The organism is Nisaea sediminum (assembly GCF_014904705.1).
Taxonomy (GTDB): domain Bacteria; phylum Pseudomonadota; class Alphaproteobacteria; order Thalassobaculales; family Thalassobaculaceae; genus Nisaea; species Nisaea sediminum.
The window spans coordinates 285,154-511,461 of sequence record NZ_JACZCQ010000001.1 but is presented as its reverse complement, the minus strand read 5'-3'; the positions used below and the strand labels follow the sequence as shown (position 1 = coordinate 511,461).

At 63.3% G+C, this 226,308-nt stretch carries 220 protein-coding genes and 1 riboswitch (2 of these 221 cut by a window edge); of the genes, 89 read left to right on the top strand and 131 right to left on the bottom strand.

Annotated elements, in window-relative coordinates; genetic code table 11:
- The 15 genes from IG122_RS02400 to IG122_RS02330 form a co-directional block, all read left to right on the top strand.
- A protein-coding gene (locus IG122_RS02400; protein ID WP_193180067.1) for a sarcosine oxidase subunit beta family protein crosses the window boundary here: on the top strand, positions 1 to 682 show its 3' portion. It extends 575 nt beyond the left edge of the window; the window shows 682 of its 1,257 coding nt (coding positions 576-1,257); its start codon lies beyond the left edge, outside the window; its stop codon occupies positions 680 to 682.
- Positions 683 to 693: 11 nt separating this feature from the next.
- Complete coding sequence (locus tag IG122_RS02395; protein WP_193180066.1) at positions 694 to 984, top strand: sarcosine oxidase subunit delta; 291 nt, start codon at positions 694 to 696, stop codon at positions 982 to 984.
- Positions 981 to 4,013: a sarcosine oxidase subunit alpha family protein gene (locus IG122_RS02390; RefSeq protein WP_193180065.1), complete on the top strand. Its 3,033-nt coding sequence runs from the start codon at positions 981 to 983 to the stop codon at positions 4,011 to 4,013. Before IG122_RS02395 ends, IG122_RS02390 begins: the two co-directional genes overlap by 4 nt.
- Positions 4,006 to 4,605: a sarcosine oxidase subunit gamma gene (locus IG122_RS02385; protein WP_193180064.1), complete on the top strand. Its 600-nt coding sequence runs from the start codon at positions 4,006 to 4,008 to the stop codon at positions 4,603 to 4,605. The genes IG122_RS02390 and IG122_RS02385 overlap by 8 nt, the downstream gene beginning before the upstream one ends.
- 36 nt (positions 4,606 to 4,641) lie before the next feature.
- Positions 4,642 to 4,861: riboswitch (cobalamin riboswitch) on the top strand.
- A gap of 75 nt (positions 4,862 to 4,936) precedes the next feature.
- Positions 4,937 to 5,116 (top strand): CbtB domain-containing protein, encoded by a 180-nt coding sequence (locus IG122_RS02380; protein WP_193180063.1) that lies wholly within the window; start codon positions 4,937 to 4,939, stop codon positions 5,114 to 5,116.
- Positions 5,117 to 5,125: 9 nt separating this feature from the next.
- Positions 5,126 to 5,878 (top strand): CbtA family protein, encoded by a 753-nt coding sequence (locus tag IG122_RS02375; RefSeq protein ID WP_193180061.1) that lies wholly within the window; start codon positions 5,126 to 5,128, stop codon positions 5,876 to 5,878.
- Positions 5,875 to 6,276 (top strand): DUF1636 family protein, encoded by a 402-nt coding sequence (locus tag IG122_RS02370; RefSeq protein ID WP_193180059.1) that lies wholly within the window; start codon positions 5,875 to 5,877, stop codon positions 6,274 to 6,276. The genes IG122_RS02375 and IG122_RS02370 overlap by 4 nt, the downstream gene beginning before the upstream one ends.
- A 103-nt stretch (positions 6,277 to 6,379) precedes the next feature.
- Positions 6,380 to 6,994: a LysE family translocator gene (locus tag IG122_RS02365; protein ID WP_193180057.1), complete on the top strand. Its 615-nt coding sequence runs from the start codon at positions 6,380 to 6,382 to the stop codon at positions 6,992 to 6,994.
- 4 nt (positions 6,995 to 6,998) lie between these two features.
- Complete coding sequence (locus IG122_RS02360) at positions 6,999 to 7,493, top strand: acyl-CoA thioesterase (protein WP_193180055.1); 495 nt, start codon at positions 6,999 to 7,001, stop codon at positions 7,491 to 7,493.
- A 188-nt stretch (positions 7,494 to 7,681) separates the two neighbouring features.
- The gene (locus IG122_RS02355) at positions 7,682 to 9,289 is read left to right on the top strand and encodes an ABC transporter substrate-binding protein (protein ID WP_193180053.1); all 1,608 of its coding nucleotides are present in this window, start codon (positions 7,682 to 7,684) and stop codon (positions 9,287 to 9,289) included.
- Positions 9,290 to 9,379: 90 nt separating this feature from the next.
- Entirely contained in the window at positions 9,380 to 10,372 is a 993-nt protein-coding gene (locus IG122_RS02350; RefSeq protein ID WP_319024794.1) for an ABC transporter permease, read from the top strand.
- A gap of 14 nt (positions 10,373 to 10,386) precedes the next feature.
- Positions 10,387 to 11,316 carry a nickel transporter permease gene (nikC, locus tag IG122_RS02345; RefSeq protein WP_193180049.1) on the top strand — a complete coding sequence of 310 codons (930 nt, stop codon included), beginning with the start codon at positions 10,387 to 10,389 and terminating at the stop codon, positions 11,314 to 11,316.
- Positions 11,313 to 12,191 (top strand): ABC transporter ATP-binding protein, encoded by an 879-nt coding sequence (locus IG122_RS02340; protein WP_193180047.1) that lies wholly within the window; start codon positions 11,313 to 11,315, stop codon positions 12,189 to 12,191. The genes nikC and IG122_RS02340 overlap by 4 nt, the downstream gene beginning before the upstream one ends.
- Positions 12,175 to 12,984 (top strand): ABC transporter ATP-binding protein, encoded by an 810-nt coding sequence (locus IG122_RS02335; protein WP_226893268.1) that lies wholly within the window; start codon positions 12,175 to 12,177, stop codon positions 12,982 to 12,984. The genes IG122_RS02340 and IG122_RS02335 overlap by 17 nt, the downstream gene beginning before the upstream one ends.
- Before the next feature lie 50 nt (positions 12,985 to 13,034).
- Entirely contained in the window at positions 13,035 to 13,520 is a 486-nt protein-coding gene (locus IG122_RS02330; protein ID WP_193180045.1) for a phosphatase domain-containing protein, read from the top strand.
- Between the two features lie 9 nt (positions 13,521 to 13,529).
- Here the strand turns inward: IG122_RS02330 and IG122_RS02325 are convergent, their stop codons facing one another.
- On the bottom strand, positions 13,530 to 13,883 hold the full coding sequence (locus tag IG122_RS02325) for a RidA family protein (protein WP_193180043.1): 354 nt from the start codon (positions 13,881 to 13,883) through the stop codon (positions 13,530 to 13,532).
- Positions 13,884 to 14,103: 220 nt separating this feature from the next.
- On the opposite strand from IG122_RS02325, the gene IG122_RS02320 reads away from it, so the two are divergent.
- Together IG122_RS02320 and IG122_RS02315 are read left to right on the top strand one after the other, a co-directional pair.
- Positions 14,104 to 15,138: a phosphotransferase family protein gene (locus IG122_RS02320; RefSeq protein ID WP_193180041.1), complete on the top strand. Its 1,035-nt coding sequence runs from the start codon at positions 14,104 to 14,106 to the stop codon at positions 15,136 to 15,138.
- The gene (locus IG122_RS02315) at positions 15,131 to 15,550 is read left to right on the top strand and encodes a DUF6285 domain-containing protein (RefSeq protein WP_193180039.1); all 420 of its coding nucleotides are present in this window, start codon (positions 15,131 to 15,133) and stop codon (positions 15,548 to 15,550) included. The genes IG122_RS02320 and IG122_RS02315 overlap by 8 nt, the downstream gene beginning before the upstream one ends.
- 194 nt (positions 15,551 to 15,744) lie before the next feature.
- Here the strand turns inward: IG122_RS02315 and IG122_RS02310 are convergent, their stop codons facing one another.
- On the bottom strand, positions 15,745 to 16,182 hold the full coding sequence (locus IG122_RS02310) for a methylglyoxal synthase (RefSeq protein WP_193180037.1): 438 nt from the start codon (positions 16,180 to 16,182) through the stop codon (positions 15,745 to 15,747).
- 119 nt (positions 16,183 to 16,301) lie between these two features.
- On the opposite strand from IG122_RS02310, the gene IG122_RS02305 reads away from it, so the two are divergent.
- The 5 genes from IG122_RS02305 (at position 16,302) to IG122_RS02285 (ending at position 22,262) form a co-directional block, all read left to right on the top strand.
- Positions 16,302 to 16,994 carry an RraA family protein gene (locus tag IG122_RS02305; RefSeq protein ID WP_193180035.1) on the top strand — a complete coding sequence of 231 codons (693 nt, stop codon included), beginning with the start codon at positions 16,302 to 16,304 and terminating at the stop codon, positions 16,992 to 16,994.
- Positions 16,995 to 17,018: 24 nt separating this feature from the next.
- Positions 17,019 to 17,990 (top strand): hydroxyacid dehydrogenase, encoded by a 972-nt coding sequence (locus tag IG122_RS02300; protein ID WP_193180033.1) that lies wholly within the window; start codon positions 17,019 to 17,021, stop codon positions 17,988 to 17,990.
- A 15-nt stretch (positions 17,991 to 18,005) separates the two neighbouring features.
- Positions 18,006 to 18,761 (top strand): HpcH/HpaI aldolase family protein, encoded by a 756-nt coding sequence (locus IG122_RS02295; RefSeq protein WP_193180032.1) that lies wholly within the window; start codon positions 18,006 to 18,008, stop codon positions 18,759 to 18,761.
- On the top strand, positions 18,761 to 19,876 hold the full coding sequence (locus IG122_RS02290; RefSeq protein WP_193180030.1) for a malate/lactate/ureidoglycolate dehydrogenase: 1,116 nt from the start codon (positions 18,761 to 18,763) through the stop codon (positions 19,874 to 19,876). The genes IG122_RS02295 and IG122_RS02290 overlap by 1 nt, the downstream gene beginning before the upstream one ends.
- A gap of 64 nt (positions 19,877 to 19,940) precedes the next feature.
- Positions 19,941 to 22,262, top strand: coding sequence for a molybdopterin-containing oxidoreductase family protein (locus IG122_RS02285; protein ID WP_193180027.1), 2,322 nt, complete (start codon positions 19,941 to 19,943; stop codon positions 22,260 to 22,262).
- A 61-nt stretch (positions 22,263 to 22,323) separates the two neighbouring features.
- On the opposite strand, the gene IG122_RS02280 is transcribed toward IG122_RS02285, so the two are convergent.
- From IG122_RS02280 to IG122_RS02255, 6 genes are all read right to left on the bottom strand, one after another.
- The gene (locus IG122_RS02280; protein ID WP_193180025.1) at positions 22,324 to 23,205 is read right to left on the bottom strand and encodes an isocitrate lyase/PEP mutase family protein; all 882 of its coding nucleotides are present in this window, start codon (positions 23,203 to 23,205) and stop codon (positions 22,324 to 22,326) included.
- A 105-nt stretch (positions 23,206 to 23,310) separates the two neighbouring features.
- Positions 23,311 to 23,496 carry a 50S ribosomal protein L32 gene (gene rpmF, locus IG122_RS02275; RefSeq protein ID WP_028464665.1) on the bottom strand — a complete coding sequence of 62 codons (186 nt, stop codon included), beginning with the start codon at positions 23,494 to 23,496 and terminating at the stop codon, positions 23,311 to 23,313.
- A 125-nt stretch (positions 23,497 to 23,621) separates the two neighbouring features.
- Positions 23,622 to 25,610, bottom strand: coding sequence for an acetyl-CoA carboxylase biotin carboxylase subunit (locus tag IG122_RS02270; RefSeq protein WP_193180023.1), 1,989 nt, complete (start codon positions 25,608 to 25,610; stop codon positions 23,622 to 23,624).
- A 51-nt stretch (positions 25,611 to 25,661) separates the two neighbouring features.
- Positions 25,662 to 26,462, bottom strand: a complete 801-nt coding sequence (locus tag IG122_RS02265) for a carbon-nitrogen hydrolase family protein (RefSeq protein ID WP_193180021.1) — start codon at positions 26,460 to 26,462, stop codon at positions 25,662 to 25,664.
- Positions 26,463 to 26,489: 27 nt separating this feature from the next.
- Positions 26,490 to 26,762: a hypothetical protein gene (locus IG122_RS02260; RefSeq protein ID WP_193180019.1), complete on the bottom strand. Its 273-nt coding sequence runs from the start codon at positions 26,760 to 26,762 to the stop codon at positions 26,490 to 26,492.
- 66 nt (positions 26,763 to 26,828) lie between these two features.
- Positions 26,829 to 28,025, bottom strand: coding sequence for a pyridoxal phosphate-dependent aminotransferase (locus IG122_RS02255; RefSeq protein WP_226893267.1), 1,197 nt, complete (start codon positions 28,023 to 28,025; stop codon positions 26,829 to 26,831).
- Between the two features lie 134 nt (positions 28,026 to 28,159).
- Between IG122_RS02255 and IG122_RS02250 the strand changes: the two genes are divergently transcribed.
- The gene (locus IG122_RS02250) at positions 28,160 to 28,759 is read left to right on the top strand and encodes a histidine phosphatase family protein (RefSeq protein ID WP_193180017.1); all 600 of its coding nucleotides are present in this window, start codon (positions 28,160 to 28,162) and stop codon (positions 28,757 to 28,759) included.
- On the opposite strand, the gene IG122_RS02245 is transcribed toward IG122_RS02250, so the two are convergent.
- The 3 genes from IG122_RS02245 to IG122_RS02235 form a co-directional block, all read right to left on the bottom strand.
- Entirely contained in the window at positions 28,740 to 29,621 is an 882-nt protein-coding gene (locus IG122_RS02245; RefSeq protein ID WP_193180015.1) for a C40 family peptidase, read from the bottom strand. The genes IG122_RS02250 and IG122_RS02245 overlap by 20 nt on opposite strands.
- Positions 29,618 to 30,796, bottom strand: a complete 1,179-nt coding sequence (locus IG122_RS02240) for a vWA domain-containing protein (RefSeq protein WP_193180013.1) — start codon at positions 30,794 to 30,796, stop codon at positions 29,618 to 29,620. The genes IG122_RS02245 and IG122_RS02240 overlap by 4 nt, the downstream gene beginning before the upstream one ends.
- Before the next feature lie 66 nt (positions 30,797 to 30,862).
- On the bottom strand, positions 30,863 to 31,711 hold the full coding sequence (locus IG122_RS02235) for a DMT family transporter (protein ID WP_193180011.1): 849 nt from the start codon (positions 31,709 to 31,711) through the stop codon (positions 30,863 to 30,865).
- 181 nt (positions 31,712 to 31,892) lie between these two features.
- On the opposite strand from IG122_RS02235, the gene IG122_RS02230 reads away from it, so the two are divergent.
- Both IG122_RS02230 and IG122_RS02225 read left to right on the top strand, forming a co-directional pair.
- Positions 31,893 to 32,900, top strand: a complete 1,008-nt coding sequence (locus IG122_RS02230; protein ID WP_193180009.1) for a hypothetical protein — start codon at positions 31,893 to 31,895, stop codon at positions 32,898 to 32,900.
- An 87-nt stretch (positions 32,901 to 32,987) separates the two neighbouring features.
- Positions 32,988 to 34,280: a sensor histidine kinase gene (locus IG122_RS02225; RefSeq protein WP_193180008.1), complete on the top strand. Its 1,293-nt coding sequence runs from the start codon at positions 32,988 to 32,990 to the stop codon at positions 34,278 to 34,280.
- Between the two features lie 17 nt (positions 34,281 to 34,297).
- Here IG122_RS02225 and IG122_RS02220 read toward each other — a convergent pair whose 3' ends face one another.
- The 11 genes from IG122_RS02220 to flgB form a co-directional block, all read right to left on the bottom strand.
- Positions 34,298 to 34,669: a hypothetical protein gene (locus tag IG122_RS02220; RefSeq protein WP_193180007.1), complete on the bottom strand. Its 372-nt coding sequence runs from the start codon at positions 34,667 to 34,669 to the stop codon at positions 34,298 to 34,300.
- Complete coding sequence (locus tag IG122_RS02215) at positions 34,666 to 35,526, bottom strand: AAA family ATPase (RefSeq protein WP_193180006.1); 861 nt, start codon at positions 35,524 to 35,526, stop codon at positions 34,666 to 34,668. The genes IG122_RS02220 and IG122_RS02215 overlap by 4 nt, the downstream gene beginning before the upstream one ends.
- Positions 35,527 to 35,662: 136 nt before the next feature.
- The gene (gene alaS / locus IG122_RS02210) at positions 35,663 to 38,323 is read right to left on the bottom strand and encodes an alanine--tRNA ligase (protein ID WP_193180005.1); all 2,661 of its coding nucleotides are present in this window, start codon (positions 38,321 to 38,323) and stop codon (positions 35,663 to 35,665) included.
- 251 nt (positions 38,324 to 38,574) lie between these two features.
- Positions 38,575 to 39,642: a recombinase RecA gene (gene recA, locus IG122_RS02205; protein WP_193180004.1), complete on the bottom strand. Its 1,068-nt coding sequence runs from the start codon at positions 39,640 to 39,642 to the stop codon at positions 38,575 to 38,577.
- Between the two features lie 269 nt (positions 39,643 to 39,911).
- Positions 39,912 to 41,963 (bottom strand): hybrid sensor histidine kinase/response regulator, encoded by a 2,052-nt coding sequence (locus IG122_RS02200; protein ID WP_193180003.1) that lies wholly within the window; start codon positions 41,961 to 41,963, stop codon positions 39,912 to 39,914.
- Positions 41,964 to 42,027: 64 nt separating this feature from the next.
- A complete protein-coding gene (gene flhB, locus IG122_RS02195) occupies positions 42,028 to 43,098 on the bottom strand; it encodes a flagellar biosynthesis protein FlhB (RefSeq protein WP_193180002.1) in 1,071 nt (356 codons plus the stop codon).
- Between the two features lie 62 nt (positions 43,099 to 43,160).
- On the bottom strand, positions 43,161 to 43,925 hold the full coding sequence (gene fliR / locus IG122_RS02190; protein WP_193180000.1) for a flagellar biosynthetic protein FliR: 765 nt from the start codon (positions 43,923 to 43,925) through the stop codon (positions 43,161 to 43,163).
- 13 nt (positions 43,926 to 43,938) lie between these two features.
- Positions 43,939 to 44,205: a flagellar biosynthesis protein FliQ gene (gene fliQ, locus IG122_RS02185; RefSeq protein WP_193179998.1), complete on the bottom strand. Its 267-nt coding sequence runs from the start codon at positions 44,203 to 44,205 to the stop codon at positions 43,939 to 43,941.
- Between the two features lie 109 nt (positions 44,206 to 44,314).
- The gene (locus tag IG122_RS02180) at positions 44,315 to 44,620 is read right to left on the bottom strand and encodes a flagellar hook-basal body complex protein FliE (protein WP_193179996.1); all 306 of its coding nucleotides are present in this window, start codon (positions 44,618 to 44,620) and stop codon (positions 44,315 to 44,317) included.
- A 76-nt stretch (positions 44,621 to 44,696) separates the two neighbouring features.
- Entirely contained in the window at positions 44,697 to 45,107 is a 411-nt protein-coding gene (gene flgC, locus IG122_RS02175) for a flagellar basal body rod protein FlgC (protein WP_193179995.1), read from the bottom strand.
- Positions 45,108 to 45,135: 28 nt separating this feature from the next.
- Positions 45,136 to 45,546, bottom strand: a complete 411-nt coding sequence (flgB, locus tag IG122_RS02170) for a flagellar basal body rod protein FlgB (protein WP_193179994.1) — start codon at positions 45,544 to 45,546, stop codon at positions 45,136 to 45,138.
- Between the two features lie 118 nt (positions 45,547 to 45,664).
- Here flgB and IG122_RS02165 point away from each other — a divergent pair, with 118 nt between their 5' ends.
- From IG122_RS02165 to fliP, 4 genes are all read left to right on the top strand, one after another.
- Positions 45,665 to 46,072, top strand: coding sequence for an EscU/YscU/HrcU family type III secretion system export apparatus switch protein (locus IG122_RS02165; RefSeq protein ID WP_226893266.1), 408 nt, complete (start codon positions 45,665 to 45,667; stop codon positions 46,070 to 46,072).
- Positions 46,069 to 46,404, top strand: coding sequence for a hypothetical protein (locus IG122_RS02160; RefSeq protein ID WP_193179993.1), 336 nt, complete (start codon positions 46,069 to 46,071; stop codon positions 46,402 to 46,404). Before IG122_RS02165 ends, IG122_RS02160 begins: the two co-directional genes overlap by 4 nt.
- Before the next feature lie 116 nt (positions 46,405 to 46,520).
- Positions 46,521 to 46,859, top strand: coding sequence for a flagellar biosynthetic protein FliO (locus IG122_RS02155; protein ID WP_193179992.1), 339 nt, complete (start codon positions 46,521 to 46,523; stop codon positions 46,857 to 46,859).
- The gene (gene fliP, locus IG122_RS02150) at positions 46,856 to 47,632 is read left to right on the top strand and encodes a flagellar type III secretion system pore protein FliP (RefSeq protein WP_193179991.1); all 777 of its coding nucleotides are present in this window, start codon (positions 46,856 to 46,858) and stop codon (positions 47,630 to 47,632) included. Before IG122_RS02155 ends, fliP begins: the two co-directional genes overlap by 4 nt.
- Positions 47,633 to 47,653: 21 nt before the next feature.
- Here fliP and IG122_RS02145 read toward each other — a convergent pair whose 3' ends face one another.
- From IG122_RS02145 to IG122_RS02105, 9 genes are all read right to left on the bottom strand, one after another.
- Complete coding sequence (locus IG122_RS02145; protein WP_193179990.1) at positions 47,654 to 51,271, bottom strand: tetratricopeptide repeat protein; 3,618 nt, start codon at positions 51,269 to 51,271, stop codon at positions 47,654 to 47,656.
- Positions 51,272 to 51,309: 38 nt separating this feature from the next.
- Positions 51,310 to 52,032: an OmpA/MotB family protein gene (locus IG122_RS02140; protein WP_193179989.1), complete on the bottom strand. Its 723-nt coding sequence runs from the start codon at positions 52,030 to 52,032 to the stop codon at positions 51,310 to 51,312.
- A gap of 2 nt (positions 52,033 to 52,034) precedes the next feature.
- Positions 52,035 to 52,670, bottom strand: coding sequence for a hypothetical protein (locus tag IG122_RS02135; protein ID WP_193179987.1), 636 nt, complete (start codon positions 52,668 to 52,670; stop codon positions 52,035 to 52,037).
- A 3-nt stretch (positions 52,671 to 52,673) separates the two neighbouring features.
- Positions 52,674 to 53,093 carry a protein phosphatase CheZ gene (locus tag IG122_RS02130; RefSeq protein WP_193179984.1) on the bottom strand — a complete coding sequence of 140 codons (420 nt, stop codon included), beginning with the start codon at positions 53,091 to 53,093 and terminating at the stop codon, positions 52,674 to 52,676.
- Positions 53,094 to 53,188: 95 nt separating this feature from the next.
- The gene (locus tag IG122_RS02125) at positions 53,189 to 53,578 is read right to left on the bottom strand and encodes a response regulator (protein WP_193179982.1); all 390 of its coding nucleotides are present in this window, start codon (positions 53,576 to 53,578) and stop codon (positions 53,189 to 53,191) included.
- A gap of 202 nt (positions 53,579 to 53,780) precedes the next feature.
- Positions 53,781 to 54,638, bottom strand: coding sequence for a MotE family protein (locus IG122_RS02120; protein ID WP_193179980.1), 858 nt, complete (start codon positions 54,636 to 54,638; stop codon positions 53,781 to 53,783).
- Positions 54,638 to 55,186: a DUF6468 domain-containing protein gene (locus IG122_RS02115; protein ID WP_193179978.1), complete on the bottom strand. Its 549-nt coding sequence runs from the start codon at positions 55,184 to 55,186 to the stop codon at positions 54,638 to 54,640. The genes IG122_RS02120 and IG122_RS02115 overlap by 1 nt, the downstream gene beginning before the upstream one ends.
- A 9-nt stretch (positions 55,187 to 55,195) precedes the next feature.
- On the bottom strand, positions 55,196 to 56,230 hold the full coding sequence (fliM, locus tag IG122_RS02110) for a flagellar motor switch protein FliM (RefSeq protein ID WP_193179976.1): 1,035 nt from the start codon (positions 56,228 to 56,230) through the stop codon (positions 55,196 to 55,198).
- A 9-nt stretch (positions 56,231 to 56,239) separates the two neighbouring features.
- Positions 56,240 to 56,779, bottom strand: a complete 540-nt coding sequence (locus tag IG122_RS02105; protein WP_193179974.1) for a flagellar basal body-associated FliL family protein — start codon at positions 56,777 to 56,779, stop codon at positions 56,240 to 56,242.
- 440 nt (positions 56,780 to 57,219) lie between these two features.
- Here IG122_RS02105 and flgF point away from each other — a divergent pair, with 440 nt between their 5' ends.
- Genes flgF through flgH form a run of 4 tightly spaced genes read left to right on the top strand, consistent with a single transcriptional unit; the run spans position 57,220 to position 60,583 of the window.
- A complete protein-coding gene (flgF, locus tag IG122_RS02100) occupies positions 57,220 to 57,945 on the top strand; it encodes a flagellar basal-body rod protein FlgF (protein WP_193179972.1) in 726 nt (241 codons plus the stop codon).
- A 24-nt stretch (positions 57,946 to 57,969) separates the two neighbouring features.
- Positions 57,970 to 58,755, top strand: coding sequence for a flagellar basal-body rod protein FlgG (gene flgG / locus IG122_RS02095; RefSeq protein WP_193179970.1), 786 nt, complete (start codon positions 57,970 to 57,972; stop codon positions 58,753 to 58,755).
- A gap of 35 nt (positions 58,756 to 58,790) precedes the next feature.
- On the top strand, positions 58,791 to 59,780 hold the full coding sequence (gene flgA / locus IG122_RS02090) for a flagellar basal body P-ring formation chaperone FlgA (RefSeq protein ID WP_193179968.1): 990 nt from the start codon (positions 58,791 to 58,793) through the stop codon (positions 59,778 to 59,780).
- Between the two features lie 38 nt (positions 59,781 to 59,818).
- Complete coding sequence (gene flgH, locus IG122_RS02085; protein ID WP_193179966.1) at positions 59,819 to 60,583, top strand: flagellar basal body L-ring protein FlgH; 765 nt, start codon at positions 59,819 to 59,821, stop codon at positions 60,581 to 60,583.
- 118 nt (positions 60,584 to 60,701) lie between these two features.
- Here flgH and dksA read toward each other — a convergent pair whose 3' ends face one another.
- Entirely contained in the window at positions 60,702 to 61,118 is a 417-nt protein-coding gene (dksA, locus tag IG122_RS02080) for an RNA polymerase-binding protein DksA (RefSeq protein WP_193179965.1), read from the bottom strand.
- A gap of 175 nt (positions 61,119 to 61,293) precedes the next feature.
- On the bottom strand, positions 61,294 to 61,716 hold the full coding sequence (locus IG122_RS02075) for a flagellar assembly protein FliX (protein WP_193179963.1): 423 nt from the start codon (positions 61,714 to 61,716) through the stop codon (positions 61,294 to 61,296).
- Positions 61,717 to 61,901: 185 nt separating this feature from the next.
- Between IG122_RS02075 and IG122_RS02070 the strand changes: the two genes are divergently transcribed.
- Genes IG122_RS02070 through IG122_RS02060 form a run of 3 tightly spaced genes read left to right on the top strand, consistent with a single transcriptional unit; the run spans position 61,902 to position 63,851 of the window.
- Positions 61,902 to 63,056 carry a flagellar basal body P-ring protein FlgI gene (locus IG122_RS02070; protein WP_404924040.1) on the top strand — a complete coding sequence of 385 codons (1,155 nt, stop codon included), beginning with the start codon at positions 61,902 to 61,904 and terminating at the stop codon, positions 63,054 to 63,056.
- An 11-nt stretch (positions 63,057 to 63,067) separates the two neighbouring features.
- Positions 63,068 to 63,403, top strand: a complete 336-nt coding sequence (locus IG122_RS02065) for a rod-binding protein (RefSeq protein WP_226893265.1) — start codon at positions 63,068 to 63,070, stop codon at positions 63,401 to 63,403.
- A 1-nt stretch (position 63,404) separates the two neighbouring features.
- Positions 63,405 to 63,851 (top strand): hypothetical protein, encoded by a 447-nt coding sequence (locus IG122_RS02060; protein ID WP_193179962.1) that lies wholly within the window; start codon positions 63,405 to 63,407, stop codon positions 63,849 to 63,851.
- Between the two features lie 89 nt (positions 63,852 to 63,940).
- Here the strand turns inward: IG122_RS02060 and IG122_RS02055 are convergent, their stop codons facing one another.
- The 4 genes from IG122_RS02055 to flgK all read right to left on the bottom strand — a co-directional run bounded on the left by IG122_RS02055 (position 63,941) and on the right by flgK (position 68,108).
- Complete coding sequence (locus IG122_RS02055) at positions 63,941 to 64,870, bottom strand: tetratricopeptide repeat protein (RefSeq protein ID WP_193179961.1); 930 nt, start codon at positions 64,868 to 64,870, stop codon at positions 63,941 to 63,943.
- Positions 64,871 to 65,054: 184 nt separating this feature from the next.
- Positions 65,055 to 65,441 (bottom strand): hypothetical protein, encoded by a 387-nt coding sequence (locus IG122_RS02050; protein ID WP_193179960.1) that lies wholly within the window; start codon positions 65,439 to 65,441, stop codon positions 65,055 to 65,057.
- Between the two features lie 178 nt (positions 65,442 to 65,619).
- Positions 65,620 to 66,621 (bottom strand): flagellin N-terminal helical domain-containing protein, encoded by a 1,002-nt coding sequence (locus tag IG122_RS02045; RefSeq protein ID WP_193179959.1) that lies wholly within the window; start codon positions 66,619 to 66,621, stop codon positions 65,620 to 65,622.
- A gap of 14 nt (positions 66,622 to 66,635) precedes the next feature.
- Complete coding sequence (gene flgK / locus IG122_RS02040) at positions 66,636 to 68,108, bottom strand: flagellar hook-associated protein FlgK (RefSeq protein ID WP_193179957.1); 1,473 nt, start codon at positions 68,106 to 68,108, stop codon at positions 66,636 to 66,638.
- 160 nt (positions 68,109 to 68,268) lie between these two features.
- Between flgK and IG122_RS02035 the strand changes: the two genes are divergently transcribed.
- Positions 68,269 to 69,981, top strand: a complete 1,713-nt coding sequence (locus IG122_RS02035; RefSeq protein ID WP_193179955.1) for a tetratricopeptide repeat protein — start codon at positions 68,269 to 68,271, stop codon at positions 69,979 to 69,981.
- Between the two features lie 14 nt (positions 69,982 to 69,995).
- On the opposite strand, the gene IG122_RS02030 is transcribed toward IG122_RS02035, so the two are convergent.
- The 7 genes from IG122_RS02030 to IG122_RS02000 form a co-directional block, all read right to left on the bottom strand.
- Positions 69,996 to 70,370, bottom strand: coding sequence for a flagellar biosynthesis regulator FlaF (locus tag IG122_RS02030; RefSeq protein ID WP_193179953.1), 375 nt, complete (start codon positions 70,368 to 70,370; stop codon positions 69,996 to 69,998).
- A 33-nt stretch (positions 70,371 to 70,403) separates the two neighbouring features.
- Positions 70,404 to 71,222, bottom strand: a complete 819-nt coding sequence (locus IG122_RS02025) for a flagellin (protein ID WP_193179951.1) — start codon at positions 71,220 to 71,222, stop codon at positions 70,404 to 70,406.
- Positions 71,223 to 71,490: 268 nt separating this feature from the next.
- Entirely contained in the window at positions 71,491 to 73,446 is a 1,956-nt protein-coding gene (locus IG122_RS02020; RefSeq protein WP_193179949.1) for a tetratricopeptide repeat protein, read from the bottom strand.
- Between the two features lie 22 nt (positions 73,447 to 73,468).
- Positions 73,469 to 73,906, bottom strand: coding sequence for a flagellar biosynthesis regulator FlaF (gene flaF / locus IG122_RS02015; protein WP_193179947.1), 438 nt, complete (start codon positions 73,904 to 73,906; stop codon positions 73,469 to 73,471).
- 3 nt (positions 73,907 to 73,909) lie between these two features.
- Positions 73,910 to 74,323 (bottom strand): flagellar biosynthesis repressor FlbT, encoded by a 414-nt coding sequence (flbT, locus tag IG122_RS02010; protein WP_193179945.1) that lies wholly within the window; start codon positions 74,321 to 74,323, stop codon positions 73,910 to 73,912.
- 216 nt (positions 74,324 to 74,539) lie between these two features.
- Complete coding sequence (locus IG122_RS02005; protein WP_193179943.1) at positions 74,540 to 75,367, bottom strand: flagellin; 828 nt, start codon at positions 75,365 to 75,367, stop codon at positions 74,540 to 74,542.
- 358 nt (positions 75,368 to 75,725) lie between these two features.
- Positions 75,726 to 76,553, bottom strand: coding sequence for a flagellin (locus tag IG122_RS02000; RefSeq protein WP_193179941.1), 828 nt, complete (start codon positions 76,551 to 76,553; stop codon positions 75,726 to 75,728).
- A gap of 447 nt (positions 76,554 to 77,000) precedes the next feature.
- Here IG122_RS02000 and IG122_RS01995 point away from each other — a divergent pair, with 447 nt between their 5' ends.
- From IG122_RS01995 to sciP, 4 genes are all read left to right on the top strand, one after another.
- The gene (locus IG122_RS01995; protein WP_193179939.1) at positions 77,001 to 79,211 is read left to right on the top strand and encodes a flagellar hook-length control protein FliK; all 2,211 of its coding nucleotides are present in this window, start codon (positions 77,001 to 77,003) and stop codon (positions 79,209 to 79,211) included.
- 12 nt (positions 79,212 to 79,223) lie between these two features.
- Positions 79,224 to 79,889 (top strand): flagellar hook assembly protein FlgD, encoded by a 666-nt coding sequence (locus IG122_RS01990; protein ID WP_193179937.1) that lies wholly within the window; start codon positions 79,224 to 79,226, stop codon positions 79,887 to 79,889.
- Between the two features lie 111 nt (positions 79,890 to 80,000).
- Entirely contained in the window at positions 80,001 to 81,305 is a 1,305-nt protein-coding gene (gene flgE / locus IG122_RS01985) for a flagellar hook protein FlgE (RefSeq protein ID WP_193179935.1), read from the top strand.
- A gap of 192 nt (positions 81,306 to 81,497) precedes the next feature.
- Complete coding sequence (sciP, locus tag IG122_RS01980; RefSeq protein ID WP_226893263.1) at positions 81,498 to 81,782, top strand: CtrA inhibitor SciP; 285 nt, start codon at positions 81,498 to 81,500, stop codon at positions 81,780 to 81,782.
- 9 nt (positions 81,783 to 81,791) lie between these two features.
- Here sciP and IG122_RS01975 read toward each other — a convergent pair whose 3' ends face one another.
- The gene (locus IG122_RS01975; protein WP_193179931.1) at positions 81,792 to 83,387 is read right to left on the bottom strand and encodes a tetratricopeptide repeat protein; all 1,596 of its coding nucleotides are present in this window, start codon (positions 83,385 to 83,387) and stop codon (positions 81,792 to 81,794) included.
- A gap of 267 nt (positions 83,388 to 83,654) precedes the next feature.
- On the opposite strand from IG122_RS01975, the gene fliF reads away from it, so the two are divergent.
- Genes fliF through IG122_RS01935 form a run of 8 tightly spaced genes read left to right on the top strand, consistent with a single transcriptional unit; the run spans position 83,655 to position 93,109 of the window.
- A complete protein-coding gene (fliF, locus tag IG122_RS01970; RefSeq protein ID WP_193179929.1) occupies positions 83,655 to 85,340 on the top strand; it encodes a flagellar basal-body MS-ring/collar protein FliF in 1,686 nt (561 codons plus the stop codon).
- 46 nt (positions 85,341 to 85,386) lie between these two features.
- Positions 85,387 to 86,247, top strand: a complete 861-nt coding sequence (locus IG122_RS01965) for a FliH/SctL family protein (protein WP_193179927.1) — start codon at positions 85,387 to 85,389, stop codon at positions 86,245 to 86,247.
- Positions 86,248 to 86,275: 28 nt separating this feature from the next.
- Entirely contained in the window at positions 86,276 to 86,650 is a 375-nt protein-coding gene (gene fliN, locus IG122_RS01960) for a flagellar motor switch protein FliN (RefSeq protein ID WP_193179925.1), read from the top strand.
- 21 nt (positions 86,651 to 86,671) lie between these two features.
- Entirely contained in the window at positions 86,672 to 87,526 is an 855-nt protein-coding gene (locus tag IG122_RS01955) for a motility protein A (RefSeq protein WP_193179923.1), read from the top strand.
- A gap of 42 nt (positions 87,527 to 87,568) precedes the next feature.
- A complete protein-coding gene (locus IG122_RS01950; RefSeq protein ID WP_193179921.1) occupies positions 87,569 to 89,041 on the top strand; it encodes a sigma-54 interaction domain-containing protein in 1,473 nt (490 codons plus the stop codon).
- A gap of 52 nt (positions 89,042 to 89,093) precedes the next feature.
- Complete coding sequence (gene flhA, locus IG122_RS01945) at positions 89,094 to 91,235, top strand: flagellar biosynthesis protein FlhA (RefSeq protein WP_193179919.1); 2,142 nt, start codon at positions 89,094 to 89,096, stop codon at positions 91,233 to 91,235.
- 47 nt (positions 91,236 to 91,282) lie between these two features.
- On the top strand, positions 91,283 to 92,281 hold the full coding sequence (locus IG122_RS01940) for a flagellar biosynthesis protein FlhF (protein WP_193179917.1): 999 nt from the start codon (positions 91,283 to 91,285) through the stop codon (positions 92,279 to 92,281).
- A gap of 39 nt (positions 92,282 to 92,320) precedes the next feature.
- Entirely contained in the window at positions 92,321 to 93,109 is a 789-nt protein-coding gene (locus IG122_RS01935) for a MinD/ParA family protein (protein ID WP_226893262.1), read from the top strand.
- Between the two features lie 288 nt (positions 93,110 to 93,397).
- On the opposite strand, the gene IG122_RS01930 is transcribed toward IG122_RS01935, so the two are convergent.
- A complete protein-coding gene (locus tag IG122_RS01930; protein ID WP_193179913.1) occupies positions 93,398 to 93,934 on the bottom strand; it encodes a hypothetical protein in 537 nt (178 codons plus the stop codon).
- A 790-nt stretch (positions 93,935 to 94,724) separates the two neighbouring features.
- On the opposite strand from IG122_RS01930, the gene IG122_RS01925 reads away from it, so the two are divergent.
- A complete protein-coding gene (locus IG122_RS01925) occupies positions 94,725 to 95,618 on the top strand; it encodes a hypothetical protein (RefSeq protein WP_193179911.1) in 894 nt (297 codons plus the stop codon).
- A gap of 23 nt (positions 95,619 to 95,641) precedes the next feature.
- Here IG122_RS01925 and IG122_RS01920 read toward each other — a convergent pair whose 3' ends face one another.
- Together IG122_RS01920 and fliI are read right to left on the bottom strand one after the other, a co-directional pair.
- Positions 95,642 to 96,058: a hypothetical protein gene (locus IG122_RS01920; protein WP_193179910.1), complete on the bottom strand. Its 417-nt coding sequence runs from the start codon at positions 96,056 to 96,058 to the stop codon at positions 95,642 to 95,644.
- An 8-nt stretch (positions 96,059 to 96,066) separates the two neighbouring features.
- Entirely contained in the window at positions 96,067 to 97,428 is a 1,362-nt protein-coding gene (gene fliI, locus IG122_RS01915) for a flagellar protein export ATPase FliI (protein ID WP_193179908.1), read from the bottom strand.
- Positions 97,429 to 97,604: 176 nt separating this feature from the next.
- On the opposite strand from fliI, the gene ctrA reads away from it, so the two are divergent.
- Entirely contained in the window at positions 97,605 to 98,327 is a 723-nt protein-coding gene (gene ctrA, locus IG122_RS01910) for a response regulator transcription factor CtrA (RefSeq protein ID WP_193179906.1), read from the top strand.
- Between the two features lie 92 nt (positions 98,328 to 98,419).
- Here the strand turns inward: ctrA and IG122_RS01905 are convergent, their stop codons facing one another.
- The 6 genes from IG122_RS01905 to IG122_RS01880 form a co-directional block, all read right to left on the bottom strand.
- Positions 98,420 to 99,256: a CheR family methyltransferase gene (locus tag IG122_RS01905; protein ID WP_193179904.1), complete on the bottom strand. Its 837-nt coding sequence runs from the start codon at positions 99,254 to 99,256 to the stop codon at positions 98,420 to 98,422.
- Between the two features lie 6 nt (positions 99,257 to 99,262).
- Positions 99,263 to 100,444 (bottom strand): protein-glutamate methylesterase/protein-glutamine glutaminase, encoded by a 1,182-nt coding sequence (locus IG122_RS01900; protein WP_226893261.1) that lies wholly within the window; start codon positions 100,442 to 100,444, stop codon positions 99,263 to 99,265.
- Positions 100,445 to 100,810 carry a response regulator gene (locus tag IG122_RS01895; RefSeq protein ID WP_193179900.1) on the bottom strand — a complete coding sequence of 122 codons (366 nt, stop codon included), beginning with the start codon at positions 100,808 to 100,810 and terminating at the stop codon, positions 100,445 to 100,447.
- A gap of 59 nt (positions 100,811 to 100,869) precedes the next feature.
- A complete protein-coding gene (locus IG122_RS01890; protein WP_193179898.1) occupies positions 100,870 to 101,361 on the bottom strand; it encodes a chemotaxis protein CheW in 492 nt (163 codons plus the stop codon).
- 7 nt (positions 101,362 to 101,368) lie between these two features.
- A complete protein-coding gene (locus tag IG122_RS01885; protein ID WP_193179896.1) occupies positions 101,369 to 104,083 on the bottom strand; it encodes a hybrid sensor histidine kinase/response regulator in 2,715 nt (904 codons plus the stop codon).
- A 176-nt stretch (positions 104,084 to 104,259) separates the two neighbouring features.
- Positions 104,260 to 104,829: a histidine phosphotransferase family protein gene (locus tag IG122_RS01880; protein WP_193179894.1), complete on the bottom strand. Its 570-nt coding sequence runs from the start codon at positions 104,827 to 104,829 to the stop codon at positions 104,260 to 104,262.
- A gap of 271 nt (positions 104,830 to 105,100) precedes the next feature.
- Between IG122_RS01880 and IG122_RS01875 the strand changes: the two genes are divergently transcribed.
- Together IG122_RS01875 and IG122_RS01870 are read left to right on the top strand one after the other, a co-directional pair.
- Positions 105,101 to 105,304, top strand: a complete 204-nt coding sequence (locus IG122_RS01875) for a DUF3553 domain-containing protein (RefSeq protein WP_193179892.1) — start codon at positions 105,101 to 105,103, stop codon at positions 105,302 to 105,304.
- A gap of 387 nt (positions 105,305 to 105,691) precedes the next feature.
- Positions 105,692 to 106,396 (top strand): Rossmann-like domain-containing protein, encoded by a 705-nt coding sequence (locus tag IG122_RS01870; protein ID WP_193179889.1) that lies wholly within the window; start codon positions 105,692 to 105,694, stop codon positions 106,394 to 106,396.
- Positions 106,397 to 106,405: 9 nt separating this feature from the next.
- On the opposite strand, the gene IG122_RS01865 is transcribed toward IG122_RS01870, so the two are convergent.
- The 3 genes from IG122_RS01865 to IG122_RS01855 all read right to left on the bottom strand — a co-directional run bounded on the left by IG122_RS01865 (position 106,406) and on the right by IG122_RS01855 (position 108,358).
- A complete protein-coding gene (locus tag IG122_RS01865; RefSeq protein WP_193179887.1) occupies positions 106,406 to 106,744 on the bottom strand; it encodes a hypothetical protein in 339 nt (112 codons plus the stop codon).
- A 101-nt stretch (positions 106,745 to 106,845) separates the two neighbouring features.
- Positions 106,846 to 107,475: a molybdenum cofactor guanylyltransferase MobA gene (mobA, locus tag IG122_RS01860; protein WP_193179885.1), complete on the bottom strand. Its 630-nt coding sequence runs from the start codon at positions 107,473 to 107,475 to the stop codon at positions 106,846 to 106,848.
- Complete coding sequence (locus IG122_RS01855) at positions 107,465 to 108,358, bottom strand: formate dehydrogenase accessory sulfurtransferase FdhD (protein WP_193179883.1); 894 nt, start codon at positions 108,356 to 108,358, stop codon at positions 107,465 to 107,467. The genes mobA and IG122_RS01855 overlap by 11 nt, the downstream gene beginning before the upstream one ends.
- Positions 108,359 to 108,520: 162 nt before the next feature.
- Between IG122_RS01855 and moaA the strand changes: the two genes are divergently transcribed.
- Together moaA and IG122_RS01845 are read left to right on the top strand one after the other, a co-directional pair.
- Positions 108,521 to 109,513: a GTP 3',8-cyclase MoaA gene (gene moaA, locus IG122_RS01850; protein WP_193179881.1), complete on the top strand. Its 993-nt coding sequence runs from the start codon at positions 108,521 to 108,523 to the stop codon at positions 109,511 to 109,513.
- A gap of 76 nt (positions 109,514 to 109,589) precedes the next feature.
- Positions 109,590 to 109,757, top strand: coding sequence for a hypothetical protein (locus tag IG122_RS01845; protein WP_193179879.1), 168 nt, complete (start codon positions 109,590 to 109,592; stop codon positions 109,755 to 109,757).
- Between the two features lie 12 nt (positions 109,758 to 109,769).
- On the opposite strand, the gene IG122_RS01840 is transcribed toward IG122_RS01845, so the two are convergent.
- Positions 109,770 to 110,264: a molybdopterin-guanine dinucleotide biosynthesis protein A gene (locus IG122_RS01840; protein ID WP_193179878.1), complete on the bottom strand. Its 495-nt coding sequence runs from the start codon at positions 110,262 to 110,264 to the stop codon at positions 109,770 to 109,772.
- A 163-nt stretch (positions 110,265 to 110,427) separates the two neighbouring features.
- On the opposite strand from IG122_RS01840, the gene IG122_RS01835 reads away from it, so the two are divergent.
- The 3 genes from IG122_RS01835 to IG122_RS01825 all read left to right on the top strand — a co-directional run bounded on the left by IG122_RS01835 (position 110,428) and on the right by IG122_RS01825 (position 112,468).
- Positions 110,428 to 111,195 (top strand): NAD kinase, encoded by a 768-nt coding sequence (locus IG122_RS01835; RefSeq protein ID WP_193179877.1) that lies wholly within the window; start codon positions 110,428 to 110,430, stop codon positions 111,193 to 111,195.
- A gap of 4 nt (positions 111,196 to 111,199) precedes the next feature.
- The gene (locus tag IG122_RS01830) at positions 111,200 to 112,168 is read left to right on the top strand and encodes an arginase family protein (protein ID WP_193179876.1); all 969 of its coding nucleotides are present in this window, start codon (positions 111,200 to 111,202) and stop codon (positions 112,166 to 112,168) included.
- 111 nt (positions 112,169 to 112,279) lie between these two features.
- Positions 112,280 to 112,468 carry a hypothetical protein gene (locus IG122_RS01825; protein ID WP_193179875.1) on the top strand — a complete coding sequence of 63 codons (189 nt, stop codon included), beginning with the start codon at positions 112,280 to 112,282 and terminating at the stop codon, positions 112,466 to 112,468.
- Here the strand turns inward: IG122_RS01825 and IG122_RS01820 are convergent.
- The 6 genes from IG122_RS01820 to IG122_RS01795 form a co-directional block, all read right to left on the bottom strand.
- Positions 112,456 to 113,352, bottom strand: coding sequence for an N-formylglutamate amidohydrolase (locus IG122_RS01820; RefSeq protein WP_193179874.1), 897 nt, complete (start codon positions 113,350 to 113,352; stop codon positions 112,456 to 112,458). The two genes, IG122_RS01825 and IG122_RS01820, sit on opposite strands and share 13 nt — an antisense overlap.
- The gene (locus tag IG122_RS01815) at positions 113,339 to 114,355 is read right to left on the bottom strand and encodes an ABC transporter ATP-binding protein (protein ID WP_226893260.1); all 1,017 of its coding nucleotides are present in this window, start codon (positions 114,353 to 114,355) and stop codon (positions 113,339 to 113,341) included. Before IG122_RS01815 ends, IG122_RS01820 begins: the two co-directional genes overlap by 14 nt.
- Positions 114,356 to 114,369: 14 nt before the next feature.
- Entirely contained in the window at positions 114,370 to 115,350 is a 981-nt protein-coding gene (locus tag IG122_RS01810; protein WP_193179865.1) for an ABC transporter ATP-binding protein, read from the bottom strand.
- Positions 115,351 to 115,361: 11 nt separating this feature from the next.
- A complete protein-coding gene (locus tag IG122_RS01805) occupies positions 115,362 to 116,297 on the bottom strand; it encodes an ABC transporter permease (RefSeq protein WP_193179863.1) in 936 nt (311 codons plus the stop codon).
- Entirely contained in the window at positions 116,294 to 117,271 is a 978-nt protein-coding gene (locus IG122_RS01800) for an ABC transporter permease (RefSeq protein ID WP_193179861.1), read from the bottom strand. Before IG122_RS01800 ends, IG122_RS01805 begins: the two co-directional genes overlap by 4 nt.
- 80 nt (positions 117,272 to 117,351) lie before the next feature.
- Positions 117,352 to 118,962, bottom strand: a complete 1,611-nt coding sequence (locus IG122_RS01795) for an ABC transporter substrate-binding protein (RefSeq protein WP_193179858.1) — start codon at positions 118,960 to 118,962, stop codon at positions 117,352 to 117,354.
- Positions 118,963 to 119,177: 215 nt separating this feature from the next.
- Here IG122_RS01795 and IG122_RS01790 point away from each other — a divergent pair, with 215 nt between their 5' ends.
- Together IG122_RS01790 and IG122_RS01785 are read left to right on the top strand one after the other, a co-directional pair.
- Positions 119,178 to 120,152, top strand: a complete 975-nt coding sequence (locus tag IG122_RS01790) for a M14 family metallopeptidase (RefSeq protein WP_193179856.1) — start codon at positions 119,178 to 119,180, stop codon at positions 120,150 to 120,152.
- A gap of 81 nt (positions 120,153 to 120,233) precedes the next feature.
- The gene (locus tag IG122_RS01785; protein WP_226893259.1) at positions 120,234 to 121,343 is read left to right on the top strand and encodes an AbrB family transcriptional regulator; all 1,110 of its coding nucleotides are present in this window, start codon (positions 120,234 to 120,236) and stop codon (positions 121,341 to 121,343) included.
- Here the strand turns inward: IG122_RS01785 and IG122_RS01780 are convergent.
- From IG122_RS01780 to IG122_RS01765, 4 genes are all read right to left on the bottom strand, one after another.
- Complete coding sequence (locus IG122_RS01780; RefSeq protein ID WP_226893258.1) at positions 121,299 to 121,721, bottom strand: hypothetical protein; 423 nt, start codon at positions 121,719 to 121,721, stop codon at positions 121,299 to 121,301. The two genes, IG122_RS01785 and IG122_RS01780, sit on opposite strands and share 45 nt — an antisense overlap.
- An 85-nt stretch (positions 121,722 to 121,806) precedes the next feature.
- On the bottom strand, positions 121,807 to 121,989 hold the full coding sequence (locus IG122_RS01775) for a hypothetical protein (RefSeq protein WP_193179845.1): 183 nt from the start codon (positions 121,987 to 121,989) through the stop codon (positions 121,807 to 121,809).
- Between the two features lie 346 nt (positions 121,990 to 122,335).
- Complete coding sequence (locus tag IG122_RS01770; protein WP_193179843.1) at positions 122,336 to 123,295, bottom strand: alpha/beta fold hydrolase; 960 nt, start codon at positions 123,293 to 123,295, stop codon at positions 122,336 to 122,338.
- Complete coding sequence (locus tag IG122_RS01765; protein WP_193179841.1) at positions 123,288 to 124,631, bottom strand: glutamine synthetase family protein; 1,344 nt, start codon at positions 124,629 to 124,631, stop codon at positions 123,288 to 123,290. The genes IG122_RS01770 and IG122_RS01765 overlap by 8 nt, the downstream gene beginning before the upstream one ends.
- Positions 124,632 to 124,725: 94 nt before the next feature.
- On the opposite strand from IG122_RS01765, the gene IG122_RS01760 reads away from it, so the two are divergent.
- Positions 124,726 to 126,003, top strand: coding sequence for an NAD(P)/FAD-dependent oxidoreductase (locus IG122_RS01760; RefSeq protein ID WP_193179839.1), 1,278 nt, complete (start codon positions 124,726 to 124,728; stop codon positions 126,001 to 126,003).
- Positions 126,004 to 126,015: 12 nt separating this feature from the next.
- On the opposite strand, the gene IG122_RS01755 is transcribed toward IG122_RS01760, so the two are convergent.
- The 4 genes from IG122_RS01755 to IG122_RS01740 all read right to left on the bottom strand — a co-directional run bounded on the left by IG122_RS01755 (position 126,016) and on the right by IG122_RS01740 (position 129,908).
- Positions 126,016 to 126,372 carry a hypothetical protein gene (locus IG122_RS01755; protein ID WP_193179838.1) on the bottom strand — a complete coding sequence of 119 codons (357 nt, stop codon included), beginning with the start codon at positions 126,370 to 126,372 and terminating at the stop codon, positions 126,016 to 126,018.
- A gap of 216 nt (positions 126,373 to 126,588) precedes the next feature.
- Entirely contained in the window at positions 126,589 to 127,416 is an 828-nt protein-coding gene (locus IG122_RS01750; protein ID WP_193179837.1) for a flagellin, read from the bottom strand.
- Positions 127,417 to 127,548: 132 nt separating this feature from the next.
- On the bottom strand, positions 127,549 to 128,667 hold the full coding sequence (gene ald, locus IG122_RS01745) for an alanine dehydrogenase (protein WP_193179836.1): 1,119 nt from the start codon (positions 128,665 to 128,667) through the stop codon (positions 127,549 to 127,551).
- Between the two features lie 101 nt (positions 128,668 to 128,768).
- Positions 128,769 to 129,908 (bottom strand): MFS transporter, encoded by a 1,140-nt coding sequence (locus IG122_RS01740; protein WP_193179835.1) that lies wholly within the window; start codon positions 129,906 to 129,908, stop codon positions 128,769 to 128,771.
- Positions 129,909 to 130,594: 686 nt separating this feature from the next.
- Here IG122_RS01740 and IG122_RS01735 point away from each other — a divergent pair.
- From IG122_RS01735 to IG122_RS01720, 4 genes are all read left to right on the top strand, one after another.
- Positions 130,595 to 131,761, top strand: a complete 1,167-nt coding sequence (locus tag IG122_RS01735) for an NAD(P)/FAD-dependent oxidoreductase (protein WP_193179834.1) — start codon at positions 130,595 to 130,597, stop codon at positions 131,759 to 131,761.
- Between the two features lie 235 nt (positions 131,762 to 131,996).
- Positions 131,997 to 133,628, top strand: coding sequence for a hypothetical protein (locus IG122_RS01730; protein WP_193179833.1), 1,632 nt, complete (start codon positions 131,997 to 131,999; stop codon positions 133,626 to 133,628).
- Entirely contained in the window at positions 133,625 to 134,587 is a 963-nt protein-coding gene (locus IG122_RS01725; protein WP_193179831.1) for a glycosyltransferase, read from the top strand. Before IG122_RS01730 ends, IG122_RS01725 begins: the two co-directional genes overlap by 4 nt.
- 4 nt (positions 134,588 to 134,591) lie before the next feature.
- A complete protein-coding gene (locus tag IG122_RS01720) occupies positions 134,592 to 134,993 on the top strand; it encodes a GtrA family protein (protein ID WP_193179829.1) in 402 nt (133 codons plus the stop codon).
- On the opposite strand, the gene IG122_RS01715 is transcribed toward IG122_RS01720, so the two are convergent.
- On the bottom strand, positions 134,990 to 137,365 hold the full coding sequence (locus tag IG122_RS01715) for a transketolase-like TK C-terminal-containing protein (protein ID WP_193179828.1): 2,376 nt from the start codon (positions 137,363 to 137,365) through the stop codon (positions 134,990 to 134,992). The genes IG122_RS01720 and IG122_RS01715 overlap by 4 nt on opposite strands.
- Positions 137,366 to 137,690: 325 nt before the next feature.
- Here IG122_RS01715 and IG122_RS01710 point away from each other — a divergent pair, with 325 nt between their 5' ends.
- The 3 genes from IG122_RS01710 to IG122_RS24375 all read left to right on the top strand — a co-directional run bounded on the left by IG122_RS01710 (position 137,691) and on the right by IG122_RS24375 (position 141,359).
- The gene (locus tag IG122_RS01710) at positions 137,691 to 139,055 is read left to right on the top strand and encodes a class I SAM-dependent methyltransferase (RefSeq protein ID WP_193179827.1); all 1,365 of its coding nucleotides are present in this window, start codon (positions 137,691 to 137,693) and stop codon (positions 139,053 to 139,055) included.
- The gene (locus IG122_RS01705) at positions 139,052 to 140,083 is read left to right on the top strand and encodes a GDP-mannose 4,6-dehydratase (protein WP_193179826.1); all 1,032 of its coding nucleotides are present in this window, start codon (positions 139,052 to 139,054) and stop codon (positions 140,081 to 140,083) included. Before IG122_RS01710 ends, IG122_RS01705 begins: the two co-directional genes overlap by 4 nt.
- A gap of 238 nt (positions 140,084 to 140,321) precedes the next feature.
- On the top strand, positions 140,322 to 141,359 hold the full coding sequence (locus IG122_RS24375) for a GSCFA domain-containing protein (RefSeq protein ID WP_193179825.1): 1,038 nt from the start codon (positions 140,322 to 140,324) through the stop codon (positions 141,357 to 141,359).
- A gap of 27 nt (positions 141,360 to 141,386) precedes the next feature.
- Here the strand turns inward: IG122_RS24375 and IG122_RS01695 are convergent, their stop codons facing one another.
- Entirely contained in the window at positions 141,387 to 143,246 is a 1,860-nt protein-coding gene (locus tag IG122_RS01695) for an ABCB family ABC transporter ATP-binding protein/permease (protein ID WP_193179824.1), read from the bottom strand.
- A gap of 304 nt (positions 143,247 to 143,550) precedes the next feature.
- Here IG122_RS01695 and IG122_RS01690 point away from each other — a divergent pair, with 304 nt between their 5' ends.
- Positions 143,551 to 144,240 carry a FecR family protein gene (locus IG122_RS01690; protein WP_193179823.1) on the top strand — a complete coding sequence of 230 codons (690 nt, stop codon included), beginning with the start codon at positions 143,551 to 143,553 and terminating at the stop codon, positions 144,238 to 144,240.
- A 9-nt stretch (positions 144,241 to 144,249) separates the two neighbouring features.
- Here IG122_RS01690 and ppc read toward each other — a convergent pair whose 3' ends face one another.
- The 8 genes from ppc to IG122_RS01650 all read right to left on the bottom strand — a co-directional run bounded on the left by ppc (position 144,250) and on the right by IG122_RS01650 (position 153,397).
- Complete coding sequence (ppc, locus tag IG122_RS01685) at positions 144,250 to 147,054, bottom strand: phosphoenolpyruvate carboxylase (RefSeq protein WP_193179822.1); 2,805 nt, start codon at positions 147,052 to 147,054, stop codon at positions 144,250 to 144,252.
- A gap of 190 nt (positions 147,055 to 147,244) precedes the next feature.
- Positions 147,245 to 147,598, bottom strand: a complete 354-nt coding sequence (locus IG122_RS01680; RefSeq protein WP_193179821.1) for a HesB/IscA family protein — start codon at positions 147,596 to 147,598, stop codon at positions 147,245 to 147,247.
- Between the two features lie 59 nt (positions 147,599 to 147,657).
- Positions 147,658 to 148,041, bottom strand: coding sequence for a DUF59 domain-containing protein (locus tag IG122_RS01675; RefSeq protein ID WP_193179819.1), 384 nt, complete (start codon positions 148,039 to 148,041; stop codon positions 147,658 to 147,660).
- Positions 148,042 to 148,058: 17 nt separating this feature from the next.
- The gene (locus tag IG122_RS01670) at positions 148,059 to 149,288 is read right to left on the bottom strand and encodes a cysteine desulfurase (protein ID WP_193180460.1); all 1,230 of its coding nucleotides are present in this window, start codon (positions 149,286 to 149,288) and stop codon (positions 148,059 to 148,061) included.
- The gene (sufD, locus tag IG122_RS01665) at positions 149,288 to 150,598 is read right to left on the bottom strand and encodes a Fe-S cluster assembly protein SufD (protein ID WP_193179817.1); all 1,311 of its coding nucleotides are present in this window, start codon (positions 150,596 to 150,598) and stop codon (positions 149,288 to 149,290) included. The genes IG122_RS01670 and sufD overlap by 1 nt, the downstream gene beginning before the upstream one ends.
- 19 nt (positions 150,599 to 150,617) lie before the next feature.
- Complete coding sequence (gene sufC / locus IG122_RS01660; protein ID WP_449867086.1) at positions 150,618 to 151,379, bottom strand: Fe-S cluster assembly ATPase SufC; 762 nt, start codon at positions 151,377 to 151,379, stop codon at positions 150,618 to 150,620.
- Between the two features lie 40 nt (positions 151,380 to 151,419).
- The gene (sufB, locus tag IG122_RS01655) at positions 151,420 to 152,877 is read right to left on the bottom strand and encodes a Fe-S cluster assembly protein SufB (protein WP_193179815.1); all 1,458 of its coding nucleotides are present in this window, start codon (positions 152,875 to 152,877) and stop codon (positions 151,420 to 151,422) included.
- A 49-nt stretch (positions 152,878 to 152,926) separates the two neighbouring features.
- Complete coding sequence (locus IG122_RS01650) at positions 152,927 to 153,397, bottom strand: SUF system Fe-S cluster assembly regulator (protein WP_193179813.1); 471 nt, start codon at positions 153,395 to 153,397, stop codon at positions 152,927 to 152,929.
- Positions 153,398 to 153,633: 236 nt separating this feature from the next.
- Here IG122_RS01650 and IG122_RS01645 point away from each other — a divergent pair, with 236 nt between their 5' ends.
- The 3 genes from IG122_RS01645 to IG122_RS01635 all read left to right on the top strand — a co-directional run bounded on the left by IG122_RS01645 (position 153,634) and on the right by IG122_RS01635 (position 158,351).
- The gene (locus IG122_RS01645) at positions 153,634 to 154,560 is read left to right on the top strand and encodes a DMT family transporter (protein WP_226893257.1); all 927 of its coding nucleotides are present in this window, start codon (positions 153,634 to 153,636) and stop codon (positions 154,558 to 154,560) included.
- Positions 154,561 to 154,644: 84 nt separating this feature from the next.
- Positions 154,645 to 156,375 (top strand): hypothetical protein, encoded by a 1,731-nt coding sequence (locus IG122_RS01640; protein WP_193179812.1) that lies wholly within the window; start codon positions 154,645 to 154,647, stop codon positions 156,373 to 156,375.
- A gap of 194 nt (positions 156,376 to 156,569) precedes the next feature.
- The gene (locus IG122_RS01635) at positions 156,570 to 158,351 is read left to right on the top strand and encodes a hypothetical protein (RefSeq protein ID WP_193179810.1); all 1,782 of its coding nucleotides are present in this window, start codon (positions 156,570 to 156,572) and stop codon (positions 158,349 to 158,351) included.
- A gap of 20 nt (positions 158,352 to 158,371) precedes the next feature.
- On the opposite strand, the gene IG122_RS01630 is transcribed toward IG122_RS01635, so the two are convergent.
- Complete coding sequence (locus IG122_RS01630) at positions 158,372 to 159,232, bottom strand: DUF1194 domain-containing protein (protein ID WP_193179808.1); 861 nt, start codon at positions 159,230 to 159,232, stop codon at positions 158,372 to 158,374.
- 52 nt (positions 159,233 to 159,284) lie between these two features.
- On the bottom strand, positions 159,285 to 160,091 hold the full coding sequence (locus IG122_RS01625) for an alpha/beta fold hydrolase (protein WP_193179806.1): 807 nt from the start codon (positions 160,089 to 160,091) through the stop codon (positions 159,285 to 159,287).
- 170 nt (positions 160,092 to 160,261) lie between these two features.
- Here IG122_RS01625 and IG122_RS01620 point away from each other — a divergent pair, with 170 nt between their 5' ends.
- Positions 160,262 to 160,927, top strand: coding sequence for a trimeric intracellular cation channel family protein (locus tag IG122_RS01620; RefSeq protein ID WP_226893256.1), 666 nt, complete (start codon positions 160,262 to 160,264; stop codon positions 160,925 to 160,927).
- A 3-nt stretch (positions 160,928 to 160,930) separates the two neighbouring features.
- Here the strand turns inward: IG122_RS01620 and IG122_RS01615 are convergent, their stop codons facing one another.
- The 9 genes from IG122_RS01615 to nhaA all read right to left on the bottom strand — a co-directional run bounded on the left by IG122_RS01615 (position 160,931) and on the right by nhaA (position 168,594).
- The gene (locus tag IG122_RS01615) at positions 160,931 to 161,515 is read right to left on the bottom strand and encodes a peroxidase-related enzyme (RefSeq protein WP_319024793.1); all 585 of its coding nucleotides are present in this window, start codon (positions 161,513 to 161,515) and stop codon (positions 160,931 to 160,933) included.
- A gap of 12 nt (positions 161,516 to 161,527) precedes the next feature.
- Positions 161,528 to 162,931: an FAD-dependent oxidoreductase gene (locus tag IG122_RS01610; protein WP_193179805.1), complete on the bottom strand. Its 1,404-nt coding sequence runs from the start codon at positions 162,929 to 162,931 to the stop codon at positions 161,528 to 161,530.
- Entirely contained in the window at positions 162,918 to 163,235 is a 318-nt protein-coding gene (locus IG122_RS01605; protein WP_193179804.1) for a (2Fe-2S)-binding protein, read from the bottom strand. The genes IG122_RS01610 and IG122_RS01605 overlap by 14 nt, the downstream gene beginning before the upstream one ends.
- On the bottom strand, positions 163,216 to 164,334 hold the full coding sequence (locus IG122_RS01600) for an NAD(P)/FAD-dependent oxidoreductase (protein WP_193179803.1): 1,119 nt from the start codon (positions 164,332 to 164,334) through the stop codon (positions 163,216 to 163,218). Before IG122_RS01600 ends, IG122_RS01605 begins: the two co-directional genes overlap by 20 nt.
- A gap of 6 nt (positions 164,335 to 164,340) precedes the next feature.
- A complete protein-coding gene (locus IG122_RS01595) occupies positions 164,341 to 164,694 on the bottom strand; it encodes an arsenate reductase (RefSeq protein ID WP_193179802.1) in 354 nt (117 codons plus the stop codon).
- Between the two features lie 4 nt (positions 164,695 to 164,698).
- Positions 164,699 to 165,847: a M14 family metallopeptidase gene (locus IG122_RS01590; protein ID WP_193179801.1), complete on the bottom strand. Its 1,149-nt coding sequence runs from the start codon at positions 165,845 to 165,847 to the stop codon at positions 164,699 to 164,701.
- Between the two features lie 134 nt (positions 165,848 to 165,981).
- Entirely contained in the window at positions 165,982 to 166,296 is a 315-nt protein-coding gene (locus IG122_RS01585; protein ID WP_193179800.1) for a P-II family nitrogen regulator, read from the bottom strand.
- Between the two features lie 20 nt (positions 166,297 to 166,316).
- Positions 166,317 to 167,315 carry a sodium-dependent bicarbonate transport family permease gene (locus tag IG122_RS01580; RefSeq protein ID WP_226893255.1) on the bottom strand — a complete coding sequence of 333 codons (999 nt, stop codon included), beginning with the start codon at positions 167,313 to 167,315 and terminating at the stop codon, positions 166,317 to 166,319.
- 64 nt (positions 167,316 to 167,379) lie between these two features.
- Positions 167,380 to 168,594 (bottom strand): Na+/H+ antiporter NhaA, encoded by a 1,215-nt coding sequence (gene nhaA / locus IG122_RS01575; protein ID WP_193179798.1) that lies wholly within the window; start codon positions 168,592 to 168,594, stop codon positions 167,380 to 167,382.
- Between the two features lie 113 nt (positions 168,595 to 168,707).
- On the opposite strand from nhaA, the gene IG122_RS01570 reads away from it, so the two are divergent.
- On the top strand, positions 168,708 to 168,893 hold the full coding sequence (locus IG122_RS01570) for a helix-turn-helix domain-containing protein (protein ID WP_193179796.1): 186 nt from the start codon (positions 168,708 to 168,710) through the stop codon (positions 168,891 to 168,893).
- Between the two features lie 94 nt (positions 168,894 to 168,987).
- Here the strand turns inward: IG122_RS01570 and IG122_RS01565 are convergent, their stop codons facing one another.
- The 5 genes from IG122_RS01565 to IG122_RS01545 all read right to left on the bottom strand — a co-directional run bounded on the left by IG122_RS01565 (position 168,988) and on the right by IG122_RS01545 (position 173,184).
- Positions 168,988 to 169,290 (bottom strand): alkylphosphonate utilization protein, encoded by a 303-nt coding sequence (locus IG122_RS01565; protein WP_193179794.1) that lies wholly within the window; start codon positions 169,288 to 169,290, stop codon positions 168,988 to 168,990.
- A gap of 213 nt (positions 169,291 to 169,503) precedes the next feature.
- The gene (locus IG122_RS01560; protein ID WP_193179792.1) at positions 169,504 to 170,136 is read right to left on the bottom strand and encodes a LysE family translocator; all 633 of its coding nucleotides are present in this window, start codon (positions 170,134 to 170,136) and stop codon (positions 169,504 to 169,506) included.
- Between the two features lie 16 nt (positions 170,137 to 170,152).
- Entirely contained in the window at positions 170,153 to 170,641 is a 489-nt protein-coding gene (locus tag IG122_RS01555; protein WP_193179790.1) for a PAS domain-containing protein, read from the bottom strand.
- 328 nt (positions 170,642 to 170,969) lie between these two features.
- Positions 170,970 to 171,695: a class I SAM-dependent methyltransferase gene (locus tag IG122_RS01550; protein WP_193179788.1), complete on the bottom strand. Its 726-nt coding sequence runs from the start codon at positions 171,693 to 171,695 to the stop codon at positions 170,970 to 170,972.
- A 58-nt stretch (positions 171,696 to 171,753) separates the two neighbouring features.
- On the bottom strand, positions 171,754 to 173,184 hold the full coding sequence (locus tag IG122_RS01545) for a tetratricopeptide repeat protein (protein ID WP_193179786.1): 1,431 nt from the start codon (positions 173,182 to 173,184) through the stop codon (positions 171,754 to 171,756).
- Positions 173,185 to 173,293: 109 nt separating this feature from the next.
- Here IG122_RS01545 and IG122_RS01540 point away from each other — a divergent pair, with 109 nt between their 5' ends.
- The 3 genes from IG122_RS01540 (at position 173,294) to IG122_RS01530 (ending at position 175,569) form a co-directional block, all read left to right on the top strand.
- Complete coding sequence (locus IG122_RS01540; RefSeq protein WP_193179784.1) at positions 173,294 to 173,914, top strand: hypothetical protein; 621 nt, start codon at positions 173,294 to 173,296, stop codon at positions 173,912 to 173,914.
- A gap of 289 nt (positions 173,915 to 174,203) precedes the next feature.
- The gene (locus IG122_RS01535; protein WP_193179783.1) at positions 174,204 to 174,797 is read left to right on the top strand and encodes a hypothetical protein; all 594 of its coding nucleotides are present in this window, start codon (positions 174,204 to 174,206) and stop codon (positions 174,795 to 174,797) included.
- Positions 174,784 to 175,569 carry a hypothetical protein gene (locus IG122_RS01530; protein ID WP_193179782.1) on the top strand — a complete coding sequence of 262 codons (786 nt, stop codon included), beginning with the start codon at positions 174,784 to 174,786 and terminating at the stop codon, positions 175,567 to 175,569. Before IG122_RS01535 ends, IG122_RS01530 begins: the two co-directional genes overlap by 14 nt.
- A gap of 128 nt (positions 175,570 to 175,697) precedes the next feature.
- Here the strand turns inward: IG122_RS01530 and IG122_RS01525 are convergent, their stop codons facing one another.
- The 3 genes from IG122_RS01525 to IG122_RS01515 all read right to left on the bottom strand — a co-directional run bounded on the left by IG122_RS01525 (position 175,698) and on the right by IG122_RS01515 (position 177,157).
- Positions 175,698 to 176,093, bottom strand: a complete 396-nt coding sequence (locus tag IG122_RS01525; protein WP_193179781.1) for a tautomerase family protein — start codon at positions 176,091 to 176,093, stop codon at positions 175,698 to 175,700.
- Between the two features lie 15 nt (positions 176,094 to 176,108).
- Positions 176,109 to 176,372, bottom strand: coding sequence for a hypothetical protein (locus IG122_RS01520; RefSeq protein ID WP_193179780.1), 264 nt, complete (start codon positions 176,370 to 176,372; stop codon positions 176,109 to 176,111).
- A gap of 68 nt (positions 176,373 to 176,440) precedes the next feature.
- A complete protein-coding gene (locus IG122_RS01515; protein WP_319024792.1) occupies positions 176,441 to 177,157 on the bottom strand; it encodes a MipA/OmpV family protein in 717 nt (238 codons plus the stop codon).
- Between the two features lie 220 nt (positions 177,158 to 177,377).
- On the opposite strand from IG122_RS01515, the gene IG122_RS01510 reads away from it, so the two are divergent.
- Positions 177,378 to 177,953 (top strand): TetR/AcrR family transcriptional regulator, encoded by a 576-nt coding sequence (locus tag IG122_RS01510; RefSeq protein ID WP_193179779.1) that lies wholly within the window; start codon positions 177,378 to 177,380, stop codon positions 177,951 to 177,953.
- A gap of 21 nt (positions 177,954 to 177,974) precedes the next feature.
- Here IG122_RS01510 and IG122_RS01505 read toward each other — a convergent pair whose 3' ends face one another.
- Genes IG122_RS01505 through pcaF form a run of 3 tightly spaced genes read right to left on the bottom strand, consistent with a single transcriptional unit; the run spans position 177,975 to position 181,011 of the window.
- Positions 177,975 to 178,271 carry a hypothetical protein gene (locus IG122_RS01505; RefSeq protein WP_193179778.1) on the bottom strand — a complete coding sequence of 99 codons (297 nt, stop codon included), beginning with the start codon at positions 178,269 to 178,271 and terminating at the stop codon, positions 177,975 to 177,977.
- 18 nt (positions 178,272 to 178,289) lie between these two features.
- Positions 178,290 to 179,798, bottom strand: coding sequence for a 3-hydroxyacyl-CoA dehydrogenase (locus tag IG122_RS01500; RefSeq protein ID WP_193179777.1), 1,509 nt, complete (start codon positions 179,796 to 179,798; stop codon positions 178,290 to 178,292).
- Positions 179,799 to 179,802: 4 nt separating this feature from the next.
- Entirely contained in the window at positions 179,803 to 181,011 is a 1,209-nt protein-coding gene (pcaF, locus tag IG122_RS01495) for a 3-oxoadipyl-CoA thiolase (RefSeq protein ID WP_193179775.1), read from the bottom strand.
- A 159-nt stretch (positions 181,012 to 181,170) separates the two neighbouring features.
- Here pcaF and IG122_RS01490 point away from each other — a divergent pair, with 159 nt between their 5' ends.
- Positions 181,171 to 181,956: an enoyl-CoA hydratase-related protein gene (locus IG122_RS01490; protein ID WP_319024791.1), complete on the top strand. Its 786-nt coding sequence runs from the start codon at positions 181,171 to 181,173 to the stop codon at positions 181,954 to 181,956.
- 56 nt (positions 181,957 to 182,012) lie between these two features.
- On the opposite strand, the gene IG122_RS01485 is transcribed toward IG122_RS01490, so the two are convergent.
- The 4 genes from IG122_RS01485 to IG122_RS01470 form a co-directional block, all read right to left on the bottom strand.
- The gene (locus IG122_RS01485; RefSeq protein ID WP_193179773.1) at positions 182,013 to 184,442 is read right to left on the bottom strand and encodes a patatin-like phospholipase family protein; all 2,430 of its coding nucleotides are present in this window, start codon (positions 184,440 to 184,442) and stop codon (positions 182,013 to 182,015) included.
- Between the two features lie 85 nt (positions 184,443 to 184,527).
- On the bottom strand, positions 184,528 to 185,532 hold the full coding sequence (locus IG122_RS01480) for a zinc-dependent alcohol dehydrogenase family protein (RefSeq protein ID WP_193179770.1): 1,005 nt from the start codon (positions 185,530 to 185,532) through the stop codon (positions 184,528 to 184,530).
- 25 nt (positions 185,533 to 185,557) lie between these two features.
- Positions 185,558 to 186,319 (bottom strand): SDR family NAD(P)-dependent oxidoreductase, encoded by a 762-nt coding sequence (locus IG122_RS01475; protein ID WP_193179768.1) that lies wholly within the window; start codon positions 186,317 to 186,319, stop codon positions 185,558 to 185,560.
- 14 nt (positions 186,320 to 186,333) lie between these two features.
- Positions 186,334 to 187,218: a BKACE family enzyme gene (locus IG122_RS01470; RefSeq protein ID WP_193179766.1), complete on the bottom strand. Its 885-nt coding sequence runs from the start codon at positions 187,216 to 187,218 to the stop codon at positions 186,334 to 186,336.
- A gap of 183 nt (positions 187,219 to 187,401) precedes the next feature.
- Here IG122_RS01470 and ggt point away from each other — a divergent pair, with 183 nt between their 5' ends.
- Complete coding sequence (gene ggt, locus IG122_RS01465; protein WP_193179764.1) at positions 187,402 to 188,988, top strand: gamma-glutamyltransferase; 1,587 nt, start codon at positions 187,402 to 187,404, stop codon at positions 188,986 to 188,988.
- Between the two features lie 29 nt (positions 188,989 to 189,017).
- A complete protein-coding gene (locus tag IG122_RS01460) occupies positions 189,018 to 189,983 on the top strand; it encodes a Gfo/Idh/MocA family protein (protein WP_193179763.1) in 966 nt (321 codons plus the stop codon).
- A gap of 23 nt (positions 189,984 to 190,006) precedes the next feature.
- Here IG122_RS01460 and IG122_RS01455 read toward each other — a convergent pair whose 3' ends face one another.
- Complete coding sequence (locus IG122_RS01455; protein ID WP_193179762.1) at positions 190,007 to 190,873, bottom strand: LysR family transcriptional regulator; 867 nt, start codon at positions 190,871 to 190,873, stop codon at positions 190,007 to 190,009.
- A gap of 113 nt (positions 190,874 to 190,986) precedes the next feature.
- On the opposite strand from IG122_RS01455, the gene IG122_RS01450 reads away from it, so the two are divergent.
- Positions 190,987 to 192,165: a YbfB/YjiJ family MFS transporter gene (locus IG122_RS01450; RefSeq protein ID WP_193179760.1), complete on the top strand. Its 1,179-nt coding sequence runs from the start codon at positions 190,987 to 190,989 to the stop codon at positions 192,163 to 192,165.
- On the opposite strand, the gene IG122_RS01445 is transcribed toward IG122_RS01450, so the two are convergent.
- Both IG122_RS01445 and IG122_RS01440 read right to left on the bottom strand, forming a co-directional pair.
- Positions 192,129 to 193,094 (bottom strand): C45 family autoproteolytic acyltransferase/hydolase, encoded by a 966-nt coding sequence (locus IG122_RS01445; RefSeq protein ID WP_193179758.1) that lies wholly within the window; start codon positions 193,092 to 193,094, stop codon positions 192,129 to 192,131. The two genes, IG122_RS01450 and IG122_RS01445, sit on opposite strands and share 37 nt — an antisense overlap.
- A 5-nt stretch (positions 193,095 to 193,099) precedes the next feature.
- Positions 193,100 to 194,011: an AraC family transcriptional regulator gene (locus IG122_RS01440; protein ID WP_193179756.1), complete on the bottom strand. Its 912-nt coding sequence runs from the start codon at positions 194,009 to 194,011 to the stop codon at positions 193,100 to 193,102.
- A 97-nt stretch (positions 194,012 to 194,108) separates the two neighbouring features.
- Between IG122_RS01440 and IG122_RS01435 the strand changes: the two genes are divergently transcribed.
- Positions 194,109 to 195,560, top strand: coding sequence for an L-lactate permease (locus tag IG122_RS01435; RefSeq protein ID WP_193179754.1), 1,452 nt, complete (start codon positions 194,109 to 194,111; stop codon positions 195,558 to 195,560).
- Here the strand turns inward: IG122_RS01435 and IG122_RS01430 are convergent.
- The 11 genes from IG122_RS01430 to IG122_RS01380 all read right to left on the bottom strand — a co-directional run bounded on the left by IG122_RS01430 (position 195,555) and on the right by IG122_RS01380 (position 206,729).
- Positions 195,555 to 195,980, bottom strand: coding sequence for a DUF1810 domain-containing protein (locus IG122_RS01430; protein WP_193179752.1), 426 nt, complete (start codon positions 195,978 to 195,980; stop codon positions 195,555 to 195,557). The genes IG122_RS01435 and IG122_RS01430 overlap by 6 nt on opposite strands.
- A 21-nt stretch (positions 195,981 to 196,001) precedes the next feature.
- Positions 196,002 to 196,415, bottom strand: a complete 414-nt coding sequence (locus IG122_RS01425) for a VOC family protein (RefSeq protein ID WP_193179750.1) — start codon at positions 196,413 to 196,415, stop codon at positions 196,002 to 196,004.
- A gap of 83 nt (positions 196,416 to 196,498) precedes the next feature.
- Positions 196,499 to 197,506, bottom strand: coding sequence for an NAD(P)H-quinone oxidoreductase (locus IG122_RS01420; RefSeq protein ID WP_226893254.1), 1,008 nt, complete (start codon positions 197,504 to 197,506; stop codon positions 196,499 to 196,501).
- Positions 197,507 to 197,522: 16 nt separating this feature from the next.
- Complete coding sequence (locus IG122_RS01415) at positions 197,523 to 198,548, bottom strand: 2-dehydropantoate 2-reductase (RefSeq protein WP_193179748.1); 1,026 nt, start codon at positions 198,546 to 198,548, stop codon at positions 197,523 to 197,525.
- 93 nt (positions 198,549 to 198,641) lie between these two features.
- The gene (gene frc, locus IG122_RS01410; protein ID WP_193179746.1) at positions 198,642 to 199,883 is read right to left on the bottom strand and encodes a formyl-CoA transferase; all 1,242 of its coding nucleotides are present in this window, start codon (positions 199,881 to 199,883) and stop codon (positions 198,642 to 198,644) included.
- A 70-nt stretch (positions 199,884 to 199,953) separates the two neighbouring features.
- Entirely contained in the window at positions 199,954 to 201,678 is a 1,725-nt protein-coding gene (locus IG122_RS01405) for a thiamine pyrophosphate-binding protein (protein WP_193179741.1), read from the bottom strand.
- Between the two features lie 60 nt (positions 201,679 to 201,738).
- The gene (locus tag IG122_RS01400) at positions 201,739 to 202,425 is read right to left on the bottom strand and encodes a GntR family transcriptional regulator (RefSeq protein ID WP_193179740.1); all 687 of its coding nucleotides are present in this window, start codon (positions 202,423 to 202,425) and stop codon (positions 201,739 to 201,741) included.
- A 127-nt stretch (positions 202,426 to 202,552) separates the two neighbouring features.
- Entirely contained in the window at positions 202,553 to 203,785 is a 1,233-nt protein-coding gene (locus IG122_RS01395; protein ID WP_193179739.1) for an NAD(P)/FAD-dependent oxidoreductase, read from the bottom strand.
- A 41-nt stretch (positions 203,786 to 203,826) separates the two neighbouring features.
- Positions 203,827 to 204,864, bottom strand: coding sequence for a choline ABC transporter ATP-binding protein (choV, locus tag IG122_RS01390; protein WP_193179738.1), 1,038 nt, complete (start codon positions 204,862 to 204,864; stop codon positions 203,827 to 203,829).
- Positions 204,861 to 205,703 (bottom strand): choline ABC transporter permease subunit, encoded by an 843-nt coding sequence (choW, locus tag IG122_RS01385; protein ID WP_193179737.1) that lies wholly within the window; start codon positions 205,701 to 205,703, stop codon positions 204,861 to 204,863. Before choW ends, choV begins: the two co-directional genes overlap by 4 nt.
- A gap of 84 nt (positions 205,704 to 205,787) precedes the next feature.
- Positions 205,788 to 206,729: a choline ABC transporter substrate-binding protein gene (locus tag IG122_RS01380; protein ID WP_193179735.1), complete on the bottom strand. Its 942-nt coding sequence runs from the start codon at positions 206,727 to 206,729 to the stop codon at positions 205,788 to 205,790.
- A gap of 130 nt (positions 206,730 to 206,859) precedes the next feature.
- Here IG122_RS01380 and betI point away from each other — a divergent pair, with 130 nt between their 5' ends.
- The 6 genes from betI to IG122_RS01350 all read left to right on the top strand — a co-directional run bounded on the left by betI (position 206,860) and on the right by IG122_RS01350 (position 214,942).
- Positions 206,860 to 207,450, top strand: a complete 591-nt coding sequence (betI, locus tag IG122_RS01375; RefSeq protein ID WP_193179733.1) for a transcriptional regulator BetI — start codon at positions 206,860 to 206,862, stop codon at positions 207,448 to 207,450.
- On the top strand, positions 207,447 to 208,964 hold the full coding sequence (gene betC, locus IG122_RS01370) for a choline-sulfatase (RefSeq protein WP_193179731.1): 1,518 nt from the start codon (positions 207,447 to 207,449) through the stop codon (positions 208,962 to 208,964). Before betI ends, betC begins: the two co-directional genes overlap by 4 nt.
- Positions 208,965 to 208,968: 4 nt before the next feature.
- Positions 208,969 to 210,618 (top strand): choline dehydrogenase, encoded by a 1,650-nt coding sequence (gene betA / locus IG122_RS01365; protein ID WP_193179730.1) that lies wholly within the window; start codon positions 208,969 to 208,971, stop codon positions 210,616 to 210,618.
- 25 nt (positions 210,619 to 210,643) lie between these two features.
- A complete protein-coding gene (betB, locus tag IG122_RS01360) occupies positions 210,644 to 212,110 on the top strand; it encodes a betaine-aldehyde dehydrogenase (RefSeq protein WP_319024790.1) in 1,467 nt (488 codons plus the stop codon).
- 67 nt (positions 212,111 to 212,177) lie between these two features.
- On the top strand, positions 212,178 to 213,323 hold the full coding sequence (locus IG122_RS01355; RefSeq protein ID WP_193179725.1) for an FAD-dependent monooxygenase: 1,146 nt from the start codon (positions 212,178 to 212,180) through the stop codon (positions 213,321 to 213,323).
- Positions 213,320 to 214,942, top strand: coding sequence for a benzoate-CoA ligase family protein (locus tag IG122_RS01350; protein WP_193179723.1), 1,623 nt, complete (start codon positions 213,320 to 213,322; stop codon positions 214,940 to 214,942). Before IG122_RS01355 ends, IG122_RS01350 begins: the two co-directional genes overlap by 4 nt.
- Here the strand turns inward: IG122_RS01350 and IG122_RS01345 are convergent.
- The 9 genes from IG122_RS01345 to IG122_RS01305 all read right to left on the bottom strand — a co-directional run.
- Positions 214,920 to 215,729 (bottom strand): ABC transporter permease subunit, encoded by an 810-nt coding sequence (locus IG122_RS01345; RefSeq protein WP_193179721.1) that lies wholly within the window; start codon positions 215,727 to 215,729, stop codon positions 214,920 to 214,922. The genes IG122_RS01350 and IG122_RS01345 overlap by 23 nt on opposite strands.
- Positions 215,726 to 216,622 carry an ABC transporter permease subunit gene (locus tag IG122_RS01340; RefSeq protein ID WP_193179719.1) on the bottom strand — a complete coding sequence of 299 codons (897 nt, stop codon included), beginning with the start codon at positions 216,620 to 216,622 and terminating at the stop codon, positions 215,726 to 215,728. Before IG122_RS01340 ends, IG122_RS01345 begins: the two co-directional genes overlap by 4 nt.
- 1 nt (position 216,623) lies before the next feature.
- Complete coding sequence (locus tag IG122_RS01335; protein WP_226893253.1) at positions 216,624 to 217,709, bottom strand: ABC transporter ATP-binding protein; 1,086 nt, start codon at positions 217,707 to 217,709, stop codon at positions 216,624 to 216,626.
- A gap of 153 nt (positions 217,710 to 217,862) precedes the next feature.
- Positions 217,863 to 220,730, bottom strand: a complete 2,868-nt coding sequence (locus tag IG122_RS01330; protein WP_193179715.1) for a FecR domain-containing protein — start codon at positions 220,728 to 220,730, stop codon at positions 217,863 to 217,865.
- Between the two features lie 56 nt (positions 220,731 to 220,786).
- Positions 220,787 to 222,151, bottom strand: a complete 1,365-nt coding sequence (locus IG122_RS01325) for a tetratricopeptide repeat protein (RefSeq protein WP_193179713.1) — start codon at positions 222,149 to 222,151, stop codon at positions 220,787 to 220,789.
- 201 nt (positions 222,152 to 222,352) lie between these two features.
- Positions 222,353 to 223,390, bottom strand: coding sequence for an NADP-dependent oxidoreductase (locus IG122_RS01320; RefSeq protein ID WP_193179711.1), 1,038 nt, complete (start codon positions 223,388 to 223,390; stop codon positions 222,353 to 222,355).
- 117 nt (positions 223,391 to 223,507) lie between these two features.
- Entirely contained in the window at positions 223,508 to 224,137 is a 630-nt protein-coding gene (locus IG122_RS01315; RefSeq protein ID WP_193179709.1) for an ATP-binding cassette domain-containing protein, read from the bottom strand.
- Complete coding sequence (locus tag IG122_RS01310; RefSeq protein WP_226893252.1) at positions 224,134 to 225,882, bottom strand: ABC transporter permease; 1,749 nt, start codon at positions 225,880 to 225,882, stop codon at positions 224,134 to 224,136. The genes IG122_RS01315 and IG122_RS01310 overlap by 4 nt, the downstream gene beginning before the upstream one ends.
- Positions 225,845 to 226,308: the final stretch of an ABC transporter substrate-binding protein gene (locus IG122_RS01305; protein WP_193180439.1), read on the bottom strand. It continues 748 nt past the right edge of the window; only the last 464 of its 1,212 coding nucleotides appear in the window; the start codon falls outside the window, past its right edge; the stop codon is at positions 225,845 to 225,847. Before IG122_RS01305 ends, IG122_RS01310 begins: the two co-directional genes overlap by 38 nt.

Genomic DNA, 226,308 nt, shown 5'->3' with positions numbered 1-226,308 from the left:
GCGCGGCGCGGACCGGCTCGGCGTCGACATCATCCAGAATTGCGAGGTGACCGGATTCAAGCGTAGCGGGAACCGGATCGAGGCGGTTGAGACCAGCCGCGGCACCATCGGCTGCGGCAAGATCGGCTTCGCGGTCGCCGGCAACACCGGCTATCTCGCCTCAAGGCTGGGCCTCAAGCTGCCGATCGAAAGCCATGTGCTGCAGGCCTTCGTCTCGGAACCGCTGAAGCCCTTCTTCGACCATGTCGTGACTTTCGGCGCCGAACATTTCTACCTCAGCCAGTCCGACAAGGGCGGCCTCGTCTTCGGCGGCGATCTCGACATGTACAATTCCTATGCCCAGCGCGGAAACCTGCCGACCATCGACCACGTGATGCGTGCCGGCCTCGCCATGGTGCCGTCGATCTCGCGGCTGCGTCTGCTGCGTCACTGGGGCGGGGTCATGGATATGTCGATGGACGGCAGCCCGATCATCGGCAAGTCGCCGATCGACAATCTCTACCTCAATTGCGGCTGGTGCTACGGGGGCTTCAAGGCGACACCGGGATCCGGCTGGGTCTTCGCCCACACCATCGCCGAGGACGCGCCGCATCCGCTGAATGCCGGACTCCGGCTCGACCGTTTCGAACGCGGTCACCTGATCGACGAAGAAGCCACCGGCGCCGTGCCGGGCAAGCACTAGGAGGCGCCGCCATGCTCTATATCGACTGCCCCTATTGCGGCTCCCGCGGACACGAGGAATTCACCTATATCGGCGACGCGACGAAGAAGCGGCCCGACAGCGCGGAGAAATCCGATTCCGCCTGGTTCGATTATGTCTATCTGCGCGACAATCCACGCGGCCCGCATCTCGAGCTCTGGCACCATTCGCTCGGTTGCCGGGAAGTGGTGAAAGTGCTGCGCAACACGCTGACGCACGAGATCCTCGGCGCCGGACGTCCCGGCGACGAGATCGCCATGCCCGATGCGGAGACCGAGCGATGATCCGCGGCAAGGAACAGCAGCCCTTCCGAATTTCCAGCGGCGGCGAGATCGAGCGCACACAGCCGCTCGGCTTCCGCTTCGACGGAAAGAACTACATCGGCTACCAGGGTGACACCCTCGCCTCCGCCCTGCTCGCCAACGGCGTCCGGCTTGTCGGCCGCAGCTTCAAGTATCACCGACCGCGCGGGATCTATTCCGCCGGGCCTGAGGAGCCAAACGCGCTGGTGCATCTGCGGTCGGGCGGCCGGCAGGAACCGAACACGCGGGCGACCCAGATCGAGCTTTTCGCCGGATTGGAAGCAAAGAGCCAGAACCGCTGGCCGAACCTGAAGTTCGACCTGATGGGCGTGAACGATCTCGCGTCCCGCTTCCTCGTCGCGGGCTTCTACTACAAGACCTTCATGGGAATGCCGGGCTGGCACTTCTACGAGCATTTCATCCGCAAGGCGGCCGGCATGGGCGCGGCGGAGCACATCCCCGACCCGGACAGCTACGACAAGATGCACGGCCATGCCGACATCCTTGTGATCGGCGCCGGCCCGGCCGGACTCGCCGCCGCGCGGCAAGCGGGCGAGAGCGGCGCGCGGGTCTTCCTGATCGACGAGAACGACCGCTCTGGCGGCCGTCTCCGCGCCGAGAGGGAAACCATCGACGGGCGTCCTGCCATGGCGTGGGTGGCGGAAACCGTTGCGGCGCTCGAGGACATGGAGAACGTCACCCTCCTCACCCGCACCACCGCCTTTGGCTATTATGACGGCGACACCATCGGCGCCGTTGAGCGGGTCTCCGATCACTTCTTGGAGCCGCAGCCGTTCAAGGTGCGTCAGCGCCGCTGGCTCATTCACGCGAAGAAGGTGCTTCTCGCCACCGGTGCGACCGAGCGTCCGCTGGTATTCGACGGCAACGACCGGCCGGGTGTGATGCTCGCCGGCGCGGCCAGGACCTACGCGAACCGTTTTGCCGTTCAGGCGGGCAAACGGGCGGTGATCTTCGCCAACAATGACGACGGCTACCGGACCGCGCTGGACCTCGCTGGTGCCGGGATCGAGGTTCGCGGCGTGATCGATCCGCGTAAGGGCGGACAGGGCGCGCTGAAAGACGAGGTCGCGGCCCAAGGGATCGACATTTGCGAAGGCGTGGCGGTCGCCCGCACACATGGCTATCTCGGCCTCGCAGGGGTCGATATTGCGGATCTCGAAACGCTCCGGTCCGGCCGGATGCCCGAGACCCGGTTCATTCCCTGCGACCTGCTCGCCACCGGCGGCGGATGGAGCCCGAACGTCCATCTGCATAGCCACCAGAGCGGCCGCCCGGTCTATGACCCCGCGATCGCCGCCTTCGTGCCCGGCACCTCACGCATGAACGATCGCTCGATCGGTGCGGCACGCGGCAGGTTCGCACTCGCCGAGTGTCTCGCAGACGGTATCTCCGCCGGCAGAGATGTGGCTCAGGAACTTGGTTTTGCCGTCGGCGCGGCGCCCGCAACTCCGGCTACGAACGAGCCCGCGACCGGCGCCTTCATGACTCTCTGGCAGGTCCCGGCCCTGCCCGGCCGTAAGGCCCGGAGCTTCGTCGACCTGCAGGACGATGTCGCCGCCTCGGACGTGAAACTGGCGGAGAGCGAGGGCTATGTCTCCGTCGAGCACCTGAAGCGCTACACCACGCTCGGCATGGGGACGGACCAGGGCAAGACCTCCAACGTCAACGGTCACGGCATCCTGGCCGAAGCGCGCGGGATGGATGTCGCCGCTGTCGGCACCACGACCTTTCGCCCGCCCTACACCCCGGTCGCCATCGGAGCCTTCGCCGGGCGTGAACGCGGCCGCCACGCCCATCCTGTGCGGCGCACGCCGATGCATGACTGGCACCTCGCCAACGGCGCGAAGATGGTCGAGGCGGGACTCTGGATGCGGCCGCAATATTATCTCCAACCCGGCGAGACGCCGTCCCGCGCCGCGATGGACAAGGCGATCATCCGCGAAACCCTCGCAGTGCGGAACGCCGCCGGCATTTCCGACGTCTCAACCCTCGGCAAGATCGATATCCAGGGCACGGACGCGGCGGAATTCCTGAACCGGGTCTACATCAACGGCTGGAAGACGCTTGCCGTTGGCAAGGCGCGCTACGGCGTGATGCTGCGCGAGGACGGTATCGCACTCGACGACGGCACCACCTCGCGCATCGGCGAGAACCATTACTACATGACCACCACCACCGCGGAGGCGGGACCGGTGATGCAGCATCTGGAAGTGCTGCTCCAGGTGCACTGGCCGGATCTTGACGTGAAGGTCGCCTCTGTCACCGACGAGTGGGCAGCGATGGCGATCGCTGGGCCGAACAGCCGCGCGATCCTCTTGGAACTCTTCCCCGACATGGACTTCTCCAACGACGGCTTCCCGTTCATGGGGGTCCGCGAGGCGAGCCTCGGCGGCATTCCGGCACGCATCTTCCGCATCAGCTTCTCCGGCGAGCTGGCCTACGAGATCGCGGTTCCAGCCGACTACGGTACGGCCGCCTGGGAACGCTGCATCGAGGCCGGTGCGGACCACGGCCTGCTGCCCTACGGGATGGAGGCGCTGGGTATCCTGCGCATCGAAAAAGGGCACGTGACGGTCAGCGAGGTGGACGGTCGCCACACCGCCGCCGACCTCGGCTTCGGCGGCATGATGAGCACGAAGAAGCGCTTCGTCGGCGATGCGATGGCGGCGCGGGAACTGATGGCAGACCCGTCGCGCCCGACACTCGTCGGCCTGACACCTCTCGACGGCAAGACCAAGATCCGCGCCGGATCCGTACTGGTGGCCGATCCGAAGACGCCGCCACCGGTGCCCAAGCTCGGCCATGTCAGTTCGACGGCCTACCTCAGCCCCAATCTCGGCCGGCCGATCTCGCTCGGCATGCTGAAGAACGGACGGGAGCGCATCGGGGAGACCGTCTGGGCGGTCTTTCCGCTCCGCAACGAAGCCGTCGAGTGCCGGGTGACCTCGCCCGTGGTCTATGACGAGGAAGGAACGCGCCTCCATGGCTGATCCTGCATCCCCTCTTCGCCGCTCCGCCCTTGCCGGCCTGCTCATACCCGGCGATTTCGGCGCCGCCCCGTTCAACGGTCCCGGCATCCTCATCGCGGAACGCGGACCTCTTTCCGTTGTTCAGATCGAGGCAGGCTCCGACGATCCGATCGCTGCGGCTGGCGAGGCACTCGGCGTCGCGCCGTCGAGCGTGCCCAATGAAGCGACCGGATCAGGCCGCCCGCGCATCCTCGGAACCGGCACCGGGCGCTGGATCGTCAGCGAACCGGAAAGTCGGGACCTCGCGGCCCATCTCCGTGCCGCCCTGCCCGAAAGCGCGGCGGTGACCGGGCTCTCACACGCCCGAGTCTGTCTCCGTCTCTCCGGCCGCGATGCGCGGACATTGCTCGCCAAGGGCTGCGGAATCGACCTTCACCCCGATGCTTTCCAGCCGGGTACGAGCCGGATGACCAGTCTGTTCCACGCGTCCGTTTTGATCGATTGCCGCAGCGCGGAGCCGGTCTACGACATCTATGTTCACCGTTCCTATGCGGCGCATCTGTTCGAGATGTTGCGCGACGGCGCCCTTGAATTCGGCTGCAGGATCGCCTGAGACCGGATCATCGCTTGTTCATGCGCGAAGGGGACGATATTCTGATCTGATGTTGGCTCCGATGCTGAAAGATCGGCTGAGGATTAAAAGGGAACACGGTGCGGCGTACCCATCAGGGACCAAATCCGTGGCTGCCCCCGCAACTGTGAGCGGCGAGCGACGTCCGGAGTGAGCCACTGGTCCCACCGGGGACTGGGAAGGCAGGACGAAGCAGTGACCCGCGAGCCAGGAGACCTGCCGACGTGGCGTCCGGATGACCGGGCGTCTGAAACAGCAACATCCGGGAATGGCAGGAGTGCCCGCCCCGGACAGGCTCTTGTCGGAGGGACACATGACGACAACCACTCAGCAGACCGCCGCGATTTCCATCGGCAGCTCGAAGAAACTGATCGCCACCTTCGCCCTTCTCGGCGGACTCGGGATCGTCTTCCTGACCGGATTCGCGTCGTCGGATACGGTCCACAACGCGGCCCACGACACCCGTCACAGCATGGCATTTCCCTGCCACTAGGACCTCACCATGCTGACGAGATTTGTGAAGGCCGCACTCGCGGCCGGATTTCTTGCGGGCGCGCTTGTAGCCGGCCTGCAGGAAGTCACCACCACCCCCTTGATCCTCGAAGCGGAAAAATACGAGTCGGGTGAGATCGCAAGCGCGGGACGTTTCCTGGTCGCGCATGCGTCGGAAATCCAGAGCGATTCGTTCGTCCATCTCGCCCATGCCGGCGAGGATCACGGCAACGAAAACGCCTGGGCGCCCGAGGACGGGATCGAGCGCAGCCTCTCGACGGCGCTGGCGACGGTCGGAACCACATTCGGTTTCGCCCTGATCCTGCTCGCCGTGATGGTCCTGACCAACGCGAAGATCACCACCCGGACAGGCCTCGCCTGGGGGGCTGCGGCGTTCGCCGCGACCGGCCTTGCGCCGGCCCTGGGTCTCAGCCCCGAACTTCCGGGCTCCGCGGCGGCGGTTCTGGAGGACCGGCAGATCTGGTGGATCGGAACCGCGATCGCCACCGCGGCGGGCCTGTTCCTCGCGCTCCGCGTCTCCAGCCTGCTCGCGATCGTCGCCGGTCTTGCGCTGATCGCGCTCCCGCACGTGATCGGGGCTCCCCACGCGGACGGCTACACGAGCAACGTCCCCTCGGAACTGTCGGGGCATTTCGCCTCGGCGTCCCTGGTGGTGCACGCCGTCACCTGGGCTCTGACCGGCTGCGTTGCCGGCTTCGTCTGGGAGCGGGCCGGGGCATCTTCCGCCACCGCAGACGCGTGAGCGAGCATATCGCGACGGAGGGCGGCGAGAACCGCCCTCCCCATCCCGTCACAATCGATGTCTGCACCTCCTGCCGCGCCGCCGATGGATCGAAGCGCAATGGGCAGCTGCTGCTTGAAAGGCTCCAGGACGCCTGCGCCCGCGAACCCGGGATCGCCCTGCGTCCCGTGGAATGCATGGCGGTGTGCGACCGGCCGGTCACCTTGGCGCTGCGCGGACCCGGGCTCTGGAGCTATGTGATCGGCGATGCCGATCCGGAAACCCAGGTCGAGGAAATTATCGCGGCGGCAAGAGCCGTTGCCGCCTCTCCGCATGGCGTTCCACCGCTGAAGGAGCGGCCCCCGGTCTTCCGGCGCGGCGTGATCTGCAGGCTGCTTCCCCCGCCCGATCCCGCCTGACACGGAAATTTCGACGTTCCCAATTTGCCTCTGGCCCAATTTGCCTCTGGATCAGCCGGCCCGGCTACCGCTAGCCTCAGTGGACATTTGTTGGGGACCCGCCATGCTCGACCAGATCATCGTCATTCTCGGTATCACCACGCTCATCATGATCAGCCCGGGACCGGACATGGTGATCGTGATGCGCAACACGATCATCGGCGGCCGCGCGGCCGGCCTCAAATCCTCTCTCGGCGTGCTCACCGGCAATCTGGTGCACATCACCTATTGTGCGATCGGCATCGGCCTGCTGATCTCGCAGAGCATCCTCGCCTTCAACATCCTGAAATATGCGGGCGCCGCCTACCTGATCTACCTCGGCGTTATGAGTTTCTTCGCGAGCGATACCAAGCTCTCGGTCAGGGATCTGGAGCCGCGCGCGGCGAACCAGCGCTGGTTCCTGCAGGGGTTCCTGAACAACATCCTGAACCCGAAAGGCACGCTGTTCTATCTCGGCGTCTTCACCATGGTGATCACGCCGGAGACCGCGACCGGAACCACGCTGCTGCTCGTCGCGATCATGATGGCGGTCAGCGCGCTGTTCTGGATCTTCTTCGTCTTCACACTCGATACCGGCATGGTTCGCCGGGTGCTGGAAAGGGGACAGAAGCTGGTGAACCGGATCTTCGGCGGGCTGCTGATCTTCCTCGGCATCCGCGTCGCCTTCCTGGAGCGCTGAGCCGATGACCAACTCTCTCGGCGGACACGGCTCCCTCTCCGACTACGCGGTCACGGACGAACTCCGCGCGCACTTCCATATTCCGGAGGAATGGAGCTTCGCGATGCCGAAGCTGGTGGAATGGCGGGATTGCGACGGCTTCGCCCATGTGAACCACGCCGCCTATCTCGCCTGGTACGAGAGCCTCAGGAACATCTACTTCGAAGTCCTCGGCCATCCCCGGCATGCGATGAACGTACCCGGACCGGTCATGAAACATCTCGAGATCGAGTATATCCGGGGCCTCTCCTACCACACGCCGATCTGCGTCACGGGGCGCGCGGTCTCCATGCGCAATACCAGCATGGTCATGGAATATGCGACCTGGGACGAGCAAGGGTGCTGCAACTGGTCGACCCAGCTTTTCGTCATGATCGTCAACTCGACGGGGAAGAAGGCACCGATCTCCCCGGAGCTTCGGACGGCGATCGTCGATCTCGATCACCCGGAACAGGGTTGATCGCGCATGAGACTGCTCTCGGATCGTTTTCTCGGGATCCCCAAAAGTCTCTCAAAAGCAATAATTTTACAAACCATCGCCAACAAGTGTTGTGGATTGCCCGAGGCCCGGATTAGGCTTCGTTAACCCGATCCGTTCCGGATCGTGGAAAAGCACTCAAGCTTTGAAAATAAATTGTGAGGCTTCACATGAACGCATTGGCAAAGAGCTTCGCGGTCGCGGCGCTTGCCGTATCCGTCGCGCTCCCCTTATCAAGCGGGCAGTCCTACGCGGCGACCCCGGCGGACACGCTGGTGATCGCCACAAGGATCGACGACATCGTCTCGCTCGATCCGGCGGAAATTTTTGAATTTTCCGGCGGCGACCTCGCCCAGAACGTTTACGACACTCTCGTCGCCTTCGAGCCCTCCAATCTCTCCGGCGGCTACGTCCCAGGTCTGGCGGAAAGCTGGACCATCAGCGAGGACGGGAAGACCTACTCCTTCAAGATGCGCCCGGGCGTCAAATTCCATTCCGGCAATCCGGTGACCGCCCATGACGCAGCCTTCTCGCTGCAGCGTGCAGTGATCCTGAACAAAACCCCGTCCTTCATCCTGACCCAGTTCGGCTTCACCGCCGAGAACGCGAAGGAGAAGATCAAGGCCGTCGACGACATGACGCTGACGATCGAGACGGACAAGAAATACGCCACCTCCTTCGTCCTCAACTGCCTGACCGCCACCATCGGCAACATCGTCGACATGAAGCTCGCGATGGAGCACGAGAAGGATGGCGACATGGGCTACGAGTGGCTGAAGACCAATTCGGCAGGCTCCGGCGCCTATTCCCTGCGTGGCTGGAAGCCGAACGAGAACTACGTGCTCGAGGCGAACGAGAACTACTGGCGCGGCGCGCCGGCGATGAAGCGTGTCTTCGTACGCCATATCAGCGAGTCCGCCACCCAGCGCCTGCTGCTGGAAAAAGGCGACGTGGACGTGGCCCGCAACCTCTCCCCGGACGATGTCGCCGGCATCTCCGGCAACGGCGATCTGCGCATTGACGAGGATCTGCGCGGCCGGATCATGTACTTCTCGCTGAATCAGGAAGTGCCGGTGCTCGCCAAGCCGAAGGTCCAGGAAGCGATGAGGTACCTGGTCGATTACGAAGGCATGGCCAATACCTTCCTGCGCGGCCAGTACACCGTGCATCAGGCCTTCCTTCCGCTGACCTATCTCGGCGAACTGAAGGACAAGCCGTACAAGCTCGACGTCGCGAAGGCGAAGGCCCTGCTGGCGGAAGCTGGCGAAGCCGACGGTTTCGACGTGAAGATTTACGTACGGAATGCCCAGGAACGTCTGGAAATCGGCCAGTCTCTGCAGAACACCTTCGCGCAGGCCGGCATCAAGGCGACGCTTGAAGTCGCGACCGGCAAGCAGACGCTCGGCGTCTATCGCGCCCGAAAGCACGAGATCTATCTCGGCGCCTGGGGCCCGGACTATCCGGATCCGCACACCAATGCCGACACCTTCGCGCACAACCCGGACAACGCGTTCGAGGCGAAGAACACCGGCAAGCTCGCCTGGCGGAACGCCTGGGATATTCCGGAAATGTCCAAGGAGACCGAAGCGGCGGTGCAGGAAAGCGATCGCGACACCCGCGCCGAGATGTATCGCAAGATCCAGAAGGATCATCAGATGGCGAGCCCGTTCGTCGTGATGCTGCAGAAAATCGAGCAGACCGGCTTGCGCAAGAACGTCACTGGCCTCTATACCGGCGGCGCCGTGAGTTCCGTCTATTACTGGACGGTCAAGAAATAACAGCCGGAGCGCTGCTGCCGTATGGCACTCAATACATCCAATAGCGTCGGGAGGGGGGCGTCGCCCCTCTCCCCTCGTTTTTTACGGGCGGTGATTCACACCGTTCTGACCGTCGCCGTCACCTTCGTCGGCCTGCTCTTCGTTACCTTCATCATCGGCCGCGTCATGCCGATCGACCCGGTGCTTTCCGTAGTCGGTGACAAGGCGAGCGAAGAGATCTATCAGGCGGCGCGTCTCGCGATGGGGCTCGACAAGCCGCTTTATGTCCAGTTCGCCTATTATCTCGGCGACGTCCTGAAGGGCGATCTGGGCACCTCGCTGCTGACCGCGCGCCCGGTTGCCGAGGACATCGCCCGCGTCTTCCCGGCGACACTGGAACTTGCCACCATCGCGACGCTCTTCGGGGTCGTGCTCGGCATTCCGATGGGGGTGCTCGCCGCTGTCAATCAGGGCCGCTGGCCGGACCAGGTCGTCCGCGTGCTCGGCCTCTTCGGCTATTCCATGCCGGTCTTCTGGCTCGGCCTGATCGGGCTGCTGGTCTTCTACGGCGTGCTCGGCTGGGTCGGCGGCCCCGGACGCCTCGACATCTTCTATGACGGTATGATCCCGCAGGTCACCGGCGCGATCCTGATCGACAGTCTGATCGCCGGAGATCTGGAGATCTTCGCCAATGCGGTCTCGCACATCGTGCTGCCGGCCGCCGTCCTCGGATATTACTCGATAGCCTATATCAGCCGCATGACCCGCAGCTTCATGCTGGAGCAACTGAGCCAGGAGTACATCACCACCGCGCGTGTCAAAGGTATCTCGGAAACGCAGGTGATCTGGCGCCACGCGCTTGGCAACGTGCTGGTGCCGCTGATCACGGTGATCGCGCTCTCTTACGCCCAGCTTCTCGAGGGCTCGGTGCTCACGGAAACCGTTTTCGCCTGGCCGGGTCTCGGCTTCTATATCACCAACGCACTGCTTTCGGCCGACATGGCCGCCGTTCTCGGCGGGACCGTCGTGGTCGGCGCCGTCTTCGTCGGCCTCAATCTGCTATCCGACCTGCTTTACCGGCTCGTCGATCCGCGCGCCCGTTAGGCAGGACCAGAGACATGATCGCAAAAACAACGCGCACCAGCGCCCCCAGCCTGAAGGCCTGGCTGACGACGGACACACCGGAATCGCGCTGGCAGGCCCGAATGGTCCAGTTCTATCTCGGCTGGCTGACGCTCTCGCGCAATCCGCTCGCGATGATCGGGCTCGCAATCCTCGTCACGCTGATTGTCGTCTCCGCGATTGCGCCCTGGATCGCGCCGCACGACCCGCTGGCCCAGAACCTCCACAACCGCCTGCTTCCGCCTGGCACGCCCGGACATTTATTCGGAACGGACGAACTCGGCCGGGACATTCTGAGCCGGATCATCCACGGCGCCAGCATAACGCTCTATATCGTCGCGCTCGTTGCGGCGACGGCCCCCGTGCTCGGCCTCGTGATAGGCACGCTGGCGGGGTATGCCGGCGGATGGGTCGATACCGTGCTGATGCGCCTGACGGACATCTTCCTCGCCTTCCCACGCCTCGTGCTCGCGCTCGCCTTCGTCGCCGCACTCGGCCCCGGGATCGAGAACGCCGTGCTCGCCATCGCCATCACCTCCTGGCCGCCATATGCCCGCCTGGCCCGCGCCGAGACCCTTACGATCCGCAATCAGGACTTCATCAGCGCGATCCGCCTGCAGGGCGCCTCCCCGGCACGCATCATCTCGGGGCATGTGGTACCGCTCTGCCTGTCCTCGGTAATCGTCCGCGTCACACTGGACATGGCCGGCATCATCCTCACGGCAGCCGGTCTCGGTTTCCTCGGCCTCGGCGCGCAGCCGCCGATTCCGGAATGGGGCGCAATGATCTCCGCCGGCCGCAAGTTCCTGCTCGATCAATGGTGGGTCGCCACCATGCCGGGCCTCGCCATCTTCGTCGTCAGCCTCGGTTTCAACCTGCTCGGCGACGGGCTGCGCGACATCCTCGATCCGAGGAGCGGCCAATGAGCGGTAACAGCGACAACGGGGCGCTTCTGACGGTCGAGGACCTCTCCGTCCGCTTCCACACCCGCACAGGCATCGTCGACGCGGTGCGCGACATCAGCTTCTCCATCGGACGCGAGAAGGTCGGCATCGTCGGCGAATCCGGCTCCGGCAAGACCATGACCGGCCGTTCCGTGCTGCGCCTCATCCGCCCGCCCGGGGTGGTGACGGCGAAACGGATGGAGTTCGACGGAAAGGACCTGATGAAACTCTCCGAGAAGGAGATGCGGCAGATCCGCGGAGACCGGATCTCGATGGTTATGCAGGACCCGAAATATTCCTTGAACCCGGTAATGACCATCGGCGAACAAATCGCGGAGGCCTACCGCGTCCATACCGGCGCCTCGAAACGCGAGGCCATAGAACGGACGCTGGAGATGCTGGCCGCGGTGAAGATCCGCGATCCCAAGCGGGTGCTCGGGCTTTATCCGAACGAGGTGTCGGGCGGGATGGGCCAACGCATCATGATCGCGATGATGCTGATCCCCGATCCCGACCTGATGATTGCGGACGAGCCGACCTCGGCGCTCGACGTCACCGTGCAGATGCAGGTGCTGGCGATCATCGACGATCTGGTGACCCAGCGCGGCATGGGCCTGATGTTCGTCTCCCACGACCTCAATCTCGTCGCCTCCTTCTGCGACCGCGTGATCATCATGTACGCAGGGCAGATCGTGGAGACATGTAAGGCGAACGAACTGGACCAGGCGAAACACCCCTATACCCGCGGGCTGCTGAACTCCCTGCCCCGGCTCGACCGCGAGCCCGGGCCGTTGCCGGTGCTGGAACGCCAGGAAAGCTGGAAGACGGAGCCCGGCGTCGATGCCTATTTCAAGTGAGAGCGGCCCGATGGCATTGATCGATATTTCCGACCTCGATGTCCGCTTCGGCTCCGGCGACGAGAGCGTGCATGCCGTCCGCGGCGTCTCGTTCTCCGTCGAGCAGGGCGAGACATTCGGCCTTGTCGGCGAATCCGGTTCCGGCAAGTCGACCGTGCTCCGCGCCATGAGCGGGCTCAACCCGGACTGGAGCGGCACGATCGAGATCGGCGGCGAGCGGCTCGGCCCCGATCGGGACAAGTCCTTCTACAAGCGCGTCCAGATGGTGTTCCAGGATCCCTACGGCTCTCTGCATCCGCGCCACACCGTCGACCGCATCCTGACCGAACCGTGCCAGATTCATGGCATGTCCGGGATCGAGGACCGTGTGCAGGAGGTGCTCGTCGCCGTCGGTCTCGGCCCGGCCTTCAGGTTCCGCTTTCCGCACCAGCTTTCCGGCGGCCAGCGCCAGCGCGTCGCGATCGCCAGGGCGCTGGTTCTGGAGCCGGAGATCCTGCTCCTTGACGAGCCGACCTCGGCGCTCGACGTCTCGGTGCAAGCGGAGATCCTCAACCTGCTGCAACGCCTGAAGCAGGAGCGCGGCCTGACGTTCCTCTTGGTCAGCCACGATCTCTCTGTCATCGCCCATATGTGCGATCGGCTGGCGGTGATGAATGCGGGCCGCATCGTCGAGGAACTGACCGTGGCGCAGCTGCGGGCCTCGGAGCCGCGGGAGGCCTATACCCGGCAGCTGTTGCGCGCCAGCATGGGCTATGACCGCGAAGCGGCCGCGAACATGATCGCGTTCGATTGAACATTTTCGTGTTCATTTTGTGTTTACGACTGTCAGCCTAACGTAGGCGGATGGACAGTCTCGGATTCACAGAAATTTCCGTTCCCGGCACTTCGGGAAGCCTCTTCATCGGCCCGCTTCCAGCCGACGAGGATGTCGTGCGCGTCATTGCCGAGAAGGGCTTCGACACTGTGCTGTCGCTCGCAACCGGCGAGGAGCTGCACGATCTCGGAACGCCGGGGCTGCGGGACGCTTTTCTCAGCCACATGGTCAACTGGACGCACTTTCCGATAAAGGATTTCGACATCCCCTCGGCGGCCGACACGAGGGCGTGGAAATCGATCGAAACCATCCTCGTGGAACGGCTGAAACATGGCGGACGGATTGTGATCCATTGCCGGGCCGGTTTCGGGCGTAGCGGCATGATCGCGGCGCGCCTGCTCATGGCCTGTGGCACCGATCCGGACGAGGCCGTCAGGATCGTCCGCACGGCGCGGCCGGGAACGATCGAGACGCCGGCGCAGCTCGACTGGGCGAGAAGCGCCGGCGCCGCGTAGAGGTTAGAGTCAGAGGGCGGCGATCGCCATGATCTCGACAGTGTATTTCGGGCTGGCGAGACGCGGCGACTCGACACAGGCACGGCACGGCGTGTTGCCCGGGGCAACCCAGGCGTCCCAGACCGCGTTCATTTCCGCGAAATCGTCCATCGAATTCAGCCAGATCGTCGCCGTGAGAAGCTTCGACTTGTCGGTGCCGGCTTCCGCCAGCAGCGCGTCAAGCGAGGCCAGGATGTCCTTGGTCTGATCGGCGACGCTCGCGCCCGGCGCGTTCTGGGCGACCTGCCCTGCGGTGTAGACGGTGTCCCCATGGACCACGACCTGGCTCATCCGGTCGCCTGTGCGATAGCGCTTGATTCCCATATTCCTCGCTCCTGAAGCTGTAAAAGAGCCCGCAGCATAGTGGGGCCCGGCACCTTCCGCATAGCGTCATCCGCCAATCTCACCCATGCCGGCGCGGGAACAGCGGGCACTCCCGCAGGCAGGCCCAATAGAGCGTTGCAATGACCGGCCTCGCCCGGCTTAATCGGGCCCGGACACGTGCGGGATGCAATCCCGCCGGAGCGAGGGACAAGCGGGAAACATGCAAGCGGAAACGCGCGCCGCGCTGGCCGAGTGGCTGCAGACGGAAACGGGCGCCGACAGGCTAGAGATCACCGGACAGAAACTACTCTCGGGCGGCGCCATCCAGGAAAACTGGCTGCTCGAACTGGACGTTTCCGGCGGGCGCCTCGACGGCGCGGAGCGCGTCGTGCTGCGCACCGACGCGGCGTCGGGAGTCGATGAAAGTCACGGGCGCCCGGAGGAGTTCCGCCTCCTCTCCGCCGGGTTCGAAGCCGGCATGACGGTGCCCGAACCGCTCATCCTCGAAGCCGAAGGCGCAGTTATCGGCAAACCTTTCTACGTCATGCGCGCCGCTGCCGGCACCGCCAATCCCCGGATACTGACGCGCGACGAGAAAATCGACCCGCTGCGCGGCGAACTGGCCCGTCAGATCGGCCGCGAGATGGCGACGCTGCACGCGATTCGCGCGCCGCGCCCGGATCTCGATTTCCTCGGCAGACCGCCGTCGGATGCCGCCGCCCAGAGAATCGCCGAGCTTTATGGTTTCCTCGACAGCCTACCAAAAGCCTACCCCGCGCTCGAATGGGGGCTCCGCTGGCTCGAACTGAACAAGCCGGCCGCCGGACCCTCTGCGCTCTGCCACCGCGATTTCCGCACCGGTAACTACATGGTCGCGGACGGCCGACTCACCGCGGTGCTCGACTGGGAATTCGCCGGCTGGAGCGATCCGCTCGAGGATATCGGCTGGTTCTGCGCCCGCTGCTGGCGCTTCGGCGTCGACGACAGAGAAGCCGGAGGTGTGGGCGCCCGCGCGGATCTCTATGCAGGTTACAGCGAAACGGCGGGCGCCGCGCTCGACTGGAGCCAGGTGCCGTTCTGGGAAGTGCTCGCAACCGTCCGCTGGGGCACGATCGCGCTGCTGCAGGGCGAACGCCACAATTCAGGTGCCGAACGGTCGATCGAGCTCGCCCTGACGGGCCGCAAGGCGGCGGAGATGGAACTCGACGTCCTGCAACAGGTCGCCGAAATCGAACGGAGCAAGAGCGATGTATGAGGCCCCGGGACGCAAGGCGCTGATCGAGACGGCGCTCGACAGCTTCCAGACGGAAATCCTTCCGGAGCTGGCGGGCGACCGCAAATATCTCGGCCTGATGATCGCCAGTGCGCTGGCCATGGCAGTCCGCGAACTGGAAGCCGACGAAGACGCGGATCCTGTCCGCCGGGTGCTGGACGCCTTTGCTGCGCTCTATGGCGAGGACAATGTGGCGCGCGCCGGAGCGGACCCGGAGGCCCAACTCGATGCGCTGAGCCGCGATCTGGCGCGCGAGCTCCGCGAAGGCGTCTATGACAGAGACCTAACCGGTTCGGTACAGCAGGTGCTGACCGTGCTCATCGAGGAAAAGCTGAAACTGTCCAATCCGAAGTTTCTTGCCGCTCGGGAATATTCCCAGCCGACTCCGAACTGACTGATGCAAAAAACCGATTCAACGCAAGATAATTATCCGGATTAAGGCATCCGCTTAACCGTCTGCGTTAAAACGGTTTACGCAAACTGATCGATCTCATTTTCCGGAAAAATGCGAGCAATCGCTGATGCGTATCGGCAACAGATTCACGTCGCCGATCGGCGAGTCGATGCAGAGACGACACTGTTCCGCGCTCAGGAAATCTCGCGGTTGATGTAGCTGTCGTAATCAGGCACCGCCCGCTCGTATGGCGCATCGAAATGGGTGCTGGTCAGGACGAAATCGGCGCTCGCCTGATTGCAGGCCAGCACCACGTTGTAGAGCGTGCAGAGCCGGACCAGCGCCTTGACGTCGACGTCGTGCGGCATGGTCGTCATCGGATCGGTGAAGAAGATCAGGATGTCGAGGCCGCCTTCCGCGATCAGCGCGCCCATCTGCTGGTCGCCGCCGAGCGGCCCGCTCCTGAAACGCCGGACCGCGAGTCCCGTCTCCTCCGCGATCATCCGGCCGGTGGTTCCCGTCGCGACAAGTTCGTGCCCTTTGAGCTTCCCGGCATGGGCCCGGACGAAATCCCGGAGCGCAGCCTTTCGGGCATCGTGGGCGATCAGCCCGATCCGCTTGTTCCTGTTCATGCAATCCGCTCCCTCACCCGGCGCGATAGTTTCCAAATGCGCGCTACACTGTCCCCCTGCCGCCCGTTAGGCTGCAAGAAAAAGCACCAGTGAAAACAACTGATATGGGACGGGAGGACATGTCCGAAATCACCGAATCCGATCTGCGCAAGCTGACGGAGTGGGATACCCCCACGATCTGTAACGGCCTCGAAGTGGTCATGCCGGAACGCCGCACGATCGGCTTCACCACCATGCCGCTCGTCGCCCTCGACCCGTCGCTGCCGCCGATCTGCGGCTATGCCCGCACGGCCACCATGCGCGCCGTCACTCCGCCGCAGGGTGACGCCAAGGCGCACCGGGCCGCCTATTACACCTATGTCGCCTCGGGCGAGAGCCCGCGCATCGTCGTGCTGCAGGACCTCGATCCCGAGCCCGGCTTCGGCGCCTTCTGGGGCGAGGTGAATACCACGGTGCACAAGGGGCTCGGCTGCCTCGGCTGCGTCACCAACGGCTCGTTCCGCGATATCGACGCCTCCGCCAAGGGCTTTCAGATCCTCGGCGGCAAGGTCGGCCCGAGCCATGGCTGGGTCCATCCGGTCGATTTCGGCGTGCCGGTCAATGTCGGCGGCATGGCGGTGAACCATAACGACATCATCCATGCCGACCGGCACGGCGCCGTCGTCGTCCCGGCGGAAGCGGTGAAGAAGCTGCCCGACGCCATCGCCCTGCTGGAGCGCCGCGAGAAGGTCATTCTCGATGCCGCCAAGGCCCCGGATTTCAACATCGACAAGCTGAAGGCCGCGATGTCCGGCGCCGCCGAGATCCACTGACCCCACCAGCCGAAGAGACGAGAAATGAAGAACAAGTTCCACGTGCTGGTGCCGGACAAGCTCAATCCGGCCGGCCAGTCGCTGTTTGACGCACGCGACGATGTCGTCACCACGACGCTGCACTTCCCGACCGAGGACGAGATGGTCGCGGCAGCGGCCACCTGCGACGCCATCGCGGTGCAGACCACGAAGATCCCGCGCCGGGTGATCGAGGCGGCCCCGAACCTGAAGGTCGTCTCGCGGCACGGCGTCGGCTACGATTCCGTCGACGTCGCGGCACTGACCGAACGCGGCATCCCGCTCTGCGTCGCCGCCAGTTCCAACATGGTCTCGGTCGCCGAGCACACGCTCTATTTCATCCTCGCGCTGGCGAAGAAGAGCGTCGAGTTCGATCACGCGACCCGGAACGACAATTTCTGGATCAAGCGCCAGATGGGCGCCCAGGACATCGCGGAGAAGTCGCTGCTTCTCGTCGGCTTCGGCCGCATCGGCACGCGCGTCGCGAAACGGGCTCTCGCCTTCGACATGAATGTCTCGGTGCTCGACCCCTACGTCGATGACGACGCGATCAAGGCCGCCGGCTGTACTCCTGTCTCGAATCTGGACGCGGTGCTGCCGCAGATGGATTTCGTATCGCTGCACTGCCCGAAGAGCCCGGAGACCGTGAACCTCATCGGCAAGGCACAGCTCGCGGCGATGAAGCCGACCGCACATCTGGTCAATACCGCGCGCGGCGGCCTCATCGACGAGGAGGCGCTCTACGACGCCCTCACCTCGGGCAGCATCGCCGGTGCCGGCATCGACGTCTTCGCGGTCGAGCCGCCGAAGCCGGAGCATCCGCTCTTCCAGCTCGACAACATCATGGTCAGCCCGCACAGCGCCGGCGTGACCGAGCAGTCTATCCTCCGCATGGCGTACCAGACGGCGGAGAACGTGCTGAACGTGCTCGACGGCAAGCCGGACCCGAACGTCATCATCAACAAAGAAGTGCTCTGAGAGAGGAGCCGACCAATGAAGACGAGACTGAAAGACTGCCTTGCGAGCGGCAAGGGCGCCATCAACGGCTGGCTCTCCATCCCGAACACCTTCACCGCCGAGATCATGGCGGCGCAGGACTTCGATTCCGTCACCATCGACCTGCAGCACGGCCTGGTCGACTATCAGGCCGCACTCGGAATGCTGCAGGCGATGAGCGCATCGAATGCCACACCGGTGGTACGTCCGCCGTGGCTCGAGCCCGGCATCATCATGAAACTGCTCGACGCGGGCGCGCTGGGCATCATCTGTCCGATGGTGAACAACCGCGCCGACGCCGAGCAGCTCGTCGGCATCTGCAAATACGTTCCGGACGGGTTCCGCTCTTCCGGACCGACCCGGGCAGGAATCGTCTATGGCGTCGACTATCATACGAGCGCCAATGACCAGATGGTCATCTTCGCGATGATCGAAACCGAGGAAGCGCTCGCCAATGTCGACGAGATCGCGGCGACGCCGGGCCTGACCGGGCTCTATATCGGCCCGAGCGATCTCTCCATCTCTCTCGGGCACAAGCCGGGCCTCGACCGGACCGAGCCTGAGATGCTGGAGACGATCGAGAAGATCCGGCTCGCGGCCAAGAAGGCCGGGATCAAGGCCGGCATTCACTGCCTCGAGAACAGCTACGCCAAGAAGATGCTGGCTCAGGGCTTCGACCTGGTGACGCTGGCCAACGATGTCCGGCTCTATTCGGCGGCGGTCTCGAAGACCGTCAGCGACATGCGCGGCTGATGGGCGCGGCCTCCGAGGTCCGGGTCACGCCGGATGTGATGATCGCCCTGGTGCGCGCGATGTTCGCGCGCGCCGGCTGCTCGGAAAAGGAAGCACGGGACATCGCCGAGCGGCTGACCGGCGCCAATCTCCGGGGCCATGACAGCCACGGCGTGATCCGGGTGCCGCGCTACCTGCAATGGATCGAGGCCGGGCGGCAGAAGATCAACCAGACCATCGAGATCGTCATGGAAAACGACGTCATGGCGATCGTCGACGGCAAATACGGCTTCGGCCAAAGCGTCGGCGAGCAGACCGTCGATCTGGGTCTGAAGAAAGTGAAGGCGCAGGGCCTCGCCCTCACGGCGTTGCGCAATGCGGGCCATCTCGGTCGCATCGGCGACTGGGCGGAGCGCGCGGCGGCGGCCGACATCGCCTCCATGCACATGGTCAATGTCCGCGGCTCGCTCCTCGTCGCCCCCTTCGGCGGGCGCGAGCGCCGCATGGGCACCTCGCCCTTCTGCATCGGCATTCCGGTCAAGGGCGGCGATCCGGTGGTGCACGATTTCGCCACCTCCACCGTCGCCGAGGGCAAGGCCCTGGTCGCGCTGAAGGGCGGTAAGGCGCTGCCCGAGGGCTCTCTGATAGACGCCGAAGGCAAGCTGACGAACGATCCCTGGCCGCTCTACGGCGACGTGCCGGCGGGCAAGGCACCGGAGCCCTATGGCGGACCGGGCGCGCTGACGCCGTTCGGAGGCCACAAAGGTTCGGGTCTCAACTTCATGATGGAGATGATGGCCGGCGCCCTCACCGGCTCCGGCTGCGCCGGCGGACCGGACGAGCCCGAGCGGCGACCGTTCTGCAACGGTATGCTCTCGATCTTCATCGACCCGGCGCGGATGGACAGCGGCGACGCCATGGCCGACGAGATCCGCAGCTACATCGCCTTCGTGAAGAACACCCGCCCGGCCGAGGGTGTTTCCGAGGTTCTGGTTCCGGGCGAGAAGGAACGGATGACGCTGGCCGAGCGCAGCGCCGGCGGCCTGCCGCTGGCACCGGAGGTCTGGGACGACATCCTCGCCTCTGCCCGCAAGCTCGGATTCTCGGAGGGCGAGTTGGAGAGCCTGACGGGGTAATGATTCAATATAGGGGGAGAATATCCTACCCTCCTCCTTCCCACCCCTCATTCCGGGAGCCCTCATGTCCGAGCCGACCCGCATTCCCGCTTTCTGTACACAGTGCCGCTCCCGCTGCGGCTGCACGGCGACAGTGGCGGGCGGAAAACTCCTCCGGATCGAGCCGCTGCCGGAGCATCCAAGCGGGTCAAAGCTCTGTCCGAAGGGACTGGCCGCGCCGGAACTGGTCTATCACCCGGACCGGCTGACGCGGCCGCTGCGCCGGACCTCGCCGAAGGGCGCGGCCCATCCGACCTGGGAGGCGATATCCTGGGACGAAGCACTGGACGAGATCGCTGGCCACATGGCGCGGATCCGCGACACGCACGGGCCGGAGCAGGTCTCCTTCTCCGTCACTACGCCGAGCGGCACGCATATTTCCGACGCGATTTCCTGGATCGAACGCTTCATTCGCGCCTATGGCAGTCCAAATACCATCTACGGCACGGAAATCTGCAACTGGCACAAGGACTTCGCCTCCCGTTTCACCTACGGCACCGATATCGGCACACCGGACTTCGCGCGGACCGACTGCGTGCTGCTCTGGGGGCATAATCCCACCGCTACGTGGCTCGCTCGCTCGACCGAGGTGCAGAAGGCGATCCGCCGGGGCGCGAAGCTGGTGGTCATCGACCCGCGTCCAACGATGTATGCGCGCCGGGCCGATGCCTGGCTCAAGGTCCGTCCCGGCACGGACCAGGCGGTTGCGCTCGGCCTGCTCAAGCTGCAGCTCGAAAGCGACGCTTTCGATCAGGGCTTCGCCCGACGCTGGAGCAATGCCGCGCTGCTGGTTCATCCGGAAACCGGGCTCCTGCTGCGGGAAAGCGATGTCGCGCCGGGTGGCGGCGAGAACATTCTGCTGGCGGCCGGCGTCGGAGGCTCGAGGCCGCTGCGTTACGACGCGGCTTCGAAAAACTGGATGGACGACCCGGACGGCGCGGAACTCTTCGGCAGCCATGAGATCCTGAGCCTCTCCGGTTCTGTCCTCTGCCGCACGGTCCTGCAGACCCTGCGCGACGCCGCGGCGGACTACACGCCAGAGCGGGTCGAAGGGCTTTCCGGCGTCCCGGCCGAAGATCTGCGCAAGGCGGCGGAGATTCTGACCGGCAGCGCGTCCGTCGCCTACTACGCCTGGAACGGCGTCGGACAAAGCGTCACGGCGACGCAGACCGACCGGGCGATCTCCAGCTTCTATGCGCTGACCGGGCATTATGGCGCCTCCGGCGGAAACATTCCGGGCGGCGCGGCGCGCTTCAACGACATCTCGGGCCAGGACCTGCTCTCGGATACGCAGCGTGCCAAGGCACTCGGTCTTGCCGAGCGCCCGCTCGGCCCCGGACGGCACGGCTGGGTGACGGCGCGCGATGTTTACCGCGCGGTGCTGGGGGGCACGCCCTATCCCGTCCGCATGCTCTTCTCCTTTGGTGGCAACCCGCTTGCGGCGCAGCCGGACACTGCGTTGGCGAAGCAGGCTTTCGGGAAGCTCGAATTCCACGTCCATACCGACTTCTTCCTGAATGCGAGCGCGGAATTTGCCGATATCGTCCTCCCCGCCGCGACCTCGTGGGAGCGCGAGGGACTGCGCAACGGGTTCGATGCCAGTCTGGAGGGCATGCGGAAGGTGCAGCTCCGTCCGGCTGCGATCGCGCCCGTCGGCGAGGCCCGCAGCGACACCGATATCGTTCTCGAACTCTCCCGACGGCTCGGCCTCGCCGAGACCATGTTCGATTGCGATGCGGACAAAGGCCATGACCACATGCTCGCCCCCGCCGGGCTCGACGTCGCAACGCTCAGAGCCGAACCCGAGGGTGTCACGCTGGACGGGGAAGTACAGGAGAAGCCGTATCTCGCGGCCGGGTTCCCCACGCCGAGCGGTCTGGTGGAACTCTATTCCGAGCAGTTCCTGAAACACGGTCAGCGCCCCGTTCCATCCCTCGACCCGTCGGAACTTCCCTCCGCGCTGGAGCAGCCTTTCCCGCTTCGTCTGGGCTCGGCGAAGACCGTGGTCTATTGCCACAGCCAGCATCGCAACATCCCCTCGCTCCGCCGCCTGCAGCCGGATCCGATCCTGGAGATAGCGCCGGAACTCGCCGAGACGCGCGGCATCGCCGAGCGGGACTGGGTGGAAATTTCAACCAGGGCCGGCACCTTCCGTGCCCGCGCCAAACTCGCCAGGGGCCTCGCGCCGGACGCGGTCTTCGCCCAGCACGGCTGGACCATTGCGGACGCCGTCCCGGGCGCGCCACTCGGTGCCAATCTGAACGGCGCCGTCCCGACCGAGCGGGCGGACCCGGTCAGCGGCTCGATCCCGCTCCGTTGTTCATGGTGCGAGGTGCGGAAGGTTTAAAACCCTGATTCGTCATCCCGGCCAACGCGCCGGGATGACGTCCATAGAAGAGTGAGCGGCCCTAATCCCCATCCGGGCCATATTTCTTTTCCAACCCGTAATACCAGTCGAAGCCGACCGTCTCGTAGAGCTCGTCGAAGGTGAGCAGCCGGTCCGGTCCCGGATGCGCTCCGTTGGCCATCAGGGAGAGCGCGTCGCGCATGGCGCGGAGCGAGACGTTGAGCAGGGTCACGCCGAAGAGCAGGCAGTCATAGCCGATCGCTTCGGCCTCCGCCGGGCTCAGCAACGGCCGGCCTTCCCGTTCGAGTTGGGCGAGCAGTTTCGGCACGGCGACGCGGCGGCAGAGCTCCTCCATCTCGCCACGTTCCTGCGGGCCTTCGAAATAGACGATGTCGGCGCCCATCTCGGCGAAGGCCTCGCAGCGCCAGAGCGCCTCTTCCAGACCTTCCGCGACGCGGCTGTCGGTGCGGGCGAGGATCAGGATGTCGCCGCCTTCGGCCCGGATCTCGTCCCGCATGTCGAGCGCGGCGCGGAGCCGGGTCGTCGCCTCGTCGCGCGGGACCACCTCGACGCCCTTGGCGAAGCCGCAGCGTTTCGGGAAGACCTGATCCTCCAGCATCACGCAGGCGATACCCGCGTCCGCGAAGCCCTTCACGGTGCGGCGGACATTGACCGGATTGCCGAAGCCGGTATCCGCATCGCCGATCAACGGGAGCGAGACGGCGCCGGCGATGTCCCGCGCCTGGTCGAGGATTTCCTTATAGGAGAGCAGTCCCGCGTCCGGCAGGCCGATCTGCGTGGCGCTCACGGCGTAGCCGCTGACATAGGCCGCCTCGAAGCCGGCCTTCTCGACCAGCTTCGCGCTCATCGCATCGAAACAGCCGGGGATCGTCAGGATCCGATCCTCGCCCAGCCGTTCCCGCAGTTTCGTTGCCTGCCCCATCACGCCCTCCCCCGCGCTCGATTACGGAGAGACGATAGCGCCGGCCCCGAAACGGAAAAAGGCCCCTCGGGAGGGGCCTCTTCGCAACACGTATCCGTGCCGGTCTCAGAAAGCGTCTTTGACTTTCAGAACCTGGCGGCCGCGATACATGCCGGTCTTCAGATCGATGTGGTGCGGACGGTGCAGTTCACCGGTATCCGGGCTTTCCACATACGCATCGGATTTCACCCGGTCGTGCGCCCGGCGCATGCCACGCTTGGACGGGGTCGTTTTCCTCTTAGGAACAGCCATCGTTCTATCCTCGGTTCGTCGGCATAGTTGCACCGACGGTGCAATCTCAGGGGCGCTGTCTTAGTGGGTTTCGGAGGCGGTTGCAAGGGAAAAACCCCTGCAAAACCGCCCCGGCGATGCATCCCCTATTCGAATTCCATGATCTGCTGGTCGACCGCGAGGCTGGCCCCGGCGGCGGCGTGGATCTTGGCGACCGTGCCGTCTTTCGTGGCACGCAGCACGTTCTCCATCTTCATTGCCTCGACCACCGCCAGTTCCTGGCCGGCCTTGACCGGCTCGCCCTCGGAAACCGCGAGCGAAACCAGGAGCCCCGGCATCGGCGAAAGCAGGAACTTGGAGAGATCGGCCGCTTCCTTCTTCGGCATCCGGTCGAGCAGATCCGAGGCCTTGCGGCTGAGCACCGTGAACTGGCGCTGCGCGCCCGCGATGGAGGTGTGATAGTCAATCCCGCGGCGTTCCATCTGCACCGGGAACGGCTTGCCGTTCACCGTGCCGCCGAAGACCGGCTCGCCCGCACGCAGCGCGCCGCGCACCTCGTATTTCGTGCCGTTGATCGCCACGTCGTAGCCGCCATCGACATGCGTCGCGTCGGCATCCTCCGCCGCGTCGTCATGGCGAACCTTCCAGGCGCTCTGCGGCGGGTTGCGGTCGCCGACCGGGGTCTGGCCGGAGATCATCCGATTGCGCTCGGCATTGGCGCATTCCGCCGCCACCGCGACGGCGCGCATCGCGTTCTCGGTCTCTTCCGAGACAGGCGCGCCCTCGAAGCCGTCCGGATATTCCTCGGCGATGAAGTTGGTCGTCAGCCGCCCGTCGCGGAAGCGCTCGTGCGCCATCATGGCAGAGAGGAAGTCCACATTGTGGCCGATGCCGCGGATATGGAAGCGGTCCAGCGCCTCGGCCATGCGGTCGATCGCCTCGATCCGGTCCTTGCCGTAGGTGCAGAGCTTGGCGACCATCGGGTCGTAGAACATGGAGATCTCGGCACCCTCGTAGACGCCGGTATCGCAGCGCACGCTCTCACTCTCCGCCGGCGGGCGGTAGCGCACGAGGCGTCCGGTCGAGGGCAAGAAGCCGCGATAGGGATCCTCGGCATAGATCCGCGATTCCATCGCCCAGCCGGTCAGCTTGATGTCCTTCTGGGTGAAGGGCAGCTTCTCGCCCGCGGCGGAGCGGATCATGATCTCCACCAGATCGAGGCCGGTGACCAGCTCGGTCACCGGGTGCTCCACCTGCAGGCGGGTATTCATCTCGAGGAAATAGAAGTTCCGCTTCCCGTCGACGATGAACTCGACCGTTCCGGCGGACGAATAGTCCACCGCCTTGGCGAGCGCGACGGCCTGCGAGCCCATCTCGGCGCGGGTCTTCTCGTCGAGGAACGGGCTCGGCGCCTCCTCGATCACCTTCTGGTGGCGGCGCTGGATCGAGCATTCACGCTCGCCCAGATGCACGACATTGCCGTGCTTGTCCGCGATCACCTGGATCTCGATATGGCGCGGCTCCTCGATGAACTTCTCGATGAAGACGCGCTCGTCACCGAAGCTGGAGCGAGCCTCGTTCACCGCCGAACGGAAGCCGCTGGCGACCTCGTCGGCCGTGTTGGCGATGCGCATGCCCTTGCCGCCGCCGCCGGCCGAGGCCTTGATCATCACCGGAAAGCCGATTTCGGCGGCAACCTTCGCCGCCTCCTTCTCGTCGGCGAGGATGCCGAGATAGCCCGGCACCGTGTTCACCTTGGCCTCGTGCGCGAGCTTCTTCGACTCGATCTTGTCGCCCATCGCGCCGATCGCCTTCACGCCCGGACCGATGAAGGCGACGCCTTCCGCCTCCAGCGCCTTTGCAAACGTGGCGTTCTCGGAAAGGAAACCGTAGCCCGGGTGCACGGCTTCGGCGCCGGTCTGCCGGATCGCATCCATGATCTTGTCGATCACGAGATAGGATTCGGCGGACGGCGCGGGCCCGATATGCACCGCCTCGTCGGCCATCTGAACATGAAGTGCGTCGGCGTCCGCGTCGGAATAGACGGCGACGGTCTGAATGCCCATGCGCTTTGCGGTGCACATCACGCGGCAGGCGATCTCGCCGCGGTTGGCGATGAGGATTTTCTTGAACATGGGATGGAAGTTAGCCGAGCCCCTCAAGGCCGACAATAGGTCAACGTGCCGCTAGCTGCTCAATCTGTGCCCGCGATAGATTTCGCCCTCGCGCGCCTTTCGCCGCCAGGGCCGCGCCTTGGTCAGGGGGATGTCCCATTTGGGATCCGATGGATCGATGGAACAGACAGTCAGGCGGGACTCGTCGGGCTCTTCCCCGGCAACGATGTGACCATCGGGACCAATCAGGCATGACGGCTGCCGGTCGCGCTTATTTGCGGAGACCGAGTAGCTGATCCAGTAGCAGTTGCAGGCCGCATGCCCCTGGGCCTGGATCCGGAACATCCTGCTTTCGTCTCCGGACGAAAGGCAGAGGCAATCCACGCCAAGCCGCTCATATTCCAGGAAAAGTTCGGGAAACTGGACCTCGATACAGATCAGGAAACCGAGCCGGATCCCTTTGATATCGACCGTAACCGAACGACTGCCGGCGGCGTACCAGTCCGTGATCTCGGTATTCGAGCAGAAGCGCTTGTCGTAGCGTTCCGCGAGCCTGCCGTGATCGTCGACGACATAAAGGCTGTTCAGCGGGCGGGACAGATCCGGATGGCGATGGTTGCAGCCTACAATGGCCCAGAGGCCTGTCTCGGCGCAGCATGCGCGCACCGTGTCCAGCGCTGTGTCGACAGCCTCCCAGTCAACATCGGCCCAGCTCTTGATCTGGGCCTTCACATAACCGGACAGGGCCGCTTCGGAAAAATGAATGCAATCTGCACCGGCGGCCGCGGCTTGGCGGATCAGAGCGCAGAGTTCTCGCGCATTCTTGTCCGGATCGGATGTGATCAGGGACTGGGCAGTCGCCATCCGGAGCATGCGCGCTCTCCGTCCCGAACAGCGAGATCAGATCAGAAAGTTGATATAGGAGCCGGGAGGTGCGTCGGGATCGATATTGTCATTGGCGATCAGTGTCATCAGCCGGGCGATCTGGCGGTCGATATCGGCATCCGTCGTCGCGGTCCGGAGCCGGAAGCCGCGCTCGGGAGCGCTCGGGGCGATCCGCGGCGTCTCCTCTGCCGGCGCGACCCGCGCCGGACGGCGCACGGCCGGACGCTGCACGCGACCGCGGATATCTCCGACGCCGCCGTTACCCGGTCCGCTTGGGGGAAGTGCCATGTCGGATACCTCGGATCATTGCCTGCCTTATCCGACTATAGCCGAGCCGGATTCGCCGGGAAAGCCTCAGGCCTTCCCGCCGAGCACGCCTTCCAGCGCATCCATCGCCGATTTCAGCCGCTCCGGCGCCGAGGCGTAGCAGAGCCGGAGATAGCCCTCGCCTGCCGGACCGAAGGCGGCGCCCGGCGCGAGGCCGACATTGCATTTGTCGATGATCTCCTTGCAGGCGGCGACCGAGTCCGTCATGCCCTCGACCGCGAAGAAGGCATAGAAGGCCGCCTTAGGGCGCGCAGCGCGGATGCGCGGCCAGGCTTCGAGCCGGTCGAACACGATGTCGCGGCCGGCGAGGCAGCGGGCGCGAAGCTGTTTGATCACGTCGTCCCCTTCCCGCATGGCCACAATGGCGCCGCGATGCAGGAACTGCGGCACGCCGGAGGTGACGATCTGCACCAGCTTGGCGACCGTCAGGCCGAGCCCGGCCGGATGGGTCAGCCAGCCGAGGCGCCAGCCGGTCATCATCCAGGACTTGGAGAAGGAGTTGATCACGAAGAGCCGGTCCGTCGGCTCCGCGATCTCGAGGAAGGACGGCGCCACATCGCGATCGAAGACGAGCTGGTGATAGACCTCGTCGGAGATCACCCAGATCCCCCGCTCGCGCGCGAAATCAAGCAGTTGCTGCTGCTGCTCCCGCTCCATCAGCCAGCCGGTCGGATTGCCTGGCGAGTTAACGAAGATCGCCTTGGTCTTGTCGGTGACGGCGGCGAACAGCTCCTCCATGTCGAGATGCCAGTCGTCGTCCCGCAAGGTGAGCGAGACATGCACGCTCGTGCCGCCGTTGATCTCGACCGTCGAATAGATGTTCGGCCAGATCGGGCCGATCACCACGACCTCGTCGCCGGCCTCGAGGATCATCTGCATGGCAATCGAGAGCGAGGACATGCCGCCGGTGGTGAGGCTTACCCGCTCGGTATCGAGCGCAAGGCCGTCCTCCAGCTTGAAGGTCCGGTTCATGTAGGCCGCGATCTCTTTCCGGAGATCGAGGATGCCGCGCTGGTCGGTATAGAAGGTCTCGCCGCGGCGCATTGCGTCCGCCGCCGCCTCGGTGATGAAGCCCGGCGTCGGCAGGTCACCTTCGCCGAACCAGAGCGGGATCAGGCCCTGCCGGTCCCAGCCGTGCTGCGCAACCTCGACGATCGCGGTTTCCTTGAGGCCTTCGACGAGAGGGTTCATCGGGCCGAAATCGGGCGCGGCATTCATCAGCATAACTCAATCCTGCATGTCGGAATAAAGGCCGCCAGAGCGCGCCACCGGCGAACTTTAGCCCTTTGCCGCCGCCCCACAACCCCATAAAACCGATGCCATACATTAGCGGTATTAAATCGGAAACGGCGCGCGCGATGACAAAGATCTACCTGATCCGCCACGGAGAGACTGTCTGGAACAGGGAAGGCAGGTTGCAGGGTCACCTCGACTCGCCCCTGACCCTGAACGGCATCCGTCAGGCGGAAGCCTACGGGCGCAAGCTCGCCGGGATCTCGTCCGGCGAGACCTTGTCTCTGCATGCGAGCCCGCTCGGCCGGACCCGCCAGACAGCGGCGATCATCTGCGAGATCGCGGGCCTCCCCTACGCGGAGATCCGCTTCGATGCGCGGCTGAAGGAGATCACTCTTGGCGAACATGACGGTTATCCGGGATGGGAGCTGCTCGACCGGGATTTCCCGGAACTGGCGGCCAAGCGCAAGGCCGATCCGTGGAACTTCCAGCATCCGGGCGGCGAGAGTACGGAGATGGTCCGCCGCAGGGTCAGGCCGTTTCTGGAAGAGCTGAGACAACAGGGCGGGACGCACCTGATCGTCGCGCACGGGGTGCTCAACAAGGTGATGCGCGGAGTCCATCTCGGGCTGTCGGAAGAGGAATGCTTCGCGCTCGACCGGCCCCAGGACGGCTTCTACGTCCTGGAAGACGGACGCGAGACGTTCATCCGATCGGTGGGATAGACGGCAGCCGCCGGATCGTCCGGATCGGGATGTCCATGTCCTTCGTGCGGTCCATGAAATCCGTCAGCGCCTCGTAGGCCACCGCCATGTGGTGACCGTTGGCATGCAACAGGATGCCCGGCTCGGCGAGGAACATGACGTGGCCCGCGGTGAAGAGCAGGTCGCCCGGCTCCGCCGCATCCAGACCGCCCTCGACCACCTCGCCGACCGCCGCTTCCTGCATGTCGCTGTCGCGCGGCGCGGTGATCCCGGCACGGGCGAGCGCCAGTTGCACCAGCGCCGAGCAGTCGAGCCCGAAGCTGGAGCGCCCGCCCCAGCCGTAAGGCGCGCCCATGAAGAGTTCCGCCGTCGAGAGATAGTCCGGCTCGACTTCCGAGAGCCCGCAGAGATGCGGCGTGTAGATCCAGCCGCCGCCACTGCCGTAGTCAATGCGGGAATACTTGCCGCTCTCCTCCGTCACCCGGACCCGCGTCGAGAGATGCAGCATGTCGAGCGGGATGGTCTTCAGGTCCGGCTCCGGGAAGACATAGGAGCGCAGCGCCTGGATCTCGTTGCTGTAGGGCGCGTCGGTATCGGGCCCGAGCCCGTCCTCGCGGACATAGCCGACATAGCCGTCCGTCTGGTTCTGGCCCCAGGCCCAGCCGTCCTTGCGCTCGTAGACGATGAAGCGCTCGTTGAAGAGCAGTTCGGTCGATTGACGCGCTGCGGCCTCCGGCTTCTCGCGCACCGAAAGCGTGCCGCGCAGGACCCGGCAAGGCTCGCCCTTCACATATTTCGGTGCCTCGATCTCGGCTTCGAGGAAGTCGGCGGCGATGTCCGCGCGCGCCGGCGTCAGACGGGGGTCGAAGGGATCGATCTTCACGCCATGAGCTCCTTGATCGCGCGGTCGAGGCCGTCGAGGGTGAGCGGGAACATGCGGTCCTCCATGAGCTCGCGGATCATGCTTATCGACTGGGTATAGTGCCAGTATTTCTCCGGCGTCGGATTGAGCCAGGCGGAGCGCCGGAAATGCCCGGTCAGGCGCTGCATCCAGACCCCGCCCGCCTCCTGGTTCATATGCTCGACGCTGCCGCCGGGCATGGCGATCTCGTACGGGCTCATCGAGGCGTCGCCGACGAAGATCGCTTTGTATTCCGGCCCGTAGGTATGCAGCAGGTCGAAGGTCTGGGTGGCGTCGACATGGCGGCGCCAGTTGTCCTTCCAGACTTTCTCGTAGGGACAATTGTGGAAGTAGAAATATTCGAGATGCTTAAACTCGGACCGGGCGGCCGAGAACAGCTCCTCCATGACCTTGGTGTAGGGGTCCATGGAGCCGCCGACATCGAGGAAGAGCAGCACGTTCACGGTATTGTGCCGTTCCGGGCGCATCTTCAGGTCGAGATAGCCGCCGTTGCGCGCGGTCGAGCGGATCGTATCGCTCATGTCGAGCTCGGTCGCGGCGCCGGACCGGGCGAAGCGGCGCAGTTTACGGAGCGCCATCTTGATGTTCCGGGTGCCGATCTCGACCGTATCGTCGAGATTGCGGAACTCGCGCTTGTCCCAGACCTTCACCGCGCGGTTGTTGCGGTTGCCGTCCTGGCCGATGCGCACGCCTTCGGGATTGTAGCCGTAAGCGCCGAAGGGGCTGCGGCCGGCGGTGCCGATCCACTTGTTGCCGCCCTGGTGGCGCTTCTCCTGCTCCTCCATGCGCTGCTTGAGGGTCTCCATGAGCTTTTCCCAGCCGCCCATGGCCTCGATCTCGGCCTTTTCCTCCTCGGTGAGGTTGAGCTCCGCCATCTTGCGCAGCCATTCCTCCGGGATCTCCTTGCCGAACAGGTCGGAGAGATATTCCAGCCCCTTGAAGACATGGCCGAAGACCTGGTCGAAGCGGTCGAGATGGCGCTCGTCCTTCACCAGGGTGGCGCGGGAGAGATAGTAGAAATCGGTGACCGCGTAGTTGCCGAGCCCCGCCTTAACGGCCTCGAGCAGCGTCAGGTACTCCTTGACGGAGACCGGCACGTCGGCGCGCTTCAGCTCGTAGAAGAAATTCGAGAACATGGGGAGGAGTTGTCACAGCGTCCGGGCAAAGGGTCAAGCGCGCTGAATGAACCGCACCCCACTTCGTCAGAGACGGGCAAGACGGAGCAGCGCGGCACCGGCGAGCGTCGTCATGGTCGAGGCGACCTTCATCAGGTCAAGACGCTCCTTCAGGAAGAAGACCCCGATCAGGAGGGCGAAGACGATGCTGGTCTCCCGGAGTGCCGTCACCAGCGCGATCGGCGCCTCCGTGAAGGCCCATGTGACGAGCGCATAGGCAACGAAGGACGCGCCGCCTCCGACGAGGAAGAGCATCTTGCCGTTCCGCGCCATGCGGATGAAAGCATCAGGCTGCCGAAGCGCCAGGTATCCGGCCATGATCACCCCGTTCCCAAGGGACAGCCAGGCATAGAAACCGAGCGAGGTTCCTGCGAGCCGTGCGCCGAGCCCGTCGACGAGCGAATAGGACGCGATGAAACATCCGGTTACGAGCGCCAGCACCGCCGCCTTGCCGTTACGCTGCCCGTCGGCGCGCCGGACAAGCGCAAGGCTGATGATCCCGGCGCCAATCAGGAGAATGGCGCAAAGCTCGATCTGGTTCAGGACCGTGCCGAGAAACACGATCGAGATCGCGGCCACGATCAGCGGGGCAGATCCCCGGGCGATCGGATACACTTGGGTCAGGTCGCCATGATTGTAGGATCCCAGCAGGAAAAGCTGGTAGCCGACATGGAGCGCGATGCCTGCGGCGAGATACGGCAATGATGCCACATCCGGCACCGGGGCGATCAGAAGCCCGCCGGCCGCGAAAGGCAAATGTCCGAGAACGACGGCAGCCATCGCCATCAGCTTGTCGGATCCGCCCTTCACCAGCGCATTCCAGGACGCGTGCAGAAGTGCCGCTCCAATCACGGCCAGAAAGACGGTGGTCGACATGCGATCTCCTTGAGGCAGGTACACGGTGAATGGATGCGGATGCTAATTTGTATAGATGTCTATATCTATATTATGAAAACCCGACCTCCGACACAATCTGATTTCTTCGTCCGCCTCCCGGCCATTCACCAACCGGCCGCCTGAGCGTCTTCAGGAGGCACTCAACCGGACCGGACCCGAGATGACGGAAACGAGCCGCCCAGGCGGACAAATCCCGGACAGGCCGGCGCCTGCGGGGGATTTCCCGCTGAGCCACCTTCAAACCGGGGCGCCCGACAAGCGCGGCCGGATGGTGGTCGACGTGCTCTGGGCGGTCCGGGACTTCAAGATCTACAAGACCGAGAAGGGCATCAGCCCGCAATTCTCCGACGATGCCGAAACAGCAAGAAAGCAGCGGCAGGACTATATGTCGCTCGGCCCGGAGCTTGCCGAGCTCAATCAGCAGATCGAGATGCTGAAGAACGGCTGGGCGCGATGGATCACCTGGCTGTGGCGGCGCCTCGGCGCACGCGACGACCCCCAGCTTGCCTATTGCGAGCGGGAGACCGCGCGCGGCATCGCCCAGGCACTGGACGGGCAGCCCGACGAAGGGCGGAAGACCATCGCCGACCTCAGCCAGCGTCTCGCGAAGCGCTTCGGCAATGTGCTGCGGGTGCTCTATTTCTCGATCTGCGCGCTCGCGGCGCTGGAGATCACGGTTGCGCTGGCGATCTATACGGACGGAATGACCCCGGCGCACACGGACACGATCCTCGGCCTGCAAACCTTCCAGCTGTCGGTCGCGGCGGTGATGGGCTGTCTCGGCGCTCTCCTCTCGACCGCGATCGGCCTCCGCGGCCTCGCGATCGATCCGGCGGCGAGCCTGACCATCAACATCACCTACGCCGTGCAGCGCATGCTGGTCGGCATCCTCGGTGCCGTCGTTCTGCACATCACGCTGAAATCGGGGATCGTCAGCGCCCTCATCGGCACGGCGCAGATCACCCCCGGCGAGGACAGCGCAATCTACAAACTCGCCTTCATGAGCCTGCTCGCCGGCTTCAGCGAACGGCTGGTGCCGAACCTGCTGGAGAAGAGTACGGAAAAATTCGGCGGGGCGAACGCTGCTCCCCCGACCAAGACCCCGACGGCAGGTCCAGCGCCTTCCTCCGGCCCCGGCCAGGTGCCGCCGGCGCGGGATCCCGCCTGATACGTACACTCCTCCAGAGAGAAGATTCGCTGCGGGAGCCGGATATGCGAAGATGCGTGCTTCGTCGGGGCAAGTAATATCCGAGTGATGACAGAGCTATCAGACCAGCGGGCAGCCGAAACGGCGTCAAAAGGCCCGGACCTCGCCGTGGTGCTCGCGGAGGCTACGGCACAGACCGTCAGCAACGCGTTTCTCGTGGCGCTCGTGCGCAGCCTGCAGGACGCCATGCCGGCAACGATGGTGCTGATCACGGAGGGCATCGGCAAGCCGCCGACGCGGGCGAAGGCGGTCTTCAGTCTCAAGCAGGGGCAACTCGGGGTTCCGGTGGAATACGACCTCGAGGGCACGCCCTGCGATCTGGTCTATCGCGGCGACCGCATCGTCATTCCGGACAAGCTCTGGGAGCTGTTTCCCCGGGAAAAGGGCCTCAACGGGTATTGCGGGATCCCGCTCCGCGATCCCGAGGGCGCGGTACGCGGACATTTCGCGGTCTTTTCCGAACAACCGATCCGGGATCCGGAACGGACCGAGGGCATCATCCGGATCTTCGGCATGCGCGTCGAAGCCGAACTCCAGCGGATGAGCCGCGATCGGGACCGGGAGAACCTGATCAGGCGCCTCGACCGGCAATATGAAATCGCCCGCGAGGCGAGCGGGTTCAAATCACACCTGCTCAGAATGATCGCTCATGACCTGCGCAGCCCGCTCACCGCGATCCTCGGCCGGGCGGAACTGATGCAGGCTCTCATTGAGAAAGACCGTACCGAGAGTGGAGTCCCGCACGACAGCCCGCTTATGACGCGCATCGACGCCTCGCTCGACGCGATCGTGTCCGCCTCGGAGCACATGGAGCGGATGATCGCGGGCCTGCTCAGCGCCGCGAAGAAAGAGGCAACCTCGATCGAGATCTACGCGGACCGGATTGACCTCGCGCAACCTGTCCGGCGCGCGCTCGAACTCAGCCGGTTGCCGGCGGAAAAGAAACACATCGCCCTCGACTACACCCCCGGAGAACCGCTCTTCATTTCGGGGGACGAGGACAGACTGACCGAGGTGATCGACAATCTGATCGGCAACGCGATCAAATATTCACCTCCGGAGAGCCGCATCGCCATCTCCCTGAGGGCCAGCGAGGACGAGGTTCATCTCTCCGTCAGGGATCAGGGCGTCGGCCTCAGCAAGGACGATATCGCCGGCCTCTACAAGCCGTTCAACACGCTCTCGTCACGGCCGACCGGCGACGAGGAGTCGCTCGGTCTCGGCCTGACCATCGTCAAGGCTGTGGTCGAAGCCCATACCGGCAGCATCGACATCACCAGCCGTGGAAAAGGCAAAGGCACCGAGGTCCGCCTCTCATTCCCGCGCGAGCCCGCGGCGTAATGGAGAGGCAGAGCGGGCTACCGCTTCAACGCGGCGCCGAGAGCCTGCTGCTTCAGTAGCATCTCCGTCACCATGGCGCGCGCACCTTCATCCGTGCAGTCATAACCGGTAAATGCGGCACCGGACTTGGCCTTTTGCATCGCGGCCCGTATCGCAGCCCACTCGAGGGGACCGGCTCCAGCTTTCGTTGAGAGTCCCTCGATTTGCTCGACGAAATACTCCGCCTCTTCCGGCGGTCCACCGCAGAACGGGACCGAGGCCTCGATCCGGCCAGCGGCCGCCCCGAATTCCGCGATCGCCTTCTGCAGCGCCGCATCTGCGGCCTGTGCGTCCGTCACAGCGAGGCCGGCAACAGTGAAACCGGCCAGGAACAGCGCTACCCTCATCATCCCCGCCCTTCCCGGCGGGCGATGAAGGCCAGCCGTTCGAACATGTGCACATCCTGCTCATTCTTCAGCAAGGCACCGTAAAGCGGCGGAATAATGTCCTTCTTGTCTGCCGAGCGCAGCGTTTCCGGCGGAATGTCCTCCACGACAAGCAACTTGATCCAGTCGAGCAGTTCGGAAGTCGAGGGCTTCTTCTTCAGTCCCGGCACCTCGCGCACCTCGTAGAAAGAGGTCAGCGCCTCGCGCAGCAGGTTCTTCTTCAGGTCCGGGAAATGCACCTCGACGATCTCCGCCATCACCTCCGGCTCCGGGAAGCGGATGTAATGGAAGAAGCAGCGGCGCAGGAAGGCGTCCGGCAGCTCCTTCTCGTTGTTCGAGGTGATGATGACGACCGGGCGCTTTTTCGCCTTCACGGTCTTTTGCGTCTCGTAGACAAAGAACTCCATGCGGTCGAGTTCGAGCAGGAGATCGTTCGGGAACTCGATGTCGGCCTTGTCGATCTCGTCGATCAGCAGGATCGACTGGGTATCGGACTCGAAGGCCTCCCAGAGCTTCCCACGCACGATATAGTTGGAGATGTCGTGCACCTTCTCGTCGCCGAGCTGGCTGTCGCGCAGGCGGGAGACCGCGTCATACTCGTAGAGCCCCTGCTGCGCCTTGGTGGTTGACTTGATGTGCCATTCGATCAGCGGCATGCCGAGGGCCTTCGCCACCTCGTGCGCAAGCACCGTCTTGCCGGTGCCGGGCTCGCCCTTCACCAGAAGCGGGCGCTGCAGGGTGATCGCGGCATTCACCGCGACTTTCAGATCGTCGGTCGCGACATATCCGTCCGTGCCGGAAAAGCGTGCCGTATCGCTCATCTGTACTCCTCGGGTCTGTGATCCGCCGCGCAATCTGGGAAAGGCGGCGGGCAGAGAAAGAGGCGCCCGTTCGAGGCGCCTCCCTGTCAGGTTACGGCGATCCGGCTCCGGCTGTCGATGCCGAAGCCACGCGCGCTCAGGAGAGCTTCTCGGCCAGAGCGGCTTCGATCGCGGCGATGGCCGCCGGGCCCGCCGAAGCGTCCGGACCGCCGGCCTGGGCCATGTCGGGACGGCCGCCGCCGCCCTTGCCGCCGAGCGCCTCGGAACCGACCCGGACCAGATCGACGGCGCTGACCTTATCGGTCAGGTCTGCCGTGACGCCGACAACGATCGAGGCCTTGCCCTCGTCGGATGAGATGACCGCGGCGACGCCGGAGCCGATCTGCTGCTTCAGGCCGTCTGCGACGCCTTTCAGCTCCCGCGCCGGGATGCCTTCGAGCACACGGCCGGCGAATTTCACGCCCGCGATTTCCTTGGCCTCCGAAGATCCGCCGGTCCCGCCCTCAGCGAGCTTGCGGCGCAGGTCCTGCACCTCGCGCTCAAGCTTGCGGCGCTCCTCGATCAGCGCCTCGACGCGCTCGGGAAGCTGGTCAACCGTGACTTTGGCAGCGGCAGCGGCCGTAGTCAGCAGGCCCTCGCGGGCATCGACATATTCGAGCGCCCCGGCGCCGGTCACGGCTTCGATCCGGCGCACGCCGGCCGCAACGGCACTTTCGGAGACGATATGCAGCAGGCCGATATCGCCCGTGCGGTTCACGTGTGTCCCGCCGCAGAGTTCAACCGAATAGACGTCTTTCGACGGATCGTCGGACGGACCGCCCATCGCGACGACACGGACCTCATCGCCGTATTTCTCGCCAAAGAGCGCCATGGCGCCGTGCTTGATCGCGCTTTCCGGATCCATCAGCGTGGTGCTGACCGGGCTGTTGCCGCGGATATGCTCGTTCACCTCGGCCTCGACCGCCTTCAGCTCCATGTGGCTCATCGCCTTCGGGTGGCTGAAATCGAAGCGCAGACGGCCCGGCGCGACGAGCGAGCCCTTCTGGGTCACATGCTTGCCGAGATGGCGGCGCAGCGCCTCGTGCAGCAAATGGGTGGCGGAGTGATTGGCCCTCGACCGCCCCCGCCGCGCGCTGTCGACCGTGAGCTCGACCGCGTCGCCGACCTCGACCACGCCGTCCGTCACCTTCGCCATGTGGACCCAGAGGTCACCGACCTTCTTCTGGGTGTCACTGATCTCGATATCGGTACCGCCGAGGGTGCGCGCCGTGCCCGCATCGCCGACCTGACCGCCGGACTCGCCATAGAACGGGGTCTGGTTGACGATCATGGCGAATTCGGCCGGGCCTTCGATCTTCCGGACCGGTTCGCCGTCGAGCACCAGGGCCTCGACCTGGCCTTCCGCATGCTCGGTGTCATAGCCGAGGAACTCGGTCGCGCCGCACTTGTCGCGCAGTTCGAACCAGACCTTGTCGGTCGCCGCCTCACCGGAGCCGGACCAGGCCGCCCGCGCGGCCGCACGCTGACGCTCCATCGCCGCCTCGAACCCGGCGGTGTCAACCGCCCGGCCCTGTCCGCGGAGGATGTCCTGCGTCAGATCGAGCGGAAAGCCGTAGGTGTCGTAAAGCTTGAAGGCGACCTCGCCGGAGAGGGTCTCGCCCTCGCCGAGCCGTCCGGTCTCCTCCTCGAGATGCTTCAGGCCGCGGTCGAGGGTCTCCTTGAAGCGGGTTTCCTCCAGCTTCAGGGTCTCCTTGATCAGGCTCTCCGCACGGCCGAGTTCCGGATAGGCATCGCCCATCTCCTTCAACAGCGTCGGCACCAGTTTCCAGACCAGCGGGTCCTGGCAGCCCATGATATGGGCGTGGCGCATGGCGCGGCGCATGATCCGGCGCAGCACATAGCCACGGCCCTCGTTCGACGGCAGCACGCCGTCGGCAATGAGGAAGCTGGATGCGCGCAGATGATCGGCGATCACCCGGTTGGAAACCTTGTGCGGACCGTCCGGATCGACATTCGCCTCGTGCGCGGAGGCCTCGATCAGCGCGCGCATCAGGTCGATATCGTAATTGTCGTGCTGGCCCTGCAGCACGGCGGCGATGCGCTCCAGCCCCATGCCGGTGTCGATCGAGGGGCGCGGCAGGTCGATCCGCTTGTCCTTCGAGACCTGCTCGTACTGCATGAAGACGAGGTTCCAGATCTCGATGAAGCGGTCGCCGTCCTCGTCCGGGCTGCCGGGAGGGCCGCCCGGGATCTCCGGGCCGTGATCGAAGAAGATCTCTGAGCACGGGCCGCAGGGACCGGTATCGCCCATGGCCCAGAAATTGTCCGAGGTGGCGATGCGGATGATGCGCTCGTCCGGGAGGCCCGCGATCTTGCGCCAGAGGCCGGCCGCCTCCTCGTCCTCGTGATAGACCGTCACCAGCAGCTTGTCGGCGGGCAGGCCGTAGCGCTTGGTGATCAGGGTCCAGGCATGCTCGATCGCCTGATCCTTGAAATAGTCGCCGAAGGAGAAGTTCCCCAGCATCTCGAAGAAGGTGTGGTGGCGGGCGGTATAGCCGACATTCTCGAGGTCGTTGTGCTTGCCCCCGGCGCGCACGCATTTCTGCGAGGTCGCGGCGCGCTTGTAGTCGCGGTGTTCCTGGCCGGTGAAGACGTTCTTGAACTGCACCATGCCGGCATTGGTGAAGAGCAGCGTCGGATCGTTGCGCGGCACCAGCGGGCTGGAGGCGACTTCCTCATGTCCGTTCTCGACGAAATAATCGAGGAAAGTACGGCGGATATCGTTCGCGGTCTGCATCTCGTCCCTCCGGGCCGGCGCCGTGTCGCATTGCCTCGGCGCGGCCGTGCCTTATCGCCCGTCGCCCCTCGCGGCAAGCGGGCTCCGCTTTTACTGAAGATGCGGCCCCCTGTCCAGCGCGGGAGGCTTGGGTTTCCGCCGCTTTCCGGCACGCGAAACCCCGCCGCTTGGTCCTGCGGCGGGGCTCACTGCTCTCGGGGGCAATCCGGCCCGCCGGGCGGGCGGGCCGAAACAGCTGACGGGAGAACGTGTCAGACGTCGTCCTCGGGATCCGGGCCCTGCATCATCACGTCTGCGACGAGGCCCGCATTCTGCCGGATCTGTTTCTCGATCTCGGACGCGACATCCTTGTTCTCGGCAAGAAATTTCTTGGCATTCTCCCGGCCCTGCCCGATGCGCTGACCACCATAGGAGAACCAGGCACCCGACTTCTCGACGATGCCGGCATTGACGCCGAGATCGAGGATCTCGCCGGTCTTCGAGATGCCTTCGCCATACATGATGTCGAACTCGACCACCCGGAAGGGCGGCGCCATCTTGTTCTTCACCACCTTCACGCGGGTCTGGTTGCCGACCACCTCGTCGCGGTCCTTGATCGCGCCGATCCGGCGGATATCGAGACGGACCGAGGCGTAGAACTTCAGCGCGTTGCCGCCGGAGGTGGTCTCCGGGTTGCCGAACATCACGCCGATCTTGAGGCGGATCTGGTTGATGAAGATGACGAGACAGCGCGATTTCGAGATCGAGGAGGTCAGCTTGCGCAGCGCCTGGCTCATCAGCCGCGCCTGCAGGCCGACATGGCTGTCGCCCATCTCGCCCTCGAGTTCGGCCCGCGGTACCAGGGCGGCGACCGAGTCCACCACCAGCACGTCGATCGCGCCGGAGCGCACCAGCGTGTCGGCAATCTCCAGCGCCTGCTCGCCGGCATCCGGCTGGGAGATCAGCAGCTCGTCCAGATCGACCCCGAGCTTGCGGGCATAGATCGGATCAAGCGCATGTTCCGCGTCGACGAAAGCACAGGTGCCCCCGTTTTTCTGGGCCTCTGCGATGGCATGCAGCGCAAGCGTGGTCTTGCCCGAGCTTTCCGGCCCGTAGATCTCCACGATCCGGCCGCGCGGCAGGCCGCCGATCCCGAGGCCGATATCGAGGCCGATCGAGCCGGTGGAAACCGCTTCGGCCTCCGCCACCTGTTCGTTCTGCCCGAGCTTCATCACGGAGCCCTTGCCGAACGCCTTCTCGATCTGGCCGAGCGCGGCCTCCAGTGCCTTTGTCTTATCCATGGGGTCCCGTTCGATGACTTTGAGTGCTAATTCCGACATACCCGATCCTCCATATCTCACAGGGACGCCTTCCAAGGCAATCAGAGCCGGACCGTCGCCCCGATGTGACTCATGGGCGGGACTGGGCTGATTTCCAAAACAGAGCATGTACCATTTTTGTTCTCATTTACAGTATTATTTTCACTTTTTGTTCACGGTCGAAATCTAGGATTCGAGTTCGGACACCCCACGACATCTTGGGATCGAGGGAGAGTCTCCAGATTTTGTTCCCGTCCCGTTCCATCCGGCCGTCCGCGAATCAGTGCGCGTCACGGGAGGGGGTGCAGCACGTCCTTCACCGTTCCCGCGAGCTGCTTGAGGCTGAACGGCTTCGGCAGGAAGTGGATGTCCTTGTCCTGCTCGATACGCTGGCGCAGAGCGTCTTCGGAATAGCCGGAGATACAGATGACGCGCAGGTCGGGCCGGTCCTCCCGGACCTTCCGCACCAGCGTCGGTCCGTCCATGCCGGGCATCACCACGTCGGTGATGAGCAGGTCTATCACTTCGCTCTTGTCGGAGAGCAGCTGCAGCGCCGCCTCCCCGTTGCGGGCCTCGATCACCTTGTAGCCCTTGTTGCGCAGAGCGCGGGCGCCGAACAGCCGGACCGGGTCCTCGTCCTCCACCAGCATGATGGTCTCCACACCGGTCAGATCCTTCCGGGCATCGGCGGAGTCGTGCGACATGTCGCTGGAACGGCTCGGCGTGATCTCCCCCTCGTGCGCCGGCAGGAAGATGGAGAACACCGTGCCCTTCCCGACCGTGCTCGAGACCGAGATGAAGCCGTTGATCTGCTTCACGATGCCATAGACCGTCGATAGCCCCAGCCCCGTCCCCTGCCCGACTTCCTTGGTCGAGAAGAAGGGCTCGAAGATGCGGCCAATGATGTCCTCCTCGATCCCGGTGCCGGTGTCGGCGACATCAAGCCTGACATAGCGTCCCGCCGGCATCACGTCGTCGCCCTGGCGCACGGGGGTGGCGGTGACGAAATCATGCGTCCGCATGGTGATGGTTCCGCCGCCCGGACAAGCGTCTCGGGCATTGACCACGAGATTTATGACAACCTGCTCGAGCTGGCCCTGGTCGACCCGGATCGGCGCCAGATCGCGGCCGTGGGAGATTTCCAGCGTGATGTTCTCGCCGATGAGGCGGCGCAAAAGATGCGACAGGTCGGCAAGAGTCTCGGTCACGTCGAGAACGCGCGCGATCATCGTCTGCTGCCGCGAGAAGGCAAGCAACTGCCGGACCAGATTGGCCGCCCGGTTCGCGTTCTGCTTCACCTGCATGACGTCGGAGAAGGACTGGTCGCCCGGCCGGTGCCGCACGAGCAGCAGGTCGCAATAGCCGTTCATCGCCGTCAGCAGGTTGTTGAAGTCGTGCGCCACCCCGCCGGCGAGTTGCCCGACAGCCTGCATCTTCTGCGACTGGGCGACCTGAGCCTCAAGCTGCCGGCGCCGCCCGATATCGATCAGATAGAGCGCGCAGGTCGCTCCCTCGGGGCCCTCTCCGGACGCGAGCTCGCGCGAGAAGACGGCGACTTCCGCCCCGGCCTCCCCGTCGCGTCCGACCAGCTGGACCTCGATATTATCGCTTCCGCCCGGCCCGGCGGTCTCATCGAGGAACCGATCCGCCGTCTCCCGGTCCTCCTCCTCTACGAGATCCGAGAATGTGCGACCGCCAAGTCCTCCGCCGGCCGCCATGAGCCCCGTGAAACTTCGGAACGTCTCGTTCGCGGCCAGCATCCTGCGTCCGTTGCCGAGAAAGACGACCCCGACCGGCGCATATTCGAGCGCCGGCGCGGTCCAGCTCTCCGAAGCCGGGACCAGCAGCGCCATGATGCTCTGGCTCGCGCCGCCGTCCCTCGCCGCGTCCGCACTGAGCAGAATCTGGTAGCCCCGCTCTGCGGACGACGAACCGGAGGGTGGCAGGTTGCCGGCCGGAACCAGCGCCCCCGCGCCCGCATCTCGGACCTGCTCCAAATTCTTGCTGACTGCCAGGCGGAGCCTGAGAACGGTCTTGTTCGACTCAACGCGGTCGAGGCTTCCCTCCGCAAACCGTTCAAGGAACGCCGAGTTGGCTGACAGGAAACGGCCTTCCGCGGAAAACGTGCAGAACGGAAGAGCGATCTCAGGCTCCGGCGGAGGCGCATTCCGCTCTGCCTCGAGTTCCGCCGCAAACGACGCCGCCTCTGCCGTCTTCGTATCGAGCTCCGACTCGATCCGCAGGATCTGCGACCGGAGGCGCTTCGAGCTCACGCTCCACGCGGCCGCGGCAGCGCCCGCGACAAGAGCGGCTCCGATGCCGCCGAAGATCACTGGATCCATCCTGCCCCCCGCAGACCGACCGCCGATTGCGTCTTTGTCACTCTCATCGCCACTTCGGGCGCGATCAATTGATCGGCACGTAGGTCTGGTTCATCTTGAAGACGTAGCTGATCACTTCAGCCACCGCCTTGTAATAGTCCTCGGGAATTTCCTCATCGAGTTCCGCGTTGTCATACAGCGCCCGGGCAAGCGGCCGATTCTCGACTATGGGGACTTCGTTCTCGTTCGCGATCTCGCGAATCCTGAGCGCGACCGCATCCACTCCTTTGGCGACGACGCGCGGTGCCGACATTTGCTCCATGTCGTATTTCAGCGCGATCGCGTAATGGGTCGGGTTGGTGATCACCACCGTTGCCTTCGGAACCTCCGCCATCATGCGGGTACGGGCCCGTTCCATGCGCAGCTGGCGCAGCCGCGCCTTCACATGCGGATCGCCTTCCGTCTGCTTGTGCTCGTCGCGCACTTCCTGCTTGGACATCTTCATCTGGTTCATGAATTCGTAGCGCTGGTAGAGATAATCGACGACCGCGATCACGGCGGCGACGGCCAGCACACCGATGAAGATCTCGATCGCCACCATATGGGTTTCATCCAGCAACTCCTTGATGTCCATCTGGACCATCAGCTCGATTCTGGTGAATTCCGGTGAGACGATCAGGTAGGCGACGAAACCGACCAGGATCATCTTCACGACACCCTTCAGCAGCTCGACCACCGACTTCAGGCTGAACAGACGCTTGGCGCCACTGATCGGCGAGATCTTCTCCAGCTTCGGCTGAATGGATTCGGGGGACAGCAGCCAGCCGATCTGCATCAGGATACCGAGCGCGGCGAGCACGACGAGCAAAGCCAGCGCCGGCGCGATTGCGAGGCCGACCCCGAGAAGCATGTCGATCATCACCGCGCCGGAGCCCGCGACATCGATCATGTCCGGGCGCTCGATGAAGATGAGCAGCGACTCGGTCAGGCCGCGCATCGTGAAAGGCCCGACCAGCCCGACGACGATCGTAGCGCCCAGGAGAATGGCGAAGTTGTTCACCTCCTTGGAGCTGAGTACCTGGCCTTTCTCGCGCGCCTGCGAGAGTTTTCGCGCAGACGCTTCCTCTGTCTTATCGCCCTGGTCCTGATCGGACATCGCAGCGGCTCCATCTGCGGCCCCGCGCCGCGTCACTCACGCGGCCACGGTTTCGCGCTTGCTCAGATCGGGATGACGTAACGCCCGATACTCTCGGAATAATACTCCAAAAACACCATCATCGCGCCGCCAAGTACCAGCGACAGGATGACCAGCCCCATCATCACCTGAACCGGAAGCGCGACGAAGAAGATCTGCAGCTGCGGCATCAGGCGGGCCATGATGCCCATCACGACATAGAACAGCAGCCCCAGGACGAGAAACGGTGCGGCGATCTGGATCGCGATCTCGAAACTGTTCGCGATGATGCGCGAGATCGCATCGGCGAAATCCGCCGCCGGCAAAGCGGTACCGGGCGGAAACAGGGTATAGCTGTCGATCATGGCCCGGATCAGCAGGTGATGCAGATCCGAGATCAGCAGCAACAGTGTCGCGACATTGAGCAGGAAGAAGCCCGGCAGCGACCCCTGGGTCGCCAGCGCCGGGTTGAAGATCTGTGCGTTGGCGAGGCCGGTATTCATCGCAATCACCTGCCCCGCGGTATCGAGCGACAGCAGTACGATTCTCGCCACGATGCCGAAATAGAGCCCGATGACCAGTTCGATGAACAGCAGCCGAACGAGCTCCGGCGCCGTCGGCGCGAACGGGATCGTGTTTCCGACCAAGGGTGCCACGACGACGCTGAGCCCGATCGCGAGGATCATCCTGAACTGAACCGGGACGAAGGTTTCCCCGATGCCGGGGATCAGCATGACGGTCCCGCCCACCCGGGCCAGCACGAGCAGGATGATGTAGACCTGGGTCGGGAGAAAATCCTCAAGAGGCACGGCGGGCTCCGCCCTATCCGAGGGAAATGATCTTGTCGGCGATCGACTGCATGAAGGCGTTCAGCGTATTGAGCATGAACGGTAGAAAGAAGATCAGGCCGGCAAAGACGATGATGATCTTCGGCACGAAGACCAGGGTCATCTCCTGCAGCTGGGTCAGGGCCTGGAAAAGAGCGATGATCAGTCCGATCGCGAGGCCCAGCAGCATGATCGGCGTCGACATCGTCAACATGGTCAGGACCGCCTCGCGGCCGATCTCGATCGCCTCGACTTCGTTCATGCGCGGCCCCCGGCAAAACAGGTGCAGCCCGGCAATTATTGCCGGGCAGGAATTGACCAATAGATTATGCCGCCAAACGACGGTCCGGTAAAACCCGACGCGATGACCGTCAGATCGGCATCCGGATGATTTCCTGGTAGGCCTGCACCATCCGGTCGCGGAGCGTGACGATGGTGCGGAGCGTGATATCGGCGCTGTTCACCGCCTGCACCACATCGGTCAGGTCCGCCTCGCCGGCGATTCCCTTCATCGACATCTGTTCGCCCGTCTGCATCGTGCCGAGGGCATCATGTGCGGCGCCTTTCACGAAGCTGGCGAAATCCTGACCCGCAACGCTTGCGGTCTTGGACTCATCCGCTCCCGGAACCTTGCCTATGCCGGCCGCTCCAAGCGCATTTCCGATATTGGCCACCATTGCGATTCTCCAATCGGGTTCGGTTCGATTCTAGAGGGAAACCGGCCCCCTTGCCAGCGTTACGCCGTGCCGCGGACTAGGCCCGCAGCAGGTCGACCGTACGCTGCAGCATGCTGCGCGCCATCTCGATCGACGAAAGGTTCGCCTCGTAGGTCCGCTGCGCCTCGCGCATGTCCATCATCTCGATCAGCGAATTCACGTTCGGCCGGCGGACATAGCCGTCTTCGTCGGCGAGCGGATGGAACGGCTCATAGGCAAGCTCGAAGTCCGAATCGTCGCGGCCGATCTTGGCGACCCGCACCATTTCGGCGTTCACATCGCGGTTCATGAAGTTCTCGAACACGATGGTCTTGCGCCGGTACGGATCCTGCCCCTTGACCGAACCGAGCGAGTCGGCGTTCGCCACGTTCTCCGAGATGACCCGAAGCCGGGTTCCCTGGGCCCGCATACCGGATGCGGAAATCTTGATCGCGGAATTGAGATCCATGACAGAGGTCCTTTCCTAGCCGTCCCGCTTAGCGGTTGTTGCTGCCGAGCGCAGTGCGGAACATCCCGATCTGCTTGTTGTAGAGGTTGAGCGCCAGGTCATATTGAAGCTTGGTGTCCTGCACGGCGATCATCTGCTCTTCCAGGACCACGCCGTTGCCGTTCGGGCTCGCCTCATAGACGTCCTTCTGGCTCCTCTCGTCGATCCGGTAGTCGGATTTCGGGAGAACGCCGCTGATATGGTTGCCTTCCGTCTTGGCGACCGGAAGTTTCGTCACCTGCTGCAGGTTGCGCTTGAAATCGAGCGGCGTCAGATCCTGCGCCCGGTAGCTCGGAGAATCCGCATTGGCGATGTTCTGCGACAGAACAGACTGGCGCTCGGAGAGCCAGTTCATCTTCTGGTGCGCCATTCTCAGCAGGTTTGAATTATCGATCGCCATAACGAACCTCTCTTTCGAGAACCTTGTTCCAGTGCCCCATCGGGGTACCTGCCGTGATTAAAGCAAACACCGTGCCAAGATTGTCCGGTTTGGGTTGGGCAAGGCCTCGCATATACTCATGGCCATGACGGAACGGGTTCGAAACATCGCAGGCACCGCCGGCAGCGCGACGGACGACGATAGCCGCGAGCGCCAGCGCGCGGCTATGGATCGGCGTGCCGCCAATGCACGCCGCGCCGCCGATGCCATGAAGGACCGTCAGGTGGCGATCGCGCTCGATCACGATTCCGGAACGGAGGAGGCGCCGCGGGTCATTGCCAAGGGCTATGGTGAGCTCGCGGAGAAGATCCTGCGCCTCGCATTCGACAATGACGTGAAGGTGCGAAAGGATCCGGACCTCGCTCAGATCCTTGCGGCCGTCGAGGTGGATTGCGAAATTCCGGTCGAGGCTTTCGCCGCCGTCGCCGAGATCCTGACCTATGTGTACCGTGCAAACGACCGGCTGAGGTCCGGGGAGACATCATGAGTACCGAGAACGGAAACGAGATCGCAGAGCGGCTGGCATCTGTCAGAGCCCGGCTCGAAGCGACGCTGCAGGACCCCGCGAGCGCAGTCTCCGGCGCTCTGACCGGTCTCGAAACCGATGTCGCGCGGATCTGTGCCGCGATTCCCTCTCTTCCCGCAAAGGAGGCACACGCCCTGGCCCCCGACATGAAACATGTCATCGGCCTCCTGGAACTGTTGTCGGAAGCGATCTCGGAGAAAGCCGCCGCCGAACAACCTCCCGGTGCCGATTCCGCTGCCAAGCGGCGCCAGGCCGCCGCCGCGTATGGCGCGGGGCGCAAGCGCGGAAGCTGAACACGATCCGGCCGGAAGCCCCGGTTTCCGGCATCTGAGCGGACCGTACTCCATCCGTCTGGACACCCGGCCGCTTGTCTGTTCCCATCCGCGACGCCTTATGAAATGCTTCCGCCATGGGTTTCGAGGTCTATCTCAGGTTTTTCCTCGCCTTCGCCTTTACCATCGGCTTGATCGGCGCGGTTTACTGGATTGCCAGGCGGTATGCCGGGCGCTTCGGAATCGTGCGCGCGCACACCGCCGGGCGCCTGTCCTTGACCGGACAGTTCTCCCTCGACACGCGCAGGCGCCTGGTGCTGGTGCGCCGCGACGACCGCGAGCACCTTCTGCTGCTCGGCCCGAACAACGACCTGCTGATCGAAAGCGGGATATCTCCGGATCCGGACAGCTTCGCCGCCGCCCTGAGGGGCGCTACAGTTCCGGTCACGACCACAGATACGGATAAGAGCTTATGAGTGCCGTGCCCCTGCTCCGGCGCCGTTCCCTGCGGATAATTCTCGGCGCCCTGCTCGTCTCTGTGCTTTCGTTGACCGCTTTTGCACCGGAGACGGTCGCCCAGACCCTGACGCTCGATATCGGAGAGCCCGGCGGCTCAACCACGGCGCGCCTGATCCAGCTTGTCGCCGCGATCACGCTGCTCTCGCTCGCCCCGGGCATCCTCGTCACGGTGACGTCCTTCACCCGTCTGGTGATCGTCTTCTCGCTGCTGCGGACCGCGCTCGGAACCCAGCAATCGCCGCCGAACCTGGTGATTGTCAGCCTCGCGCTGTTCCTCACCGGATTCATCATGGCACCGACGCTCGAACAGGCCTGGGAAGACGGCGTTGCCCCCCTGATCGCCGAACGGATCGACGAATTCGAGGCGTTCGAGAGGGCGGTCGCGCCGTTCCGCACCTTCATGCTTGCCCAGGTACGCGACAAGGACCTGCAGCTGTTCGAGGATATCGGGCGGGTCGGGCCGGCTGAGACCGGCGCCAATGCGCCTCTCAAGGTTCTGGTACCGGCCTTCATGATCAGCGAGCTCCGGCGCGCCTTCGAGATCGGCTTCCTGATCTATCTGCCGTTCGTGATCATCGACATGGTCGTGGCCTCGATCCTGATGTCCATGGGCATGATGATGGTGCCGCCGGTGATCGTTTCCCTGCCCTTCAAACTTATCTTCTTCGTGCTGGTCGACGGCTGGTATCTGATCGCCGGCAGCATGGTGCGAAGTTTCGGAGGGGGATAGACGACCGCTCGACCGGTTCGCCTAGTTCGTCGCGCTCAGCGGCTTGTCTTTCAGCCTATCGCGGTAAGAACTGAGGAAGGCCTGGAAACGACCGATTTCGCCGAACCGGTCCGCCAGTGTGCGGAAATCGTCCAGCTCACCCTCGGTCTTGTTCGTGATCAGCCGGAAGGCCTCGCGGAACGGCGTGTTGTCCATCTGCTGGGTATAGACCTGCCTGATTCGGCTCAGCTGATCGAGATTGTTGCTGAGAGAGAGCGACACCGCCCAGTTCAGGATTAGGTTCGCGGCCTGCTCGTCGATCCGGCGGCCGTCGCGGCCGGAGCGGCCGGCGAGTCGTTCGAAGACCTCGGCCGCCTGGGCCCAGCGCTGCGTGCGCCAGAAGATGTCGGCACGCAGCAGATCCGCGTCCCGGCTGTCGTCCCCCGAAAGCAGGCGGAGCGCGCCGTCGGCATCGCCGAGCTCGAACTCGCCTCGGGCGCGCAGACGCTTGCGCTCGAGAGCGAGTTCCGCGCCAAGCCCCGGCGCCACACTCTCGTCGAGCGCGCCAAGCGCCTCTTCCGGCCGGCGGTCCAGCAGCCGGATCAGTGCCAGACGTGCACCGACCCGGGCCTTGTCCTCGCCCTGCAGGCGGAACTTCACTTGCCGTTCCAGAAGGATCGAGGCCCGGTCGAGCAGATCGACCTGCACCAGCCGGTCCGCCAGACGCTGGATGATCTCGTCGCCGCGCGCGCCGACGGGGGTCAGCTCGCGGAACTGGTCATAGAGAGAGAGCGCCTGGATCGGCGTCATCTTGTCCGACTCGCCCTCGGTGAAGATCTTCGCGAAGGCGTCGGTCATCTCCTCCGCCACCTGATCCGCATAGAGATTCTCCGGGAAGAAGGTCACCGCCTCGCGCAACGCGCTCAGCCCTTCGACATATTCGCCTTCCTCCAGATAGAGCCGGCCGAGCTCACGCAGGAGGTCGAACTCCACCTGATCCCCGCGCCAGGTGTATCTGAGGCTTTCGAGCCCGGCGATCGCATCGGTGCGGCTGAGCGTGCCGTTCCGCAGCCCGTGTTCGATCAGCGCGCGTTCGGAACGGACGCGGGCCCAGCGATCCAGGTCCTGCGACAGGCTGCGCCAGAAATCGAGCGCCGTGTCCGTATCTCCGGACGCGTAGAGAACCCTGCCGCGCAGGTAGTTCAGGCGGGCCTGCTCGCCCGGCGTCGGCTGGCCGTCGGCGACCACGTCGATGAAGGCGCCGGCGCCACGGAAATCACCCGCGCGGATCGCCGCTTCCGCGGCCAGAAGCGCCATCTGCGTCGCCATGTTCCGGGGATAGCCTCCGGGAATCTCGCCGGCGCGCGAGAAATGCTCGACCGCTTCCGGCCAGCGTCCCTGCGACGCCTTGACCGCACCGCGCCAGAGCTCGGCTTCAGACAGTCCGTTGAGACTGCGCTCGCCCAGATCCTCCTCCGCCTCCTTGAACCGGCCGAGCATGAACTGGGCCGCGCCTCGTAAGGCTTTCACGTCCGGCCGCCGGGCGAGATCCTCGTCCTCCACCTCGATCGTCCTGAGCAGTCCCATGGCCTCGGCGGCAAGGCCGTGGGCGAAGTAGAAATGCGCCAGTTCAAGGCGCGGGCCGCTCCGCGCGATGCTGGTCGCCTCGGAGATCCGGCGCTGAATCTCCTGTTTGTTCTCGAGGAACCTGTCGATATCTCCCTTGCGCCAGTTGCTGAAGTCGAATATCCGGCCCGGCGGAAGTCCCGGCGGCAGACCGTCGATGCGCTGTGCCACCTGATCGTCCGTCGACTGCTGCACCGCGCGCGAAATGGTCAGACCGCCCGTCTTGGTGATCGCCACCCCGTCGGGCAGAGAGCGGATCGTGATATCGTCGGCAAAAGGCTGGACGACAAGGCCCTGCGCCGTGTTCAGGAGATTGAACTCGGCGAATTGACGAAGCCCGTCGACGCCGCGGCTGAGCGAGGCGACCGGCACCACGAACAATTGATCGCCGATTTCCGGATCCCGCATGATCACCGTCGGGCTGTGATCCTCCAGATGCACAAAGACTCGCGGTCCCTGCGCACTGACAAGCTGGGTGTCGACCCGTAGCGGAACATCCGGCCGGCTGTTCTGCGGCCGGAAATCGACAATCCAGACGGCATTGTCGCGCCAGACTCGCGGGTTGACCCCTTCGACCGTCGGGAACCGGACCGCCGATCCGCCGTTCACGGGAACCTGCGCCTTGGCGCCGAGCAGCTGGAAGTCGGCTTTCTCAAGCGCCGTCATGTCGAACTGGGCCTGCGCGCCGAACACCACCCAAACATAGCCCGCCCGGGAAAAGACCGCTGCGGCCACCGGCTGGGTCCACTCGAACCGCACGGAAACAATGCTGTTGTCGAGACTGGCGGTGACGGGAATGACGGGCCCGCTGATCGTCGCGGCATCTCCCGCGCTGAGGCTTCGTACGAGCGATTCGCCGTCTTTCATCAAAGCTTTGAGGTCAACGTCCTGGAGCCGCGTCGCCGTTCCGAAGGCGTCCGACTCCCGTTCGATCTTCGCCGGCTCCAGAGTAGAGAATGCCGGTGCCGGTCCCGTGACGCCCGGCGCGGCGCCGTTCCCTTCGACCGTCGTGGGCTCCGTATTCGCGGCAGCAGGAGCTGGAGACGCCGGCGCCGCGGCGGGTTCCGGTGCGCGCGGCGACGGAAGAGTCTGAAGGCCAAACTGCTGTGCGACCTTCTGTGCCGTATCGGTCGCCTGTGCCGGCGGAACCTCGGCGGTGACGGGCGCGGTCGGGGCCGCTTTCGGCACCGGGACGTCGGACGGAGCGCCGAGGCCTGTCCGGCTGGGTTCTGCGCCGGCAACGACATCCAGCACGACCCGGGTTCCGGTCGTGAAGTGGCGGACGCCGTCACGCGCCTGCAGCGGTATCGTCACCGCGATCGCAGTCGCGCCGGGATCCGAGGAGAAGTTCTTGAAGCGCTCGGGCAACCGCGCACGCAGCTCGGCGTCATCTATCCAGGCCGGACGGGAAAATGTCAGGACCGCCCGGTCAGGCTGTTCGGAAACCGTATAGGGCGTGTCGGCCGTCCAGTCGAAGACGAAGCGGAAATAGCGATCGTGTGCGCCTGTGCGGACATTGAGAAGCGGCTGGTTGGGACCTCGCGGCGGGGGTGGCGGCGGTGCGGCGCGCTCGGGAGCCGCAGCGGACGGGGCCGCGGCAGGCGGTGGCGCCGGCTGTGCGGGCACGGCAGCCGGAGCAGCAGCCGGAGCCACAGCAGGCGGCGCCGGCGCGTCACGATCATAGAAATCGAGGATCACCGAATTTCCGTCCCGGCGAGAACGGAACCGGGGATTTCCGGACAGATCCACCAGGACCGTCCGATTGTCGGAATCGAGGCTGACGGCACTGACATAATTGCCGACACCGCCCGCAACAGGCCCAAAATCTGCCGATACTGTGCGGTCGAAGCTGACAGCGAGGGTGGTACCGAATTTCTGAGCGGAATAGCCAACCCGGGCCGGCCAGTCGAAGCGGATGCTGTCGACGCCGTTCTGACTGGTTCCCGACACCGCGACTTGCTGGGCCTCCGCCTCGGCCCCGAACGCGATCGACATGCACATGAGGGCAAGAAACAGGGCAAGCGCGCGAAACATCCGAGGCGCACCAGAGACAGGAATTCTGCGGGAAGCCATCATCTCCGGTCCCGCTCCTTGTAGATCACCAGGTCTACGCGCCGTGCCTGCCGGTACCGCTCCTCCTGACCCAGAGACGGATCGATATCGCCAAACTTTCCATCTGCGGCACCCCGAACCTCTACCGGTTTGTCGTAGCCGTATTTCCGCAACGCCTCCGCGACCGAAAATGCCCGCGCGAGCGACAGATCCCAGTTCGACGTGAACGCCGCCGTAGGAGAAACGAACGGACGCGGATCGGTGTGACCGACAATGTCGATGCGATTATCGAGCTGCGAGAGCGCGACCGCGAGATTGAACATCGCGCCGTCCCCCGACGGCAGCAACGCAGCGGAACCTGGACGGAAGAACACATCGCTGGCCATAGAGACCACGAGCCGCCCCCCTTTCGCCGCCACCTTCGCATCCCGGAGCAACGCGTCACGCGCAAGCTCGGCCCGCAGCAGTTTCTGGAGGTATCCGAGATCGAACCCCAATCCCGGATCCTCCGACTTGATCGTCTCCGGCAAGAGGGACTGCCGCGCCCGTGTCGGGTTCTCGCTCGAGAAAGCGGATCGCAGCGAGGCCGTGAAGGATTCCCATTGCGGCGCATCGGGAGTCGTCATCGAGAACATGAGAACGAAGAAGGCAAGCAGCAGCGAGACGAGATCGACGAATGTCACCATCCAGCTGACACCGTCCCTGTGCCTGCGGCCGTTCCTGCGTGCGGTTGCCCCGCCCATAACTAACGCCGCCCCGCGGTGCCGAGATCGACGGCGATCCGCATGGTGCCGCGCGGCACTTCGCGAAATCCGATCGAAATTCCGGACCGCGGCGCTCCCATCCCGATCAGGATCTCCGCCAACCGCGCCGCACGAAGCTGTGCGAGCTCACGTTCGGCATTTGCCGTCGGATAGGAAAACCAGAACCGGACCTCGGCCGCGCTCCGACCGACTTCCCGTGCCAGAATTGGCGCGATCCGCGTGGCGAACTTCCGGAAATCGTGGCTGGGGTCGACCCCTTGCCCCTCGAAAAGCTTGCGCGTCTCGAAATCGATATAGACCGGATTGCCGCTTCTCTCCTCGGTCAGCCAGGTAACGCTCAGCAGCGGGCTGAAAGCATCGAACACCTCGTCTTTCAGGCCCGCATCCGCGTTCTGTCCGGGCTCGCCCTCGAAGACGCCGGTCCCGGTCCCGCCCTTCAGTACGGACGCGAAACTGGCGCGTACGCTGTCGAGCACGCCGTCGCTCTTACCGGAGACTCTGGTGGAGATCGAATTGAGGAATATGAAGAACGCGAGCAGCAACAGAAAGAGGCTCAGAAACAGCGGCAGGCTGCCGAGTTGGCTCGTTCCACGTGCCTTGTCGTCGCTTCGGACCATAAATTACTTGTCGAGTTGGTCCATCAGCGCATCGATTTCTTCCTGGGTCTTCGCATCGGAAGGCAGCTGAGGACCGTTCAACAAACCCTCTTCTGAGAACGGTTCACCGCCTGATTTTTCAACATTTTCCGTATGTTTGTCACGATTTCTTTTCGCCTCGGATGAAGCGGGAGCGTGACCGTGGCCCGTATGGGACATCACCGCTTCCACACGGTCGGCGACGCTGTTGAGCGTCTTGTGGATTCGCCCGACCCTCTGGCCGGTCAGATCCTGGAAGCCACACGCCTCGAAAATCTCGATGATGGCATCGCCGACGGCCTCGGAAACCTCCTCCGACATGCCCTCGCGCAATGCGTCGATCTTCTCGACGGCCGTCAGGATTTTCTCCGCCGCGGCCTCGGCAACGGAGGTGACGGCGTCCAATTCGAGTACCGCTTCCGGCAACAGTTCGTCGCGGATTCCGTCTCTGGCCATCGAACTCCCCCTGTTGCGACGGTCTGACAAGGTAGTCGGCGCGATTAGAACGCGCCGATCACCGCAGTCATTTTGGTCTTCAGGGTCGCGGCATTGAACGGCTTCACGATGTAATTGTTCACACCAGCCTGTTTCGCCGCGACAACGTTCTCGGTCTTGCTCTCGGCCGTGACCATGATGAACGGCGTACTTTTCAGTTTCGCATCTGCCCGAACTTCCTTCAGCAGCTGCAGACCGGTCATCGGCTCCATGTTCCAGTCGGAAATCACAAGCCCGTATTCCTCGCCGCGACGCAGCATCTGCAAAGCCTGACTGCCGTCGCTCGCTTCATCCACATTGTTGAAGCCAAGCTGCTTTAGAAGGTTCCGAATAATGCGCAGCATTGTCTTGTAGTCATCGACAATGAGGATCTTCATGCCCTTGTCGACCGCCATCGGCACCTCTCCATCTCGTAAAATCCCGGATCGCGTCCGGCTTCAGATTAACCAACAGCCAGACACTAACCTCATCCTATTAAAAGGTCGTTAATGCCTGATATCCCGATGAAATACTGCCAATTGCAGGGTCTCGGCAAGTTTCGTCTGATGTTTTGGCCCGATATCCACGCTGATCGCGTCTTCCGGGGAATAGCCTGGATCAGTTCGTGGTGACAGGAATGGTCTTGCGTTCCGCGATTCGGGAGGTCACTTCCTTCGCCTTTTGCGGACGCATGTTGGCGAGGACCGGCGCCGACTTCGAGGCCTTCATCCGATCGAAGACCCGCAGCAGAATGTCCATGTCCAGCTCATCGAAGATCCGTGCCGCATCCTGCGGCTTCATCTTCTCGTAGATCGCGACGAGGCCCTTTATCTCCTCTTCCTCCTGCTCATCGTAAGTCTTGATGAGCCCTTCGATCTCGGCACGGACTTTCTCGAGTTCGACGATCTTCTTCTCGATACGGTCTTCCGCCGCGGTCAGCAGACCTTCCTTCTGAATCACCGCCTGCTCGCGCGCGTCGAGTTCCTTACGGCGCTTGGAAAGATCCTGCAGCAACTCGATTTCCGAACGGGTGAAAAGCACCGGGTCAAGCGGCTTGTCTCCCTCGCTTTTCGGGGCCGGTTCCGTCGCCTGGGCGATTTGCTCGGGCTCCTTGGCGGCTTGCACCGCCGGGCCGGCTGCCGGGCTGTCCGCCTCCGCAAAGGCCGCGACACTCACCGGCGAACGGCCGCTCGCAAGGGTTTCCCATATGCCTGCGACCTTGACGCTGATCAGCAGGACCGCGACGAAAACGACGACCGGCAAGACACGGATAATAGCCCGTGAGCGTCCGGATACGGGGCGTGGCTGCCCTGCCCGGCGCGGATCGCGCGCGCCGGCGGTCTCGACCGGCTTTCCTTTCGCAGGCGACTTGCCTTTGACCGGCCGGCCGCCCTGGATCCGGGCGGCGTTCGGCGTTGCCGACTGCGCCTCGGGATCTATCGTCTGGGCTTTTCTGCCACGTCGGTCATATGCCATCAGCGTGCATTCCTCAGTGCTTTAAGCAGTTCTTCCTCAGCTTCCGATCGGGGGCCCGACCCGGAATGATCCGAAGCGGACTCACCTCGTCCGGAGGAGGCTGCGCGGGACGGTTCCGGACCGCGCCGCACCGGTGCGGCAGTCCGCTTCGCCGCCGGTTTCTTGGCCGGGTCCGGCCTCGGACCCGCGGCGGCGACGCCAGCCTTTGGCTGCACGACCGACGTACCTTCACTCGCATTCGCAAGGCGCCCGGCTACGATATCGGCACGCTCGACCAAAAAGGCAAGTTCGTCACGCAAGGCTTCCGCCTTCGAGGCCGCGTCCCGGAAAACCGACTTGCCGTTCTCGCCGGCGCTGCGCAGTCCCGCAGTCGCCGCCTCGGCGCGGGCACAGGCCACATTCAGCTTATCGACGAAAACTTCCATCTCGTCGTGATTGCCGCGCAACCGGTTCAGTTTCCGGTCCAGGATCATCGCGTAGATGATCGTCGCAAGGAGCAGCACGACCAACAGGCCGTCCAGTACCAGAGGCAGGACCGTGTTCATCATGCCGCGTGCCTACATCTTCCGCAGTTTCTGTTTGATCTTAACTGCAATATGGCCGTTGCGCTGCCCCATTCCTCCGACGAAGAGCGGAACGTCTCCGCAGCGCATATCGATCGTCGATTTCGGGCTGGCATTGAGCAGCAGCCTGGTTCCCGGCTTCCAGTTGAGCACGTCGTTCAGGGAAAGCACGACCTGATCGAGCACGGCCTCAAGTTCGATATCCGTCGCCCAGAGTTCGTTCGCAAGGTGGGTTTCCCAGATCGAGTCGCGACCGAACTTCTCCCCCATGAACATCTGCAGCAGCAGCTCGCGCACCGGCTCCAGCGTCGCGTAAGGCAGCATCAATTCGAGCCGGCCGCCGCGGTCTTCCATATCGATCCTGAGACGCGCGAGAACGGCCGCGTTCGCCGGCCGCGCGATGGTCGCGAAGCGCGGGTTGGTCTCGAGACGGTCGAAGCGGAAGGTGACCGGGCTCAGAGGATCGAAAGCGGCGGACAGATCACTCAGCACGACGGTGACCATGCGTTCGACCAGGTTGCGTTCGATCGTCGTGTAGGGCCGGCCTTCGATACGCATCGCCGCGGTACCGCGGCGTCCGCCGAGCAGCACGTCGACGATGGAATAGATCAGCGCCGAGTCGACGACCAGAAGGCCGTAGTTGTCCCATTCCTCCGCCTTGAACACGCTCAGCATCGCCGGCAACGGAATGGAGTTCAGATAGTCGCCGAAACGGATCGAGGTGATGTTGTCGAGCGAGACCTCGACGTTGTCCGAGGTGAAGTTGCGCAGGCTGGTCGACATCATGCGCACGAGACGGTCGAAGACGACCTCGAGCATCGGCAGACGTTCGTAGGAAACCAGCGCCGAGTTGACGATCGCCTGGATGCCGGACGTGTCGCCGTCGCCACCGGCACCTTCGTCGAAGCCGAGGAGAGAGTCGATTTCGTCCTGGTTTAGAACCCGGGCGCCGGTACCGCCTCCGCCGACTTCGTCGTCGTCGTCATCGGACATTGCCTCCCATTCGGCAGCAAGATCGTCATCGGCCATGCGAATACCTCACTGAACCAGCATTTCCTTGAACAGCACGTCCTTCACCCGCGCAGGGCGCACCGCCAGGTTCACGCGCCTGAGCAATTCTTCACGCAACCGGTACATGCCGGCAGATCCCTGCAGGTCGTCGACCCGGAGCTCGCGCAAATATACCTGAAAATTGTCGACGATACGCGGCAGGTTCTCGTTCACCACATCGACATCCGCCGGATTGCTGACTTCAAGCGCGATCTTGATCTTCAGAAACGCCGTCTTTCGCCCGCTCGTATTGAGATTGACAATCAAGTCCGGCACTTCGAAGAAAATCGCCTGGGCGGACGGCTGAGGCGCTTCCGGCTGAGGCGCGTGCTCGCCGTCAGCGGTCTGCTCCGGCGGCGGTTCATCCCCCCCCAGCATTCCCAGCATCAGCGCACCGCCGGCACCGGCGCCAATCAGAAGCAGCAACGGCAGAAGCACGAACAGAATGATCTTTTTCGGGCTTAGCTTCCTGCTGCCGCCATCTTCTTCGCCACCGCCATCCTCGACGACTTCGCCTTCTTCGGCCATGCAATCCGTCCCAGATCAAAACTTTCGATACAGCGACATTGCGGCTGTATTTTGACAACGGGTATCCGCCACGTATTTCCCACGCCTGCTTGCCACGGTATCAAGCAAGGCAAGGACCAAAGCTGCGGAGCTTATATAGAAGTAAATCACAAGACGCGTCATTTCTCCATATTTTTCATTAACTTCGCCAAATGAACGAACCTAGTCTCTAAAGACATGCGCGCGTGAAGCCCCCGGCAAGTATCGACGTTGCGCGATCCCAGGCGCCCGGCAAATCCTGCCAACCGGAACGGTCTTGCCGTCGACGGCACAGATTTCTCCACGACGATAAATTTAACTCGTTGATTTAGCGCGATTTCCGAGTTGGCACGAATTCTGCTTTTACCGGAGGCAACGGCCGTAGAACGCGGCGATTTGGAAATTGGTTGGGAAAAATCGTCATGGAAAACGCGATCTATATTGGGCTCTCCCGCCAGTCTGCGCTGCGGCGCGAACTGGCTCTGGTGGCCAACAACATCGCGAATACCAGCACCGCTGCTTTCAAGCGGGAAATCGCGCTCTACTCGCCGTACGAGACCGACACCAAGATGGAAGAGAAGCTCGACTTCGTGATCGATCACGGCACGATCGTGATCCACCAGCCGGGCACCCTGCAGCCGACACAGAACACCTTCGACATCGCCATCGAAGGTCCGGGCTTTTTCGTGGTCGATAACGGCAAGCAGCCGCTCTACACCCGGAACGGCAACTTCAAGCTCGACCCGGACAATCAGCTGATCACCGGCAACGGCGACCTGGTTATGGACGACGGCGACAACCCGATCTTCATTCCGCAGGACGGCCGCAAGATCGAGATCTCGCCGGACGGCACGATCAGCGCCGGACCGGAAGTTCTGGGCAGACTCAAGGTGGTCGAATTCGAGGATCTCGCCCGCATGCAGAAACGCGGCGGCAGCCTCTTCGACACCACCGAGGATCCCAAGCCGGCCGAACGGTCCGAGCTGATGCAGGGACATCTCGAAACCTCGAACGTATCCGCGATCAGCGAACTGACGCGCCTGATCGACATTCAGCGCTCCTACGAGGGCGTGAAGAACATGCTGGACCAGGAGGCCGAGCGCCTTCGCAGCTCTGTCCGCAAACTCGGCTCGCCTCAGGCGGTCTAACCTGTTGGTAGAAGGAATTTAATCATGCAGTCGCTCAATATCGCCTCCACCGGCATGCTGGCCCAGCAGACCAATGTCGAGGTCATCTCCAACAACATCGCCAACATGAACACCACCGCCTTCAAGCGGCACCGGGCTCAGTTTCAGGATCTGCTCTATCAAGATCTGCGGCGCGTGGGTTCGAACTCCTCCGACGCCGGCACAGTCGTGCCGTCCGGCATCCAGCTCGGCGTCGGTGTCCGCACCGCGGCGACCTACCGGGTCAACGAACAGGGTTCCCTGATCCTGACCGACAACCAGTTCGATCTCGCGATCCGCGGCAACGGTTACTTCCAGGTCCTCCTGCCGGACGGCGAGACGGCCTACACCCGGGACGGTTCCTTCCAGGTCAGCCAGACCGGAGAACTGGTAACCGCCGACGGCTACACCGTGCAGCCCGGCATCACCGTCCCGTCCGAAGCGATCGGCGTGACGATCAACGAATCGGGCCAGGTGCTGGTCAAGCTCGACGGCCAGACGGCGGAGTCCAATGTCGGCCAGATCCAGCTCGCGATCTTCCAGAACGATGCCGGCCTCGAACATGCCGGTAACAACCTGCTGCTCGAGACGGAAGCCTCCGGCGCGCCGAGCACCGCGAACCCGACCACCGACGGTTTCGGCGGCCTGTTCCAGGGTTACATCGAATCCTCGAACGTGGATCCGGTGCAGGAAATCACCGACCTGATTACCGCACAACGCGCCTACGAGCTGAATTCGAAGGTCATCGAGACCTCCGACCAGATGATGGCCACGGTCAACCAGGTCCGCTAACGCGGGCCTGAGGCCCCCAACAAGGGAGTAGTGACATGACTGGCAAAATGCTGAAGCCCCTGAAAACCCTCTCGGCCGGGTTGCTGCTCGCGATCTCCGTGAGCCTGCCGCAGCCCGCCTCGGCCGCCGGGACAGTCGCCGGGCAGACGATCTTCGCCAACGACACCGTCACGCTCCGGAGCGACGCCCTGATGTTGAGCGATCTGTTCACCGGCCTTCCGGCCGAGAAGGACGCCCGCATCGGCGACGCTCCCCTCCCGGGCGAGGACCTCGTGGTTCGTGCCGGCACGCTGCAGCATCTCGCCGAAGCGCACGGCATCGACTGGAGCCCCAGCAGCGGGCGCGTCAGGGTCATCGTCGAGCGCGAAGGCCGGGCCGTTCCCCTACAGATGGTCCGCCTTGCCATCGAGGAGCGGCTGACGGAGGACTATATTGCTGACCGGGTCGAGGTCGACATCACCAACCGCCGCCTGACGATGATGGTGCCGAGCGAGATGGAGCCGGAAGTGAAGGTCGAGAGCCTTGACTACAACAGCCGGAGCCAGCGTTTCGCCGCCCTGATTTCCGTTCCGATCGGAAACGACAAATCGCTGAGGGCCAGGATCCAGGGCGAAGTCCATGCCGTCATCGAAGTACCGGTGCTGAACCGTCATGCCGGTCCGGGAGAGACGATCCGCGAGAGCGACATCGTCTGGACCGCGATGCAGGCCCGCCGGAGCAACCACAACACGGTGACCTCACCCGACCAGATCGTCGGCATGAGCGTGCGCCGACCGATCAGCGCCGGCAGCGTGATCCGCCGCACCGACGTGACGCCGATCCAGCTGGTCCGCAAAGGCGACCTGGTGACCATGGTGTTCCAGACCTCGCTGATGACGCTGACCCTGCGCGGACAGGCTCTTGAGAACGGCGCCCGCCGGGACTCCATCCGGGTGAAAAACCTCGGCACCGGAAAGATCGTCGTCGGCTCCGTGACCGATGCCGGCATCATCTCCGTCGCCGGCCCGCGAATTGCAATGAACTAGATAAGCGCCAAGAACTGGCCTTTTAAGGAAACGGCAAAATGACCAAGAATTCTGTCTCCGCACTGTTCACCCGCCTCACCGCGGTCACCCTGATCGGCATGTCCGTCAGCGCCTGCGGCGTCTTCCAGCGGCTGGCGGATATCGGCAAGACACCGGAACTCTCGGCGATCCAGAACCCGACCCAGGCGGACAACTACCGCCCGGTCTCGATGCCGATGCCGACCCCGGTCACCGCCAGCCGGCAGGCCAACTCGCTCTGGGTCGAAGGCTCCCGCGCCTTCTTCGAGGATCAGCGCGCCAGCCAGGTCGGCGACATCATCACTGTCGTCGTCGAGATCTCCGATCAGGCCGCGATCGACAACCGAACTCGGCATGACCGCTCCAATACCAACAGCATGGGGATCTCCGGCCTGTTCGGGTACGAGGACCTGCTGACCGAAGTCCTGCCCGAGGGCGCGGACGCCGGCTCGCTCGTTGGCACGACGTCCGGACTTGCCAATGACGGTCGGGGCCGCATCGACCGGAACGAGACCATCAACCTTCGCCTTGCCGCGGTCGTTACGCAGCAGCTTCCGAACGGCAATATGGTTCTGTTCGGCCGCCAGGAAGTGCGAGTGAATTTCGAAGTCCGGGAAATCGTCGTCGGCGGCGTCATACGTCCGGAAGACATCGCATCGGACAACACCGTCAGCTATGACGAAATGGCGGAAGCGCGGATCGCTTACGGCGGACGCGGCCAGATCTCCGATCTGCAGCAGCAGCGCTACGGCTCCCAGGCTCTCGAGATCCTGATGCCCTTCTGATAGACCGCAGGGAGCAGGCGGCAAGAATTGCCGCCCTCCCCCGATCAGAGCCAGCCAAAAGAATTGGGCCGTTCCCCGGGGAACGGCCCTCATTCATTTCTGCAGGTCGGGTCCGATTCTAATCGTCCCGATGTGTCCGCTCGAGACGTTCATGGCGTTCCTGAGCTTCCAGGCTCAGAGTCGCGATCGGACGTGCTTCCAGACGCCGGAGGCCGATGGGCTCTTCGGTCTCCTCGCAGTAGCCATAGCTTCCGTCTTCGATGCGCTGCAGCGCCGAATCGATCTTACTGATCAGCTTGCGCTCGCGATCGCGGGTCCGAAGTTCGATCTGATGATCCGTCTCCAGGGAAGCCCGGTCGGCCATGTCCGGTTTCTGGAGATTCTCCTGTGTCAGATGGCTCAGCGTCTCGTTTGCTTCCTGGAGCAACTCGGCGCGCCACCTCAGCAGCTTTTGCCGGAAATATTCCTGCTGCTTAGGGTTCATAAACTCTTCGTCTTCCGACGGCTTGTAGTCCGGCGGCAACGTGACGCTCATCCCGGTCCTCCACCACAAAGGCCAATCAAAGGCAAGATTTCTGCCCTTTTGGAGCGGCGGGAGTATAGGTCTGCGCCGCCCTAGGTTTCAAGCTTCTGTTTGCCTTTGGACGCGGCGCCGGAAAAAGAAATAACTTATTGAAAACAAAAGATAAACCAGAGCCGGCAAAAAATGACTACAAAAAAGTCCCGAGTTTGGCGAGTTCGACACGTGCCCGGAGTTCGATTTCATCCAGGATTTCGCCGAGCCGCGGATCGGTAAAGGTGCGTTCTTTGGTCTGCTTTATGGTCAGCGCCAGCCCACGCAATTCCGACTCGGGAATCGCCCCCAGAAGCAACCCGTCCCTGAGCCGTTCGAGGCGCGCAAGAAGATCCTCGCCTTGGGCCTGCCCCTGCTTGGCGCCGCGCCGGCCATCCGCATCCGCCTCCTGGACGGCGAGCAAGCCGTCGACCGACATTGCCGCCCGGGTTCCCTGGGCCGACTTGCTCTCCTGGGTCTCCTCGAGAAGACCTGAAAACCGGGTTCCGCTGGTGCCTCCCGACTTCGACGTCTTTCTCGTCGACGGGGTACTGACGCGGCGTGATGGATCTACTTTCATTCCAGAACCCTACGCTGTTCCGCGCAGATATACTACCGCCCGAGATACGGCATAGCCAGCATCGCCATGGGACAGTCCGGCATAATTGCCTCCCGGAGGCCGAGAAGTTGGCACGATCCTCGCATAGGATCTGGCCAATAGGAGTCCGAGAAACGGCTCAGCTCTAGCAAGAGGAACCGGAACCGATGTGGCCGCAGAAAAACAAGGTGCACCGCTCCATCTCCCCGAAACGGATGGCTCTAGGCCTGTTCACGGCAGTCTTGCTGCTTCTGACCGCCTCGGGCGACGCACTCAGCCAGACCCGCATCAAGGACATCGTCGATTTTGAGGGCGTCCGTGAAAACATGCTGGTCGGCTACGGCCTCGTGGTTGGCCTGAATGGCACCGGCGACGATCTCGGCAGTGCAATTTTTACCCGTGAGAGCCTCGTCGGCATGCTGGAGCGTCTCGGCGTCAATGCACGCGACAACAATCTCGACACGGACAACGTCGCCGCCGTCATGGTGACGGCAATCCTGCCCCCCTTCTCCAAACAGGGCAGCCGAATCGACGTCTCGATCTCCGCGATCGGCGATGCCGAGGACCTTTTGGGCGGCACGCTGCTCGTTACTCCGCTGATCGGTGCGGACGGCGAAGTCTACGCCGTCGCTCAAGGTTCCGTAGCGACCGGCGCCATTTCCGCCGGCGGCGAAGGCGAGACGATCGTGCAGGGCGTGCCGACGAGCGGACGGATCGCCAATGGCGCCATCATCGAGCGCGAAATCGACTATTCGATGATGCAGATGGAGACCGTCACGATCGCGCTGAAGAATCCCGACTTCACGACCGCGCGCCGTATCTCTCAAGCCATCAATGCGTTCGTCGGCTTGCCGATCGCTCAGGCGCGGGATCTTTCCTCTGTCCGGATGCTGGTTCCCGAAAATTATCGCGGCAACGCCGTTGCGCTGATCACCGATGTCGAGCAGCTGCGCGTGACCCCTGACATCCCCGCCAAGGTGGTGATCAACGAGACCACCGGAATCATCGTGATGGGCGAGAACGTCCGCATCAGCACCGTCGCCATCGCCCAGGGCAACCTGACCATCCGGATCACCGAGACGCCGCAGGTCTCGCAGCCGCAGCCCTTCGCGCAGACCGGCGAAACCGTCACCGTTCCGCGGACCCAGATCGAGATCGATCAGGACGAGGACAAGCAGCTCTCCGTTCTCTCGCAGAGCGTCACGCTGCAGGAACTGGTCGACGGCCTGAACGCCCTCGGCATCGGACCGCGCGATCTGATCTCCATTCTGCAGGCGATCAAGGCCGCCGGCGCGTTGCAAGCTGAAATCGAAGTCCTCTAAGGAGCTGTATCATGGATAGCATGGCTCTCACGGAAACCGCCTCCGCCACCACCAATCTGCGGGCGTCCCAGACCGACGCAGCCGCGAACCGGCTCAAGGCCGCCGGCAAGAATCGCGAAGAGGTGCGCCAGGCCGCCGAGGAATTCGAGTCGATCTTCATCAGCCAGATGCTCGGCCACATGCTCAAAGGCGTCGGCAACGGCGAAATGTTCGGCGGCGGTCCGGCGGAAGACATCTATCGCGATCTGATGGTCGACGAATACGGAAAGCAGATCTCCCGGACCGGCGGGATCGGGATCGCAGACACGATCGAGCGGCAACTGCTCGCGCTTCAGGAGGTGAATTGAAATGGCCGACCTATCCATCATTGACGCTTTTCGCGAGAGCATGATCGGCCTGATGAAGCTGCTGAACGAGGAAACCGCGATGCTGAAAAGGCGCGAGTTCAAGACCCTCGACAAGCTCCAGGCACGAAAGCGCCAGCTATCGATCTCGTTCGAAAAGCATCAGACAGAGATGCGGAGCCACCCGGAAGTTCTGGAAATGATCCCGGCGGACGACCGCACCGCGCTCCGGGAGCTTTATCAGCGTTTCCGCTGTGCCCTTTCCGACAACATGCTGGCTCTAAGGTCCAGCCACGATGCGGCCGAGCGGGTCGTGTCGCTGATTATGGATTCGGTCAGGAAGCAGCGCGGGATCACCGCGGAAGAGCCATCTTTCGGTCGGCCGCGGACCGGATACGCCGCCTATTGCCCGGCAGGCCAGGCAGCGGCGGCGGTCAGCAAGAGTCTCTGAAGCCGGAGCCCCTCAACGAAGACGAGCCGCCAAAGCGGCCCGGTCCCGAGAGGATTGTTCTCTCTCGCTTGAGACGATCTCCCCGGCGATCAGGCCAGGGCCGCAGCGCGCTGCTCGGCGTCTTTCGCCGCTTCTTCATTTCCGGCCTTGCTGTGCAGCCGTGCCAAAAGAGAAAAACTTGAGGCATTCCCGCTATCGAGGGCGACCGCTCTCTCGGCCGCAACGATCGCGTCGTCGCTGCTGCCGAGCGACTCGAGCAGTACCGCGATATCGTTGAAGATCTCGCTCTCTGCCGGTGCATCCGCGAAAGCGCTCTCAAGTTCGGCGACGGCTTCATCCCTTCGGCCAAGGCGCTTCAAGAGTACGGCAAGACGGCAGCGGGACCCTATATCTTCCGGCGCGCGCTCGCGAATGGATGTATAGCAGCGCTCCGCGATCTCGAGCTCGTCGAGCTCCATCATCACATTTCCCAGCGTGACCATGGCTTCGAGATTTTGATTGTCCGCACTGATTGCCTGGTGAAGAAATTCCGCGGCGCTTGGCAAATCCTTGCGATCGATTTCGAGAATTCCCCGCCAGGTGAGAAGACGACTGTTGGCAGGATGTTCGGAAAGGCCCTCCTCGAGAACGGAGACGGCATCGCCCAGTTTTTTTTGCGACCGGTAGACGAGACAGAGAGAAAGGAACGATTCCGAGATGTCAGGATCTACCGAGATTGCCTTGCGCAACAGTTCTACGGCTCGTTCGAGATTCCCGAGATGTAATTCAAGGGTACCCGCATGGCAGATATAGCGACCTGAGTCAGGATCGAGTTCCATCGCGGATTCGAAGAAATCACCCGCCGCGTCCAGCTCATTGCACTGCATACAGAGCAAACCGGCGAGGTCCAGCGCCTGGTGATTTTGCGGATCCCGTTCGAGGATCTCGACATAAATGTTCCGCGCTTCGACTACTTCGCCGGCTTCATGGTGAGCGATCCCGCGCCTTAGCAGCTCATTGATCGCGTCTTCATTCTCCACGCTGGGGTCCTCCGTCGGCAAAACGCGTTTTACCGTTCTTTCCTAACATACTTGGAACTCTAGGGGAAATTTCACTTCCTCCCGGTGGGAGCAGTGTTCGGAGAGAGCAAACGGCGGAATCAAAAAGGGCGCCAGACCTCGCGTCTGCCGCCGAGACGTAAAAATTAAATTGAACCTTCGACGATCAGATCAGAACGTCGACTTCAGTTTCCGCCGAGAACTCGGTTTCCGATTCGCTATTTCCCGCGGAGCCCTGAACAGCAGCGCCATCCGTCGCCGTTGACTCACGTGGTTCCGGAATCTCGATTCCCAAACCAGCGGTTTTCTGCAGTTCCTGAACCACGCGCTCCGGCGGAAACTGTCGCTTCACTTCACCGGACTGGCTGTCCCGAACCTCGAAGATCACTTTGAGCGCTTCGGAGTCGAAACGGATAACCGGGCTCAGATAAAAATCGGACTGAATGGGCTTGGCCGCTGCCACAGCGCCAAAACCTAACGCCTGATTTGACGGCGCGGGGACTGGCTGCGCAATCGATCGTGCAGCGGTCGCCCCGGATAGGATCTCGACCATGACGATCTCCATTCTGGAGTCAGTTAACCTGCCTTTTATCGGCAACTGCAGATAAATGTACTATCGCAAAAGTCAATTGTCGAGTCATTTGGATGTTACGGCCAAATTGACGAAAATTCGCCCGGCAACGATATATCCTGCCAAGAAAGCAGCTTAGCCAGGATTTGCCCTCGGAGGTTTACAGGTAATTCGCGAGGGAGAGATTGCGCAGCGATGCGGTGGTCTGATAGGCCGCCTGAAGTTGTCCCTGGATGAGTTGGAATTCTGCTGCGGCCTCAAAGGGGTCGATGTTCTCGACTCCGTCCAGCTGCTTTGTCAGGACCGTGTTGTCGTCTTTGTGCTGGTCCTGAATGTCCGACATTCTCGCCTGCGTGGTGCCGATGGATGCAATCATAAGACCGATGTCGTCGGCCGCCGCTTCGACCCGGCTCAATCCATCGGTGACAAGAGCACCGTAATCGGCATCCAGGCCGGCCGCGTAATCGACATCCGCGAAGATCGCAAAAACCTCAAAGAGTTCCTCGAACGCATCGTCGTTCGCCAGCTCGCCGAACTCGAGGCGAACCCCCTCCGCGGCGTCGAAAGCAAAAGGTTGCGTCTGCCCCGGAGGCAAGCCGCCGACGTTGTTCCAGTTTCCGTCTGTTCCGAAGAACGTCGCGGAGTCACCGATCACAGTCGCGGAGTTACCCACAGCAAGCGGCGTAATGGCGGCAAAAGCATTGGTTTTCAGCGTCGCGGCATTGATCAGCGGTTGCGTCGCAACGGACGTGCCATTGAACAGATTACGTCCCTCGGACTGCGAATTCAGCAAGCTCACCAGCTGATCGATCGCGGAATCCGCGAACTGCTTCAACACTGGCGCCGTATCGTCATACTTCCCTTCCTGCTGCTTGATTAGCTCTGAGCGCATTTGCTCCGCAAGATCCTGCATCCCGACCAGCGCCGCTTCCATCACCTTGGTGCGGGTGCGTACGGAGTTGATGGTGCCGACGTAGGATTCCTTCGTCTGGATTTCTTCGCGCAGCTGAATCGATATCCGGGCGTTATCCCCGGAAAGGCCGCTATAGATCGGCGAAAGCTTACCCGTAGAGACCTGCTGCTGAGCGCGCAGCATTTGGCTCTGCAGGTTCAGGATAGTGTTCTCGGTTCTGAGTGCCGTTGTCAGGGTGGCGATACGCATCGTCTCACTCCCACCTAGCGAATAATGTTAACCAACTCGTCCAGCGATTGCTGAACGGTCTGCAAGACTCGCGCCGATGCCGCGAACGCGGCTTCCAGCTCGATCAGCTTGGCGAGTTCCTCGTCTGTATTCACCCCGCTCTCGTCCCGGAACGACTGGACCAGGGTATCGCGATAGTTGGTTTCGAAGGTCAGCTGGCTCTCGAAAGTCGCGTGCTGGTTCGCCTGGAAACCAACCAGTTCCGCGGCGAAACCCTCGATTGTATTCGTCGCCGTCAAACCGAAACCCGAGACGAAGGTCTGGGTCGCCTGAAAAGCGTCGAGCATGGCGTTCGCAATCCGGTGGTCACCGGAACCGATCGCGACATATGTGTTCGCCGCGTCGCCAGTGTCGCCGGTCACAAGAATGGAAGGGGTCGCGGTCACCGTTGGATTGACCCGGATGACTTCCGCGAAGCCCTGTTCGTTGCCAAGCGCGTCCGCCGGAACGTTGCCGCCGGCATCCACGAACAGGTTCACCACCGCAGTGGTGCCGTTGATGGTGAAGGTGTCGAGATCGTTGGCCAGTTCGTGCGCCAGCGTATCGAGCTGATCCTGCGCTTCGACCAGAATGGTGTCGCGGATCCGCAGCAACCCGGCAAGCTCGCCGTCGCGCGCGGATACTTCGCCCGAAATATTCGGGTTCGTCGCCGTTCCCGGCAACCCGTCCTCAATCTGCAGGGGCTGACCGGCGGTCGTCGACGTGAAGAGCGCGGTTTCGGTAAAGGTGAGCGGAAACTTCGTGTCGTCGAGCAACAGCCGGCTGTCGCCGGTCAGGATCGTCAACTCACCGTTCGACCGCTCGATGACATTGATGTTCAGGTATTTCGAGAGTTCCTGAACATATTTGTCGCGGCTGTCCTCGAGATCCGCCGTCGTCCGGCCCTCGGTCTTACGGATCGCGATCTCATCATTGAGCGTATCGATATTGGTGAGCGCATTATTCACCAGCTCGACGGTGTCAGCGATCGCGCTGTCCGCTTCCTTGCGCAGGTCAGCGATCGCGGCGGTAATCTCTTGAAACTCCTGGGCCACGGCTTCGGCAGCACGAAGGACCTCGGCCTGGTTGGCGCCAAGTTCAGGAGCGATCGACATGACCTGGATCGATTCCTTCAGGTCGGTGATCTTCGCGGAGATCGAATCATTGTCACCAGGACGGCCGAAAGCCTCGACGAGACGCTCAAGATAGGCATCGAGCACACTCAGCTCGGAGACCGTCGCTTCCTGGGTCCGGATATCCTCCAGAAGGCCTTCATTGACTGACCGCTCGATCACCCCCAGGTCCACACCCTGCGCCTGTCCGCCGATCAAGCGCGTCTGCAGTTCCTGCGTTTTCCGCGTGTAATCCTCGTTCGTCGCGTTGGCGACGTTCCGCGAAACCACGTCGATGCGGGACTGGGCGGCCGACAGGCCGGACGTAGCGGCCAGAAGTGCGCTGGATATTGACATGGTGGCGATAACCTCCGAAGTCTCTTCGGGTAAATTGCGTCACAAAGCAGAAAGCAAGAACCGGGCCACTTCCCACCGGCCACCGCCTCTCGAAGGCCTTCACGTCGCTCTTTCATTGGTGCAGCATGCCGAGATGACTGGATCTCCTATTGCAAATCCCGTGCAAGTCTTTCAGCACGCGGCGGAGCTGCACAGCGCCGGCCGGATCCTGGACGCTCTGGCTCTGTACGACGGTCTCGCCGCCTCCCTGCCCCAGCTCGGCCATTTCTGGCATTTCTACGGTCTTGCCAGCTTTCAGGCCGGCGACAGCGCTGCAGCACAGGTGCGTTTGCGCCGCGCTCTGCTTCTCTCACCGCAAGACGCCAGCTGCCTCAACAGGTTCGCCTGCATTTTCCTGGCCGCTAACATGCCGGAAGAGGCGCGGCGCCATCTCCGGCATGCCCTGGCCCTCTCCCCGAATCATGCTGAAGGTCTTTACAATTGTGGCGAGGCGGAGCGCCTGCTTGGAAACAATACCGCCGCCCTCGCCTGTCTCGACCGCGCGACAGCAGCCTGTCCAGAGGAAGCGGGCTGGCAACTGTCCCGCGCCAAAGTCCTGCACGAACTGGACCGTCTCGAAGACGCCCGCTCGCTTCTGGAGAGCCTCGCCGACAGTGAACTGAAGAGCTCCGAATACTTCTTTCAGATGGGACGGACCCTCTTCGAATTCTTCGAAGCAGACGCGGCCATCACGTTGTACCGCCGCGCCTTGCTGCTCACCCCGGCAGCCGCCGAAGGCTACAACAATCTTCAGCTGGTCCTGCGTTCGGTCGGACGCCAGGGCGAAGGCGTCAGGTCCGCCCGATATGCCAGGACCATCCGGCCGGGCGATCCGGTTCTAGAGTACAATTTGGCCGACTCCCTGTTAGCCGCCGGCGACATTCATGCTGGCTTTGCGCGATATGGCTGGCGGCATCGGAAGGACGAGGTCCGCATCGACCGCCTCGGCCTGCCAGCCGAATGGGACGGCCGGCCCGCCACCGACGACAAGGCTCTCCTGCTCTGCCACGAACAGGGCATCGGCGATGAGATCCGTCTGGTTTCCTGCGTCACAGACACGAGCCAGATGTACGGCGGCAGGGTCGTTCTGGAGAGCGACGCACGCCTGGTTCCTCTGTTTGAGAGATCATTCAAGGGTATAGAAATTGTCGAGAAAGTCGCCCGGTCGGGAACCATCGGGGCTGTCGCGGACTACAATTCACTCGTCGCTGAACGCCGGATCGGATCCTGCCTGATGCTCGGTGACATGCCGCGTTATGTCCGGCCGGATCTGAATTCCTTCCCGACGAAACCCGGTTTCCTGATCCCCGATCCGGAAGAGCGCGCACGATGGCGCGAGCAGTTCGAGGCCGCCGCCCCCCGGCACGCGGTCGGCTTCTGCTGGCGAAGCGGGATGCGGCGCCCGGCCTGGCGGCACAACGACATGAAAATCCAGGACCTCGCCCCCATCATAGAGCAACCTGGAATCCTTCCGGTGTGCCTGCAGTATGATGAATATGAAGCCGAAGTCCGGGCTGTGGAAGAGATGACAGGAACGAAGATGTTCCGTCCGGAGGGGATCGATCAGCGAAACGAGCTGGATCGCGTGGCCGCAATGATCTCGGCTCTCGATATGGTCATCTCGGTCGATACGTCCGTATTGCTGATCGCGGGCGCCGTCGGAACGCCGGCCATCGGACTACACTCGGCCCGGAGCGCGTTGTTCTTTGGCGCGCAGTCCGATCCCTGGCTCCCGTCCGAGCGAAGCCTCGTCAAAGGCGGTAACCGCTCGTGGACCGCGGTGATCGAAGAGGCAACGCCGCTGATGGAAGAGATGCTCGCCGCCAGGCCCTAGACGCGTGCCGGCTGTCAGCTTGCCTCTGCGAGCCTGAACTGATCCTGCAGGCCTTCCATGATCTGCCGGTTCACATTGATCATGGCATCCAGTCCGGCCTTTCCCTCGATCGCCAGCTCGGTTTCCTTCGCAACCCAATGCGCGAGCTGGATGAGGCTGCTTTTCAGGCCCGCGGGCAATCTGTTGCCCGGTTCGGAAAGATCGCACAGAAAGGCATCCCATACCTTGCCGTTCCATAGAACGGCATTAAGTCGATCCTGGAGATTGACGTCTGGTTCCTTTGCCTTGAGAAGCGCGCTCGTGACCTGTCCGAGCAGTCGGTATTCCACCTGCTGATGGCTTTCGGTCTGCGTCTGGACGCTTTTGTATGCTGCGTATCCCTGGCGCATCTCACGCTCCTCCGATACTCACGCTGCCGGCTCTTACTGGAAGAGCCCCAGCAGAACCTGCGGCGCGTTGTTCGCAACGCCAAGGACCTGCACACCGAGCTGCTGGCGAACCTGAAGAGCAGTGAGCTGAGCGGATTCCCGAGCGAGGTCGGCATCGACGATATTGCCAAGACCTTCTTCGGTCGCATCGCTGACCGCGGTCAGGAACTCGGTCTGGAAATTGAGCGCCCTTGTATCGGCACCAAGCTGGCCGAGGGCGATGTTGATGGTCGATTCCAGGTTGGAATACTGCGCCGTCAGCACGCTCTGCGCGTTGGTCGCGCTCGTCAGCGTCGCGCCGCCGAGCGAGTTGATTTCGGTCAGCAGGTTGCGGGCACGCAGCGTGATCGTGTCATTGTTGAGGTTCGACAGCGTGTTCACCGAAGTCGACGTGTTCAGAACATTGATCCCGTTGAACACCGCGTTGGTGACAAAGTTGCGTGCCTGGGAAATCAGCTCGTTGAAATCGTCCGTGAGGATGTTTCGCTGTTGCGTCGTGATGCCTTCGTTCGACAGTTCCGTCAGCTTCTGCCGCACATCCTGCAACAGATCCGAAATCGATGTCGTGCCGGCGAGTGCGACCTGCGCGATGCCCTTCGTGTTATTCAGCCCCTGCTGGATCGCACTGAGAGCCCGCAAGTCACCGCGGATACCCTGCGCGATCGCGAAGTTCGACGCGTCGTCCTCGGCACCCGAGACTTTCAAACCGGTGGAGACCCGGTCCTGAGTCTGCGCCAGAAGATTGTTGGTCCGCTCAAGGTTGCGTAGCGCGACCAGAGCCTCCGGGTTCGTCAGAATCGAGTTGCTAACCATTTCCAGTGTTCCTTCTCTCTTTGCGCCGCCCGTCTACCCCGGATCCGGACCAGTTCTTGGCCTCGGCGATTTTTGCCGGGTGAATCGGACGGCGAACCACTGTCTCGGCCCTTTCGACGCAAGAGCCGGGCCAGTTCCAGAAAAAGAAACAATACTTTGATTTTACGTTATTTTTAGACTTCCGATCATTTGAAATCGGACAAACTCAGCGGGATCTCCGTCGGAAACCCGGCAGGAAATACCAAGCTTGACCGGATGTTCTTTCCGGCTAACTCGGGGAAGTCAGGATCTCGCGAAGCTTCTGCGCTGCCCGTTCTAGACAGACCCGCATATCGAAGGGCTCTGCCCGGGGGGCCAACGGATAGCAAGATCCCAGAACGGCATCGTGTCCGTCACTCAGATAGAGCAAGCCGCGTCCAAGGCGCAGCGTCGGCGTCCCCACCGCCGCCGCGAGGGGGCAAACCGCTGTGTCGACCGAAACCACAGCGTCCAGTGCCGACAGCATCGCCGCAAGCCGGTCCAGTTCGTTTTTCTGGTCGATGCCCGTCGGATCATGGATATCGCAGCCGAGTCGGTTACGGGCTTGCTCCAGTTCGCCGTCGCGGAGGCTGTAAACCAGGTTCACATAATAGCCGCGCTGTGGCCCCAGTCCCTCGACCATCGTGATGGCGTCACAGTAAAGCCGGTCCCGGGCAACGGAAGTTGTCCCTCCGCGCCAGCAGAGTCCGATTAGGGGAAGTGACGTGCGCGCCCGGAAATATCGCCGCCAGGCCTCGACGTCATCGGCGTCCGGCACGAGATAAGACACCGGGCCCGCCAGACGTGTGTCATGGACAAACCAGGCCAGAAGCGAGCCAGCCAGAATAGCGTTGTCGAAACGATGTTCCGCGACTGCAGTTCCATAGTCGAAATAGGCCGCTCCTCCTTCCCTGCCTTTCAGCTGTCTGTCGATGAACCGGAAATCGGGAAAACTGCGTTCGAACAAGCGGCGGTTCCGCGGATCGCATTCGACCGTGATCTCGCGCGCACGACCTCGAAGACATCCGAGCCGGCTGAGAAAGATATACTCGTCGCCGACCCCCTGCTCGGCCGCGACAAGAAGATGGTCCGGCACCGATTTCCCGTTCCAGGCCGGCGGCAATCCGACGCGCGCGCTGTCGATGCGCGAACCCGCGCGGGCTTCGTAATAGCGCCACCCGGCCTCCGGATCCCCGAAAACGAACGCGCATGCGGCGGCAACGAAATACAGCTCTGCTATGTCGGGGTAGAGCAGCAGCGCATACCGGCTGGCTTTCGCCGCTTCCGCAAATCGCTCGAGCCGAAAAAGCGGCAGAGCGAGGCAATGGTGTGCGGCCTGTCCGTCCGGAATCAGCAGGAGCGACCGCTTCGCTGCGGTCACGGCAGGTGCGTCCAGTTTTCTCGCTTCGCATGCGGCGGCCAGCGCCGCCCAAAGGCCGCTGTCTCGCGGCGCGAGACAAACCGCTCTGCGCGACCAGGAAATCAAATCAACGGACGAATGGTTTCCGGCAGGTTCTCCGCTCAGATGCGGATAGAGCGCAGCTCTCTCCGGCGCGAGCAGAATCGCCTTGCGAAGCGCAGCCTGCGACCGCTGTCCTTCGGCCGTTTGTTTCAGGCATATAGCCAAGTGAAGGTAAGGCTCGACATCATAAGGCGCACGCACGGATGCCGCTTCAAGGGGGGCGATCGCTTCTTCGAATCTGCCGGCGGCGAGCAGCGCCGCGCCGAGCCTCGCGAGCGTAGCCGGATGGTCCGGAAGGCGGTCGGCGGCTTCCCTTGCCGCCAAGACGGCGTCAGCATAGTCGCTGCACATCCCTGCGAGTCGTGAGCGGTTCAGCCAGGCTTCGGGATTCTGAGGATCGGCGCCGGTTGCCTTTCGAAACGCGTCGAGCGCGTCACCCGGCCTTCCCTGCGCAAGCCTCACCGCCCCAAGATGGTTCCAGGCGGGTGCCTGTCCAGGGTCCAGGCCGACGGCCCGCTCCAGATTGGCGGCCGCGGCCCCCAGCCGGTTCGTTTGATAGAGTAATGTGCCGTAGAGGTCCCGGGTCGCGGCATGGTCGGGATAGCGCGCGAGGATCTTGCGGTAGCCGCTTTCCGCACGGTCGAATTGATTGTTCCGATGCGCCGCCAGAGACGCCTGAAGCAGCTCTCGAAAAAAGCCTGCTTCCTTGCTTTCCGCTTCCCGATTGTGCGGATTGTCCGTCACACCGCCCGGCTCACATCGGCGCTCAAGCCTTGTCGAGAATCGACCCGACAGCGCCGCTCGGTTGCGGAGCGGAGGCTGACGGAGCGGCCTGATCCGGCTTCAGCCCCTTCATGATGTCGCGATTGACCGCGACCAGGGAATCGATATCTCCATCGCCTTCAAGCGCGAGAGCCGTCTCTTTCGTCACCCAGATCCCGAGGCTGACGATGGCAGCCCGCAGTTCTCTCGGCAGCTGATTGCCTGCGGTCCCGCAATCCTCGACGAAAACGTCCCAAACCTGTTTGTTCCAGTTCAGAGCGGAAGCGACCTGCGACATCTTCTTGGGATCGCCCTCGGCGCCTTTCTGGTTATCGATCGCCTTGATCAATTCGGAAGTGACCTGCGCCAGCAGACGATATTCAGTATCGCGTGACGTCGCGGTCTGATTGATGGTCTTCTTGTAGGCATCGATGCCGGACATCAATTAACTCCCAACCGCTTCAGGCGCGCCGATCTTGAGGATTTCAGCTTCGTAGGTCATCAGCGCCTTACAGGTTTTCAAGGCCCGGTAAAAGCGCTTTTCGTTCACATCCTGGACAATATTCAAAAGTGTCATACGGACTTCTTTGAAAGTCGTCGCCTCCAGAAAACTCTCAACAAGCTCCAAAAACACGCCGCGATATCGATCGGATTCATCTTGATCGAGATACATTAACAAAATGGTAAAGTAGATCCGCTTCGCAGGAGTATTCGCATCCTCTTCCTGCATGATGTCCTTACCAAGCAGAATCGTCGCCTCGTTCTGAAGAACCAGAGACGCACCTTTCTTGCCGGCGACCATCACAGCCCCGTTGACGACGAATTTCTCTCCCGGTTTCACATTGATTTTTAACGGCATTCGATGAAATCCGCACAATCAGCCTGAGTGCACATTCATAACATCAAATGTAGGAATTCGAAAATGCGGTTCATCACAAACCGCGTCAACTTGTCGGGATTTCCTCGAAATCTCCCGGCACAGAGCCAGTTACACGCCAGCCGGCCGGCCAAAGAGGCCGGATAAAAAAATCGGGGGAATTTCTTCCCCCGATTTCCTTGAAGATATGATCCGCTATTAACGGAACAGACCCAGGAGGGACTGCGGACGCTGGTTCGCGATACCGAGAGTCTGGGTCGACAGCTGCTGCTGCACCTGCAGGGAGGTGAGGCGAGCAGACTCGCGAGCCAGGTCGGCGTCGACGATGTTGCCGAGACCTTCTTCGGTCGCATCCCGGATCTGCTCCAGGAACTGCGTCTGCAGGTTGAGCGCGCGAACCTCCGCACCGAGAGAACCGAGCGCGGTGTTCACGACGGACTCAAGGTTGGCGAACTGGTTGGCGATCACGCTCTGCGCGTTGGTTGCAGAGGTGAGCGTCGCCGTCGCGATCGTACCAACCTGCGTGGTAACCGCGCTCTGCGCCGTCAGGGACAGAGTGCCGCCGGCCAGGTTCGACAGCGTGTTGACGGAACCGGCACCGGACTCGATCAGGTTCACACCGTTGAACGACGCGTTGGCGATGAAGTTCGCCGCTTGCGAGACCAACTCGTTGAAGTCGGCCTCGAGAATGTCACGCTGCGCGGTGGTGATGCCTTCGTTGGCCAGCTCGGTGAGCTTGCCGCGGATGTCGGACAGGAGGTTGGAAACTCCGGTCACACCGGCGATCGCGACGTTACCGATACCCTTCGCGTTGTTCAGGCCCTGCGAAACCGCGTCGATACCGCTCAACTCGGCCCGGATGCCCTGCGCGATGGCAAAGCTGGAGGCGTTGTCGAGAGCACCGGAAACCTTCAGGCCCGTGGAGACACGATTCTGCGTCGTATCCAAACCCCGGTTGATGGAGTTCAGGGTACGAAGTGCCGTGAATGCAGAGGGATTGGTAAGGATAGAGTTTTGAATAGCCATTTTGGCCTCCTCTTTCTAAGGACTGCGGAAATTTTTCCCGCAAGTTCAGGGGCAAGCCCCCAGAGCAAAACCCGCCTCTTTTGAGCGGATAGGCCATAATAACACAGAAAATAGTTGCGAAAAGTTTAATGTGAGAGAGGAAATACGGCGGAAAATACGAACCTGCGGTTGCCCAAATTTAATCCGCTGAAATCATTGGAAATTCGTAATGAATCCGCTTCACGCCGGATTGTGACAAAACACGCCGGATTGTGACAAAACTCGCCCCATTCAGCCCGCCTGATCGAATTCCTCGCGCACCCGGCGCAAAAAGGGCGGCCGAAGCCGCCCTTTCGCAAGAATGTTTTTGCCGTAACCGTTAGCCGAACAGACCAAGCAGGGTCTGCGGGCGCTGGTTGGCGATGCTGAGCGTCTGGGTCGACAGCTGCTGCTGCACCTGCAGGGAGGTGAGGCGAGCAGACTCGCGAGCCAGGTCGGCATCGACGATGTTGCCGAGACCTTCGTCGGTCGCATCCCGGATCTCTTCCAGGAACGTCGTCTGCAGGTTCAGGGCACGGACCTCCGCACCAAGCGCGCCGAGAGCAGTGTTCACGACGGACTCGAGGTTGGAGAACTGGTTGGCGATCACGCTCTGCGCGTTGGTCGCAGAGGTAAGCGTCGCCGTCGCGATGGTGCCGACCTGCGTGTTGACCGCGCTCTGAGAGGTCAGTGTGAGCAGGCCACCGGCCAGGTTCGACAGCGTGTTGACGGAAGTGGCGCCGGAATTGATCAGGTTCACACCGTTGAACGACGCGTTGGCGATGAAGTTCGCCGCCTGCGAGATCAACTCGTTGAAGTCGGCCTCGAGAATGTCACGCTGCGCGGTGGTGATGCCTTCGTTGGCCAGTTCGGTCAGCTTGCCGCGGATGTCGGACAGGAGGTTGGAAACTCCGGTCACACCGGCGATCGCAACCTTGCCGATACCCTTGGCGTTGTTCAGACCCTGGGTAACCGCATCGATAGCCTTCAGTTCGGCCCGGATACCCTGCGCGATGGCGAAGTTGGACGCGTCGTCGAGAGCGCCGGCGACCTTCAGGCCCGTGGAGACACGGTTCTGCGTGGTGTCGAGGCTGCGGTTGATGCCGTTCAGGGTACGAAGGGCAACGAAGGACGACGGGTTGGTCAGAACAGAGTTTTGGATAGCCATGGTATAAAGTCCTCTTTCTAAGGGCTCATGATGATTCAGCGTTTTGCTGAAAGTGAGGTCTTCCTCACGCCGCCATCATCCACAACTCCATAAACATTGTCAATAAAAAAATTAAAATTGTAGATAAATTGTATATTATTTGTTTTTCAATAAGTTAGCGTCTCTTGGCCATATCCATTGCGCCACCGACACCGCATCGACGGCCACCATGCGGGCCCCTCCTCTGCTCTCAATATCCGTGCCAGACCGGTCTCCTACGGTAATCGCCCATGCCAGGGCGAGTGACGGGGCAAAAATTTCCTCCCCGCATGGCAGATCTTTCCCCCCTCCCCTCATCGCGCTCCGGAAACCGACGATTTTCCGCCATTCACCGGCCAATTTCCGCCGAGCTGGGCTTGGCCCGGTCCTTGCTTCCTAAAACACCGACATAACGCGCGAGGACAAGCCATGTCTCCCGTATCGAATACGCAGGACTACGCAATTGGCGTGACCGGAAAGCGCAGCAGCGCGTTGCCGTTTGATCCGATTGCGTCCCGGAAAGCGGATCGCCCCAAGTTCAGGCTCGAAGATTACGAACGCAAGGATACGTCGGAAGTCCGGCCTGCGGACTCGGCACACCGCGAGCGCGGCACGCGCACAGAAGCGACGGACTCCCGCCAGGATCAACCGCGCGAAACCGATCGCTCGGAGGCAAGGCCAGCCGACGACAATAAAAAGGCCGAAGCGAATTCGGGCAAGACCACTGCGTCCGGCGCCTCCCGGAACACGGACGACGCCGATGCGAAGCCAGCGCGCGCGAAGCAGGCCGATGCTGTCCAGGGCCCTCCGGAACAGGATACGGCCGCCGCCGAAGCGCGAACAAAGACAGAAACGCCCGAGACCGGCGAGAATGCGAAGGCGCCTACGACCGTAGAATCAAGCGCGACCGTCAATGACGCCGAGCCGGCGCAGGCCGAGCCGAATGCGGCAGGCAAGGGTGCGGCTGGCCCGCAGCAAACCGGCGAAGCCGCGGAAGCCGCCGGGCAGACCTCCCCTGCCGACGGATCGGCAGAGCTCGCGGAAGTTAAGAAGAGTGCAGCGACCGATGCTCCCGCAGCGGCTTCGGGCGAAACGGCTGCAAAAGCGCAAACCACAATCCCTCAGGCAAGTGAGGCCGCAAACACCCCGGCTCAGGCTCAAACCCCGGTCGAGGCTCAAAGCCAGAATGCAGCCGCGCCGGCGGCGGCCGCGCAAGATGCCGCGGCGAAGAACGGAGCTGCCGATAAACCCGCGGACAAAGCGGTTGCAGAGCCGGTACGCACAATTGCCGATCCGAAGCTCGCTGCTCTTCAAAAGCTGACGCAGCCGAAAGCGGCGCCGCCCCAGACTCCGGCGGCTGCCAACGGGGCAGAGGACAAGACCTCCTTCACGCTTCCGGTGCCTTGGCCGCCGCAAAAACCGGGCGTCCAGACGGCAACTTCAGCAGCGAACGGCACTGCGAAGCCGGCAGCGGAGCTCCCCTCCGAGGCTTCTGCACGCGCGGCTCAAGCGGTGGCCGCGGCCACAACGAACGGCAAGTCCAGCGGACCGCAGACGATCGCTTCGGACATGAAGACAGCGGCGCCGCAGGCCGCCCGGGGTAAGCAAACCGCTGCGGCCAATGCGGCCGCTCAGAACTTGCCGAAGATCGAAATCGAGAATCCGGCCGCGACAAAGCCGCAAGTCTCGTCGGATGCCTCGGTGCTGATCGCCAACAACCGGACGGCTGCCGACAGCGGACGATCGAAGCAGAGCTTCATCCCGTCGCAGAGCGAGACCATAGCCGCCGTCACGGCTTTGAACAGCCGGGTCCCGCGCTCCAACGCTCTTGGCGCGGCCCCGCAGAGCAATGCGGTGACTTCGGCAGTTGAGAAAGCCTCTGCTCAGAGCACCGCCAATGCCGGTCAGGCAGCGGCATCGATCAACGTTGCAGCCAACACCGTCCAGTCCACGACGCCGAACACCGGCGCCGCTCCGGCTCCCATGCCGGGCCAGATGCCGGTCGGTTCCACGGAGATGACAATGGGCGGCCGGTCGCAGGGCGGTACGGGCCAGAGCAGCCTGAGCGAGCCCGGTACGAACACGGGCGGCACGGCGCGTACCGCCGATGCCCCGTCCACGAGCACCGGCAGCAGCTTCGGCGACAGCCTCAGGACAGCGGGAACCGAGCGCAGTGCGCCCGCTTCCGAGACCCGGCAGTCTTTGCCGAGCAGCCCCGCCGAGCAGGTCAAGGTGAAACTGGTCAAAGCTGCCGAGGGCGGCCTCGACAAGATCAAGATCCAGCTCAATCCGTCCGAACTCGGCAAGGTCGAGGTTCGCCTCGAATTCGGTTCTGACGGCGGCGTTCGGGGGATTGTGACGGTCGAAAAACCGGAAACTTTGCACCTTTTGCAGCGCGATGCCCGTCATTTGGAACAGGCTTTGCAAGACGCAGGATTCAAGACCGATGGTGAAGGCCTCGAATTCCAGATGCGAGGCGGCAACACCAACGAGGGACAACAGAATGCCGGAACCGGGAACGGTTCCCACTCTGAAGCGGGCGGCGACCTGACGGCTGAAGAAGAACAGCTCGCGACGGCCACCGCAGGGACTGAACAGAACGGTGTCGGCGAAGACGGTTCGCTGAACATGGTGGCCTAGGAGGCGACGGACATGGTGAGCTCTGTATCAAGCACTGGCGACGCAAGCATCTGGGCGACCGAACAGACGACCGAAGAGCGCCTTGAGGAACAACGGAACCAGTTCCTGACGCTGTTCCTGACCCAGCTGCAGAACCAGGATCCGACGAGCCCGATGGACTCGAACGAGATGACCAACCAGTTGGTCCAGTTCACCTCCGTCGAACAGCAGATCGAGACCAACAAGTCTCTCGGCAAGCTCGTCAGCGCGCAGGTCGCGAACTCGAACACCGCAGCGGTCGGCTATATCGACCAGAAGGTGATCTTCAACGGCAACACGACCACGCTGACCGACGAAGGCGCGACCTGGGGATACAAGGTCGACGAGAACGCGGACTCCGTTGCGATCAATGTGTTCAACGAAGACGGCCTGCTTGTCTACACGACCGACGGCGACACAACCCCCGATACACGCCACGAATTCGTCTGGGACGGCAAGAACAATGCCGGCGAGCAACAACCGAATGGAGCCTATTCCGTACGGGTCGGCGCCCTCGACAAGAACAACGACACGGTCGAGACCCAGATCGAATCCATCGGCCTCGTGACCGGCGTGGTCACTGGCGAGGAAGGCCCGAGCCTTCTGGTCGGCAACGTGATCGTCAAGATGGATCAAGTAACGCGAGTTTCCGCCACCTAAGGCGGAAGGACCGGGCGGCCAGAGCGATGCCCCCGGCCACGGCGCCAGACCGGCGCCATCGGTAGAAACGGTCGAGACTGACGTCCCGGCCACTGGAATGGAGGACTAGACATGAGTGTTACCGGCGGACTTTTCGCGGGCGTGGCGTCGATCGGCGCTCAGGCTACCGCGTTCGGTATTATTTCCGACAACATCGCCAACTCGCAGACGGTCGGCTACAAGGAAACAAACGCGCGTTTCCAGACGCTTGTGACCCGCAGCCCCACCGCGACGGCTTTCACCCCGGGCGGCGTGCAGGCGAAACCGCTTACGAACCCGGAACGCCAGGGCCTGCTGCAAGCGACCAACAGCACCACCGACATTGCCGTCGACGGTAATGGCTTCTTCGTTGTCAACGAAGCGTCCAATCCAGGGTCCGACGACGAATATCTGTTGACCCGGGCCGGCGCCTTCAACACCGACGAGAACGGCCGTCTGGTGAACACCGCCGGTTACTACCTTCAGGGCTGGCGAACCGACGTGACCGGCAACATCGTCAACCAGGACACGCGCGACCTGCTGACCAGCCTCGAGACGGTCGACCTTTCCCAGTTCGGCCAGATCGCGAACGCGACAGATGATGTCTCCATCAACGCCAACCTCCCGGCGGGAGCCTCGACCGGCACGACGGCTGTCACGAACATCACGATTTATGACTCGCAGGGCTTCGACTATTTGCTCGAAACAACCTGGACAAAGGCAGCAGCCGACAACACCTGGACCTATGCCTACCAGCTGGTCCGCAATCCGGGGACCGTCAGCGCGGTCGCAACCGTCATCGGTACCACGCAGACAATGGTCTTCAACCCCGACGGCAGTCTGCTTGCAGTTGCCGGCGCAAGCGGCACTACGAACCAGGCAGCAACGGAAACCCTGACGATTAACGCCGCCGATTTCGGCCGGACGGTCGAAAACGCGACGATCACGATCAACTGGGGGACTTACGGACAACCAACAGGAATGTCGCAGTTTGACGGGGAATTCGAAACCTCGCTATTGAACCAAGATGGTTCAGGGCCATCCGCGCTGATCGGAGTCTCGATATCGGAAGATGGATTGGTCTCGGCAAACTTCGCCAACGGACAATCGCGGAACATCTACAGGTTGCCGATCGGCACCGTACCGTCAGCAACGCAGCTTGATTCGGTGAACGGTAACGCATACCGCGTGACCTCAACGTCCGGTGACATCGTTCTCAGCACCCCGACCAGCGGCGGTACCGGCCGTATCCAGTCCGGCTCGCTGGAGAACTCCACCACCGATATCGCGACAGAGTTCACCGATCTGATCATCACCCAGCGCGCCTATTCGGCATCGACCCGGATTATCACCACAGGCGACGAATTGCTGGACGAGATCATCCGCATCAAGCGGTAGGCATCGCCTCCATCCGATTTCTACCGTCAGTTTTTTTGCCCCGGCGTCAGCCGGGGCTTTTTTTTACCGCAAATGTCTCCTTCGCGAGAAAGATCGCATTTTAACTATTCCTTAGGAGGCAGCACTTATTCTCGGTTCATCAGCATTTCAGCATGCATTGAAGAGATGTCCGCAGACGAGAACATTGAGAAAATGGCGGCGCAACACGAACCCGCAGAAGCCGACGCCGACGGTGCCGCCTTCGCCGGCCTTCCGCCAGCCAACACGAAACGATGGGTCGTGAGCCGGAAAGCGCAAGTCGTTCGGGCCGTCGAGGACGGCACCATCACGCTAGAACAGGCCTGCGAACGCTACAGCCTGAGCCACGAGGAGTTTTCGAACTGGCGGGAACTCATCAAGGTCCACGGGACTCGCGCCCTTCGCGCCACACGTATCCAGGACTACAGGCGCGCGTCGCGGCGCCATGGAGGAGCCTGAGAGAGCCCTCTAGTCAGGGAGAGCCGCGACTTCCCCGGCAATCTTCCGAAGCACCTTATTCCATTTCTCCGATTGCCGCTTCGCGACGTAGCGCACGCTCGGGAACCAGGTGCAGCGGCCTTTGCGGAAATATGTATCGGCAACCGGAAACGGTCGGAATTCAAGCGTCTCGATGCCAATCGCTCCGGCCATGACGGAGACCGACGTGGCCGGGCTGACGACCAAGTCCATACAACTGGTCAAGGCCGCGGCCTTTTCCAGATCCATCTTGAGATCGACATCGTCCCAACGGACGAGATCTACTCCCGAAATATTATGCGCCGCCTCCAATTCGTCAGCAGTAGCGTCATATTGCAGGTTCACGAAGGTCACACCTTTGACCTTCAGGATCGGCGCCATGTCCTCGATCGCAGCGTAATACTCGTTACGATACGCTCCGGAGAGGCCGCTTCGCCAGCAAAGCCCCACATATGGTCCCGGTCCTGCGGCCTTGAGACGATCTCTGAATTCCGCGACAAGTGCCAGATCCGGCTTGATATAGCCCGAATGTTCCGGAAACGCGTCCTGGCTCGTACGGAACAAGCGCCCGAGCGATCCGAACGGCAAAACGATATCGAAAGGTTCGACCCCTCGCTCGGCAGGCCAATAATTTGCCGGAACGACTCTGGTCTCTGGAAAGGAGCGTTGAAACAGCGTGACGAGCCGGCGTTCGCACTCGACCACGACCTCTCCGCCACGCGCGATAGCCTCTGGAATCATGCTCGCAAAACGGATCTCATCCCCAATCCCCTGCTCCGCATAGAGAAACAGACGGGCGCCATGAAATGGGTTGCCATTCCAAAGCGGTTGAGCAAAGGCACGCTTAGCTTTGCTCTCCGGCAAAAACGTCGATCCGGCCATTCGCCATTCCGAGTGGAACCAAGCTTCATCCCAGCGACCTTGCCGCAGCAGGACCGTACCGAAGTTATGGTGGGCGTGGGCGTTTTCAGGATCGATCTCCAGCGCCTTGCGAAAATATTTTTCCGCCTGCGCGAAATCACCGATGTCGGCCAGCATGACACCCAAGTTGGTCAACGGTTCCGCTTTCCGGATACCCAGTTCGAATGCCTTGCGATTTGCGATCAATGCCTCAGATCGCCGGTTCATCTTGGAGAGCACGCTCGCTTGGTTAACATGGTATTCTGGAACTTTTGGCGCCGCGCGCGCAGCGGCGCGGAAACTCTTGAGCGCCCCCTCGTAATCTTTCAGATCCTCCTGGACCACACCCAGATTGCTCATGATCATGTGATTGCGAGGCTCAAATTTGAGCGCACGCTGCATCAGCTCACGGGCGACCTCAAGACGCCCCATCTTGCGGGCAACAATGCCGACACCATGCAGAGCCGTCGCGTCCTCCTCGTTCTCATCGAGGACCTGCATGAAAATCTTCCGCGCTTTCTCCCACTCGGAGGCATTGAGCATTTCTACGGCTTGACTATTCAACTTACGGTGCCGTGTCCGGGAGACATCCAACATCCCCTGAAATGACCCTGCCTCCGCACGCTCTCCCGATTTCGGATTCACGCCATTGTCAGACTGACCTTGGGTCGCCGATTGCCGCACCATGAGAATTTCTCCGTCACCCCGGTGGGTGATTCTAAGATTGGCCCTTTGTTGGATCAACGCAGAAACATTCCTTTAACCAATACCACAAGTATCGCCGCTAATTAATTGTTCTCTTTCGATTCACACTCGGATATAGTCACTAGGCATTTTTTGCCGAGAGGACTCTTTCAATTTTCATAAGATATGTCTAAAATGCAATCTAATTGTGAGAGTCGCCCGGGGCAACATCCGGGCACCAGCTGCGCGCAACAGCAAGGGTCTTAACCCATGAATCCTCTCGTCGACTTGCTTCGAAATCTCGGCCCCATCCGCATCGCCGCCCTGGTCGGCACAGCGGTCGCCGTGCTGGGCTTCTTCATCTTCCTTGCCTCGCGTCTGTCGACCGGAGGGATGGCGCTGCTGTATGGCGACCTCGATCCGGCGGATAGCGGCGCGATCGTCAAGGAACTCGAATCCCGCAACATCGAGTACGAGCTTAAGGCCGGCGGCCAACAGGTCTACGTGCCCGGCGACGAAGTGCTGAAACTGCGGGTGGCTCTCGCCGAACAGGGCGTCCCCGGCGGCGGCACGATGGGCTACGAGATCTTCGACAAGTCGGACGGTCTCGGCACCACCAACTTCGTGCAGAACGTCAATCTGGTGCGCGCCCTCGAAGGCGAGCTCGCCCGCACCATCGGGGCGATGAACAATGTCCGCGGCGCGCGCGTTCATCTCGTGCTGCCGCAACGCGAACTGTTCAGCCGCGAGCGCCGCAAGCCGAGCGCTTCCGTCGTTCTCCAGGTCCAGGGCGCCGGCCGCCTCGGCCGCGAACAGGTCCTCGCGATCCAGCACCTCGTGGCCGCAGCGGTTCCGGAAATGGACCCGCAGAACATTTCCATCCTCGACAGCCGGGGCCAGCTCCTCGCGCGCGGCACGTCCGAGGAAGACGGCGCGCTTCCGGGCCAGAGCTCCGAGGAAATGCGCCTCGCCTTCGAGAACCGCCTGCGCGGCTCTGTGGAGGAACTGGTCGAACGCATCGTCGGTCTTGGCCGCGTCCGCGCGGAAGTCAGCGCGGAGATCGATTACGACCGGTTCACGGAACAGTCGGAAATCTACGATCCGGACAGCCAGGTCGCCCGCTCGACACAGACCATCTCAGAAAACGAAAGCTCCCAGGAACGGAACAAGCAGGACACGGTCTCGGTCGAGAACAACCTGCCGGAAGCCCAGGCCAATGCCGGTGCCGGAGATCTTTCCGCGCTTTCGGAATCCTCGCGTAGCGAGGAAACCGTCAACTTCGAGATCAGCCGGACCGTCCGCAACCGCGTCAAGGAAGCGGGCGAGATCCAGAACCTGTCGGTCGCCGTCCTGGTCGATGGCCGCTATGTCGAGAACGAGGAAGGCGACAAGGTCTATCAGCCGCGCACGCCGGAAGAACTGGAGCAGATCGCGACCCTCGTGCGCTCCGCCGTCGGTTACAACGGCACGCGCGGAGACACCGTCGAAGTCGTCAACATGCAATTCGTCAAGCTCGAGCCGCTCGACCTCGATGACGGATCCCTCCTGTTCGGCATCTCCAAGGACGAGTTCCTGCAGCTTGCCGAAGTTCTGGTCCTCGCCGTGGTCGGCCTGCTCGTTATCCTGCTGGTCGTGCGCCCGGTTCTCACCCGCCTCTTCGAATCCATGCCGACCACGCTGGCCGCCAGCGGCGGCGTTGGCGCGATCGGCGGGGCCGATGCGATCGCACAATTGACCGGCCCGGGCGCGACCGCCGACATGGCGGAGTTGCTGGAAAGCGACGACGAGGAGGAAAGCCTTCTCGACCAGATGATCGACATCAACCAGGTCGAGGGACGCGTCCGCGCCTCCTCGCTGAAGAAGATCGGTGAAATCGTCGAGAAACATCCGGAAGAGGCCGTGGCGATCATCCGCAACTGGATGTATCAGGAAGCCGGCAATACCGGCGGCGGCTGATTGGGCGTGAGGGCATGGGCGGAACGGGAATGACGGGCTGACGCACATGGAGAAGCAGAAATCACGCTTCCTGTTCGATGATATTTTCGACGAGGAGTATCAGCAAAAGCTCCGCCGCGCCGCCGAAGCCGCGCGCCTCGCGGAAGAGGAAGCGGCGATCAATGCCCCTCCGACATATACCCAGGAAGAAGTCGACGACGCCAAGGAGGCTTCCTACCAGCTCGGCCGCCAGGAAGGCATGTCGGCGGCGATGTCGGGCATCGAGCAGCAGGTCGCCGTTGCCCTGGAAGGGGTGCTTGCCCAGGTCGGCAAGCTGAAGGACGCGCATCGCAAATGGACAAACGAGATGCAGCGCGACGCGGTCCGGCTCTCCGCCACCATCATGCGCAAGCTCGCCCCTGAACTGGTCCGCGGAACCGAGCTGCCGCAGATAGAACATGTCATCAATCAGGCCTTCCAGTTCCTGACCGAGCAGCCGAAGGTCATGATTCGCGTTGCGACGGAAATCGAAGAACCGTTGCGGAGCAAAGTGCAGCTGATGGCCTCTCGCGTCGGCTACGAGGGGGAAGTCGTTCTGGTCGGCGACCCGGAACTCGTGGCGACCGACTGCCGTGTCTCCTGGGCGGCCGGTGCGGTCGAACGTTCGCTGGACGAAACCTGGCACGAGATCGACGAGATGGTGGAGCGCACGATCTCCGCCCTGCCCGCACGCTCGGGGATCGGCTCCGACATTCCGCCGTCGGAAGAACCGGATGCCCCCGGAGTCGCGCTTGAAGCCGAGACCGAAGACGAACCGACCGAAGCCGATCCGGCCCCCGAAACCGAGCCCCTTGCGAGCGACGTGGAACCGGAGATGGACGACGCCGTCCATCCGGACGAAGCTGACGTGAGGGAAAGCCAAAGCTAGCGCAGCATTGCCGCCAGAGGAGAGCTGAATGTCCGACGAAAGCGATGTCGATTTCGAAGATCTCGACGACATGGATATGGCCGCTGCGATGGAGCAGCAGGCCGCCGAAGAACCCGAGGAAGTGGTCGCTTCCGATGCCCCCGAGCGCATCAGTGCCCGTGAACTCGAAGCCGTCTACGACATCCCGGTCCAGGTTTCCGCCGTGCTGGGCAAATCCAGCATGCAGGTCAGCCAGCTCCTGAAGCTCGGTCGCGGCGCCGTCGTCGAGCTCGACCGCAAGGTCGGCGAAGCGATCGATATCTACGTGAACAACCGGCTCGTCGCCCGCGGCGAGGTCGTGATCGTCGACGAGCGCCTCGGCGTGACGATGACGGAAATCATCAAGTCCGACAGGACCGGCTGACCTTGAGAGCGGACAAGTTCGATGGCTGATCGCGCGACTGTAGAAGATGGCGCCCGCGCGCGCCCGGCACGCGCCCGCACGTTCGATGTGCCGGAAAGCGGACGGACGATCGATATCGCGCTGATTTTCGGCCTCTCCGTCGCCTTCGGCCTGGTCGGCACGGCTCTTGTGCTCGGTGGTTCGGTAAGCTCCTTCTACAATCTTCCGTCGGTGCTCATCGTCCTGATCGGAACCTTCGCCGTGACGCTGGTATCGTTCAGCCTGACCGAGCTTATGGGAGCCTTTGGCGCCGTCCTCGCGACGATCCTGCCGAAACGCTACGATCACCGGCTCGCCGGCGAGCGCGGCCTCAATCTGGCTGCCATCGCCCGCGACAACGGCGTCCTCGCGCTCGACCACGTGCTTCCGGTGATCGAGAGCGAGCCGTTCCTGCAACGTGCCATTGCGATGACCGTCGACGGAGCGACGCCGCACCAGATCGACCAGGTTCTGGCGCAGGAGATCGATGCCGTGCAGGACCTCAGACACCGTTATGCGGGCGTCTTGCGCCGCGCTGCCGAGGTCGCGCCCTCCATGGGCCTGATCGGTACCCTTATCGGGCTGATCCAGTTGCTCGGGAACCTGAACGATCCGAGCTCGATCGGACCGGCCATGGCGGTCGCTCTGCTGACGACCTTCTACGGCGCCATCCTCGCCTACATGGTGCTTGCGCCGATCGCGGCGAAACTGGAGCGGAATGCGGAAGCGGAACTGCTCGAATGCGAAATCTACCATGCCTGCGCCATGTCGATCGCGCGGCAGGAAAACCCGCGGCTCCTGGAGCGGCTCCTCAATACCAAACTGCCGCCCTCGCAGCGGCTCGACTATTACGGATAGATGGGTGCGGCGGTTTCCGCCGTGCGAAGGGAGAATTGCCAGATGCGATTGCTGATCGTCGGCACACTCGGCGGACATATTAGCGCAGCCGGTCAGATCGCCCTCAAGAAGGGCGCCAAGGTAAGCCACATCGACAATGTCGACGGGGCCATGCATGCCTTGCGCAGCGGCCAGGGCGCGGATCTCGTGATGATCGACGTCGCGCAGCCGGTGGCGAAGCTGTTGCGTGCCATGAATCAGGAGCGGATCAATACCCCCGTCGTCGCCTGCGGCCTGGAGAACGATTCCGACGCGGCCGTCGCCGCGATCAAGGCGGGCGCCAAGGAATATATCCCCCTGCCCCCGAACGCCGAACTGATCGCCGCCGTCCTGCAGGCGGTCACCGAGGAGCAGAGCTCGGTCATCTTCAAGGACCCGATCATGGGGGCGGTGCTCAAACTCGCGGACCAGATCGCGCCGTCGGATGCCAGCGTGCTGATCACCGGCGAGTCCGGTACCGGTAAGGAAGTGCTCGCGCGCTATCTGCACGAGAAGAGCAAGCGCTCCGACAAGCAGTTCGTTTCCGTGAACTGTGCCGCGATCCCTGACAATCTCCTTGAGTCCGAACTGTTCGGTCACGAAAAAGGTGCCTTCACCGGCGCCGTCGCGCGCCGCATCGGCAAGTTCGAGGAAGCCAACGGCGGTACCCTGCTGCTCGACGAAATCAGCGAGATGGACATCCGCCTACAGGCAAAGCTGCTGCGCGCGATCCAGGAGCGCGAGATCGACCGGGTCGGCGGCAACCAGCCGGTAAAGGTCGATATCCGCCTCCTCGCCACTTCGAACCGTGATCTCGAGCGGCATGTCCGCGATGGCAATTTCCGCGAGGATCTCTATTTCCGCCTCAATGTCTTCAACCTGCAGCTTCCGCCTCTGCGGCAGCGTCCGGCCGACATCAAGCTGCTCGCCGAGCATTTCGCGAAGAAATATGCCGAGGCGAACGGCATGCCCCCCCGTCCGATGAGCGAGGATGCGGTCAAGCGCCTGCAGGGCCATCACTGGCGCGGCAACGTGCGCGAACTCGAGAACACCATGCACCGTGCCATCCTGCTCGCCTCGGGCGACGAGATCGGCGCGGAGGCCATCATCCTGACCGGCGAACAGATGGCTCCCGCGGCCCCGGAAGCCCCGCCGCTGACCGCCGCACCGGCTCCGAGACCGGCGGAGACACCGGCGCCGGGCGCCTTCCAACCTGATTCTTTCGACGACGAACCAGAACCGGCTCCGGCCCCCGCGCAACCGTCCTCTGAGGCCGGTTCCGTGGCCGATCAGGGCGGCGATCTTGTCGGCCGCACGGTCGCCGACGTGGAGCGCCAGCTCATCATCGACACCCTGACGCACTGTCTCGGCAACAGGACCCATGCCGCCAATATTCTCGGTATTTCGATCCGGACCCTGCGCAACAAGCTGAAGGCCTATTCCGAAGAGGGCGTCAGCGTCCCGCCGCCGGGCGAGGCGGACCGGGCCACGGTCTGAACGGCGCCGGAGCGGACCCGACCATGAAACGCGCGATCATGAGAGCCTCTGAATGAGCGACGCCTCGGGCCAGTCACCGCGGCCGGACGGCGGCGGCTCCGGATCGGGCACCGCCCTTCCCTCCTTCAGCCTCGAGGGGCTGAAGGGGATGACGATGCGCGGGGACATCTATCTCGCGCTCGGGGTGATCGGAATTCTCTCGGTTCTGATCCTGCCCGTGCCGACAATGCTGCTCGACGTCCTGCTCGGGATCTCGATCGCGCTGTCGGTCATCATCCTGATGACCGTGCTCTTTATCGAGAAACCGCTCGATTTCAACGCCTTCCCGACGGTCCTGCTGATCGCGACGATGCTGCGTCTGGCGCTCAACCTGGCCTCGACACGGCTGATCCTGGCGGACGGTCATACCGGCACCGACGCGGCCGGCGAAGTGATCCAGGCCTTCGGCGCCTTCATGATGGGCGGCAACGCGGCCATCGGAATCATCGTCTTCTCGATCCTGGTGATCGTGAACTTCATCGTCATCACCAAAGGCTCCGGCCGTATCGCGGAAGTCGCGGCGCGGTTCAGCCTCGATGCGATGCCCGGCAAACAGATGGCGATCGACGCCGACCTGTCCTCCGGTTTGATAAATGAGGACCAGGCGCGCAACCGGCGCGAGGAGCTGAGCGCCGAAAGCACCTTTTTCGGCGCCATGGACGGTGCCTCCAAGTTCGTGCGCGGCGACGCGGTCGCCGGCCTCCTGATCACCGTGATCAACGTTATCGGCGGCATGGTGATCGGCATCGCCCAACAGGGCGTCAGCTTCGCCGACGCCTTCTCCACCTACACGCTGTTGACCGTCGGCGACGGTCTCGTCAGCCAGATCCCGGCGCTGATCGTCTCCACGGCCGCGGGTATGCTGGTCACCAAGGGCGGCACGACGGGAACCACCGAGAAAGCCGTGTTCGGCCAGCTCGGCGGATATCCGAAAGCGCTCGCACTCTGCGCCGTGCTGCTTGCGATCCTCTCTCTGCTCCCCGGCTTTCCGACTCTGATCTTCCTGATGCTCGCCGCGGCCGTCGGCGGCCTCGCCTACATGATCCACAACCAGAACGAAAAGGTCGCCGCGGCGGAGGTACAGCGCGAGGCCGACGAAGCCGCCGCGCCGCCGCCGGAAGAACCGATCTCCTCTGCCCTGCATATCGACCTCGTCCGTCTGGAGCTCGGCTACGGCCTGCTGCCGCTGGTGAACGAGACTGTCGAAGGCCAGCGCCTGACCGATCAAATCCGCGCTCTCCGGCGCCAGCTCGCGGTCGAGAGCGGCTTCATCATGCCTCAGGTCCGTATCCAGGATAATCTGCAACTCCCGGCAAACACCTATGTCATACGAGTGAAGGAGATCGAGGTCGGACGCGGCGATATCCGACCGAACCGTCTGCTGGTCATGGATCCGGCCGGCAATCCGATCGATCTCGCAGGTACCGAGACACGGGAGCCGACCTTCGGCCTTCCCGCCATGTGGGTCGGGCCGGAACAACGCGAGGAAGCCCTCTTCAAGGGCTATACCGTGGTCGATCCCTCGACCGTGGTGACAACCCACCTGACCGAGCTGATCCGGGACAATATGCGCGAGCTGCTGTCCTACACGGAAACCCAGAAACTGCTCGACGAGCTGCCGGATCAGTACCAGAAGCTGGTCACCGACGTGGTGCCGTCGAACATCTCGATCGGCGGCCTGCAGCGCATCCTGCAAAATCTCCTCGGCGAGCGCGTCTCGATCCGCGATCTGCCGACCATTCTGGAAGGAATCTCGGAGGCCGCGACCTTCACCCGCAATATCACGCTGATGACCGAGCATGTGCGCACCCGCCTCGCCCGCCAGATCAGCGAGCAGAACACGGCGGACGACGGTGTCATCCACCTCGTCACCCTGTCGCCGGACTGGGAGCAGACCTTCGCGAACTCCATCATCGGCCAGGGCGAGGACCAGCAGCTTTCGATGCCTCCGAGCAAACTACAGGAATTCATCACCGCGCTCCGCAAAACCCTGGACCAACTGGCGGAGGTTGGTGAATTCCCCGCTGTTCTGACCTCGCCGGGCATCCGGCCGTACGTTCGTTCGATCGTCGAGCGGTTCCGCTCGCAGACTGTGGTAATGTCTCAGAACGAAATTCACCCCAAGGCACGGATCAAGACGCTTGGCCAAGTTTAGTTTACGTCTAGGGCGCCTCGAAAACGCGCTTCGCCGGTGAGGGACCCATGCGCCTGAAGACTTTTTCCGCCGATACGATGAATGACGCCATGGCGCTGGTGAAGCAGCATTTCGGCGAGGAGGCGATCATCGTCTCGACCCAGGCAGGCGAGAACGGGAAAGGCGTCCGCATCACCGCAGCCATCGATCAGGTCGAAGACGATTACGACTTCGAGGAGGAGTCCTACGAGGACGAGCTCTACCACGATCCGATCGAGATCATCACAGACGCCCTGCTGAACAATGGCGTTCCGCCGCAGCTCTCCGACGACCTGATCGCGGCCGCGGAGGAGATGGCGCTGGAGGACCCGGTGCTGGCCCTTGCCGGCGCCATCGACCGCTATTTCACCTTCGCGCCCATGCCGATCGGTAACGCCGAAAAACCGATCGTCCTGGTTGGCATGCCCGGCGCCGGCAAGACCGTCACCATCGCCAAGCTGGCAACCCAGATCGTGATGCGCAAGCAGCCTGTCCGCGTCATCACGACGGACACGGTGCGCGCCGGTGGTTTCGCGCAGCTGGAAGCCTTCACAAAGATCCTCAAGCTCAAGCTGATCAGCGCCGGCACGCCCGAGGAACTGCGCGCTGCCGTTGCCGGTGCGGAAGGACGCGGACATATTCTGATCGATTGCCCCGGCGGCAATCCATTCGACGATACCGATGTGGCCCGCCAGGCGCGCCTGATCAAGGCGGTCAATGCCGACGTGGTCCTGGTCATGGCCGGCGGGGCGGATCCGATGGAAGCCGCGGAGATCGCCCGGATCTACCGTGAACTCGGCGCCCGGCGCCTGCTCCTGACCCGGCTCGACATGACCCGGCGCTTCGGCTCCTATCTCAGCGCCGCTGCGGTGGCCGATCTGCAGCTTACCGAGGTCGGCGTCGGGCCGAGTGTCGCCGACGGGCTCCGGCCGATGAACCCGGTCACACTGGCCCGATTGTTGCTTCCACATTCCGTGGTGCAGAACTTCGACGACGAGGAGCCGGAAGTGCGAGGCGCTTATGGCTGAGACCGTTAACAGGGAACCGGACGAAGGGTTTGTCCTATGATGTCGCCTGCCGATAAACCGCGTCAGACTGCCGCCAGCGGGGCGGCCCTCAAGGGGCCGAAGATCCTCGCCGTTGCTTCGGGCAAAGGCGGCGTGGGCAAGACCTGGTTCTCCGTCACCCTCGCCCACGGCCTCAGCCGCATGGGTAAGAAGGTGCTTCTGTTCGATGCCGATCTCGGGCTCGCGAACGTCGATATCCAGCTCGGGCTGATGCCGCAGCGCGACCTCGGCGGCGTGATCGGCGGGCGCCTTTCGCTCGCCCAGGCCAAGATCCACTATGAGGACGGCAATTTTGACATTATCGCCGGGCGTTCCGGTTCCGGCAGTCTCGCAACCCTGCCGGCGAACCGGCTGCAGTCCCTCGGCAACGAGCTCGTGCAGCTCTCGGACAGCTACGACCGGGTCGTCATGGACCTCGGCGCGGGCCTCGACCGTACGGTACGAATCCTGGCCTCGCGGGCCGGCCAGATCGTGGTCGTCACCACGGCGGAGCCGACGTCCCTGACCGACGCCTACGCCTTCGTCAAGGTCGCGCACCAGAACGATCCGAACTGCGACATCTCGATCGTCGTGAACAGCGCGGACTCCGTAAATGACGGCCGCAAGACCTACGAAACCCTGCGCAAGGCGACAATGAACTTCCTGAAGTTCGAACCGGCCCTGCTCGGCATCATCCGCCGAGACCGCAAGGTGATTGAGTCGATCCGGAACCAGAGCCCGATCCTGAGCCGTTTCCCGTCGACCATGGCTTCGACCGACATGGAGGCCATCGTCGACAAGCTGCTGTAGCAGCGAAGAGAGCAGATTGAGCACCGTCCAGCCTACCGCCCCGACACCGCAGACAAGCGCCCCCGGACAAACTCCGGCGGCGCAGGTCGAAGGGCGGGTCACGGGCGGGGCGAGCGCCCTTCAGGCCGGCACCGGAACCGCGGCCCAGCCATCCGCACAATCCACGCCAGCTCCACAACAGCCATCGGCCGCACCGCAACCGCAGTCCGGCGGAGGGCAACCTCCGGCTCAGCAAGCACCCGCGCAGACGCCGGCCGCTCAATCTCCGGCTCCTCAACCGCCGGCGCCTCAGACACCGCCTCCGCAAAGTGCCGCGCCATCCCAGAGCGGAACACCTGCACCGCCCGCCCCGTCTGCACAGGCTCCGGCACCGGCCCCTGCATCGCCGCCGCCACAGAGCCAACCAGCGCCCGCGCAGGCAGCAGCGCGCGCTGTGCCACAAGAAGCGACCGTCACCCGGATCCTGACCGACGGGACCGTATCGGTGCGCACCGCTGCCGGCGAGGCGACCATCCAGATCAATCCGCGGCAGATTCCCGCATTTCTGCGTGCAGGAGTCGTGGTGGCCCTGACCGCCCGGCAGACCGAGAACGGGCTCCAGGCCCTGCTCCAGCCACGCTCGGCACTCCCGACGGACGCCGCCGGAGGCACATCCGCAGCCCGCTCCACGGCCGCAACCCCGGCGACGGCGCAAGCCCAGAGCACGGCGCCCAAAGCCCTGCCGCCGCTGAGCGACGGACAGATAACGCGCGCGATCGTCCTGCGAACGGCCTCCCTGCCGCAAGGCGTTGCCAGCGGCCCCCTGCCCTCGGCCGGGGGCGGCATCAGCCCTCAACAGGCGGCACAGGCCGCAGCACGTTATCTGATTGCCTCCAGTCCGCAACTCAGACCCTCGGTCACGATCCCCGCAGCGGCGGCGCAATCTTCGGTCCAGAGCACGCCGACAGCCGTCCAAGCCCAACCGGCCGGAACGGTTGCCGGCGGCGCCGCGCCACAGGCACCGGCAACCGCTACTGCGCAAGGAACTCCGCCGGCGGCCGGTGCAACACCGCCGGCTCAGGGTCCCACTCCGCAGGCGACCCCGGCGACGGCTTCCGCTCAGGCACCTACGGTTTCCGGACCACAAGCGGCAGCAAACACGGGAGCTGCGCCCGCTTCGTCGCCGCCAACCGGCGCAGCGAGCCAGGCACCGCAGACCGGCACTTCAACAACGACAGGGCAATCCCCGTCCATCGTCCAGCCGACTGCTACGCCCACCGGATCCGGCCAGCCGGCGCCTCCCCCAACCGCTCCGTCGCCCCCGCCCGCTCCGGCGGCGACAACGCCCCCGGCCGCTACTCCAGCCGCGGCAACACCCACATCCGCCGCACAGCCGTCGCCAGCCGCCTCAGCCCCCCTTTCGGGGAGCGGCACGGGAACCGGTCCGACGCCCGCGGCGCAGCCAGCTTCCTCGCCCGCCGCCTCCCCCAACTCCACAGTCGGACAGACTGCTCCCGCGGCAGCGCCACGTCCCGGCGCTGCACTGCCGCCGGGGACCGATTTTCCGGTCCGGGTGCTTTCTGTCGGCCAGCCGGCAAGCAACGCGCTCGGCGCTCAGCCCGGTTCGGGAGGAACGGTGATTTCCGGCACCATCGTCGCCACAGGCGGGAACGGCCAAGCGATCGTGAATTCCTCGGTCGGCTTGCTCGACATTGCCGCGCGCGCCGAAAGCAGCCAGCTGCAGTCGGAAATCCGCATGGAAATGCTGTCCCGTGCCGCTGCCGAAAGCGCCGGGCGGAGCGGCACCGCGCAGCAGACGCCGCTCTCGGTCCTGTCCCGCGAATGGCCCGCACTTGAAGAGAGCCTGCGGGCGCTTGAAATCGCAGCACCCCAAGGGGCAGCGCAACTTGCCGCAACCATCGCCCGGCCGGGGCCCCAGCTGACCGCATCGATGCTGTTCTTCCTCGCCGCGGTCCGCGGCGGATCACTCGGCAGCTGGATCGGCAGGGATGCCAACCAAGGCCTTGAGAGCATCAACAGCCGACTCCTGTCCGCACTCGGCGGCGATTTCCAGTCGCTGAACCGGGCCAGCGAAGGCGGGCCGGAGAGCAGCGGATGGCGCGCCTTCTTCATGCCGATGCAGAACAACGATATGCTGGAGCAACTGCGGCTCTTCATCCTTCCGGCTCCGTTCCAGCCGAGGGACGACAGGAAGAAGCGCGATGGCGAGGAAAGCGAGGAAAGCGCACAGGACAGTGAAACCCGATTCATCGTCGACCTTGCTCTGAGCGGCCTCGGACCGTTCCAGATCGACGGCTCGGTTGCGAAGAAGTCGCTCTCCCTCCTGATCCGGACCAGACACGCACTGCCGTCGCAGATGCGGGCGGACATCATCGATATCTTCGAGACGACGGCTGCCCGGACGGGGATGGAGGGTGCGGTCAGCTTCAAGGTGCAGAAGGAGTTCCCCCCGCTTCCGCTCGCCGAACTGATGCCGGACGGACGGCAGGGGCCGGACGTCTATGCGTAGACGGCTGGAGCGCTCCCGAAGCGCTACCTTTCGCGCCGCTTCATGATGTTGAGCGCAATCTCGTCGAGTTCCATCTGCTCAAGCCGGGCGACCCGCTCCGCTTCCCGGGCGGCATGCTGTTCCTCGGCCGCTTCGGCCTTGCGGAGTTCCTGGTAGGCGTCGAGGACCTCCTCGTTGGCGGCATCGATCTCCGTGCGCTTCGCCGCGATACGTCCGGCAAGGGCTTGTTCGCGCTGCTTGAAATGCACCATGTAGCCTTCAAGTGTCCGGCGCGCTTCCAGAGAAGCGCCGGCGGCCTGCTTTTCCCTCTCGAACTCTCGCTCCATAGCCTCGGATTCCGCAAGGAGCGCAGCTTCCTCCGCAAGCAGAGCGCCCATCGCGCGGCGCTTTTCGTCAAGTTCCCAGGTTCTGAGGCGGACGAGTTGTTCGAACTGGCTCACGGCTCATCCTAATCGTCTTCGTCTTCCGGTACGGGAGACGCGTCGCCGATCATCGAGAGGATCGCATCGAGCTGATCGTATCCGGCCTCGAGCGTCGCAGCCTCGTTCTTGTCTTGCGAGAGAAATCGCTCGAGGGAGTCATGATAGAGGATTGCCTCGTCAACTTCCGGGTCGCTGCCTCGGCGATAGGCGCCGAGCCGAATCATGTCCGCCATGTTCTCGTAGGTCGCCATGAGGGACCGAGCACGCCGCACCAGCGCGTTTTCCTCGGCCGTGTTGCAGTCCGGCATGGTCCGCGACACGCTTCGGAGCACGTTGATGGCGGGATAGCGCCCGCGGTCCGCGATCCCGCGATCCAGCACGATATGTCCGTCGATGATCCCGCGCACGGCGTCGGAGATCGGCTCGTTGTGATCGTCGCCCTCGACCAGCACAGTGAAAAGGCCGGTGATCGTCCCCTCGCCCGTACCCGGACCCGCCCGTTCCAACAGTTTCGGCAGCTCGGCGAAAACGGTTGGCGTATAGCCCTTCGAAGCGGGCGGTTCACCCGTCGCAAGGCCAATCTCGCGCTGCGCCATAGCGAAACGGGTCACGCTGTCCATCATGCACATGACGGTCTTGCCCTCGTCGCGGAAATATTCCGCGACCGCAAGGGTCAGGTGCGCCGCCTGTCGCCGCATAAGAGGCGATTCGTCCGAGGTCGCGACCACCACGACGCTGCGGGCAAGGCCTTCCTCGCCGAGGTAATCCTGGATGAATTCCTGCACCTCGCGCCCGCGCTCGCCGATCAGCCCGATCACGTTCACCTCGCTCTGGGTGAAGCGGGCGATCATCGACATCAGCATCGACTTGCCGACCCCGGAACCGGCGAAGATGCCCATACGCTGGCCCTTGCAGACCGAGATGAAGGTGTTGATCGCGCGAACCCCGAGATCGAGCTTCTCCCCGACCCGCTGACGGGCATGGGCCGGCGGCGGAGGCGTCTTCACCGGGCAGCCTTTCGGACCGTCACCGAGCGGGCCCTTGCCGTCCACCGGCTCGCCCATGGCATTCACGACCCTGCCGAGCCAGCCCTCGTGCGGAAAGATCACGGGGGCAGCATCGGAGATTTCCGCGCGGCTGCCGATGCCGATGCCGTCCAACGACCCGAACGGCATCGCAAGGGCGCGACCGTCCTTGAAGCCGACGATCTCGCAGCTCACCCGCGTCCCGCTCCGCGCCTGGAGATGCAGACGGTCCCCGATCGAAAGTGCGCGGTCGACGCCGCCGACCTCGACCATCATTCCCAGAACGGCAGTCACCCGGCCGTAGAGCCGGAACTCGGCAATCTTGTCGATTTCGGATGCGAGATTTCCGAGGGCAGTCGCCACTTGACGCTCTCCAGCAGAGAAAAAAGGCCTTTCCGCAGGCCGTTCGCCATCTAGTTAATAAAGTCTATCATCAACCTGGCCTTCTGGCACGTTTTCGACGGGCGGAGCCATAGGTTAACCGTTTGTTTATCTAACGGCGTTAACGTTTATAATGAGCAAAAATTAGGGAGGGTCCCATGCGAGTACTCCTGGTAGAAGACGATACCGCGACCGCGCAAAGCATCGAACTGATGCTGAAGTCCGAAGGTTTTGTCGTCGACGTTACCGAGCACGGAGAGGACGGTCTGGAAATCGGCCGCCTGTACGATTACGACATCATCCTGCTCGACCTGATGCTGCCGGACCTCGACGGGTATGAGGTCCTCCGCCGTCTGCGCAGCTCGAAGGTCGAGACGCCGATCCTGATTCTCTCCGGCCTGTCCGAAATGGACAACAAGATCAAAGGCCTCGGATTCGGTGCCGACGATTATCTCACCAAGCCGTTCGACCGGCGCGAGCTGATCGCCCGGATGCAGGCGATCATCCGCCGTTCTAAAGGCCACTCCGACTCGGTCATCGAGACCGGGCCGATTTCGGTCAATCTCACGACCCGGAGCGCCGAGGTCGACGGCAAGCCGGTCCACCTCACCGGCAAGGAATTCGCGATCCTCGAACTGCTCTCCCTGCGCAAGGGCACGACGCTGACCAAGGAGATGTTCCTGAACCATCTCTATGGCGGCATCGACGAACCCGAACTGAAGATCATCGACGTGTTCGTCTGCAAGCTGCGGAAAAAGCTCTCGAAGGCGACCGGCGGTGCCAACTACATCGAAACGGTGTGGGGCCGCGGCTATGTGTTGCGCGATCCGGAAGCCGAGACCGCGTCGCAGAGCAAGAAGGTCAAGGAGCCGGCCGAATAACCGCGCTCTTTCCGACCGATCAATGAAAAGGGGCTGGCCCGATCGGAGCCAGCCCCTTTTTTCATGTCCCGAACAGCCCAGCGGCTGCGGCGTCAGATCGCGGCCTTCTGACCTCCGGCGCCGGTCGGCATATACATGCCCCTCTGCCCCTTCACCGGCTGGAACTTGTCCGTGATGCTGATCACGGTTTCCGCCCCGCCAAGATAGAGATACCCGTCAGGCGCCATTTGCCGGGAGATCCCGTCAAGCACCTGACGCTTGGTGTTCTGATCGAAATAGATCAGCACGTTGCGGCAGAACACGACGTCGAAATTGCCGAGGGCGCGCGGATCCTGCAACAGATTGAACTCGCGGAAGGTCACCATCCGGCGGATCTTCTCGTTCAGCTGCCAGCGATCCCCGTCCTGCTGGAAATACTTCACCAGCAGCTGGACCGGCAGACCGCGCTGCACTTCGAACTGGGAATAGATGCCGGAGCGGGCACGCGCGATCATCTCGCTGGAAATGTCCGTGGCGATGATCTCGATGCGCCAGCCGGCGAGCTTGGCAGACAATTCGTCTAGGATCATGGACAGCGAATACGGCTCCTGCCCCGATGAGCAGGCCGCGCTCCAGATCCGGATCTGCTTCTTCGCCGCCCGCGTCTCAAGCAGCTTGGGCAGCACGACGGTCTTGAACTGTTCGAAGGGAGTCCGATCGCGGAAAAACAGGGACTCGTTCGTGGTCATCGCGTCGGTGATGGAATTGACCAGCCGCTCGTCCCGCCGGGAACGAAGCGTCGACACGATCTGTTCGATGGAACTCAGTCCGTGGCTACGTGCAACCGGCTGCAGCCGCGTTTCAAGCAGATACCCCTTGTCGGGAGTGAGAACGAGACCCGACTGTTTGTACAGCAGACTGGACAGGAATTCGAAATCTGAGCTGTTCATACCAGCCTACCCCCTCGCCAACCGCTGGACGCTGGCGCCGATATCCGTAACCGGGAGAACTTCGCAGCACAATCCCGCTTGCGCAACCGCTCCCGGCATGCCCCAGACCACACTCGTCATCTCGTCCTGGGCAATCACGTCGCCGCCGGCCTCGACAACTGCGCGGCACCCCTCGCGACCGTCATGCCCCATCCCGGTCAATATCACCGCAAGCACGCGGCCATAGGCCTTGATCAGGCTGCGCATCATCGGATCCACTGCCGGACGGCAGAAATTCTCCGGCGGCTCCTGATTGAGCGCGATCACCTTTTCGGTGCCTTCCGTTTTCACGGTCATGTGATAACCGCCCGGTGCCAGATAGATTCGCCCCGGCGCCACCACATCGCCCGTTTTTGCTTCCGAACAGACCCAGCCCGAGGATTTCGTGATGTGCTCCGCCAGGATCGTCGTAAAGGTCGGCGGCATATGCTGCGTGACCAGGATCGGCTGGCGGATCGTTTTCGGAATATCGGCCAGCACCTTGAAGAGGGCCTGCGGGCCGCCGGTCGAGCTGCCGATGCCGATCACCTCCGGCTTCCGGCCGCTCGGCTTTCTGAGCGCGAACTGCGCGGATGTCGCCGGAGCCGGCCGCGTTGCGCCGGGGCGGGCCGTGGCCGACCGTGCCGTCGCGTCCGCCTTCCCGGGCACGGCGGTACGTGCGGTAGCATCCGACGGCTGGGCCGCGCCCACCTTGCGGCGGCGCTGCGCACCGAAAGCCTTCACCTTGCTCAGAAGATCGCTCGGGAAGTCGGCCGCGCCCGTCATTTCGGAGGTCGAGCTCGGTTTGGTCAAATAGTCGCGGGCGCCAAGCGACAATGCCTTCAGGGAGATTTCCGCGTTACGTGCCGTCAGGGTCGATGCCATGACGATCTGCACTTTCGGGTCGACCTTCAGAAGTTCCGGAAGCGCGGTGATGCCGTCCATACGCGGCATCTCGATGTCGAGCACGATGATCTCGACGTCATTGTTCTTGAGAGTATCGATAGCGCGCTGCCCGTCACCGACCGATGCGACGATCTTGACGTCCGGATCGGCCTCGAGAAATCGGGTAAAGAGCCCGCGGATCACCGCGGAATCATCCACGAGCATGACTCGGTACGGGTCATTCGACCGCGGTTTTGACGCCGCGGACGTAATAGGTCCGCGCATCTACAACAACCCGATCTGAGAAAACTTGGTTTCAATGATCTCGCTGTCGAACGGTTTCATGATGTACTCGTTCGCACCGGCGGCCAGCGCTTCCTGGATGTGGGCCATGTCGTTTTCCGTAGTGCAGAAGACCACCAGCGGCCGGTCACCTTCCGGAAGTTTTCGGAGTTCGCGCAGAAAATCGATCCCGCTCATCACCGGCATGTTCCAGTCAAGCAGTACGGCATCGGGAAGTTCGGCTTTGCAGACGTCCAGCGCAATCTGTCCATCTTCGGCTTCGGAAGTCTCGAACTTCAGCTCTTCGAGGATCTTCCGGGCCACCATACGAACGACCTTGGAGTCATCCACGATCAGACAGGTCTTCATCTAATAGCTCCGCGAATCGTCACGCGTAGATTGTCGCACACTCTTGCGAGCGATGCACTCTAGGCCGCTTCCTCACCCTGGAACCGCAAAAGCGACGGCACATCAAAAACAACCAGAAGACTGCTATCCAGACGATAGATTCCGGTCGAGACCTCCCGGATATTCTCGCCAAGCGTCGAGGGGTGCTGCTCAAAGGTCGCCTCGTCGAGCGAGAGCACCTCGCCGACCGAGTCTACCATCAGGCTGTAAAGCTCGCCCTGGTCCTCGACGACCACGCTCATGCCTTCTTGGTCGTCGGACCTCGGCGGCATGTTCAGACGGCTGCGGATATCGATCGCGGTAACGATCCTGCCACGCAGATTGAGAGATCCGGCCACTTCTTTCGGAGAGAGCGGGATCCGGGTGATCCGCTGCGGTCCAAGCACATCATGCACCTGAAGCACCGGAATTCCGAAGAGCTGTTTGCCGATCATGATCGAGACGAACTGTTTCAGCTCGCCGAGCGCGATAAGGCTTTGCCCGGTGGATTGAGTCGCAGGTAGGTCGGTCATCAGTCCCTCACGCGTCGATGGTTTGCGCCAGCGTTTCGAGCAGCGCGTCACGGTCAAGTTTGGCGATATAGTCCGTGAAGCCGACTTCGCGGCCACGGTCGAGATCACGCGGGCTCGTATGCGACGAGAGCGCGATGATCGGCGTCTCCTGCCAGCGGTCGATCGAGCGCAGGCGACGGGTCAGCTCGAAGCCGTCCATACCAGGCATCTCGATATCGCTGATGATGGCATCGAAATCGGCCCCGTTCTCGCAGAGATCGAGAGCGGCTTCCGCATGCTCCGCGATCGTCACGTCATAGCCCGCCACCGAGAGCAGCGGCTTGATCAGATTGCGGAAGAACGCGCTGTCATCCACCAGCAGGACCCGCCGCGAGCCTTCGGGCTCTTGGCTGTCGCTCTCGGCGGAGCCGAACCAGTCGCCATAGGCCTGGGTCAGGTAGTAACCCGCATCGATGACTTCGGTCGCCTTGCCGGCAATGACCGCGCTGCCCATGAGCCAGGGATGATCCGGACGAACCTCGATATGGATCCGGTCCTCGACGATATCGACGATCTCGTCGACGATCAGGCCCATGGAGCGATCGTTGTCGGTGAAGACGAGCACCGGCTGACGGCCTTCCTTTTCGAGCTCCATGCCTTCGACCATCGGGATCAGAGGCATGAGCTGACCGCGATACTGAACCAGCGGCCGGCCTTCGGAATATTCCACTGAGGCGAGATCGATCTCTTCCAGGCGCGCAACCAGTGCGAGCGGCACGGCTTTCGGGCTCTTGCCCCCGGCGCGGAAAAGAAGCAGCGAAGAGACGTCGGAGCGATGCGCCAGTTGACGCGCGGTATCCTTGGCATCCTCGTCGACCATCTTGAGCTCTCCGCTGGCGGCGGCGATCCCGTTCGGATCGAGGATCATGATCACGCTGCCGTCGCCGAGAATGGTGTTGCCGGAGAAGAGCGTGATATTGCGCAGGATCGGCGCCACCGGCTTGACCACGATTTCCTCGGTGTCGAACACCCGGTCCACCATGATGCCGACCGAATAGGTTCCGATCTGAAGCACGACGATGAAGGTCTCCTGCGGCATCTCCTCGACACCTTCGTCGAGCCGGAGCAGACGCCGGAGCGAAACCAGAGGCAGCAGGCGGTTGCGCAAGCGCAGAACCGGTGTGCCGTGGACTTCCTCGATCTTGTGCTCGCTGTTGCTCGACGCCCGGACCAGTTCCACGACGCTGAGCTGCGGGATGGCGAAACGCTCACCGCCGGCTTCCACGATCAGGGCGGAGACGATGGCCAGGGTCAGCGGGATCTTGATGATGAAGGTCGAGCCCCTGCCGAAAACCGACTTCAGCTCGATCGTGCCGCCGATCTTCTCGATATTGGTGCGCACGACGTCCATGCCCACGCCACGGCCGGAGACCGAAGTGACCTGGGCGGCCGTCGAGAAGCCCGCACGGAAGATGAACTGCTGGATCTGCTGCTCGGACAGAGAGTCGGCTTCGGACTCGGCGACCAGACCGTTGGCGACCGCCTTGGCCTTGATCTTCTCCGGATCGAGGCCTTTGCCGTCGTCCTTGATCTCGATGATGATGTGACCGCCTTCGTGATAGGCGTTCAGCGTGATGGTTCCGCCTTCCGGCTTCCCGGCCGCGACTCGATCGACACCTTCTTCGATGCCGTGGTCGGCCGAATTGCGGACCATGTGGGTCAACGGATCCTTGATCAGCTCGAGCACCTGGCGGTCGAGTTCGGTATCGGCACCGAGCATCACCAGATCGATCTTCTTGTTCAGTTCGATCGAGAGATCGCGGACCAGGCGCGGCAGCTTCGACCAAGCATTGCCGATCGGCTGCATGCGCGTCTTCATGACGCCTTCCTGCAGCTCGGACGTGACCTGGCTCAGACGCTGCAACGGAACGGTGAACTCGCTGTCCTTCTCGTTCCGGGAGATCTGCATCAGCTGGTTACGGGTCAACACCAACTCGCTGACCATGGTCATCAGGTTTTCGAGCAGGTCGACATTGACGCGGATCGTCTGGTTCGCGACCGCGGATTCACGGACCTGCTTGTCCTGCTCCGGCTGCTTCGCGACGCTCTGGCCGCCACTGACGGCGACTTCCTTTTTCGCGGCCGGAGGTGGCGCTTCGGCGGCAGGTTCCGGCTCAGCCGGTTCTTCCGCAGGCTCGGCTTCCGGCTCTTCGGTGGCCATGTCTTCGGGACCAGGCGCTTCCATGAAGGCACGCTCCAGTTCGTCGAGGCTGACCTCGCCCGGCTTCAACTCGCGCTCGGGTTCCGGCTCTTCGGCAGCCGGCTCTTCCACCGGCGCGGGGGCTCCGCCGTCGTCGCCAAGCGCGCCGCCCTCGGCGACGATGTTGAGACGGTCGATCAGATCCTGGTCGTCACCTTCCGGTTCGACCTCGTTTTCTTCCAGGGAAGACAGCAGCCACTTGATCCGGTCGAAGGACTCGAGGATCAGCGTAATCGCGTCCGGCGTGACCTCCAGGCTTCCGTCGCGGATGCGGCCGAGGACGTTTTCCGCGGCGTGCGCAACGGCCTCGAGGCGCGGCAGTCCAAGGAAGCCGCAAGTGCCTTTGATCGTATGCACCAGCCGGAAAATATTGCTGAGAAGAGCCTGGTCATTCGGATTCTGTTCCAGTTGAACCAGTTCGACATCGAGCTCCGAAACGCTCTCGGACGTCTCCGTCAAGAACTCGCTGAGTAGTTCATCCATAAATCTAACCCCACTCTTCCTCGTTCAGTGGCCGCGACCGCCGCGATCTGGAAATCGTTTGTTCCAGACCCGGGTTCTAACTTCTCGGACACATCCGACCGTAGTTCAAACCGATAAAAAAAACGTTAACCCATTTAACGCAAATACACCCGAGCAGATGCTTCGGATTTGGAATCTCATCTTTGCGTCCGCAACCGAATTTCGAGTGCATTCAACGCCTCTTCCAAGGCGAAATCCATCCCGAAGCGCCGTGCGTTTTCTGCCGCAATATGCGCGACCACGGATCGGCTGGTCAGATTGGCTATATCGGCGCCCTCTTCGAGCGCGGACGCAACCTCCGGAAGCAGATTGGCACCGTCGCCCGTCGCCTTCAGCACCATCTCTTCGGCCGCCGCTCCGGTGACGCCGAGGGAAATGCTTCCCCCGCGCGGCAGGCACTCGCAGAGCGTGCAGATGAATCCGAGCGCCACCTTCATGCCGCCGACCGGCGGACGGACGGATTTAGGATCGGCGTCGCACTCAAGTTCGAACGCGATCTTCCGTGCCTTGAGATAAGGTTCCGCCAGTGCGGCACCGTCGGCCACTGACTGGTCTGCGGTCGATCCCGCCCCACCGAACGCGACTCGGAAAAAGGACAGGCGCTCCGAGGCTTGCCGCGCGCTGGTCCCGATCAGCGCCAGCGCTTCCTGCTCAAGATCGCCGCCGCCACCTCCGCCGAGGTCCGAAATCAGCTCGGCCCCATTCACAGTCGCGCTTACGGGGCTGATCAGATCATGGAAAAGTCGCGATAAAAGTATATCAATCAAGCCCATATGCTCTGACATGCGGAAAGCCCCCGGTGTCTCGTCCTAGCTGCGCAATCTTAACACACAATACAGACACGGCCTTTCCGAATGGGTCGAAAAAATTGCCGCACCGAAACTTGTTGAAGTTTGATTCCGCTTTCCTTCACAATTCATTAATCGCGGTTTTTTAAGTGCCGCGGCAGCATCGAGACGCAATGTTTACGAGGGTGCAATGTCCAATTTCCTCACTCCTGGAAGTTTCGTGATGCTGGCGGACGAACCGGATTGGGGAATTGGGCAGATCCAGTCGGTGGTCGGAGACCGCGTGACCGTCAATTTCGAGCACCGCGGCAAACAGCTTATCAACAGCGCGAAGGTAGACCTGATCGCCGCCGATGACATGGTCGAAGAAAGACGCGCCGCCCGTTTCGGCTGATCCGACGCCCGCCCCGCACGAGTGGGGCCATGAGACCGTACTTGCATGCTTCCGCTTCCCCACCTGACACCTGCTTGGGTATTTCCCGAAACCGAAGACGGGAATAAGGGCTCGGCTGCCGAGTTCGTCCGGCGTCTGAGAGACCGCCGATGGTCCGTCGCAATTCTCGGATCCGACAATCTTTCGCCGAGCCACGATCTCGCATTCCTGGATCTGGAAGCGGACCGCCGCCCCGCAGACCATGAGCTACAGCTGCTCCTCGAAACCGCTAAAACGCATGGGGTCCCGCTTCTCCTCAGAGGCTCCGCCAGCGATTCCGCCATCCGGAACCTCCGCCCCCATCCGGTCTTGCCCGAATGTCTCTTCCAGTGGTGGGGCCCGGAACGCATGGACGCGGAGTTGATCCGCAATATCCCGCCCCTGACGATCACCCGCGTTACTGCGGGAGCACGCTGGGCGATGGTGGAAACGGAAGAGACTGTCGGCCTCTCTGCAATGCCGTTGCTCGCGAGCGGATCGGCCCCCGATATTCCCGCGAAAATCTGCGATGATTATGTGGGTGCGCCGCTGAGCGCGCTTGCAGGCGGTCTGCGCATGGCGGCCGGGATCGAAAGATCCCTCGCATGTGCGGCGGCGAATGCCGGGAACCGCGCTCCCAACGGCGGCGCGGTCAGCGACGGCTTGCTGCCGGAACCAGGATCCGGAACGGAGCGGACGGTGATCGTCGGCCGCTTCCCCGAACTGGCCCGCAAACGCCCTGGCGCAATCGTGCTGGAGAAGCATCCAGGCCCCGACGATCTGCCGGCGGATGCGGCGCCCTACGTCATTCCAGGCGCGGATCACTTCGTCGTCACCGCATCCGCTTGGAGCAACGGCACACTTGCCGGACTGCTACGCCTGGCAATCGGCAGCCGGGTCACTCTGGTCGGCCCGGGCGCCCCGCTTGCCCCGGCGCTCCATGCCTACGGCATCCACAGGCTCGCCGGGTTCATCGTCGGAGACCGGGAAAAAACACGCGAGATCATCGCAGATGGCGGCGGGGTGAAAGCCTTCAAGCCATATGGCCGACAGATCATGCTCTCGGAAGAATAATCCGGCGGTCTATTCGACCGAACAGCCTATCCGCTCGCCGGCATCGGAAACGACCAAGGTCTCGCCGACCTGCATGGTGACCCAGCAATCGTCCCACTGCTTGCGGCTGCGCGCCTCGACCTGGACGGTCCTGGATCCGGCCTGAAACTCCATCTTCGCGGAATCTCCGGCCGAAACGACGAGAATGTCCTCGGTCCAGAGTTTCACGCGGACCCGAGCTTCCGTGGAGGAGTCGTTGCGGACATTGATAAAATCGAGCTTTGGCCCAGGCTTTTCCTCTTCGCCGAAACAGCCGGTGAGCCCGACCAGCGCCGTCACGATCAGAAGGGTCGATAGAACTCGGGTCATAGGGGCCGCCGGAAGGTCGCGAGGTGAAGAAAATCTTTAAGAATCTTACGCCTAAGCGGGTCGAATGAGAAGACCTTCTACGAAAAACTGAAAACGGGAGCCTAAAGTGCCCCCTGCTGACAGACCCGCTCCGCTGCCTCCAGATCGTCCGGACGGTTGACGTTGAAAAACGGATCGGTTGGCTTTTCGGAGAATTCAGCGACCGCAAGTTTGAACCTCGCGGTCCACAGATCAACCTTACGAATATCATCTTGCTCGATCGCGCCATGCAGGTTTTCCGCGAGCCGCACGGGCCAAAGCCCGATCACCGGATGCCGGCGTCCACCCGACGAGGCGCAGGCAAGCTCCGCGTCTTCCGCTTCGATCGCTGCTGCCAGACGCGCCACGATGTCTGTCGGCACGAAGGGCGCATCGGTTGCAACGGTCAGGATCCAACTCGCCTCCGGGGCGTGCTGCATGGCCCAGCGCATGCCGGTCAGGACTCCGGCAAGCGGTCCCGGCTGCCCCTCAACGACATCCGGAGCAACCGGTAGACCGAAATCTGAGAAGCGCTCCGGATCTCCGTTCGCGTTGAGGACGAGTCTCCCGACCTGGCCGCGGATCCGCTCGATCACATGCGAGAGGATCGGCCGCCCCACAAGGTTCCTCAGAGACTTGTCGCCGCCGCCCATCCGCCGCGACTGCCCGCCCGCGAGCAGAACTCCGACGATGTCGCCGCGCTCAATCGGCATCGGACGTCACGCTCGACTTGCGCGAACTCCGGGAAGGCTCCTCGCCGACGGACGCCAGATCCGCATCGTAGATCAGCCGTTCCCCCCCGGAGAGGGCAATGAACCGCTTGCCTTTCGCCCGTCCGATCAGGGTCAGACCGGCCTCGCGCGCGAGATCGACGCCCCAGGCGGTGAAGCCGGAGCGGGATATCAGGATCGGAATGCCCATCTGCACGGTCTTGATCACCATCTCGCTGGTCAGACGGCCGGTCGTGTAGAAGATCTTGTCGCCCGGTTCGATCCGGTTGAGGAACATGTAACCCGCGATCTTGTCGATCGCATTGTGGCGTCCGACATCCTCCATATAGATCAGCGGCTTGTCCTCACGGCAGAGAACGCATCCGTGGATCGCGCCCGCTTCGAGATAAAGGCTCGGCGTCAGGTTGATCTGCCGCGAAAGCGCATAGATCCAGGACGTTCTGAGCACCGCATCGCGCGGCAGTTCGATATCCTCGAACTTCTCCATCAGATCGCCGAACACGGTCCCCTGGGCGCATCCGGATGTGCGAATCTTCTTTTGAAGTTTCTCTTCGTAATTCGTTTCGCGTTCGGTACGAACGACGACGACCTCGAGATCCTCGTCGTACTCGACCCCTGTGATCACATCGTCCGGCCGCAGCATGTTCTGATTGAGGAGATAGCCGACCGCGAGGTAGTCGGGAAAGTCACCGATGGTCATGGCGGTGACGATTTCCTGACCGTTCAGGAAGATCGTCAAAGGCCGTTCCATGATGACCGAAATCTCCTGCTCGCGGCCTTCGTGATCAAGGCCGGTCAGCCGACGCGTCAGCCGCGGATCGTCAGGCCGAGGGCCGACGAGATAGTCGGGGATGTCCTGTGTCATGGCTTAACTATGGTCAGTGAGCCGGGCGCAGGCAATCCACATCGCGGTAAAGCGCGGGGTCGACGGCCCGAAATTTCAGCGCGATATTGAAGCTGTCGACGACGGGCGCTATATCTGGCTGTGCATAACGGCCGCAAATGACCCGGCCGGCAGGGAGAGGACATGCTCGATCCATTTGGACGCGACGTCAGCTATCTCAGGGTCTCGGTAACGGACCGCTGCGACTTCCGCTGCGTCTATTGCATGTCCGAGAACATGACTTTCCTGCCGAAGAAGGACCTCCTGACGCTGGAGGAGATGGATCGGCTCTGTTCGACCTTCGTTGGCCTCGGCGTGAAGAAGCTACGGTTCACCGGCGGCGAGCCTCTCGTCCGCCGTAACATCATGAGTCTGTTCCGCGGCATGCAGCGCCACCTCGAAAGCGGCGCGCTCGAGGAAGTGACGGTCACGACGAACGGCAGCCAGCTCGGCCGCTTTGCGCACGAGCTCTACGATTGCGGCGTCCGCCGGGTGAATGTCTCGCTCGACACGCTCGATCCCGGAAAGTTCCAGAGCATCACCCGCTGGGGCAAGCTGGACCAGGTGCTGGAGGGTATCGAGATCGCCAAGCGCGCCGGTCTCGCCATCAAGATCAACGCCGTCGCCCTCAAGGGCGTGAACGACGCCGAGCTCGGCGACATGCTGCAATGGTGCGGCGACAACGGCTACGACATGACCGTGATCGAGGTCATGCCGATGGGCGACATCGGCGGCGAGGACCGGCTGGACCAGTATCTGCCGCTCTCCATCGTCCGGGCCAAGCTCTCCGAACGCTTTACGCTGACCGACATTCCCTACAAGACCGGCGGCCCGGCCCGCTATGTCGAGGTCGCGGAGACCGGCGGGCGTCTCGGCTTCATCACCCCGCTGACACATAATTTCTGCGAAAGCTGCAACCGCGTGCGCCTCACCTGCACCGGGACGCTCTATATGTGCCTCGGACAGGACGACGCAGCGGATCTGCGAGCGCCGCTCCGGGCGAGCGAAGGCAACGAGCAGCTGATCGCCGCCATCGAGGAGGCCATTTCTCGGAAGCCGAAGGGACACGATTTCATCATCGACCGGCGGCACAACGGCCCGGCCGTCAGCCGCCACATGAGTGTCACCGGCGGCTAGTCACCGCGCCCTTCACGAAAACACCGTCCGCGTTGTCCCTGTTGCACCAGCAACCTTTGGATCCGGAGGCCCGGACATGCGACGACGCGCGACACAGCTTCAGCGCTTTACCCTTCGGCAGATGCAGTTTCAGCTTCCCCTTAGTGCCTTCGGCGCGCTGGGGTCCTGCCGGGCCGGATGCGGCCTTTCCCTCCCCGCGCTCGACCAGCGCTCCCTGCTGCTCTGCCTCTATCTGCTGCGCTGAACCACGGACGCGTTATTCGATCACGATGCGATGGGCGTAGGTCCGCCCGTCGCTGACGGTCAGTTCGGTGAAGCCCAGCATCTTGCAAAAGTCCAGGAAGTTGAAGATCGACTCGACCTGGAGCTCGCGCATGATCTGGGTCGTTCGCGCGACCCCGGTCATGAGAGCGAGGACCGCGCGGGCCTGGGCGAGCGTGGTCATGTGGTTGTCGTAAAGGCTGACGATGATGAGCTTCTGGGCCTCGTCGCCCTTTGCGAACATCGCGCGCTGCGGCGGATAGGGCCGCTCGCTGACGCTCTTGGCGACGCCGGAGACGAAGGCGAGACGGCTTTCGCGCGTTGCCTGCGGAATATTCTGCGCCCGGGAAACATACTGCTCCTCGGTCACCGATTCCGGATAATAATATCCGGCATGAAGGGACTCCGCGAAAACGGACCCGCCGGCGCAGGCCAGCATCATGAGCAGGACCGCAGTCCATAGGCGCGCGGCTGCGCGGGTCTTGGCCATTCTGATTTCCCCCGTTTCCAGATCGTGCGACCGCATTTCATTCATGACCGATTGCACGTGGATCATGCCCCGAGGATCATGCATAGTCGCACGCATCGAATAAAGGCCAGAAACGGCCGCGCCGCGCTTGCCCGGGCGTCCTGAAACCGCATCCGGATCGAGAATGCCTCCAATGAAGATCGCTTTCACCGCCTCCAGGGCGCCGGATGCTCAGGAAGCCTGCGCAGATCTGACCGCCCGGTACGGAAGTGTTTCGCAGGCTGAAGCGGAGGTCATCGTCGCGCTTGGCGGAGACGGCCAGATGCTGGACACGCTGCGCGACAATTTCGAACGTCCGGTGAAGGTCTTCGGGATGAACCGGGGAACCGTCGGATTTCTGATGAATGAGTATTCGCCGGACGATCTAATGGCGCGGATAGAGGCGGCGCAGCAGGTCGTTCTCCATCCGCTCCGGATGGAAGCGGAGAAAGCGGACGGCACCATCAAGCAGGCACTCGCCATCAACGAGGTCTCGCTGCTCCGGGAGACCGCGCAGGCCGCAAAGATCAGGATCACCATCGACGGCATCGTCCGCCTGGAAGAACTGGTCTGCGACGGCGTGCTCGTCGCGACGCCTGCCGGCAGCACCGCCTACAACCTCTCGGCCCACGGCCCGATCATTCCGCTCGGCGCGGGCGTGCTCGCCCTGACGCCGATCAGCGCCTTCCGGCCCCGGCGCTGGCGCGGTGCCCTCCTGCCGCACGAGGCAAAGATCCAGTTCGACGTGCTCAATCCCGGAAAGCGTCCGATCAGCGCGACGGCGGACTCCACAGAAGTCCGCGACGTGATCCGGGTCCGCGTGCGCGAAGACCGCTCGATCCCCCTCACCCTGCTCTACGACCCGCAACACAATCTGGAAGAGCGTGTTCTGAAGGAACAGTTCGCTCCCTGACCGCATGACCGACAAACCCGATCTCGGCGCGCTCTTCGGGGCGACGCCCGCCGAAACCTTTCTCGGCATCGACAAATGCACCGATCTGCAACGGATCGAAGCGTCTTCCGCCTTTATCGGCGCGCCGGGAGCGACACCATACGGGTCCGTCGGCGCCTATTGCCGGAACGCGCCGGACGCGCTGCGCCGCGCCACCTCGGCCCTGACGGCGAATATCGACCGGCACAATTTCGATCTCGGCGGACGGATCTTTCCGGATGGTGCGCGCCGCGCCGTCGACTGCGGCGATCTGCCGTTCGATGCGAAGGATTTCGCCCGCAACAGGCAAACGATATCGGACGCGATCCGGAAAATCGTCCGATGCGGCGCGGTTCCGATCCTGACCGGGGGCGACGATTCCGTGCCGATCCCGATGCTCGAAGCCCTCGGCGTTACGGGCAAGCGCTACATGGTGCTGCAGATCGACGCCCACATAGACTGGCGGCAGTCCCATATGGGTGAGAGCTTCGGTCTTTCATCGACGATGCGACGGGCATCGGAGATGCCGCATATCGAGCGCATCATCCAGGTCGGCGCGCGCGGCATCGGCTCTGCGCATAGCGACGATTTCGAGGATGCTGTCGCCTGGGGCGCCCGGTTCTTCACTGCGCACGATATCCACCGCGACGGAACCGCGCCGGTGCTGGAGCTGATTCCGGAAGGCGCCGAGATCGTCATCTGCACCGACGTGGATGCGCTCGATCCCTCGATCGTTCCCGGCGTCATCGGCCGGACGCCCGGAGGGCTCGCCTATCATCACGTGCTCGATCTCTACAAAGGTGCGGCGGCATGCGGGCGCATCGCGGCCATGGACTTTGTCGAATATGTGCCGGAAGCCGATATCGATGGCCTCGGGGCCCTCACGACAGCGGGGCTCATCAGCGCGGCGATGGGACTGCTCGCCCGTCAGGATCTGGCATCCCGCGCGCGGTAACGATAGCTTTCTTCCAGCCGACAAAACGTTAACGAAATTATTACCTTTTTAAATTATGTATTGCCTTCAGCGCGTTGGGATCGGAACTCTGCATTTTTGGGGAAATGAGGGATGGCCGGCTACTGGGACAAGTTCGACGATAGAGGTCCGACCACAACGGACGATCTGAAATCTTATCTCGAGGAGCGCAAGCGCAAGGCCGCCCGCTATCTGCGGACCGCCAAGCAGGCTCAGAAGAGAATCGAACAACTTCAGGCGCTCCAGGAAAAACACCGGAAGGCACTTGGTCAGGAGAGCTGACCCTCCGTTTCCCGGACATATCCGGCGAGCCAGGCCGAGAACGCGTCCAGATCACGCTTCAACCCCACGTACCCTTCCGTCCTGACCATCCGGTCGGCATCGAGATAGAGCCGCCGGTTGATTTCGACCTGGATCGAGTGACGCCCCAGCTCCGGCGCACCGTACCGCCGGATCATCTCGGCGCCTTTGTACGGCGCATTCACCGACGCCGAATAGCCGTGCTCCCGGAGCCAGCCGGCGACGGTCTGGACGAGTGCAGGCGCAGCGGTCTGTCCTTCCCCGTCACTGACCACGAAATCCGGACGCGCCTCGCCTGCATCGACATTCATCGCGACGCCGACCGGCTTCATGGAATGCCAGTCGACATGCCAGACTGCTCCGTGCGCGGCATGCAGCCGGTCGAGCCCCGCCTTCACCGCGTCATGATAGGGCCGATAGTAGGTCTCGATGCGGGCCGTGACTTCGGCCACAGAAAGCGGCGCCGTGTAGATCGGAACGCCACGCAGGATCTCCCGCCGGACAAGCCCCATGCCGCGCACGCTCTTGTCCGTCGGATTGGTGCCGCCCGGCCACGGTTCGGAGAGCAGGCTCTCATCGATATCGTCCACCGCCCGGTTCACGTCGATATAGGTCCGTGGGAACTCCGCCGAGATGAGACCGATCCCGTGATCGAGACAGCCCGAAACCAGCTCGTCGACGAACGCGTCTTCCCCGGTCCGGAGATCCGACAGACTTACGGCGGTCACGAAATCGTCGGGGATCGTGCGCCCGGAATGCGGAGAATCGAAGAGAACCGGAACCGGATCTCCGACCGGATGCCGCTCGCTCAGAACGCCGGCGATCCGGCTGATTTGGCCGCCGCCTGTCGTGTCAGAGGCCATCATTCAGGTGACAGGCCGCAATTCGCCCCGGTGCGATCTCCTTCAGCGCCGGCTGCTCGATCCGGCAGCGTTCCGTCGCATGCGGGCAGCGGGGATGGAAATGGCAGCCGGGCGGCGGGTCGATCGGCGACGGGATCTCGCCCTTGATCGGCACGAAGGTCCGCTTGCGGGTATCGAGCCGCGGAACCTCTTCCAGGAGCGCCTTGGTATAGGGATGGTTCGGCGCATTGAACAACTCGGCCGTCGGCGCGCTCTCGACGATGCGGCCGAGATACATGATCACCACCCGGTCGCTCAGATGTTCGACCACGCCGAGATCATGGCTGATGAAGAGATAGGTGAGATTGAGATCCTCGCGCAGGTCCATGAAGAGGTTGAGGACCTGGGCCTGGATCGACACGTCGAGCGCGGCGACGGACTCGTCGCACACCAGGAAATCAGGCTTCACGGCGAGCGCGCGGGCGATGCCGATGCGCTGGCGCTGGCCGCCGGAGAACTGGTGCGGATAGCGACGGACATAGCTCGGATCGAGCCCGACCCGCAGCATCACGCTCTGGACGTAATCCTCGACCTCGTTCGGCTTGACGATGCCATGCACCCGCGGCGCCTCGCCAATGATGTCGCGGACGCGCAGGCGCGGGTTCAGCGAGCTCATCGGATCCTGGAAGATCATCTGGATCTTCAACTGCGCGTCGCGCGCATCCGCGCCCCGAAGATCGGCGACGTTGCGGCCACGGTAGAACATCTGACCGTCGCTCGGCTCGTGCACGCCGGCCACCACGCGGCCGAGCGTGGACTTGCCGCAGCCGGACTCGCCGACCAGCCCGACAACTTCGCCGTCGGCGATGGAGAGCGAGACATTGTCGACAGCGTGCACGGTTTCCTCGCGCACGTTCGCGCCGAGCCGCTGACCGATCTTCGCCGCGAGGTCGAGATGTTTGGTGAAACGCTTGGAGATCCCGTCGAGACGGACGATCGGCGTCGCGCCGGATGCCGCTTTATCCATTTCCATCGCCATGATCAGACAGCCTCCGCCATGAGCGGGTGATGGCACCGGATCTGGCGCGCTCCCGCAGCATTCTCGAGGGCCGGCGGTTGCTCGCAGGCCGCGGTCGCGTAATTGCAGCGTGCCGCGAAGGCGCAGCCTTCCGGCAGGTTCAGCAGCGACGGGGTCATTCCCGGAATCTGCTGCAGGCGCTTGCCGCGCGCGTTGCGGCTCGGGACGGACCCGATGAGACCGGCGGTATAGGGGTGCATCGGCGCGTCCAGCACATCGTCCACCTTGCCGGCTTCGACGACCCGACCCGCATACATCACCGCCACCTCGTCCGCGAGGCCGGCGACCACCGAAAGGTCGTGGGTGATCCAGATCATCGCCGTCCCGGTCTCGGCGCAGAGCTTCTGCACCTCGTAGAGGATCTGCCCCTGGATGGTGACGTCGAGCGCCGTCGTCGGCTCGTCCGCGACGATCAGGTCCGGCTTGTTGAGCAGCGCAATGGCGATCGCCACGCGCTGGCGCATACCGCCGGAAAACTGATGCGGATAGCTCCTCAGCCGCTCGTCCGGCGACGGGATGCCGACCTGGCCGAGTGCATCGCGGGCGCGCTGGCGCGCCTCGTCGTCGGTGACCTTGTGATGCGCCTTGATCGCCTCGATCATCTGCGTGTCGATCCGCAGGACCGGGTTCAGGGTCATCATCGGATCCTGGAAGATCATCGCGACATTGTTGCCGCGGAGTTGCCGCATCCGCTCCTGACTTGCGCCGACGAGATTTTCCCCGCGATAGAGGATCTCGCCGCCACATACCCTCCCCGGCTCGTCGACGAGACCGAGGATGGAGAATCCGGTCACCGTCTTGCCGGACCCGGATTCCCCGACAAGGCCGAGAATCTTGCCCTTGCCGACGGAGAAACTGACATCGTTCACCGCCTTCACGACACCGGCCTTGGTGAAGAAATGGGTCTGCAGATTGCGGACCTCGAGAGTCGCCTGTTCGCTCATCTGACCTGATCCTATTTCTGCAGGCGGGGATTGAGTACGTCGCGCAGACGGTCGCCGACGACGTTGATCGTCACGATCGTGAACAGGAGGGCCAGGCCCGGATAGACGCTGATCCAGTACTCTCCGCTCATCATGTATTCGAAACCGTTCGCGATCAGCAGGCCGAGCGACGGTTCGGTCACCGGCAGGCCGAGGCCGAGGAAGGACAGGGTCGCTTCCAGCAGGATCGCGTGCGCGACCTGCATGGTGGCGACAACGATCAGCGGCGGCAGGCAGTTCGGCAGCATGTGGCAGAAGATCACCCGCTGCTTCGAGAGACCAAGACAGGTCGCCGCCTCGATATATTCCCGCCTGCGTTCGACCAGAGCGGAACCGCGCACGGTGCGGGCATAATAGGCCCATTGCACCAGGACCAGGGCGACGATGATCTTGTCGATCCCCTTGCCGAGAGTGGCCAGCAGCACCAGCGCGATGAGAATCGCCGGGAAGCTCAACTGGATATCGACCACGCGCATGATTACGGTATCGACCTTACCGCCGAAATAGGCGGCGCAGAGGCCAAAGCTGACGCCGATCAGCAGGGCGATGATGCCGCTACCGATGCCAACACCGAGGCTGATCCGAAGGCCGTAGATCATGGCGCTGACCATGTCGCGGCCGAGTCCGTCGGTCCCGAGCATCGCGGTCACGCCGCTGCCCATGGTCCCGCCCGGATGCAGCCGGTTGTCCATGAAGGTGACGGAGGCGAGATCGTACGGATCGGTCGGCGAGATCCATGGCCCGAACAGCGCGATCAGGAGCACAATCAGGACACCGATGGCGCCGCCGACAGCGACCTTGCTTTCCGCGTAGTCGGCCAGGAAACGGCGGAACGGCGTCTCGCCCTCCGCGATCGGCTTGGCCGCTCCCGCGCCGCCGACTCCGGTATCGTCGTGAACTGCCGTCATGACTTCACCTCCTGGAGCCGGACTCGCGGATCGAGCACGGAATAGAGAACGTCGACGATGAGGTTGATGAACACGAAGAGCCCGACCACGAACAGCAGATAGGCCACGATCACCGGGCGGTCGAGGAAGCCGATCGAGTCAATCAGCAGCTTGCCCATTCCCGGCCAGGCGAACACCGTCTCGGTGACCACCGAGAACGCGATCAGGCCGCCGAACTCGAGGCCGAGAACGGTCACCACTGGGATCATGATGTTCTTGAACAGATGCACGCCGATGATGCGGCCCGTGCTGAGGCCCTTGGCGCGCGCGAACTTGATGTAGTCCTGGTGCACGACCTCGCGGGTGCCCGCCCGCGCAAGACGGATCACCATGGAAAGCTTGAAGAGCGCCAGATTGACCGCTGGCAGGATCAGATGCTGCAAGCCATCAAGCGTGAGGAAACTGACCGGAATGCCGAACAGCTCCACGGTATCGCCGCGTCCGGTCGAGGGCAGCCAGCCGAGGACCACGGCGAAGAACAGGATCATCATGATGCCGACCCAGAAAGTCGGCACGCTGAAGCCGAGGATCGAGGCCGTCATGATTGTCTTGGAAACCCAGGAGTCTGCCTTCAGCCCGGCATAGATGCCGAGCGGAATGCCGATGACCACCGCGATCAGCAGGGCGGCGACCGCGAGCTCGAAGGTTGCCGGCATCCGCTCCAGGATCAGCTCCATGGCCGGTTCCTGAAAGACGAAGGAATTGCCCATGTCGCCCTGCAACGCGTTTCCGACGAAGCGCAGGTACTGCATGTAGAAGGGCAGATCGAGCCCCATCGACTTGATGATGGCCTGACGTTCCGCCTGGTCCGCGTCGTCCGCGACCAGCATCTCGACCGGATCCCCGACGAGAAACACGCCGCCGAAGACCAGCAGCGACATGATGAGCATTACCAGAGCCGCTTGCAGCAAGCGGCGAATGACGAAGACGGTCATCCCTTATCCCGACACCAGCATGGTTGCCGACGGGCGGCCGGAACCGGGGTTCCAGCCGTCCGTCTCAGGTCATTATTGTTTTATTCCGGGACGAAATCGAACGCCGTTGTGCGCTCGTCCGTCCGCGGGATGTACTTGATGCCCTTCTTCGTGGCCCAAGTGTTCACCTGATAGTGCAGCGGGATGATGCCCATGTCCTCGCCGATGCCGACATCGGTCGCTTCGGCCAGGAGCTTCTCACGCGCGGCGTCGTCAACCGTGGCCAGAGCCTTGTTCAGCAGCTCGTCCATCTTCGGGTTGGAGTGGCGGCCGCGGTTGGACGCCCCCATGCCCTTGTCCTTGTCGTGCGTCGCCAGAAGAGACTTCAGCGGCGAGGAGGCCTCACCCGTACCGGAGCCCCAGCCGACCAGCACCAGGCTGAATTCCGGCTGACCGTCCGCGCCGGAGGACGCCCGCTTGAAGAAGACGTTCTTGGTCATGGTCTCGACCTTGGTCGGGATGCCGTTCGAGGTGAACAGCTGACCGATCGCTTCCAGGATCTTCGCGTCGTTGATGTAACGGTCGTTCGGGCCGTGCGCGGTGAGCGCGAAGCCGTCCGGATAACCCGCTTCCGCCAGCAGCTTCTTCGCGGCCGCCGGATCGTACGGATCGGGCTTCAGGTTCGGAGAGACGCCGAAGAAGCCTTTCGGAAGCAGCTGCCCAGCCGGAATCGCCACACCTTCCATGACCCGCTCCACGATCGCTTCGCGGTTGATCATCATGGACAGCGCCTTGCGGACGCGCGCGTCCTTCAGCGGGTTGGAGGTCATCGGATTGCCGGCCTTGTCGGTGACGAAAGGCGAGACATCGCGGAATTGATCCAGATGCAGATAGATCACGCGGTTGGAGATACCGGAGCTGAGAACGACCCGGGGGTCCTTCTTCAGACGCTCGATATCGACCGTCGGGACATTGTCGATCGCATCGACGTCACCCGCCAGCAGGGCCGCGACGCGGGCCGGTTCGGACTTGATGAACTTGAAGGTCACCTTGTCCCACGGCTGCTTGATCAGGCCGGTATAGCCGTCGAACTTCTCGAGGACGATCTCTTCGCCCTTCTTCCACTCGACGAACTTGTAGGGGCCGGACCCGATGGCGGCGGTGCCGTCGTTGAAATCCTTGGCGGAGATGCCCTTGTTCTTGCCCGAGCTGTCGGTGCCCTTGGCTTCGGAGGACATGATCATGACCGTGGTCATGTCGTTCGCCATCAGCGGATAGGGTTCCTCGGTGACGATGTGAAGCGTGTGATCGTCCACCTTCACCAGCTTCTTGCCCTTGGTGTAGGTGCGGAAGCTCGAGTTGCCGCCTTCGTAATTGTCGGCGCGCTCGAAGGAGAAGATCACGTCGTCGACCGTCAGGTCGGACCCGTCATGGAACTTGATGCCCTTGCGGAGCTTGAATTCCCAGGTCGTGTCGTTGACCGGCTTCCAGGACTCGGCGGCACCGCCGAAGATCGCCTGGTTCGAATCGAATTCCACCAGACGCTCGAACACATGCCCGATCATCGAGTTGTTCGGCGTCAGATTGTGGAAATAAGGGTCCATAGAGGACGGTTCCGACCGAATACCGATCACGATATCGGCGGCCAGAACGTTCGTGGTCATAGCGGATACCGCCACGGCCGCAAGACCAAGCCTGCGCAGTGCCTTCATCCCTGCCTCCTGTCTTCAGTCACACATTGATTTTGAGCCGGTTGTATAAAATTCCGGCACTTATGAGAGCGCAGAGCATGGCGCATTAAACCCGGCTCCGCAAGGCTGGAGCGCCCCCGAAAGGACGCCTTTGCTTGTCGCCGCCGAAGCCTTCGCGTTACGATTGTTCTGTCTCCCGGCGGCTCGTCCGACGCACACCGGCAAGAGGACCACGAATGTCAGACGCCGCCCCGGCAGCTCTCTCCGATCACTATCCCGTCGAGCTCGAACCTCCGGACATCTCGGCTTACGAGAAGGGAAACACCGGCGTTCCCTTTTTCACAACTTTCGCGTCCGGCCGCCCGGGTCCGGACGTGCTCATCACCGCCCTGGTTCACGGCAACGAACTCTGCGGCGCGATCGCGCTGGACGATCTTTTCCGCAACGAGATCCGCCCGAGATGCGGAACCCTCACCCTCGGCTTCTGCAACGTGGCCGCCTATGCCGAATTCCGGGCCGATTATCCGGCGCTTTCCAGATTCATCGACGAGGACTTCAACCGGGTCTGGGATCTCGATGCGCTCGACAGCGGCCGGCGGAGCCTGGAGCGCGCCAGGGCGAGGGAGATTCGCCCGCTCATCGCCCGGGCGGAAATGTTGCTCGACCTGCATTCGATGCAGCACGCGACCGGTCCGCTGGTGCTTGCAGGGCGGCATGCGAAGGGGCGGAGACTTGCGGAAAAGGTCGGCGTTCCGCCGCTGATCGTTCTCGATGCCGGCCATGCAGCCGGGAGGCGCTTGCGCGACTACGATTTCTTCGACGATCCGGACGATCCGCGCAGTGCATTGCTGGTGGAATGCGGGCAGCACTGGTCGAAAGCGGCGGCGGCGGTCGCGATCGAGACCTCTTACCGCTTCCTTCATGCCCTGGGCCAGATTGACGGCGAGACCGTCTTCCGGCATTGCGGATCCGGAATACCACCGCGCCAGAATGTGGTCGAGATCGTCGAGGTCGTCACCGTGAAGACCGATTCTTTCCGCTTCCACGGGGATTACAAGGGCATGGAGATCATCCCCAAAGCCGGCACAGAGATCGGCCGTGACGGCGGGACCCCGATCCGGACTCCAAATGACGACTGCATTCTCATCATGCCGACGCGCCGTCTCAGCCGCGGGCTGACAGCGGTCCGGCTTGGTCGCTTTATTGAATAGCCGGCCGCTCCCGCTCTATGCTGTCGCCTCATATCCCGCTTATCGAGAAAGCGTCCGGCACCCGCCGGGGCGAAACAAAGATTGAACGATCCAAAGGCGCCTGGCGCACCCGAATCCGACTCCCCCGGCGCAAAGGCTGAGGACGGCAAGAAGCAGCGTGTCTTGCGCAGGGCGCTCATCGCTATCGCGATAGGAACGGCCGGCGGTTTTCTCTTCGCCTGGCTCAAGCTCCCGCTCCCCTGGATGATGGGGGCGATGATCGCGACCACGATCTGCTCCATCGCCGGCCTCGACATCGGCCTGCCGCAGCCGGTCCGGGTCGTCATGATCGCCATTCTCGGAGTCATGCTCGGAAGCGCCTTCAAGCCGGAGCTACTGGACCATCTCGGCAAATGGGGGGTCTCCGTCACCGGGTTGTTCTTTTACGGCATCGTCGCCTTGGTGCTGGTCCTGCTGTTTCTCAGGAAGGTCGCGAAATACGACCCGGTCACGGCCTATTTCTCCTCCTCCCCCGGAGGACTGAACGAGATGGTGATCGTCGGCAAGGCGATGGGCGGAGACGACCGGATCATTGCCCTCACCCATGCCTCGCGCATCCTCATCGTGGTGATGATCATCCCCTTCCTGTTCCGCATCTTCGGCGGCTATCACCCGCAAACGGGCATGCTGCCGCCGGGCAACGGCTTCGACCTGCCGGCGCATGAATGGGCCCTCATGGCGGGCTGTGCCATCGTCGGCCCCATCATCGCCAAGCGCCTGAAATTGCCGGCAGCGCCCCTGCTCGGTGCGATGGTTCTCAGCCTGATCGTGCATCTGACCGGGTGGAGTGAGAATGCGCCCCCGAGCATGCTGATCGCCGCCGCGCAGGTGATCATCGGCACCGGCGTCGGCTGCCGCTTTGCCGGCACGAAGGTTGGAGAGGTCATCAAGATCATCGGCACCTCGGCCGGCGCATCGATCATCCTGCTCTCTACCGCCGTCGCCGCCGGGTTCCTGCTGCAGGACCTGACCGGGATTCCCTGGTACGTGCTGGTGCTGGCCTATGCGCCGGGCGGGCTGGCGGAAATGAGCATGGTGGCGCTCGGCATCGGCCAGGACGTCGCCTTCGTCGCGACCCACCACTTGTTCCGGATCGCCTTCATCGTCCTATTGGCGCCGCTCGCCTTCCGGGCCATCCGCCGCTGGTTCTGAACCGCCGGGATTCCCCCGCCGGTCCGCTTCGGCAATAAGATGCTCCACCCATTCGCGGGCTGGCTCCAGGGTATCAAAGACACGGAACTCCGCACCGGCGAGTGCGTAGACAGGCTTGAACATCGCTTCCGCCAGCGATTTTCCCACCGTGTCGTCCGACAAGACGAAAGCGGAAGCGACAAGATTTCCGTTCCGGACGGGGTCGCTCATATTGCGACGGACCATGTCGAGAGCGTCCGGCGTAAAAAGTACACTGCCGTCGATCATCGCGATCGCCCCCCACGGACCGGACCCGGTGAGTCTGATACGCTCGGCACGCGTCTGCTCGGTCGAATTCTTCAGCAATTCGACGTTGAACGGCCCCCGGTTGCGCGACATCAGAATTCGACCTTCCGTCCAGATCTCGCGTTTACCGTGAGGGGCAAATGCCATCGTTCGTTCCTCGGATAGGTCCAGACTTGGCCTAGCGCCGGAGCCGGTAGACGAGTTGCGCTCTCTCGGCCGCTCGCGCGCTTTCCACATGATGTGGCACAGGCGTGATCCCGAACTCGCGCTCCTTGTAGCGGTCTACATCCACCTGGGTCAGCTCGAAGAGGTCGCAGAGCCAGATCGTCAATCTGGCAAAGACACGTTCGATCAGAAGCATGACGAGTCCTCCGGCACCGGGATTCTAACGTCTCGAAGGCATTCTAGTCATGCAAACGGCGATTGCGGAAGGAATCAAGCCAAAGGGCCCTTAGGCATCTCTCAACCTGGTCAACGCCTCAGACAGTTCTTCGCGCTCTGTTTCGTCCAGCATCTCGCGTGCGAGAGCATCGGCCCAATCCGGACCTAGATCCGCTTTCAGGCGTCCAAGAAGATCTCGCATCGCCTGAACCGAACCGGGGTTTGTCTCATCTGACATCGCCACCTCCATGCTTTACGCTAAGCATACGGGAACGCGCACCAGATTGCGACAGGGCGTCAACATGATCTAATTTCAAACTGAGACACTACCGGCCCCGGCCTTCGGCAACGAAGCCGTCGATTTCCGCCCAGACCGCCTGACGAACCTCGTCGCGCTCCAGCAGAAGTTCGTGGCGGGCGCCGGCGCAGGTCACCAGCCGGCAGTCCGGCAGCATCGCCGCGACCTTGCGCTGCGCCGCGTTGGAGACGATCCATTCATGCTCCGCGCTCAGGATCAGGACAGGAATGGTAATTTTCGAGAGATAGGAACGCCGGTTGACCAGTTTTAGAGACCTCAGAGCCGAATAGAACCACTCGTAGCTCGGGCCCCCGAGCGCGACCTCGGGATTGGCGTCGATCTGCGCATGGATCCGGGCAAAGCGGACAGGGTCGCTGGTCAGCGGGTTGCCTTCGAAGCCCCGGTACTTGTCGCTATAGGGTCCGGTCCCCGGAACATAGAATTGCCCGAAACCGAGACCGACCGCCGTCCGCGCCAGGCCATAGGCGACATATTTCGGCCAGACACCGGTTTCGATCCCCGCCATCGGCGCCGAAAGAATGGCCCGGCTGAACAGGCCCGGATGGTCGTGCAACGCCCGCAGGGCGAGGTGTCCGCCCATGGAATGACCGTAGAGGATGCGCGGACCCGGCAGCTCGCCAAAGCGCGTAAGCCGGAGCACCTCCTCGAGGTCGTTCAGGAAATGCCCCATATCGGCGATATGCCCCATCCGCCGGTTGGACGCCAGCCGGTCGGACAGCCCCTGCCCGCGCCAGTCCAGTGTGACAACGCCGTACCCGCGCTCCGTCAGCTCTGCGATGCTCTCCAGGGCCTTCTCGATGAACTCGGTGAAGCCCGGAAGCATGAGCACCGTCCCGGCCGGCTTTGCCGCCCGCGCCGGGAACCGGGCGATCCGGATCCGTACCCCATCCGACATGACGGGGAAATCGGCCGAACCGCCGGTACTCTCGATCGTCGGCAGCGGTCCCGGATCGACGGCCTCAGACATTGAGCAGCAGATACTCCCGTTCCCAGGCGCTGATGACCTTCTGGTAGGCGTTCGACTCGGCAATCTTCACCGCCGTGAAAACGTCCACGAACCGTTGCCCCAGCACCTCCTTCAACGGCTTCGCCCGATTCAGCCGGATAAGCGCGTCCTCGAGATGACGCGGCAGTTTCGCGGCAAGAGAATAGGCGCTGGTATCGATCGGCGCCGACGGCTCGATCTCCTCCACAAGGCCGAGATAACCGCAGGCGAGCGACGCCGCCATTGCGAGATAGGGGTTTGCGTCCGCCCCTGCGACACGGTTTTCCACCCGGCGCTGGGCCGGGCCGGAAACCGGCACGCGCAGTCCCGTCGTTCGGTTGTCGACGCCCCAGTGCATGTTGATCGGCGCATCGCTGTCGGGCACCAGACGGCGGTAGGAATTCACATACGGTGCAAGCAAAGGCAGCGCGGCAGGAAGATATTTCTGCAGCCCGCCGATGAAATGCAGGAAGGCTTCGGAATGGCTCCCGTCCTCATTGGCGAAGAGGTTCCGGCCGGAGGCGATATCGTAGACGCTCTGGTGCACATGCATGGCGCTGCCGGGCTCGTTCTGCATCGGCTTCGCCATGAAGGTGGCGTAGATATTGTGATCGAGCGCGGCCTGTCGCACCGTGCGCTTGAAGAGGAAAGCCTGATCGGCGAGATCAAGCGCGTCGCCGTGATTGAAGTTGATCTCCATCTGCGCCGCACCGGCCTCGTGGCTCAGAGTATCGACATCGAGCTCCTGGGCCTCGCAATAGTCGTATATATCCTCGAACAAAGGATCGAACTCGTTGACCGCGTCAATGCCGAAGGCCTGACGCGCCGTCTCCGGCCGCCCCGAGCGCCCGACGGGCGGCTCCAGCGGATAGTCCGGATCCGGGTTCACCTTGACGAGAAAGAATTCCAGCTCGGGCGCCACGACCGGGCGCCACCCTTTGTCGGAATACAGCTTGATAATAGATCTCAGGACGCTGCGCGGCGCGATATCGACGGGGCTGCCGTCGGCATAGATCGCATCGTTGATCACTTGCGCCGTCGGCTCCTTGTACCAGGGCACGACGCGGATGGTGTCGGCCTGCGGGACGAGGATGATATCACTCCGCCGCGGATCGAGATCCTTCTCCTCGATGTAATCCCCGGTCACGTCCTGCCCGAAGATCGCCTCCGGCAGGCGCAGACCGCGTTCGCCAATTCCCTGAAGGAATTTGTTGGCAGGAAGAATCTTGCCGCGCGGAATGCCGGCATGGTCCGAGACCATGCATTCGACTTCCGTAATTCGCCTTTCACTCATCCAGGTCTTCAGATCGACCGACATATGTGCTCCGAGAGCAGTTGCAACAGGATCATACGGCTCGCCCGGAAAAGACGGGCGTGGTAATGGCTGGGCATCCCCACTCCGGGCCACCGCGATGACCGACCTAACCTATTATCACGCAACCACTCCCGAATTCGAGCAGCGTCCGTCACTTGCCGAAGATTTAGAGACGGACGTCTGCATTGTCGGCGGCGGGCTGACCGGCATCTCCGCCGCGCTGCACTTCGCAGAACGCGGTTTTGCCACCGTTCTGCTGGAAGCGGCGCGGATCGGCGACGGTGCATCCGGGCGCAACGGCGGCCAGATCGTCATGGGCTACGGCTGCGACATGAGCACGTTCGAGCGGGCGGCCGGCCGCGAGGCGGCACAGGCCATCTGGCAGATGGGCATGGAAGCGATCGCCGATATTAACGCCCGCATCGAGCGCCATGACATTCCGGCGGATTACCGCCGAGGCTATCTCCATGCCGCGCTCAACGCGCGCCAGGTCGACGGCCTGAGGGAACTGGCGGAAAGCTGGTCCGGGACCTATGGCTTCTCCGACCTTCGCATGCTGGATGCTGCGGAGACCGCTGCCGCGACCGGCTCCGATATCTATCCGGCCGCCCTGCTGGAACAGGGCAGCGGCCACATCAATCCCCTCGCCTATCTGCGCGGTCTTGCCCGAGCCGCGGAAGCCGAAGGCGCGCGTCTGTTCGAGGCGAGCCGGGTCACCGGCCTTCAGCACGGCGCGCGGCCGGTCGTGGAGACCGCGCGCGGGCGCGTGACCGCACGCATGGTGGTTCTGGCCGGAAACGCCTATCTCGGCGGACTTGTGCCGGAGATCGAATATCGCATCGCGCCGGTTCTGAGCGCGGTTGCGGCAACCGCGCCTCTCACCTCCGATCAGCAGGCCCGCATCCTGCCCGGAAACGAAGCGGTGGCCGATTCCAACACCGCGCTGAACTATTTCCGCAAAACGCCGGACGGCAGATTGCTGTTCGGAGGTCTCGCGAGCTATTCCGGACGCCCGCTGAACAATGCCGCGGCGGCGCTCCGCAGACGAATGGCCGGCGTCTACCCGGAGCTCGCGAACATCGACATGGAGTATTGCTGGTCGGGCAAACTTGCCATCACGGTCACCCGGATGCCGGATTTCGGGCGGATCGGCAGCAATATCTATTATGCGCAGGGACTTTCGGGTCACGGGGTCGCCCTCACCGGCCTGGCCGGCAAGCTGATCGCCGAAGCCGTTTCGGGCGACGTGGAGCGTTTCGACGTCTTCGCCCGCCTGCCCAATTACCGTTTTCCGGGCGGCCCGGCGCGGCAGGCAGTCCTCGCCCTTGGCATGGCCTGGTTCAAGCTGCGCGATATGGTGGGATTGTCGAAATAGCGAAGCCGCTGTCTAGAGAGACTTTTTCTTCAGGAGTTTACCGATCCGCCGCGGATTGCGGTTCGCGATCCCGAGCGCTTGCTGAGCGAGGCGCCGGCGCACGGCGGACGCGAGAACGAGTGCGGCCTTCGGTCCGAGATGAGTGCTGTTTTCGCCGTCATTCTGGCGCGCGCGGGTTTCGAACAGGTCCGGGGCCTCGGCTTCCAGCGACAGGGCATGCGCCACGATGGCCAGATCCATCTCGCTCGCGAGACGCAGCGAGGCCGCCCCTTCGAATCTCCGCAGGTATGACGATTGCACTGTCCGGGGAGACTCCGGATCGGCCGCGGTCTCATCCGTAGCGCTGTCCGGGTTCATGAGGTCGGTCATGTCCAGTCTCCTTTCTGGAAACGAGGCAACTTCCGCGCGCCAGCACTTTTGTACTGGCTGGTATTTCGCGAAAACTGGCCAAATGTTATGCAGAGACCGGGCAGCTTTCAATAATTTTATCTTTAATAAATCAAATAATTAAAAGACGATTTATCTTTAATTTTAAATACTTTCAAAATATTTGACGCCATATTGTACGCGGCGGCAACTCAATGCCTAGGAAAACAAAGAAAGAAGAGAGTTCGGCCTCTGGGTGGCGATTCCCAAGGTCTGTACGGAGAGCTGCTGCTGGACCTGCAAGGCAGTCAGCCGAGCCGAGTCACGTGCAAGATCGGCATCCACGATGTTGCCAAGCCCCTCTTCCGTCGCATCCGAAAGAGATTCGTTGAACCCTATCTGGGACTCGATGAAGCGTGCGGACTCGGCAAGTCCCGCGAGCGCCGTGGCGACCGTAAAGAGAGCATCGACGACATATCCGTCTGCGGCTTCGGCATTGGAGACAGTGTCGAGATTTGCATCAACCAGTCCGAACTGCAGCGTGATCGCGCTGAGCTCGTAATTGTCGATCGTGACAGTCCCCCCGGCGATATTGGTGAGGACCGTCATGGAAGAAGATCCGGTAACGATCAGGTTCTTCTCGTTGAATTTCGCGTTCGAAACCAGCCTGTCGAACTGATCGCGAAGAGCAAGGAAGTCGTTGGCGACGATACTCCGCTGCTGCGCGGTCAGTCCCGCGTTCCGCCCCTGCACGGATTTGCCGCGCATCTCGGTGAGCACATCCGAGACGCCCGTCGCCGCAGCAATCCCGACCTTGACCACGCCGAGCGCCGTGCGCAGCCCCTGGTTCAACGCCCTGTACGCAGTGAGTTCCGCCCTTAGTCCCTGCGCGATCGCGAAATTGGACGCACCGCCTTCCGCGCCGGTCACCTTGAGACCAGTCGACACCCTGTCCTGTATCGTCGCGGATTTGCGGTTGATCCCATTAAGGGCACGGAGCGCCGACAATGCGCCCGGATTTGTCCGCACTGAATTCACTACTGCCATTCATACCGTCCATTCTGGCGGTCATGCCCCGTTCTGGAGACCGGCAATTATTAACACTAACCGCGGCTGGAAATTAATCCCCTTTTTTGATCCAGGGAGATTGCGGATACCGACCGGCCCGGAAGGCCTGCATCAAAGGCCGAGCGCTTCTTCCGGCGTCTTGAACGCGAGCCCGTGCGCCTCGGCCACCGCCTTGTAGGTCACCTCGCCGCGATGGACGTTGAGCCCGTTCAGAAGATGCCTGTCGTCTGCCAGCGCCTGGCGGTGCCCCTTGTCGGCCAGCGCAATCACAAACGGCAGGGTCGCGTTGTTCAGAGCGAAGGTCGAGGTCCGCGCGACGCCGCCCGGCATGTTGGCGACGCAGTAATGCACCACGTCGTCGACCATGTAGGTCGGCTCGCGGTGGGTCGTTGGGCGCGAGGTCTCGAAACAGCCGCCCTGGTCGATTGCGACATCGACCAGAACCGCACCCCGGCGCATCTTCGCGACATGTTCCTTCGTCACGAGTTTCGGCGCAGCCGCCCCAGGCACCAGCACCGCACCGACCACGAGATCGGCCTGCAGGATATGCTCCTCAATGGCGTCGACCGTCGAATAGATCGTGTTCAGCATCGGCCCGAATTGCAGGTCGAGTTCGTAAAGCCGTTCGAGGCTGCGGTCGATGACCGTGACCTTCGCCTCCAGCCCCATGGCCATGCGCGCCGCGTTGGTGCCGACCACGCCGCCACCGATCACGACGACATTGCCTGCCGGAACGCCGGGCACACCGCCGAGAAGCGTGCCGCTGCCACCCTGCGCCTTCTCAAGACAATGGGCACCCGCCTGGATCGCCATCCGTCCGGCGACCTCGCTCATCGGCGCCAGCAGCGGCAGGCCGCCGCGCGCATTGGTGACGGTCTCATAGGCGATGGCGATGGACCCGCTTTCGATCAGTCCGGTCGTCTGCGGCAGATCCGGTGCGAGATGGAGATAGGTGAAGAGGATCTGGCCCTCGCGCAGCATCCTGCATTCGACCGCCTGCGGTTCCTTCACCTTCACGATCATGTCGGCGCGCGCGAAGATCTCTTCCGCTGTCTGCGCGATCTCCGCCCCGGCCGCGACATAGCGGTCGTCGTCGAGGCCGATGCCGTACCCGGCATGGGTCTCGACAAGAACCTTGTGCCCGTGATGCACGAGCTCGCGCACGCTGGACGGGATCAGGCCGACCCGGTTCTCGTCTGTCTTGATCTCTTTAGGTACACCGATCAGCATTCTTTCCTCCCTGATTTCGGCCGGCTCCCGCCGTCGATCCTCTCTCGACCTGCGGGAGCCGACTGTCAAGTTAGCGTTCTTTATCCGCGCGTAACCGCGCCTTAGCGCCGCAGGATCGCGGCGGTCTGGAGCAGCAAGACTGCCACGAGCAGGCCATATCCAGAGACAGGAAGCCAAGTCTCCAGTGCGCCGACGGCAACCGGGCCGAGGGCATATCCGCTGCCCCAGGCGAGATAGTAGGCGCCGGACACGGCTGCCATGAGGTCGTCCGTCACACGTAGATTGAGCTCCACGATCGAGACGATGCCGAAAATGCCGATGCCGAGACTGGCGAGCGCTAGCGGAACATAGCTCCAGAGGCCTGGAACCGCCGGAAAGACAGCAATACCGATGGCCGCACAGACAGGCCCCGCTGTCAGAAACACACGGCGGCCATAACGGTCGCTCAACACGCCGGCAACGAGTTGCGACAAGCCGATGGCCGCGTAAAACAGAACGAAAAGCAGACTCACCGCTGCCGGCGTGACCATCTTCTCGAGCGCGACGGAAACCGGAAGCACGCTGAGGAAGGTACCGTAACTGGCCCCTCCGACAGCGATGCCGGCCAGAAGCGTCCGGACCCGCCCGTCCTTAAGAAGAACAATGAGCCGCAAACCGCCGCTTCCTCCGCCGGTTCGTCTGCCGGCGCCGGCCGCGGATGCCGGCAGGAAGACGAGAAGGAGTCCGCCCCCCGCCAGCGCCAGTATCGCGAACGCGAGGAACGGGGTCCGCGCGCCGCCAAATTGCTGAGCCAACAGGCCCGCGACCGGGCCGACGGTCAGGCCGACATGGATCGCGGCATTGTAGACCCCGATCGCCATCCCCCGGGTACGGCTGTAGGCGAGCGACAGAAGCGCCGGGCCGAGCGCCCAGACGGGCGCCTCCCCGATCCCCTGAACAGCCCGGGCGAAAAGGATCTCCGACGCACCATCGGCGGCATACAGGAGCAGCCCGGCGACGGCGCAGAATCCGCATCCCGCGACAAGGAACGGCTTCACGCCGAACCTGTCCGCCAGAAGCCCAGCCGGCAACTGGGTCAGCACATAGGTGACCGCGAATACGGACGCGACCAGTCCGACGCTCTCAAGACTTCCCGTTGCGTCATGGATCCGCTGGGGCAGCACGGCTACGATCATGCCGACCCCGATCATCAGAAGCGCCGCCGCGACGCTCAGTACGACAATAATTCTTGTGTCTCTCATTTGTCCGATCTCTCGACACCACGACAGGCGCGCGTAACCGCCTGCGGCGGAAGGCGCTGCGTGGAAATTTTTCAGGAAATGTGAGAGGCGCGGACCCGCGGGCCGAAACGTCAGATCAGACGCGGCTGGAGACCCTCTTCCTCTCGCTCGATACCTGCGGCTGGACCCGGAGGTCCATTGCGGGCATCAGGCGGAGGGCGGCGGCGGAGAAACGATGGCGAAGAAAAGGCGAACCGGATCGGTCATCGGAATATTCTCGTCACAGAAGCTGACAGGACAGTCCCGGCATTCTGCATTCTTGCCAAGTGAAAGCAATCGCTCCTTGTGCGCCATAATTGTGCCGCGTTCACGCGATCTTCTTTTGCGGTGATCGGAGGTCCCGTTCTAATCTGTTCACATGAAACTGCCGCTGTTCGTCTTCCCTCACATTGGCGAAGTGGCATGGGGAGAGGGTCATGGCCGTCGAAACCTACAATCTGAAGCGTTCCTGCGTCATTCTCGGCGCCATCGTGTTGAACGTCCTTGTCTGGCTGAGCGCGGTCCTGCCGGGGCTCGTCGTCTGACCGTCGCGGCGGCGTGACCGTCAGATTTTTTCACCTGCTGTTCACGGGATGCGGGCGCTCGGACTGGATGCGCTGCCGGATCGGGATTAGGCTCTGCCCGGTTCATCTTCCGGAGCGTCTCTCATGTACCGCCATATCATCGTCGGCCGCGGCCTGATCGGCTCCGCAGCAGCACGCCATCTCTCGTCCTGGCAGGACGGGGTCGCCGTGATCGGCCCGGACGAGCCGGCGGACCGGCTGTCCCATGATGGCGTTTTTGCCAGCCACTACGACGAAGGGCGGCTGACCCGGATCTACGATCCTGAGCCGGAATGGTCGCTCACGGCGACCCGCGCGATCGCGCGCTATCCGGAGATCGAAGCCGAAAGCGGGATCGATTTCTTCACCCCGAGCGGTTTCCTCGGCATCGTCGGCTCGGAAGATGTGACTACAAAACCGGCGGTCACGCTGGCGCGGGAGAATGGCGGCAACACCACAGTCATAGACGCGACCGTGATGCGCGAACTCTATCCGTTCCTCTCGCTGCCGAACGATTGCGCCGGGATCCGGGAAACCGAGACCGCGGGTCACATCAGTCCGCGCGCGTTGGTCAAGGCGCAGACGGCCCTGGCGGAGAAGAACGGTGCCGAGGTGATCCGATCGACGGTCACGGCGATCGACGTCAAGGGGTCGAGCGTCGATGTCACCCTGGATGACGGCCGTATCCTCGAAGCCGAACGGGTGCTGATCGCAACCGGCGGCTACACCACCGCCTGCAAGCTGCTGCCGCGGCCGGTGTCGACCAGGGTCTATGCCCGCACGGTCGTACTGTTTCGCGTCACCGACGCCGCAGCCGAGGTGCTCGAGCACATGCCGACCATCATCGACAAGTTCGCCGGTTCCTACATCCTGCCGCCGATCCGCTATCCGGACGGACATTCCTACGTGAAGATCGGGATCGGTACCGAGGCGGACACCCAGCTCGGCTCACGCGAGGAGCTCGACGCCTGGTTCAAATCCGCCGGATCGGAGCGCAACAGGCTGGAATTCACCGATGTGGTCGAGCGGCTGATTCCCGTCCTGAAGGACTGTCCGGAGCGTCATACCGATACCTGCGTGACCAGCTACAGCACCTCCGGCCTGCCCTATATCGACTTCGTCGCGGGCGACCATCTCGCGATCGCGATCTGCGGCAACGGCAAGGGCGCCAAAGGATCGGACGATTGGGGCTATGCCGCCGCGCGCCTGATGGAGGGTGGCGACTGGGACCATCCGATCCCGCGCTACAAGCTGAAGGCGGTCTTTTCCTAACCGCCGGGAACCCGAAACTTGATCAATCCTGGGGTATCCGGCAGGTTTGCGGTCGCTTTTCCCGGGCTCGCTCAATAGCGGCCGGAACAATTACCGGTCTGAACCATTGGCAGCTCATCCCATCCGACAGGTCGACCCAGATAGCGGACTTGCCCATCGTGGAATGACCGACCCGGTCCGGCGCGCTTTCGGGAACCTGCCCCTTCCCTCACGGATCTTGCTGGCCGCCGCGGCTATGTTGGCCGCGGTACGGATCGCCGTCGGATTTCTGTGGCCGTCCTACCTGATCCCCGAGGCGATTCATGACGATGCCCTCTTTGTCCGGCTCGCGCTCTCTATTCGGGACGGCGCCTGGCTCGGCCCCTACGACCATCTCACACTAGCCAAGGGAGCGGCTTTCCCCGTCTTCATCGCCGCCATGCGGGAGATCGGGCTGCCCCTGCGTGCCGCGGAGGCTTTGCTTTACACCGGCTCGGTGACGATTTTCTGCCTCGTTCTGCGGAGGCTGATCCGGAGTGACCTGCTTCTTTTCATTCTCTTCGCCCTGCTCCTGTTCGCCCCGGTCTTCTGGACGACCGATCTGGCGCGGATTGTCCGGGAACCGCTCTATGCGAGCCTCTCTCTGCTGCTCTTCGCTGGATTTCTCTCCGCATTCCTGCCGACCACGGCGGACACCGGATCGGCTTCCCCTGCATCGGGATATCTGAAAGCCGCCGCGCTCGGCCTCTGTGCCGGGATCTACTGGCTGACGCGCGAAGAAGGGATATGGCTGCTGCCCGCCCTATTCCCGGTCGTCGCCTATCTGGGTCTGACCACCTCATGGCGCGGCGGTTTGCGAGCACTCGTCAAACGCCTTCCACTGCTCCGGATTGCCCTCGCTCTCACCTGTTTCGGCGCGGTGATTCTCGCGGTGAATGCGGTGAACTACGCGGCCTACGGTGTGTTCCGGAACAACGAATTCCGCGCGAGCCAATTCGTCTCCGCCTATGGCGCCCTGAACCGCATAGCGCAGAAAGAGTGGCGCCGCCGCATCGTGGTGCCCCAGGAAACCCTGCGACAGGCATACGAGGTCAGCCCCGCGGCCCGCGAGCTGAAACCCTATTTCGAGACCGAAGGAAAAGGCTGGGCGCAGATTGCCTGCAATATCCCCGGCGACCATGGCTCATGCAGCGAGATCCCGGCGGGATGGTTCATGTGGGCCCTCCGGGACGCGGCCAGGGCAGCGGGGCATTACCGGTCCGCACCGGAGACGGAGGCCTATTTCGAGCGGCTGGCGATGGAAATAAATGCCGCCTGCGATGACGGCCGCCTGCAATGCCTCGCACCGCGGAACACGATGATGCCGCCCTTCCGGCTACACTATCTTTCGGATGCGCTTGAACGGATGCCGGACCTACTGCTCAAGGTACTCGATATCGGCAACCCGGAGCGGCCGCAGACGAAAATCGGCGTTCCGGCGAGCCCGCCGGGCTCCGAGGTGATGCAGGAGGCGACCGGAGCCGCCACCAGTTCGGACCGCCCTGAAACGACGTTTCGGGAGAAGGCGGCGGCAAAGACGGCAGACCTCCTCAGTCTGCTGGCCCGCACCTACAACTATCTGATCGCGGCAGGCCTGCTGATCACCGTTGCCGGAGTTCTTGCCTTCGGCTGGAAATGGTTGCGGGACCCGCTCGGAGTCCTCGTCCTGTCCCTTGGCATCGCTGTCGCGATGCGCACGGCGTTGATCTGCTTTCTCGACGTAACGTCTATCCCCGGTCTGAATTTGCTGTATTTTTCACCCGCTTATCCTCACCTGGTTGCGCTATGCGCGCTGGGACCATGGCTTGCCGCGCGAACATTGCGCGACCGTGTTAGAAGTCGAAAATGACAAATCCTTCCACCTTCCCCGAGATCGCCGTTCTGATCCCCTGCTTCAACGAGGCGGGCGCCATCGGACAGACTGTCGACGCCTTCCGGCAGGCCCTCCCCGATGCGAGGATTTTCGTCTACGACAACAACTCGACCGACGAGACAATCGCTGTCGCCGAACAGCGCGGCGCGATTGTCCGGCGGGAACCGCTGCAGGGGAAAGGCAATGTCGTCCGGCGCATGTTCGCCGACATAGACGCCGATATCTATCTCCTGGTCGACGGCGACGCGACCTATGACGCGTCCCGCGCGCCTGAGCTGGTGCAACTCGTCGCCCGTGACGGCAACGACATGGTGACCGGGACCCGGATTTCGGAGGAAGTTAAGGCCTACAGGTTCGGCCACCGGTTCGGAAACGTCCTTTTCACCGAGCTCGTCGCGCGGATATTCGGGCGGCGGAATTCGGACGTCTTCAGCGGATACCGGGCGTTTTCCCGGCGTTTCGTGAAGTCCTTCCCCGCGCTCTCGCAGGGATTCGAAATCGAGACCGAGCTGACGGTGCACGCGCTGGAACTGCGCATGCCGGTCGCGGAACTCGAAACGCGATACTCCGCCCGCCCGGAAGGCACGGCGAGCAAGCTCTCCACCGTCCGCGACGGCTTCAGGATCCTCGGGCTTATCGCCCGGCTGATGACTCTCGAGCGGCCGTTGCCGACATTCGGACTTTTCGCCCTGCTTTTCGCCATCGCGGGCATGGCTCTCGGCGTTCCGGTCATCACCGAGTTTTTCGAGACCGGACTGGTGCCGCGCCTTCCGACGGCCGTTCTCGCGGCAAGCATGATGCTGCTGTCGGCCCTGAGCTTCGTTCTCGGCATGACGCTCGACGGCATCATGCATGCGCGACAGGAGATGCGCCGGCTGATCTACCTGTCGCTGCCGCACCGGGTTTCGGACGACCGCGCTTCGCCGCGGACCTAGCCTTATGATCGCGCCCGGGACCGTCAAACGCTTCCTGAAGTTCGGCATTGTCGGTTGCGGAGGTTTCGTCGTCGACAGTGCCGCGCTTCTGTTCGCGAGCGCTCTGCTCGGTCTCGACCCCTATTCCGGCCGCATCCTCTCGTTTCTCGCGGCGGCGACCTTCACCTGGTATGCAAACCGGAAATTCACCTTCGCCGACCGGAACTCGACGTCCCCGCTCGTTGAATGGGCGCGGTTCCTCGCGGCCAATGCGACCGGCATGGTGGCCAACTTCCTCGCCTACGGACTGGTCATTGCCCTCTTCGGCACCGAACCCTGGGTCCTGGTCGGTGCCGTCGCGGCCGGGTCGCTCTCCGGCATGGTGCTGAATTTCACCCTCTCGGCGCGCTTCGTCTTCCGCGGCTAGACCGCCATTGGCGTGCCCCGCGCGGTATCCACGCAGGCCGCCGCCACCGCATCCATGATCGCCTCGGCATCGATGCCGTGGGTCTGATAGAGATCCGGAAGGTCGCCGGACTGGCCGAAGGTGGTGACACCGAGCGGGAACAACCGCCGGCCGAGCGCGCTGCCGATCCAGCTGAGATTCGCCGGATGGCCATCCTGCACGGTGACGATGCGGACGTCCGGTCCGAGATCGCCCATCAGCTTTTCCAGATGCGATTTCGGCGCCTCCGGGCGGCGGATACGGGATTGCCAGCCGCTATAGAGCCTGTCGGCGCTGGTGACCGCGAGCACGCCAACGCCCGGCAGTTCCTCTTCCAGCATCTCGCAGGCCTGCAGCACTTCCGGGACCACCGCACCGGTGAAGACGATCACAGCCGGGGCGTCATGCGCCGGCTCGCGCAGCCAGTAGCCACCGGAGACGATGTCGTCGCGCAGCTCCGCATCGATCTCTCGCTCCGGCTGCTGCAGCGGCCGGGTCGACAGCCGGAGATAGACCGCGCCGCCATCCTCCGCCTGCATATGCGCGAAGCTCCAGCGCATGATCTCCGCCAGCTCGTCCGCATGGGCCGGCTCGAAGCTGGTCAGGCCCGGCTGCCCCATACCGATCAGCGGCGTCGAGACCGACTGGTGCGCGCCGCCTTCCGGCGCGAGAGAAATGCCGGACGGAGTCGCCACAACCATGAACCTGGCACCCTGGTAGCAGGCGTAATTCAAGCTATCGAGCCCGCGCTGGATAAAGGGATCGTAGAGCGTGCCGACCGGGAGCAGCCGCGTCCCGAAGAGCGGCCCCGAGAGGCCGAGCGCCGCCAGCATGATGAAAAGATTGCTCTCCGCGATGCCGAGTTCGAAATGCTGGCCGCCGCCGTGACGGAGCCATTTCTGCGCGGAGGCCACCTTCTCGTCGCGGAAGACGTCGTTCCGCATATCGAGGCTGAAGATGCCGCGCTGGTTCACCCAAGGGCCGAGATTAGTCGATACCGTGACGTCGGGCGAGGTCGTGACAAGGCGCGAGGCGAGCGCCGAATTGCCGCGCGCCAGCTCGTTCAGCACCGCGCCGAAAGCCTGCTGCGTCGAGGTCTTCGCCTGTCGCTTGATGGCGAGACTGTCCGGCAGTTCCACCTTGTCGGCCAGATGCACCCGCGAGCCACCGCGGTTGAAGGAAACCCCGGCGACATAGTCGCGAACCTCTTCCTTCGGCATGTCGAGATGTGCGAACGGGTCCCACTCTCCACCCTCCGGCACGCCCATGCCAGAGCGGAACAGTTCCATCTGTTCGGGCGTCATCAGACCCGCATGGTTGTCCTTGTGGCCCGCGAGCGGCGTGTTGAAGCCCTTCACGGTGTAGGCGATGAAACATTGCGGACCGTCGTCCTTGACCCCGTGGAAGCTCTCCAGCACCGACTCCATGTCGTGCCCGGCGAGGTTCGTCATCAACTCGTGCAGCGCCTTGTCGTCATGATCGTCGAGGATCGCCTTGATCCCCTTCACGCCGTGCAGGTCCTTCTTCAGGTGGTCGCGCCAGGTTCCGCTGCCGCCTGCCTGTCCCTTGAAGGTCAGCGCGCTGTAAAGATCGTTCGGACACTCGTCGATCCAGTTCTCCAGCACATCGCCGCCCGGAAGCTCGAACACGCGCTGCAGCTTCTTGCCGTATTTCAGCATGTTGACGTTCCAGTCGACGGTTCCGAAGAACTGCCGGATCTTCTGGAACAGCCCGTCGGAGACCACGCCGTCGAGACTCTGGCGGTTGTAGTCGATCACCCACCAGAGGTTCCGGACATCGTATTTCCAGCCCTCGAGCATGGCCTCGTAGATATTGCCCTCGTCGAGCTCCGCATCGCCCATGATGGAGATCATGCGGCCCGCCGGCTGCTGCTGCAGGCCCTGGTCCTGGATCAGGTGATGCAGGCGGACATAGTCCTGCACCATGGAGGCGAAGAGCGTCATCGCGACGCCGAGGCCGACGGAGCCGGTGGAGAAATCGACCTCGTCCCGGTCCTTGGTCCGCGAGGGATAGGACTGCGCGCCGCCGAGCGCCCGGAAGCGCTCCAGCGCCGACTGGTCCTGCCGCCCCACCATGTACTGGATGGCATGGAAGACCGGGCTCGCATGCGGCTTCACCGCGACCCGGTCCTGCGGCTTCAGGACGTCGAAATAAAGCGCCGTCATGAGGGTCGCGACGGAAGCGCAGGACGCCTGGTGCCCCCCGACCTTTATACCGTCGCGCGAGGGCCGGATATGATTGGCGTTGTGGATCATCCACATCGCCAGCCAGAGGACTTTCTTCTCCAGCTCACGCAGGGTCTCGATCTTGTTTTGCGGTTCCACGAGGCCCATTCCGGCTCCCCTTCCGACGGTCGTTGATCGGGGGAATATGCTGTCGGCGAAATAAAGTGTCGAGAGACGCCGATCAATTCGCAACGATCGAACCAAAGCGATCTTCGCCACCCGCAAGTTTGCGTGCACCCGCGCCAAGGACGGAACTTTGTTTCGCGGACTTGATCCCGAATCAGGGATCGCGGTCCCGGCGCCCTGGGCATTTCTCCCTTGCTTGCGGCGGGACCGCAGAAATAGAAGGGAGCGGCAGGCTCGTGACGGCGGTAGCCGAGCGGCCGCCGCTCGGTCCGGACGCCGACGGCCGGTTCAACAGGGATAGGACTCGATGGCCCCGAAAGTTACAGCGATCACCACCTTCAACAGGAAGGGGCTGGAACAGTACGGGCGCACTGCGATCGGCAGTTTTCTGCAGCACTGGCCGTCCGCAGTGGACCTCGTGGTCTATTCGGAGGGCTTCGATCTCGAGCCTGCGGCTCGCGTCCGCAGCATTTCGTTGAACGGTGCCGCGCCCCGGCTTGTCACCTTCAAGAACCACTACAGCAAGCAGCCCATGGCCGCCGGTCATACGAAGACCGGCTACGACTACAATTTCGACGCCGTCCGCTTCGCGCACAAGATGTTCGCCATGTTCGCGGCCGCCGCGACGCTCGATACCGATTACCTGGTCTGGCTCGACGGCGACGTCGTCACCCAGGCAGACGTTCCGGAAAGCTTCATCCCGGAGATCATGGAAGGCGTCTTCGCCGCCTATCTCGGGCGCAAGGGAATGCACAGCGAGACCGGTTTTCTCTGTTTCGATCTGCGGCATCCGGAAGCGAAACCGTTCTTCGAGACGATGGAGCGGATCTACCTCACCGGCGAACTGTTCAAACTGAACGCCTGGCACGATTGCGAGGTCTTCGATGTGACGCGCACGGTCTTCGAAGCGCAGGGCAAGATCCGGACACGGGACCTGTCGGCCGATCTGGAGACCCTCGACCCGTTCTCCGAGAGTTGCCTGTCTGCCTATATGAGCCACTTCAAGGGCCAGCCGAAGACCGAGGACGGCGCCGCGGGTCAGGGCCGGATCGAGACGATGAACAATCCGCGCCGCTACGAGCAGATCCTCCGTCTGATCGAGGCCTTCAAGCCGGAGACGATCGTCGAGGTCGGAACCTGGAATGGGCGCCGGGCGATCGAGATGGCGCGGCACGGACTGCGCTTCGGGACCAGTATCCGCTACACCGGATACGATCTGTTCGAAGCGGCGACGCCGGAAAACGACTCCGAGGAACTGAACGGCAAGAGCTCGGTAACGCTAGCGGCGGTCGACGCCGCGCTTTCCGCATTCGAAACCGCAAATCCGGGTTTCAGCTACCGTCTCATTCGCGGCAATTCGCTCGAGACGCTCGAAGAACAGAGTGCCGACTTCTGTTTCATTGACGGCGGACACGCCTGCGAGACCATCGCGCACGATTTCTCGAAGCTGAGAGATTCGAAGGTCGTCGTTTTCGACGACTACTATCTGGACGGAGCCGATACCGACGCTTTCGGCTGCAACAAACTGCTTGAAGCCATCCCGCATCTCGTCCTTCCGGTCACCGACAGATTCTCCAACGGCCTCGCCATCGCGCTCGCGGTGACGGCATCGCCGGAGAAGCTGGCCAAGATCAGATCCCTGTTTCCACATGCAACGGGCAAGAGCCTATGAAGACCGCTCTCATCACCGGCATCACCGGTCAGGACGGCGCCTATCTCGCCCGGCACCTTCTCAACGAAGGCTACAGGGTGGTGGGAACGCGCCGGCGCTCGGCGAGCACCAACACCGGGCGCCTCGACGAACTCGGCATCACCGACCGGGTCGAGATCGCGACCATCGAGATGCTGGAATTCGGCAGCATCCTCTCCGCCCTGCAGGAGAGCCAGCCGGACGAGATCTACAATCTCGCGGCCCAGAGCTTCGTCGGCGCGTCTTTCGGGCAGCCGATCTTCACGATGGAAGCCAATGCCGTCGCGGTCTACCGGCTCCTCGAGGCCATACGGATCGTCAACCCGGAGGCCCGACTTTACCAGGCCTCCACCTCGGAGATGTTCGGCGGCATCAGCGCCGACAGCCTGAACGAGACCTCCCGCTTCTATCCGAAAAGCCCCTATGCGGTCTCCAAGGTGGCCGCGCATATGGCGACCACGAATTACCGCGAGGCGCACGGGATGTTCTGCTGCAACGGCATCCTGTTCAATCACGAGTCCCCGCTGCGCGGCGCGGAATTCGTGACCCGCAAGATCACGACCAACCTGGCCCGCATCGCCCTCGGCGACGAGCGGCCGCTGACGCTCGGCAACATCGACGCCCGGCGCGATTGGGGATATGCGGAAGACTATTGCCGCGGCATGCATCTGATGATGACGCGCGGTGAAGCGTCCGATTATGTGCTCGCCACCGGCGTCAGCATCAGCGTCCGCGACTTTTTCCAACATGCCGCCGAGGCGCTCGGGATGGAGATCATCTTCGAGGGCGAAGGTGCGGCTGAGGTCGCGCACGACCGCAAGACCGGCAAATGCGTACTGAGAATCGATCCGGATCAGTACAGACCGGCAGAGGTGAATACGCTTATTGGCGACGCCTCGAAAGCACGGCGTGAACTCGGCTGGACTCCGATCATCTCTGTTGCTGAGCTCGCAGAAATTATGGTTCGCAAAGATTACGACAGGCTCAAGAAAGGCGAGGCGATACTTTGACTCTCAACGGATCGGGAAGGAAAATGCGTCCGATCCGAACGAGACAGGTAAATGCCGGTTGATCGAAGGTCGGTGCCTGGATGGAGACCCGCTTGATGATCCCCATGCATCAGAATGTACTGGCGACACCGAACCCAACGCACATAATTGACCCGGGAAGGTCTTGCCACACCGCGCAAATTTTAATGCACCCTATGTCTGCACCCGTGCGACGTGACTGGACGTTATGACGAAACTAGTGATCGATCTCGGCGACGGGATTATTCCGGAAAATCAGCTATCGCTTGTTCAGCATTTCTCGGCCTTGATCATCGAAGGACGTCTCGACCAAGCGCAGATGTTGTTGAATTCTCTGATTTCCGCAAATCGATTCCGCAGCGTTAACCACGTTCACAACCAGCTTTACAGGGACGTCGATGCCTCGACCGCAACCCGGGGAAAGCGCTCGATCTGGGACAAGGACATCACCCGCTATCAGAACTCGACAGGCTGGATCCGTCAGTTCTTCGATGATTGTTTCAGCCCGGAAGAGAAATCCGCAATTGCTGACATTTCCATCACCAGAGCCTCATCGGTTGCCAGTATAGGGTCATGCTTCGCCACCAACATCTCGAAGCACCTGCGCGATCAGGGAATGCAGAACGTGCATACCCTGCGCGTTGAAGAAGCTGTCAATTCACCCCGGCTGATCGACCTCTATCTCAATCCCGAGAAAATAAGCGATCACGAAAAGAAGATTTGGGACGACCGGTTCAGCGTCGACTCGCAAAATATCCTGAACGGTCTGAAGAACATGGATCTGCTTGTTCTGACATTCGGGGTGGGATTCGATTTCATCGATCGGGAGGGGAACATCCTGATCGATCCGACAAACCTGTCTCAGCGCCTCAGGGACAATGAGATTTCACTACAGGCTCCAACGCCCGGGCAACAGACCGAATACATCAAATCCTGTATCCGGAAGATCTCGGAGACGAACCCCGATCTTCCGGTATTCGTGACTCTCTCTCCGGTTCCGCTCAGCGGTTTTCACGGAGACTATCATGTCGCGGTGGCAAACACGCTCAGCAAGGCCAATCTGGCAATCGCGATCCAGTCTGCACGACAGGAAACGCCCTTTTTCTACCTTCCGACTTTTGAAATCGTCACGGCCCTCTATGGAATGGTGGAGAATGTCCCGACCTGGGGAGAAGATGGAACCAGCCGGCACCCGAAGAACCCGGTGATCAAGGACATCTGCAGCGCTTTCGTGGATTATCTGGGCCTGCAGAACTGACGACATCGAGGGTCCTTCGAGGCGAGACTACGACCCAACCGCGCCCGCGGCCCCTCTGACGAATACAATTTCTTTCTTCGTGTCCTCTTCCCGCATCTGTTCACGCCACATCGCCGCGTAAACACCGCCCTGCTCCAAAAGGTCGCTGTGACTGCCCCGTTCGGCGATTTCTCCATCGCGCAGCACGATGATCTCGTGCGCATCGATCACAGTCGAGAGCCGGTGCGCGATGACTAGCGTGGTATAATTCTGGCTGACCTCGGAAAGACTGCTCTGGATCGCCTTCTCGGTATGGCTGTCGAGGGCGGAGGTCGCCTCGTCGAAGAGGAAGATCTTCGGCCGTTTCAGCAGCGTCCTGGCAATCGCCACACGCTGCTTCTCCCCGCCCGAGAGCTTCAGGCCGCGCTCGCCGACAGTCGTCTCATAGCCGTCCGGAAGGCTCATGACGAAATCGTGGATGCTCGCATGCTTCGCCGCTTCCTCGACCTCCTCTCGGCTCGCCGAAGGGCGGCCATAGGCGATGTTGTAGAAGATCGTATCGTTGAACAGCACCGTGTCCTGCGGAACGATACCGATGGCGCGGCGGAGACTGTCCTGGGTCACGCTGCGGATATCCTGCCCGTCGATCAGGACCGCGCCGTCGTCGATATCGTAGAAGCGGAACAGCAGGCGGGAGATCGTCGACTTACCGGCGCCGCTCGGCCCGACCAGCGCCACCGTCTTGCCAGCCGGCACCTCGAAGCTGATCCCCTTCAGGATCGGCCGCGCGGCGGAATAGCCGAACTTCACGTCCTCGAAGTGCACCTGCCCCTTCTCGACCACAAGTTCCTTCGCGTCCGGCGCATCCTCGATTTCCCGCTCCTCGTCGAGCAGACGGAACATCTGCTCCATGTCGGTCAGCGACTGCTTGATCTCGCGATAGACGAAGCCGAGGAAGTTGAGCGGCAGGTAAAGCTGGATCAGGTAGGTGTTCACCATCACGAAATCGCCCACCGTCGCTCGTCCCGCCGCGATGTCTCCGCCAGCTAGGATCATCACCAACGTCAGGCCCGCGGCGATGATCCCGCCCTGCCCGACATTGACCAGCGAGAGGCTGGTCCGGCTCTGCACCGCCGCGTCCTCGTAGGAGCGCATGGACTGGTCGAAACGCTCCTCCTCGTGCCGCTCGTTGCCGAAATACTTCACCGTCTCGTAGTTCAACAGACTGTCGATGGCCCGCGTCGTCGCCCGGTTGTCCATCGAGTTCATCTTCCGCCGGAACTTCAGGCGCCATTCGGTGATCAGAGTGGTGAAGAGAATGTAGGAACCTATCGTCCCGAAGGTGACCACCGCATAGCGGTAGTCGAACATCGCCCAGAGGATGCCGCAGACCAGCAGGATCTCGAACAGCGTCGGCAGGATGTTGAACAGCATGAAGTTCAGCAGGAACTCGATCGCCTTGGTGCCGCGTTCGATGACCCGCGAGATCCCGCCGGTCTGCCGGTCGAGATGGAATCGCAGGGAAAGCTGATGCAGGTGCCGGAAGGTCTTCAGCGCCGCCATTCGGATCGCCCGCTGGGCGACGCGCGCGAAGAAGAACTCGCGAAGCTGGGCGAAAGCCTGCTGCCCCAGCCGCGTCAGGCCGTAGGCGACGATGATCCAGATCAGGACAGTGAAGTCGAACTTGTCGCCGCCGGAAATCAGGTCGACGGCGTCCTTGTAGAGGATCGGGACATAGACCGACGCGCCCTTGGCCAGTGCCAGACAGAGCAATGCGATCACCACGCGCGCGCGCATCTCGAACTGCCCTTTCGGCCAGAGATATGGCAAGAGCGTCTTCACCGTCTGGATATCGGCCGTCGCGGGAGCGTCGGATTCGGTGAGGTTCGCGGTCGGGCGGCGGGGCATGAATTTTCCTAACTGGCGGATTGGAACGGCATACCGCTTGGTTATATGTTCGATAAATATCGAACTAATCAACCTTTGTGCAAGTCCAGTGGCTCCGGCAAGCTCGGTATCGGTGGCGCAGGTTCGACATGCCGTCGACGGCATGGGCTGACCGGCTGAACCGCTTCCGATGCCGGCGGCGTAGATGTCGTGTCAGGATTTAGGCGGCACGAGCCCCAAATAGACCCCATTCAGACGACAAAAAGGCACCGCTCCTCCGCGGCATCCCGCCAGGCGGTCGGGACATGCCATATCCGGGGGGGATATGAAACAGCTCATGATAATGCTGGCGCTGGTCTGCAGCCTGATGCAGGCGGCGAGCGCTCACGCCGAGGTCGGTACCGTCAGCCTGGTCAAGGTCTGGGGATACAAACAGCAACCAAGCGCAACGAAATGGGAAGCGCTCTATCGCCGCGACCCAGTTGAAATGAACCAGCGGCTGCGTACACCGGACGGCGGTGCGCTCCATGTCCGTTTTATTGACGATACCGAATTGCGCCTCGGATCCGCGGCGGAAGTCACGGTCGACCGCTTTGTCTTTGACCCGGTTTCCGGCGCTGGCAATCTGCAGGCGGAAGTAAGTCGGGGGCTGATGCGCTTCATCACCGGACGCATGAAGAAAGACGGAGTCCGGATCGGGACCCCGACAGCGATTATCGGTATCCGCGGCACGGACTTCACGATCGAAGTCGCCGAGGATGGTACGACGACGGTCGCGGTCCACGAAGGCGAGGTCGTGATCATGCCGAGGATCGGCGGCGGAAGCGAATCCGTGCCGGCAGGACAGAACGCCCGGGTCGCCTCGAACACATCGGTGGTGGAAATGGGCGTAAAGCCCCCTGCTCCGGATATCGGTCTTGAAAAAGGGGCTGGGCTGGACGGCCCCGCCGGCGGTGGCGGCGGAGGTGGAGACGGAAACGATAGCGGCGGTGACGGGAGCGGCGGCGGGTGCTAACCGGGCAACCTAACCGCTGTTGCGCAAACCGGCCGAAATGCCGTTGATCGTGAGCTGGACGCCCCGGAGGACTTTCGGATTGTCCGGCTCGCGGCGGTAATGACGCAGCAGGTTGACCTGCAGGTGGTTGAGCGGATCGAGATAGGGAAAACGGTTCGAGATCGAGCGCGAAAGCAGCGGGTTGTTCTCCAGGAGAGAACTGGCCCCGGTGATTTCGAACAGTGCCTCCACCGAGGCTTGCCGCTCATCCCTGATCCTGTGGAAGATCGTCTCGCGCAGCTCCTTGTCCTCGACCAGCTCGGCGTAGCGCGAGGCGATCGCCATGTTCGTCTTGGCCAGCACCATCGCCATGTTCGAGAGCTGTCCCTCGAAGAACGGCCAGTCACGATACATCGCGCGCAACTGCTCAAGACCGGTCGTCGGATTATCTGCAAGCCACGCTTTCACGGCACTGCCGAACCCGTACCAACCCGGCAGCATGAGTCGACACTGGGACCAGCTGAAAACCCACGGAATGGCACGCAGGTCGGAGATCTTCCCGAGCTTCTTCCGCGACGCCGGACGCGAGCCGATATTCAGCGTCGCGATCTCGTTGATGACGGTCGAGCCCCAGAAATACTCGTCGAACCTCGGCGTCTCGTAGACCAGCGCGCGGTAGGCTTTGAACGCTTCCGCCGAGAGCGCTTCCATGGTCTCGAGATAGGCTGGCGGAATGTCGTCGCGCTCGGGCCGCAACAGCGAGGCCTCGAGGCAGGCGGCGGCGAGGATTTCGAGGTTGCGACGGCCGAGATCCGGGTTGGTGTATTTGCTCGAGATGATCTCGCCCTGCTCGGTCAGCCGGATCTGTCCGTCCACAGCGCCGGCCGGCTGGGCGAGGATCGCCTCGAAGCTCGGGCCGCCGCCGCGACCGACTGTCCCGCCCCGGCCATGGAACAGACGTAGCCGGACGCCGTGTTTCCGGAACAGCTCGATCAGCGCGATCTCCGCCTTGTAGAGCTCCCAGCCGGATGTGAGATACCCACCGTCCTTGTTGCTGTCGGAATAGCCGAGCATCACCTCTTGTGTGCCGCCGAGACTGTCGACCAGCGCCCGGTAGGCCGGGATCGCAAGCAGCCGGTCCATGATTCCGACGCAGTTGCGCAGGTCCTCGATGGTCTCGAACAGAGGCACGACATTCACCCGGCTCCCGCCGTCGGACGTGACCAGCCCGACCTCCTTAAGAAGGATCGCGAGCTCGAGCAGGTCGGAGACGCTCTGGGTGTTCGAGATGATCGAGGTCGCGATGGCCCTCTGCCCATAGCGCCGGTGCGCCGCGGCGGCGGTGCGGAAGATCGCGAGTTCCTTCTCGGTCTCCTCGGCATAAGCCTCGAACGGCCGCACCAAAGGACGCGAATTGGCGAGTTCCGCTGAAAGCAGCTCGATCCGGGCCTCCTCGTCGAGCGTGGCATAATCCTCCGCGGCGCCAACGGCACACAGCAGATCGGCCATCGTCTTCGCATGCACCTCGGAGTTCTGCCGCATGTCGAGGCTCGCGAGATGGAAGCCGAAACAATCGACCGCGCGGCGCAGCCGGCGGAGGCGGCCTTCGGTCAGCAGGCGGGAGCCGTTCTCGACCAGAGAGTCGTGGATGACTTCCAGATCCGCGAGAAGTTCCTCCGGAAGGGCGTAACCGTTCCTTTCGTCCGAGGTCCTGCCATGCACCGGCATCGGCTCCCGCGGCAGAGGCTTCAATACCGCTCCCAAAGTCGCATCGAGCCGCGCACGCATGCCCGAGAGTGCGCGCCTGTAAGGCTCGACCGCAGTGTGCTGCGAGGTATCCGCAGCCGCATCCGCAAGCTCGGTCAGCTTCGCAGAGGCCGAGACGATGCGGAGCGAGAGCGAGAGCTCGTCCTCCAGCTTCTCCAGCTCCGAGAGATAGAAGCGCAGCACCCTCTCGCTCTGCATCTGAAGGGTGCGCTCCATGACCTCCGCGGTCACGAAAGGATTGCCATCCCGGTCGCCACCAATCCAACTGCCGATCCGGAGAAAAGAGGCAAGATCGATCTTCGCGCCCTCTCCGGCCATCGCGGCGATCCTGTCCTCAAGTCGGCAATAAAGCCGCGGAAGCTCCCGGAAAAAGGTGTAGTCATAATAAGTCAGCCCGTTCTCGACCTCGTCTTCAACCGTCAGGCGGGTCTGGCGCAGCAGATTGGTCTGCCAGAGAGTGAGGATGGCGCGGAGCAGCTTGTCGTCGATATCCGCCGCCTCTTCCGGGGTCCACAGTCCCCGTTCCCGCTTGGAGATCAGGTCCGCAACCGCCATCTCGCGACGCATCGTGCTCTTGCGCCGGACCTCGGTCGGATGTGCCGTCAGGACCGGGCTAACAAGCGCTTCCGCGAAAAAACGTTCCAGGTCGGTCGCTGAAAATCCTGCCTCCTCAGCCGCGCCAAGTGCCGCTTCGATGCTTCCGCGTTTCGCGGCCGAGCCCTGAATGTCATGCGCCCGGGTGCGACGAATATGGTGCTGGTCCTCGGCAATGTTGGCGAGGTGCGAGAAATAGCTGAAGGCACGGATCACCTGCACCGACTGGTCTGGACTGAGACGTGCGAGCAGTTCTTCCAACTCAAGCTTGGCCTGCAGCTCGTCATCGCGGTGAAAGCGGATGGATATCTGCCGGATCTTCTCGATGACATCGAAGATCCCCTGACCTTCCTGTTCCCGCACGGTGTCGCCGAGCAGACGCCCGAGCAACCGGATATCCTCGCGCAGGGGAGCATCCTTCGAGTCTTCGGCGACTTGATCGCCGGCGGAGTCCAGGTGGCTTTCGTCCGGCATCTTTCCCTCGCTTCCTCGAACGGGCGCCTTTTTCGGCCGGCGCGGGGCCAGACTGCATCGACTGCTGTTCGCAGGTGCAGCATTCCCACAACAGGGAAGGACGATCTGACACGTCGGTCAAGAACGAACGCGATCAGCTGGCCCATGGAGGGCGGCCAACGCTACTCTTGTAGGCCGGGAAATCGGCGGATCAGGAGGCGACGTTGAAGCTCTCGCCGCAGCCGCAGCGGCTGGTTTCGTTCGGGTTCTTGAAGACGAAGCCCGAATAATACTTGTCCTGCTGGAAATCCATCTCGGAGCCGAGGATGAACATGACCGAGGCCGGGTCGACGAAGATCGTCACGCCCTTGTCCTCGACCACATCCTCGAATTTCTTCCGCTCCTTGGCGTATTCGACGAAGTAGCTGAGACCGGAGCAGCCCTTCGCCTTCACGCCGACGCGCAGCCCGAGAACGCCGTCCTCGGGATTGGCAGCCATCAGGTCCTTGACCCTGCCGGCGGCGGCGTCTGTCAATGTTATCGGGGCTTTACCGGGTTGAAACATGATGTCTCTGTCCTCTGATGAGCCTGCCCTTTTAATATAATGATGAGGCAGATCAGTTTCTAGAACATGTTGAGGGCGAGGCGCGCTTCGTCGCTCATCCGTTCCGGGTTCCACGGCGGATCCCAGGTCAGTTCCACCTGCACGCGCCCGACGCCCTCCACGGAGGCGGCCTTCTCGGCGACGTCGATCGGAAGCTGTCCCGCCACCGGGCAGGCCGGTGCCGTCAGGGACATTACGATCCGGACGTCTCCGTTCTCCGCGATGGCGATCTCGTAGATCAGGCCGAGCTCATAGATGTCGACCGGGATTTCCGGGTCGTAGACCTCTTTGAGGGCGAGCGCGATGGCGTCTTCCTTGGCGACCTCGACGCCGTCGGCGAGAGGTTCGCCGCGTTCGGCGACGATGCCTTCTTCCGGCGGCGGAAGGTCGAGGAAGTCGTGCATACCAGGGCCTCCGTGCATCATGCGAAGATCTCCCTCACCTTTTCGAGGCTGTCGGCGAGCGCGTCGATATCCTTGCGCGTGTTGTACATGCCGAGGCTGGCGCGGGCCATCGCCGGCACGTCGAAACGGTCCATCAGCGGCTGGGCGCAATGGTGCCCGGCACGAACCGCGACACCGGCCTGATCGATGATCGTCGAGATGTCGTGCGGGTGCGCGCAATCCATGACGAAAGACAGGACGCTCGCCTTGCCGGGTGCGGTGCCGATCAGCCTGAGGCCCTCGACGGAGGCGAGACGCTGGGTCGCATATTTCAGCACGTCTGTCTCATGGGCGCCGATCGCGGCCATGCCGATCTTCTCGACATAATCGACGGCGGCTCCGAGACCGACCGCCTGGACGATCGGCGGGGTCCCCGCCTCGAATTTGTGCGGCAGGTCGGCCCAGGTCGATTTCTCGAAGGTCACGGTGTTGATCATGTCGCCGCCGCCCTGCACCGGCGGCATCTTCTCCAGCAGCTCTTCCTTGCCGTAGAGAATGCCGATCCCGGTCGGGCCGTAGAGCTTGTGGCCGGAGAAGGCGTAGAAGTCGCAGTCGAGGTCCTGAACGTCGACCGGCATGTGGGTGACGCCTTGGGCGCCGTCGACCACGAGCACCGCGCCGGCCCTGTGCGCCAGCGCCGCGATCTCCTTCACCGGCAGCACCGTGCCGAGCACGTTCGAGACATGCGGGACCGAGATGATCTTCGTCTTCTCGGTGATCAGCGCCTCGAGATCGGCGATGTGGAAGGCGCCCTCGTCGTCGACGTCGACGACCTTCAGCACCAGGCCCTTCTCATCGCGGACCATCTGCCACGGCACGATATTGGAATGGTGCTCCATCGTCGTGATGATGATCTCGTCGCCCTTCTCCAGAAAGGCGCGGGCATAGGAATGCGCCACGAGATTGAGCGCGTCCGTCGTGCCGCGGGTGTAGATCACCTCGTGGCTGTGCCGGGCATTGATGAAACGCTGAACCTTCTCGCGCGCACCCTCGTAGCGCGCGGTCGCCAACTCGCTCAGGTAATGCAGGCCGCGATGCACGTTAGCATACTCGGCCTCGTACATCCGCGTCACCGCCTCGATCACCTGGCGCGGCTTCTGCGCCGATGCGGCGGAATCCAGGAAGACCAGCGGCTTGCCGCGGACTTCAGTCGAAAGGATCGGGAAGTCCCGGCGGATCGCCTCGACGTCGTAGGCCAACTCATTCATCACGCGGCTTCCTCCCGTGCGATCCGCGCGGCCAGCCAATCGGAGATCTTCTCGCCGAAGGCCCGCGCGACCCTGTCGACCCGGATCTCGTCCAGCGCGTCCCGAAGGTAGGCCTCGATCAGCATGTTGCGCGCATCATGCTCGCTGATGCCGCGGGCCTTCAGATAGAAGAGCTGTTCGGCATCGAGTTCACCGACGGTCGCGCCGTGGCTGCATTTCACGTCGTCGGCGTAGATCTCGAGCTCCGGCTTGCTGTCGATCTCCGCCTTGCGGGAGAGCAGCAGAGCACGGTTCATCTGGTAGCCGTCGGTCTTCTGCGCCGGACGCTGTACCAGGATCTTGCCCTGGAAGACGCCGCGGCCGTTCTCGTCCAGCACGCCCTTGTAGATCTCGCGCGACTCGCTGTTCGGCTTCGCATGCTCGATGAAGGTGGTGTTGTCGAGATGCTGGTTCGCGGCCGCCATGTAGACACCGTTCACCGCGTAGAGGATCTCCGAGCCGTCGAGCTTGCTGCGGATCTCGTTGCGCGCCAGTTTCGCCCCGCAGGAGAGTGCGAAATTGTCGTAGACCGTCTTCTCGCCGCAAAGCACGTGGGTCATGGCGACGTGATAGGCGTCGCGGGACTCGTTCTGCAGCTTGTAGTGATGGAAGACCGCCTCGTCCTCGACCGTCACATGGGTGACCGAATTGGAGAAGTAGCCGCCCTCGCCGACATGGCTCTCGACCAGCGTGGCCTTGGCGTTCGGGCCGACCCAGATGACGTTGCGCGGGGCGAAGGCCGTGTTTCCGGTCCCGATCGAGATGATGTGGATCGGTTTTGCAATGTCGGCATCCCTCGCGATCTCGATCAGCACGCCGCCGGTGATGCCGGCCGTGCTGAGCGCCGCAAGCGGGAGCCCGTCGATCATGCTCTCGTCCTGAAGGGTGCTTATGGTCACGCCGTCCTTGAATTGCAGCGCGTCTGCGAGCGGCGTGATCAGAAGGCCTGCCGGCAGTTTGTCGAGCCCGGACCGGCTTTCGTCCAGACGGCCGTTCACCAGGACGATCTCGATACCCTCGATCCCTGCGATGCTGTCCCGCGGGATCTCCACCGCCTCGGCCTTCTTGGCCGGTGCAGTGAACTCAAGGCCGCCGAGGCTGCGCAGGCTGGTGTATTTCCAGGCCTCGGTCCGGTTGGTCGGCAATCCGAGCTCCGCGAACCGCGCCGCTCCCTTCTGCGTCACCTCGCCGAACCAGGCGGGCGCACCCTCGAGGGCCGCCGCGCCGAAAGCTTTCAGCAGCGGATTGTCATGTGCCATGTCGTTCGGCATGTCTCGTTCTCCGATCCGGTCAGGCAGCCTTGCCGGTAAAGTCGGCGTAGCCCTTTTCCTCGAGCTCGAGGGCCAGTTCCTTGCCGCCGGACTTCTGGATCTTGCCATAGGCCATGACATGCACATGGTCCGGCTGGATGTAGTTCAGCAGACGCTGGTAATGGGTGATGACCAGCATCGACCGGCCCTGGTCGCGCAGCGCATTCACGCCCTCCGCGACGATTTTCAGCGCGTCGATATCGAGGCCGGAATCGGTCTCGTCCAGCACGCAGAGCTTCGGCTCCAGCACCGCCATCTGCAGAATCTCGTTCCGCTTCTTCTCGCCGCCGGAGAAACCGACATTGACCGCGCGCTTCAGCATGTCGTCGCCCATCTCCAGCGACTTCGCCTTCTCGCGCACGAGCTTCAGGAACTGCATCGCGTCCAGTTCTTCCTGCCCGTTGTACTTGCGCTTGGAATTCAGCGCCTCGCGCAGGAAGGTCATGCTCGGCACGCCCGGGATCTCGACCGGGTACTGAAAGGCGAGGAAAAGGCCTTCGTTGGCCCGCTCGTCCGCTTCCAGGTCCAGCAGGTCCTTGCCCTCGAAAGTCACGGAGCCTTCCGTCACCTCGTAGCCGTCGCGGCCAGCCAGCACGTAGGACAGCGTGCTCTTGCCCGAACCGTTCGGGCCCATGATCGCATGCACTTCGCCGGGCTGGATGGTCAGGTCGATCCCCTTGAGGATCTCCTTGCCTTCCTCTTCCAGCGAGGCGTGCAGGTTCTTGATTTCCAACAGAGCCATGTCTCTCTCCGAGCGTATTCTTATTTGATGAACCGGCGCGTCAGCCGACGCTGCCTTCCAGACTGATGCCGATGAGCTTCTGCGCCTCGACGGCGAATTCCATCGGCAGTTCCTTCATGACTTCCTTGCAGAAGCCGTTGACGATGATCGAGACCGCATCCTCTTCGGAAAGCCCGCGCTGGGCGCAGTAGAAGAGCTGGTCCTCGCTGATCTTCGAGGTGGTCGCCTCGTGTTCGACGCGGGCCGTCGGGTTGCGGGATTCAATGTAGGGAACCGTGTGGGCGCCGCACTGGTCGCCGATCAGCAGGCTGTCGCACTGGGTGTAGTTGCGTGCGTTCTCCGCCCCCGGAAGGATCTTCACCAGGCCGCGATAGGTGTTGTCGGCCTTCCCGGCGCTGATGCCCTTGGAGATGATCGTCGACTTCGTGTTCTTGCCGATATGGATCATCTTCGTCCCGGTATCGGCCTGCTGCGCGTTGTTGGTGATCGCGACCGAATAGAACTCGCCGACGGAATTGTCCCCCTGCAGGATGCAGCTCGGATATTTCCAGGTCACGGCGGAGCCGGTCTCGACCTGGGTCCAGGAGATCTTCGAATTGTCGCCACGGCAGGCGCCGCGCTTGGTCACGAAGTTGTAGATGCCACCGGCGCCGGTCTCGTCGCCCGGATACCAGTTCTGCACCGTCGAGTACTTGATCTCCGCATCCTTCATCGCGACCAGTTCGACGACGGCGGCATGGAGCTGGTTCTCGTCTCGCTGAGGCGCGGTGCAGCCTTCGAGATAGGACACGTAGGAGCCTTCCTCGGCGACGATCAGGGTGCGCTCGAACTGGCCCGTGTTCTCCGCGTTGATGCGGAAATAGGTCGAGAGCTCCATCGGGCAGCGCACGCCCTTCGGGATGTAGACGAAGGAGCCGTCGGTGAAGACCGCGCAGTTCAGCGTCGCGAAGTAATTGTCGGAGTACGGCACGACCGAACCGAGATATTTCTTCACCAGCTCCGGATGTTCCTGGATCGCCTCGGAGATCGAGCAGAAGATGACGCCGTATTCGGCCAGCTTCTTGCGGTAGGTGGTCGCGACGGAGACGGAGTCGAACACCGCGTCGACGGCGACGACGCCGGCGAGGACTTCCTGCTCCTTCAGCGGAATACCGAGTTTTTCGTAGGTACGCAGCAGCTCCGGGTCGACCTCGTCGAGGCTCTTCGGCCGCTCCTTCATCTTCGGCGCGGAATAATAATAGATATCGCTCAGATCGATCGGTGTGTATTCGACCTTGGCCCAGTCGGGCTCTTCCATCGTCTTGAAATGCTCATAGGCCTTGAGGCGCCATTCCAGCATCCATTCCGGCTCTTCCTTCTTTGCCGAAATGAAGCGGATGACCTCCTCGCCGAGGCCTTTCGGCGCCATCTCTGATTCGATGTCCGTGACGAAGCCGTACTTGTACTTCTCGGTACCGAGTTGTTCGACCTGTTCGATTGTCTCGACAGTTGCCGCCATGTCTCTGTGTCCCGTGTCCTAATGCGTCAAATCAAAAACCAAATGCCCGTCAGCTCTCGATCGCAGCCGGGCTCCGTTCGCCTTCCCGCACGGCCGGCCGCAGCGGGAACATTTCCGTCGGGTCCAGCAGATCGGCCAACGTCACTTCTTCAAGCGCAGCCCGCACCGCCTGGTTGACCCGGTCCCAATTGCCGCTGATCGGACAGGAATTGCTGACCTCGCAACCGCCGTCGCCCTCCTCGACACAAGCCGTCAGCGCGATCGGACCGTCGATCGCCTGGACGATCCGCGCCACGGTGATCTGCTCCGCCGTGGTGTCGATGGAATACCCGCCGTTGGCGCCGCGGTGGGAGGTTACGAGCCCCGTTCCGGCGAGAATCTTCAGCAGTTTGGAGACCGTCGGGAGGGGAATAGCCGTGCTGTCCGACAGCGCCGCCGCGGTCCGCACCCGGCCCGGCTCGCGCGCCATCTGGCCAAGGACCACGACCGCATAGTCGGTCATCTTGTTGAGTTTCAGCATCGCGTCGCCCCGAATTCGGACTAATTTCGTCCCATTAATTAAACCTGCGGGGAGATAAATCAACCGTAATCTGCGGGCTGACGGCAAAAACTTTGAAAGGTTCTAATTCCGGGGAGGCACCGGAGATGTGCCACATTCAGCGCGACCGTGCGAGCGATTTATTGCAGGATACGCGGCCGCGTATACCGATGCGCCGGGCCGCCGCAAAACAATCAAGAACAGTGCCCTGACCCGCCATGACTTCGCCGCAGAACCAGCCGCAGCCCCTCCTCGCCGTCCTCTGGATGATGGGCGCTCTCGCCTCCTTCACCTCGATGGCGGTCGCGGCGCGGGAGCTGACCCAGGACCTCACCGTTTTCCAGATCTCCTTCATGCGGACGGTGATCTGTCTCTCGCTGCTCCTGCCCTATGCCTACAAGCTCGGCTGGCAGGAAATGAAGACCACGCGCCTGAAGACGCACGTCGGCCGCAACATCATCCATTTCGGCGGGCAGTTCGGCTGGATCTACGGCGTGAGCGTGCTTCCGCTGGCAGCCGTCTTCTCGCTCGAATTCAGCGCTCCGGTCTGGACCGCGATCCTCGCCGCCTTCCTCTTGAAGGAAAGACTGACCCGGACCCGCGTCGTCTCCATCGCGCTCGGGTTCGCGGGTATCCTCGTCATCCTCCGGCCGGGCTCGGACCTGATGCAGCCGGCCTCCTTCGTGGTCATTGGCGCCGCGGTCTGCTTTGCCTTCACCTACGTTTTCACCCGCGGCCTCGCCTCCACCGAGAGCGCCTTCAAGATCATTTTCTACATGAACCTGATCCAGCTCCCGATCGGGCTTGTGCTGTCGGTCCCGGTCTGGATCACGCCCAGCGTCGAGATGATCCCGTTCATCGCCATCCTTGGAATCTGCGGGATCACCTCCCATTACAGCATCGCGCGGGCCATGGCCCATGCCGACGCAGCGGTGGTCAGCCCGCTCGATTTCCTGCGCCTGCCGCTGGTCGCGGTGATCGGCTTCCTGCTCTATCAGGAACCGTGGAACCCGTACGTCCTGCTCGGCGGCGCGATCACATTTTCCGGAAATCTGCTCAACATCTGGACGGAACAGAAAGCCCACCGGAAGACCGCCATGCCGGTCCTCGACACCACCGAAGCTGCCCGGGAACGCAGCACATAAACCGGCACGAATCCTGAATCGCCTTTATCCACGAACAAATTGCCAATAAAATCACCCGAATTCCGGGAAAGGCACGCGGCCAGGATGCGTCGAAACAAGAATCTGGAAATCCTGACCCTTCGCGAAGGGTCATGGGCCATCGAAGGTGCCGCGCGCGATATCGAAAGCGCGGAGAAGACCGCTATGCAGTTCATGGCGCGCCCGGGCGTCATGGGCGTCCGCGTGGTAAAGGAGTCCCTCAAGGACATCCGCAATCCCTCCCCTGGCGACATTCTGTTCGAAAAGCTCCGTGCGACCGGCAACGGCGATCAAATCGCCGTCGGGGAAATCGGCAACACGCCGCCGGTCTGCGAAGATGTGGAAGAACTCTTCCAAGGTGCGGGCCGCAAGACCATCAACCGTCTATTCCGCGCCTATCTCGACAAACAGGGCGTGACCCCTACCGAGGTCATGCACAATGCCCGCGAGATGAAGCGGGCCATGGATTTCCAGTCCATGCTTCCGTCGGCCGTCGCGAGGGTCGCCCAGCTGCAGTCGCGCGGCGAGGACGGCGGAGACACGGGCACCCGGCGCGACGCGCTCTTCGGCTTCGTCGAAAAGATCAGCGAGCGCGCCAGGAACGCGGAAAGCAAGAAGCTGCCGTCGATCGAGAAGGACGGAATCAACGAGTCCATCGAACGCATCAACAAATCCGCCAACGGAGAGGCCCCCGGCTACCTGTTCCGTGTCGCGGCGAGCCGCGATCTCGTCGGCAAGCGCAACTGGTGGGACAAGTTCGCGACCTCCGTCGGATGGGCAGAGGAATGTGAGTCCGATCCCGCGCTCGCCAATCTCGACTGGTTCATCAGCGACGCGCTCAGCAATGCGGAGGTCCTGCAGGACCTGCTCGGCGAACAGGAGAGTCTTGCGGGCGCCCTGATCACGCTGATGGAGATCGCCGACGGCGTGCGCGAGATCGACGAAGAGAAGGCCGGAAACCCGGAGAACGTCGAGGCGACGGCGCTCAAGATCAACAAGCTGTTCCGCAAGGCAAAGCTGCCCGAATCCAAGCTCGCCGTGATGGACAGAGTCTGCCGCCAGCTGCAGAGTTCCGGGGCGCTGACCAAGGACAAGGAAGACGAACCAAAGGTGTTCCGGGAGATGCTGCAGAAGCTGATCCCCGGAACCGAGCTCGTCGGCGGTCCGGAAATGGCGGAGGCGATCACGCACCGCCAATCCCACATCATCAACAAGGGCGGCGAAGGCGGGCTGAAGGCGGCGACCGCGAGCGTCCTGCCGGCGCTTCGCGACCCGGGCCGCAAGGCCGGGTATCTGCTCGCCCTGTTCGAGAGCGATCTCGGCCGCAGCATTCTGAAAGACGAGATCGAGCATCATCTGAACGGGCTCTTCATGACGCCCGCATCGGTCAACCAGATCGTCCGCAGCTCGGTTGCGCCGAACAAGAAGATGGAGAAGGTCACCTCGATCTTCTACCGGATCCAGAATTCGAACCTGCCCGATGCGCGCAAGCAGCAGCTGACCCAGCATCTCGACGAATTGCTGGCGACCTATATCGTCGACGGCCGCATCCTCGACCGTGTCGACGACCCGGACAAGCCGCTCCATATCCGGGCTTTCATGCTGGTTAGCATGTGCCAGCCCGAAATGCTTCCCGACGGCAAGGCCTCGAAGCTGGCTCGCGAGATCATCGTGAAGCATCTGCGCCGACCGAACTTCGAGACCGAGCTGGTCGCGCAAATCGCCGACCCGACGAAGAAGGAAAAGATCCTGCGGGACTTTCACGTCCAACTGCAGCGCAGCGGATTCTTCGGCTGATCCGGACCGCGGCCAAGGGTCGTCGGCCTCTCCGTCTTCCATAATAAAAAAAACAGAAACACGCCCATTGCGCGTACCGCGTGATATTTTCCGCCCTATTGGCGCGTTCGTTTCCTCTGCCTCGCCACGCGCGATTTGGCGATCGGAGCAATCGGCGGACCGCCCGCGACACACTGAAGTCGGACAGGATCGTCATGAAATATAGAACCGTATTCTGCGCGCTCGCTCTTCTGTTCCTGATGCTGCCGGGCTTTGCGGAAGCGGATCCGGCCTACCGCTTCGGGTGCGGGACCCCGAGCGCCCCAGACGGCGATGCGATCCCCACACCGGAAGGAAATGTCGGCTATGCGTCCATGCCCGGCTCGCTCTGCGGCGGCACCAGCCTCTACACCTGGGATTACATGGGCACTGTCGAGGACGCCGATGCCAAAGCCTACTCGATCGAGGCGACCATTTCGCAGTTCTGGCGTCTGCTTCAGGACTGCCCTGCGGACACGACCTGCGAAGAAGGCGGCCTCGCTTTCCACAATTTCCTGTTCGCCTTCGAACAGGGCGGCGATCACTTCCTCCTGAACAGCGCCTATGGCGGAGACGGCATGGCACCGCTCGCCATCCTGTTCTCGATCGACACGATCGCCGCCGAGGCCGGTCTTGACGGAATTACGGTGCAGACCACCCCTGTCATCGAAGGCCTCCTCGGCGTGCTTCTCGCGGGGAAATCGAACCCGCGCATCCCCGGAGCGGAACCCTTGCTCGGTATGTCGGTCAAAACGACCGGACGGCAGCCGAATAACCGGATCTATCTCGGCTATACCGGTCAGCCGGGCCAGCAATATGAACTTTCAGGCGGCAATATCGGCTTCCTGCGGCGCTACGACGGCAACGGTGCGCCGGCACAGGAAATCTATTATTTCCGGTACAAGATCGGCGTCGAGGACGAACGCGGGGTCGTCGGTCAGGGGCTCGGAAACGGATATGTCGGTCCGGGCCTCACCCCCGGCTCGGGCGCGCCCGCGCATTACAGCACCGAATACGAGATCTCCCAGGCACGGCTGAAGGTCCTCTCCTGGTCGGTGGAGATGTACGCGCTCGGCCTCAACGACCGTCCGGCGCCGGGTTTCGCCGAGAGCTACAGTTTTTCCGGCAAGACGGGAATGATGTGGAACGATTTCGGTCCGCTGAAAGCGCATCAGGTCTCGGCAAGCGGCACGATGGCGGAGCTTCGCAAGCTCGACGAGGGCGACCTCGTCCGGCTCGGCCTGAAAACCGAGGATGCCGCGCGCGCCAAGGCCCGTGTCCTCGATGCCCTCGGATCTCCCGCCCCCGGAACGCCGGACTCGTCGAGCACCGTCCTCTATCACGGCAACTGGCTGCCCGTTCAGTTCACGGCCGGCAAATATGCCGGCGCCTCGCTGGTAACCAGCGTCTTCTGGCTGAAGGATACCGAACGGCCGAAGGACCAGACATCGGACAATTTCAAGGACTGGGCCCGCATCGGCTGGGGCAGCCTCTATCCCGGCATCCTCGCCGACGACGTGACCTCGTCCTATTCGCTCTCCGAAGGCATGGTCCCGCAGCTCCCCGTCGAAATGACCGAGGCTGCCTATCAGAAGTTCGTCACGCAGGGCTGGCGGAATCCGTTCGCGATCCATCTCGAGGACTTCGTGCCCGAGAAATACGATCCGTCCTTCCCCTGGGTCCAGAAGCTGACCGTAACGGTCCGTAAGCAGTCGCGCATGCATTCCGCGCTGGAATCCTACGCGCGGGAGGCAGCCATCCTGAGCGGGCAAAGCTTCCAGGCGACGGACGGGGATATCGTCATCACTCTCAAGGCGCTCTCGCCGGTAACGCAATACACGCTGTTCTCCACGAAGATCGCCCACCCGTTCTACGAAGGCGCGGCAGGGGCGTATATCGACGACATCTTCGTCGGTTATGCCTGGATCGAGCATATGGCGAGTTCGCCGAAGAAATAGCGTGCGCTGCCCTGGCGGAGCTAGTCCCCGCCGCGGTTCAGGAACTCGTGCAACTGCTTTTCGCCGATCCCGCAATTATACCCGCCGGGGCCCTTACCGAGCGCGGCCGGCAGCGCGCGGACCGGTTTCTCCGGCATAAGCCCCGCGACCTCGAGGATCATCTTGCGGCGCACCGCCGAGGCGAAGGACTTGATCCCCTTGGCCGCGATCACGAAGGCGCCGTCTCCACCGATGACGCATTCCTCGTAATAGACATCGAGATCGTCGAGCTTCGGAAAGCCATAGGGCGACGGCCTCTCGTTCAGGATCGGCAGGGCATTGATCACCAACCCCGCAGCGATTGCCCGGTCCCGCGCCTCGTCCACCCGGGTTCCGCTGTTGTTAGGTCCGTCGCCGGAGATATCGATCACCTGTCTTTCCGCAAAGAAACGCGGGTCCTGGAACATCCGGACCGCGAAATCCAGCATGTTGCCGATCGAAGTGCGCCGGCCGGCCATATGCGCCCTGACGGAGAGATTCTCCGCGAAATCATAAGCCGCCTGCTTGCTGTCGATCAGAGTCCAGTCGAGCAGCACGCGCTGATGATCGCCGCCCGCCCACTCCACATAGGCAAGCGCAATGCGGCCGAGTTGCCCTGAGAGGATGGTATTGATGACCGCGTCATCACGCAGCGCCTCGACATAACCGTCGCGCTGCAGCCCACCCTCCCAGAAATCGATCGAGCCGGAGACGTCGACGGCCAGCAGAAGCTTCAGATCGACCAGTTGCGGTCCGGTCTGGGGCAGGCCTTGGGCAAGAGAGGCAGCAGGGAAAAGGCAAAGCGCGGCGAGCGCGCCGATCGCGGATTTACGCCAAACACCGATAAAACGCGCAAGCGGCATATCAGGTGACCTCCACCCGTATTAGCGCGCACTTTCGGACGTGGAGGCAAGTCTATGTTGAGAGGAACTCCCTCAAGAGCGCGTTATAAGCCTCCGGCGCTTCCATGTAGGGGGCGTGTCCGACCCCTTCCAAGCGGACATGCCGCCCCGCGGGATAGAGCGCCGCCAGCGCTTCCGACTGGCGATGGGACACCACCTTGTCGCCAGCGCCGGAGATCAGCAGGACCGGACATCGGATTGTCGGAGCCACCGGGCGGGTATCCGCATGGTGCAGCATGGTGGCGCAGGTCCGGAGCCCGGCGGCGGTCACGCCGCGGGCGATCTCCTCGACGGTCGCCCGCACCGCTTCCGGCGCGCCATCGGCAACCATCATGCCGGAGCGCTGCGCGGCATAGGCCGCACTGCCCTCTTTCTCCAGCGCCGCGATGCGCGTCGCATAGCTCGCGGAGAGCGGCTCGCTCGCCGGCTTGGCGCTACCGGAGTGGGTGCAGGAGAGGATCATGTGCTTGACCCGGTCGCCCCCCTCTCCCGCCACCGCCTGCGCGACGATGCCCCCCATGGAATGCCCGATGACGGAAAACTCGCCGACCCCGAGATGGTCCATCAGCGCCAGGGCCAGGGTCGCGAACGCCGTCTGGTCCGGGCCGATCACCATGGTCTCGCCATAGCCCGGCGCGTCCCAGCCGATGATGTGCCAGCTATCGGAGAGCGCGGCGTACTGCGCCCGCCAGGTCGCCGAATTGCCGCCGAGCCCGTGTAGCGCCAGGAGCACGGGCTTGCCCGCACCGGCGCCGGCCTCGCGATACGAGATATGCCCCGCCGGAGTATCGACCCGTTTCCGCTCAGGTTCCTTTGCCATATCCTTCTCCTTCGGCACCGCCGTACCCTGAAAATCATTCAATTCCCGGTCATTATGCCAGCATTCGGGAGCGGATAAACGCGCTGGCTACCCCCTCCTGTCATTCCATACTAGAACAAGAGCGCATGGCCCGCGATCCGACGTATCATCCGGCGAAGGGAGGAGAAGCCATGCAGGACATCGTCGAACTTTCGCGGCTGACTTTCGTCATGGACATGCTGGCGGCGGTCGCCTTCGCGATTTCCGGCTCACTCGTCGCCTCGCGCAAGGGTCTCGACATCCTCGGCTTCATGTGGCTCGCCATCCTGACCGGCGTCGGCGGCGGCACGGTGCGGGATCTCGTGCTCGACGTGCCGGTTTTCTGGGTCGCCGACCCGTCGCACGTGATCGCCTGCCTGATCACCGCGACGATCATGTTCTTCATCGCGCCGAAAGTGGAATCGCGGATCCGGCTGGTACTCTGGTTCGACACGCTCGGGCTGGCCTTCGTCACCGTGGTCGGAACGGTCAAGGGGCTGGATCACGGCACCGGACCGCTGATCGCCGTGGTCATGGGCGTGGTGACAGCCTCGGTCGGCGGCATCGTGCGCGATGTCGTCGGCAACGAGGAAAGCATCATCCTGCGCCGGGAAATCTATGTCACCGCGGCAGCTCTCGGAGCCATCACCTATGTCGCGCTGGCGGGGCTCTCGGTCGGGCGGCTGGAGGCGGCTATCGCCGCCTTCCTCGTGACCTTTGCCGTCCGCGCGATGGCAATCACCTTCGACTGGTCGATGCCGAGCTACTACCGCAAGCCGAAGACGATCGACGAGTTCCGCCAGAGCCGGGAGCGCTGAAGCTCAGCCGCGCCCGGCCGTGTGATATTCCGCGTTCGGCATCATGTGCACGGCGCTCGCGACCCGGTTCGACATGTTGAAGAAGCCGGCGACATTGGCGATGTCCCAGATGTCGCGGTCCGTAAAGCCCACATCGCGTAGCGCTTGCCGGTCGGCCTCGACCATCTCCCAGGGCGACCGCGTCAGCTTCTCAGCGAACCCCACCATCGCCTTCTGCCTTGCGTCGAGATCGGCATAGCGGTGATTGAAGGCCAATGCTTCGCCGAGTTCCGGCTGGCCGGACAGCTCGCGGACAGCCGCGCCATGGGCCACGAGGCAATAGAAGCAGTGATTGATCGAGGAGACGACGACCGCGATCATCTCCCGTTCCAGCTTGCTGAGGCCGGAGGGGCCGAGCATCAGCGTGTTGTAGAGCGCGGTGAAGCCCTTCAGATGCGCGTCGTCGAAGCTGTAGGCCTTGATGACGTTCGGCACCATGCCGAGCTTCTCCGCGCAGAGATCCCAGTACTTCCGGGTTTCCGGCGATAGGTCGTCCGCATCCGGGACCGGCAGCCCGATTTCCAGGGCATGCACTTTTTCCTGACTCACTCTTTCCTCCTGTCAGTCCGATCCGTCCAGCGCCGCCAGTTCACCGAGCGTGACCGGCTTGATGGGGGGGCGGATCCGGTAGTAGCCGATCCGCTCAGGGTGTTCCCCGTGCGCATCGGCAAGAATTTCAGTGATGGTGAGACCGCACATGCGCCCCTGGCACGGGCCCATGCCGGCGCGCAGGAAGGCCTTCGCCTGGTTCGGACCCGGGGCGCCGAGCGCGGCGGCTTTGCGTACGGCAGCGGCGCTCACCTCCTCGCAGCGGCAGACCGTCACGTCTCCGTCCAGCCGGGCAATCCAGTCCGGCGGCGGGAACATCGCGTCGAGCAGCGGCCGGACGGCAAGTTCCGCGCGCAGCGCGTCTCGCGCTTTGACGATCTCGACGTCGCCGGAGGGCCGGTTGACCGAGCCGAAACGCTCGGCGATCTCGAACGCCGCGATACGTCCTGAATGGACGGCCGCCATAGCGCCGCCGATCCCGCCTCCATCGCCGGCGACGAAGACATTGTCGACGCTGGTCTCGCCGCGGTCGCTCAGATCCGGCCGGAAGCAGCGCTGCGCCGCGTCCCAGTGATGGTCGCAGCGGAGCAGCCGGGTCAGCTGCGGGTTCGGCACCACGCCCTCGTGCAGCAGCAGGTGCGCAGCTTCGAGTTCCACCGGCATCCCCGCGCTCCGGAACCGGACGCGCTCAAGCTGTTCCGTGCCGTCGGCCACAAGGTCGGTGACCGCCCGGTAGACCGGTATCCCCGAGGCTGCCAACTGTCTTTTCAGCCGGTGCCCCTTAAGCAGAGTCCGCCATCCGAGCAAGGCCACGGGCAGGTGCGGCAGGCCGCGCATATAGGCGCCCGGCGGCGTGGTTTCGAGCAACGCCGCTATCTCGATACCGGCGGCAATACATTGGGCCGCGAACAGCAGCAGCAACGGACCGCTTCCGGCGAGCAGCAATGGCGGTTCCGGATGAAGCCCCGAACTCTTCAGCAGCGTCTGCGCCGCGCCGACCGTCATGACGCCCGGCAGCGTCCATCCCGGAACTGGGACCGGCCGCTCCATCGCGCCTGTCGCGATCAACAGCGCTCCGGCCCGGAACTGCCGCGTCGCTCCGTCCCAGGCGACCGTCACCGTCTTGTCGCCTTCATCCGGACTGTCGGCATGCCAGACCGACGCGCTCGGCCAGAACTGCGCGCCGGACGCCTCGAACTGCGCCGCGAGTTCCGCGCCTTTCGCATAATCCTCGCCGAGAAAAGCGAGGTTTCCAGAACGCGCACCGGCGTTGCGGCCGACCGCGCGCCAGATCTGCCCGCCCGGCGCAGGCTGCTCATCCACCACGATCACCGAGAGCCCGGCGTCGCGCGCCGTGACCGCCGCCGACATTCCCGCCGGGCCGGCACCGATGATGGCGAGGTCAAACCGGGTCATCTTCCGCCTCCCCAGGCAGCCCAGGCGCGCCGCGCTGGCGACGTACCCGCATTCCATCCCGCACCTCGATCAGGCATGCCTGCCGGTTCGGCACACCATCGATCTCCACCAGGCATTCGAAACAGACACCCATCATGCAATAGGGCGCGCGAGGCGATCCGCTTTTCGGCGTCGTGCGGGTGGCACCGGCTCCCGCCGCCAGAAGCGCTGCCGCGACGCTGTCGCCCTCAAGCGCATGCACCTGCTCGCCCTCGAACAGGAAGCGCACCCTTCGTCCCTTCTGTTCAGGCAGCCGGCGCAGCATCGAACCTCTCCGGAGAAAAGGCGGCGAAGCGCTCGTTGAAACCGCCGCGGAGAATGACCGGCGCGAGTTCGAGCGCATGCGCTGCAGCCAGCGTGACGCCGCTGTGGCAGGAAATGCTGAAGGCGCCCGGCATACTCTCGCTCTCCCGGTAGATCGGGAAGCCGTCCGGCGACATCACCCGGAGCGCACTCCAGGTGCGGACAATGCGGGCATCTTTCAGGACCGGGAAACTGCGAATGACCGAGCGCGCGATCTCGGCGAGCTTCGCCGGGTTGATGCGCGTGCTGTAGCCCGCATCCTCGTGGCTGTTGCCGAAATTGATCGTTCCGTCCGCGGTCTGCCGCGCATTGACGAGAAGCATCGGGATCACAGGCTGCATCCTCTCCGTGATCAGGATATGGCCCCGGTTCGGTTCGACGGGGATCGAGAGACCGACCATTTCCGCCAGCCACTTGTTGGCGAGCCCGGCCGCGATGACCACCTTGCCGCCGCGAAACGCCCCCACCTTGGTGGAAACGCTGAAACCCTCCCCATCCTTCTCGATCTTCCGCACCTGCGCGCCGCTGACATAGCGCGCGCCCAGCGCCTGTGCGCCGCCATGCAGGCCGCGCAGCAGATAGAGCGGGTTCACGTGGCCGTCATGCGGAGAGTAGCTGGCGCCCGTCACTTCCGGACCGATCAGCGGCAGCATCTTCAGCACATCGGCGCGGTCCAGCATCACCCGATCATTCTCGCCGACGCCGGGCTGGTTGTGCATGCGGCGGATCTCGTCCTCGTTGGCGCGGAAATCCTCTTCGCCGAGGCAGAGCTCGAGCCCACCGTCCTGCTTCAACTCGATATCGGTTCCGTCGCCGCCGCGGATGACGTCTGCGAAGCTCCGGTAGAGATCCTTCGAGCGCCGGGTCCAGCTTGCATATTCATGCATCCCGTCGCCCTTGCCCTGCACCCAAACGAGGCCGAAATTGCCGCGTGAGGCGCGCAGCGCGACATCGCCCTCGTCGAGCATCGTGACGGACGCCCCCTCGCGGGCGAGCCCGTAGGCGACGGCCGCGCCAACCAGCCCGCCGCCGATAACGATGACCTCACTGGCGTCCGACATCGCGGCTCAATCGAGCAACGCTTCGAGGTCGGCCTGAACCGATTTGTCGAACCCGATGAGACGGATCTCGCCGAGGTCGAAGACCGGTCTTTTCACCAGCGAGGGATGACTCGCCAGCAGCGCCGGAGCCGTCGTATCGGTCACGCTTTCCTGGATTGCGGGGTCGAGTTTCTTCCAGGTCGTGCCGCGCTTGTTCACCACCTTCTCGACGCCGAGTTCTTCGATCCAGCCCGCGGCCCGCTCAGCCGTCAGCCCACCCTTCTTGAAATCGTGGAAACTGTAAGTGACGCCGCGCGAGTCGAGCCATTTGCGGGCCTTCTTCACCGTGTCGCAGTTCGGAATGCCATAGACCGTAATCATCGCCTCAGTTCCTTTCCATCGGCGCCGGCAGGTCGTCCACCGTTGCGAGCAAGACGTCGACCAGGCTGCGGCCGAGGGACTTCGACCGCTCCCCGTCCCAGCCATGCACCGGATCCGGCTGGTTGTCGGCGTCCTTGAACGGCATTTCCAGCGTCATCGAAAGCGCGCCGAGCCTGTTGGCGATATGCCCGGTCGAGGTGGTGAGATTGCCCTTGCCGGGCGCCGGCTTCGGATAGCCGTGCGCCGTCTGGAAATCCGGGTTCATCGCCGCATAGGTCGCCTGGAACCGGTCCAGCATCGTAACATGCGCCTCGGAAATTCCCGGTACGCCGTAACTTCCTGCGATGAAATTATAGGGAATCGCCTCGTCCCCGTGCACGTCGAAGGAGAGGTCGATGCCGCGCGCCACCATCGCCTCCAGCACGCAGAGCACCTCGGGACTCTTTTCCACGCTCGGCTCCGCCCATTCGCGATTGAGGTTCACACCGAGCGCGTTGGTGCGGAGATGCCCGCGCTTGCTGCCGTCCGGGTTCATGTTCGGCACCGCATAGACGACCGCCTTTTCCAGCAGCGCCCGGCTGGTGCCGTCGGCGGGGTCGAGCAGGCGCTCGATGAAACCCTCCATGTACCATTCCGCCATCGGCTCGCCCGGATGCTGGCGCGCGAAGACCCAGAGCTTCTTCTTCTGCTCCGAGGGTGAGCCGATGGTCAGCAGGTCGATGGTCTGCAGATCGTGGGTCTCGCCGATCACCTCGGCGGTGCAGCGCGGGGAGCCCTGCGCCGCGGCAATCAGGTCCTGGTGCCGCTCCATCGAATAGGGCTGGAAATAGGCGTACCAGACATAATCCGCTTCCGGCACATGGCGGATCGTCAGTTCCGTGCCGTCATAAGAGGTCGGGACCCGGAACCAGGTTTCGCGGTCGTAGGAGGCGCAGACGCGGTAGTTCTCCCAGCCTTTCGGATAGCTCGAGCCGCTCGCGTTCAGGATCCGCATGGTGACGCCGCGCCCGTTCGCGCCGGAAAGGCGGAAATGGAACCACTGGTAAAAGTCGGAGAGGTGGTCCTTGACGAGGCGAAGCTGGATGTCGTTCGGATCGTCGATCGAGACGGTCTCGATATTGCCGCTGTCGAAGGCAGCATCGATACGCAACATGGGAACTCCCGGAGGTGGTCGGCGGTGACGGCGCGGTACGGATGACCGGTTTCCGCGAGACTACGCGGCACCGGCTTTCCGCACCAGAGAGGAGTGCGGAAAGAGTCTGTTGAGCAGCCGGCGCGGCGCGGAGTTCAGAAGCGCTCCGCGCGCACCACCTCGACATTCGAGACCGAGATCAGCCCGGAGCGCGCGTTGACGAACGGGAACAGCTTTTCGAGCACCTCGTCCTTGTGCTGCGCGTCGAGGATGCACCAGAGCATCATCATGCCTTCGGATCCGGCAATCTGACCGTCGCGGGTCCAGCCGCCATTGAGGCCGCTGCCGCCGTGCACAGGCAGGAGAGTGAAACCATGCACGCCGGGAAGGTTCTTCAGAAGCGCCTCCAGGCGGGGGACGGCCAGTTGCTCGATCAGGATGTCCAGGCGGAGTTTCGGAAAGGTCTGCATGACTGTCTCCATTCACCGGATCAGGAGGCGAAAAGCGCGAAGGCGGCGGCGACGTAGAGCGGGATGCCGACCACCACGTTGAAGGGGAAGGTAATGCCGAGCGACAGGGTCGTATAGATCACCGGCTTGGCCTCCGGCAGCGCCAGCCGCATCGCCGCCGGCACCGCGATATAGGAGGCGCTCGCCGCCAGCACAATCATCAGCGCCTTGCCTGCCGGGGAAAGATCGAGCGGCCAGACCGCCAGCGCCATCAGCGCCGCCCCGACCAGCGGCATGTAGAGGCCGAACAGCACCGTGCCGCGATCGATCGCCGAGCGGTTCTGCAGCAACCCGCGCCCCGCGACCGCCCCCATGTCGAGCAGGAAGAGGCAGAGCACGCCCTTGAAGGGATCGACCACGAAAGGCTTGATGTCGGCGAGCCCGTCCTTGCCGGTGAACCAGCCGATCGCGAGCGCGCCGAGCAGCACGACGACCGAGGAGTTCAGCACCGCCTCGCGGGCGGAGAGCGAAGGCCCGTCGGCCGTCCCCTCGCCCGCCTGCTTGACCGCCCGTCCCGCGAGCCAGAGCCCGGCGACGATGGCCGGCGCCTCCATCGCCGCGGCGACGGCGACGAGGATACCTTCCGCCGCCTCGCCGCGGTCGGCCAGGACCTGGGTCGCGGTCAGGAAGGTGACGATGCTGATCGAGCCGTAATGTGCGGCGACCGCGGCGGCGTCGGTGCGGCCGAGCCCGCTCGCGACCCTGAGCGCGCCGAAGGCGAGCAGCGGGAACATGGCGCTGAAGAGGATGCCGACCAGCAGGGGCAGCACGCTCGCCGCCCCGGCGCCGCTGTCCGCCAGCCCGACCCCGCCCTTGAAGCCGATCGCCAGCATCAGGTAGAGCGCGATCGTCTTGGCGACCGGTTGCGGCAGGGAAAGATCGACGCGCGCCAGGGCCGCGAGAAAACCGAGGATGAAGAACAGAACCACCGGCGAGCCGAGCGTGCTGGCTGCAAGAGAGAGGATGCTGTTGATATCCATGACACGTCACTCAAAAAAAAGCCCCGGCCGCTCACGGAACCGGGGCAAGGGGGAGGGAATGCATTCAGGCTCTCGCCGTTGCCGCGGTTACAGGTCGCGCGGCGCTTCGGATCGCCCAGCGGAGGACCGCGTACCCGGCAAGGCCGGAGAGAATGGAACCGCTCATCACCCCGAGGCGCACGGCGCGCGCATGCTCCGGATCGCTGAAGGCGAGCGTGCCGATGAAGAGGCTCATGGTGAAACCGATGCCGGCGAGCAGCGAGACGCCATAGATCTGCGCGAAATTCGTGTCCTTCGGCAGCGAGGTGAAGCCGGACCTGATCGCCGCCCAGGCGAAGCCGAAGACGCCGATCTGCTTGCCGACGAAAAGACCGAAGGCGATGCCAAGCGGCAGCGGCTGGAAGAGATCCGCCAGGGAAAGCCCGGTCAGCGGAATGCCCGCATTGGCGAAAGCGAAGAGCGGCATGATCAGGAAGCCGACCCAGGGCTGCAGGCCGTGTTCCAGACGGATCAGCGGCGGCTCCTCGTCCTCCCGCGTCTTCAGCGGGATGGTCAGACCAATCACCACGCCGGCCAAGGTCGCATGGACGCCCGACTTCAGCACCGCGACCCACATCACGGCGCCGACCAGCACATAGGGCGCGACGCGGGTGACGCCAAGCCGGTTCATGGCAACGAGAACAACGGCGCCAATCAGCCCGGAGAGCAGCGCGACCCCGGAAAGCTCGGCGGTGTAGAACAGCGCGATGATCACGATGGCGCCAAGGTCATCGATGATCGCGAGAGACAACAGGAAGACCTTGAGCGCTGGCGGCACGCCCTTGCCGAGAAGGGCCAGAACGCCGAGCGCGAAGGCGATGTCGGTCGCGGCCGGGATCGCCCAGCCCTGCATCTCGACCGCCATGCCCCAGGTGAAGAAGAGGAAGATCAGCGCCGGCAGCGCCATGCCGCCGAGCGCCGCCACCGTCGGCAGCGCCGCTTCGCGCGGATCGGAGAGATGACCTTCCACCAGCTCCCGTTTGATCTCAAGAGCGACATAAAAGAAGAAGATCGCCATCAGACCGTCATTGATCCACAGGAGCAGCGGCTTATCGATGACGAGCTGGCCGACAGCGAAGGTCACCGGCGTTTCCAGAAGGCCGTCATAGAGCCAGGCGAGCGAGGAATTATCCAGGATCAGCGCCAGGATCGCGGCGAGAAACAGCAGAACGCCGGGCGCCGCCTCGTGGCGCAGCAGGGCGAAAACGGAACGCGAAGCAGCGGAAGCGGGAGCCGACATGTGATATCCTGGCGTCAGAAATTCGACAGACAGCCGCTTATGTAGGTTTGCGGATTTGAATTTCAATAAACAGCTATAAAATGATATAAACGACGACGAAAACAGGCGCTGCTATGCTGAGTAAACCGCTCCTGACCATCCATGAGGTCTCCGACCTCCTGAAAATGAAGGAAAGCACGGTCCGCAACTGGATCCGCGACGGCGAGCTACGCGCGATCAAGATGGGCCGCGACTGGCGCGTGGCAGAAAAGGACCTGGAAAGCTACCTGAACGCGCACGCCAACAAGCCGGAGGCGTGAGGGAGCTGTGCCTCACTCCCTCAATAAGGTCGTCATCCCCGCGTTCGCGGGAATGACGACCTAATGAGATGGTTGGGCTATAGAGAGGAGGTTGTTACCGCTTGCGGACGAACTCCGTCCTGAGCACGAGGCCCTTGATGCTCTCGTGCCTGCAGTCGATCTCTTCGGGATTGTCGGTCAGGCGGATCGACTTGATGACAGTGCCCTGCTTCAGGGTCTGCCCCGCGCCTTTCACCTTCAGATCCTTGATCAGCGTGACCGAATCCCCGTCGGCGAGTTCGTTGCCGGCCGCATCGCGGACCGCGTTCGCCGCCGCCCGCTCGGCCGCGACCTCCGAGGCCGGCCGCCATTCGCCGGTCGCTTCGTCATAGACGTATTCGTCATCCTGATCGGACATGGGTGCTCTTTCCGGCAAGGGGATCCTGCGCCCCTTATACGCCCCTCGCCCGCCCGCACAACTGCAACGGGGTCGCACCCTATGCGCTTGCTCCAATCAAAACGGTTGTCATCCTCACGCAAGTGGGGACCCAGAGAGCGTCGAGCTCGGACCTGGATCCCTGGGTCCCCGCGTCCGCGGGAATGACGACCGTTTTGATGGGTTGAAGGGGCGCTACCCCTTCAGCGCGAGAGCGCCGCCGATCGCGACAAACGCCCCGCCCGCCAGCATCTTCACCTGCCGGAGATAGGCGAACCCGCTCGCCCTGCCCGCCAGCCTTTCGGCGGCGAAGACATAAACCACCTTAACACCGCCCACCGACACAACGGCGATGGCGGAGAGCAGCGCGATATCCGTTCCGGAGAGGGTGGTGAGATCGAGGAAGGTCGGCAACAGGCTCGCATAGAAGAGGATCGCCTTGACGTCGCCCATGGTCAGCAGCAGTCCGGCGAGAAAACTCCCCGCCAGTCCGCCGCGCGCGCCTCTCGGCCTTGGCGCCGCGCCGTCCCCGGACGCGGGACGGAGCTGGGAGCGGATGAGCGAGAACCCGAACCAGACGAGATAGGCCGCCGCCGCGTAGCGGATCACGGCGAAGAGTGTACCGAGCTCAGCCGCCAGCGCCGCCATGCCGAGCACAGCCAGCGCGATGAAGACGAGATCGCCCGCGACGATCCCGAGCGCCACCGCGAGCCCGTGCCGCACACCGGACATGGCCGAGCGCGCGACGACGAGCGCGACGCTGGAACTCGGCAGCGCCGCCATGGCGGCCAGGACGAGGAACAGAGTGAAGGCCCCGAAGAGTGTCATGGCGGTGTGCTCCGTTTCAGATTGTCCGGTCCCGCGCCGACGGAAGGCCGGGATAGTCGATCACGGTGATGAGCTGGTCGACCTCGCCGGTGCCGCGGCAGAGCGGCGCGGTGACGGATTCGAACGCGACCCAGGAATTGTTCAGCGCCCAGGTCATCGAACCCTTGCGGAAGGTCGGCACGGCGCGCCCCATGGTCTCGCGGTAGCGTCCCAGCATCGCCTCGGCGCCGATCTTGTAATCGGACTCTGAGACATATTTCCGGCTGAGATCCCGGCCGATCACGCTGACGATCTCGGTCCCGACGATCCGGTGAAAGAAATCCCGCCCGCCATCCACGACCTCGACGATCTGCACATGGCCGATCCAGGGAAGCAGGCTCTCCGGCGTGAAATGCGCGCGGTCGGGGATCGCGGCACCGCCGCGGCACTCCGTCCAGAACCGGTGGAAGGACCGCACGAGCGGACTGGCGATATCCTCTTCCGCGACGATGTCGGACTGGGACATCTCAGCCACCGTTCCCGCAGAGGCGGAAAACCGAAGCGGCGGATGGCGATCCGCTATGTCCCAAAGATATCTGCAACGATAGACCGATCAGAACCACGCAACTTCAAAAGGATAGGCAGGATATCCGAGTTCCGGGCCGGCGGCAAACCGGCTGCGCAGAGCGCGCCCGCCCCCTTGAAAGTCAGCGGGCAGGAGAGCCGGGACCGAGGTGATCACGAAATGTGAAGGCGGAGAAACCGATCCCGGATCAGGCCCGGGGACGATTGGGAAATAAAGGAGTGCGCCCCACAATTCAGGGACTTCCGGCAAAGGCGCCCGGCGGGCAAGCCTAGTCCTTGATCGCCGAAAAGCTCGGCACGAAACTGAATCCGGTGGATTCATGCCGCACATATTTCGGCTCGAAGGCGATGTGCTCGGGGAAGCCCGTCACTTCGACCGTGCCGCTGACACGCGTGACGATACGTTCCATGAAGGCATTTGCCGTGCCGCGAAGCTCGGCGGCGATGACCCAGGTTGGAAAGTTCTCGCCTAAGGTGAGAACAAGGAAATTGTAACCGTTCGCGAGCACGAATTCATTTACTGCCCGGACCACGCCGAACTCGACCCTGGGATGGAGCGTGTAGTCATGCCCCATCATCAGGCCGCCGGACGCGACCTTCGGCGCGTAGCAGGTCAGATCCCGCATCACCCCGTCATAGGAATGGTCGGCGTCGATATAGACAACGTCGAGCGAGCCGTCCGCGATACGCTCCGCCGCGACGTGGGAATAGGCACGGTCGACCACGACCCGCCCCACGGCGATCTCCGGCGCGAAGTCCCTCAACACCCCCTCGTGACGCTCATCCTGAACGGCCTGTTCGGGGTTGTTCGAGTCCGGCTTCAGATGCGCGACGTCCTGATGCATCCAGGCATCGATCATCCGCAGCCGGCGCGGATTGCAGCCATCCAGAATCGTGCGCGAGAATCCGCCCGACGCGACACCGATCTCGGCGATTTCCAGTCCCTCGGGAAGCAGTTCGACGAGCTTCGCGCGTGTCAGTGGTGTAATCAGCATCGCAACCTCGATCCCAGAAACCGAAATAGGAGCATCGCCTGGTTCGGCATTCGCGCGTCTAGCGCCAGTGCTCGGGCACCCAACCGTACTGGATCTGGTGTGGCTTGGGCACTGTCGGAAAGGTCACGATCCTCGCGCCGGTCCGGGCCAGCCGCGGCGCATCGAGATCCGGTTCGAGCGACTTGTAGATCCGGATGGGGCCGCGCGGGAAGACATCGATCCCGGGCATGCATTCCTCAAGCCAGTCCTGATCGCCGGTCAGCCGGTCGAGGTCGCTCCTGTCGAAGCGGTCATGGACCGGCGCGGCGAACGTCCGGTCGAACAGCATGACGGAGGAATTGAAGCCCGGATTGAAGGAGTGCTCGAGGACATGGAACCCCACCTTCATCCCCTCGATGAAGCCGAGATCCCCGACCACGACCGTGTCGAGGTCGAGATAGAAAACCGTCCGGTCGGCGAACGGTGTCTGCGGATCGAACAGGGCCAGCTTCGCCCACCATCCCTGGAGCGGCCGATCCGAAATGTCGATAATGCCGATTTCGGGCCGCAGCCCCCCGGGATCGTCGGTCAGGCAGACGAAGCGCCAGCTCCCCGGCAGGTGGCGGCGCACCATCGCGTAGAGGCGATTGACGTAGTCGGCGCCGTATTTCGTCCCGTGCTTGACGCAGGCGACGGTCAGCTTGTCCAGCTCGACCGGCCGCGCGTCCGGGCTTTGCGACGGCGGTCCGTCCCGCAGCAGCGCCCGCGCCCGCTTCAGCGTATTGTTGAGCGGCGTAAGGTCGATGGCGTGTGGGAACGCCTCGATCACCCGCACCGCCTCCGCATAGTCGCCGGCATTGACGCGGAGCCGCGCCAGGCGGGCAAGCACCGAGCCGAAGAACGTCTCCTGGTTCTCGTCCAGAGTGGGCCCGCACGCGGCCAGCGCCGTGGAAAAGATCTCTTCGTATAGCGCGGCCGCCCGACCCGACCTGCCCTGCACGGAATGCACCCGCGCGATCGAGTCGAGGACGGTCATCCTGAGCCCGAGGGACTTGGCAGGCAGTTCCTCCAGAAGATCCTCGAGAACCCGCAGCGCCTCGCCATGCCGTCCGGTCTCGATCAGCAGGGAGGAGAACTGGTGGGTCAGGCCGTGATTCTCCGGATGGGCCGCGTGCAGCAGCCTCATATGCCTGAGAGCCGCCTCGGAATCCCGCTCCAGATCGTTGACGCCGGCATCCCGCCGGGCGCCCTGCCAGTTGATATAGTTCTTCACCAGCGCGCGGCGGAGCTCGAAGCCGTCCTCCGGTTCGGGAGAGTCCCGGAGCAGGATTTCGGCTTCCGCGACCGCGTCCGGGTCCCCGACCAGAATTCTTTCGATCAGCGACATGTTCGGGCGACCACCAAGAGCCTGTTTGAAATGCGGGCGCAGCCGGAGACCTGGACGCTGCGAAAAGCGCCACGGTGCCGGACAATGCGGCCCGGAGGCCGGTGCGCCGGTCATCTCTATCACGCGCGCCTTGCTCCTCTCAACCGGGGCCGCGCGCGGAAGCGCGACGGCAAGCCGGGATTTCCGAAGCCGGTTCCGGCTATGCTGCCGGCCGGACCGGACGGGGACGGCAATGACGGACAGGCACTTCCTGAGCGGGCGCATCGTGACCGCGCTTCTGCTCGGCGCGATCGCGGGTTTTCTCGCCGCGCTCTTCGCGAGCGACGCATTCTTCGACTGGGCCTTCGCGCGCCATCACAACATGCTCTCCTGGGCGGTCCGGCCGCTGCTGGTCCTGCCGTTCATCTTCTTCGCCTGGCGCCGCAACCTGAACGGCATCCTGACGACGATCCTCGCGCTCCTGACCTCGATGTTCTGGTTTCCCGCCCCTGCGGAGACCGGTCCCCGCGTCGCAGATTTCCTGGCGATGGAACAGGAGCGCCTGCGCGCCGGTCTCGACCTCAAGAACCTCCTCGGCCTCGCCGCCGTGCTCGCCTATGGCTGGGCGCTGGCCGCGGCCTTCTGGATGCGGTCGCTGCTGATCGGCGGCGCGGTCGTGGTTGCCGGCGCGGCGGGGAAGATGGTCTGGAGCATGATCGAGGGCGGCGAGAGCGGGACTGCGCTGCTGCCCTTCGCCATCGGCGGCGCGGTCGTCGTGGTGGCGGCGCTTATTCTATTTGCGATGCGGCGAAAGCCGCTCGATCGCCGCCACCGTCATACCGACAAAATCGATCCCGGATACCGAGCCCAGTAAGACGGATAGAGGCACGAACGAGATTTGCGCCCAAAGAATCCATGAAATAAATTTCATGCCATCTCAGTTCGACAAACACAGCCTTAAATCGAAAAATTTTTAAACAACATCAAATAAATACACAAATCCTCCCTATGAGAAGGCGCGCCCGACGACGGTTGCGATACAACAAGAATCCGCCGAAAAGCTGGATAGTTACAGAAAATTCTTCGATACCATTGATGGAATATCCATCATTTGATAATTTACCCCGACATTAAGGTTAAATTGAAATTTACAACGGTCAATCATGAGAATCACAATATCTATCATCACCACGCTAATATTACTTGGATGCGCAAGCCCACAATTCAAGAATAATGATGCTATATCTGCAATCGATGTAATCACACTTTCGAATTTTGACGGCCTTCATATTAAGGTAAAAATCTATGACCCAGAAAAAAACAACGATATTTCAATCTTGGAGTCTATGGGATTTCTTGTTACCGATGTCAGAATCGCAAACAATACAGATTTTTATTATATGATAACAAGAAACAGCATTTCTTTCTCGTCTAAAAGCGGACAATTATTCTTTCCAAAAGATGGAACAGATGTTCATTCGGACTCAAAAATGTTGTTTCCCTTTAATATATTCGCCATCCCTGTGGACTTAATCAACGCCCCCATCAACCTGATCAAAACAGATTTTACAAACACAAACTCACAATCAACGTTAGATTTTGGGCGCCTCATTGAGCCGAACACAACTGTTTCACGCGTCATGTTTTTTGATATGGGAGACGATCCTGTTTCTAAATATAAGTCGAGTGAACTAAAGATCTCTCCAGAAAAAATACGAGTAGTCGACCGGGTGGAGTACATCCATGACTTCAATTAAATCATCACATATTGCGCAAGAGAAGAAGCATATATTATTTGTTGTCATTGTGCTGATCATCGTTTTCGCGGGCACAGAGGCACTCGCAAACAATTTTCAGGAACGCTATGAAGCTGGAAATTTAGAGTTTCACGTTAAAAAAATGGAAATCAAGCCAAGGAAAATACTCAAGCAAAAAATAAGATGCAACGACAGAAGTGTCGCGCCGACAGTTGTTAATTTGGGGATTCATAAAAAATATGAGACCAACCTGACAAAAGAGAAAGTTTTAAAATTTTCCCAAGCCTTAGAGGTAAAAGCCGAACAGTTCCCGATTTCAGTGGCGCTTTCGGTTTTAGCGGAGTCCGCAAAAAAGGAAAACTGGAAATCTGTTGACGAAATGCAATATTCATCTATTACAACAGAAACAATATCTCCAATGCTTTGCGTGCATCAGTATGTTCATGCAAATCTTGAATACCAAACAACAGAAATATCCAGTAAAGAAAGCTGGCTATTCTATGAGAACACCACAGATTTTTCGATAAAAAAAATTGTAGGTGCCTGGCTTTCGAAAGATTACGAGTACGATGAATCCTGCCACTACAGTTGCGCGATCCAGGAGACTCAAGGAAAAGTGACGGATCAGAATGGCAATCATATTATGGTAGCAATCAAGAATTCTGCAAATGCCTTCATACATCCATTATACAGAAACAAAAGCCTCGAAATTATTTCATGGAAAAAATACAAAATCCCGGATTCGATACTTACCGAGTTCAACCATCAATAAAATGAATTACCAGTTCTAACGCAGACGCACTGCAATCCGGGCGACAAATTTGCTGTACCATATTTCCGTACACCTCAGTATCGAAATTCAAATTCGTAGACTTTTATAGAGATCCAGGGAGACATGACTCAATTTCTGTCGTCCACGCTGTACCCCAATACCAGTTCGTCCCCCGTCTTCCCGCGGATCCCCCAGTTCGCCATCGGCGTTTCGAAGATCGTGATCTCCACGTCCTCGACCGGGATGCCCAGCCCCGCCGGGACCCGTTCCATGATCGCGTGCAGCAGCGCCTTCTTCGTTTCCGGCGCTCTGCCCTCGAACATGGAGATCTCGATCACCGTATAGGCCGCACTCCGGTCCGCCGGGCGAATGAAATCCTCCGGGTCCAGCGGGATGAAGCGGTGGAAGCGCTTCTCCTCCGGGAGTTTCAGGAACTCGGTCGAGCAGCCGTGCAGGATGTCGGACAGGCGCGCGCGGTGGCGGGCGAGATGGGCGCGCTCACCGTAGATCTTGTACTGCGCCATCGGCTTTGCCCCCTCTCACGTCTCCGGGCCGGCCCCCGAGACGCCGTTCCGGCGCGCGGTTCGGGCCCGGCTCCTCTCTTTCCAGAGGGCATAGAGATACATCAGCACTCCGAACACAAGCCCGTAGCCGAACGCATGCCGGATGCCGAAATCCCCCAGCGCGCCGCCCGGGCCGAGCCAGGCCCGGACGGCGATCATCGTCAGGCAGAACACGGCGCCGTTCATCAGGCCGCGCCAGTGCGGCAGCTCGAGGAAGAAGCGCCCGTCCCGCCTGGTCATGACCCGATTCCTCCGCCAGGCGCGGCGCGCTGCGATGCGCTTTCCCCGGCGCCCGGCACCGTTGCCTCCTAGAAGCTGTAGGTCACGCCGAGGAGCGCGACGGGCGCGGTTTCCTGCTCGACCATCGGACTATCCGCCGCGTCGCCGAGCAGATGGGTGACGCCGAGCGCGCCCGTGGCCGTAATGCTCTCCGTAATGCGATAGCGCGCACTGAGGCGGAACGTGACGTCCCGGAAGCCGCTGCCCGGCGCGTAGGTGCGAAGCCCCGACCGGGCGCTCTCCCCGGCATCGATCCCGAAATAGCCGTCCATGTATTTCTCGCTCGCCCATTGGGTCCCGAGGCTCGGGATGATGGTCAGCCTGTCGCTTGCGGCGACGGGATAGGCGAGCGACGCACCGACCAGCAATCCCCGGTCTGATTCGGTGACAGCCTGGGTCGCCTCGAGTTTGCCCACGAAGCCGCGAAACCGCGTCGAGACGAAGAGCCGCGCACCGAGGGCATCATCCACATCGTCGATGCCGCGTGCGACATCCTCGCCGTCGTAGCCCTTCATCCAGTCGATGGCGACGCCGGCGGTAAAGCGCTCCGTCTCGAGGATGTTGAGGCCGATCCCGTCACCGGTCCTGGCGAAGAAGCGGCCGTATTTCACGTCGAGAAGCGGTACCGGCTGCGCTTCGTACTCTTCCGAGCCTAGGAAATCGGGGGCCACGGCAACGCCGAGCCCCAGGGTCCACCGCGTGTCGTCCTTGCGCTCCGGCGGGGCCGACGATGCTGTCGGACTCACCGCCTGTCCCGGAACACTGTCCGCGCCCGCGTGCGCGGTTGCCGTGCTGCCGACGCTTCCGAGAACCGTGATAAGATACAGTGCGGCAATGCTTTGCCGCCTGGGCATGAAATGGATTGGCATATAGTCGCCCCTTGTTAAGATGCAGTTACGCATCTTATGAAAGGTTGATCGCCAAAGGTCAAGATGCGAAGTCGCATCTTATTGGAGTTGTCACGTTATGGCGGAACGTCGTCGCGGTGCCGCACTGGAGCGGGCCCTACTGGAGGCGGCCTGGGAGGAACTTTCGGAGCGCGGATATGCCGGAATGACGATGGACGGCATCGCCGCCCGCGCCGGGACGAGCCGGCCGGTCATCGCCCGCCGCTGGGAAAACAAGGCCGATCTCGCCATCGCGGCGATCCGCCACCAGATGAAGGCTTATCCGAGCGAGGTCGGCGACCTCGGGGACCTGCGCTCCGAACTGCTGGAATACATGGAGCTCATCTCGAAACGCACAATGGCGCTTGCCGCGATCTTCTCGGTCTTCGCGAGCGAGTATTTTCAGGAGACCGGCAACACGCCAAGCGACCTCAGGAGTTCATTGTCCGCGGGACAGACGCAGGGCCTGCCGCCGATCCTCGAACGCGGTGTCAAGCGCGGGGAGATCGATCCGCAGAAACTGATCCCCGCGATCGAGACCCTGCTCCTCGATCTGACGCGGCAGTACGCGATCATGACGTTCAGCCCGCCGCCGGCCGACCTTCGCGAAATCTGGGTGGATTCGATCTTCCTGCCGCTCGTGCGAAAATCCTGAACGCAACCGGGACCGACACCGTCAGTTCTCGTCGCGCGTCCCGGCCGCGGCGGCCCGCGCCTTCTCCTGCCGCTTCTGCCGCCAGAGCGAATAGACATACATGACCGCACCGAACACCAGGCCGTAGACCACCGCGCGGTAGACGTCCTCGGCGGTGACCTCGGTGCTCGGGCCGAGCCAGCCCTGTGCCTGGGCGCCGAGCATCAGGATGCAGAGCACGACACCGTTGAAGACGCCGCGCCAGAGCGGCTTCTCCAGGATGAAGGGTTTGCGCTCTTCCATCCCAGTTCCGGGGGTCCCGGTCTCGTTGCCGCTCATGGCGTTCCCTCGTCTCGTTTAATTGGGCGTTTTGATATCCAGCCCCAATTGTGCCCGACGGCGCAGCCAGAGGCTAGGCCGGTATCGGTCGTCGCCGCTGACAGCGTGCATCGCCGCCATGATGGCGAAGGCGCGCTCGACACCGAGATCGGCGACGATCTCCAGCGGGCCGAGCGGATAGTTGAGGCCAAGTTTCATGGCGAGATCGATGCTGTCCGGATCGGCAATGCCGATCTGCGCCATCTCGCAGCCGAGATTGCCGACCATGCCGCGGATGCGCTGGGCGATGAAGCCGGCGCTGTCCTTGATCGCCGTCACCTTGCGGCCGTTCTTCTGCAGCGCCGCCGAGACCGCGTTGAGCGCGTCTTCCGAGGCGCCCGGCGCGGACATGATCGTCACCCGCTTCGAGGTGTCGCCGGTCACGTCGATGGCGACGAGACGGGTATGGTCGATGCCCATGCGGCTGGCGAAGGTGGCGCAATCCTCGCCGAAGAGCGCGGCGACGATCGGCGAGGAGCCGTCGTCGGTCTCGTCGAGCGCAACGCCCGCCAGCAGGTCGTCGAGTTCCGGTGCGTGCGCGGCGACATGGACCTGCACCGCCGGGGCGGCCGCGGTCTCGTGATCCGGGCTCGGCGGGTCGATCTCCTGGCCCTTTTCGTCATAGCGGAAATGGCCGATGCCGGTCTTCCGGCCGAAGCGGCCGGCGTCGTAGAGCGCCTTGTGCAGCGGCACGGTCCGGAGGCGCGGATCGTAGCTGTACTGCTCGTGCACGATCAGCGAGACCGGATAGTTCACGTCGATCCCGGTCAGGTCCATGAGCTGGAACGGGCCCATGCGGAAATGCCCGCAATCGCGCATCACCGCATCGACCTGGGCCGGCGTCGCAACGCCCTCGTGCACCACGGCGAGGCCCTCGGTGGTGAAGGCGCGGCCGCCGAAATTCACCAGGAAGCCCGGCGCGTCCTTCACCTTCACCGGCGTGCGGCCCATGCGCTCGCCGAGCGCGCAGAGCCCGTCCATGACCCATTCCTCGGTGCCCGGCCCGCGGATCACCTCGACGAGGCGCATCAGCGGCACGGGGTTGAAGAAGTGGAAGCCGGCGACCCTTTCGGGATGCTTGCAGACCCGGGCGATGGAGCCGATCGGCAGCGAGGAGGTGTTGGAGGTCAGCAGACAGTCTGCGGCGACATGCTCTTCGAGTTCGGCGAAGACTTGTCGCTTCACCTCAAGATTCTCGAAGATCGCCTCGACCACGCACTGGCAGTCCCTGAAGTCGGCGAGGCTGGAGGCGACGGTGACCCGGTCCGCCATCGCGGCGACCGCGTCGGCCGTCAGCTTGCCCTTCTCGGCGAGACGCTCGAGACGCGAGATCACCTGCGCCTTGCCGGCTTCCGCGCTGCCTTCCTTGGCGTCGAACAGCACCACGTTCATCTCGCCCTGGAGGGAGACCTGCACGATCCCCTGCCCCATGGCGCCCGCACCGATCACACCGACGGTGAGACCGGCTTTCGCAGCATCGAATGTCATCAGATCAAACCTTTTCGATGATGGTCGCCATGCCCTGTCCGACGCCGATGCACATGGTGCAGAGCGCGTATTTGCCGCCCTTGTCCTGCAGCTCCTCGGTCGCGGTCATGATCAGGCGCGCGCCGCTGGCGCCGAGCGGATGGCCGAGCGCGATGGCGCCGCCGTTCGGGTTCACCCGCTCGTCGTCGTCGTCGATACCCAGATCGCGCAGCGAGGCGAGCACCTGGGCCGCGAAGGCCTCGTTCAGCTCCATCACGGAAAGGTCGCCGACCTTGAGGCCGGCGCGCTCCAGCACCTTGCGGCTGGCCGGGATCGGGCCGACACCCATGATCCGCGGCTCCACGCCGGCGGCGGCACCGGTGACGATGCGGGCGCGCGGGGTCAGGCCGTGGCGCTTGGCCGCCTCTTCGGAGCAGACGATCATCGCCGCCGCGCCGTCATTGACGCCGCTGGCATTGCCCGCGGTGACAGAGCCGCCTTCCTTGCGGAACGGGGTGCCGAGCTTGGCGAGCGCTTCGGCGGTCGTGGACGGGCGCGGATGCTCGTCGGTATCGACCACGGTGACGGCGCCCTTGCGGCCCTGGATCTCGACCGCCGCGATTTCGCGGGCGAGACGTCCGTTCTCCATCGCCTTGCCGGCGCGCTGCTGGGAGCGCAGCGCGAAGGCGTCCTGGTCCTCGCGGCTGATCTGGAACTGCTCGGCCACGTTCTCCGCCGTCTCCGGCATGGAGTCCGTGCCGTACTGCTTCTGCATCTGAGGATTGATGAAGCGCCAGCCGATCGTGGTATCGAAGATCTCGGCATTGCGGTCGAAGGCGCTGGTCGCCTTGCCCATGACGAAGGGCGCGCGGGACATGCTTTCGACGCCGCCGGCGATGAAGAAATCGCCCTCGCCGGAGCGGATCGCGCGGGCCGCGGCATTCACCGCCTCCATGCCCGAGGCGCAGAGCCGGTTCACCGTCGCGCCCGGAACTTCCGGCGAGAGACCGGCAAGCAGCAGGGCCATGCGGGCGACGTTGCGGTTGTCCTCGCCGGCCTGGTTGACGCAGCCATAATAGACGTCGTCGAGATCGTCCCAGTCGACCGAGCCGTTGCGCGCCATCAGGCTCTTGATCGGATGCGCCGCGAGATCGTCCGCGCGCACCGTGGAGAGCGCGCCGCCATAGCGGCCAATGGGGGTGCGGATCGCATCGCAGATGAAGGCTTCGGTCATGTCGGCGGCTCCCAATGAGATTTTTGCGAAATTGAATTTCGCAGCTTATTGTCGCGTGCAGTATGCACAGCCTAATATCCCGGTCAATTTCCACTCGGGAAGCATAATCTTGCCGTCCGCGCCTCTCCTCCGGACGGCGCAAAGCCAAGGGAGCAAACAGTGTCCGTCGTCATCCTCGATCATCCGCGCGAGCGCGAAGAGAACGATCGCATCGCCATCGTCCGCATCAACCGCCCGGACGCGCTGAACGCGCTGAACCTCGAAGTGCGGCAGGAGCTGGCCCGCATCTTCCGGGAGCTGACGGAGGACGAGGATGTGCTGGCGGTCGTGCTGACCGGCGACGAGAAGGCCTTCGCCGCCGGCGCCGACCTGAAGGACATGGCGGACCGCACCACGGTCGAGATGTTCCACCGCAAGACCGAGCGGCTCTGGCAATGCATCGCAGACTATCCGAAGCCGGTGATCGCGGCGATCAACGGCTACGCGCTCGGCGGCGGGCTGGAGCTCGCGATGCATTCCGACATCATCGTGATCGGCGAGACGGCCCAGGTCGGGCAGCCGGAAGTGCGGGTCGGCATCATGCCCGGCGCCGGCGGCACTCAGCGCCTGACCCGCGCGGTCGGCAAGTTCCAGGCGATGCGCCTCTGCCTGACAGGGCGGCCGATTGACGGCAAGGAAGCCTTCGCCATCGGGCTCGCGAGCCAAGTCGTGCCGGATGCCGAGGTCTTCGAGACCGCCTACAAGATGGCGAAGGACATCACCCGCATGCCGCCGATCGCCGTGCAGCAGATCAAGTCGGCCATCATCAAGGGCCAGGACGCCTCTCTGGAGACCGGCATGGCGCTGGAGCGGGCCATGTTCCAGGGCCTCTTCGCCACCGCCGACCAGAGCGAGGGCATGCATGCCTTCATCGAAAAGCGGCGTCCGGAATTCAAGGGCGAATAAAAGCGCGAGGATCCTTCCTCTCCAGAGGGAGCGGAGGATGGCGGTACGGCGGGAGGCTACGCACCGTCGTCCGCCGCTCCCCAGGCGCGCGATAGCAATGTCCTGAGGCGCGCGCCTTTGATCATATCCTCTCCGATCGCATTGCCCAATTCCCGATAGGCCTCGAACTGCGCCGGATCGAAGAACTGGTCCGAGGTCGGCTCGTGCGGAAAGGCCGGATGATCGGTCTTGTAGCCCCGCGTCTCGAGGCTCAGCCCGTCGAGCATCACCGCCTTGATATAGACGATCACACCCTCCTCCTCCGGCGTCTCGCTGCCGCGCGGGGGATACTTGATCCGGCCGATAATATAGCCGTGATCGGCGGCGGTGCCGTTGACCGGGAAACCGGTCTCGCGGCGCGGCACGAGGCTGGAGACGCGGTTGCACCAGTGATCGTAGACCTGGCTCTCGCCGAGAGCGGGCTTTCCCGAGCCGTCCGCCTTCTCGAAGGCCTTCACGTAGGTGTCGCGATCATAGAACGGATCTCCGAAATCGACGCTGACCCCGAAATCCTGGCTCACCCGGCGCACCGTATTCTGCAGATCGCCGAACTGGAAATCCGGATCGGCCCCGGCGTCCGACACGACGATGAGGCGGCAGCGCCGGCGGATCAGCTCGTAGATCGCGAGATTTTCGAAATGCCCGCCGTCGCTGAGCTGGAACCATTTGCCCTGCTCCGACAGCGGAGACAGGCCGATCGACGAGGCCATGACGTCGAAATGGCTCGGCTTGCCGCTGTACCAGAGGAATTTCGGCGCGTTCCGGTTGCGCACGAAATAGCCGAGACGGATGTTCAGCAGGCTCATCAGCCAGGAAACCGAGCGCCTCCGGGTGGCTCCGGTCCCGGCCCAGCCGGAATTCGGATTGGCCGCCGCGCCCGAGATCGTCATCGCGGTCGCAAGGGTCATGTCGCCGCCGGAGAACTTCACGGTCGGCTGGTAACCCCCGGCATCGCCCCCGCAATAGATCCGCGACATGACGAAATTGTCCCCGCCGCGGCGCCGGTAGAGGCTGTTCCTGGACTCCGTCAGGATCAGGTTGGTATTGACCAGATGGTACGGCGCGCCGGTGTCCGGATCGGAAATGTCGCGCAGCTCCTCGATATTCGCGCCGGTCGACTTGTGGACCCGGTTGCCGGAAATCGATCCCGGCATCGGCATAAAGGCTTCCATCAAGCGGTCGCGGTAAAACCGGTGCAGCGAAATGTAGTTTGCGTTGACCAGATAGCCGCTCAGCAGAGCAACGGCGAGAAAGACGAGAAAGACGACATTGCCGATCCCGAGCTGGGCGATCCAGTGCCCATCATAGTCGGAGACGGCAATGACGCCGCCGCTTTCCCGCACGATCAGCGCGAGGGTACAGGTCATAACCAGGAAGCCACCAAGCACAAGGAGCGCAAGCCCGGGAAGGACCGCACTTCTTATCAGCGGGTGTTGCGATTTCTTGGCAGAAACCAGTGCGCTGGCCATGCCGCCGAACATTGCCCCGGCGCCTGTCCCCCCGAAACTCCCGAGCGTGTTGTGCAGCAGCACGGCGATGTAGGGCAGCACGCCGACCGTGATCGCCAGCAGGCTGAGCGGAAGGATCCATTTTCCGGAGCTCTCGAAGAGCCGGCGCTGGGCATAGGACCAGTCGGCATCCTTTCGCCGCGTGATAAAGAAGGTGCCGATGGAGTAGATCAGCGAAACCAGTGCGAAGATTACCAACCCGAGGAGTCCGCCAATCAGGACGATCTCGTGCAGATTGAGGAATCCCGGCCTGAGCAGGGACGCCGCCGCTTCCGGGAGGCTGGACTCGATCGCCTCGCGCTTCACGAACATTGCCTGCAGATCCGGCCACCAGGGCGCCCGGAAGCCGAGCATCAGGATCAGGAAAATCGCCATGGACACCGGGACCCAGACCAGCAGGTTGAGAAAGATTCCCCGCACCACGACGGCGATGCCCGAGAGAAGAGAGATGTCCGGATTCGGTGCCAGATATTCCGCGTGCTCGCGAAGGTAGCGCAGCATGCCCTCCCAATGGAGTGGATTGGCGCGATCCCGCGGCGGCGCGGTGCCGAATGGAAAGTCGGCGGGGCCGAGACCGTAGGGCCCGCGGCCCGAGCCCTCCTCCACGCGATGTTTCTCGTAATTCTTGCCAAGCAGCCAGCTGAGGCAGGAGCCGATATAGCCGCCCCCGGAGACCGTCGAGAGATAGTCGAAGCCCTTCAGCAGATCGTGGCGCGCCAGCGCTTGCAGCAATCCGAGCGCGAAGGTGGCGGAGCGGATACCGCCGCCGGAGATGGCAAGGCCGGTGAACCGCTCGGCTTCGCCGCCGCCGAACTTGCGGCGCCGGGCTGACAGTCGTGCGCGTTCAAGCTTGTAGATTTCGCTTTCGCAGAAATTCTCGCCGCGGATCTCGTCCTTGGTGCGCGATCCGATCGGCCTGAAGGCGGCGTCTTCCGTCATCACTCTTCTCCATGCCTTTCGCAAGGATGGAGAAGAGCAGAAAGTTATGCAATTTAAAATTGCATTATGAGAGTCGTATTTCGCCTTAGAGGCGGACGACCAGCTTGCCGAAATGTCCGGCCGCCCGCATGGCGTGGAAGGCCTGACGTGCGTCGGCGAGCTCGTAGGTCTCGCTGATCACGGGCTTCAGGCCGTGTAGCGAGATGGCCGCGTTCATATCCTCGAACATGCGCCGGGATCCGACATAGATGCCTTGCAGCCGGATCGACTTCCGCATCACGTTCACCGGGTTGATCTGGCCGCCGGTCAGAATCCCGATAAGCCCGATGCTGCCTGCGATGCGTGTGGCTGCGATCGATCTTTCAAGGGTTCCCGCGCCGCCAACCTCGACGGTGTGATCGACCCCCTTCCCACCGGTCAAATCCAAAACGTTATGATGCCAGTCCGGGCACGCGCGATAGTTGATGACCTCGTCCGCCCCCATCTGCTTAAGGCGCTCGATCTTCTCGTCGCTGGACGAGGTGCAGATGGTTCGCACGCCCATCATTCGGCAGAACTGCAGCGCAAACACGGAGACGCCTCCGGTGCCGAGCAACAGCACCGTGGTTCCCGCCTTGACGCGCGCGACTTCGACCAGGGAATGCCAAGCCGTCAGCGCCGCGCAAGGCAGCGTCGCCCCCTCCTCGTAACTCAGGTTGTCGGGCAGCCGGACCAGACCGTCTTCGCCGAGAACCCGGTATTCCGTCAGCATCCCGTCGAGCGCTCCGCCCAGCGCCCTGCCCGTCAGTTCGGCATTCACGTCGCCGTCGATCCAGCCCTGGAAGAAGCAGCCGCAAACCTTGTCGCCCGCCTTCCAGCGTGTGACGCCGGCACCGACCTCGACGACATCGCCCGCTCCGTCCGAATTCGGAATGCGCGGATAGGGAATGCCCCGCGGCACCGGATCCTCGACGGTCGAGAGGTCGCGGTAATTGATCGAGGAGGCGCGGACTCGCACCAGCACCTGACCCGGCCCCGGCTTCGGATCCGGCCGTTCGTTCAGCGCCAGCGCGTCGACGCCGCCGTCGGAGACGATTTCATAGGCTTTCATCGGAATTCTCCCGGTGAATGTCTGGTCAAGCGCCGAAGCGGCCGCAATCGATCAGCAGGGTCTGCCCGGTCACGGCGCCGTTGGCGCAGAAGAACAGCATGGTCTCGGCGATGTCTTCCGGCTCCACCATGCGCTTCAGCAGCGAATTGGCAACCGAAGTGTCCTTGCGCGATTGCGGCCAGACATCGGTCCAGGGCGTCCTGACAAGACCCGGCGCCACCGCGTTGACCCGGACCTCGGGCGCCATCGCCTTGGCGAGGTTCTTGGTCAGGTTCATCAGCGCCCCCTTGGAGGCGGCATAGGCGATCGAGCTGCCGATCCCGCCGAAGGCCGCGATGGAGGCGGTGTTGACGATGCAGCCCCGGCTCTCCTTCAGCGCCGGACGCGCGGCGCGGGCACAGCGGAACGGGCCCATCAGATTGGTCTGCAGGATTTGCGACCAGAACTCCTCGGTCATCGCCTCCAGATCCTCGAACGGGATCGGCTCGACGGAGACCGGGGTGCCGGCATTGTTGATCAGGATGTCGAGCCCGCCGAGCGCGTCGATGGCATCCGCCACCATGCGGTCGGCATCCTTCGGATCGGCGACGTTGCCGGCGATGGCCTGCGCGGAGAGACCGGCCTGGCGGAACGCCGCCACCGTCTCCTCGCCGCGCACATCGTCCGGCAGGTGGTTGACCGCGACCTCGGCGCCGCATTCGGCCAGCAGCTTCGCCGTGGCGCGCCCGATGCCGGACGCGCCGCCGGTGACCAGTGCCTTCTTGCCGCTCAGATCGGCCTTCAGCATATCCCGCTCCCCGATCAGGCGTTCGTGCCGAGCTTGAAGGCGGCGCGCGCCTCGCTCGGGTCCGCGACCTCGCCGCCGATGCTCTCGATGATCTGCACCGCGCGCTCGACCAGCACGGCGTTGTTCTTCGCCAGTTCGCCGCGGGACATGTAGAGATTGTCCTCGAGCCCGACGCGGGTATGCCCGCCGAGCATGGCCGCCTGCGCCACCATCGGGAACTCGGTGCGCGAGATGCCGAAGCCGGACCAGATCGCGTCCTCGGGCAGCAGGCTCTTCATGAAGGCCATGCTTTCCGGCGTCGCCGGCGCACCCCAGGGAATGCCGAGGCAAAGCTGGAACAGCGCCGGGGATTCGAGATGGCCTTCCTTGATCAGCTGCTTCGCCAGAAGAACGTGGCCGCTGTCGAACACCTCGAGCTCCGGCTTCACGCCGAGCTGCTTCGCCCGGTCCGCCATGGCGCGCAGATGCTTCGGCACGTTCACCATGGCGCGCTCGCCGAAATTCAGCGTCGCAACGTCGAGGGTGCAGATATCCGGCAGCAGGTCTGCGATATGCTGCATCCGGACTTCCGGCGTCTTCATGTTGGTGCCCTTGTCGAACGCGATCGGCTCGACATCGCCCGGAATGAAGCTGCCGCCCGGCCCGGTGGTCAGATTGATGACGACGTCGGAGCCGCTGTCGCGGATCCTGCCGACGGTCTCGCGGTAAAGCTCCAGGTCCATGCTCGCCTTGCCCGTCTCGGGGTCGCGGACATGGATATGGACGACGGCGGCACCGGCCTTGCGCGCGTCCAGCGCAGCGTCTGCGATCTGCTTCGGCGTGACCGGCACGGCCTTGCTCTTGCCGGCGGTGTCGGCACTGCCCGTCAGGGCACAGGTGATAACGGTTTTCTGGCTCATTTCGCTCCCCAGTAAGCTGCCATCTGGTTGCGCCTTCCGAATTGTGGAAAGATGTTCCACGGCGCTTGTCTCTTAAGGCGCCGCATCTTAGGGAAGGCCACTTTCCGGTGTCCACGCCGGTTCGAGCATGGATTTCCCCCCGCCCGCGCACGAATGCGCTCCGATCAGACGAGTCATGAGATCATGAGAAACCTTCAGCTTCCCGGCCGCTCCCCCGTTTTTGCGCGCAATGCCGCGATTGCGACCAGCCATCCGCTGGCCACGGCCGCCGGCCTCTCGATCCTGAAATCCGGCGGCAACGCGGTCGATGCGGCGATCGCGGCCTGCGCCGTGATGTGCGTGGTCGAGCCCGCCATGACCGGCATCGGCGGCGACTGTTTCGCGCTCTACGCCCCGAAGGGCGCCAGCAAGCCGATCGCGCTCAACGGCTCCGGCAAGGCACCGAAGGCGGCCACGCTGGCAAAGCTGAAAGAACTCGGCATCAAGGACGAGATCCCGCTGCACAGCCCGCACGCGGTGACCGTGCCGGGCGCCATCGCCGCCTGGTCCAAGCTGCTCGCCGATCACGGCTCGAAGAGCTTCGCCGAGATCCTGGCGCCGGCCATCGACTATGCCGAGCAGGGCTACGTCGTACATTCCCGTGTCGCCTTCGACTGGGAGGGTGAGGTCGAGGACCTTGCCGCCGATCCGGACACAGCGAAGGTCATGCTGGTCGACGGCAAAGCACCGAAGGCCGGCAGCATCCATCGCCAGCCGCAGCTCGCCGAGACCCTGAAGAAGATTGCCGCCGGCGGCCGCGATGCCTTCTACACGGGCGAGGTCGCCGAAGACATGGTGGCCAAGCTGAACGCTGTCGGCGGCCTCCACACGATGGAGGATTTCGCCGCAGCCGACGCCGAATATGTCGAGCCGATCAAGACGAACTATCGCGGCTACGACATCTATGAATGCCCGCCGAACGGCCAGGGCATCTGCGCGCTGATGATCCTCAACATCCTCTCCGGGTTCGACGTCGCGTCTCTCAATGAGGCCGACCGGGTGCACCTGATCGCCGAGGCCACCAAGATCGGCTACAACCAGCGCAACGCCTATGTGGCCGACCCGAAATTCTCGAACGTGCCGGTCGAGTGGATGCTCGGCGACGAGCACACGGCCCAGATGCGCGCCATGGTCGACATGAACAAGGCCGGGAACTTCAAGGACAGCGATTTCCCGGTCCATCGCGACACGATCTATCTCTCCTGCATCGACGAGCAGGGTAACGCGATCTCCTTCATCAACTCGCTCTTCTCCGGCTTCGGCAGCATGATCATGGCGCCGAAATCCGGCGTCATGCTGCACAGCCGCGGCAACAGCTTCCACGTGAAGGAAGGCCACCCGAACTGCATCGAGCCGCGCAAGCGCCCGATGCACACCATCATCCCGGGCTTCGCGTTCAAGAACGGTACTCCTGTCGCGCCGTTCGGCGTGATGGGCGGGCAGTATCAGTCCACCGGCCAGGCCAACTTCGTCTCCAACGTCGTCGACCGAGGCCTCGACATCCAGGAAGCGATGGACGCGCCGCGCAGCTTCGCGACGGCCGAAGGCACCCTGCAGGTCGAATGCGCCTTCGAGGAAGGCACCTATGCCGCGCTCGAAGCCAAGGGTCACAAGCTCGACCGGGTGGAGAAGCCGATCGGCGGCAGCCAGTGCGTCTGGCGCGATCCGGAGACTGGCATCCTTCAGGCGGGTTCCGACCCGCGCAAGGACGGCCACGCCTCCGGTTACTGATCGACACGCAGCGAAAGACCTGAAGAGACATGAGCAAGCGCTACAATCTCGTCGTCGTCGGCCTCGGCATCATGGGCCGGCGGATGATCCAGTACATGCTGCCGCATGACCGCTTTTCGGTCATGGGCGCATGGGATCCGTCGGCGGAGTCCGTCGCCACGGCGAAGTCCGAATTCCCGGACATGAAAATCTGGGACAGTGCCGAGGCGATGATCGCGTCGGCGGAGACGGAGCTGGTCTACATCGCCTGCCCGCCGGCCTTCCATAAGCATTATGCCGACCTCGCGATGGATGCGGGCAAGCCGGTCTATTGCGAGAAGCCGCTCGGCATTTCCGTGCCGGAGAGCGAGGCAATGGTCCGCCGCCTGGAAGAGACCAGCACCCCCAACGTCGTCAATTTCTCACAGGCCTCCCTCGAGGGCGTCGAGATCATCGAGGCGGCGATGAAGAGTGGCGAGATGGGCAAGATCGTCGGCGCCGAGCTGGTGATGCATTTCTCGCAGTGGCCGCGCGACTGGCAGGCGGATGCCGACTGGCTGCGCTTCCGCGACCAGGGCGGCTATACCCGCGAGGTGACCTCCCATTATCTCTACGTCACCGAACGGTTCCTCGGGCGTGCCAAGCTACTCTGGAGCAAGCCGACCTACCAGGCCGACCCGAAGCTCTGCGAGACCCATGTCCACGCCATGCTCGATTGCGGCGGCGTGCCGGTGAGCTACAGCGGGGCCGTCGGCGGCGTCGGTCCGGACCGGATCGAGGGCACCTTCTACGGCACGAAGAAGAGCTATCGCCTCAGCACCTTCTACGTGCTTGAGGAAACTACCGGCGGCGCTTGGGAACTGGCGATGGAACTGCCGGAAGACCCGCGTGCCATCTCCGTCCCGCGGCAGATCGACAATGTCGCCCGCTGGATGGATGGAACGGCGCACACCATGCCTTCGGCCGCGGACGCGCTCTCGGTGCAGAAGCTGGTCGAGGGTATCCTCGCCGACTGATCGAACATTCTGCTCCCGGCGGTTCAGACTGCCGGGAGCTTTTCTCTCAAGGCATCGAGCTTTGCCGAGCGATAGCCTCGGCGCGTGACCATCAGCGTGCGGATCGCAGCGAATTTCCCCGCCAGCGGCTTGCGGCTGAAACGCCCGCTTGAATGAACCACCTCCAGCACCGATTGCGGAACGACGCAGAAACCGGTCCCGGCCGAAACGCAGGCCAGCATCGCAAGATAAGAGCCGACCGACAGCACCGTGCCGGGTGCGACGCCGGACTCCAGGAGCCAGTCCTCCAGATAGCGCCGGTAGGCGCAGCCCTGCTCGAAGGCGATCATGGTACGGCCGCTCAAGCTGCCCGGATCGTCCAGCGCCCCGAAGCTTTCCGGCGCGACGAGCACCAGCGCCTCCTCGAAGACCGCCTCGGAGACCAGATCCTCGTGCCGGACCGGCTCCGCAACGAAACCGACATCGATTTCCCGTCCGAGCAGCTTTCCGACGATCGCCCCCGCCGTGCCGGTGACCACATCGACCGCGACCTCGGGACAGGCGGCGTGAAAGCGCGATAGCAGGTCGGGCAGGCGCGAGGCGGCGGTGCTTTCCATCGCCCCGATCCGGAACGGGCCGCGCGGCACGTCCTGGCTGAGCGCGTCCGACGCTTCGTCCGACAGATCGAGCAGGCGCCGCGCATAGCTCAGCAGCAGTTCGCCTTCGGGCGTCAGGGCAATGCCGCGCTTGCGCCGCTCGAACAGCGTCCGATCCAGCTGCTCCTCGAGCTGCTTCATCCGCGTGCTGACATTGGACTGCACGCGGTTCAACTTCTTCGCCGCCCCCGAGACACTGCCCTCGCGGGCAACGGCGCGGAAGATCTCCAGCGTCCTGAGATCGAGACCGTGCATGGGGCCCCCTGAATTCTCAAATTAAGATATCTTACTTCATTATAATTCATTTTCTGAAAAATTCGAGACGGATTAAGGTCGGCCTCGTTGCAACACGCCGAAGGGAGCGAAGAATGACGGAGCGCACGTCACCGGCCCGGATCGCCGCCCTCGGTCTCCTTGCGCTCGTTCTGGCGATGGGGATCGGGCGCTTCGCCTTCACGCCGCTCTTCCCGATGATGCAGCAGGACGGCGCGCTCGACATTTCAGGCGGCAGCCTGCTGGCGGCGGCGAACTTCGTCGGCTACTGGATGGGCGCGCTCTCCGCCGCCAACTTGCCCCTGCCGCCGCGGAACGCACTGCGCCTCGCCCTCGTCGCCACCGGCATCGTCACCGCCGCGATGGGCCTGACAGACGCCTATTGGCTCTGGATCGCGCTCCGCTGGCTCGCCGGCCTCTTCAGCGCCTGGACGCTGATCGTGGTCTCCAACCATGTCGTCAAGGCGCTCGCGGATGCGGGCGAGACCCAGCGCCAGGGATGGGTCTTCGCCGGAGTCGGCAGCGGCATCGCGCTCGCCGGGCTCGCCTGTCTCGGCTTCATGGTGACGGGTCTCTCCGCCGACGCGTCCTGGCTTGCCCTTGGCGGCGGCACACTCGGGCTGGCCGCCCTGTTGTCTTTTCTGATCGGCGGCGAAGTCCCGTCGACAAAGCGCGGAACAGGCCATGAGATCACCGAAAAAGCCCCGCTCGAATGGCGCGTCGTGATCGCGTACGGCGCGATGGGTCTCGGCTATATCATCCCCGCGACCTACCTGCCGCTGATGGCGCGCGAGATCGTGTCCGACCCGCTCGTCTTCGGCTGGAGCTGGCCGGTCTTCGGCCTTGCCGCCGCGTTTTCGACCGTCGCGGCGCGCAAGCTCTTCGCCCGCCATGGCAACCGTCCGGTCTGGGCGGCGGCACAGGCGGTGATGGCGCTTGGCCTTGTCCTGCCCGCGCTGATGCCGAACATGGCGTCGATCATTCTCTCAGGGCTCATGGTCGGCGGCACCTTCATGGTCGTCACCATGGCCGGCATGAAGGAAGCCCATGTCATCGCGCCTCCGGGCGATGTCAGCCGCCATATCGCCGTGCTGACCGCCGCCTTCGCGACCGGGCAGATCATCGGCCCGCCCGCCGCGAGCTACATGCACGGATTGACCGGGAGCTTTTCGGCAGGCCTCTTCTTGGCGGCGCTTCTGCTTGTTCTGACCGCCCTGCCGATCACGATCAGGCGCGGCTACGCCACCAGACGCGGCACCGCGCCGACGCCGTAGGCGATCCTGCGGGCGCCGTCCTCGAACCGGTCGAGCGATTGCTCCCAACTGTCCGCACCCCAATGAAAGCGGACGCTCCCGCGCGCCGGACGGTACTCCGCCGTATAGAGCGTGCCGAGCCAACCGTCGAAATCGTCGAGGCAGAGCTTACCTTCCGTGAATACAGTCCGCCCCGCATCGGCATTGTCCGCCAGGCTGCAGGCGGTCTTAAACCGCCAACGCGAGCTTTCTCTCGGCACCTCATCGGCCTGATGGTTCGTCACCGTATCGGCCTCGACGATCAGCGGCGGGCGATCCGGCGCAAGTTCGGCACAGAGCGCCTTTCCGCTCCGGTCCTGCACCAGCAGGTTCTGCGCCCAGGCACAGGGCACACGCCGCAGCACCTCGGCCGCGTCCCTCAGATCGCGAGACACCTCGAGCAGGTACCGGACAATCTGGACGATGCCGAAACCCTGCCCGTAGACGTGCCGCCCGCCAAAGGTCAGCGCCGCGGCGACGCCATGTTCGTTTACCCCGTCGAGCAGCCCGCTCACACCCTCGCTCATGCCGAGCACCCTGACACCGCTCCAGCGAGAACGGAGGATGACGGCGGAGGTCGCATCCGGATGGAAGTCGTAGTTCCGGAGCATTGTCGGCTCCGGCCGCGTAAAGGCTCGGACGGTGCATCCGGCGGGGATCAGAGGCGGCGGATCGATCCCGGCAAGCGCCGCAATCATCGCGGGATCGCCGCCAGAGAACTCCCCCATCGCATCGAAGACCGGCAACATCTCCGGCATGCTCTCCGCGACGCGCCGCCGGCAGTCTTCCGGCGTCGGTATCCGGTCCGCCTTGGCGTACCAGCCTGTCACGAAGCTCCGGCTCTCCTCGATGGCCTGCCTCGCATAGTTACCGGGAAACGGCTCATCGACCGCGCGGAAAAGCTTCTCCATCGCACTCAGCCTTTCAGCGGGATGCAGATCAGGGTGCGGAGCTCGTTCTCAGGCACCTCCATCGGATCGTTCAGGTACCATTCCATGCAGGCCCTCCCGTCCAGCTCCTCTCCGCTTTCCGGCAGCCAGAGACCGAACAGCCGGTGGAAGGTGTCCTGCATGCCCGTATATGAGCCTTCGAGCAGCGCGCAGGCATAGCGGCCGCCGGGCAATGTATCGAGGCGCATGCCGTCCGGCAGGCCTTCCGGCGACAGCTTCGTGCCATCGCGCAAGGTGGCGCAGGCATCGTAACGCAGCTCCGCCGCCGGCACGCTCGTCGGATCGTCGTAGGAAAGACCGTAGCTGCCGGTGACGATGTCATCGAGCCCCTGTTTGCCGAGCCAGCCCTTCAGGGCGGAGAAGGCCCGCCCGACCTCGTGATAGGGGCCGAGATGGCGCAGCGCGACCATCTGCTGTGCCTCCACGTTCTTGATCTCGACCTGCATGCCATGCTCCTTCCTGTCCGCGATCAGGCGGATCTCTCCCGTCTCCGGGCGGTAATGAATGTTAATGTTAGTCGGCCGGAACGGGGTCGCCGCGCGGGATTTGCGGTACTGGTTCGGCGACAGTTCGAAACCCTGCTTGAAGGCCCGCGCGAAGCCCTCCGGGCTCTCGTATCCCGCATCGAGGGCGATCTCGGTGACGCTCCGCCCACTGGATCGGAGCGCGTGACCCGCCCGCATCATGCGCACCCGGCGCAGGGTCTCCTGCACCGTCTCCCCGGCGATGCCGCGATAGACGCGATGGAAATGGAACGGCGACAGGGCCGCGGTCTCCGCCAGCGCGGCGAGCGGCAGGGGCGCGTCGACATTGTCGGCGACCTGCTTCAGCACGCGGCCGATCCGTTCGACATAGGAGGCTTGGGTCTGTTTTCTCATGGCCACAGAATGCCACCGCTTGCCCCTCGCCGCCCGACGGATCTTGCGGTTATGATCCATCCCGGCGTCCCGCCGCATCTCCTTCCAAGACGGTCACATGTCCACGCTCCTCGCCGCCGCGCCGCTGATCCTTGCGACCCTCGCCATCCTGCTCGCCCGCCAGTCGGCCATGCGCGCGGGCGGGTTCGGACTTGCCGCCGCCATCCTGATCTCCGCCGTCAGTCCGGACTTTCACCTTCCCTTTCCGGACATCCTCTCGGCCGTCTTCGACGGCCTGCTGACAACCGCGACGGTGGCCTATGTGCTGCTCGGCGGCGTCACCCTCTACTGGGTGCTGAAGACCGGCAATGCGCTGGAGCGTCTCGGGCGCGCGGCCGCGGAAGCCATTCCCGATCCGGCCGAGCGCGTACTGGTCCTCGTCCTCGGCGTTTCGGTCTTCTTCGAGAGCGCGACCGGCTTCGGCGTCGGCATCATCGTCACCGTCCCGCTGCTGATCGCTCTCGGCTACAGCCCGGTGCGGGCCGCGCTGATCGCCCTGCTCGGGCAATGCGCCGTGCCGTGGGGCGCGCTCGCCATCGGCACCGTGCTCGGCGCCGACCTCTCGGATCTTCCTGCCTCCGAAACCGCGATGAAAGCGGTCTGGCTCTGTATTCCCTTCATCCTGCTCTGCGCCTTCGCGGCACTGCATTTCGCCGAGGAAAGCCTGGTCCGCCCCGCACATGTGATTGCCGCCATCGGCTACAGCGCCCTTCTTTCCGCTCTGCTCTGGGCCGGAAGCGCCTGGGTCAGCGTCGAGCTAGCCGGCTGCATCGCCGGGCTCGGCGTCACAGTTGCCGGACTCCTGCTCGCGCGGATCAGAACGGGTGCACGGGCGGAGGGAAGCGGGCTCGGCGCGGCGGCTCTCCCGCTCTTCGTGCTGATGGGGACGCTCAGCCTGACCCGGCTCGTGCCCGAGATCGAGAGGTTGACGAGCAACACGCTGCTGGTCGAGGTGTCTACGCATAATTTCTCTCTCTCGCTGGTGCATCATCCGGGCTTCTGGATGCTGGTGGCCGCGGCGACAGGCATCCTCTGCCTGCGCATCCCGGCGAACGAGGTCCGAATCCTGCTGCCGAACGCCCTCCGGCAATGGCTGAAGGCGAGCCTGTCCGTCGCCGGCTTCATCTGCTTCGGCCATGTGATGCTGCATGCGGGCATGACCGATGATCTCGCGGAGACCGTCGCGACGAGCGCCGGTGCCGCCTATCTCTTCGCCGTCCCGGGCATCGGCGCGCTCGGCGGGTTCCTGACTGCCAGCAATGCCGGCTCCAACGCGATCTTCATGGCCTTCCAGAGCACGGTCGCCAACCGCCTTGCGCTGGATCCGGTGCTGGTCGCGGCGGCGCAGAATGCGGCGGGCGCGAACATCACCATGGCCTCGCCCGGCCGGATCGTGCTCGCCGCGGCAGTCTCGGGACTTTCGGGAGAGGAGAACCGGCTGATGCGCCCGGCCCTGACCATCGGCCTGATCGGTTTGCTGCTGATGCTGCCGGTGCTGGCGTTGCTATAGGACGTCGAGCGTCGCCCGATCCCGCTCGCCTTCGTAGAAGCGCTCGAGTGCCCGGTCGAAGAGGCTCCTGTCATCCACGTCTTCCGCCGCCGCCTCGAACAGCGTCAGGCAGGAGCGGAACTTCATGTCGTCGGGTGAGCCGAGAATCTCGTTGGCGGTTTTGTCGCCATGGGCCAGCACCGCCTCGACGCATACGCGCAAACGCGGCCCGAGCACCGGATCGGCAAGATAGCGCCGGGCCTGCTCCAGTCCGGTGATGCCATAATGAAGCGCCCGCTGGCTGCGGCCGAGCTCGCGGAGCTGCGGCAGGACATACCAGATCCAGTGGCTGGTCTTGCGGCCGGCGCGAAGTTCTCCAAGAGCGCGCTCATAGTCACGCTCCTGGGCCTCGACGAACTTTCTCAGATCCTCGTCCGTCACGGCTTCGCTCCTCTGCCGCCCTCACGCCTCGTCGGCGGGCCCGACCCAAGCGAACGGATTGTAGCAGATCTCCCAGAGATGGTCGTCCGGATCGCTGAAATAGGCATGGTAACCGCCCCAGTGAGCGTCCTGCGGCGGCTTCACGATCTTCCCGCCGGCCGCCACCGCTTCCTCCAGGGTCCGCGCGACCTCTTCGGGGGAATGGACGTTGTAGGCAAGGCTGAAGCCGCGATACCCGCTGCCCTCGGAGGGTACGCCCGCATCCGCCGCCAGATCCTCGCGCTCCGAAAGCCCGAGCCAGGTGCCGTTCAGATTGAAGAAGGCGACGGTCGGCGGGGAGTCGAGCCGCGGAAATCCGAGGCCCTTCTCATAGAAGTCGCGCGAGACCGCCAGATCCTTCACCGCCAGCGCCACCATGCTGATTCTGGGCTTCATGCCGCTTCCCTCCTTCGGGCTACAGGATTTTCGCCACCCTGTAGCACGTCACCGGAGGAAAAGGCCCTAGCGAAATCGGCGGATCACCCTCCACCGACCTCCAGCATGATTTTGCCGATATGTCCGGCGCTTTCCATGAAGGCATGCGCCGCCGCCGCCTCGGCCATCGGGAAGGTCCGGTTCACCACCGGCTTCAGCTTGCCCTGCTCGAACATCGGCCAGACGTTGAGCGCCAGACTGTCGCGGATCTCCGCCTTGTTCTCCGGCGTGCGGGAGCGCAGCGTCGAGCCGGTATAGGTCAGCCGCTTCAGCATCACCGGCATCAGGTCGATCTCGACCTTGGAGCCCGCATTGAAGGCGAGCTGAACGATCCGGCCGTCCGGTTTCGCCGCCTTGATGTCCTTGGCGATGTTCGGGCCGCCGATGATGTCGAGGATGACGTCGGCGCCCTTGTATTCGCCGCGCACGATCTCGACGAAGTCCTCATTCCTGAAATCGATCGCCAGATCCGCCCCGAGATCCTTGCAGACCGCGCAGCGTTCGGCCGGACTGTCGACCGCGACCACCGTCGCGCCGATCGCCTTGGCGAGCTGGATCGAGGTGGTACCGAGCCCTCCGGCCCCGCCATGGACGAGGAAGACCTCGCCGCGCGAAAGCTTCGCGCCCATGAAGACGTTGGACCAGACGGTGAAGTAGGTCTCCGGCACGGAGGCCGCCTCGAGCAGGCTGAAGCCGTGCGGCAGCGGCAGGCAGTGCCGGGCATCGACCGCGCAATAATCCGCGTAGCCGCCGCCATTGGTCAGCGCGCAGAGCTTGTCGCCGACCTTCCAGTTGCCGACGCCCGCGCCGATCGCGACGACTTCGCCGGAGATCTCGAGGCCGAGCAGGTCCGACGCCCCTTTCGGCGGCGGGTAGTGACCCCGCCGCTGCACCAGGTCCGGTCCGTTCACACCCGCATAGGCGACCTTGACCAGCACCTCGCCCGGCGCCGCCTCGGGCACAGGGCGGGTGCCGGGGACGAGCGCTTCCGGCCCTCCGGGTTCGCTGATCTCGATGACGTTCATCTCCGCCGGAAGGCTGGCACTGCTCATGTCTCTTGGCTCCGGGTTAGTCGACGGCCAGGGATTCGGGGCTGCCGGCCTCTTCCGGGAAGACCGGATAGAGACCCTGTGTGCGCCCCAGTTGTTGCACGAGGGCGAGCACGGAGTCGATGTGCGGGGTCTGCAGGTCGACCAGACGGCCCATCTCCTGCACCGCGGTCAGCAGCGCGTCGATCTCGAGCTGACGGCCCTTCTCGAGGTCCTGAAGCATCGAGGTGCGGTGCGCGCCGACCTTGGCCGCGCCGTTGATCCGGCGTTCCACATCGACGCGGAAATGCACGCCGAGACGGGCGCCGATGCGCTGTGCCTCTTCCATCATGTTGCGCGACAGCGCGCGCGTGCCCGGATCGGTCGCAACCACGTCGAGCGTCGCGCGGGTCAGGGCGCTGATCGGGTTGAAGCAGAGATTGCCCCAGAGCTTCAGCCAGATCTCGTCACGGATGTTCGGCAGCACCGGCGCCTTGAAGCCGGCCTTCTCCAGCACCTCGCTCAGACGCTGGCAGCGTTCGGAGATCGAGCCGTCCGGCTCACCGATGGCGAACTTGTTGCCGTAGGTATGCTTGATCACGCCAGGAGCGGTGATCTCGGTCGCCGGATAGACGACGCAGCCGATGGCACGCCCGGGACCGATCAGGTCCCACTGCCGGTCATCCGGGTCGACCGTGTTCAGGCGCAGGTTGCGGTAGGCATTGTCGACGCCGTGGAAATACCACCAGGGAACGCCGTTCTGACAGGTGACGACTGCCGTGTCGTCCCCGAGCAGTGGCACCATCTGGTCGGCGACCTCCCAGGCCTGATGCGTCTTCAGCGCGACGATCACATAGTCCTGCGGGCCCAGTTCCTTCGGATCGTCCGTCGCCCGCACCTTGGCGACATGCTCCTCCTCGCCGATCTCGAGCTTCAGCCCGTTCTCGCGTATGGCCGCCAGATGCGAGCCACGCGCGATCAGCGAAACCTCGACACCCTCGACTTGCGCCAGTTCGACGCCCAGATAGCCGCCGATAGCGCCGGCGCCATAAATGCAAACCTTCATGCCCCTAAATCCTTATGCATGCGTTCCTTATGAAAACGGCGCCGGCTGATGAAGCCGGCGCCGCCCCTAATATCCCTTTCGGCCCGGTGCTTTCTAAACGGCACCTTCAGCCTTGGCGGCTTCGATTTCCGCGGCCGACATCCCGAGAACGGATTCCAGAATCTCGTCGGTATGCTCGCCGAGAAGCGGCGAGCGATCGACCTTGGCCGGCGACGCGGAGAGTTTAATCGGATTACCCACGGTGAGGTAGCTCCCGCGGGTCGGGTGCGGCACTTCGACCACCGTACCCGTCGCGCGCAGCGACTGGTCTTCGGCCAGTTCCTTCATGCTGAGGATCGGACCGCACGGCACGTTGAGCGCGTTCAGAATCTCCATGACCTCGAACTTGGACTTGGTCCTGGTCCATTCCTCGATCATGGCGAAACACTTGTCGAGCTTCGGCAGGCGGACTTCCGGGGTCGCCCATTCCGGATCCTCGATCAGCTCCTCGCGGCCGATGGTCTTCATCAGCGGCGCCCAGCCCGGCGGCTGGATGATGACGTAGATATAATCGTTCGGTCCGCCGCCCTTGGTCTGAACGGCCCAGCCAGGCTGGCCGCCGCCGGAAGCGTTGCCCGCCCGTGGCACGGCTTCGCCGAACTCGCCGTTCGGGTATTGCGGATATTCCTTCAGCGGACCGTGCTCCAGACGCTGCTGGTCGCGCAGCTTGACGCGGCAAAGATTGAGCACGCCGTCCTGCATGGCGCATTCGACGCGCTGGCCCTTGCCGGAATGGGTCCGGTGGTAGAGCGCGGTCACGATGCCGAGCGCGAGATGCAGTCCGGTGCCGCTATCGCCGATCTGCGCGCCGGTGACGATCGGCGGGCCGTCGTCGAAGCCGGTCGTCGAGGCGGAACCGCCGGTGCACTGGGCGACGTTCTCGTAGACCTTGCAATCCTCGTAGGTGCCCGGACCGAAGCCCTTGATGCTGGCATAGATGATCCGCGGATTGATCTCCTGGATCCGTTCCCAGGTGAAGCCCATGCGGTCCAGCGCGCCGGGAGCGAAGTTCTCGACCATGACATCGCACTCCTCGATGAGGCGGGTCAGGATCTCCTTGCCCTTGGCGTTCTTGGTATCGAGGGTGACGCTGCGCTTGTTGCTGTTCAGCATGGTGAAATAGAGGCTGTCCGCATCCGGCAGATCGCGAAGCTGGCCGCGCGTGATGTCACCGACACCCGGGCGTTCGACCTTGATCACGTCGGCCCCGAACCAGGCCAGAAGCTGCGTGCAGGTCGGCCCCGACTGCACATGGGTCATGTCCAGAATGCGGACACCTTTCAGCGCTTCGCTCATTTTCTTCCTCTTTCCCCCTTAGCGGATTGAACGCAAAAAGGGCGCGCCGGAGACCGGCGCGCCCTTCCGCTTACTTGTACATGGTCTGGTTCTTGGTGCCCGGCGCGTATTCGTTCGGATCGACCCAGATGTTGACGACCGCGGACTTGCCGGTGCTCTTCACCGCCTCGCGGGCGCGCTGCAGCGCCGGCGCGATCTTCGAAGCCTCGTGCACTTCCTCGCCATGTCCACCGAGCATTTCGGCGAACTTGGAGAACGGAATGTCGCCGAGCTTGTTGCCGACATTGCCGCGCTGCTCGCCATACTTGGCGATCTGGCCGTAGCGGATCTGGTTCATCGAAGAGTTGTTGCCGATGACCGCGATGTAGGGCACGCCGAACCGGTTCGCCGTCTCCATGTCGAAGGCGGTCATGCCGAAGGAACCGTCGCCGTAGTAGCACAGCACTTCCTTCTCCGGATTGGCGAGGCCGGCCGCGATGGCGAAGCCGGTGCCGACGCCGAGCGAACCGAGCGCACCCGGATCCATCCAGTTGCCGGGGCCTTTCGGCGCCACGGCCTGCGCGGAGATGGTGACCACGTCGCCGCCGTCGCCGATATAGATCGTCTTCTCGGTCAGGAACTCGTTCAGCTCCCACGCCACCCGGTAGGGATGGATCGGGGACTGGTCGGAGAGGAAGAGCGGCATCAGCTTCTGGGTCGCCGTCTCTTCGGCCGCCTTCAGTTCCTTCAGCCAGCCGGCGCGGCCCTTGGAGCCGTTGTCGACTCGGCCCTTGATCGCCGCATGGACCGCGGAGAGGATCGCGCCCGGATCGCCGGCGAGGCCGAGATCGATGTCGCGATTCTTGCCGACCGTGCGGTAATCCTGATCGATCTGCACCAGCGTCAGGTCGGAGCGGATGCGCTTGCCGTAGCCCATGCGGAAGTCGAACGGGGTGCCGACGATCAGCAGCAGGTCGGCCTTCTGGAAGGCCATGCTGCGGGTCCGGTTGAAATAGTGGCTGTCGGTCTGGGGCAGGATGCCACGGGCCGCGCCGTTCATGTAGCAGGCGATGTTGAGGTCCTTGACCAGATCGATCGCCGCCTGATGGCCGCGGCTCATCCAGACCTGGGAGCCGACGAGGATCGCCGGGCGCTCCGCCTTGACGATCAGGTCGGCCAGCTTCTCGATGTCGGCCGGATCGCCGATCGACTTGGTCGAAGCGCGGTACTTGCCGGGCGCCGGAATGACGGCGCTGGACAGCGGCACTTCGCGATCGAGCACGTCGCGCGGGATCTCGAGGTAGGACGGGCCGTAGGCGCCGGCGAAGCATTCGCGCGCCGCCATGGAGACCATGTCCGCGGCCCGCTCAGTCGAGCGCACACCGGCGGAGAACTTGGTAATCGGCGCCATGATGTCGACATGTGGCAGGTCCTGCAGCGAGCCCATCTTGTGCTGGGTCAGCGCGCCCTGGCCGCCGATATGCAGCACCGGGCTCTCGGAGCGGAAGGCCGTCGCGACGCCGGTGATGGCGTTGGTGCAGCCCGGGCCCGCCGTGGTGACGACGCAGCCGAGCTTGCCGGTCTGCCGGGCATAGCCGTCGGCGGCATGGGCCGCGACCTGCTCGTGCCGGACGTCGATGATGCGGATGCCCTCGTCGACGCAGCCGTCATAGATATCGATGATGTGCCCGCCGCAGAGCGTGAAGATCGTGTCCACACCCTCGTTCTTCAGGGCCTTGGCGACCAGATGACCGCCGGAAACAACCTCGCCGGAGCGATCTTTTTCTTTAAGGGTATCGGTGGCGGTATCGCTCATTCTAGTAGCTCCCTTTTATTATAGGCGGCCGGTTTCCCCGGCCCGCCTCTTGATCTTTGGTTATCCGAGATAGTTCACGTTGTTGGCGACATGCTTGGCGAGCGCCAGCGCATGGTCCCTGACGAGCCGTTCCGCGGTTTCCGCGTCGCGCGCCTCGATCGCCTCGACGATATGCATGTGGTCCTGCATCGAGCGGGCGATGCGGTCCTGCTCGCCGATGGTCCGGTTCCGGATCGCGCGCACATGGAGGAAGATCTTGTCGATCATCTCCTCGATGAGCGGCGAATGGGCGAGCTTCAGGATCGCCTGATGGAACTCGATGTTGCGGCTGGAATACTCGTCGATTTCGAGCCGCCCCTTCTCCGTTTCGGAGAAGATCCGGCGCAGCTGCTTGATCTCGTTATCGGACGCGACGTCGCAGGCGAGACGCGCGGCCATGCCTTCCAGCGCCGCCCAGACCTTGATCATCTCGATGATCTCGGCCTTGGTCTTGCGCACGATGAAGACGCCGCGCCGCGGCTGGATATCAACGAGCCCTTCCTGCGCGAGACGGGCAAGCGCCTCGCGGAGCGGCGTGCGGCTGATGCCGAGCTGTTCGGAGAGCTGCCGCTCGTCGAGCCGGAGATTGGCATCGGGGTCGTAGATGTTCATCGAGACGATGCCGTCCTTGAGGGCCGCATAGGTCTTGTCCTTCAGACTGACCTCGGCCGCGATGGGCGTCACCATCAACGCGGAAGTATCGTTCATGCAGAGTTCCCCGACCAATCGGCCCACGGAGGATGCACCCGTAAACGGGCTCGTGGGTTCTGGTATACCACACACTTTATGCCATGGAATACCTAAATTGCGTCGCGATTGTCGCAGACCCGAGGCGCTAGCCGCGGGCCTGCTTCACCAATGCGCGGAGATCGCAATCCGGGTCTGCGGCCTCGGCAGGAGTTACGGGTACGTCGCCAGCGATCAGCCGGCGTGCGAGCGCATGATCACCAGCCTTGTTCACCGACTCGACGCAGCGCAGCTTACCGCCGGAGAAGAGGAAGGCGGAGAAGGAACCGCTCTCCGGATCGCCGCGCAGGACCGCCTCTTCCGTGCCGTCGGATAGGCCCGCGATCTGCAGCTTCGCCTCGGCCTGATCGGACCAGAACCACGGCACTTCATGGTAGGGCGCGGCATCGCCGAGCAACGCCGCGGCGGCGGTCTTCGCCTGGTCGACCGCGTTCTGCACGGATTCGAGCCGCACCCGCCGACCGAGCTGCCAGTGGACATAGCTCGCGCAATCGCCGATGGCCGCGATCTCCGGCACCGAACTCAGCATCACCTCGTTCACGGATATACCGTTCTCAAGCGTCAGCCCGGCGCCTTCCGCCAGTTCCGAGCAGGGAACGACCCCGGTGCCGGAAATCACGCAATCGGCCTCGATCGCCGTTCCGTCCGCCAGATCCGCGCCGGACGCCTTGCCGCCCGAAACGCGCACGCCGGCAACGCGGGCATTCAGACGAATGTCGGCGCCGAGCGAGGTCAGATAGCCGAAGAAATAGGCGGACACCGTCGGCGACACCGCACGAGCCATCAGCCGGCCCTCGGCCTCCAGCACGGTGACCTTCTTTCCGAGCTGGGCCGCGGTCGCCGCGATCTCGAGGCCGATGAAGCCGCCGCCGATGACCAACACCGAGCCGGACGCGTCAAAGGCCGCCTTGATTTCCTGGCTGTCGTGATAGGTTCGGAGCTCGAACACGCCGGGCGCGTCGATGTTCGGCACCGGGATCCGGCGCGGGCGGGAGCCGACCGCGAGCACAATCTTCGAACAGGCGATGCTGCTGCCGTCGGCCAGAGTGACCGAGCCCGCCCCCCGGTCGATCGCCGTCGCTTCGGTTCCGAGGCGCAGGTCGATGTTTCGGTCGGTGTAGAATTTCTCTGGGCGCAGGATCGTCGGCTTCGGATCCGGCTCCTTGATATAGCCCTTGGAAAGCGGCGGCTTCTGGTAGGGAAGATCCGGCTCGCTTGTCAGCATGGTGAGCGGACCGTCGTAGCCCTTCTCGCGCAGACTGGCCGCCATCTGCACACCGCCATGGCTGGCGCCCACGATCACGATGCCCTTGTCCGTCACGGGCTTCCTCCCTGCAATGAATTATAGTGCAGAGTCCTAGCCTATTCCTTCAGCAGAGAGGAATAGATTTCAGCATCACCGATCTCCCCGATCAGCTTTCCGTCCGCAACAACGCGGATCGGCTCGGACGTCCGGATGCGGGACCTCATAAGATCGGCCAGCGGCGTGTCCGGTTCTGCGGTTACGGAACCGGCTGGAACGGGACCGCCCCCTTCCACCGGACGCATCACGGAGGAGGCGATCAGAACGTTCAACGGGTTCATATGGGAGACGAACTCGGCGACATACTCGTTCGCCGGCTCCAGCACGATCTGCTGCGGCGTGCCGCACTGGACGATCCGTCCGCCTTCCATGATCGCGACCTTGGATCCGAGTTTCAGAGCCTCGTCGAGATCGTGGCTGACGAAGATGATCGTGCGTTGCAACTGAGACTGCAATTCGAGCAACTCGTCCTGCAGCTTCGCCCGGATCAGCGGATCGAGCGCGGAGAACGGCTCGTCCATCAGAAGGATCGGCGCTTCCGTCGCGAATGCGCGGGCGAGCCCGACGCGCTGCTGCATCCCGCCCGAAAGCTCGTGTACCTTGCGCCCCGCCCAGTCGCCGAGACCGACCAGGGATAGCTGCTTCGCCACCCTGTCGTCGCGCTCCGCCTTCAGCACGCCCGCAAGTTCGAGCCCGAGACCGACATTCTCCGCCACCGTGCGCCAGGGCAGCAGGGCGAAATTCTGGAACACCATCGTGACGCGGCTTGTCCGCAGGCGGCGGAGAGTCGCTTCGTCCGCCGTCGCGACGTCGATCTCGGTCTCGCCGTCATCGACCCAGACGGACCCGCGCACCACCGGATTGAGCCCGTTCACCGAGCGCAAAAGGGTCGACTTTCCGGAGCCAGAAAGCCCCATGATAACGACAATTTCCCCCGGCTCTACCGTGAGGCTGCAATCGTGCACGCCGAGGATCTGGCCGGTCTGCTCCTGGATCTCGGCCCGCTCCATGCCGCGATCCATCAGCGGCAGAGCGGTTTCAGGACTGTCGCCGAAGACGATGTTCACCGCATCGAAACGGACGGCCGAACGGCTCATTTCCCTGCTCCTTCACGGCCGCGGAACATCCGGTCGAGGATGATGGCGATCAGCACGATCGCCAGCCCGACCTCGAAGCCCTTGGCGATATTGACCTGATTGAGCGCCCTGAGCGTCGGTACGCCAAGCCCGTCGGCGCCGACCAGCGCGGCGATGACGACCATGGAGAGCGAAAGCATGATGGTCTGCGTGAGCCCGGCCATGATCTGCGGCATGGCATAGGGCAGCTCCACCTTCCAGAGCAGCTGGGTCCGGGTCGCGCCGAAGGCCTCGCCCGCTTCGAGCAGCATCTTCGGGGTTGAGGAGATGCCGAGATGGGTCAGCCGGATCGGCGCCGGGATGGCGAAGATCACGGTCGCGATCAGTCCCGGCACCATGCCGAGCCCGAAAAGGATCAGGGCCGGGATCAAATAGACGAAGGTCGGGATGGTCTGCATCAGGTCGAGCACCGGACGCATGGCGGAGAAGAGCCAGGGACGCCGGGCCGCGGCAATGCCGAGCGGCACGCCGACGCCCATGCAGACGACGGAGGATGCCAGCACGAGGGCGACCGTCTCCGTCGTCTCTTCCCAGTAGCCTTGATTGATGATCAGCAGCAACCCGGCCGCGACCAGAAGCGGAAACCAGACGCTGCGGCGGACGGCGAAGGCGATGCCGGTGGCGATCGCGACGGCGAGCAGCGGATGTGGCGCCTGCAGCACCCAGAGGATGGCCTCGATCATGAACTCGAGCCCGGCCGCGAGCCCGTCGAAGAACCAGGCGCCGTGATCGGTCAGCCAGTCGACGAAATTCTGCGCCGCCTTGCCCACCGGCAGCTTGTTTTCGGTCAGCCACTCCATGGAACGCCCCTCCGCCGTGCGATCGCTCGGGATGCACATGAACCGGAGGCGGCAGAAGCGCCGCCTCCAGCATCAATGAGGTTCTTAGAGGCCGAGGGCCTTGCGGACCGCCGGCAAAGCGGCCTGGCCGTCAGCCGTCGTCACGCCGGAGAGCCAGGCGTCGAGGATCCCGGCATTGGCCTTCAGCCACTTCTTCGCCGCATCCTTCGGCTCGTCGCCGTCATTCAGGATCGCGCCCATGATCTCGTTCTCCATGCGGAGCGAGAACATGAGGTTGTCGAGCAGCCGGCCGACATTCGGGCATTCCTTGGAATATCCCGCGCGGGTGTTGGTATAGACCGTGGCGCCGCCGAGGTCGGGGCCGAAATAGTCATCGCCGCCTGAGAGATAGGCCATCTCGAAATTGGCGTTCATCGGATGCGGTTCCCAGCCGAGGAAGACCACCGGCTCCTCTTTCTTCACCGCGCGGGCGACCTGGGCCAGCATGCCCTGCTCGGAGGATTCGACCACGTCGAACCCCTTCAGGCCGAAGGCGTCCTTCTCGATCATGTCGAGGATCAGGCGGTTGCCGTCATTGCCCGGCTCGATGCCGTAGATCTTGCCATCGAGCTTGTCCTTGAAATTTGCGATATCGGCAAAGCTCTTCAGACCGGCGTCGTAGGCGTATTTCGGCACCGCGAGGGTGTATTTCGCGCCGTAGAGATTGACCCCGGTGGTATCCACCGACCCCTCGTCGCGGTATTTCGCGATATCGCCTTCCATGGTCGGCATCCAGTTGCCGAGGAAGACGTCGATATCCTTGTTCTTCATCGAGGCATAGGTCACCGGAACGGAAAGCACCTTCACGTCCGTCTTGTAGCCCATCGCCTCGAGCACGGTGGTGGTCGCAGCCGTCGTCGCCGTGATGTCGGTCCAGCCGACGTCGGAGAAACGGACGGTCGAGCAATGGTTGTCGGCGAACGCGCCCCCTGAGGACAGCAGTCCCGCAGCCAGAGCGGCGGCGAACGCAATTCTGGATTTCAGCATTTTTCGGCTCCCTGTTGTTTAGCCCCCGTTTGTTCCGGTTAGGCAAACATCATAGCTGATCCAGCGCAAGATTTTTATTGATTGAGCAGTCAATCAAAAATACGGTCGCACAGGAAAGGACCTCTTGCCCATGCCCAAAATCGGAATGGAACCGATCCGCCGCAAAGCGTTGATCAATGCCGCGATCGAGGCCATCCACGCGCGCGGGTCCTATGACGTGACGATGGGCGAGATCGCCCGCGAGGCTGGCGTTTCGACTGCCCTCGCACACCACTATTTCGGCAGCAAGGACCAGCTTCTGCTCGCGACCATGCGGCATCTGCTGAGCGAGCTCGGCGGCGATATCGTCGCGGCGCTCGAGGCGGCCGAGACCCCGCGCGAACGCATCAGCGGGATCATCCGGGCAAACTTCGGCTCGGACCAGTTCCGCCCGGCGACGATCTCCGCCTGGCTGACCTTCTATGTGAAGGCCCAGGGCTCCGGCCCGGCGCGGCGCGTGCTCTCGGTCTATGCCCGGCGCCTGCGCAGCAATCTCTGCCATGCCCTCAAACAGATTACCGGCGGGGAAAGCGCGAAGCGGATCGCCGAAGGCACAGCGGCGATGATCGACGGGCTCTATCTCCGCCATGCCCTGCTGGACAGCGAACCCGACCGCGAGGCGGCTATCAGGCTGACCGAAGACTATGTCGACGCTCAACTCACGGCCGGGGCAAACCGATGACGCGGAAGCCGAACATCCTCATCCTGATGGTCGACCAGTTGAACGGAACGCTGTTTCCGGACGGGCCGGCCGACTTCCTGCACGCGCCGGCATTGCGTGATCTGGCGGCCCGTTCGGTGCGTTTCCGGAACAGCTACACGGCGAGCCCGCTCTGCGCTCCCGGCCGCGCCTCCTTCATGTCCGGCCGCCTGCCGTCGCGGACCCGGGTCTACGACAATGCCGCCGAGTTCAGTTCGGACATTCCGACCTACGCGCACCACTTGCGCCGCGCGGGCTATTACACCTGCCTTTCCGGCAAGATGCATTTCGTCGGCCCGGACCAGCTGCACGGTTTCGAGGAGCGCCTGACCACAGACATTTATCCGGCCGATTTCGGCTGGACCCCGGATTATCGCAGACCGGGAGAGCGGATCGACTGGTGGTACCACAATCTCGGCTCGGTCACCGGAGCCGGCGTCGCCGAGATCAGCAACCAGATGGAATATGACGACGAGGTCGCCTTCAACGCGGAGCAAAAGCTCTACCAGCTCTCCCGCGGCGCAGACGCGCGCCCATGGTGCCTCACAGTGAGCTTCACCCACCCACACGATCCCTACGTCGCACGGCGAAAATTCTGGGATCTGTACGAAGACTGCCCGGCGCTGCTGCCGCGGATTCCCGAAATGGACTTCGAAGTCCAGGATCCGCACAGCAAGCGGCTATATCTCGCGAACGACTACCGCAAATTCGACATTACGGTAGAGAATGTACGCCGCTCGCGCCGGGCCTATTTCTCCAACATCTCCTATCTCGACGAGAAGATCGCCAGCCTGCTCGACACGCTGAAACGCTGCCGGATGGACGAGGACACGGTGATCGTCTTCGTCTCCGACCATGGCGACATGCTCGGCGAGCGGGGCCTCTGGTTCAAGATGAGCTTCTACGAAGGGTCCGCGCGGGTGCCGATGATGATCGCCGGGCCCGGCATCGAGGGCCGCACGGTGACAGAGCCGGTCTCGACCATCGATCTCACCCCGACCCTGGCGGATCTCGCCGGGATCGATCTTTCCGAGGTCGCGCCTTGGACCGACGGGCACTCGCTCGTGCCCCAGATCAAGGGTGAAGAACGGACGGCGCCCGTTTATATGGAATACGCGGCCGAAGGCTCGTACGCGCCGCTGGTCTCGATCCGACGCGGCAAATACAAGTTCAATCACTGTGAACTCGACCCGCCGCAGCTCTTCGACCTTGAAGAGGATCCGGAGGAGCTCGTGAACCTGGCGGACGACCCGGCGTACGAGCAAACGCTCAATGCCTTCACCGCCGAGATGCGGGCGCGCTGGGACATGGCGCAGTTCGACCGGGAGGTGCGGGACAGCCAGGCAAGGCGCTGGGTGGTCTACGAGGCGCTGCGCAACGGCTCCTACTATCCGTGGGACTTCCAGCCGCTGCAGAAGGCCTCCGAGCGCTACATGCGCAATCATATGGATCTCAACGTACTCGAGGAGAACGCGCGCTTCCCGCGCGGCGAGTAAGGCAATGCAGGCAGATTTCGTAATTGTGGGGTCGGGCTCGGCGGGCGCGGTCATGGCGGACCGTCTTTCGGCGGACGGCAAGCATTCGGTCATCGTCATCGAGTTCGGCGGCACCGATATCGGCCCGTTCATCCAGATGCCGGCGGCGCTCTCCTATCCGATGAACATGAGCCGCTACGACTGGGGCTACCAGAGTGAGCCGGAACCACATCTCGGCGGCCGCCGCCTCGCCTGCCCGCGCGGCAAGGTGATCGGCGGCTCCTCCTCGATCAACGGCATGGTCTATGTCCGCGGACACGCCCGTGACTACGATCACTGGGCCGAACAGGGCGCCAGGGGCTGGGCCTATAAGGACGTGCTGCCTTATTTCGAACGGATGGAGACGAGCCATGGCGGCCAGGACGGCTGGCGCGGCACGGACGGGCCACTCCATGTCAGCCGGGGGCCGCGCCGGAACCCGCTCTATCACGCCTTCGTCGAGGCGGGTCGTCAGGCCGGGTTCGAGTTGACAGAGGACTATAACGGCGAGAAGCAGGAAGGCTTCGGACCGATGGAAATGACGGTCCATCGCGGCCGCCGCTGGTCCGCCGCGAACGCCTATCTGAAGCCGGCGCTGAAACGCAAGAACCTGACTCTGGTGAACGGCCTTGCCCGCAAGATCGTGTTCGACGGCAAGCGGGCGACCGGCGTCGAGATCTCCCGCGGCGGCAGCGTGGAGACCGTCACCGCCAACCGGGAAGTGATCCTCGCCGCCTCCTCGATCAATTCGCCGAAACTCCTGAAGCTCTCCGGCATCGGCCCTGCCGTCGAACTCGCCGGTCACGGCATCGAGGTGCTGGCGGACCGGCCCGGCGTCGGCGCCAACCTGCAGGATCATCTGGAACTCTACATCCAGCAGGAATGCACCCAGCCGATCAGCCTCTATTCCAAGCTGAACCTGTTCTCGAAGGGTCTGATCGGGCTCGAATGGCTGCTCTTCAAGTCCGGCCTCGGCGCGACCAACCATTTCGAGAGCGCGGCCTTCCTGCGCTCCAAATCCGGCGTCGAATACCCGGACATCCAGTACCATTTCCTGCCCGTCGCGATCCGCTACGACGGCAAGGCGCCGGCGAAATCCCACGGCTTCCAGGCCCATGTCGGGCCGATGCGCTCGAAGTCGCGCGGCACCGTCGCCCTGCGCTCCGCCGATCCTATGGACGCGCCTGCGATCCGCTTCAACTACATGAGCCACGCCGACGACTGGGCGGACTTCCGCCACTGCATCAGGCTGACCCGCGATATCTTCGGCCAGCAGGCCTTCGACCCGTTTCGCGGCAAAGAAATCTCGCCGGGCGATCATGTCGCCAGCGATGAAGCGCTCGACGACTTCATCCGCGGCGCGGTCGAGAGTGCCTACCACCCCTGCGGCACCTGCCGCATGGGCGCGGCGGACGACCCGATGGCGGTGGTCGATCCGGAGAACCGCGTGATCGGCGTCGACGGTCTCCGGCTCGCCGACAGCTCGATCTTCCCGCGGATCCCGAATGGCAACCTGAATGGCCCGTCGATCATGGTCGGCGAGAAGGCCTCGGACCATATTCTCGGCAAGGCGCCCCTCGCGCCGTCGAACAAGCAGCCCTGGATCAATCCGCGCTGGCAGACGTCAGACCGCTGACCTCGCTCGCGACCAAGAGGACCGAATGATGCGCGCCCAACCGAAAGCCTCCCACTTCATCGCCGGCTCCTATATCGAGAGCCCCGGCGGCAAGGGTTTTGACAGCCTCTATCCCGCCACCGGCGAGGTGATCGCGAAGATGCACGCTGCCGCCGGTTCGACTATCGACAAGGCGGTCGCGGCAGCCCGCGCAGCACAGAAGGATTGGGCAGCGCGGAGCGGAGCGGAACGCGGCCGTGTTCTCCGCCGCGCGGCGGAGATCATCCGCAAGCGCAACCGCGAGCTCTCGGAACTGGAGACGCTCGACACCGGCAAACCCCTGCAGGAGACATTGGTCGCGGATGCCGCCTCCGGCGCCGACTGCCTTGAGTATTTCGGCGGGATCGCGGCCGACATCCATGGCGAGTTCACCGATCTCGGCGGCTCCTTCGCGTACACGAAGCGCGAGCCGCTCGGCGTTTGCGTCGGCATAGGTGCCTGGAACTATCCGATCCAGATCGCCTGCTGGAAGTCGGCCCCGGCCCTCGCCTGCGGCAATGCGATGATCTTCAAGCCGTCGGAAACCACGCCGCTGACCGCGCTGAAGCTGGCCGAGATCTACAAGGAGGCCGGCCTGCCCGACGGCGTCTTCAACGTCGTGCAGGGTTTCGGCGATGTCGGCGCAAAGCTGGTGGCACATCCCGGCGTCGCCAAGGTTTCGGTCACCGGGTCCGTGCCGACCGGCGCCCGGGTCATGGCCGCGGCGGCGGAAGGGCTTAAGCACGTCACCCTCGAACTCGGCGGCAAGTCGCCCCTGATCGTCTTCGAGGATGCGGATATCGAGAACGCGATCTCCGGCGCGATGCTCGGCAATTTCTATTCGAGCGGCCAGATCTGCTCCAACGGCACCCGCGTCTTCGTGCAGAAAGGCATCAAACAGAAGTTCCTCGAGCGTCTGCGCGAACGCACGGCGAAGATCCGGCTCGGCGATCCGATGGATGAGGAAACCCATCTCGGTCCCCTCGTTTCCAAGGCGCAGTTCGAGAAGGTGCTCGGCTATATCGCGAAGGGCCGAGAGGAAGGTGCCCGCGTGATCATCGGCGGCGATGCCGCGACCGTTCTCGCCTTCAAGGAGGGCTGGTTCGTCGCCCCGACCGTTTTCGCCGACGTGAAGGACAGCATGACCATCGCCCGCGAGGAGATCTTCGGCCCGGTCATGTGCGTGCTCGATTTCGACTCGGAAGAGGAAGCTGTCGCCCGCGCCAACGCGACCGAGTTCGGTCTCGCCGCAGGCGTCTTCACGAAGGATATCCAGCGCGGCCACCGGGTCGTCGCGGCGCTCGAAGCGGGGACGTGCTGGATCAACGCCTACAACCTGACCCCGATCGAGATGCCTTTCGGCGGGGTGAAAAAATCCGGTATCGGCCGCGAGAACGCCCGCGCCGCGATCGAGCACTATACGCAGCTTAAGAGCGTCTATGTCGAGATGGGGGACGTAGAGAGCCCCTATTGATCGGCGAACGGTTGCGTTGCCGCGGCGGTGCCGTGAATATGCCCTCAAGAATATGGGGGAAACTCAAATGCGTATCGCGGTCATCGGCGGCGGGCCCGCAGGGCTCTATTTCTCGTACCTGATGAAGCGGCGGAGGCCGGAGACCGAGATCAGGCTCTACGAGCGCAATCCTGAAGGCGCCACCTTCGGCTTCGGCGTCGTCTTCTCCGACACCGCCCTCGCCTTCATGGCAGCGGACGATCCCGAGACCCATGACGCGATCTTGCCCGCGATGGAGACCTGGCGCGACCTCGCCCTCGATCTCGAAGGCGAGAGGATCGTGATCGACGGCGTCGGTTTTGCCGCGATCGGACGGCTGGAACTGATCCAACTGCTGACGGAGCGGGCGCTGAGCGTCGGCGTCGCACCGCAGTTCGAGACCGAACTGAGCGATCTCTCTGAGCTCGGCGACGCCGATCTGATCGTCGGCGCGGACGGGCTGAACTCTCTGGTGCGCGGCGACGGCGCGGATTTCGGCGCGAAGATGCCGCTGCTGGAGAACCGGTTCATCTGGTACGGCACGGAGTGCCCCTACGAGACGCTGACCCAATCCTTCAGGCGCTCCGCCGACGGACCGTTCAATGCGCATCACTACCGCTACGCGCCGGACCGCAGCACTTTCATCGTCGAGACGAATGCGGCGACCTGGCATGCTGCCGGTTTCATCGGAATGGACGAGGACGCGACCCGCGCCTATTGCGAGGAGGTCTTCGCCAACGTGCTGGACGGTCACAGGCTGATCACGAACAAGTCGCATTGGCGCCAGTTCCCCAAGCTCTCCTGCAATAGCTGGTACAGCGGCAACAGGGTGCTGATCGGCGACGCGGTCCACACCGCCCATTTCAGCATCGGCTCCGGGACGCGGCTCGCGATGGAGGACGCACTCGCGCTCTCGAATGCCTTGATCGAGACGCCGGAGGACATCCCGGCCGCGCTCGCAGCGTATCAGGCGGCACGCAAGCCGATCACCGACAAGCTCGTCACCGCCGCGAATACCAGCGCGGCCTGGTACGAGCGATTTGCCGAGCACATGAAGCTCGCGCCGGCGGATTTCGCCTATTCCTACATCCAGCGCAGCGGCCGCATCGATGACGATCGCCTGCAGCGCCTCGCGCCGAATTTCTTCGAGACCTACAGCCCCGAATGGAACAAGGGCGCGGGAGACCGGGCATGAACGCCGGGGCAACCCGGGATCTCGTGCCGCGGGATGCAGCCGAGACCGGAGAAATCGGTTTCACCGTGCCCGAGCGATATAACGCCTCGAGCCTGCTGTTCGACAATCTGGCGAAAGGGCGCGGCGAGAAGATCGCCATCTGGTCCGACCTCGGCACCCGCACCTACCAGGAACTGGCGGAGGACGCCTGCCGGTTCGGCAACGGCCTGCTCTCTCTCGGTCTTGGACGCGGTGACCGGGTGCTGCTGCTCATGGCGGACACGCCCGCATATCCCGCCGCAATCATGGGCGCGATCCGCGCCGGACTCGTGCCGATCCTCGTGAACACGCTCTCGACCGTCGACCTGGTTTCCTTCTATGCCGAGGATGCGGGTGCGTGCGTGCTGATCTTCGACGAGGATTTCTCCGGGATCGTCGACGCGCTGTCACCCGAGGCGCTAGCCTCGCTCACGACCGTTTCCGTGAACGGTAACGGGCCTTCCGCAGTGTCCGGCGTACTGGAGGGATCTGCCTGGCTCGCCGGGCAGTCGCCCTCGCTCGACGCCGCCGACACGGGGCGGGACGATCCGGCCTTCATGATGTATTCCTCCGGCTCGACCGGACGCCCGAAGGGGATCCTGCACCTGCAGCACGACGCGCTCTACACGGCGGAAAGCTATGCGCGCCATGTGCTGAAGATCCGCGAGGACGACATCTGCTTCTCGATCCCGAAGATCTTCTTCGCCTACGGCTTCGGCAATGCCGTGACCTTCCCGTTTCATGCCGGCGGCAGCGTGGTGCTGTTCTCCGGCCGGCCGACGCCGGAAGCGGTCTTCGGGATGATCGCCCGCTTCAAGCCGACCCTGCTCTTCGGCCTGCCGACGCTCTATACGGCGATGATCAAGGACCCGTCGGCGGAAAGCGCCGATCTCTCCGCCGTCCGAACCTGCATCTCCGCCGCCGAAATCCTCTCGCAGGAGATCTTCGACGCCTGGAAAGCCCGGTTCGGTCACGAGATCATGGAAGGCCTCGGCTCCACCGAGGTGCTGCACATCTATCTCTCGAACACGGAGACGGAGAAGAAGATCGGCTCCGCCGGGAAGATCGTTCCGGGTTACGCCGCCCGCCTGACAGATCCTGAAGGAAAGCCCGTCGCAGCCGACCAAGACGGCGTGCTCTCGGTACGCGGCGATTCCAACGCGCCCTGCTACTGGAACCGGCCCGACAAGACCGCCGACACCATGCGCGACGGCTGGATCTATACCGGCGACCGGTTCCGCTGCGACGCGGACGGGTTCTACTTCTTCCTCGGACGGATCGACGATCTGGTGAAGGTCAGCGGCCAGTGGGTCTATCCGCTGGAGGTCGAACTCTGTCTGAACGAGCATCCAGAGATCGTCGAATGCTGCGTCGCCGCCGTCGAACTGCCGGACCGGCGGACCATTCTCCGCGCCTATATCACACCTTCGAAGGGTGTGACGCCGGACGACGAGTTGACCCGGCGCCTGAAGAGCTACGTGCGCGAAACCCTGTTACCGCACAAGGCGCCGCGCGATTTCGTCTATTTCGCGGAACTGCCGAAGACCGGAACTGGCAAGATCGACCGCCAGTCACTGCTCAGGTCCGGTTCATCCGCCTGATCTGGAACCAGGTCGCCAATCCCGCGAAGAGCGCGACGGAGCCGATCAGCAAGGTGGCGAGCGCGTTAATGTCCGGCGAAACGCCGAGCCTGACCTTGGAGAAGATCACCATCGGCAGGGTCGAAGAGCCCGGCCCGGAGGCGAAGCTGGCGATCACCAGATCGTCCAGCGACAGGGTAAAGGCGAGCAGCCATCCCGAGGCCAGCGCCGGGGCCAGCATCGGCAGGGTCACGAGCAGGAACGCGGTGAAAGGTCTTGCGCCGAGATCGAGCGCCGCCTCCTCGATCGAGCGGTCGAGGCCGCTTGCCCGGGACTGCACCACCACCGCGACATAGGCGGTCGAGAAAGTGATATGGGCGATCAGGATGGTGTCCACCCCGCGTCCCACCGGCCAGCCGATCAGCTGTTCCATGGATACGAAGGTGAGCAGCAGGCTGATACCGATGATGACGTCCGGCATCACCAGCGGCGCGGCGATCAGGCCAGTGAAGAGCAGCCGTCCGCCGAAGCGGCCGAAGCGCGACAGCGCGAGACCGGCCATGGTGCCGAGCAGAGTGGCGCCGGTCGCGTTGATCACGGCGATCTTGATCGAGAGCCAGGCCGCCGAGAGCACCTGCTCGTTGCGGAACAGTTCCGCATACCACTGGACGGACCAGCCGCCCCAAACGCTGACCAGCTTGGACGCATTGAAGCTGAACACCACCAGGACGATCAGCGGCAGGTAGAGGAAGGCGAACCCGCCGACCACGACGCTGTAGAGCGCGATGCGACTTCCCGTCCGGCTCATGCCTCGGCTCCCTGGCGGCGGTTTTCGACGACCTGGAACAGCATGATCGGCACCACCAGAAGGAGGAGCAGGACGACCGCAAGAGCCGAGGCCAGGGTCCAGTCCCGTTCGTTGAAGAAGGTGTCCCAGAGCATCCGCCCGACCATGAGCGTGTCCGAGGCGCCGAGCAGGTTCGGGATCACGAACTCTCCGGTTGCCGGGATGAAGACCAGCATCGCGCCGGCAATGATGCCCGGCACCGAAAGCGGCAGCGTGACTAGCAGAAACGCCTTCCAGGGCCGGCAGCCGAGATCCTCCGCCGCCTCGACGAGCGACCAGTCGAGGCGCTCCAGCGTCGCATAGAGCGGCAGGATCATGAACGGGAGATAGGTGTAGGAAATGCCGACATAGAGCGCGAAATCGGTCTGCAGCATGCGGATCGGCGTATCGATCACGCCGATGGTGAGCAAGAGGGCGTTCACGAGGCCCGTGTCCGCCATCAGCGTTTTGAGGGCATAGACCCGGAGCAGGAAGGAGCTCCAGAACGGCAGCATCACCGCCATCAGCAGCAGGTTGCGCGCCGTCGGGGTCGCCCGGGCGATGGCGTAGGCCATCGGATAGCCGATCAGCAGCGTTATGAAGGTCGAGATGCCGGCGACCATGAGCGAGTTGAAGTAGCCCGCCCTATAGAGCGCGTCGTCGAACAGCAGCTCGTAATTAAAGAGAGATCCGGCATAGCTCCCGTCCTCCGCAAAGAGCGGCGAATAGGGCGGCTGGGCCAGCACCGGCTCGGAAAGCGAGATCCGGAAGACGATGGCAAAGGGTACGAGGAAGAAGACGAAGAGCCAGAGATAGGGGATCCCCGTCACGGCTCCCCTGCCGGAAAGCCAGAACGGCCGGCGTCGGGCGGCCATGTCAGTCCGCCCCCAGTAGCAGCGCGTTTCCGGGCTCGAACCAGATCTCGACCCGGTCGTCCCAGTCGACCTCCCTCGCCGCTCCGGTCTCGCTGTTGGCGCGTGTGATCTCGACCAGGTGGCCCTGCTGGGTCCGCACCCGGTAGGAGGTGACGTCGCCGAGATAGGCAAGTCCCTCCACCGTTCCCTTCAGCCTGTTCACCAGCTTCGGCGGCGCAGCGCCTTCGCGCGCGATGCGGACCTTTTCAGGGCGCACGGCGACCGCGCCGCGCATGCCTTCCTGCGCCTCTCCGGCAACGGCGAAGAGGGATGTTTCCAGTCCGTCCACCGCCAGCTCGGCGATGCCGTCGCGCACCGCCGTCACTTGTCCGTCGAAAAGCGAGATATTGCCGAGGAACTCGGCGACGAAACGGGAGCCCGGTTTCTCGTAAAGGCCTTCGGGCGTTCCGATCTGCTTGACCCTGCCCTTGTCCATCACCGCCGCGCGGGTGGAGAGCACCATCGCCTCTTCCTGGTCGTGGGTGACGACGATCATGGTGATCCCGGTATCGTCCGCCAGCTTCATGAGCCGGTACTGGGCGTTCTCCCGCAGCCGCTTGTCGAGCGCGCCCAGCGGCTCGTCCAGCAACAGGATCTTCGGCCGCTTCACGATGGCGCGGGCGAGCGCCACGCGCTGGCGCTGGCCGCCGGAAAGCTGGTGCGGCTTGCGCGCGGCGAAATCGGTCAGCTCGAGCTGCGCCAGGGCGTCCGCCACCCGGTCCGAGAGTTCCGTTCCCCGCACCCCGTCGCGCTTCAGTCCGAAGGCGACATTGCCCTCGACACTCATGTGCGGGAACAGCGCGTAGCTCTGGAACATCATGTTGACGGGACGGTCGTAGGGCGGCAGGTCCGTCACATCCTCGCCGTCGATCTCGACCGTTCCCTCGCTTGGCGTCTCGAGGCCCGCAAGCATCCGCAGCAATGTCGTCTTGCCGCAGCCGGAGCCGCCGAGCAGCGAGAAAATCTCGCCTTTGTAGACCTCGAGATCGACACCGGAAACCGCCTCGAACAGACCGAACCGCTTCACCAGCCCGCGCACGCGGACCATCGGCCGGTTCCGTTCAGGGTCTTCCCACGGTTTCCCCAGATATGGATCGACTTTCGCTTGCTCCGACATGCCCCCGCCCCGGTCACAGCTCCCTGTTGCCATCACCGTCCGGTTTCGCGGGGACTCTGTCAATTCCCGCCGTGAGACACCGGTTTATTTCTTGCCTCCGAACACACCTGCGGCGTTGTATCCGGTCCCCGTGATGCGGAAATCGCCGCCGAGTTCCGGCGGAGGGTTGGTGCCGTCTGTACCGAACAAAGCGCCACGCATGTCCAGAGTCTTGCCCGCAACGCTCGAGGTGTCTGTCATCGCAAATCCGTTGACCGAGCTGTTGTTGAAAGTGGTCGTTGCCGTATTGAATGTGTTGCCGTCAAAGCCCAGGCTGTTGAGCGTCACCGTGGCCGTACTGCCTGAGAAGGATATGCCGGTCGAAAAGGTCCCGGTTTTCAGGGCCGTGGCGCCGTTCTCAATCACCGTGCCGATAACATTCCCGGTATAGGTTGCCGAGCCGCTCGTCACCCCGCTCAGGGTTCCGACGGTTGTCGCCACTCCCGCGACCCAGGAAGCCATGTGCAGGGTCGCATTCTGGTCGCTCATCCGAAGCCCCCAGTAGCCCCATTTCAGGAACTGGCAGGAAGAGCAGAGATCGAAGGATGCTGAATTGCTGCCATGTGTGGCGAAAACGCCTTCGATATTCGCCTCGGAACCAGCCGAAATCGTCCCGCCCGTCATCTGCGAGGCGAATGTCTTGTCGGTGATATATGCCGATACCGAGCCGTTGGTGGTCGACGTGATGGTGGTTCCGCCGCTGCCCGTGACGGCAACGGACACATCGACGGTATCGGCCGAGGACGATACCGTCAGGAGGCTCGTATTGCCCGTCGCTGACGTCGTCCGGAACGCCTCCGGTGTTCCCGCGACGGTCCCTGCCCCGGCCGTGAATCCCGTCACGGTGTTGCTGGGAAACGTCCGGTCGCTGCCGGAAACCGTCACAGTGCCGGTCTTCTGAACGGTAGACACCGGATAATAGGTCGTCCCGACCCCGGTCTTGTCGTCCATCCCGGCCGGGACGCTGTTCGAGGTATCGGCATCCTCGATCGTGCTGAGAACGAAATTGTCCGGCCCGTTCGAGCCGAAGAAATCCTTGCCCGCGCCGTCGTCGGCGCTGAACGCGCCACCCTTGTAGAATTGCGGCGCGTCCGTGCTCGCTGTGTCAGACATTCCATAGGCAAAGCCGGAGAAATACTCAGTGGATCCGCCGACATTCACCCGGCCGATCACCACGCTGCCGATCGAGGTACCGCCCGAGGCGTTATATTCGAACGAGCTGGAAACGAAGGGTTTCTCCGTCGCCGAACTGCCCCAGTAGATCGTGCCCGCCGGCTCCTTGTTGGATGCCAGCCCCGAAACCGGAGTCCGCGCGAAAGGCAGGCTGTCCGTGAAGAACGGGTCCCGCAGCAGCTTGTAGGTCGTCGCCCCGGTCGGAACGGCGCCGGTATAGGGCTTGCCGAAGAAGACCAGCTCCTTCTGGCCATCGACATTCAGCGTGTAGGAAACAAAATCCGGATCGCCCGCATGGTTGATCGGACCGTCGACACTGCTTGGTGTCACCCCCGCGATCTGCGTGGAGCAGTCCAGGGAGGTGGGACAGGCGCTGAGCTGGGTCGGCGAGGAGGTCGTGGGCCCCGGATAGAACAGCTTGTAGGCACCCGCCGTCGTGGAGGCGGTGACCTGACCGCCAACCCCCTGATCCGACCCGGAGGCGGTTGCCGAGGAAAACCGGCGATTGCCGAGCGCCGTATTGGAATTAGTCGTGTCCGCGCCGACGGTCGCGAAGCTCGCGCCGCCGCGGAAAGCGAAACCGGAATAGGTCCGGGAAAACGACACCGGACTGGGCGTTGATCCCGTGTCCGTCGGAGTATCCACCACGACGACAGGCGGCGGTGTCACCGGCTGCGTCGGCGCGGGCGCGACCGGCGTCGGTTCCACCGTCGGCGCCGGAGCGGGAGCAACGGCGATGAAGTCCTGCGGCCGGTCCTGCTCAGGCCTCGGCGGAGGAAGGTCGAGATTTTCGGCGTCCTGTCGAAGCCGTTCGCCAACCGGGACTCCGGTGACACCCTCGACACGAACCGCCACCTGCTGCTGTTGTTGCCTCTCCAGGGTCGCAAGCCGTTCAGCTCCGGATTCGATCTCGCGCGTCAGACCGCTGCGGGTACCGACATTCGAACCTGCCGTTTGCTGCTGTCCGGAATTTCCCGCCGAAACCGACCGCTCCTGAGCCCGCTGCCCGAGCGTCTGCCCTCGGGACGGTGCGGCGTCCCGGTCGGCGCTTTCCGGCGTCGCGTCGTCCGCGGCGGCAACCTCTGTCGCACCGGCTTCAAAAGCCTGAAGCCGCTGGTTCAGGGCTTCCGGCGCGCGCCGCTGCGGCTCGGACGGAGCCGCACCCGGAGCGGAAACCGAAATGAAGGTTCCCGGGGTCGTCGTGGTCTGCACGGTGCCATTGACCTCGAGTGTCATCTCGCGCCCGAACAGGAAATCGACCTCGATTCCGCCCGCGGGCTCGACGGAGATCACCGCGATGCCGCCGCGAATGCCCATCGTGCCGACCGGCGTCTTGAACTGCACCGCGCGCTTCTTGCTGATCCGCCCGCCGACGAAACGGACAATGCCTTTGGTGAGGCTGACCGCCATGTCGCCCGTCCGTGCATCCGGATCGTAGACGAAACGGTCGATCACGAGGTCCGATTTCGGCCCGACTGTCATCGAGGACCCGTCCTCGAAGAGGAGCTGCGCGCGCCCGGTATCGTCGGTGGAGACCTTTTCCTCGAAGAACATCGTGGTTCCGGTCGACAACACCCGTGTGTCTTCGTTCGGCGGAGTGCCGAGGGCCTCGGTCGTCGTGCCGGAAGCGACGCCGATGGAGCGGTTGGATGCCCCGGCCTCCGGACTCGCCAGCGCGATGCCGAGCACGGTCAGTGCGGTTGTCCGGAGAGCCACGTTCAGAAGGCTGTTCTTCGCCATGTGTCCACCTCTCTCTTGTGGCCCGCCAGCGTCTTCGGGCCGGTGATGTCCCTCGCTCAAAACTGTACGGCCAGGCCCATGGTGAAGGCCCAGTTGTCATATTCGTAATTCGACAGGGTCGAGTCGACCTGCTTGTAGAGACCGCTCGCGACCAGGGACACATTGTCCCGGAGGCGCACGCTGCCGATGAGCTGTGCCTGCAACTCCGTGTCTTCCCGCGTGACGTCGGAATCGATCGAGGCGAGCGGCGCGTCATAGGGAACGGAAGCGGCCTTGGCGGTCGCCGAAAGGCTCCAGGGCCCGGTATGCTGCGGAATGGGGGATTCGAAGATCCGGGTCAAAGTCGCGGACGCCTCGTAACGCCAGCTCCGCCGGCCGGCGGCATCCGCTTCATCGCGTGTCACCGATCCGTTGACGGACAGCCGCGTGTCAGGCGTCAAGATCTGGCTGACCGTCACTCCGAAATAGCCACGGGGTCCGTTCAGCTCTTCCTTGTTCGTCGGATAATCGTCGGTGTCGTTGTAGTTCCGGTGCGTCACATAGGTCTCGAAATAAAGCCCCGTCTCTGGACTGACGACATAGTTTCCGTCGAGGCCGGCGCCGTAGGAAACGTAATAGAGATGATCGTCCAGATCGATGATGTCGCCGCGCAGGAACGGCCGGAGATCCAGGCCGCGCACCAGATCGGGATCGACCGTGAAGCGCGGCCCGGAGCGGAACTGCAGGAGCGAGGTGTCGAGCTGGTCCTGCGTCGTTTGGTTCGACAGGTAGCCGACTAGCTCGTTCTCGAGCTCTACCCGCGGCTCGACGCCGAGATCATAGTAATGAAGCAACCGGACGGACACGAACTGGTCGACATCCGGCTGGTTGGTGAATTGGCTGTCGAGATCCGCATCGAGGCCGAGCACCCGAACCTTCCCGCTGGCGGGGCCCGCATTGGCATTGCTCTGATGGCGAATACCGGCGAAGACCGAGCCCCGGAAGCGGTGCGGCGAGGTCTGATCGTCGATCGCGTCGAGAAATTCTGCGACCCGGACCTTCACCAGCTCCGGCGCCGTCGGGTCGTCCCTCACCTCCTCCAGATAGCCTTTTGCGACCTGATAGGATTTAAGGCGGAAATAGAGCACCCCGAGTTCCATCCTCACCCGGGGCAGATCGGGATCGATCAGCAGCATCCGCTCCAGGGTTGCGATCGCGCCTTCGTAATCTCCAATCCGGATGGCGAGCAGGGCAAAGGCGAAAGCCTTGTCGAGATTGCCCGGGTCCTTGAACATGGACCGGAAGGCCTCGTCGTAGGCCACTTCGATTTGCGTCCGGTCCTCTGCCGCAGGCGCGGCGTATTGCGCTTCAGCGCCAACGGGAAACATCCAGAGGAAGAGGCCGAGCGCCAGACTTCGGGCAAACGTCGCGAAGGGATTCATGCCGACCGAACCGCCTTGCAAAGAGCAGCGGCATGCAATTTCCTCGTCCGGTCAGTCATGAATATCGAAATCCTTGTTCGGATCAATGAATCGCAAACCAATGCTTACAATTTTATATTAAGTTTTCCTGAACATGCAGGCGGTGACGAACACCACACGCCATCATTCCCCAACTGAATAATACGCGAAAATCCCGCAGCGTTAAGCGATCGTCGGGTCGGCTCCGACCCTGACCACCATCTTGCCGAAATTGCGTCCCTTCAGAAGCCCGATGAAGGCGTCCGGCGCAGCGTTCAGTCCCTCGACAATATCTTCGCGATATTTGAGACGGCCATCGGCGATCCAGCCCGCCATATCGCGCGCGAAGTCAGCATAGTCGGAAGCGAAATCGTAAACTATAAAACCCTGAATTCTTAGACGCTTGGTCAGCACCGCACGCATCAGCGGAGGCACCTTGGTCTCCATTTCCGGAAAGCTGGTCGCGTTGTAGAAGGCGATCGTGCCGCAGACCGGCATACGGGCGAACTGGTTGAACAACGGGAAGACGGCATCGAAGACCTTGCCGCTGACATTCTCGAAATAGACGTCGATCCCGTCCGGGCAGGCGGCGGCGAGCTGGGCGGCGAAATCCGGCGCCCGATGATCGACCACCTCATCGAATCCGAGCTCGTCCTTCACGAAGGCGCACTTCTCCGGGCCGCCGGCGATCCCGACCGCACGGGCGCCGCGGATCTTCGCGATCTGCCCGACGGCAGAGCCGACCGGACCAGATGCCGCGGCGACCACCACCGTTTCGCCGGCTTTCGGCTGGCCGATATTCTTCAGGCCCGCATAGGCCGTCAGTCCCGGCATGCCCAGCACGCCAAGCGCGGTCGAGATCGGCGCCGCCTTCGGATCGAGTTTGCGCAGTCCCTTACCGTCGGAGATTCCGTAGCTCTGCCAGCCGATCCGGTTGAGCACGATGTCCCCCGCCACGTAGTCGGGATGGTTCGAAGTCACGACCTCGGCGACCGTCTCGCCCTCCAGAACACCGCCGATCGGCACCGGCGCGGCATAGGACTTCGCGTCGCTCATGCGACCGCGCATGTAGGGGTCGAGCGAGAGATAGATCGTCCGGAGCAAGAGTTCGCCGTTTCCCGGTTCCGGCACGGCGACCTCGTCCAGACGGAAGTTTTCCGCCTTCGGCTCGCCCTCCGGACGTGATGCCAGAAGCCAGCGGCGGTTCATACGATCGGTCATGGCGTGGTCTCCCTCCTCTGCCCTCGATCTGGATAGCCCTCCCGGCCGCTCCCGGTCCAGAGCCGAACCGTGATGTCTGTCTGCGATGGCAAGAATGAACCGGGGAAAGGGTGGGGGCTAAAGCGCGAGCTCGACGACCGGTCCGCCCGCCGCTTCCGCATCTTCGGCATCGTGCGTGACCAGGATCGTCGGCAGCCCCGCCTCGCGAAGCCGTGCGAAGGTGAAGTCCCGTATATCGGCCCGCAAATGCCGGTCGAGCTTCGAGAAGGGCTCGTCCAGCAGCGCCGCGCGCGGCTCCGAGAGCAGCAGCCGCAACAGGGCGACGCGAGAGGCCTGCCCGCCTGAGAGAGTCGCGGGATCACGCTCCGCAAAGCCGTCCAGACCGAAGCGGGCCAGCGCCTCCGCCGCATGCGCGGCTCGACGGGACCGTCCCGCCGGCATCCCGAAAAGCAGGTTTCCGCCAACGCTCAGATGCGGAAACAGCATCGGGTCTTGGAACAGCAGACCGACGTGACGGGCCTCCGGCGCCGCCTGCGTGATGTCGTTGCCGTCAAGCCGAATACGCCCCGTCGCCGTGAAGGGAGCCGTCAGGAAACCGGCGACGAAGGACAGCAAGGTCGACTTGCCCGCACCGGAGGGACCCATCACGGTGAGGACCTCGCCCGGAGCGACGGTCCTGTCGAGTGCGAGCAGTTCACGGTCACCGAGCGCGATCCGCACACTTTCCAGAACAAGCCCGTCCGTCATTGCGCCGCCCCCAACATGCCGCGCCTGTGGCGCCAGACCAGCCTCGGTGCCGCGAGCGCAAGAGCAAAGCCGAGGATCGGAAGCACCGCCTGGGTCAGGGCCCACGCGCCGATGAGCCTCCGGTCGCCGCCCGCCGCCAGCGCGATCGCCTCCGTCGTGACCGTATCGATCCGCCCGGCTCCCAGCAGGCGGGTCACGAGATACTGCCCGATACTGACTGCGAGGCCGACCGCGAAGGCCGCGAGCGTCGGGGTGAGCACCATCGGCAAGATCACCTTCCAGAAGACCCCGCCCTCGGAGTGCCCGAGCGTCCGGGCGAGCCGGCCCCAGGCCGGGTCGAGGCGGCGGTAGGATTCGGAGAGTGTCAGATAGACATAGGGCAGAACGAAAATGACATGCCCTGCAGCCACCAGCGCGCCGCCCGGCGCGATCCCGGCCAGTTCAGCCAGCAGGACCAGGCCGAAGAGAAAACCGATCTGCGGCACAAGCAGCGGCAGATAGAAAACAAGCTCGAGCGCCCGGCTGGCCCGGCGCCCCGTCCGGCGCTCGTTCTCGAGCATCGCGAGCACCAGCGCAAGCGAGAGACCGGTTGCCGTCAGGGCAATCCAGATTGTTGACCAGAGCGGACCCGATGCGGTCTCCCCGACAGTCTGCCAATGCTCAAGCGTCCAGCGGCTCGGGAATGGATCGGGGAAACGCCAGACCCGCGCGAAGGCGCTCAGCCCGAGAGCAAGGATGCCGAGGCCCGCACTGAGCAGGAGCGCCGGAAACATCACACGTCCGAGCAGTCCCAGCCCCTGCTCCGCCAGAGTGCGGTTGCCGGATTCGATCCATCCGCGGCCAAGCCCGATCAATGTCCTTTCGGCGGCGACCCAGAGCGCGATGGCGGCGGCCGTGACACCGAACTGCAGAACCGCACCGGCAGCCGCAATCAGCCGGTAGTCGAGTTCCGGATCGTTGGACCAGCGCAGGACCTGGACCGCGAGCGGCGGCGGCGAGACGGGTCCGAGGATCAGCGCGACGTCGATATTCGCCGAGGAATAGGCGATCACCGCGTAGATGGGCAGACGGAGGAGCGGATAGAGCGCCGGGACCACCGTCTTGAACCATGCCGCGATCCGTCCGTAACCGAGCGCCCGCGCCATCCGCATTCGCTCCACCGCGCGGATCTGCGCGAGCGGCGCCAGCGCCACGAGCAGAAGGAACGGCACCTCCTTCATCACCAGCCCCGCCATCAGGGAAAGCCCGAGCTCGTCCTGCACGATCAGCAGATCCGGCGGACGCTGCCAGCCCGTCGCCCATGGCGACATCAGCCGGGCCAGAAATCCGGAAGGGGCAATCAGGAAGGCCAGCGCAAAGGCCGCCGCCGCGTGCGGCACAGCAAGCAGCGGCGCGATCGCCTTGCGCAGCCAGGTGAAGGCGCGGGTCTCGAAAAACACCGCGAGAAAGAGCATCGCCAGAGCGAGCGCAAGCCCTGCGGTCACAAGGCCCGAGACGAGCGAGAGCAGAACCGAGCCGCCGATCCCCGGCCAGTCCAGGAGATCCCGCCAGACCGAGAGACCGAACGTGTCGTGCCCGAGCGCCGGCAGGAAGCCGAAGGACGGGACCAGCGCGCCGAGGGCTCCGGCGGCGACGGGTCCCGCGAGGATCGCGGCGACGAGATAAGGAGAGGCTTTCAGCATGAAACCGGTACGGTAGCGGTCAGGATCACCGTACTGCGTAGCGCCGGTTCCACTCCTCCTCAAGAGCGTCGGTCCAGCTCGGATGCGGTTCCGCCAGCATGGTGCCGAGACGGTCCGCCGGAATGGCCGCCGGCCCAAGATCCATTTCCCGGAAAGCCTTTGCCTGTTCCTGGGTCAGTTCCTCCAGGTCGAGCACGGTCGCCGAGCCCCAGTGCTCGGGATCCAGTTTGCGCAGCTGCGCCTCGGGCGAAAGGAGAAAGTTCGCCAGCACCATCGCGCCTTCCCGGTGCGCCGCGTTGAACGGGATGGCGAGGAAGCTGACATTGCCGATGGTTCCGGCGTCGAACAGGTAATTCCGCACGGTCTCGGGCAACTCGCCACTTTCGATTCCGGCGGTCGCCTCCGACTGGCTGAAGGCAAAGGCGATGTCGATTTCGCCGTCGCTCATCAGGCGGCGCATCGCACCGGCATTGGCCGGGAAGCTCCGCG

Bases quoted from the DNA above. Each gene is read 5' to 3' on its own strand.
- IG122_RS01510 (WP_193179779.1), top strand. From the start codon at position 177,378: ATGGCGGAACGTCGTCGCGGTGCCGCACTGGAGCGGGCCCTACTGGAG.
- mobA (WP_193179885.1), bottom strand. From the start codon at position 107,475: ATGCCGATTGAGCGCGGCGACATCGTCGGAGTTCTGCTCGCGGGCGGG.
- ppc (WP_193179822.1), bottom strand. From the start codon at position 147,054: ATGCCGGACGAAAGCCACCTGGACTCCGCCGGCGATCAAGTCGCCGAA.
- sciP (WP_226893263.1), top strand. From the start codon at position 81,498: ATGGCGGCGCAACACGAACCCGCAGAAGCCGACGCCGACGGTGCCGCC.
- IG122_RS01725 (WP_193179831.1), top strand. From the start codon at position 133,625: ATGACAAATCCTTCCACCTTCCCCGAGATCGCCGTTCTGATCCCCTGC.
- IG122_RS01340 (WP_193179719.1), bottom strand. From the start codon at position 216,622: ATGGCCGCCCGACGCCGGCCGTTCTGGCTTTCCGGCAGGGGAGCCGTG.
- nikC (WP_193180049.1), top strand. From the start codon at position 10,387: ATGATCGCAAAAACAACGCGCACCAGCGCCCCCAGCCTGAAGGCCTGG.
- fliF (WP_193179929.1), top strand. From the start codon at position 83,655: ATGAATCCTCTCGTCGACTTGCTTCGAAATCTCGGCCCCATCCGCATC.
- IG122_RS01475 (WP_193179768.1), bottom strand. From the start codon at position 186,319: ATGCTGAAGGCCGATCTGAGCGGCAAGAAGGCACTGGTCACCGGCGGC.
- IG122_RS02160 (WP_193179993.1), top strand. From the start codon at position 46,069: ATGAGTACCGAGAACGGAAACGAGATCGCAGAGCGGCTGGCATCTGTC.
- IG122_RS01955 (WP_193179923.1), top strand. From the start codon at position 86,672: ATGGCTGATCGCGCGACTGTAGAAGATGGCGCCCGCGCGCGCCCGGCA.
- IG122_RS01520 (WP_193179780.1), bottom strand. From the start codon at position 176,372: ATGACCAGGCGGGACGGGCGCTTCTTCCTCGAGCTGCCGCACTGGCGC.
- IG122_RS02165 (WP_226893266.1), top strand. From the start codon at position 45,665: ATGGCCATGACGGAACGGGTTCGAAACATCGCAGGCACCGCCGGCAGC.
- IG122_RS02065 (WP_226893265.1), top strand. From the start codon at position 63,068: ATGGATAGCATGGCTCTCACGGAAACCGCCTCCGCCACCACCAATCTG.
- flhB (WP_193180002.1), bottom strand. From the start codon at position 43,098: ATGTCCGATCAGGACCAGGGCGATAAGACAGAGGAAGCGTCTGCGCGA.
- nhaA (WP_193179798.1), bottom strand. From the start codon at position 168,594: ATGTCGGCTCCCGCTTCCGCTGCTTCGCGTTCCGTTTTCGCCCTGCTG.
- IG122_RS01750 (WP_193179837.1), bottom strand. From the start codon at position 127,416: ATGGCAGTAGTGAATTCAGTGCGGACAAATCCGGGCGCATTGTCGGCG.
- IG122_RS01780 (WP_226893258.1), bottom strand. From the start codon at position 121,721: ATGTCGCGCAACCGGGGGCCGTTCAACGTCGAATTGCTGAAGAATTCG.
- IG122_RS02215 (WP_193180006.1), bottom strand. From the start codon at position 35,526: ATGAGCGATACGGCACGCTTTTCCGGCACGGACGGATATGTCGCGACC.
- IG122_RS02280 (WP_193180025.1), bottom strand. From the start codon at position 23,205: ATGGGGCAGGCAACGAAACTGCGGGAACGGCTGGGCGAGGATCGGATC.
- sufC (WP_449867086.1), bottom strand. From the start codon at position 151,379: ATGGCTCTGTTGGAAATCAAGAACCTGCACGCCTCGCTGGAAGAGGAA.
- IG122_RS01710 (WP_193179827.1), top strand. From the start codon at position 137,691: ATGGCCCCGAAAGTTACAGCGATCACCACCTTCAACAGGAAGGGGCTG.
- IG122_RS01730 (WP_193179833.1), top strand. From the start codon at position 131,997: ATGTTGGCCGCGGTACGGATCGCCGTCGGATTTCTGTGGCCGTCCTAC.
- IG122_RS01875 (WP_193179892.1), top strand. From the start codon at position 105,101: ATGTCCAATTTCCTCACTCCTGGAAGTTTCGTGATGCTGGCGGACGAA.
- IG122_RS01610 (WP_193179805.1), bottom strand. From the start codon at position 162,931: ATGACCCGGTTTGACCTCGCCATCATCGGTGCCGGCCCGGCGGGAATG.
- flbT (WP_193179945.1), bottom strand. From the start codon at position 74,323: ATGCCGTTAAAAATCAATGTGAAACCGGGAGAGAAATTCGTCGTCAAC.
- flhA (WP_193179919.1), top strand. From the start codon at position 89,094: ATGAGCGACGCCTCGGGCCAGTCACCGCGGCCGGACGGCGGCGGCTCC.
- sufD (WP_193179817.1), bottom strand. From the start codon at position 150,598: ATGCCGAACGACATGGCACATGACAATCCGCTGCTGAAAGCTTTCGGC.
- IG122_RS02200 (WP_193180003.1), bottom strand. From the start codon at position 41,963: ATGGATCCAGTGATCTTCGGCGGCATCGGAGCCGCTCTTGTCGCGGGC.
- IG122_RS01760 (WP_193179839.1), top strand. From the start codon at position 124,726: ATGACCGACCTAACCTATTATCACGCAACCACTCCCGAATTCGAGCAG.
- IG122_RS01890 (WP_193179898.1), bottom strand. From the start codon at position 101,361: ATGACCGACCTACCTGCGACTCAATCCACCGGGCAAAGCCTTATCGCG.
- flgH (WP_193179966.1), top strand. From the start codon at position 59,819: ATGACCAAGAATTCTGTCTCCGCACTGTTCACCCGCCTCACCGCGGTC.
- betA (WP_193179730.1), top strand. From the start codon at position 208,969: ATGCAGGCAGATTTCGTAATTGTGGGGTCGGGCTCGGCGGGCGCGGTC.
- choV (WP_193179738.1), bottom strand. From the start codon at position 204,864: ATGAGCCGTTCGGCCGTCCGTTTCGATGCGGTGAACATCGTCTTCGGC.
- IG122_RS01695 (WP_193179824.1), bottom strand. From the start codon at position 143,246: ATGCCCCGCCGCCCGACCGCGAACCTCACCGAATCCGACGCTCCCGCG.
- IG122_RS01720 (WP_193179829.1), top strand. From the start codon at position 134,592: ATGATCGCGCCCGGGACCGTCAAACGCTTCCTGAAGTTCGGCATTGTC.
- betI (WP_193179733.1), top strand. From the start codon at position 206,860: ATGCCCAAAATCGGAATGGAACCGATCCGCCGCAAAGCGTTGATCAAT.
- flaF (WP_193179947.1), bottom strand. From the start codon at position 73,906: ATGTCCGGCATCGATGCCTACAAGAAGACCATCAATCAGACCGCGACG.
- IG122_RS02050 (WP_193179960.1), bottom strand. From the start codon at position 65,441: ATGGTCGAGATCCTATCCGGGGCGACCGCTGCACGATCGATTGCGCAG.
- IG122_RS01635 (WP_193179810.1), top strand. From the start codon at position 156,570: ATGAAATATAGAACCGTATTCTGCGCGCTCGCTCTTCTGTTCCTGATG.
- IG122_RS01845 (WP_193179879.1), top strand. From the start codon at position 109,590: ATGCGACGACGCGCGACACAGCTTCAGCGCTTTACCCTTCGGCAGATG.
- IG122_RS02135 (WP_193179987.1), bottom strand. From the start codon at position 52,670: ATGGTCCGAAGCGACGACAAGGCACGTGGAACGAGCCAACTCGGCAGC.
- IG122_RS02000 (WP_193179941.1), bottom strand. From the start codon at position 76,553: ATGGCTATCCAAAACTCTGTTCTGACCAACCCGTCGTCCTTCGTTGCC.
- flgB (WP_193179994.1), bottom strand. From the start codon at position 45,546: ATGGCGATCGATAATTCAAACCTGCTGAGAATGGCGCACCAGAAGATG.
- IG122_RS01445 (WP_193179758.1), bottom strand. From the start codon at position 193,094: ATGGAGAAGCTTTTCCGCGCGGTCGATGAGCCGTTTCCCGGTAACTAT.
- IG122_RS02005 (WP_193179943.1), bottom strand. From the start codon at position 75,367: ATGGCTATTCAAAACTCTATCCTTACCAATCCCTCTGCATTCACGGCA.
- IG122_RS01355 (WP_193179725.1), top strand. From the start codon at position 212,178: ATGCGTATCGCGGTCATCGGCGGCGGGCCCGCAGGGCTCTATTTCTCG.
- IG122_RS01905 (WP_193179904.1), bottom strand. From the start codon at position 99,256: ATGAACAGCTCAGATTTCGAATTCCTGTCCAGTCTGCTGTACAAACAG.
- IG122_RS02290 (WP_193180030.1), top strand. From the start codon at position 18,761: ATGGGCGCGGCCTCCGAGGTCCGGGTCACGCCGGATGTGATGATCGCC.
- IG122_RS01525 (WP_193179781.1), bottom strand. From the start codon at position 176,093: ATGGCGCAGTACAAGATCTACGGTGAGCGCGCCCATCTCGCCCGCCAC.
- IG122_RS02240 (WP_193180013.1), bottom strand. From the start codon at position 30,796: ATGTTCTCGAATTTCTTCTACGAGCTGAAGCGCGCCGACGTGCCGGTC.
- IG122_RS01855 (WP_193179883.1), bottom strand. From the start codon at position 108,358: ATGACACAGGACATCCCCGACTATCTCGTCGGCCCTCGGCCTGACGAT.
- flgK (WP_193179957.1), bottom strand. From the start codon at position 68,108: ATGTCAATATCCAGCGCACTTCTGGCCGCTACGTCCGGCCTGTCGGCC.
- IG122_RS01670 (WP_193180460.1), bottom strand. From the start codon at position 149,288: ATGAATGAGTTGGCCTACGACGTCGAGGCGATCCGCCGGGACTTCCCG.
- IG122_RS01555 (WP_193179790.1), bottom strand. From the start codon at position 170,641: ATGTCCCAGTCCGACATCGTCGCGGAAGAGGATATCGCCAGTCCGCTC.
- IG122_RS01645 (WP_226893257.1), top strand. From the start codon at position 153,634: ATGACTTCGCCGCAGAACCAGCCGCAGCCCCTCCTCGCCGTCCTCTGG.
- IG122_RS01935 (WP_226893262.1), top strand. From the start codon at position 92,321: ATGTCGCCTGCCGATAAACCGCGTCAGACTGCCGCCAGCGGGGCGGCC.
- IG122_RS02360 (WP_193180055.1), top strand. From the start codon at position 6,999: ATGACCAACTCTCTCGGCGGACACGGCTCCCTCTCCGACTACGCGGTC.
- IG122_RS02320 (WP_193180041.1), top strand. From the start codon at position 14,104: ATGCAAGCGGAAACGCGCGCCGCGCTGGCCGAGTGGCTGCAGACGGAA.
- IG122_RS01565 (WP_193179794.1), bottom strand. From the start codon at position 169,290: ATGTCCGATCAGGATGACGAATACGTCTATGACGAAGCGACCGGCGAA.
- fliP (WP_193179991.1), top strand. From the start codon at position 46,856: ATGAGTGCCGTGCCCCTGCTCCGGCGCCGTTCCCTGCGGATAATTCTC.
- IG122_RS01950 (WP_193179921.1), top strand. From the start codon at position 87,569: ATGCGATTGCTGATCGTCGGCACACTCGGCGGACATATTAGCGCAGCC.
- IG122_RS02315 (WP_193180039.1), top strand. From the start codon at position 15,131: ATGTATGAGGCCCCGGGACGCAAGGCGCTGATCGAGACGGCGCTCGAC.
- IG122_RS01810 (WP_193179865.1), bottom strand. From the start codon at position 115,350: ATGAGCGAACAGGCGACTCTCGAGGTCCGCAATCTGCAGACCCATTTC.
- IG122_RS01705 (WP_193179826.1), top strand. From the start codon at position 139,052: ATGAAGACCGCTCTCATCACCGGCATCACCGGTCAGGACGGCGCCTAT.
- IG122_RS02225 (WP_193180008.1), top strand. From the start codon at position 32,988: ATGACAGAGCTATCAGACCAGCGGGCAGCCGAAACGGCGTCAAAAGGC.
- IG122_RS02375 (WP_193180061.1), top strand. From the start codon at position 5,126: ATGCTGACGAGATTTGTGAAGGCCGCACTCGCGGCCGGATTTCTTGCG.
- IG122_RS02260 (WP_193180019.1), bottom strand. From the start codon at position 26,762: ATGGCACTTCCCCCAAGCGGACCGGGTAACGGCGGCGTCGGAGATATC.
- IG122_RS02075 (WP_193179963.1), bottom strand. From the start codon at position 61,716: ATGAAAGTAGATCCATCACGCCGCGTCAGTACCCCGTCGACGAGAAAG.
- ggt (WP_193179764.1), top strand. From the start codon at position 187,402: ATGAGAAACCTTCAGCTTCCCGGCCGCTCCCCCGTTTTTGCGCGCAAT.
- IG122_RS01965 (WP_193179927.1), top strand. From the start codon at position 85,387: ATGGAGAAGCAGAAATCACGCTTCCTGTTCGATGATATTTTCGACGAG.
- flgC (WP_193179995.1), bottom strand. From the start codon at position 45,107: ATGGATCTCAATTCCGCGATCAAGATTTCCGCATCCGGTATGCGGGCC.
- IG122_RS02025 (WP_193179951.1), bottom strand. From the start codon at position 71,222: ATGGTTAGCAACTCGATTCTGACGAACCCGGAGGCTCTGGTCGCGCTA.
- IG122_RS01330 (WP_193179715.1), bottom strand. From the start codon at position 220,730: ATGGCGAAGAACAGCCTTCTGAACGTGGCTCTCCGGACAACCGCACTG.
- IG122_RS02250 (WP_193180017.1), top strand. From the start codon at position 28,160: ATGACAAAGATCTACCTGATCCGCCACGGAGAGACTGTCTGGAACAGG.
- IG122_RS02385 (WP_193180064.1), top strand. From the start codon at position 4,006: ATGGCTGATCCTGCATCCCCTCTTCGCCGCTCCGCCCTTGCCGGCCTG.
- IG122_RS01840 (WP_193179878.1), bottom strand. From the start codon at position 110,264: ATGGCCAAGACCCGCGCAGCCGCGCGCCTATGGACTGCGGTCCTGCTC.
- IG122_RS01335 (WP_226893253.1), bottom strand. From the start codon at position 217,709: ATGGTCCGCGTGCGCGGGCTGGTGAAGCGGTTCGGTCTGTTCGAGGCG.
- IG122_RS01480 (WP_193179770.1), bottom strand. From the start codon at position 185,532: ATGAAAGCCTATGAAATCGTCTCCGACGGCGGCGTCGACGCGCTGGCG.
- IG122_RS02045 (WP_193179959.1), bottom strand. From the start codon at position 66,621: ATGCGTATCGCCACCCTGACAACGGCACTCAGAACCGAGAACACTATC.
- IG122_RS02355 (WP_193180053.1), top strand. From the start codon at position 7,682: ATGAACGCATTGGCAAAGAGCTTCGCGGTCGCGGCGCTTGCCGTATCC.
- IG122_RS01320 (WP_193179711.1), bottom strand. From the start codon at position 223,390: ATGACCGATCGTATGAACCGCCGCTGGCTTCTGGCATCACGTCCGGAG.
- IG122_RS01735 (WP_193179834.1), top strand. From the start codon at position 130,595: ATGTACCGCCATATCATCGTCGGCCGCGGCCTGATCGGCTCCGCAGCA.
- IG122_RS01470 (WP_193179766.1), bottom strand. From the start codon at position 187,218: ATGAGCCAGAAAACCGTTATCACCTGTGCCCTGACGGGCAGTGCCGAC.
- IG122_RS01460 (WP_193179763.1), top strand. From the start codon at position 189,018: ATGAGCAAGCGCTACAATCTCGTCGTCGTCGGCCTCGGCATCATGGGC.
- betC (WP_193179731.1), top strand. From the start codon at position 207,447: ATGACGCGGAAGCCGAACATCCTCATCCTGATGGTCGACCAGTTGAAC.
- IG122_RS01805 (WP_193179863.1), bottom strand. From the start codon at position 116,297: ATGACGGCAGTTCACGACGATACCGGAGTCGGCGGCGCGGGAGCGGCC.
- IG122_RS01930 (WP_193179913.1), bottom strand. From the start codon at position 93,934: ATGCCGCCCCCGGCCGAGGGCAGGGGGCCGCTGGCAACGCCTTGCGGC.
- IG122_RS01550 (WP_193179788.1), bottom strand. From the start codon at position 171,695: ATGCTGATTACACCACTGACACGCGCGAAGCTCGTCGAACTGCTTCCC.
- IG122_RS01485 (WP_193179773.1), bottom strand. From the start codon at position 184,442: ATGACGGAAGACGCCGCCTTCAGGCCGATCGGATCGCGCACCAAGGAC.
- IG122_RS02340 (WP_193180047.1), top strand. From the start codon at position 11,313: ATGAGCGGTAACAGCGACAACGGGGCGCTTCTGACGGTCGAGGACCTC.
- IG122_RS02285 (WP_193180027.1), top strand. From the start codon at position 19,941: ATGTCCGAGCCGACCCGCATTCCCGCTTTCTGTACACAGTGCCGCTCC.
- IG122_RS01990 (WP_193179937.1), top strand. From the start codon at position 79,224: ATGGTGAGCTCTGTATCAAGCACTGGCGACGCAAGCATCTGGGCGACC.
- IG122_RS02325 (WP_193180043.1), bottom strand. From the start codon at position 13,883: ATGGGAATCAAGCGCTATCGCACAGGCGACCGGATGAGCCAGGTCGTG.
- IG122_RS01535 (WP_193179783.1), top strand. From the start codon at position 174,204: ATGAGAATCACAATATCTATCATCACCACGCTAATATTACTTGGATGC.
- IG122_RS01825 (WP_193179875.1), top strand. From the start codon at position 112,280: ATGGCCGGCTACTGGGACAAGTTCGACGATAGAGGTCCGACCACAACG.
- IG122_RS02270 (WP_193180023.1), bottom strand. From the start codon at position 25,610: ATGTTCAAGAAAATCCTCATCGCCAACCGCGGCGAGATCGCCTGCCGC.
- IG122_RS01450 (WP_193179760.1), top strand. From the start codon at position 190,987: ATGACGGAGCGCACGTCACCGGCCCGGATCGCCGCCCTCGGTCTCCTT.
- IG122_RS02115 (WP_193179978.1), bottom strand. From the start codon at position 55,186: ATGATGAACACGGTCCTGCCTCTGGTACTGGACGGCCTGTTGGTCGTG.
- IG122_RS01680 (WP_193179821.1), bottom strand. From the start codon at position 147,598: ATGTTTCAACCCGGTAAAGCCCCGATAACATTGACAGACGCCGCCGCC.
- IG122_RS01605 (WP_193179804.1), bottom strand. From the start codon at position 163,235: ATGCTGCGCCGGCTGCCTGAACAGAAGGGACGAAGGGTGCGCTTCCTG.
- IG122_RS02330 (WP_193180045.1), top strand. From the start codon at position 13,035: ATGGACAGTCTCGGATTCACAGAAATTTCCGTTCCCGGCACTTCGGGA.
- ald (WP_193179836.1), bottom strand. From the start codon at position 128,667: ATGCTGATCGGTGTACCTAAAGAGATCAAGACAGACGAGAACCGGGTC.
- IG122_RS01625 (WP_193179806.1), bottom strand. From the start codon at position 160,091: ATGGCAAAGGAACCTGAGCGGAAACGGGTCGATACTCCGGCGGGGCAT.
- IG122_RS01530 (WP_193179782.1), top strand. From the start codon at position 174,784: ATGACTTCAATTAAATCATCACATATTGCGCAAGAGAAGAAGCATATA.
- IG122_RS02125 (WP_193179982.1), bottom strand. From the start codon at position 53,578: ATGGCGGTCGACAAGGGCATGAAGATCCTCATTGTCGATGACTACAAG.
- flgA (WP_193179968.1), top strand. From the start codon at position 58,791: ATGACTGGCAAAATGCTGAAGCCCCTGAAAACCCTCTCGGCCGGGTTG.
- sufB (WP_193179815.1), bottom strand. From the start codon at position 152,877: ATGGCGGCAACTGTCGAGACAATCGAACAGGTCGAACAACTCGGTACC.
- IG122_RS02335 (WP_226893268.1), top strand. From the start codon at position 12,175: ATGCCTATTTCAAGTGAGAGCGGCCCGATGGCATTGATCGATATTTCC.
- IG122_RS01715 (WP_193179828.1), bottom strand. From the start codon at position 137,365: ATGGGCCTCGTGGAACCGCAAAACAAGATCGAGACCCTGCGTGAGCTG.
- IG122_RS01425 (WP_193179750.1), bottom strand. From the start codon at position 196,415: ATGAAGCCCAGAATCAGCATGGTGGCGCTGGCGGTGAAGGATCTGGCG.
- IG122_RS01765 (WP_193179841.1), bottom strand. From the start codon at position 124,631: ATGTCGGTCGATCTGAAGACCTGGATGAGTGAAAGGCGAATTACGGAA.
- fliM (WP_193179976.1), bottom strand. From the start codon at position 56,230: ATGGCCGATGACGATCTTGCTGCCGAATGGGAGGCAATGTCCGATGAC.
- IG122_RS01315 (WP_193179709.1), bottom strand. From the start codon at position 224,137: ATGACGGACGGGCTTGTTCTGGAAAGTGTGCGGATCGCGCTCGGTGAC.
- IG122_RS01775 (WP_193179845.1), bottom strand. From the start codon at position 121,989: ATGCTTCTGATCGAACGTGTCTTTGCCAGATTGACGATCTGGCTCTGC.
- recA (WP_193180004.1), bottom strand. From the start codon at position 39,642: ATGTCGGAATTAGCACTCAAAGTCATCGAACGGGACCCCATGGATAAG.
- IG122_RS02295 (WP_193180032.1), top strand. From the start codon at position 18,006: ATGAAGACGAGACTGAAAGACTGCCTTGCGAGCGGCAAGGGCGCCATC.
- IG122_RS01580 (WP_226893255.1), bottom strand. From the start codon at position 167,315: ATGGATATCAACAGCATCCTCTCTCTTGCAGCCAGCACGCTCGGCTCG.
- IG122_RS02060 (WP_193179962.1), top strand. From the start codon at position 63,405: ATGGCCGACCTATCCATCATTGACGCTTTTCGCGAGAGCATGATCGGC.
- IG122_RS01800 (WP_193179861.1), bottom strand. From the start codon at position 117,271: ATGACCGTCTTCGTCATTCGCCGCTTGCTGCAAGCGGCTCTGGTAATG.
- IG122_RS02145 (WP_193179990.1), bottom strand. From the start codon at position 51,271: ATGTTTCGCGCGCTTGCCCTGTTTCTTGCCCTCATGTGCATGTCGATC.
- IG122_RS01900 (WP_226893261.1), bottom strand. From the start codon at position 100,444: ATGCGCGGACCTATTACGTCCGCGGCGTCAAAACCGCGGTCGAATGAC.
- IG122_RS01940 (WP_193179917.1), top strand. From the start codon at position 91,283: ATGCGCCTGAAGACTTTTTCCGCCGATACGATGAATGACGCCATGGCG.
- dksA (WP_193179965.1), bottom strand. From the start codon at position 61,118: ATGAGCGTCACGTTGCCGCCGGACTACAAGCCGTCGGAAGACGAAGAG.
- fliQ (WP_193179998.1), bottom strand. From the start codon at position 44,205: ATGAACGAAGTCGAGGCGATCGAGATCGGCCGCGAGGCGGTCCTGACC.
- IG122_RS02310 (WP_193180037.1), bottom strand. From the start codon at position 16,182: ATGAACAGGAACAAGCGGATCGGGCTGATCGCCCACGATGCCCGAAAG.
- IG122_RS01815 (WP_226893260.1), bottom strand. From the start codon at position 114,355: ATGGATAAAGCGGCATCCGGCGCGACGCCGATCGTCCGTCTCGACGGG.
- IG122_RS01790 (WP_193179856.1), top strand. From the start codon at position 119,178: ATGTCAGACGCCGCCCCGGCAGCTCTCTCCGATCACTATCCCGTCGAG.
- IG122_RS02230 (WP_193180009.1), top strand. From the start codon at position 31,893: ATGACGGAAACGAGCCGCCCAGGCGGACAAATCCCGGACAGGCCGGCG.
- IG122_RS02300 (WP_193180033.1), top strand. From the start codon at position 17,019: ATGAAGAACAAGTTCCACGTGCTGGTGCCGGACAAGCTCAATCCGGCC.
- IG122_RS01895 (WP_193179900.1), bottom strand. From the start codon at position 100,810: ATGAAGACCTGTCTGATCGTGGATGACTCCAAGGTCGTTCGTATGGTG.
- IG122_RS01590 (WP_193179801.1), bottom strand. From the start codon at position 165,847: ATGTTGCGTATCGATGCTGCCTTCGACAGCGGCAATATCGAGACCGTC.
- IG122_RS01400 (WP_193179740.1), bottom strand. From the start codon at position 202,425: ATGAACGATACTTCCGCGTTGATGGTGACGCCCATCGCGGCCGAGGTC.
- ctrA (WP_193179906.1), top strand. From the start codon at position 97,605: ATGCGAGTACTCCTGGTAGAAGACGATACCGCGACCGCGCAAAGCATC.
- IG122_RS01885 (WP_193179896.1), bottom strand. From the start codon at position 104,083: ATGGATGAACTACTCAGCGAGTTCTTGACGGAGACGTCCGAGAGCGTT.
- IG122_RS02265 (WP_193180021.1), bottom strand. From the start codon at position 26,462: ATGCTCCGGATGGCGACTGCCCAGTCCCTGATCACATCCGATCCGGAC.
- IG122_RS02120 (WP_193179980.1), bottom strand. From the start codon at position 54,638: ATGGCATATGACCGACGTGGCAGAAAAGCCCAGACGATAGATCCCGAG.
- IG122_RS02030 (WP_193179953.1), bottom strand. From the start codon at position 70,370: ATGCGCCAGGGATACGCAGCATACAAAAGCGTCCAGACGCAGACCGAA.
- betB (WP_319024790.1), top strand. From the start codon at position 210,644: ATGATGCGCGCCCAACCGAAAGCCTCCCACTTCATCGCCGGCTCCTAT.
- IG122_RS01755 (WP_193179838.1), bottom strand. From the start codon at position 126,372: ATGACCGACCTCATGAACCCGGACAGCGCTACGGATGAGACCGCGGCC.
- IG122_RS02395 (WP_193180066.1), top strand. From the start codon at position 694: ATGCTCTATATCGACTGCCCCTATTGCGGCTCCCGCGGACACGAGGAA.
- IG122_RS01795 (WP_193179858.1), bottom strand. From the start codon at position 118,962: ATGAAGGCACTGCGCAGGCTTGGTCTTGCGGCCGTGGCGGTATCCGCT.
- fliN (WP_193179925.1), top strand. From the start codon at position 86,276: ATGTCCGACGAAAGCGATGTCGATTTCGAAGATCTCGACGACATGGAT.
- IG122_RS02105 (WP_193179974.1), bottom strand. From the start codon at position 56,779: ATGGCCGAAGAAGGCGAAGTCGTCGAGGATGGCGGTGGCGAAGAAGAT.
- IG122_RS01740 (WP_193179835.1), bottom strand. From the start codon at position 129,908: ATGAGAGACACAAGAATTATTGTCGTACTGAGCGTCGCGGCGGCGCTT.
- IG122_RS01830 (WP_193179876.1), top strand. From the start codon at position 111,200: ATGACCGACAAACCCGATCTCGGCGCGCTCTTCGGGGCGACGCCCGCC.
- IG122_RS02365 (WP_193180057.1), top strand. From the start codon at position 6,380: ATGCTCGACCAGATCATCGTCATTCTCGGTATCACCACGCTCATCATG.
- pcaF (WP_193179775.1), bottom strand. From the start codon at position 181,011: ATGACCGAAGCCTTCATCTGCGATGCGATCCGCACCCCCATTGGCCGC.
- IG122_RS01345 (WP_193179721.1), bottom strand. From the start codon at position 215,729: ATGAGCCGGACGGGAAGTCGCATCGCGCTCTACAGCGTCGTGGTCGGC.
- IG122_RS01350 (WP_193179723.1), top strand. From the start codon at position 213,320: ATGAACGCCGGGGCAACCCGGGATCTCGTGCCGCGGGATGCAGCCGAG.
- IG122_RS02180 (WP_193179996.1), bottom strand. From the start codon at position 44,620: ATGGTGGCCAATATCGGAAATGCGCTTGGAGCGGCCGGCATAGGCAAG.
- IG122_RS01595 (WP_193179802.1), bottom strand. From the start codon at position 164,694: ATGATTACGGTCTATGGCATTCCGAACTGCGACACGGTGAAGAAGGCC.
- flgG (WP_193179970.1), top strand. From the start codon at position 57,970: ATGCAGTCGCTCAATATCGCCTCCACCGGCATGCTGGCCCAGCAGACC.
- IG122_RS02155 (WP_193179992.1), top strand. From the start codon at position 46,521: ATGGGTTTCGAGGTCTATCTCAGGTTTTTCCTCGCCTTCGCCTTTACC.
- IG122_RS01440 (WP_193179756.1), bottom strand. From the start codon at position 194,011: ATGAGAAAACAGACCCAAGCCTCCTATGTCGAACGGATCGGCCGCGTG.
- moaA (WP_193179881.1), top strand. From the start codon at position 108,521: ATGCTCGATCCATTTGGACGCGACGTCAGCTATCTCAGGGTCTCGGTA.
- IG122_RS01435 (WP_193179754.1), top strand. From the start codon at position 194,109: ATGTCCACGCTCCTCGCCGCCGCGCCGCTGATCCTTGCGACCCTCGCC.
- IG122_RS01620 (WP_226893256.1), top strand. From the start codon at position 160,262: ATGCAGGACATCGTCGAACTTTCGCGGCTGACTTTCGTCATGGACATG.
- IG122_RS01690 (WP_193179823.1), top strand. From the start codon at position 143,551: ATGAAACAGCTCATGATAATGCTGGCGCTGGTCTGCAGCCTGATGCAG.
- IG122_RS01540 (WP_193179784.1), top strand. From the start codon at position 173,294: ATGACGGACAGGCACTTCCTGAGCGGGCGCATCGTGACCGCGCTTCTG.
- IG122_RS01835 (WP_193179877.1), top strand. From the start codon at position 110,428: ATGCCTCCAATGAAGATCGCTTTCACCGCCTCCAGGGCGCCGGATGCT.
- alaS (WP_193180005.1), bottom strand. From the start codon at position 38,323: ATGCAGACCGCGAACGATATCCGCCGTACTTTCCTCGATTATTTCGTC.
- IG122_RS01870 (WP_193179889.1), top strand. From the start codon at position 105,692: ATGGACGCGGAGTTGATCCGCAATATCCCGCCCCTGACGATCACCCGC.
- choW (WP_193179737.1), bottom strand. From the start codon at position 205,703: ATGGAGTGGCTGACCGAAAACAAGCTGCCGGTGGGCAAGGCGGCGCAG.
- flgF (WP_193179972.1), top strand. From the start codon at position 57,220: ATGGAAAACGCGATCTATATTGGGCTCTCCCGCCAGTCTGCGCTGCGG.
- IG122_RS01770 (WP_193179843.1), bottom strand. From the start codon at position 123,295: ATGTCTGAGGCCGTCGATCCGGGACCGCTGCCGACGATCGAGAGTACC.
- IG122_RS01995 (WP_193179939.1), top strand. From the start codon at position 77,001: ATGTCTCCCGTATCGAATACGCAGGACTACGCAATTGGCGTGACCGGA.
- rpmF (WP_028464665.1), bottom strand. From the start codon at position 23,496: ATGGCTGTTCCTAAGAGGAAAACGACCCCGTCCAAGCGTGGCATGCGC.
- IG122_RS01640 (WP_193179812.1), top strand. From the start codon at position 154,645: ATGCGTCGAAACAAGAATCTGGAAATCCTGACCCTTCGCGAAGGGTCA.
- IG122_RS02235 (WP_193180011.1), bottom strand. From the start codon at position 31,711: ATGTCGACCACCGTCTTTCTGGCCGTGATTGGAGCGGCACTTCTGCAC.
- IG122_RS02140 (WP_193179989.1), bottom strand. From the start codon at position 52,032: ATGGGCGGGGCAACCGCACGCAGGAACGGCCGCAGGCACAGGGACGGT.
- IG122_RS01325 (WP_193179713.1), bottom strand. From the start codon at position 222,151: ATGAATCCCTTCGCGACGTTTGCCCGAAGTCTGGCGCTCGGCCTCTTC.
- flgE (WP_193179935.1), top strand. From the start codon at position 80,001: ATGAGTGTTACCGGCGGACTTTTCGCGGGCGTGGCGTCGATCGGCGCT.
- IG122_RS02255 (WP_226893267.1), bottom strand. From the start codon at position 28,025: ATGCTGATGAATGCCGCGCCCGATTTCGGCCCGATGAACCCTCTCGTC.
- IG122_RS01570 (WP_193179796.1), top strand. From the start codon at position 168,708: ATGCTGAGTAAACCGCTCCTGACCATCCATGAGGTCTCCGACCTCCTG.
- IG122_RS01600 (WP_193179803.1), bottom strand. From the start codon at position 164,334: ATGTCGGACGCCAGTGAGGTCATCGTTATCGGCGGCGGGCTGGTTGGC.
- IG122_RS01560 (WP_193179792.1), bottom strand. From the start codon at position 170,136: ATGACACTCTTCGGGGCCTTCACTCTGTTCCTCGTCCTGGCCGCCATG.
- IG122_RS01380 (WP_193179735.1), bottom strand. From the start codon at position 206,729: ATGCTGAAATCCAGAATTGCGTTCGCCGCCGCTCTGGCTGCGGGACTG.
- IG122_RS02220 (WP_193180007.1), bottom strand. From the start codon at position 34,669: ATGATGAGGGTAGCGCTGTTCCTGGCCGGTTTCACTGTTGCCGGCCTC.
- IG122_RS02070 (WP_404924040.1), top strand. From the start codon at position 61,902: ATGTGGCCGCAGAAAAACAAGGTGCACCGCTCCATCTCCCCGAAACGG.
- frc (WP_193179746.1), bottom strand. From the start codon at position 199,883: ATGAGCGAAGCGCTGAAAGGTGTCCGCATTCTGGACATGACCCATGTG.
- IG122_RS01630 (WP_193179808.1), bottom strand. From the start codon at position 159,232: ATGCCGCTTGCGCGTTTTATCGGTGTTTGGCGTAAATCCGCGATCGGC.
- IG122_RS01500 (WP_193179777.1), bottom strand. From the start codon at position 179,798: ATGACATTCGATGCTGCGAAAGCCGGTCTCACCGTCGGTGTGATCGGT.
- IG122_RS02390 (WP_193180065.1), top strand. From the start codon at position 981: ATGATCCGCGGCAAGGAACAGCAGCCCTTCCGAATTTCCAGCGGCGGC.
- IG122_RS01650 (WP_193179813.1), bottom strand. From the start codon at position 153,397: ATGCTGAAACTCAACAAGATGACCGACTATGCGGTCGTGGTCCTTGGC.
- IG122_RS01585 (WP_193179800.1), bottom strand. From the start codon at position 166,296: ATGCAGACCTTTCCGAAACTCCGCCTGGACATCCTGATCGAGCAACTG.
- IG122_RS02380 (WP_193180063.1), top strand. From the start codon at position 4,937: ATGACGACAACCACTCAGCAGACCGCCGCGATTTCCATCGGCAGCTCG.
- IG122_RS01865 (WP_193179887.1), bottom strand. From the start codon at position 106,744: ATGACCCGAGTTCTATCGACCCTTCTGATCGTGACGGCGCTGGTCGGG.
- IG122_RS01505 (WP_193179778.1), bottom strand. From the start codon at position 178,271: ATGAGCGGCAACGAGACCGGGACCCCCGGAACTGGGATGGAAGAGCGC.
- IG122_RS01820 (WP_193179874.1), bottom strand. From the start codon at position 113,352: ATGATGGCCTCTGACACGACAGGCGGCGGCCAAATCAGCCGGATCGCC.
- IG122_RS01405 (WP_193179741.1), bottom strand. From the start codon at position 201,678: ATGAGCGATACCGCCACCGATACCCTTAAAGAAAAAGATCGCTCCGGC.
- IG122_RS01975 (WP_193179931.1), bottom strand. From the start codon at position 83,387: ATGGTGCGGCAATCGGCGACCCAAGGTCAGTCTGACAATGGCGTGAAT.
- IG122_RS01675 (WP_193179819.1), bottom strand. From the start codon at position 148,041: ATGCACGACTTCCTCGACCTTCCGCCGCCGGAAGAAGGCATCGTCGCC.
- IG122_RS02305 (WP_193180035.1), top strand. From the start codon at position 16,302: ATGTCCGAAATCACCGAATCCGATCTGCGCAAGCTGACGGAGTGGGAT.
- IG122_RS01420 (WP_226893254.1), bottom strand. From the start codon at position 197,506: ATGAGCAGTGCCAGCCTTCCGGCGGAGATGAACGTCATCGAGATCAGC.
- IG122_RS01455 (WP_193179762.1), bottom strand. From the start codon at position 190,873: ATGCACGGTCTCGATCTCAGGACGCTGGAGATCTTCCGCGCCGTTGCC.
- IG122_RS01415 (WP_193179748.1), bottom strand. From the start codon at position 198,548: ATGAAGGTTTGCATTTATGGCGCCGGCGCTATCGGCGGCTATCTGGGC.